This window comes from Nocardioides sp. T5 (genome assembly GCF_048161455.1).
Taxonomy (GTDB): domain Bacteria; phylum Actinomycetota; class Actinomycetes; order Propionibacteriales; family Nocardioidaceae; genus Nocardioides.
Genome location: NZ_CP182415.1, coordinates 2,863,619 through 3,091,948, shown reverse-complemented (window position 1 = coordinate 3,091,948; position 228,330 = coordinate 2,863,619). Strand labels below are relative to the sequence as shown.

Here is a 228,330-nt window from a genome sequence, read left to right as displayed (position 1 = left end):
GGCCGGAGGGGGGAGCCGGAAGTCGTGTCTGCAGCCATGCGCGCCAGCGTAGGTGGATAGGGTCGAGGCGATGAACCACACCTCCCCTGACAAGACCGCCGACCCCGCCACAGACCCCACCAGCCGCAAGCCGCGCGTCGCCGTCGTCTTCGGGGGCCGCTCCTCCGAGCACGGCATCTCGTGCGTGACCGCGGGGAGCGTGCTGGCCGCGATCGACCGCGAGGCCTACGACGTCGTGCCCGTCGGGATCGCCGCCGACGGCCGGTGGGTGCTGGAGAGCGACGAGCCCACCCGGCTCGCGATCCGCGGCAACGACCTGCCGCAGGTCGACGCCGGCAGGTCGCCCGTGGCCCTGATGGGCGCCGCCACCGGCACCGACCTCGTCGTCGCCGAACCGGCCAGCGTCCCGTCGGTGATCGGCGAGGTCGACGTGGTCTTCCCGCTGCTCCACGGCCCGTGGGGCGAGGACGGCACCCTACAGGGGATGCTCGAGATGGCCGGCGTGCGCTACGTCGGCTCCGGGGTGCTCGCCTCCGCGATCGGGATGGACAAGGCCTACATGAAGGTCGTCCTGCAGGCCGCCGGCCTCCCGGTCACCCCCGGCATCGTCGTCACCCGCACGGAGCACGAGCTGGACGCGGTCGGCGTACGCGCCCGGGTCGAGGCGCTCGGGTTCCCCTCCTTCGCCAAGCCGGCGCGAGCCGGGTCGAGCATGGGGATCAGCAAGGTCCACGACGCCTCGGAGATCGACGAGGCCCTCGCGGAGGCGTTCCGCCACGACCCCAAGGTGCTGGTCGAGCAGTCGATGGAGGGCGCGCGCGAGGTCGAGTGCGGGGTGCTCGGCACGCTCGAGGGTCCGCCGGAGACCTCGCGACCCGGTGAGGTGCGCACCGGCGGCGACCACGAGTTCTACGACTTCGAGGCCAAGTACCTCGCCGACCAGCACACCGAGATCGACATCCCCGCCGACCTGCCGGCCGAGACCGAGCAGGAGCTGCGGGCGATGGCCGTGCGCGCCTTCGAGGCGCTGTCGTGCGAGGGTCTCGCACGCGTCGACTTCTTCGTGATGCCCGACGGGTCGCTGGTGATCAACGAGCTCAACACGATGCCGGGCTTCACCCCGACCTCGATGTACCCCCAGCTCTGGGCCGCCACCGGGATGTCGTACCCCGACCTGGTCGACCGGCTCGTCCAGCTCGCGCTGCGGCGTGACACCGGCCTGCGCTAAGCCCTACAGGCAGGAGAGCCCCTCGCCGAGGTGCTCCGTCAGCGCGGGCGCCAGCTCGGCGAGCGCCCGGTCGATCCCCTCGGTGCGGTAGTTTGCCGGCACCGAGACCTCGACGTAGGGCCGCAGGCTCAGGGCGATCGGGGTCGCGTCCTCCGACAGGTCGGCGAGCTGGTCGTCAGGGACCCACCAGCCGACGCCCTCGATGACGTTGCATTCGGCGGTCGGCTCGTAGTCGCCGGGCTCGGGGACCCCGCACGTGAGGACGTACGCCGGATCGCCCCAGGCCGCGCCCAGCGCGTCGGCCGGCTCGACCTCGCGCCGCTCGAGCCCCGCGAGGGTGTCGGGGAGGTCGGCGACCAGCGACTCGCACGCGGCCCGGTCGGCCCCCGAGAGGTCCGCCTCGTCGATGGTCGGGGTGCTGCTGCACCCCGCGACGACGAGCACGAGCAGGGCTGCCCCGGACGCGACGACGCCCCGGCCCGAGGACGGACCGAGGCGTCGACGCAGGTGCACGTGGGCCGGTCGGCTCAGATGTGGACGACCGGGCAGGTGAGCGTGCGGGTGATGCCGTCGAGGTTCTGCACCTTGGAGACGACGAGCTTGCCGAGCTCGTCGACGTTCTTGGCCTCGGCACGGACGATCACGTCGTAGGGACCGGTGACGTCCTCGGCGAGCGTGACGCCGTTGACCTGGGCGATCTCGCGGGCGACCTCCGCGGCCTTGCCGACGTCGGTCTGGATCAGGATGTAGGCCTGGACGACCATCGTGGACTCCTCGGTCTCGTTCATCGGGTGTGACCGGCACAACCTACCGCGCCGCGCACCGGCCCCGACAGGGGATGGGTGACAGTGGTCACGGCCCCCGTCTGGTGGGATGGGCCCATGGCACTTGCAGCGGACGCAACCCTCGGCGAGGCAGGCGAGTTCGGCCTGATCGCCGAGCTCATCGCCCAGTCGGGTGAGACCTTCGAGGGCGACGAGCACGTGCTCGTCGGACCCGGTGACGACGCCGCCGTGCTGCGCATCAAGCACGGCCACGTGGTGGTCTCCACCGACCTGATGGTCGAGGGCAGGCACTTCCGCCGGGACTGGGCCAGCGCCGACGACGTCGGCCACCGGGCGGCCGCCCAGAACCTGTCCGACGTCAACGCCATGGGCGGCACCGCGCGCCACCTGACGATCGGCCTCGCCGCTCCCGCCGACCTCCCGGTGGCCTGGGCGCTCGACTTCGCCCGCGGCTTCGCCGAGGAGTGCGCGAGCGTCGGTGCCACCGTCGTGGGCGGCGACGTCACCCGTGCCGACCAGGTGATGATCGCCGTCACCGTGCTGGGCCAGTGCAGCCAGGCGCCCGTCCTGCGCTCCGGCGCCCAGCCGGGCGACGTGCTCGCGCTCACCGGTCGGCAGGGATGGGCCGCAGGCGGTCTCGCGGTCCTCGGTCGCGGCTTCCGCTCCCCGCGCGTGCTCGTCGAGGCCTACCGCCGCCCGGAGCCGCCGTACGCCGCGGGCAAGCAGGCGGCCGAGGCGGGCGCGACCGCCCTCATCGACATCTCCGACGGCCTGCTCGCCGAGGCCGGCCACCTTGCGGAGGCCAGCGGCGTCGCCATCGACGTACGCAGCGGCGCGTTCGAGATCCCCGAGCCGCTCCAGGCGGTCGGCGCGGCGCTCGGTGCCGACCCGCTGCAGTTCATCCTCGGCGGCGGCGACGACCACGCCCTGCTGGCGACCTTCCCCGACGTGGCCTCGGTGCCGGCCGGCTGGCAGGTCGTCGGCGAGGTGACCGAGGGCGAGGGCATCACGGTCGACGGCGGGGCGTACGACGGCTCGACCGGGTGGACCCACTTCTGAGCCGACCTGGCGGGGGAGTCCGACACCTCGGGGGGGTGTGCAACCCCCTCCCAGTGGCGGACTCCCCGCATGAGCGGGGAGTCCCCGACGGAGCCGGGGACCCGAAAGAATTCGGAGGAACGACGAAGCCCCCGTCGCAACAGCGACGGGGGCTCTCGACGAAGAAGACGTCAGGTCAGCGCGAGACCTTGCCGGCCTTGAGGCAACCGGTGCAGACGTTGAGGCGCTTGGGCGTTCCGTTGACGGTCGCCCGGACGCGCTGGATGTTGGGGTTGAAACGACGCTTGGTGATCTTGCGCGACCAGGGACGGTTGTTTCCGAAGCCCGGCTTCTTGGCGCAGATGTCGCAGACGGCAGCCACCGTGCACTCCGATCCGTTCGAGGTTGATAGATGTTCACGAGGCCCGCACCCCGCAGGAAGCGGCAGCAGGCAACCGCGCAAGAGTAGCCGAGGACCTGCGGGGAGATGAAATCGCAGGGACCGTGGGTGCCGGGCACTACCCTGTGGCGCGCACCACATCGTACGACGAAGCAGCCGCACGACCCACTCCTCGAGCAGACACCCGGGAGCAGACCGACGCGATGGAGCACGTCACCCACGGCATCACGCTGGACGGCGTCGCGCGCTTCGTCGAGATCGCGACCGACGCGCTGTCCTCGGCCCGCGAGGAGATCGACGCCCTCAACGTCTACCCGGTGCCCGACGGCGACACCGGCACCAACATGTTCCTCACCGTGTCGGCCGCCCGCGACGCGCTGCGCGAGGCCCGGGCCGGGGATCCCGACCTCTCCCTCGGCGATGGCATGGCGGTGCTCGCCCGGGCGGCGCTCATGGGCGCGCGCGGCAACTCCGGGGTGATCCTCAGCCAGATGCTGCGTGCCTACGTGCACCACCTCGCGGGCGCCGCGATCGCCGACAAGCCGGCCGAGACGATCGCCGCGGCCATGGCCGAGGCGACCGAGGCCAGCTATGCCGCTGTGGGCACACCGGTCGAGGGCACGATCCTCACCGTGTCGCGCGCCGCCTCCGACGCGGCGCTGGAGGCGGCCGGTCGCGGGGCGCGCACCCGCGACGTCTTCACCGAGGCGGCAGCAGCCGCCCGGGCCGCCCTCGCCCGCACGCCCGAGCAGCTCGACGTGCTGGCCCACGCCGGGGTCGTCGACGCCGGCGGTCGTGGGCTGTGCGTCGTCCTCGACGCCGTGGAGACCACGGCGACCGGTCGGCGACCCACGCCCTGGTCGGCTCCGATCGGCACGCATCTCATCCCGGTGGCCACGACGGCCCCCGGTGACGACCTCACCGAGGACGGTCCGGGCTACGAGGTGATGTACCTGCTCGACGCCGGCGACGCGCAGGTCGCCGACCTCCGCGCGACCCTCGCCACGCTCGGGGACAGCCTGGTGGTGGTGGGCGGCGACGGCCTGTGGAACGTCCACGTGCACGTCGACGACGTCGGTGCCGCCATCGAGGCCGGGATCACCGCCGGGCGCCCGCACCGCATCCGCGTCACCCACTTCGCCGACCAGGTCGCCGGCCGGCGGCGGACCTCGACCCGCACGGGCCGCGGGGTGGTCGCGGTCGCGGCCGGGCCCGGACTGACGGCCCTCTTCGAGTCGGCGGGCGCGGTCGTGGTCACCGGGGGACCCGGGCGACGCCCCTCCACCGGCCAGCTGCTCGAGGCGATCGTCTCGTGCGGCGCAGCCGAGGTGGTGGTGCTGCCCAACGACGGCGACACCGTGCGCGCCGCCGAGATCGCAGCCCGGACGGCCGAGGCGGAGCACGACGTCGCCGTCGAGGTGATCCCGACCCAGGCACAGGTCCAGGGGCTGGCCGCGATCTCGGTCCACGAGCCCGGTCGCGCCTTCGACGCCGACGTGCGGGAGATGACCGCGACGGCCCGCCACGCCCGCCACGGCGCCGTGACAGTCGCCGCCAGGCGTGCCATCACGATGGCCGGTCCGTGCGAGCCGGGCGACGCGCTCGGCGTGATCGCCGGCGACTTCGCCGTCGTGGGAGCCGACCTCGAGACCGTGGCCGACGAGGTGCTCGAGCGGTTGCTCGCCGGCGGTGGCGAGCTGGTCACGATCGTCTCCGGCGAGGGCGGGGTCGAGCTCGCCGACCGCGTCGCCGCACGGGTGGAGCAACGACATCCGACTGTCGACGTCGCCGTCCACGACGGCGGCCAACCCCGCTACCCGTTGCTCGTCAGCGTCGAGTGACCGGCCAAGATCACCCCATGGTCGCGATCACCCCGGACAGCCCGATCGGCGCGGTGTTCGGCAACAGCCACAAGAAGCGCAAGCTCGCCGAGGAGGGCCTGGGCCTGACGACGGTCGGCGACCTGCTGCGCCACTTCCCGCGCCGCTACGTCGCCGCCGCCGAGCTGTCGGAGGTCGCCACGCCGGTCGTGGGCGAGCAGCTGACCATCGTGGGTGAGGTCCGGTCCTGCGAGAGCGCGCCGTTCACCAGCGGCAACCGCCGCCAGTTCCGGACGACGGTGCGCCTGCGCACCGACGGTCCCGACTTCTCGGTCACCCTGTTCAGCCCCTACGCCAACCAGGCCGAGCGCCACGAGGCGCAGTTCCGTCCGGGCAGCCGGGCGATCTTCACCGGCAAGGCGAAGCAGTTCCGGGGCAGCTGGCAGCTCGAGCAACCCCACGGCTTCGCCCTCGACGGTGACGAGGCGGTCTCGCTGAGCAAGCTCATCCCGATCTACCCCCTCACCGCCAAGCTCTACTCCTGGGACATCCAGAAGGTCGTCACGGCCGCGCTCGACCTCGTCGCCGGCGTGCCCGACCTGCTCACCCCCGAGCTGCGCGAGCGGTTCGGGGTGCTCGACGTGATGCAGGCGTTGCGCTGGATCCACGCCCCCGACGACTGGGCGCAGGTCGGGGCCGCCCAGAAGCGCTTCCGCTTTGAGGAGGCGCTGGTGCTCCAGCTCGTCCTCGCCCGGCGCCGGGCGGCCCACCGCGCGCAGGGCGCGCGGGCCCGCACCCTCCGCGACGACGGTCTGCTGGCGGCCTTCGACGCGCGGCTGCCGTTCGAGCTCACCGGTGGGCAGCGCGAGATCGGTGACCTGGTCGCCGAGGAGCTCGGCCGGGACCACCCGATGAACCGGCTGCTCCAGGGCGAGGTCGGTTCGGGCAAGACGCTGGTCGCCCTCCGCGCGATGCTGCAGGTCGTCGACTCCGGCGGGCAGGCCGCGCTGCTCGCCCCCACCGAGGTGCTCGCCCAGCAGCACCACCGCTCGATCTCCGCGATGCTCGGTGACCTCGCCCAGGGAGGCATGCTCGGCGGTGACGCCGACGCGACCCAGGTCGTGCTGCTCACCGGGTCGATGGGCAAGGCGGCCCGCCAGGAGGCGATGCTGCGCATCGTCACCGGCGAGGCCGGCATCGTGATCGGCACCCACGCCCTCCTCGAGGACAAGGTGCAGTTCGCCGACCTGGGCCTGGTCGTCGTCGACGAGCAGCACCGCTTCGGCGTCGAGCAGCGAGCAGCACTCACCGACAAGGCCGGTACGCCGCCGCACGTGCTCGTGATGACCGCGACCCCGATCCCGCGCACCGTGGCCATGACCGTCTTCGGCGACCTCGAGACCTCCGTCCTCACCGAGCTCCCGGCCGGCCGCGCGCCCATCCAGACCAACGTCGTCCCGCTGGCCGACCAGCCCTCGTGGATCGACCGGGTCTGGCAGCGGGTGCGCGAGGAGGTCGAGCAGGGCCACCAGGCCTACGTCGTGTGCCCCCGTATCTCCGGCGACGCCGGCGAGGAGGGCGAGACCGACCAGCTCGACTTCGACGAGGACGGCGCCGACATCACGCCCCGGCGTCCCCTCGCAGCGGTCGAGGACGTCCACGCCGAGCTGGCGGCGGGCCCCCTGGCCGGGGTCCGCACGGCCGTGCTGCACGGACGGATGGCACCTGACGACAAGGACCGCACGATGAGGGCCTTCGCGGCGGGCGAGGTCGACGTGCTCGTCTCGACCACGGTCATCGAGGTGGGGGTCGACGTCCACAACGCCACCGCGATGGTGCTCCTCGACGCCGACCGGTTCGGTGTCTCCCAGCTGCACCAGCTGCGCGGTCGGGTCGGTCGGGGCGGGCTGCCCGGACTGTGCCTGCTGGTGTCCCACGCCGACCTCGGCACCCCCGCCCGCGACCGCCTCGACGCCGTCGCCGCGACCACGGACGGCTTCGAGCTGAGCCGCGTCGACCTCGAGCAGCGTCGCGAGGGCGACGTGCTGGGCGCCCACCAGTCGGGGTTCAGGTCCGGCCTCGTCACACTTCGGGTATTGCGCGACGAGAAGACGATCGTCCGCGCCCGAAACGCCGCCGAGGCGTTACTCTCCGAGGATCCTGCGCTCGCAGGGGCGCCCGACCTGGCCGACGCGGTCGCCGAGGTGGAGCGTTCAGCGGCGTCGGCCTACCTGGACAAGGGCTGAGGCGAGGGCTGGAACAGAGGCCGGGACAAGGGCTGGACGGAGAAGGGCACAGCACGGGGACATGACTCGGATCATCGGGGGAACGGCGGGGGGCCGCCGACTGGAGACCCCGCGCGGACAGACGACCCGCCCCACGAGCGACCGGGTGCGCGAGGCCCTCTTCTCGGCCATCGAGTCGCGCACCGGCTCGCTCGACGGTTTGCGCTTCCTCGACCTCTACGCCGGATCTGGCGCGGTCGGGCTCGAGGCGTGGTCGCGCGGTGCGGGCGTCGTGACGATGGTCGAGCAGGACCGGCGCACGGCCGCCCTCATCACCCGCAACGCAGCCACCCTCGGCTTCTCCCGGGCCCGGGTGGTGGCGACCTCGGTCGCGACGTTCCTCGCCTCGCCGCCCGCCGCGCCCTACGACATCGTCTTCTCCGACCCGCCCTACCCGATGTCCGACGAGGACGTCGACGCCGACCTGGTCGCGCTGGTCGCCCACGGCTGGCTCGTGCCCGGCGCCCTGGTCGTCGTCGAGCGAGCGGCGAAGCGCACGGTCCTCACCTGGCCGCCCGGCACGGAGGCGGACCGCACGAAGCGCTACGGCGAGACCGCGCTTTGGTACGGTCACGCCACCCCGGCCTCCTGATCCCGAGACGGGACCAAGAGCCCCGCCCAGTCCCAGCTCGAAGGAAGGACGCCCGTGCGTCGCGCTGTCTGCCCCGGGTCGTTCGACCCGGTGACCAACGGCCACCTCGACATCGTCGCCCGAGCAGCGACGCTCTTCGACGAGGTGGTCGTCGCCGTCGGCGTCAACATGAGCAAGAACCGGCTGTTCACCCCCGACGAGCGCATCGCGATGCTGCGCGAGGCCACCGCGGAGATCGCCAACGTGCGGGTCGCCGGGTTCGACGGGCTCATCGTCGACTTCTGCCGCGAGCTCGAGGCGGTGGCGATCGTGAAGGGCCTGCGGGGGGCGGGCGACTACGAGTACGAGCTGCCGATGGCGCAGATGAACTCCCACCTGACCGCCGTCGAGACCGTCTTCCTCCCCGGCGCCGTCGGCAACGCGTTCGTCTCCTCGAGCCTGATCCGGGAGGTCGCGGCGCTCGGCGGCGACGTACGTGGCCTGGTCCCCGAGCCGGTCCGCGAGCAGCTCGTGGCGCGGCTCGCCGAGCGCGCGTCCTGACCCGGGGGAGACCCACCGCTCGCCGCGAGCCGAGGGTCGTTTTGCCCCGTCGGTGGGGCGGCGGATACGATTCCGAGGTTGTGTTGGTGTCCAGATGTGGGAGCTCGTCGTGAACAGCCTGGACCCGAGGGCGCCGCTCGTGCTCGATACTCGCGAGCTCGGCCGCCGCCCGGGGTCCCAGCGTGAGCTCGAGCTCTCCGTTCCGGCGCCGGCACAACTTGGCATCGAAGTCCTCTCTGTCCCCGAAGGATCGCCGGTCGAGCTCGACCTGCGGCTGGAGGCGGTCATGGAGGGCGTGCTGCTCACGGGCACGGCCACGGCCGCGCTCGAGGGGGAGTGCGTGCGGTGCCTGCAGCAGATCGAGGACGAGGTCCACGTGACGCTGCAGGAGCTGTACGTCTACCCCGACCAGCACGACAAGGCCACGGAGCACCAGGACCGTGACCTCGACGACGAGACCAGCCGGCTCGAGGACGACCTGCTCGACCTCGAGCCCCTGCTGCGGGACGCGGTGGTGCTCGCACTACCGTTCCAGCCGCTGTGCATGGACGATTGCCCGGGATTGTGCACCGAGTGCGGTGCGCGACTCGCGGACGACCCGGACCATGCGCACGACGCGCCGATCGACCCGCGCTGGGCAGGGCTGCAGCAGATCCAGCACGACACCCAGGACTGACTCCACCGGAAATCCCCGGGCGGAGAAGCAAGCAAGCCACACGTTAGTAGGAGACCACCATGGCTGTTCCGAAGCGGAAGATGTCGCGCAGCAACACGCGCCACCGCCGTTCGCAGTGGAAGGCCGTCGCGCCGACCCTCGTGACGTGCGCCAACCCCGCCTGCGGCTCCAAGCACCTCCCGCACCGCGCGTGCGGCCAGTGCGGCCAGTACGGCGCCAAGGCCGACCGTCGCCAAGTTCTCTGATCGTCCTCTGACCACCGACGAGCTCCGCGCAGCGCTCGGTGATCCGGTCCTGGATCCCGAGCTGCTGCAGCGTGCCCTGACGCACCGCTCGTTCGCCTACGAGAACGGGCAGATCCCGACCAACGAGCGCCTGGAGTTCCTCGGGGACTCCGTGCTCGGGGTCGTGGTCACCGAGACGCTCTACCGCGCCCACCCCGACTTCAGCGAGGGCCGGCTGGCCAAGCTGCGGGCGGCGGTCGTCAACGCCCGCGCCCTCGCGGACGTGGCCCGGCAGATGGGTCTCGGCCAGCACATCAAGCTCGGTCGCGGCGAGGAGACCACCGGCGGACGCGACAAGGCCTCCATCCTGTCCGACACCGTCGAGGCGGTCATCGGTGCGATCCACCTCAGCGGTGGTATCGACGAGGCGGCCAAGGTCATCCACCTGCTCTTCGACCCGGTGATGGAGGCCGCGGCGTCCATGGGCGCCGGCCTCGACTGGAAGACCTCCCTGCAGGAGCTCTCCGCCGACCTCGGGCTCGGCGTGCCGGAGTACCTCATCGAGGACGACGGCCCCGACCACATGAAGACCTTCGTCGCGCGGGTCCGCGTCGGCGAGCAGGTCCTCGGCAACGGCAACGGGCGCTCCAAGAAGGAGGCCGAGCAGGGCGCCGCCGAGACTGCGTACCGTGAGATCGAGGCCGCCCACGCCGACGGGCGGCCCACGCCGGCCGTCACCGGCTCCGACGCCTGAGCCGTGCCCGAGCTCCCCGAGGTCGAGGTCGTCCGCGCCGGCCTCGAACGCCACGTCGTTGGCGCCACCATCGAGGCCGTCGAGGTGCTCCACCCCCGGCCCGTCCGTCGCGACCACCGCGGGTCCACCGGCTTCGCCGCCGCCCTGGTCGGGCAGCGCATCGTCGCCGTCCGCCGCCGCGGCAAGTACTTCTGGCTCGCGCTCGCCAGTGGCGACGCGCTCCTGGGCCACCTCGGCATGAGCGGGCAGATGCTCCTCCACGAGCCCGGTGCTCCCGACGAACGCCACCTGCGGGTGCGCTTCACGCTCGTCACGGCCGGCCCTTCGACAGGCTCAGGACGACCCGGCGGCCGCATCGAGATGCGCTTCGTCGACCAGCGCATGTTCGGCGGCCTCGTCGTCTCGGCAGGTGGCGCGGAGCTGCCGACCGAGATCGTGCACATCGCCCGCGACCCGATCGACCCCGCGTTCGACGACGAGGAGTTCGTACGCCGCGCGCGACGACGTACGTCTGCCGTCAAGCGGCTCCTGCTCGACCAGGGCCTGGTCTCCGGGGTCGGCAACATCTACGCCGACGAGGCGCTGTGGCGCGCGCGCCTGCACGGCGAGCGGCCGGGCGACCGGCTCACCGGCCCGGTGCTGCGCGGCCTGCTCGGCCACGTCCGCGACGTGATGGGCGAGGCGCTCGCCCAGGGCGGCACCTCCTTCGACGCCCTCTACGTCAACGTCAACGGCGAGTCCGGCTACTTCGACCGGTCGCTCGACGCCTACGGCCAGGAGGGGGAGCCGTGCCGCCGCTGCGGCACGCCGATCCGCCGGGTGGCCTTCATGAACCGGTCGTCGTTCTTCTGCCCGCGCTGCCAGCGCCCTCCCCGCGCGCGCTGAGCCGGAGTCGCATTGACCCACCGCCGGAGCGGTGGGACTCTTGTAGACGGCCGGTTCGCCGGCCCGTCGATCCGTCCTTGTCGAAAGGTTCCCCATGGCCAAGGCGCTGTTGGGTCATCTGAACAGCGATGCGCGGACCACGACGGCACTCGCCGTCGAGAACCGCCGACTCCGGCGTCGAGTCGTCGACCTCGAGGCGCTCGTGCTGCGCCTCCAGGCCGACAACGACCGCCTGGCGACCGCCGCCCGTGAGGCGGAGCTCCTCGTCGAGGACCTCCAGCCCGTCTGACCCCCCCTCGACATCGCGGTGCACGTGGGGCTGCCGCGCACGTAGGGTCACGTGCTTGTGACCCGCCTCGTCGAGACCGTCTTCCCCTCCCGGCTGGGCACCGGGTTCCGCTGGCTCGTCGGGTCGTCGTGGGTGACCAACCTCGGCGACGGCATGCTCATCGCGGCCGGCCCGCTGCTCGTCGCCTCCCAGACCCGCGACCCGCTGCTCGTCGCGGCGGCCATGATCGCCCTGCAGGTGCCGTGGCTGCTCGTCGGTCTCGTCGCCGGCGCGCTCGCCGACCGGCTGGACCGGCGCCTGGTCATCATGACCGCCAACGCGGTGCGCGGTCTCGTGCTGGCCGGGCTGTGCGTCGTCATCGCGACCGGGCAGGTCGACATCGGGCTGGTCATCGTGGCCATGCTCGCCCTCGGCACCGCGGAGACCTTCGTCGACGCCACGGCGGGCACCCTCACGCCAATGCTGGTCGACAAGCGCGACCTCGGCATCGCCAACTCGCGGCTGATGGCGGGCATGATCACCGGCAACCAGCTGGTCGGACCGGCGGTCGGGGCACTGCTGTTCTCGGTGGGCATGGTGTGGCCGTTCGTGCTCACCGTCGCGTGCATCGCCGCCGGGGTGGTGCTCGTGTCGCGGATCGGCACGCCGCCGGGCGCGGTGCGCGGCGACGTGGACACCCACATCCGGCAGGACATCGTCGACGGGGTGCGCTGGCTGATGGCCAACCCGCCCGTGCGCACCCTGGCCGTCATCATCGTGGTCTTCAACGTCACCTGGGCGGCTCCGTGGTCGGTGCTGGTCCTGTGGGCCCTCGAGCGGGTCGGGATCGGGGAGGCCGGGTTCGGCCTGCTCACCTCGGCGGCTGCGCTGGGCGGCCTGGTCGCGACGTTCTCCTACGGCCGCCTGGAGCGGCTCGTGCCCCTGGCCACGCTGATGCGGGCGGTCCTGCTGGCCGAGGTGCTCTTCCACCTCGCCATGGCGCTCACGACCTCGCCGTGGGCGGCGTACCCGCTGATGTTCTTCTTCGGCGCGTACGCCTTCGTGTGGGGGACGCTGTCGCAGGCGGTGCGCCAGCGAGCGGTGCCCCAGGAGCTCCAGGGGCGCGTCGGCTCGGTCTACATGGTCTGCGTCATGGGCGGGATGCTCCTGGGCGGGCTGCTCGGCGGTCTCATCGCCCGGGAGTGGGGCCTGACCGCGCCGTGGTGGTTCGCCTTCGCCGGCTCGGGCGTCACGCTGGCGCTGGTGTGGCGCTCGCTCGCCCAGATCGCCCACGCCGACGAGGCAGCGACCGCCGCGGCCTGACCGTGGTCAGGGGCGCCGCAGGCGCCGCTCGAGCCGCGTGAGCACCCCGGGACGGTCGGCGGCGGCGGAGGACGCGGCCGCCACTGCGCGGTCGCGCTGTCGGCGAGCACGGTCGCGTGCGGCCCGCACCCGGGCGAGTCGCTCGCGCGTCTCCGCCAGCCGCTGCTCCACGTCGGCCAGCTGGTGGGCGGGCACCAGGTCGTCGTCGCGGGCGGCCGGCGACTCGTCGGGCAGCTCGGCCCGCAACCGGTCGAGCGCGGCCCGCGCCTCCTCGACGGCGACCTCGGGCTCGCGCCTGCGGTCGAGGCGTCGCAGGGTCGCGTAGAACTCCTGCTCGCCCACCCGCGTGGCCGTGAGCCGCTCGACGGCGAAGTCCACCTGGCCGAGGGCGAGCAGGTCGTCCATCAGGTCGGCGAACCCCCGGGGCGTCAGCGGCCACACGTGGCAGTCGACGTAGTCGCCGGCCTGCTGCCGGGCAAGGTGGCGCCGGACGTCGTCGATCGGGTGCAGGCCCTGCGTGGGCGGCCGCACGCCGGCCCACGCCTGCTCGGCCGACAGGTCGACGGCCCGCATGAAGTGGTCGACCACCGCGCGTACCGAGGGCGTACGGTCGCCGTCGAGGTGCGCCTGGACGACCTGGCCGGCGGTCGTGGGGGAGCGGTGCACGTCGAAGCAGTAGCGGCGGTCCGGGACGGCCAGGAGCAGGGCGCCGTCCCAGGTGAGCACCTGTGCGACGTCGCGCAGCCAGCCGAGCATGTCGGGCACGTGCTCGATGACGTGGCTGGCCACGACGTGCTGGAAGGGCGCACCCTCCGCGACCGCCTCCGCGAGGGTGGACACGGTGCCGTCGGGTCGGGTGAGCCAGTAGTGCTGCTCCGGGATCGCGTCGGGGTCGACGGCCGGGTTGCCGTCGTAGTGGGCGACCAGGCCCGCGCGGTCGACGACGTCGACGTAGCGGACGTCGGCGACGTCCGGGCTGACGACCGGGTTGGCGAGCGGGCCGATCTCGAGGCACCGCCCCTGCCCGAGGTCGGCGTCACCCAGGATCCGGGCACGGCGTGCGGCTCTCATGCCTGCCGACCCTAGGTCGTCGTCCGGCCGGACCTCCGCACCCGTGCCACGATGGGCGCGTGGATGCCCTCGCCGAGCTCGTGGAGTCCCTGCCCGACGGTGTCGTCGCGACCGACCCGGCCACGGTCGACACCTACCGCCACGACTGGTCGCGCGACGTCGGGGCCGGCACCCCGGCCGCCGTGGTGCGTGCGGAGGACGCCACACAGGTGCAGGTCGCGGTGCGGTGGGCGGCCCGGCACGGCGTACCGGTCGTGCCGCGCGGAGCCGGGTCCGGCCTCTCGGGAGGAGCCAGCGCCGTCGACGGCGGCATCGTGCTGAGCCTCGAGCGGATGCGGGCGATCGAGATCGACGCCGACTGCCAGGTCGCGGTCGTCGAGCCGGGTGCGTTCAACGCCGAGGTGAAGGTCGCCTCGCGCGAGCACGGCCTCTGGTACCCACCCGATCCGTCGTCCTACGAGATCTGCTCGATCGGTGGCAACGTGGCCACCAACGCGGGCGGCCTGTGCTGCGTGAAGTACGGCGTCACCACCGACTACGTCCTCGGCCTGGACGTCGTCCTCGCCGACGGCACCCTGATCACCCTCGGCGGCAAGCGGATCAAGGACGTCGCCGGCCTCTCGCTGCTCAAGCTGTTCGTGGGGTCGGAGGGCACGCTCGGCATCGTCACGCGGGCGATCCTGCGCCTGGTGCCGCTGCCCCTCCCGCCGGCGACGCTCGTGGCGTCGTTCGCCTCGGTCGTGGCTGCGGCTGAGGCCGTCGTCGCCGTACGCCGCACGCTGAGGCCCTCGATGATGGAGCTGATGGACCGGGCCACGATCAACGCGGTCGAGGACTTCTCACCTCGCGGCCTCGACCGGACGGCGGGGGCGCTGCTGGTCGTGCAGTCCGACGCCCCGGGCGAGGCCCGCGTCGCCGAGATCGCGGCCGTCGAGGCGGCCTGCGTCGCGGCCGGGGCGACCGAGGTCGTCCTCACCGACGACCCGGCCGAGGGCGAGATGTTCGTCGAGGCCCGGCGGATGGCGTTCCCCGCCGTGGAGGCCCGCGGCAGCCTGCTGCTCGAGGACGTCGGGGCAGCGGTGCCGCTGCTGCCCGACCTCCTGGCCGCGGTCACGGAGATCGCCGCACGCCACGACGTCGAGATCCCCACCGTCGCCCACGCGGGCGACGGCAACACCCACCCGATCATCGTCTACGACGCCGCCGACGCGGACTCCGAGCGCCGGGCGCGCGCCGCCTTCGACGACATCCTGCAGGCGGCGATCCGGCTCGGCGGGACCATCACCGGCGAGCACGGGGTGGGACGTACCAAGAAGGCTGCCCTGCCCGACCAGCTGGGGGAGGACGTGATGGCGCTGTCGCGGCGGATCAAGGACGCCCTCGACCCGGCGGGCATCCTGAATCCGGGGGCGGTGCTGTGAGACCGATGGGTCGTCTACGGTCGGTCCCATGATCCGCGAGCGCCACCTCTTCGGTCCCGGCCCCTCCAACCCCTACCCGGAGGCCACCCGCGCCCTGGCCGAGCCGCTGCTCGGGCACCTCGACCCGGAGTTCCTCCGGGTCATGGACGAGACCTGCGACATGCTCCGCACCGTCTGGGGCACCGACAACGCGCGCACGCTGCCGCTCAGCGCCACGGGCTCGGCCGGGATGGAGGCGGCGTTCGTCAACACCGTCCACCCGGGTGACGTCGTCGTGGTCGCGGTCAACGGGCTCTTCGGCCAACGGATGACCGACGTGGCCGCGCGCTGCGGTGCCGAGGTCGTCGCGGTCGAGCACGAGTGGGGCCAGCCGGTCGACGTGGACCGCGTGCTGTCCGCGCACCCCTCACCCGCGATCGTCGCCGCCGTGCACGCCGAGACCTCGACGGGCGTCCGCTCCGACATCGCCGCACTCGGCGCCGGGCTCCGCTCACAGGGGAGTGACGCCCTGCTCCTCGTCGACGCGGTCACGTCCATCGGCGGCATCGAGCTGCGCGCCGACGACTGGGGCGTCGACATCGGCTACGCCGGCACCCAGAAGTGCCTCGGCGTCGCCCCCGGCCTGGCGCCGTTCACCATCAACGACCGCGCGTTCGAGCGCCGCGTCGAGAAGCCGCGCTCGTGGTACCTCGACCTCGGCATGCTCGGCGGCTACGTCGGCGAGGCCGGCGTCAAGGGCGGTCAGCGGACCTACCACCACACCGCACCCACGGCGATGGTCGCCAGCCTCCACGGCGGTCTCACCCGGATCCTCGAGGAGGGGCTCGAGGCCGTGTGGGCGCGCCACCAGGAGGCCGGCGACGCGCTTCAGGCCGGGCTCCAGGAGATGGGGCTCGAGCTGTTCGCCGCCGCGGGCAGCCGCCTGCCCGACCTCACGACGGTCCGCGTGCCCGACGGCGTCGACTCCGCGGCCGTCCGCAAGGAGCTGCTCGACCGCCACGGCATCGAGATCGGTGCGGGGGCGGGGCAGTACGCCGCCACGGTGTGGCGCATCGGCCTGATGGGCCGCAACGCCCGACCCGACGCCGTGCTCCTCGTGCTGGCGGCGCTGCAGGACGTCCTGGGGCGTGCCTGACCCGGATCGCCGGCGCGGTCAGCGCAGGCGACCGACCGCCAGCCGGCCGAGCGCGAGGACGGCGCGCTTCGGCGGGCGTACGTCGGTGTAGCTCACGTCGAGCACCGAGACGGTGCGGCCGACCCGCACCGCCAGCACGCGCCGCCAGTCGACCGCGCCCCGCGAGAACCAGCCGATGAGCATCCCGGCGGACTCGTCGCCGACCGCCGGCGGGAACCAGGCGCGGTTCTTCAGCAGCACGTCGCCGCCCTCACCGTCGTCGGTGTCGACGTCGCCGACGCAGCGCTTGCTGAAGTCGCGGTAGCGGTGCAGGAGGGCGCGGGCCTGGCGCACCGAGTCGAAGCGCACGAGGTTCTGGTCGACGAGTGACACCGAGCGGCGACGCACACCCGGGGAGACGCTGCCCTGGATCCGGCTGCTGCCGCGCACGGCCGCGCCCCGGTCCTCGCAGCCGCGCGGTGCGAAGACGGGGGACCGCATGACGGTGCGCAGCGGGTCGCGCATGTCGGGGTGGACGACCATGTGGTCCTCGACCGTGAGGAGGTCCTGGCGCGTCAGCGGCTCGGGCGGTGCCGGTGCAGCGGTGCCGGGGGAGGGCGCGAGGAGCGCGGCGAGGACGAACAGGGCTGCTGCCAGGGGTGCGAGCGGGCTCCGCATCGCCCCAGCATGGCCGGGTGCCACGCCGCGCGCAACGGCCTCCGGCGGCGACCTGTGTCGTAGGGTGAGCCGCGCTGAGCTTCCCCAGTTGTCAGTGGCCGTCTCGACCCGGTGAGGAGCCCGCGTTGTACCTGAAGAGCCTGACCCTCAAGGGGTTCAAGTCCTTCGCGTCCTCGACGACCATGCAGCTCGAGCCGGGCATCACGTGCATCGTCGGCCCCAACGGCTCCGGCAAGTCCAACGTCGTCGACGCGCTCGCCTGGGTGATGGGCGAGCAGGGCGCCAAGAGCCTGCGCGGCGGCAAGATGGAGGACGTCATCTTCGCCGGCACGTCCGGGCGCCCGCCCCTCGGTCGTGCCGAGGTGCAGCTGACCATCGACAACTCCGACGGCGCCCTGCCGATCGACTACGCCGAGGTCACGATCAGCCGCACGATGTTCCGCAACGGCGGCTCGGAGTACGCCATCAACGGCAGCGGCTGCCGGCTGCTCGACGTGCAGGAGCTGCTCAGCGACTCCGGCATCGGCCGCGAGATGCACGTGATCGTCGGACAGGGCCAGCTCGACTCGATCCTGCACGCCACCCCGGAGGACCGCCGCGGCTTCATCGAGGAGGCCGCCGGCGTCCTCAAGCACCGCAAGCGCAAGGAGAAGGCGCTCCGCAAGCTCGACGCGACCGACGGCAACCTCACCCGCCTCGCCGACCTGCTCTCGGAGATCCGTCGCCAGCTCAAGCCGCTCGGGCGCCAGGCGGAGGTCGCGCGCCAGGCGCAGACGGTCCAGGCCGACGTGCGCGACGCCCGCGCCCGCCTGCTCGCCGACGACCTGGTCACCGCCCGTACGGCCCTCGAGACCGAGCTCGCCGACGAGTCGGTGCTGCTCGAGCGGCGCGAGGAGGTCGAGGCCCAGGTCGCCGCGGGACGCGAGCAGGAGGCACGGCTCGAGGCCACGCTGCGCGACGACCTGCCCCGTCTGGCCGCCGCCCAGGAGACCTGGTTCGCCCTGTCGGGGCTGAAGGAGCGGCTGCGCGGCACGGCCTCGCTCGCCGACGAGCGCATCCGCAACGCCGCCGGCGCGGCCGAGGGCGACACCGTCGACTCCGGGCGCGACCCCGACGACCTGGAGGCCCAGGCCGAGCGGGTGCGCCGCCAGGAGGCCGAGATCGCCGAGCAGGTCGAGCAGCAGCGGGCGTCCCTCGATGCTGCCGTCGTCGCCAAGCGCGCGGCCGAGGAGGCCGCGGCCGAGGAGGACAAGCGCATCGCCGGGCTGCAGCGCGCCGCCGCCGACCGGCGCGAGGGGCTCGCCCGGCTCACCGGCCAGGTCAACGCCCTGACGTCCCGCTCGGAGGCGGCGGACGCGGAGATCCAGCGGCTCACCGATGCCCGCGAGGAAGCCGTCACGCGCGCCGAGCGGGCGCAGCGCGACTTCACCGCCCTCGAGACCCGGGTCGCCGGCCTCGACGCGGGCGAGGAGGGCCTCGACTCCGAGCACGAGGATGCGGTGGCCGCCCTCGACGAGATCGAGGAGCAGCTCGCGAAGGCCCGCGACGACGCCCAGCAGGCCGAGCGCGAGCGCGCCGGCCTCGTCGCCCGTCGCGACGCGCTCGAGATCGGGCTCAACCGCAAGGACGGCGCCGGGGCACTGCTCGCCGCGACCGACGAGGTCGGGGGCCTGCTGGGCTCGGTCGCAGCGCTCCTCGACGTCGACCACGGCTACGAGACGGCCGTCGCCGCCGCGCTCGGCGCCGCCGCCGACGCGGTCGTCGTGTCCGACGCCGGCTCGGCCGTCGACGCCATCGCCCACCTCAAGCACGACGACCTCGGTCGCGCCGGGATGCTGCTCGGCGGCGCACCGGCCGCCGACCGCGACTGGCCGGCGCTCCCCGACGACGCGGCCTACGCCGTCGACGTGGTGTCCGCGCCCGACGACGTACGCCCCGCGCTGGTGCGGCTGCTCCACCAGGTCGCCGTCGTCGACGACCTCCCCGCCGCCCGGCGGCTGGTCGCCGACCTGCCCAACGTCGTCGCGGTGACCCGCGAGGGCGACCTGCTCGGTGCCCACTTCGCGGCCGGCGGCTCGTCCAGCCAGCCGAGCCTGATCGAGATCCAGGCGGCCGTCGACGAGGCCGGCACCCGGCTCGCCGAGGCGACCGCCTCCGCCGAGCGGCTCGGCTTCGAGATCTCTCGCCTCGAGGCCGCGCGCCACGACGCCCTCAAGCGCGTCGACGTCGCCCTCGCCAAGCTCCACGAGTCCGACGCCACCCTCGCCGCCGTGGCCGAGGAGCTCGGTCAGTACGGCTCCCAGGCCCGCGCCGCCAAGGGCGAGGCCGAGCGGCTCGAGCGCGCCATCGCCACCGCGCAGGAGGCCCGCGAGGCCGCCCTCGCCGGGCTGGTCGACCTCGAGGCGCGGCTCGCCGCCGCCCAGGACGTCACCGACGAGGAGCCCGACACCGCCGAGCGCGAGCGGCTCGCCGCGGCGGCACGGGACGCCCGGCAGGCCGAGATGGACGCCCGCCTCGCGCTGCGCACCGCCGAGGAGCGCGCCCGAGCGCTCCACGGTCGCGCCGACTCCCTCCTGCGTGCCGCGCAGGCCGAGCGCGAGTCGCGAGCCCGCGCCGCCGAGCGCCGGGAGCGGCTGATCCGCGAGGGCCGGGCGGCCGAGGCCGTGTCGTCGGCCGTCCGCGTCGTCCTCCACCAGCTCGAGCGCTCGGTCATGCTGGCCGCCGACGAGCGCGCCGCCGTGGAGGAGTCCCGGCAGGGGAGCGAGCAGGAGCTGATGGCCGTGCGCACCCGGCTGCGCGACCTCGGTCGCGAGCACGACGAGCTCGTCAGCTCGGTGCACCGCGACGAGATGGCCCGCACCCAGCAGAAGATGCGCATCGAGCAGCTCGAGGAGCGTGCGCTGGAGGAGCTCGGGCTCGACCCCGACGGCCTGGTGGGCGACTACGGCCCGACCACGCCGATCCCGTTCACCGGCGAGGTGCCCGAGGGGGAGGAGCCGCCGGAGCCCACCGCCTTCGTCCGCGAGGAGCAGGTCAAGCGCCTGCGGTCCGCCGAGCGTGCGCTGTCGATGCTCGGCCGGGTCAACCCGCTCGCCCTGGAGGAGTTCTCGGCCATGGAGGAGCGGCACAAGTTCCTCACCGAGCAGCTCGAGGACCTCAAGCGCACGCGCAAGGACCTCCTCGACATCGTCCGCGAGGTCGACAGCCGCGTGGAGCAGGTCTTCACCGAAGCCTACGCCGACGTCGAGAAGGCCTTCGACCAGACCTTCGCCAGGCTCTTCCCCGGGGGCGAGGGGCGCCTGGTGCTCACCAACCCCGGTGACATGCTCACCACCGGCGTCGAGGTCGAGGCCCGCCCGCCGGGCAAGAAGGTCAAGCGGCTCTCGCTGCTGTCCGGTGGCGAGCGGTCGCTCGTCGCGGTCGCCTTCCTGGTGGCCCTCTTCAAGGCACGGCCGTCGCCGTTCTACATCCTCGACGAGGTCGAGGCGGCGCTCGACGACACCAACCTGGGCCGCCTGCTGGAGATCTACGAGGAGCTGCGCGAGAACTCGCAGCTGCTCGTCATCACCCACCAGAAACGCACCATGGAGGTCGGCGACGCCCTCTACGGCGTCACGATGCGCGGCGACGGAGTCTCGGCCGTGATCAGCCAGCGACTTCGTGACGCGGAGTCCGCGTGAGCCGCACCCCCCGCCCCACGCGCTCCGACTACGTCGCGTGGCGCACCGCGACGACCCGCTGGCGCGACGACGACGCCTACGGGCACCTCAACAACGCGACCTACTACGAGCTGTTCGACACCGCGGTCAACGCCTACCTCTACGAGGCGACCGGGGTCGACGTGCGCGCGCTGCCGCAGATCGGGGTGGTCGCCGAGACCGGGTGCCGCTACTTCCGCGAGATCGGCTTCCCGGACCCGATCGAGATGGGCCTCGTGGTCGACAAGGTGGGGACGAGCTCGATCGTCTACCGGATCGGGCTGTTCCAGGGCGCGTCCGACGAGGCGGCCGCCGAGGGACGCTTCGTCCACGTGTACGTCGACAACTCACGCGGCGCCGGCGACCGGCCGGCGACCCCGATGCCCGACGTCGTGCGCGCGGCCGTCGTACCCCTGCTCCGCCCGCAGGGGTGAGCGTCCTCACCCCGACGCGCCCGGGGCGGGCGCCGATGCGAGACGGCCACCCGTCGTGTGCCACCGTGGAGGAGAACCGCCCGGCCCACCTCGGAGGAACCCCGTGCTCGCGATCGTCCTGATGATGTCCCTCGGCGTGCTCGTCGCCGCGGCCGTGGCTGTGTACGTCGCCTACCCGCACCGTGGCGAGGAGATGCCGGTCGCACCCCAGCTCGGCGACGCCATGCGCAAGGGTGTCGACGCGCTGCCGACCCTCGAGGACTCCGAGTCCCGCGTCTGACCCCGGCGACCGGGTGACCCCCGGCGTGGCGCCTCGCGGCGGCCCGCACGCGGACTAGCGTGCGAGAGGTGACCGGCTCCCGCCACGACGTCCCGAATGGGTACTGCGCGGCCTGCGGGACGATGGTGTCGCGCAGCTTCCGGCCCGGGCCCGACGGGCGTCCGGACGCGAAGTGCCCCCGGTGCGGCAGCCTCGAGCGGCACCGCTTCCTCTCGCTGCTGCTCGGCGTCCTCTCGCCCGAACTGCGCGACCTCGACACAGTGGTCGAGATCGCGCCCTCGCGGCAGTCGAAGGTGCTGCTCCACCGGCTCGAGGCCCGACGCCGGATCAGCCTGGACGCCGGCTACGACGCGCGGGACGTCGACGCGCTGGCCAGCCTGACCCACCTCCCGCTGCGCGACGGCTCGGTCGACCTGCTGGTCTGCTACCACGTGCTCGAGCACGTCCCGGACGACTGCGCGGCGATGCGCGAGATCTCGCGGGTGCTCAGCCCGCGCGGGATCGCGCTGCTCGAGGTGCCCATCAAGACCGGCGTCGCGACCGACGAGGACCCCTCGGCGACGCCCGAGGAGCGCACCCGGCGCTTCGGCCAGCACGACCACGTGCGCTGGTACGGCGACGACTTCGACTCGCGCCTCGCGGACGCCGGCCTGGCGTCGGTGCGGGTCACCCCGCCGGCGCTGGTGGGGGAGTCGGCGGTGCGGTGGTTCCGGCTGATGCCCCACGAGGTCGTGTGGGTCGTGCACCCGGGGCAGGGGACCGCCTCGCCGATGCTGGCCGGAGGTGCCGGGTCCGGGCTGACCGCGGCCTTCGACGCGGTGCTCGCCGACCTGGCGAAGGCCCAGGGCCGGCTCGCGCGCGAGCGTGAGCGGGCCGACCGGCTCGTCGCCCAGCGCGACGACCTGCGCGCCCGGCTGGCGGTCGAGCACCCTCGTCGGGAGGCCGGGGTGCTCACCCGCCTCCGGCGCGTCGTGGCCCTCTGATTGGATTGGCCCCATGGGTGACTGGCTCTATCTGATCATCGCCATCGCGGTCGTCGGCGTGCTCACGCTCGCCGGGCTGCTGACGTCCGGACGCCGGCGCAAGGAGGTGCCGCCGCCCACAGGCCGCACCGACGTCATCGCGCCGCCCCCGACCGAGACCGACGTCGCGACCGGGGCACCGCCGGAGCCGGCGGTCGACACCGCCGAGCCGGTCGTCGAGGCCCCGGCCGAGCCGGTCGTCGAGAAGCCGGAGAGCACGGCGTCGCGCCTCGTGCGCCTGCGGCAGCGGCTCTCGCGCTCTCAGGGCGGGCTCGGCAAGGGGCTGCTCGCGCTCCTCAGCCGTGAGCGCCTCGACGAGGACACGTGGGAGGCGATCGAGGACACGCTGCTCACCGCCGACGTCGGCGTCGCGCCCACCCAGGCCCTCGTCGAGCGGCTGCGCACCCGCCTGCGGGTCGAGGGCGGCACCTCGCCCGACGCCCGCGAGGTGCTGCGCGAGGAGCTCATCGAGCTCGTCGGCACCGACCTCGACCGCCGGGTGCAGGTGACCGGCACCGACGGCAAGCCCGGCGTGGTGCTCGTCGTGGGCGTCAACGGCGCCGGCAAGACCACCACCGTCGGCAAGATCGCCCGCATCCTGGTCGCCGAGGACCTGTCGGTCACCCTCGGTGCCGCCGACACGTTCCGCGCTGCCGCGGTCGACCAGCTGGCCACCTGGGGCGAGCGCGTGGGCGTCGAGGTCGTGCGCGGCCCGGAGGGCGGTGACCCGGCCAGCGTCGCGTTCGAGGCGGTCAAGCACGGCGTGGACAACGGCGTCGACACGGTGCTCGTCGACACCGCCGGCCGCCTGCAGAACAAGGCCGGCCTGATGGACGAGCTCGGCAAGATCAAGCGCGTCATCGAGAAGCAGGCCGAGGTCACCGAGGTGCTGCTCGTGCTCGACGCCACCACCGGCCAGAACGGGCTCATCCAGGCCCGCGTCTTCAGCGAGATCGTCGACGTCACCGGCATCGTGCTCACCAAGCTCGACGGGTCCGCCAAGGGCGGCATCGTGGTGCAGGTCCAGCGCGAGCTCGGCGTGCCGGTCAAGCTCGTCGGTCTCGGCGAGGGCCCCGACGACATGGCGCCGTTCGACGCGGCCGCGTTCGTCGACGCCCTGCTCGGCTGAACGTGTCAGGCCCTGCACGGGCCGACATCTTCAGGAATCCCCGGCCGGCCGGGGATCGCTGGACCTGTCAGGCCGTGCACGGGCCGACATCTTCAGGGAGGGCCTGACGACCCGCCCTCCGGGGCCTGCGCGGAGCTCGTACGCAGTCAGCGGCGCGCGAGGAGCTCGCGCACGGCGTCGTCGATCAGGGTCTCGGCGCGCTTGTCGAAGCTGTGCTCGGCGATGATCCGGGTCGCGATCTCGCGCCGGGTGGCGTTGTCGGGGAAGGCGTCGTAGGGCGGCTCCACCAGGCGCGCCAGCTCGTGCTCGTTGTCGAAGGGCAGCACCAGGCCGGAGAAGATCTCCTCGAGGCCGTCGATGCGGTCGCTGAGGATCCGGGCGCCGCAGGCGGCAGCGTCGAAGAGCCGGTTGGAGGCGAAGCTGTCGCGCCGCATGTCGAGGTGGTGGTCGTTGAGCACGATCCCCGCCGAGGCGTAGAGCACGCCGACCTCACGGTTGTCGACGCCGCCGGAGGCGATCTGGTCACGCTCGACGAAGTCGGTCCAGTCGTTGCCGTGCAGGGTGAGGTCGGCGCCGATCGCGAGGGCGCTGCGGACGGCGTAGCGGTAGATGCCGCGCGAGTTGCCGACGAAGAGAAGCGCCGGACCGGTGTCGGGCTCGGCCCGGTCCGGGTGGAACCAGCGGGTGTCGGTGCACTGCAGCAGCGACGTGACGGGCGTGCCCCACTCGCGGCTCACGCGTTCCGACCAGCTCGTGCTGGCGGCGTACACGAGGTCGAAGCCGGCGACCTCGTCGGGCGTGATCATGTCGGGGTGGCTGATGATCCACTCCACGTTGAGCAGGCCCGGTCGGGGCGTGACGCGGTCCAGGCCCCGGAGCACGAGCAGGACGTCGTCGTGGTCGCGTGAGTCGCGCTGCCGGGCGTCGCGACGGTCGACGGCGACGTGCTGACCGCGGCGCTCGAGGGCGTCGGCCAGCGAGCGTGCGAAGTAGGTGTCACCCCACCGGTCGCCGCGCTGGGCTGCGGGCGCGGCGATGTCGACGGCCCACCTCAGGCGCGGGGGTGACTCGCGGATGCCCTCGACGGCCCGCAGGACGAGCTCGGGGACCAGGACCGACGGTGCGGTCCGGTCCTCGGGGTCGGCGGCGACCCGCCGGTTCCGCTCGTCGGTGACCTCGAGGCCCGCCGCGCGCAGCCGGTCGCGCGAGTGGTCGGCAGGCGGGGGCGGGCCGGCGAGGACGGTGGAGCGCAACGACGACATGGCACCGATGAGCCGTTCGGGCTCGGCGTAGGCGGTGCGGGAGGTGATCACCGCGTCGGGCACGAGCACCGACCCCCCGCGTCCCGCCCGGTGGGCCCGCAGACCGAGGTCGGTCTCGGCGAGGGCGGAGTGGTAGCGCGCGTCGAGCCCGCCCAGCGCGACGGCCGTCTCCGTGCGCAGGGCCACCACCGGCCCGGCCGGGGCAGGGATCTCGCAGCAGCCGATCCGGAGGGCGTCGCTGGTCGGCAGGCCGGCGAGGAACAGCTCTGGGTGGGGGTTGTCGGAGGTGAAGCGCGCACCGGCGCTGAGCACGACGCCGTCCAGGTCGACGACCAGCGGCTGCACCAGGCCGACCCCGGGCTCGCGCAGCACGCCGGCGAGCCGTTCGGCGATCGGCTGGCGCGGCGGCATCGCCTCGGGTCGGACCAGGACCACCGTGCTGCCGGTCGCGTGCGCGAGGCCGACGTTGGTGGCGACGGACATCGAGACCGGGGCGGGGACCGAGACGAAGCGGGCGCCGGCGATCACCGCGGCGATCGAGGCGGCCAGGACGTGGTGGGCCCGGCGCATGCGCACGCCCACGAGCACCAGCTCCGCCCCCTCGCGCGGCACGGAGCCGAGCCACTCCACGGTGCGCCGCGGCTCGGGCCCCAGGGGCATGACGTGGCTGACCACGGCCTCGTCCGTCGCGCGGGTCGCGGCGGCGTCCCAGTCGACGAGCTGGCGCTCGAGGACGACGGAGTCCCAGTCGTCGGCGAACCCGGTCTGCGGGGGTTCGGGGCGCCGGAGGACGGGTACGTCGACCGCGAGCGGCTCGTGGTCGCGGGTGAGCCGCAGCACCAGGTCGCGCTCCACCGCCCCGTCGAGGCCCTCGTCGAAGCCGCCGACGTCCTTGACGGCGTCACGCCGCAGGAGCGCGGTCGCGAGGTCGACCGGGCGCCCGCCGAGGAGCCTCGTGCCGCGAGCGGGCCACCGCCCCGGCGCCCGCCACCACCGCTGCCGCCCCGCTGTCGTGGGCGTGCGCCAGCAGGTCGCCGAGCATGTCGGGGAGCCACTCGCGCCCGAGCGGGAGGAAGGCGACGTGCTCGGCGGTCCCGTGCTCGAGTGCGACGTTGAGGGCGCGGGCCTCCCCGCAGCGCGGCTCGCGCACGACGGTGATGCGGTCGTCGAAGGCCGCCACGCCCTGCAGCACGGCGGCGGTGTCGTCGACGGAGCCGCGGTCGACGGCCACGAGGTGCCAGTCGGTGAAGGACTGCGCCTGGAGCGAGGCCACGGTGCGGTGCACGAGCGGGCCGGCGTCCTGGGCGGCCATCACCACGGTCACCGCGGGCGAGGTCACCGCAGGCGAGGTCACCGCAGGGGAGGCGCGCAGCAGGTCGGGGAGTGCGGGGGTGGGCCCGACGAGCTGCGGGCGCTCTCGCACCACCTCCTCGCGCCACTGCGTCGCGGCGTCGATGGCGGCCGCACGGTAGGTGGCCCACGAGACCTTGCGGGGCAGGATGCGCGTGGGCAACGGGGTGCCCGGCCCGGACGCCGAGAGCCAGTAGGACAGCGCGCCGTAGGGGTGGTGCCGGGCCTCGGGGTAGGCCGCGAAGATGATCCGCGGATCGACCAGCGGGTGGGGCGCGATGCGGTTGCGGCGCCGGCGCTCGGCGACGTACCAGAGCACGGGGTGCTGGCCCGCCCGCTGCCAGGAGCGGCGACGGCCGATCCACTGGGCCTCGAAGAGCGGGTGGGGCGAGACGTCACCCGCCTCGACGACGGCGCGGGCCGCCTCGAGGGGCGAGCCGAACGTGGAGCCGAGCTGGGCAGCCACGTAGTCGAGGTCGACGAGCCCGGAGGCGACCATCACCTCGGCGGCGTCGTCGAGCCGCACCTGGCTCGGGCGGCGACGCTCACCGCGCATCGGAGTACCTCACCCTCGGGAAGAGCGGCTCGAGGGCCAGCGGCGTGGGCAGCAACCGCTCGGTGTCGCGCAGCGGGTAGTACTGCGCGGTCTCCTCGAGGAAGTCGCGCACGCCCTCGAAGCGCTGGGGGAAGCGGCGCTCGCAGAGCTCGAGCAGTCGCTTGGCGTCGAGGTTGTAGGGGTCGTAGCGCAGGGTGTCGATCTTGACGTAGGGGAGCCGGGCGTCGTCGAGCACCCGGTCGGCCAGGCTGCGCGCGGGGTTCCACGGCTCGTTGGCCCGCTCGCGCCACTCGCGGACCTCGGCGCGCGTGCGGGGGAAGTGGGAGCGGTGCGCGGCCCACCAGCGCATGCGTTCGCGGGCGATGCGCCGGTCCTCCGGCGTCTCGACGAAGTAGGTGTCGGAGACGAAGCCGGCGTCGTAGAGGCGCTTGGACATCCCGATCTCGTAGCGCCGGATGACCTGCCGACGCTTGGAGATCGGCTCCATCTCCTCCCAGAACGCGGTGAACGCGCGCGAGGAGACGACCCACGGCCGGAACGCGACGAAGAAGGACTGGATGTGCGGCGCGAGGCGCTCGGCCGCGGTGAGGCCCCAGAAGTCGCAGGGGCGGGTCGCCATCTCGTCGAAGACCGGGGCGTAGGAGTCGAGGGCGAACACGTAGGTGTCGTTGCACACCACGACCTCGTCGTAGGCCGAGAGGTCGCCGGCCGCGTCGAGGCCGACCTTGTAGCTGAAGAAGTCGTAGCCGTAGTTGGCCCGCTCCACGACGACCGCCCGCTCGTTGAGCCAGGCGCGCGCGGAGTCCTGCAGGTCGGCCGTCGTGCAGACCAGCAGGGTGTCGACCGACGCGGCCAGCGCCTCCACCTGACCACGCACGTGGGGCCGCAGCTCCCCGGCGACGTCGTAGTGCGCCATCACGGCCAGTCTGGACACGGCCGAACACTAACAAGGCGCCATCCGGGGTCGATCCGTTCACACACCCGTAACACGAGGGTCCATTCCGTTGCGTGCACGCAACATCCGTCGCGGCCCGGTGAAACCTCGCCCGCACAGGCTGCGGGTCAACACGTGGGCACCGTCATGACACCGGCGTCATGGTCCGGGTTCCCACCCCGTTTCGTTCGTGCTCGAACTCTGGAGGTCCTGTGGACGGCTATTACGCCTTCATGCTGGTGGCGACTGCCTTCGTCCTGATGATGACGGTGCCCGCGCTGGCCCTGTTCTACGGCGGCATGTCGCGGTCGAAGTCCGTGCTCAACATGATGATGATGTCCTACGTGGCGGCCGCCATCGTCGGCATCCTCTACGTCGCCGTCGGCTGGTCGATGGGATTCGGCGGGGACGGCACGTTCTTCGCGAACCCCTTCGAGCTCCTCTGGCTCGACGGCGTCTCGACCGGCGACTACATCTTCGTGATGTTCCAGATGACCTTCGCGATCATCACCGCCGCGCTCATCAGCGGTGCGGTCGCCGACCGGCTGAAGTTCTCTGCCTGGGTCGTCTTCGTCCCGCTCTGGTCCGTGATCGTCTACTTCCCGATGGCCCACATGGTCTTCAGCTGCACCGACGACTCGCTCATCTGCGGCCGCATCGGTGCCCAGGACTACGCCGGTGGCACCGCGGTCCACATCAACGCCGGCGTCGCGGCCCTCGTGCTGGTGATCCTGCTCGGCAAGCGCATCGGCTGGCCGCGCGAGCAGATGCGCCCGCACAACCTGACGCTCACGATGCTCGGCGCCGGTCTGCTCTGGATGGGCTGGTACGGCTTCAACGTGGGCTCGATCGTCTTCGGTGACGACCCGGAGACCCAGTTCCCCCTCGAGACCGGCCGCACCTTCGCCAACACCACGCTGGCCACGATGGCCGCCATCCTCGGCTGGCTGCTGGTCGAGCGGCTGATCCACAAGAAGGCCACGTCCCTCGGCGCCGCGTCGGGCATCGTCGCCGGCCTGGTCGCGATCACCCCGGCCGCCGGCGCGGTGAACCTCTCCGGTGCCGTGGCGATCGGCCTCGTGGCCGGTGCCGTCTGCGCCTGGGCCGTGGGCCTGAAGTACAAGCTCGGCTACGACGACTCGCTCGACGTGGTCGGCGTGCACCTGGTCGGCGGCGTCGTCGGCACCGTCCTGATCGGCGTGTTCTCCACGGCCGAGGGCGCCGGCGGGGTCGACGGACTGCTCTACGGCGGCGGGTTCGGCTCGCTCGGCGACCAGACCCTCGGTGTGGTCGTCGCGGTCATCTACTCCGGCGTCCTGACCGCCCTCATCGCCTTGGCGATCAAGTACACGATGGGTCTGCGCCTCGACGAGGAGGACGAGGTCAACGGCATCGACCTCGTCGCGCACGGCGAGTCGGCGTACGACCTGCACAGTGGCACCAGCGGCGGCGGCAGCGTCCTTGCGGCCTCCACCGCGCCCGCCGCCGCACCCACCGCCACGAACACCAAGACCGAAGGAGCCAGCGCATGAAGCTCGTGACCGCGGTGATCAAGCCGCACAAGTGGGAGGACGTCCGCGAGGCGCTCGAGACCTTCGGGGTCGCCGGGATGACGGTGTCCGAGGTCAGCGGCTACGGCCGCCAGAAGGGCCACACCGAGGTCTACCGCGGGGCGGAGTACGACATCGCCCTCGTCCCGAAGATCCGCATCGAGATCGTCGTCGACGACGCCGACGCCGACGACGTCGTCGGGATCGTCGTCAAGACCGCGCAGACCGGTCGGATCGGCGACGGCAAGGTCTGGGTCAGCCCGGTCGAGACCGTCGTCCGGGTCCGCACCGGTGAGCAGGACGCGTCCGCGCTCTGATGGCGACCCTCTCGGGGATCCTCCAGTGACCGCAGCAGATCGACAGACCAGGGCCACCTCGGCCGACGAGCTCTGCCGGGAGGCGTACGCCGCCTCCGGCGGGCCCGTCACCGGGGTGGCCCTGGTCGCCGTCGGGGGCTACGGCCGGGGCGAGCTCGCCCCGCACTCCGACCTCGACGTCGTCCTGGTCCACGACGACGGGGTCGACCTCGGCGACCTGGGTGCCACCCTCTGGTACCCGCTGTGGGACTCCGGGCGCCGCCTCGACCACTCGGTCCGCTCGATGGGCGAGGTGCTCGAGGCGGCGACCGACCTCCGGGTCGCGCTCGGGCTGCTCGACGCCCGGCACCTCGCCGGCGACCCGGGGCTCAGCCTCCGGCTGCGTACGACGATGCTGGCCGACTGGCGCCGGCAGGCCCGGACCCGGCTCCCGGAGCTCAAGGCGATGACCCGCAAGCGCCACGACGTCACCGGCGAGCTCGCGCACGCCTCGGTGCCCGACGTGAAGGAGGCCGAGGGCGGCCTGCGGGACGCCGGCGTGCTGAAGGCGATCGAGGCCAGCTGGCTCGTCGACGCCTCCACCCCGGCGCTCGAGGCGGCGCGGCAGATGCTCCTCGACGTCCGCGACGAGGTGCAGGACCTCGCCGGCCGACCGGCCGACCGCATCGCACCCGAGATGTGGGCCCCGCTGGCCCAACGCCTCGGGCTCGCCGACGCCGGGGCGGCACAGCGCCACGTCCGCTCGCTCGGGCGCCGCATCGGGCACCTGTCACGCCTGGCGTGGCGGCGTACGGACGCCGTGATGGCCCGGTCGACGGGGGAGCGGGGGCGCCGCACGCCCGCGCTCGAGCGGATCGCCCCCGGCATCGCACTCTCGCGCGGCGAGGTCGTCCTCGACGCCGGCACCCGGCCGGGTGACGACCCCACGCTGCTGCTCCGCGCCGCGGCGGAGGCGGCGAGCCGCGACGCGGTGCTCGCGCCCACCACCGCCGCCCGCCTCGTGCGGGAGGGTGCCCCCCTGCCCGTGCCGTGGCCGGCTCCCGCCCGTGACGCGCTGGTCCGCCTGCTCGCCAGCGGGGCGGGGCTGCTGCCGGTCTGGGAGACCCTCGACGAGGTCGAGGGCATCGAGACGTTCCTGCCCGAGTGGGAGCAGATCCGGCTGCTGCCGCACGCCTCGGCGATCCACCGCTTCACCGTCGACCGCCACGTGGTCGAGACGTGCGCGGAGGCCGGGGCGCTGATCCGCACCGTCCGCAGGCCGGACCTGCTCCTGGTGTCCGCCCTGCTGCACGACATCGGCAAGGGCTCGCTGCAGGACCACTCGGTGGCCGGCGAGCCCCTGGCCCGCAAGGTCGTGGCCCGGATGGGCTTCACCGACCTCGACGCCGAGGTGGTCGCGTCCCTCGTGCGGTGGCACCTCCTCCTCGCGGACCTCGCGACCACCCGCGACCCCGACGACCCCGCCACCACCGCCGAGCTGCTCACCCACGTCCCCGACGCGGCCAGCCTCGAGCTCCTGCGCGCCCTCACCGAGGCGGACGCCAGGGCGGCCTCACCGGCGGCCTGGACCACGTGGCGGGCGTCCCTGGTCGACCGTCTCGTCTCCCGGGCCGGCCACGCGCTCGGCGCCGAGATCGCGCAGGTCGCCCCGGTCGGGTCGCTGCCCGTCCCCGACGCCGTACGCCGTGACCCGACCGCCGTGTCGGTCGAGGTCACCCCGCACGAGGTGGGCGCCACCGTCACCGTGGTCGCAGCCGACCGGGTCGGCCTGCTTGCCGACGTCGCCGGCGGCCTCGCCGCGCTGCGGGTGCCGGTGCACGCCGCCCGCGCCTGGTCGCAGGTCGACGCCGAGGGCGAGTGGGCCGTCAGCGCGTGGGAGGTGCCCGACGCCTACCTCGACGCCAGCGTCGTGCGCGAGCGGATCAGGCGCGTCGTCGAGGGGACCCAGCGGCTCCCCGATCTGTCCGCGCGACCGGACGGCGAGCTGCCCCCGATCGTCGAGGTCCGTCCGGACGCCTCCCGCGCCTCGCTGGTGCTGGAGATCCGCACCTCCGACCGCCCCGGCGTGGTCCACCGCGTGCTCACCACCCTCGCCGGGCTGGGGCTGACGGTCGCCTCCGCCCACGTCTCCACGCTCGGGCCGCAGGCGGTGGACGTCTTCTACGTCCAGGAGGTCGGCGGGGTGCGCCCGACGGAGGAGCGGGCCGCGGCCGCCGCCCACGCCGTACGCACCGCGCTCGGCGGCTGACCTCGGGGCACCACCTGGGGGGTCGGCCTCGTCGGCTGAGCCCGGACGGGGTGCGGCCGTTAGTCTTGGTCGTCGTACCAGACCGTGCTCCACCCTGATCCACCACCGATGCGAGGGACAGACCCACACCGTGTTCGCCACACTCTCCGACCGCCTTGCCGACACCTTCAAGAACCTCCGCGGCAAGGGCCGGCTCTCCGAGGCCGACATCGACGCCACCGCGCGCGAGATCCGCATCGCGCTGCTCGAGGCCGACGTCGCCCTGCCGGTGGTGAAGGAGTTCGTCGGCGCGGTCAAGGAGCGGGCCCGTTCCGAGGAGGTCAGCGGCGCCCTCAACCCGGCGCAGCAGATCATCAAGATCGTCCACGACGAGCTCGTGACGATCCTCGGCGGTGAGACGCGCCGCCTGCGCTACGCCAAGAGCGGGCCGACCGTCATCATGCTCGCCGGCCTCCAGGGCGCCGGCAAGACCACCCTCGCGGCCAAGCTGGCGCTGTGGCTCAAGGAGCAGGACAAGACGCCGCTGCTCGTCGCGGCCGACCTCCAGCGCCCCAACGCCGTCCAGCAGCTCCAGGTCAACGGCGAGCGCGTCGGCGTGCCCGTCTTCGCCCCCGAGCCCGGCAACGCCCAGGGCGTCGAGCACGGCGGCAACCCCGTCGAGGTCGCCCGTGCCTCGATCGAGGAGGCCAAGCGCAAGCTCCACGACGTCGTCATCATCGACACGGCCGGTCGCCTCGGCGTCGACGAGACCCTCATGCAGCAGGCCGCCGACATCCGTGACGCGGTGCAGCCCGACGAGGTGCTCTTCGTCGTCGACGCGATGATCGGCCAGGACGCGGTCACCACCGCGCAGGCGTTCCTCGACGGCGTCGGCTACGACGGCGTGGTGCTGACCAAGCTCGACGGTGACGCCCGCGGTGGTGCCGCGCTGTCGATCCGCTCCATCACCGGCAAGCCGGTCATGTTCGCCTCCAGCGGCGAGAAGATGACCGACTTCGACCTCTTCCACCCCGACCGGATGGCCTCGCGCATCCTCGACATGGGCGACATGCTCACCCTGATCGAGCAGGCCGAGAAGGCGTTCGACTCCGAGCAGTCGCTCAAGGCGGCCGAGAAGCTCGCGACCAAGGGCGGCTTCACGCTGGAGGACTTCCTCCAGCAGATGATGCAGATCCGCAAGCTCGGCTCGATGACCAAGATCATGGGGATGCTCCCCGGCATGGGGCAGTTCCGCGACCAGCTCGAGAACTTCGACGAGCGCGAGATCGACCGGATCCAGGCGATCATCCAGTCGATGACGCCGGCCGAGCGCGACAACCCGAAGATCATCGACGGCTCGCGCCGTGCCCGCATCGCCGCGGGATCCGGTCGCCAGGTCTCCGACGTCAACCAGCTCGTCGACCGCTTCTTCGAGGCGCGCAAGATGATGGAGTCGATGGCCAAGGGCGGCGGCGTGCCCGGGATGCCCGGGATGCCCGGCATGCCAGGCATCGGCGGCGGGAAGCGGGCCGGTGCTCGCCAGGCCGCGCAGGCCGGCAAGGGCAAGAAGGGCAAGAAGCGCGTCTCGGGCAACCCCGCGAAGGCCGCCCAGCAGAAGGCGCAGCAGAAGGCGGCGTCGGCCGACAAGTCCGCCAACCCCTTCGGCAACCCCGACGGCGCCGAGGTCGACTACGAGAAGGCCGCCGAGCAGCTCAACCTGCCCAAGGACTTCTCGCAGTTCCTCAAATGACCTCGACGCTGGTCGTCGACGGGGCCAACGTCGTCGGGTCGGTGCCGGACGGCTGGTGGAAGGACCGGGCGGGTGCGGCGCGCCGCCTGCACGAGCGGCTCCTGGTCGCCGACACGGCGTACGACGAGATCGTGCTGGTGCTCGAGGGGCAGGCCAAGGGCGGCGTGAAGGCCGGCCGGGACGCCCACGTGCGCACGGTCCACGCCGCGCGCGACGGGGACGCCGAGATCCGGGCGCAGGCGCGCCGTGCGGGCGAGGCCGGTGGCCACGTGGTCGTGGTGACCGCCGACCGGGCACTCGCGGCCAACGTCGCGCCGGCGCAGGTGCTCAGCCCGTCCTGGCTGCTCGACCGGCTGTGACGTCGAGGCTCAGTGTCCGGCGCCACCACCGGTGCGCGTGACGCCGATGCCGCGCACGACGGGCAGGGACGTCCCGGACGCGGAGAGGTGCACGGCGTACTGCACGTAGCGGCCCTCGAGCCCGAGCCCCACCCCGGGCGCCGCGAGCCGCCAGCCCGACCACGTGCCGTCCGGGCTCGGCCGGTCGCCGGAGCGGACCCGCACCAGGATCCGTGAACCGGCCGGTTCGTCCCGATCGAGGACCAGCCGCTTCCAGGCCGCCTTGCGCCCGGAGTCGACGACCCGGGAGGTGTAGGTGCCCGAGCCCCGCCCGCTGAGGGTGAGGGAGCCCAGTCCCCGGTCGTCGAGCCGCATCCGGTCGTCGGTCCTGCCGGTGCGGAAGTCCTCCGCGGTGAACATCGCCAGTCCGGGCGAGAGCGACCTGAACCGCGTCTCCCGGGCGCGTGCGACGTTGCCGGCGCCGTCACTCGAGCCGACCCGCACCGTGTAGGAACGGTGCGGCGCGAGCCCTGTGACCACCACGACGTGCCGACGCGACAGCCGGTCGTCGAGCCCGAGGCCACGAGGGATGCGGCCGGACCGGCCGTAGCGCACCCGCGAGGTGGCGGGCTCGTCCGTGCGCCAGGTGATGCGGGCCGTGCCGTCAGGCATCGGCCGGACCCGGACGTTCCTGATGCGGGGTGCTCGACGGTCCGGGCCAGGCGTGGTGAAGGTCGCCGGTGCGGTGCCCCTCGCCGGCCACCGGACGACCTTGCCGTCCGGGCCTCGCGACTCTGCCACGTAGTGGTAGCGCGTCGCCGGGTCGAGGCCGTCGAGCTCGGCGAGGTGCTCGGTGGTGCGTCCGTTCACGACCACCGCGTCGCCCAGGTCCGCGGCAGAGGTGCCGAGCCGCACCACGGTCGTCCCGGGGTTGCTCGTCGTCCATGCGAGCGAGGTCGCGCCTGCGTCGTCGGTGGTGGCCCTCGCGGCGGTGACCTGGTTGGTGCCGCCGCCCGGGGTGTACGTCGCCTGGTGCGCGCCGCCGACGGCCGGGAACACGGCGTACTGCTGGCCCTTGACCGTCATCGTGGTGAACGGCACGGCCGTGCCACCTCGGGTGACAGCGCTGAGGGTGGCACCCCCCGGACCCGTGGTGGGCAGCATGGCCGTGAGGCCGGTCGCGCCGACACCGACGCCGACGGTGAAGGAGAGCGTGCCACCGCTCCAGGAGAGGCCCGAGAAGGACGAGGCGTTGCGACCGTCGGTCCAGGTCAGCAGCTGGCGGGCGGCGATCACCGGGACGTTGCGTGCCTGCGCCGACGCGAGCACCTGGGTGTCCTCGAACGTCGAGGCCGCGTCGGTGTGGAGGTTGGCGGTGAAGGCGCCGTAGTACCCCTGGCTGCCGAGCGCGCGGTCGAGCAGGGTGTTCGGGGTGAACGGGTAGCTCTGGCCGGACTCGTCGGTCATGTTCGTGTTGGCCTGGAAGACGTCGATCATCGAGCCGTCGGTGTCGGTGAACCGCATCGGCATGCCGGAGCCGTTCATGAAGCCGGGGCGGTCGGCGATCCAGGAGCCGGGGTAGTAGTAGTAGTTGGTGTCGAGGCGGATCCCCGAGGCGAGCTCGGCCTTCGCCTGCGAGGCCCAGTCGCTCCAGACGATGCAGTGGTAGCGGCTGGTCGTTGGCGAGGGCAGTGACGTGTACTTCGCGCGCCACGTGCCGAGCTGGCTGGTGTAGGTGTCCTCCAGGGCCTGGTACGACGTGAAGTTGGTGCAGTTGTTCTGCGGGTGCAGCCCGACCTCGAAACCCTGCGTGTGGAAGCTGGCCGCCTGGGCGTTGGTCATCGGCGTGCTGGGGAAGATGTAGGACGAGAATCGTGGGCACTCCCAGCGGGCGACGGAGCAGCCCGACGGGCTCGCGGACGCGTAGGTGCTGAAGCGCCCGGGCGTGCCGCCGTTGCCGTGGTCGTCGCCAGTGGCGACGACCACGGCCTTGTGGGTGCCTGGGAAGTACCAGAAGCGAGGCACCGGGAACCGGTCGCGTGCCGTGACGGTGACGAGGTTGGCCAGCAACCGCTGCTGCTCGTCCGCCTGCGGGATGTGCGCCTTGGCCAGGTTGACCCAGTCGGTGGCGGCGCCGCCGAAGAAGAGGTCGTTCGACCGGTTCGGCGTGGCGCCGTCGCGGTCCTGACCGGCCCAGGCGAGGTTGCCCTGACGCGTGGCGATGACCGAGCGGGCCAGGTCGAACGCGAAGGTGGCGACCTGCCCGCCGTTGGTGCCGACACTGCGCAGCGTCACCGCCGGCAGGCCGGTGCTGGTGGTCGCGTTGGAGTAGAGGGTCGCCACCGCGGTGGCGCCGTTGAGGGAGTAGCGGCTCGCGGTGCCGTGGAACTGCATGGTGTCGGTGGTGATGCCCGCCCCCGGTTCGGTGGCGGCGCTGACCGCGAGGTAGCCGTCACCGACGGTGCCTGTCTGCGCCGTGATCCCGGCGAGGGCGTACAGGCGGGTGTCCGGCCGCATCGCGACCAGGTTCCCGCCGCCGTTCACCCAGCTGGTCAGCGCCGTCACGTGGGCGTCGGTGATCGCGACGTCTCCCAGCACGACCACGGAGTACGCCGCCAGGGTGGCTGCGTCGAGCGTCGACACCCGCACGTTGGTGAACTCGTTCAGGCCCTCCGCGCGCAGGATCTCCGCGAGGTAGGACGACGAGGGGTTGCCGCTGGCGGTCACCACAGCGATCGGCCCGCCGGGGCCGTCCTCGATCCCGGGCGGCGGCTCCGCCGCCGTCTGGAACGACCACGAGACCGGGGCCATGGTGTTGCCGGCGGTGTCACGGGCGCCGCTCACCTCGAGCGTGTAGGAGGCGGTGTAGGTGAGGTCGGTCGTGGGCGTCAGGGTCGCCGTCGAGGTGCCGTTGTCGTACGCCGTGGTGGACGGCACCACCTGGCCATCGGCCGTCCTCAGCACCATGGAGACCGAGGACCCGGTGACGAGCTCGTTGAACGTCGCGCTCGGGCGCGCACCCACGGCGACGCCGGTCGCGTCAGGGGCCGGGACGCGAGAGACCACCGTCGGCGGGACTGTGTCGTTGGCCTGCTCCGAGAAGACGACGTCGACCCAGTAGTTCTCGCTGTTGAAGGACTGGTTGGGGAACGTGCTCGGTGTGGTGGTGTAACGGTAGAGACCGTTGCCTCCGTCGGTGCCGTTCTGCAGGGCGGTCAGCGGGCCCCGTGTGGTGCTGCTGCTGGCGAAGTAGCCGCTGCTGACGGCGTAACGGCTGGGGGTGAAGTACGACGCCACGTACGTCGTGTTCGCGTTGACCGGGATCGGAGAAGCGAACGTGGCCTGCTGCCAGCCGCTCGCCGACTCGCTCGTGAAGGTCACCTGGCCCAGCCGGGTCCCGGATGCGGTCCACAGCGAGCCGACGTGGGTGCCAGTGCTCTGGGTCGGCTTGTAGTACCGGATGCCGGTGACGTAGCCAGCGGTGCTGGTACGGAGCTTCACGCCGAGCTCCACCGCGTTGGTGTCCGGGTCGGTGCTCGCCGGCGTGGCGGTCGACGGCCAGATCGTGCACGGGCAGCTCGAGGTCGTGGCGGCGGTGGTGAAGGTCCACGACACCGGGTCCATCTGGTTGCCCGCGGCGTCACGGGCACCGCTCACCGCAGCGGTGTAGGTCGTGCTCGCGGCGAGGTTCGCCGTCGGGTCCAGCGTCGCTGTGCGGCTTGTGGCGTCGTACGACGTCGTCCCCGCGACGAGCGCGCCACCAGGAGCCCGCAGCTCGAAGGTGACCGTGCTCGCCTGGACAGGTTCGCTGAAGGTCGCCGTCGGGCTGACGGCCGTCGACACCCCACTGGCGCCGGAAAGGGGGGAGCGGCTGCTGAGCGTGGGCTTGGTCGTGTCCGGTGTGTCAGTGGTGAAGCTCCACGAGACCGGGTCGATCACGTTCCCGGCGACATCCCGGACTCCGGTGACCGTGGCGGTGTACGTGGTGCTCGCTGCGAGGCTCGCGCCCGGGTCGAGCGTCGCGGTGCGGGTCGCGGCGTCGTACGTCGTCGTGCCGGTGACCAGGGCGCCGCCGGGCGTGCGGAGCTCGAGACCGAGGGTCGACTGCTGCACCGGCTCGGAGAAGGTGGCGGTCACGTCGGTCCCGACCCCGACGCCAGTTGCGCCGGGTGCGGGGGTCCGTGCGGTCACGGTGGGCTTCGTGGTGTCGGGGCCGTCCTCGAAGACGACGTCGACCCAGTAGTTCTCGTTGTTGTAGGTCTGGTCCGGGAAGGTGCTCGGCGTGGACGTGTAGCGGTAGAGGCCGTTGCCGCCGTCGGTGCCGTTCTGCAGTGCCGTCAGCGGCCCTCGGGTGGTGGCCGAGGTGGCGAAGTAGGCCGGGCTGGCGGCGTAGCGGCTGGGTGTGTAGTACGAGGCGACGTAGGTGGTGCCGGCGGTGACTGCGATCGGTGTCGCGAAGGTCGCCTCCTGCCAGCCGCTGGCCGTGCCGCCCGTGAAGGTGACCTGGCCCAGTCGCGCGCCCGCGCGGGTCCACAGGCTGCCGACGTGGGTCCCGGTCGACTGGCTGGGGCGGTAGTAGCGGATGCCGGTGACGAAGCCGTCACTGCTGGACCGGAACTTCACTCCCAGCTCGACCGAGCTGGTGTCGGGGTCCGTGCCGGCCGGGACTGCGGAGGACGGCCAGATCGTGCACGGGCACCCCGACGTCGCGGCGGTGGTGGTGAAGGACCACGACACCGGGTCCATCTGGTTGCCCGCGGCGTCCCGGGCGCCGCTGACCGTGGCCGTGTAGGTGGTGTTGGCGGCCAGGTTGCTGCTCGGGTCGAGGGTTGCTGTGCGGGTCGGGCCGTCGTACGTGGTGGTGCCGGCGACCAGGGCGCCGCCGGCGCCACGGAGCTCGAAGGTGACGGACGCCGGTTGCACGGCCTCGCTGAACGTCGCCGTCGGCGAGACCCCGAGCGGCACCCCGGTGGCACCGGTCGCCGGGGTGCGCCCGGACATCGTGGGACTCGTCGTGTCCGGCGTGTCGGTCGTGAAGGACCACGTGACCGCGTCCATCTGGTTGCCGGCAGCATCGCGGGCGCCGTTGAGCGCCACGGTGTACGACGTGGTGGCCGCCAGGGCCGACTGCGGGTCGAGGGTGACGGTCCGGGTCGCCGCGTCGTACGACACCGTTGCGGGCACCACGGTGCCGCCGGGGGCACGGACCTCGAAGGCGATCGTGGACTGCTGGACCGGCTCGGAGAAGGTCGCTGTGACGTCGGTGCCGACCGGGACCGCAGAAGCCCCCGGTGCGGGCGCCCGGGAGCTGACGCTCGGCTTGGTGGTGTCGTTGGCCTCGGTGAAGACGACGTCGACCCAGTAGTTCTCGCTCTGCCAGGTCTGGTTGGGGAACGCGCCGGGCGTCGTGGTGTAGCGGTAGACGCCGTTGCCGCCGCTGACGCCGTCCTGCAGCGCCGTGAGCGGTCCCCGGGTGGTGCCGGCGTTCTGGAAGTAGCGCGAGCTGACGGCGTACCTGGTGGGCGAGAAGTAGGAGGCGACATAGGTCGTCCCAGCGGTGACCGGCACCGGGGTGGCGAAGGTGGCCTGCTGCCACCCGCTGGCGCTCTCGTTGGTGAAGCTCACCTGCGCGAGGCGGGTGCCGGTGCTCGTCCAGAGGGAGCCGACGTGGGTGCCCGAGGTCTCGGTGGGCTTGTAGTAGCGGATGCCCGTGATGAGCCCGTCGACGGAGGTGCGGAACTTGACGCCGACCTCGACGGGATCGCGATCGGGGTCGGTGCGGTCCGGGGTCGCGGTCCCGGGCCAGATCGTGCACGGGCACGAGGTGGGCGCGGTCCCGACGGTGACGCTGGTGGTCGCGGCCGTGCCGAGGTTCGCGCTGTCGTCCACCGCGCGTGCACGCAACGTCGACGCTCCCGAGGTGGACGGGGTGAAGGTGTAGCTCCAGGACCCACGTCCGGTGGCGCGCCGCCACGTCGCCCCGTTGTCGGTGGAGACCTCGACGCCGCCGACCCGGCCGCCTCCGGTGTCCGTGGCTGTCCCGCTGACGGTCACGGGCGAGCCCACGGGAAGCGTGGCCCCCGACGTCGGCGAGGTGATGGTCGTCGTGGGTGCAGCGGTGTCCGTCGACGCCGTGGCGGGGGTGAGGCCGGCGGTCAACGTGTCCGGCTGGACGCCCATGTCGGCGAAGAGGTTCACCGTGGCCTGCTGCGCCGCGGTGTCGGGGGCGGCCGAGCCACGGTCGTGCTCACCGTCGAGCGCCCACGCCCACTGGATCGTGCCGGCGCTGAAGACCAGGGCGCCGCTGGCGGCGCGGTACGTCGTCATCGCGTGGGTGGCCTGCCCCTGGCCGTAGCTGCTCCCGTGGTCCTGCAGCCTCTCGCCACTGCCGGTTGTCTGGGACACCCGGAACGTGCCCGGCGGCCGGAACCCGTTGTCGGGGTCCTCGTCCCACTCGTATCCGACGACGTTGTCGCCGATCGTCGTCGTCGCACCGGCTGCCAGTGTCGCCACGCGAGTGTTGCGCCAGAACCGCATCTGGCCGTCTGCCTGGCCGACCACCATGTCGATGGCGCAGCAGTTGATGGCGAACATGGTCCCGGTGAGCCCGTTCTCGGGGCGGCCGCCGTCCGCGGGCGGGCTGAACCGCGGGTCGCGCCAGGTGCCGGTCCACACGTTGCTGAGCGGGTCGATCTTCGCGTCGGCGTGCGTCTCCTTGTAGGACACCAGCGTGCGGTGCGAGGTCCCGGAGCCGTCGATGCTGGACTCCCACCGGGTCTTCCAGAACACCTCGTTGCCGGAGAAGAAGGCCAGGTCGACGCCGGCGTCGCGAGCCGCCTCGACGTTCGCCCGCTGGCTGCCGGACCAGTACTCGTCGTGCCCGACGCTCAGGAATGCCTCGTGCTCGAGGAGCTCGGCGCCGCGGCGGTCCGTGTCGACGCCGGAGCTGTAGCTGACGTCGTACCCGTTTGCCTCGAGGAACCGCACCATCGGGTACTCGGCGTTGAACACCCAGTCCTCGGGCGCGTTGCCCCGCGTCGTGAAGGGGCGGTTGTAGCTGACCTTGTAGGCGCGTCCGGCCGGTGCGCCGGCGTACAGGCTGTTGCCGCCGTAGGTGTTGTAGGCCTGCCAGGTGGTGTCGGAGGTCTGGAACAGCAGGTCCGAGCCGCCGTCGTCGTCGCGCACCACGAAGAAGACGTGGCTGGCGCCGGCGGTGCCGTCGGTGCGCACCAGCCGCGCGAAGTAGATCCCCGAGACGGCAGTGGTCGGCACGGACCAGGCCGCGTTCTGGGTCCAGTTGCCGCAGTCGACCAGGCCCGTCGCGACGTCGTTGCGGCAGTTCGGCTGGTTGGTGAGGACGGTGGGAGTGACGGTCGTGACCCGGCGAGCGCCGTCGCCGCCGTAGTAGCCCATCCGGTAGATGTCGAGCCGGTACGACGAGGCGCTGGTGTCGACCTTGAAGCCGATCGTCTGTCCCTGGTCCACGCTCATGTCGGTCGCGAAGCCCTGGATCGAGGAGGACCCGGCGCCGGTGATCCCCCACTCGCTCTCAGGGCTGCCGGGGAGGGTGTTCTCGCACGCCACCGGGTTGGCCACGGGTGGGTCGCACGGCGCGGCCGCTGCGGGCGTCGCTGCGGTGACGATGGCGAGGGCGGTCGACGCGAGGATCAGCGTCACCAGCACGGCAAGACGTCGAGGCACGGGCACGGCAACGCTCCTTCTCCCGGCCCACGGACCCTCTTGCGTCCCGAGAATCGATCGCCGCGGACACCGTGTCCTCCATCGTGGGTTCGCTGTCGTCAGACGTCATGCCCATAACTGGGCATCGGGGCGCGCCGGTCCGCAGGGCGTGCGGATAGCGTGCCGACCATGCCCCTCGAGCCAGCCCAGCGCTTCCGTGGACCGGTCCTGCCCGACGGCGAGCCGCGCGACCTCTTCGTCGTCGACGGCCGCATCACCTACGAGCCCCAGGCGGGGGCCGACACCGCGGCGGAGGGCTGGATCGTCCCGGGCCTGGTCGACGCGCACTGCCACCTCGGTCTCGACGACTTCGGCGCCACCGACGACGCGGACACCGAGCGGCAGGCGATCGCCGACCGGGACGGTGGGGCGCTGCTCATCCGTGACGCCGGCTCGGCAGCCGACACCCGCTGGATCCACGACCGCGACGACCTGCCCCGACTGATCCGGTGCGGGCGGCACATTGCCGCGACGAAGCGCTACATCCGCGGTTACGCCCACGAGGTGGAGCCGGCCGACCTGGCGTCGTACGCCGCCCAGGAGGCCCGCAGCGGCGACGGCTGGATCAAGCTGGTCGGCGACTGGATCTCGCGCGACGAGGGCGACCTCGCCCCGTCGTTCCCCGCGGAGGCGTTCGCCGACGCCATCGCCGCCGCACACGCCGAGGGCGCCAAGGTGACGGCGCACTGCTTCGGCCACGGGGTGCTGCCCGGGTTGATCGAGGCGGGCATCGACTGCATCGAGCACGGCACGGGGCTCACCGAGGACCTCATCGACGCGATGGTCCAGCACGGCACCCGGCTGGTGCCCACCGTCATGCAGCTCGACAAGTTCCCCGAGCACGCTGCGGCCGGGCAGGAGAAGTTCCCGGCGTACGCCGACACGATGACCGACCTCTACGCCCGCATGCCCGCCACGATCATGGCGGCCTACGAGGCGGGCGTGCCGATCTACGCGGGGTCGGACGGCGGCGGTATCAGCCGCCACGGCAACATCGCCGGTGAGATCGAGGCACTGGTACGGATCGGGATGCCCGCCCACGACGCGCTCGGCGCGGCCAGCTGGCGGGCACGGGAGTGGCTCGGGGTCGACGGTCTCGTCGAGGGCGCGTCCGCCGACTTCGTCGTCTACGACCGCGACCCGCGCGCCGACCTGTCCGTGCTCCGCACGCCGACGGCGATCGTGCTGCGCGGGCGCGCAGTCGTCGGCTGACGCCTGCCGGTCCCGAAACTGATTTGAGCAGCGGTGCCGCGGCGGGATGGGATGGGCTCGTGAGCACCCTCGTCGACCTCTTCCCGCCCCTCGGCCTGCACGTGCAGGCCGGCCCGCTCGAGCTGCGGGGCCTGTCCGACGAGCTCATCCTCGAGCTGAGCGACCTCGCCGAGCAGGGCATCCACCCCCCGGACGAGATGCCGTTCTACTTCCCCTGGACCGCCGCCCCGCCCGGTGAGCTCGCCCGCAACACCGCGGCGTACCACTGGGGCAAGCGCTCCACCTTCTCGCCCGACGACTTCTGCCTCGACCTCGCCGTGCTCCTCGACGGTCGGGTCATCGGCGCGCAGGGGGTCGCGGCCCGGAACTTCCCCGTGACGAGGACGGGGGAGACCGGGTCGTGGCTCGGGCGCGAGTTCCAGGGTCGCGGGCTCGGCACGGCCATGCGCCGGGCGATGTGCGAGCTGCTCTTCGACCACCTCGGCTTCGAGGAGATCACCTCGGCGGCCTTCGTCGACAACCCGGCGTCGCTCGCCGTCTCCCGCAAGGTCGGCTACCGACCCACCGCGGTGAGCCGGATCAAGCGGCGCGAGGGCGAGCTCGCGCTCAACCAGGGCCTCGTGCTGACCCCCGACGACCTCGTCCGGGACGCCGAGCCGATCCGCGTCACCGGGGCTGAGGCCGTGCGCGCCTTCATCGGCCTGGGGGGCCGCCTGAGCCCCGGGCGTACGCCGTCCGCGCACCGGATTGGTCGCGCGCGGCCACCGTCTGGCAGAATCGTCCCTCGTGTCCTGCGCGTCCGGACCCTCTCATCCGAGCGACGCAGTGCCCTTCGAAGGACCAGCACCGGTGACCCCACCTGGGAACGGTCCCTCACCCACGACAATTCCTGAGGAGACACCACAAACGTGGCCGTCAAGATTCGTTTGAAGCGCCTGGGCAAGATCCGGGTGCCGCAGTACCGCATCGTCGTCGTCGACTCGCGCAAGAAGCGCGACGGTCGGGTGCTCGAGGAGATCGGCAAGTACCACCCGAAGGAGGAGCCCTCCTTCATCGAGGTGACCTCCGACCGCGCCCAGTACTGGCTCGGCGTGGGCGCACAGCCCTCCGAGGCCGTCGAGGCGATCCTCAAGGTCACCGGTGACTGGCAGACGTTCAAGGGCCTGCCGGGCACCGAGGGCACCCTCAAGGTCAAGGAGCCCAAGCGCTCCAAGCTCGACATCTTCAACGAGGCCCTCAAGGAGGTGTCCGCCGAGTCGAAGGGCTCCGCGACCACCACCAAGAAGAAGGCCGACAAGAAGGCCGACGAGCCGGCCGCCGAGGCGCCTGCCGAGACGCCCGCCGAGGTCCCGGCCTCCGAGACCCCCGAGGGTGCCGCCGACGCTGCTGAGGCCGCCGAGACGGTGACGGCCGAGGACGCCGGCAAGAGCGAGGCGTGAGCGACGTGCTCGCCGACGCTCTCGAGCACCTGGTGCGCGGCATCGTCGACCACCCCGACGACGTCACGGTCCGTGACAAGCAGCTGCGTCGAGGCTCGATCCTCGAGGTCCGGGTGCACCCCGACGACCTCGGCAAGGTGATCGGCCGCAACGGCCGCACCGCGACCGCCTTCCGCACCGTCGTCTCGGCCCTCGCCGGCCGCGGCGGCGCGCGGGTGGACTTCGTGGACACCGACCGGCGTCGGTAGCACTTGGCACCTCCCGGTGTCCGCGAAGCATCGACGCAGCGTGGACACCGACCGCCGTCGGTAGCAACAAACGCACACCGACCCGGCAGACACCGTCTGCCGGGTCGGTGTTATTTCTCGACGAGTTTCTCGACGAGTTTCTCGACGAGTGGGGGAGCTTCGTCGTGACATGTCGAGTACGACCTTCCCCAGTGATCCCGCGCGCAGCCGCTCGCGGTTGAGTCGCTGGGAGACCCACCGCCCAGCACCTCTACGCTGGCCCGGTGAGCGAGGACAACAGCGCCGACATCGAGGTCGTGGTCGGCCGCATCGGCAAGCCCCACGGCATCCGCGGCGAGGTCACCCTCGACGTACGCACCGACGAGCCCGACCGGCGCTTCGCCCCCGGCACGACGCTGCGAGCAGAGGCACCGGCCGGTGCGGACCGGCGTCCGTCGAGCCTCACCGTCGCGCGCGCCCGGTGGCACCAGAGCACGCTGCTGGTCACCTTCGAGGAGCTGGCCGACCGCAACGCCGCGGAGGCCGCACGCGGCACCGTGCTGTACTCCACCATCGGCCGCGACGAGACCCCTGAGGACCCCGACGAGTTCTACGACCACCAGCTGGTCGGTCTCGAGGTCGTCGACGTCGACGGCAGGGCCCTGGGCACCGTCAAGGCCCTGGTCCACGGCTCGGCGCAGGACCTGCTGACCGTCCGCACGACCGACGGCCGCGACGCGCTGGTGCCGTTCGTGACCGCGCTGGTCCCCGAGGTCGACCTCGAGGCGGGCCGCGTCGTGGTCGCCGACCGTCCAGGCCTGGTGTCGCCGTTCCCCGACGAGGTGACGGACGAGGCCGGGTCGTGAGGATCGACGTCGTCACGATCTTTCCCGATTACCTCTCCCCACTGCAGCTGAGCCTGCCCGGCAAGGCACGCGCGAAGGGGTTGCTCGACGTCGAGGTGCACGACCTGCGGCAGTGGACGACCGACCGCCACCGCACCGTCGACGACACGCCCTACGGCGGCGGTGCCGGCATGGTCATGAAGCCCGAGCCGTGGGGGCACGCCCTCGAGGCGGTCGCACGAGGCGCCACCATCGTCTTCACGACGCCCAGTGGGGAGCCCTTCACTCAGGCGCTGGCCCACGAGCTGAGCGAGCAGGAGCACCTCGTCTTCGCCTGCGGGCGCTACGAGGGCATCGACCAGCGGGTCATCGAGCACGCCGCGACCCTCGGCACCGTGCGGGAGGTCTCGCTCGGCGACTACGTCCTCAACGGCGGCGAGGTCGCCGCGCTCGCCATCACCGAGGCGGTCGTGCGCCTGCTGCCCGGCTTCATGGGCAACGCCGAGTCGCTGGTCGAGGAGTCGCACGCCGACGGCCTGCTGGAGTACCCCGTCTACACCAAGCCGGCCACCTGGAACGGGCGTGACGTCCCGGAGGTGCTGCTGTCCGGCGACCACTCCCGGATCGCCGCCTGGCGCCGGGAGCAGGCCGAGCAGCGTACGGCCGCCCGCCGCCCCGACCTGCTGCCGGCGACGGGACTCGTCGGCGCGCTCGCCGACCTCGACGTGCGCCCGGCCGTCCCCGCCGACGCGGGCGAGCTCTACACGCTGCAGCGCGCCTGCTGGCTGCAGGAGCTCGAGGCCAACCCGGGCGTGGAGATCCCGGCGCTGCGCGAGTCGCTCGACGACGTACGCCGCGGGCTGGGGGAGTGGACCGTCATGGTCGCTCGTGAGCCGAGCTCGGGCCGCCTGGTCGGAGCCGTCCGGGGCCGCGTCGACGCGCACGGCGAGTGGGACATCGGCCGCGTCATGGTCGCCCCGGACCTCCAGGGCCGGGGCCTCGGCCGCGCGCTGCTCGAGCTCGTCGAGGGGCTCGCTCCGACCGAGGTGACGACGTACGTCCTCTTCACCGGTGCCGGGTCGACCGACAACCTGCGGATGTACAAGAAGGCGGGCTTCCGGCTGCGGGCCGACCGGAAGGCCCCGCCGGGTGCCGTCGTGCTCACCAAGGACGTCCGGAAGCGGATTTCACGCTGACGGCCGCGCTCTGGCAGACTTCGCTCCTGGTCCGCTCGAGGCCAGGGTCGCCCGGATGCATCACCCGATGCACCGCGCCGGGGTCCCGCCGTACCGCACCTGCCACAGGGGGCGCGCCGGCCGGCCGCACCGAGCACCAGCCAAGTCCATCACCACCACGATCCGCGGCTGACCTGTGGCACTCGCGAGGAGCAACGTCATGACCAACGTCATCGCCGACCTCGGCACCGCCCTCAAGCGCGACGACGTCCCGGCCTTCCGCGCCGGCGACACCGTCAAGGTCCACGTCAAGGTCATCGAGGGCAGCCGCTCGCGTGTCCAGGTCTTCCAGGGCGTCGTGATCCGCGTCCACGGTTCGGGCATCGGTCGCACCTTCACCGTCCGCAAGGTCTCCTTCGGCGTCGGCGTCGAGCGCACCTTCCCGCTGAACTCCCCGATCTTCGAGAAGATCGAGGTCGTGACCCGCGGCGACGTGCGCCGCGCCAAGCTCTACTACCTGCGCAACCTGCGCGGCAAGGCTGCCAAGATCAAGGAGCGCCGCGAGGCGTGATCCGTCGCACCGCGCCGCGAGGCGTCGGTTCGACCAGGGACTCGTTAGTCTCTGCGAGTGACTTCTGATGGCCGCGGTTCCTCGTCCCTCTCAGCGGGCGAGGAACCGCGGTCGTCGCGTGTGGGGGACCAGTCGGAGGATGGCGCGATGAGTGGTCGCAACCAGCAGGTGCCGGAGCAGAAGACCGGTCGCGGCAAGCGCAAGCAGCTGCCGCTGTGGCAGGAGACGATCCTGCTGCTCGGCGTCGCGCTGGTGCTCGCGATCGTCATCAAGACGTTCTTCGTCCAGGCCTTCTACATCCCGTCGGAGTCGATGGAGCCGGGCCTGATCCTCAACGACCGGATCCTGATCCAGAAGGTCTCCTACTGGGGCGACGGCGAGCCCGAGCGTGGCGACGTCGTGGTCTTCAAGGACCCGGGCGGCTGGCTCCCGCCCATCGACTCGGCCGGCCCCACCAACCCCATCGCCAAGGTGATGGCCAAGGTCGGGCTCTACCCGACCGGTGGCCACCTCGTGAAGCGCGTCATCGGTGTCGCCGGCGACACCATCGAGTGCTGCGACGACCAGGGGCGCCTCATCGTCAACGGGCAGCCGCTCGACGAGTCCGACTACGTCAAGCGGGGCGGCGCGACCTGCAACGGCCCGATGCCGACCAACGGCGCCTGCGACGAGAAGTGGACCGTGGGCCCGATCCCCGACGGTCACATGTTCGTGATGGGCGACAACCGCTCCCGCTCCGCCGACAGCTCGCAGAAGATGTGCCAGCCCGACGAGACCGAGTGCGTCCCCGGGGACGAGTTCGTCCCGGTCGACCTGGTCGTCGGCAAGGTCTTCGTGCTGCTGTGGCCGGCCGACCGCTTCCGCTGGAACAACCGTCCGGCCACGTTCGAGGACGTGCCGGACCCGACCCCGTGACGCTCTCGTCCCAGCCGCCGCCCGGGCCGCTGCCGGGCGGGGTGACCGTACGTCGTGACGCCGGGATCTACGGCTACGAGCGCGCGCTGCGCCGCGCCGGCCTGGACCCGATCGCGGGCGTCGACGAGGCCGGGCGGGGCGCGTGCGCCGGCCCCCTCGTCGCGGGCGCCGTCATCCTCCCGCCTGGCAGGTCAGGCATCGTGCCGGGGCTGGCCGACAGCAAGCTGCTGACCGAGGCCGCTCGTGAGCGCGTCTACGCGCAGGTCGTCCGCCGGGCGCTCGCGTGGTCGGTCGTGGTGATCGACAACGAGGAGTGCGACCGACTCGGCATGCACGTGGCCAACCTCGAGGCGCTGCGGCGCGCGGTGGCCCGCCTCGACACGCGTCCGGCGTACGTCCTCACCGACGGGTTCCCCGTCGACGGCCTCGGCGTGCCGGGTCTGGCGGTGTGGAAGGGCGACCGGGTCGCCGCCTGCATCGCGGCCGCGTCGGTCGTCGCGAAGGTGACCCGCGACCGGCTGATGGTCGGGCTGCACGACGAGTGGCCCGACTACGACTTCCGCACCCACAAGGGCTACATCACCGCCGACCACGAGGCAGCGCTCGCCCGCCTCGGTCCGTGCCCTCTCCACCGGAGACGTTTCGTCAACGTGCGGCGCGCGGCGGGTCTCGAGCCGGTTGCCGAGGACGAGGTGGCTAGGGTCGGGCTCGAGCCGGACAGCACCACCGAGGAGGACCGATGAGCGCCGAGGATCTCGAGAAGTACGAGACCGAGATGGAGCTCACCCTCTATCGCGAGTACCGCGACGTCGTGGGCATCTTCAAGTACGTCGTGGAGACCGACCGCCGCTTCTACCTGTGCAACCAGGTCGACGTGAAGGCCCGTTCGGAGAGCGGCGACGTGTTCTTCGAGGTGTCGATGACCGACGCCTGGGTCTGGGACATGTACCGGCCGGCGCGGTTCGCCAAGAACGTGAAGGTGCTGACGTTCAAGGACGTCAACGTCGAGGAGCTCGCGCCGCAGGACATCGACCCGCCCAAGGACTGATCACCCTCGTCTGCCCGGGGACGGCTCGGCCCTGACCGGGGAGTCCCCGCTCGAGCGGGGAGTCTGCCACTTCGCGGCCGTTGCAACCCCCACGAGGTGTCGGACCACCCCTCCAGGTCGAGCCGCCCGGCGCCGGTGATCGGCCGTACGCCGACGGGTCGGCGTGGCGGGGCCGACGTGGGTCGATGGCCACGAATCGTCCACAGACGGCTCCCAGCAGCCGTCCTCCACAGCCGTCGCACGACGCGGGCCACCACGGTCGGTACGTCACGGTGTGCTGGTGCCTTCCCGATCCCGCACGACCCGGAAGGCACCCACGATGGCCCGACGAGCTGCAGCTTCTCCTTTCGCCCTCGACCCCGCGGCCGAGCACCGTCGCCGGCTCGGCGAGCGCGGCGAGTCCATCGCGGCGCGACACCTGTGCGGGCTCGGGCTCGTCCTGCTCGACCGCAACTGGCGTTGCGACGCGGGCGAGATCGACCTGGTGCTGCGCGACGGCAACGTCCTGGTGATCTGTGAGGTCAAGACCCGCACCTCCACCGACTACGGCGAGCCGCTCGAGGCAGTCGACCAGCGCAAGGCCGACCGGCTGAGGCGGCTCGGGGCGCGGTGGCTCCTCGCGCACGACTGCCATCCCGACGACGTCCGCATCGACGTGGTGGGGGTCCTGACGCCGCGGGGCCGGCCGGTCGAGGTCGAGCACGTCGAGGGGGTCGGCTGATGGCCTTCGCGACCGCTCGCTCGCTGGCGCTCAAGGGCGCCGACGGCCACGTCATCGACGTCCAGGTCGACGTCTCCCCGGGCCTGGTCAGCACCACGATCGTCGGTCGGGTCGACAAGACCCTGTCCGAGGCGCGCGACCGGGTGCGGATGGCGATCAACAACGACTGCGGACGATGGCCGTCGACCAAACGGGTCACGATCCTGCTCGCGCCCGCCGACCTCCCCAAGAGCGGCACCCACTACGACCTCGCGATCGCGATGGCGGTCATGGCCGCAGACAAGAAGCACGACGAGCTGACGCCCGACCTGCTCGACGGCTGGGCGTTCATCGGCGAGCTGTCCGTCGCCGGGGCGCTGCGCCCGGTGGCCGGGGTGCTGCCCATGGTGATCGCCGCCGCCGCCCACGGCATCACCCGCGTCTTCGTGCCCGAGCCCCAGGCTGGCGAGGCCGGCCTCGTGCCCGGGATGACGGTCTTCGGTGTGAGGTCGCTGGCGCAGGTCTCCGCGGTGCTCCGCGGCGCCGAGGTGCCCGAGGCCGACCCGGTCGTCGGACCCTCGTCCAGCCCCCTCGCGACCTGGCGCGGGGAGGACCGTCTGGCCGACGTCGACCTGCGCGACCTCGACGGGCTCGAGGACGTCCGCTACGCCGTCGAGGTCGCCGCTGCAGGCGGCCATCCGACGATGCTGATCGGCCCGCGTGGCACCGGCAAGACGTCGATCGCCGAACGCATCCCGACGATCCTGCCCGACCTGACGACCGAGCAGGCTCTCGAGGTGACGGCGCTGCACTCGGTCGCGGGCGTGCTCCCGGAGGGGAGCGGGCTGGTGCGCCGTCCGCCGTGGTTCGCCCCGCACCACTCGGCGAGCGCCGCCAGCGTGCTGGGAGGCGGCACCGGACGGGTCCGGCCGGGCCAGGTGAGCCTGGCCCACCACGGTGTGCTCTTCCTCGACGAGTTCCCGCACTTCCGGGCCGACGTGGTCGAGGCGATGCGGCAGCCGCTCGAGTCGGGGGAGGTGACGATCGCCCGCGGCGAGGAGTCGGCCACCTACCCCGCGCGTTCGCTGGTGGTCCTGGCCGCCAATCCGTGTCCGTGCGGCAACTTCCACGGCCTGTCCGGCGGCAGCTGCGAGTGCAACGAGGTGCAGCGCTCCCACTACCGCCGCAAGCTCACGGGTCCGATCCTCGACCGGGTCGACATCTGGATGGACGTACGACCACAGGGCCGGCGCCGGGGGGCTTCCTTCGGCCCCGAGCCGGAGTCGTCCGCGGACGTGCGGGCCCGGGTCGTCGAGGCGAGGCTGCGCCAGGCCCGTCGCTACCGCGACTGCGCGTGGCTGCTCAACGCGTCCTGTCCAGGCCCGGTCCTGGTGGAGCGGTGGCCCCTGGAGCCCGGGGGGCAGCGGCTCATCGACAAGGAGCTGTCCGACGGCAAACTCACCCGGCGCGGTCTGACTCGCGTGCAGCGACTGGCCTGGACGGTGGCCGACTGTGCAGGGGTGGCGAGGCCGGGCGAGCGCGAGGCCGAGATCGCGTTGGTGCTGCGGTCCGACGACAGCGCGCGCTCCCTGCCGGCGCGCGTCGTGCGAGTGGCGTCATGAGTGGCGCACACCTGCGGTCCGCGCCGCCCGGCGACGAGCCGACGAGCCAGGTGCCCGAGCCTGAGCGCCTCGCCCGGGTGGCCCTGAGCTGCGCGGTGGAGCCCGGCGACGGCACCACGTCGTCGCTCGTCCGCCAGATGGGCGCGGAGCGCGCGCTGGAGAAGTCGCGGGCCGCGACCGGGGGCGAGCCCGGGGAGATGCTGGCGCAGAGGCTGGCCGAGGTCGACGCGGTCCGCCAGCTCGACCAGGCCGCGCGGTGCGGCATCCGCTTCCTCGTCCCGGGCGACCCCGAGTGGCCCACCAGTCTCGACCAGCTCGACGACGCCATCACCGTGGACGGGTTCGGAGGCACGCCTCCGGGCCTCTGGGTGAAGGGTCCGATGCCCCTCACCGAGCTCGCCACCTCGGTCGCCGTCGTCGGCTCACGAGCAGCGTCGGTCTACGGCGTGGAGATGGCCCGCGCGGTCTGCGAGCACCTCGCACTCTCCGGCGTGCCGGTCGTGTCGGGCGGCGCGCTCGGCATCGACTTCGAGGCTCACGACGCCACGCTGTCCGCCGACGGCGCCACGGCCGCCGTCCTGGCCTGCGGGGTGGACCGGGTCTACCCCCTGCAGAACCGGCCCCTCCTCCAGCACCTCGCCGCCGAGTTCGCTGTCGTGTCCGAGCAACCGCCGGGGTCGGCGCCGACGCGGCCGCGCTTCCTGGCCCGCAACCGGCTGATCGCCGCCATCACCAGCGGCACCGTCGTGGTCGAGGCGGCCCTGCGCAGTGGCGCCCTCAACACCGCCGGATGGGCCGAGAGCCTGCTCCGCCACGTGATGTGCGTGCCGGGTCCGGTCACCAGCTACACGTCCCGGGGCGTCAACAACTTCCTGCGTGAGGGCCGGGGCACCGTGGTCACCCACGGCTCCGAGGTGCTCGAGCTGATCGGTGCAGCGGGGGAGCACCTCGTCGACCCACCGCGGGGTGAGGAACGGCCGCGCGACGGGCTCACCCCGACCGAGCAGAACGTCGTGGAGTGGGTGCCGGTCAGCGAGCCGGCACAGGTCGACTCGATCTCACGCCTGTGCGGGCTCCCGCTCCGCACGACCGAGGGCGCCCTGCGCCGGCTGAGGTCGAAACGGTTCGTCCAGCTCACCGACGAGGGCTGGCGGCTCGCGCCTGACGTGTGAGACGCCGTCGCCCGCCTACGCTGCGGGGGTGAGCAAGCCCGAGGCCTCTGCGCAGGACCGCGGGGAGGACCTTCCCGAGTCCTTCGTCCGCCTCCTCGGCGACTACGAGCGACACCTCGTCTCCGAGCGCGACCTCGCCCCCCACACCGTGCGCGCCTACCTCGGCGACATCGCCGGACTGCTCGACCACTGCCAGCGGCTCGGCGTGAGCGACGTGGCGGACCTCGACCTGCGCGCCCTGCGCAGCTGGTTGGCGAGGCTGCAGACGACCGGCCGCAGCCGGACCACGATCGCGAGACGCGCCACCGCCGCCCGGGTCTTCACCGCCTGGCTGCACCGGACCGGACGACTGCCGACCGACCCCGGCGCCGCGCTCGGATCGCCCAAGAAGCACAAGACCCTCCCGCCGGTCCTGCGTGCCGACGAGGCCGAGGCGCTCATCCGGTCGGCCGCCGACCTCGCCGACGACGGCACCCCGGTCGGCGTACGCGACGTCGCGATGCTCGAGCTGCTCTACGCCACGGGGATCCGGGTGGGTGAGCTCGTCGGCCTCGACATCGACGACGTCGACGACGAACGCCGGGTCGTGCGCGTCTTCGGCAAGGGCCGCAAGGAACGCTCGGTGCCCTACGGCACTCCGGCCGGGCGGGCGATCGACCGCTGGCTGACCGCGGGTCGCCCGCGCCTGCTCGCGGCCGGCTCGGGTCCGGCGCTGTTCCTCGGGGTGCGCGGCCGGCGGATCGACCAGCGCGCGGTCCGTGACCTCGTGCACCGCCGCATCGCCGACGTACCCGGGGCTCCCGACATCGGACCGCACGGCCTGCGCCACACGGCCGCCACCCACCTGCTCGAGGGCGGCGCCGACCTGCGCTCGGTGCAGGAGCTCCTCGGCCACGCCTCCCTCGCGACCACGCAGCTCTACACCCACGTCACGACCGACCGGCTCCGCAAGGCCTACCAGCAGGCCCACCCCCGCGCCTGAGCAGAGACGCCCGGCGCAGCTCCGACTACGTCGTGCGAAGTCGCACCCATGGGTGCTGATCGGGATGACGCCCGGGTGGCGGGGTCGCGTCGGCGGTCCCGAGGTGGCGGGGAGGGGTGGCCGCTCAGGCGACCCAGTCCACCGGGCGGCGCCAGCGGGCGAGCGGAGGGCTCCACGGCAGCCGGACTGTGGCCGGCTCGTCGCGCCACAACGGAAGCAGGCGCACCGGGCCACCGCCGACGAGGGACAGGGGGTCGAGGTAGGTCTTGTCGTCGCCGTCGCCCTCCACCAGCCCCCAGTGCAGGCAGGCGGAGGGGAAGCAGTGGCTGTCGGTCACCACCATGCGGCCCAGCACGTCTCCGGCCGCCACCTCCTGCCCGCGCTCGACCGACGCCACGACCGGCTCGTACGTCGTACGTCGACCGCCGTGCAGCACGGTGACGACGGGCTTGCCCCCGATCGAGCCGGCGAAGCCGACCGTCCCGGGCAGGGCGGCGCGGACCGACTGGCCGGGGGACCCGGCCAGGTCGACGCCGCGGTGCCCGGCGGCATAGGGGTGGGGAGGTGGCTCGAAGTGACGGACGACGTCGGGACGGGGCTCGAGCGGCCACACGCCGGTCGGCTCGTCGGGGCCTGCGTGCACCGGCCCGGTGACGCCGAGCACCAGCAGGATGACCACTCCCAGGACGGTTCGCATCAGCCGATCCTGTGCCGGGCCCGGACGTTGCGCGAGCGGCGCCGACGACGGCTGTGGACGACGACCCCCGCACCCCGCTTGTGGACGTCCGGGGGCCACCGGATCGACGCTCGGCGCCCGCTCGGACGAGGCGCCGGCAGTGATTCGCCTCGCAGGGAACCTCTGGCCTACGATGTGCGGAGCAGTCCACCCGGACTGACTTCGCACGCTCGCTGACCGTGCCCGGGATGCTCCTCGATCCCGGACCACCCGCGGGCGTCGGTCCTCAGTTCCCACCAGCACCACCGGCGGGATCGGACCGGCGTGCGAGCGTCAGGGCTCCCGGCACCCGCCGGGCGCAGCAACTGAAAACAACAGGAGTCCGCTCCCGGTCCGCACCTGCCAGAAGGTCGGGCACATCGGTGAGCGACTCCGTCATCACAGGAGAACCCATGGCAGTCGTCACCATGCGCCAGCTGCTCGAGAGCGGCGTCCACTTCGGTCACCAGACCCGTCGTTGGAACCCCAAGATGAAGCGCTTCATCATGACCGAGCGCAACGGCATCTACATCATCGACCTGCAGCAGTCGCTCGCCTACATCGACCGCTCCTACGCCTTCGTCAAGGAGACCGTTGCCAAGGGCGGCGTCATCATGTTCGTCGGCACGAAGAAGCAGGCCCAGGAGGCCATCGCCGAGCAGGCGACGCGCGTCGGGATGCCCTACGTCAACCAGCGCTGGCTGGGCGGCATGCTCACCAACTTCCAGACCGTGCACCAGCGGATCAACCGCCTCAAGGAGCTCGACGAGATCGACTTCGACGACGTCGCGGGCTCCAACCGCACGAAGAAGGAGCTGCTGCAGATGCGGCGCGAGCGCACCAAGCTCGACAAGACGCTCGGCGGCATCCGTGACATGACCAAGGTCCCCTCCGCGGTGTGGATCGTCGACACCAACAAGGAGCACCTTGCCGTCGAGGAGGCCCGCAAGCTGCGGATCCCGATCATCGGCATCCTCGACTCCAACTGCGACCCCGACCTGGTCGACTTCCCGATCCCGGGCAACGACGACGCCATCCGCGCGGTCGGCCTGCTGACCCGCGTGGTCGCCGACGCCGTCGCCGAGGGCCTCATCGCCCGCTCCGGTGCCAAGGCCGGCGACGCCGACGAGTCCGTCGGTGCCGAGGAGCCCCTCGCCGAGTGGGAGCGCGAGCTCCTCGCCGGTGACGCCGAGAAGGCTGCCGCGACCGCCACCGGCGACGCCGCCGCCGAGACCCCGGCCTCCGAGGCCACCGGTGCCGCTGCCGAGGCCCCGCAGGCCGAGGCTGCCGCTGACGCTGCGACCGACGCCCCGGCCGACGCCGCCACCGAGGCGCCCGCCGAGGCCCCCGCCGAGACCGAGGCTGCTGCCACCGAGGCGCCCGCCGAGACCGAGGCTGCCGCCGCTGAGGCGCCCGCCGAGGCCGAGGCCGACAAGAAGGACTGATCAGGTCTCGCCGGCCGCGGGCTCACGTCCGCGGCCGGCGCCCTGAGTCGTCCCGCCCACCGCCGGGTCGCGCCGCGCCACCCCGCGAAACCCCTGGATCGAAGGAAGAAGGACCATGGCCAACTTCACCGCTGCCGACGTCAAGAAGCTCCGTGAGCTGACCCAGGCCGGGATGATGGACTGCAAGAAGGCGCTGACCGAGACGGACGGCGACTTCGACAAGGCCGTCGAGCTGCTCCGCGTCAAGGGTGCCGCCAAGGCTGCCGCCCGCGGTGCCGAGCGCGAGACCGCTGCAGGCCTCGTCGCCACCTCCGGCAACGCGCTGGTCGAGCTCAAGAGCGAGACCGACTTCGTCGCCAAGAACGAGGAGTTCATCGCCAAGGCGCAGCAGATCGCCGACGTCGCCGACTCCGTCAAGGCCGCCGACACCGAGGCCCTCAAGGCCGCTGAGCTCGACGGCAAGACCGTCGGCGAGGTCGTCCAGGACCTGGCCATCACCATCGGCGAGAAGATCGAGCTGGGCGACGTCGCCTACTTCGAGGGCACCACCGTCACCTACATGCACAAGCGTGCCGCCGACCTCCCGCCCGCCGTCGGCGTGCTCGTGGAGTTCGAGGGTGACGAGACCGCCGCCCGCGCCGCCGCGATGCAGATCGCAGCGATGAAGGCCCAGTACCTCACCCGCGACGAGGTCCCCGCCGAGATCGTCGAGTCCGAGCGCTCCATCGCCGAGCAGAAGACGCGCGAGGAGGGCAAGCCGGAGCAGGCGATCGCCAAGATCGTCGAGGGTCGTCTCGGCGGCTTCTACAAGGAGATCGTCCTGCTCGAGCAGGAGTCGGTCACCGAGTCCAAGAAGTCGGTCAAGGCCGTCCTGGACGAGGCCGGCACCACCGTGAAGCGGTTCGCCCGCTTCGAGGTCGGCGCCTGAGCCAGCTCCACCTGATCACCGACGAGGGGTCGTACGCCACCGGCGTACGGCCCCTCGTCGCGTCCGGGGTGGCGCGGGTTCGTCGGGCCCCGTGGGTTCCGGTAGGTTTCGGATGACCTACCCAGGCGCGCGAAGGGATGCACGTGGCGTACAAGCGAGTCCTGCTCAAACTCTCCGGTGAGGTGTTCGGCGGAGGCGAGGTGGGGTTGGACCTCGACGTCATCAACGCCCTTGCCGGCGAGGTGGCCGAGGTGGCCAAGTCGGGCGTCCAGATCGCGATCGTCGTGGGCGGAGGCAACTTCTTCCGCGGCGCCGAGCTCCAGCAGCGCGGCATGGAGCGGGCCCGCGCCGACTACATGGGCATGCTCGGCACGGTGATGAACTGCCTCGCGCTCCAGGACTTCATCGAGAAGCACGGCGTGGAGACGCGCGTGCAGACCGCCATCACGATGGGCCAGGTCGCCGAGCCCTACATCCCGCGCCGCGCGATCCGCCACATGGAGAAGGGCCGCGTCGTGATCTTCGGCGCCGGCGCCGGCATGCCGTTCTTCTCCACCGACACCGTGGCCGCCCAGCGGGCGCTGGAGACGCGCTGCGAGGTGATCCTGATGGGCAAGCAGGGTGTCGACGGGGTCTACGACTCCGACCCCAAGACCAACCCCGACGCGGTGAAGTTCGACCAGCTCAGCTACGACGAGTACCTCGCGCGCGACCTCAAGGTCGCCGACGCCACCGGTATCGCCATGGCCCGCGACAACAAGATGGACATCGTCTTCTTCAACCTCTCCACCGCAGGCACGATCGGGCGCGCGGTGCGGGGTGAGAAGATCGGCACGCTGGTGAGCAGCACGGCCTGACCGGGGCCTGCCCCACCTGCCTGCGCACCCGCACCACGACGTACGAGGAGAGAGAGCAACCGTGATCAACGACGTCATGAAGGACGCCGACGCCAAGATGGGCAAGTCTGTCGAGGCGACGCGCGAGGAGTTCGCCGCCATCCGGGCCGGCCGTGCCAACCCGGCCATGTTCGCCAAGATCACGGCCGACTACTACGGCACCCAGACCCCGCTGCAGCAGCTGGCGAGCTTCACCTCCCAGGATGCGCGCACCATCTTGATCCAGCCCTTCGACATCGGCGCGATGGGTGCCATCGAGCGTGCGATCCGCGACTCCGACCTGGGGGTCAACCCGGCCAACGACGGCAAGGTGCTGCGCTGCGTCTTCCCCGAGCTGACCGAGGAGCGCCGCAAGGAGTACATCAAGATCGCCAAGGCGAAGGCCGAGGACGGCCGCGTGTCGGTGCGCAACATCCGTCGCACCGCCAAGCAGGGCCTGGAGAAGCTCGAGAAGGACGGCGAGGTCGGCAAGGACGACGTCACCGGCGCGGAGAAGCGTCTCGACGGGATGACGAAGACGCACACCGACAAGATCGACGAGCTCCTCAAGCACAAGGAAGCCGAGCTCCTCGAGGTCTGAGCGCCCACCGATGACCTCTTCCGACCCGTCCGCACCGGGCGCGCCCGAGCCGCCGTCCGAGGCGATCAAGAAGGACCACGGCCGCGCCGGCCGTGACCTTCCCACCGCGATCGGCTCGGCGGTGGTGCTGGTCGGGGCCATCCTGCTCTCGCTGCTGTTCTGGAAGACCGCCTTCATGGCGATCGTGGCCGCAGCCGTGGTCGTGGCGATCTGGGAGCTGCACAAGGGCCTCGGGGCCAAGGACATCGACATCCCCGAGCAGCCACTCATGCTCGGTGGCGTCGTGATGGTGGTCGTCGCCTACTTCTACGGCGCCCCGGCGCTGGTGACCGCGACTGCGGTGACGGCGCTCGTGATCATGCTGTGGCTGTTGCGGCGCGGCGTCGACGGCTACGTGAAGAACGCCACCGCGGCGGTCTTCACGCTCGTCTACGTCCCGTTCCTCGGCTCGTTCGTGGCACTGCTGCTCTCCGAGGGCGGTCACAACCCGGCGTTCGGCCTCGACGTCGACGACCAGGGGGTGCGCGGCATCATCACCTTCATCGCCATCACCGTCGCCTCCGACACCGGCGGCTACGTCGCCGGCGTGCTGTTCGGCAAGCACCCGATGGCACCGGTCATCTCGCCCAAGAAGTCCTGGGAGGGCTTCGCCGGGTCCATGGTCGCGACCATCGCGGTCGGCGTCTGGTTGGTGTCCTCGTTCCTCGGCGGCGACTGGTGGGTCGGCGTCCTCCTCGGGGTGATCGCCGCGGTCATGGCGACCCTCGGCGACCTGTGCGAGTCGGTGATGAAGCGTGACCTCGGGATCAAGGACATGAGCCAGGTCATCCCCGGCCACGGCGGCCTGATGGACCGCCTCGACTCGCTGCTGGCCACGGTCGCGCCGATCTGGCTGGTCCTCTACTACCTCGTCTCCTGATGCGGTTGCTGGTGACCGGTGGCCGCACCGGCTACCTGGGGCGCCACGTCGTCGCGGCCGCAGCCGGTCACGAGGTCGTCGCGGTCGGCTCTGCGGAGGCCGACGTACGCGACCCGGTGGCGGTCGACGCGCTGCTCGGGCGACACCGCCCTGACGCCGTCGTCCACACCGCCTACGTGCAGTCGGACCCCGAGGTCACGGGCACCGGAGCCGGCCACGTGGCACACGCGGCCGCCCGGCACGGCGCCAGGTTCGTGCTCGTCTCCAGCGACGTCGTGTTCGGCGGCTCCGGCCGGCCCTACGACGAGACGGCCGTGCCGGACCCCGTCTCGGCGTACGGCGCGGCGAAGGTCGCGGCCGAGCGGGCGGCGCTCGACTCCGGCGCCGACGTCGTGGTGGGCAGGACGTCCCTGATCCTCGGCGACGGGGCGTCGAAGCACGAGAGGCTGTTCCACGAGATGGCCTGCGGTGCGGGTGGTGCGCTGTTCGAGGACGAGCGCCGCTGCCCGGTGCACGTCGGGGACCTGGCCGCGGCCCTCGTCGAGCTCGCCGGCAACGGCATCCGCGGCGTGCTGCACCTCGGCGGCGCCGATGCCGTGAGCCGGCTCGAGCTCGGTCGGCTCGTCGCCCGCCGCGACGGCCTCGATCCCGCCGCCCTCCGTGGCGGCCGCCGGGCCGACCTCCCCGAGCCCGGTCCCATCGACGTACGCCTCGACTCCAGGCTGGCGGCGTCCCTGCTCACCACCCGCCTGCGCGGAGCGAAGGAGTTCCTGGCCCCGTGACCCTCCACCTCGTCCGCCACGGACGCCCGGCCATGACCCCCGGCGTGCCCGCCGCCGCGTGGGACCTCGACCCCACGGCGTACGACGACGTGTGGGCGCTGCGCTCCTCGGGCCTGCTCCCGGCGCGGGCGGCGTGGTTCACCTCGCCGGAGCCCAAGGCGGTGCAGACCGCCCAGCTGCTCTCGGATGCGGAGGTCGGCGTGCTCGACGACCTCCGCGAGCACGAGCGGACGGGGGAGTGGGTGGACGACTTCGCCGGCGCGGTGCGTCGCGCCTTCGAGCACCCGGACGTGGCTGCGCTGGGCGGCTGGGAGCCGCTCGACGCCTGCCGGGAGCGGGTCGTCGCCGCCGTACGCCGGGTCCTCGACGTGCACGGCAGCGACGACGTGGTGCTCGTCGGCCATGGCACGGCGTGGACGCTGGTCGTCGCGGACCTGACCGGCGAGCCGCCGGACCTCGAGCGGTGGGCGGGGCTCGCGATGCCGGACCTGTTGGTCGTCGACGTCTGAGGGACAGGTCGTCCCTGCCGCCGAGCGGGCCCCGCGTGCCCAGCGCGGGCCGCCGGTGCCGAACGCCTAGGCTGGTCCCGTGGAGACAGAACAGGTCCGGGAGCCCGCGGAGGCGCCCGAGGAGCAGCTCGGGTGGTGGCACCACAGCCACCCCACGTTCGCGGGCATCACCGGCTTCTTCGCCGGGATGCTCTTCGTCACCGCCCTGCCGGGCGCCTTCGCGGGGCTGCTGCGACTGCTGTTCAGCTATGAGACCGCAGAGCGGCTCTTCCCGTTCGTGCTCCTCGCGCTCGCCGTGCCGATCGCGATGCTCGTGATGCGCAAGACCCGCCGCTTCGCCCAGTTCATGTTCGTGGGCATGATCGTCACCGCTCTCGTCGTCGGTGGCGTCGCCTCCCTGGTCCTCTACTTCATGGTCGACGCCTGACGCTCGACCCGCTGAATGGCCCCCGCGCCCGGGGGATGGGAGGATCGGGGGCGATGACCGAGCCGATCAAGACCCTTCCCCTCGTCATGGACGAGCCGCGCGGCCGCAAGAAGCCGCCGCCGCACCTGGCCGACCTCGACGAGGCGGGCCGCAAGGCACGCCTCGAGGAGATGGGCCTGCCCGGCTTCCGGGCCAAGCAGCTCTCGAACCACTACTTCGCGCGCCTCGTCGACGACCCGGCCGAGATGACCGACCTGCCTGCCGGCCAGCGCGACGACCTCGTCGCCGCGCTGCTGCCCGACCTGATGACGCCGCTGCGCACGATGGAGGCCGACCGGGGCACCACGCGCAAGACGCTCTGGAAGCTCTTCGACGGTGCCCTGGTCGAGTCGGTGCTCATGCGCTACCCCGACCGCGCCACGGTGTGCGTGTCCAGCCAGGCTGGCTGCGGCATGGCCTGCCCGTTCTGCGCCACCGGGATGGGCGGCCTGCAGCGCAACATGTCGACCGCCGAGATCGTCGAGCAGGTCGTCGCCGGCGCCCGTTCGCTGGCCCGCGGCGAGGTGCCCGGTGGGCCGGGTCGCGTGTCCAACGTCGTGTTCATGGGCATGGGTGAGCCGCTCGCCAACTACAAGGCCGTGGTCGGTGCCGTACGCCGCCTCACGGACCCGTCGCCGGCCGGCCTCGGCATGAGCGCCCGCGGCATCACCGTCTCGACGGTGGGCCTCGTGCCCCGCATCCGGCAGCTCACCGAGGAGGGCATCCCGGTCACCCTCGCCCTCAGCCTGCACGCCCCCGACGACGAGCTGCGCAACGAGCTGGTGCCGATCAACACCCGCTTCTCGGTCGCCGAGACCGTCGAGGCGGCCTGGGACTACGCCCGCGTCACCAAGCGGCGTGTGTCCATCGAGTACGCCATGATGCGCGGCATCAACGACCAGGCGCACCGCGCCGACCTGCTCGCCGACGTGCTCAACTCGTACGGCGACTGGGGCTGGGTGCACGTCAACCTGATCCCGCTCAACCCGATCGAGGGCTCGAAGTGGACGGCGTCCGACCCGGCCGACGAGCGGGAGTTCGTCCGCCGCCTCGAGGCCAAGGGCATCCCGACCACGGTCCGCGACACGCGCGGGCGTGAGATCGACGGGGCCTGCGGCCAGCTCGCGGCCAAGGAGTAGCCCGAGCAGCTTGGGGAGCGGTCCCGGAGCGGTTCCGGAGCGTCGGTGACCGTTCACGTGTCGTCTGCCCGGACGGGACGTGGCGTTGCGGCGCGCTCCCTAGCGTCCGTGGCATGGACCTGCTCGAGAGGCGGCGTCGCAGCCGCACCGCACCGGCCACCCTCGTCCACCTCCCCGGCGACCGCCACGCCTCCGCACCACGGCTCCGCGTCCTCGTGGTCACCGAGTCCTTCCTGCCCCAGGTCAACGGCGTCACGAACTCCGTGCGCCGGGTGCTGGAGCACCTGGCCGCCGAGGGCCACGCAGCCGAGCTGGTCGCACCGACCGGCCCGGCGACGTACGCCGGCTTCCCCGTCACCCACGCGCGGGGCGCCAGCCTGCCGTTCTACGCAGACTTCCGGATCGGGCTGGAGACCCGTCGGCGGCTGCGCTCGACGATGGAGCGGTTCCGCCCGGACGTGGTGCACATCGCCTCACCCGCGACGCTCGGCCACCAGGCCGCGCGGGCGGCCCGGTCGCTCGACATCCCCACGGTGGCGATCTACCAGACCGACCTGGTCGGGTTCGCCCAGCGCTACGGCGTGCCGGGCGGCGCCCGGACGATGGAGGCGCTGACCCGCCGCATCCACCTCGGCGTGGACCGCACCCTGGCCCCCTCGACCGCGAGCATCGACCAGCTCGCCCGACTGGGCGTGGACGCCGTCGCTCGTTGGCCGCGGGGCGTGGACCAGGTGCTGTTCACGCCGGCCCGTCGCGACGAGGCCCTCCACGCCGAGCTCGCCCCACGCGGCGAGGCGCTCGTGGGGTACGTCGGACGCCTGGCCGCCGAGAAGGAGCTCGAGCTGCTCGCCCACGTCGACCGGCTCCCGGGCGTCCGCCTCGTGCTGGTCGGCGGCGGACCCGAGGAGGCCCGCCTGCGGACACTGCTCCCCGGTGCGGCGTTCCTCGGCGTCCTGCACGGCGACGAGCTCGCCCGGGCCTACGCCACCCTCGACGTCTTCGTGCACACCGGCCGCCACGAGACCTACTGCCAGTCCGCCCAGGAGGCCCTGGCCAGCGGCGTGCCGGTGGTCGCGCCGCGCTCGGGCGGGCCGATCGACGTCGTGGCCGACACCGTCGCCGGCCACCTCTACGAGCCCGGTGACGCCGCGGAGCTGGTGGCGCACGTCCAACGCCTCGTCACGCACCCGGTGCTCCGGCGCAGGATGGCGCTCGCCGCCCGCCAGAGCGTGCAGGGGCGGACCTGGCAGGCGGTCAACGAGCTGCTCGTCGACCATTACCGCGACGTCATCACGCCGGCAACGAGCCGCCGTCGCGCTGGCTGACCGTGTCCCGCACGACCTCCACCGCCTCCTCGACACTGTCGACGAGGTGGACGTGCGGCTCCATCACCCGGCCGGCGGCCAGCGCCTTCAGCAGCGGCCACACCGGCAGCTCCTCGGTCCAGTAGCGACGCCCGAGCAGCACCATGGGAGCCACGGCGGTGCGGCCGGCGTAGTAGTTCTCGCAGGCGTCCTGGAAGATCTCCTGAACCGTGCCACCCGCTCCCGGCAGGAACACGATGCCCGCCGTGCACACCTCGAGCAGCAGCGCCTCGCGCGGGGCGTTGGCGAAGAACTTCGCGATCGAGGTGGCGAAGACGTTGGGCGGCTCGTGGCCGTAGTGCCACGTGGGGATGCCGAGCGACTCCCGGCCGTCGGTGGTCTCGCCCACGACGTCGAGAGCGACCCGCGCCCAGGCGCCCACGTCGGGCTGGAACGAAGGGACCGTGGCGAGACGGGCCAGCGCGCCGTCGAGGCCGTCGGGCAGGAACGCACCCAGGTTGGCCGCCTCCATGGCCCCCGGCCCGCCGCCGGTGGCCACGGTCAGGTGGTCGCCCAGCGCGTGGCCGAGTCGGGCGGCCGCGGCGTACGCCGTGCTGCCGCGCTCGAGGGCGTGCCCGCCCATGACGCCCACGACGTCACGGTCCGCCACCCACGCGGCCAGGGCCGCGTCGACGTGGTGGTCGTGCAGCGCCATCGCGAGCGCGTCCTCGGGACTGGTGCCGTGCCGCGACCAGGCGTAGGTGCGCGCGTCGAGGGTGTCGTCGTAGCGCGGTGCGTCGTAGAGGTCGCCGGGGGAGTAAAGCGTGGCCCTGTAGGTGTCGACCGGGATGCCGGGGATGTCGGGCAGCACGATCGCCCCGGCACGGCGTACGTCGTCGTCGTAGCCGTCGGCGAACTCGCAGCCGAGGAACAGGGCCTGGCCCAGCGACCGCTCCAGCAGCGCCGGTCCGCGCTCGGTCAGGTCGAGCCCGACCACGCGCCAGCCCGTGAGCGACTGCGCACCACCCGCCAGCCTCCGGTCGAGGTCGGCCAGGGTCGTGACGTCGACGACGCGTCCGTGGGAGTGCTTCACGGGGCCAAACCTAAGGTGCTCGCCCTCGAGCCTCCTGACCCGAGGGCGAGCCTGCCCTAGAAGGCGTGCGCCATCAGCTCGCCGAACAGCTCCTGCTCGTCGACCGCGAGCCCGCGCGAGCGGAACCACGCGCACATGTTGGCGCAGTCGCGCAGCAGGAAGTCCATGCCGCGTGGGTTGCCGACGAGGTCCACCATCTGCGGCAGGTCGATGATCACCAGCCGCTCGCCCGCCGCCAGGGTGTTGTAGGGCGACAGGTCGCCGTGCACCAGGCCGGCCTGGACGAGCGTGGTGAGCGCGTCGCGCAGCTGCTCGTAGAAGCCCTCGACGACCGACCGCTCCGGGCGGACCTGGGCCACGCGGGGCGCGGTCTCGGTCTCCCCGTCGACGGTGACCGTGATCCACTCCATGAGGATCTCGGTCTCGTCGATCTGCACCGGGTAGGGGACGGGCAGGCCGAGCTCCCAGCAGCGACGCAGGGCGTTCCACTCCGAGACGGCCCACTCGCCGGCCGCGACCTGCTTGCCCCACGTGGACTTGCGCTTGAGCGCGCGGTTGTCGCGGGAGCGTTTCATCGATCGGCCCTCGGTGTAGGAGGCCGCCCGGTGGAACGTGCGGTGGTCGGTGTCGCGGTAGCGCTTGGCGGCCATCACGACGGCGGTCTCCGGGCGGTGCGGGTCCTCGCGCTCGAGGAGGAAGACGTCGGCCTCCTTGCCGGTCTTGAGGACGCCGAGCTCGGTGTCGATGGCGCCGCTGGAGGTCACGACCCAGTCGGGGCGCGGTTCCGGACCCTTCATCAGGGCCTCGAGGTCCTCCCAGCGGGACCAGCGCTGACCCTCGCCGAGCTCGTCGGCGTAGGTGTCGTAGGTGAAGACGAACGACTCGTCGATGCCCTCGAGGGGCGACCGGTCGTCAGGCCGGAGGAAGTCCTCCGGGAAGGATGGATCGGTGTAGAGGTGCGACAACGTAGGTGCTCCGTGTGTGCGAGAGGTGGTCGGCGGGCAGGCCGAGGACAGCGATCGACATGTCACGGCTCCTCTCGTCTCACGGCACCGGCTCGGGTCGGCACGGTGGAATGCACGCACGCGGCGGGCACTGCCCATCGTCGCTGCGTCAGGAGCGCCAGCGCAACGCAATTAACCGCGCTAGGTTCGGACGGTGACCACGCGCCCGCACCGAACCGTCCGTCCCGCCCTGTCCGCCGCGCTCGCCACCGTGCTGGCTGCCGGGCTCGGCGTCGGGATCGGTGGCGCGGCGTCGACCGCGCACGCCACTGCCGCGCCCGTCGACGGGGCGTCCGGCATCGGCGACCCCTACTGGCCGCTCGACGGCAACGGTGGCATCGACGTGGCCACCTACAAGATCTCCAACCGCTACGACCTCGAGACGAAGCGGCTCAGCGGCCGCACGGCGATCGACCTGACGGCGACCCAGGACCTCGCCAGCTTCTCCCTCGACTTCCTCCTCAAGGTCTCAAAGGTGACTGTCGACGGCGAGAAGGCTCGGTTCGCGAAGACCGACGGCGGGCACGAGCTGCGGATCACCCCGGACCGTCCGCTCGCGGCCGGCAGCAGGCACACGGTCGTGGTGTCGTACGCCGACCGCCCGGCGCGACACTCGTACGCCGGGGAGCGGAACTGGCTGGCCAGCAAGCACGAGGTCATCACGATGAACGAGCCGCACATGGCTCCGTGGTGGTTCCCCGCCAACGACCACCCGCTCGACAAGGCCGTCGTCGACGTGAAGGTCCGCGTGCCCAACGGCCGCGAGGTCGTCTCCAACGGCAAGCTGCGCGACCGTGAGGTGGGCAGGACGTCGACCCAGTGGCACTGGCGGGCCGACGAGCCGATGGTGCCCTACCTCGCGTTCTTCGCCGCGGGCGACTTCGCGATCGAGAAGGGCACGCACCGCGGGCTGCCGTGGCTCGTCGCTGTCTCGGAGCGACTGGACGAGCGCGACCAGGCGGCCAGCATGCGGCTGATGAAGAAGACCCCGACGGTCGTCGCCGGGCTCGAGAAGGACCTCGGCGACTACCCGTTCTCGGTCGTCGGCGGCATCACCACCGGCCTCAACCCGGGCTTCGCCCTGGAGAACCAGACCCGGCCCACCTACCCCGCGGTCGGCGCGAGCGCGACCAGCCTCGTCGTCCACGAGCTCGCCCACCAGTGGTTCGGTGACGACATCGCGGTCGAGCGCTGGTCCGACATCTGGCTCAACGAGGGCTTCGCCACCTTCATGGAGTGGCGCTGGACCGAGACGCACGGCGGCCGCTCCGGCGCCGCGATCCTGCGCAGCTACTACGACAACGTCGACGCGACCTCGGCCTTCTGGCAGGTGGTGGTCGGCGACCCGGGGGCGGCCAAGGTCTTCGACGGCGCGGTCTACGGCCGCGGCGCCATGACGCTGCAGGCGCTGCGCAACCGGGTCGGCGACGACGCCTTCTGGCAGGTCGTCCGCACCTGGATCCGCGAGCAGCGCGGCGGCAACGGCTCCACCGCGGAGTTCGAGGAGGTGGCCGCCCGGGTGAGCGGGCAGGACCTGGGCGCCTTCTTCGACGCCTGGCTTCGCACGCCCGCCAAGCCGGCCGCCACCGCCGACAACGGGATCGGCTGACGATGACGAGCGAGACGACGGACGTGACCTGGTTCCGGGCGCCCACCGACGACCACCCCGGCCTCCTCAACGCCTGCTACAACGCCCTCGACCTCCACGTCGTCCGCGGCCGTGCCGACGACGTCGCGGCGCACCTCGACGGCTCGGAGCGCACCTTCGCGTGGCTGCTCACCGAGGTCGCCGCGTGCGCCGGGGTGATGCGTGCCTTCGGCGTGGACGTCGGGGACCAGGTCGCCGTCGGGTCCCTGCCGCAGGGCGCCGGCGTCGTCACTGCGCTCGCGGCCGCCCGCGTCGGCGCCCTGGCGCAGTACGACGACTCGCCCGGCGCGACCGGGAAGGTGGTCGTCCGCAGCGGCCCGGACGGTGTGGTGTTCGCGGTCGACGAGGAGGCCGTCCCGTGGGACGTCGCCATGCGCGCCGGCCGCACCGACCCGTCCGGGTGCGCCGACGTACCCGGCGACGCGGTGCTCGCCCGGCACGGTGCCGACACGCTCACGGTCCTGGCCGCCCTCGGCGCGCCGGACGACCACACGCTGCCGGTGCCGGCCGGGGCCACGCTCGTCGAGGTCGGCGGGCTGAGGTTCTGGTCGTTCGACGCGCCGGAGGGCTGAACCCGGCGCGCGCGGTCCGCGCGCGGCGTCCTGACAGACTGGCGCGGTGACTGCCCGCGACATCGTCATCCTCGGCTCGACCGGGTCCATCGGCACCCAGGCGCTCGACCTCGTCCGTGCCCACCCCGACCGCTTCCGGGTCGTCGGGCTCACTGCCGGCGGGTCGAACCCCGAGCTGTTCGAGGCCCAGGTCGCGGAGTTCGCACCGGGGTACTCCGGGCTGGGGGAGGAGGCGTCCACCGAGGCCGCCGGCCGACCGTGCGACGTGGTCCTCAACGGCATCACCGGCGCGGTCGGGCTCCGGCCCACCCTCGCGGCGCTCGACGCGGGCACCACGCTCGCCCTGGCCAACAAGGAGTCGCTCATCATCGGCGGCCCGCTGGTGAAGGAGCGCGCGCGGCCGGGGCAGATCGTGCCGGTCGACTCCGAGCACAGCGCCATCGCCCAGAGCCTGCGCGCCGGCTCCGCCGAGGAGGTACGCCGACTCGTCCTGACCGCGTCCGGCGGCCCCTTCCGCGGGCGCACGGCGGACGAGCTGGCCGACGTCACGCCCGAGCAGGCCCTCGCCCACCCCAACTTCGCGATGGGTCGCGTCATCACCACCAACTCCGCCACGCTCGTCAACAAGGGACTCGAGGTGATCGAGGCGCACCTGCTCTTCGACATCCCCTTCGACAGGATTGACGTCGTCGTCCACCCGCAGCAGCTGATCCACTCGATGGTCGAGTTCGTCGACGGCGCCGTGGTGGCCCAGCTCGGCCTGCCGACCATGCTGGTCCCGATCTCGCTCGGGATGGGCTGGCCCGACCGGGTCCCCGACGCGGAGACGCCGATCGACTGGACGAAGGCCGCCGACTGGCGCTTCGAGCCGCTCGACGACGTGGTCTTCCCCGCCGTCACCCTCGCTCGGACCGCGGGGGAGCGCGGCGGCACCGCGCCCGCGGTCTACAACGCCGCCAACGAGGTCGCCGTCGACGCCTTCCACGAGGGGCGGCTGGGATTCCCCGACATCGTCTCCACGGTGGCACACGTCCTTGACCGCCACGACGTACCATCGAAGGAGCACCTCTCCGTCGACGACGTCCTCGCCGCGGACGCCTGGGCGCGAGCCGAGGCCGCGTCCCTCATCTGACGCTCCACCCGACCCCACCCGAGAAGGACCTCCACGCATGTCCGCCCTGCTCTACACCTTGGGTGTCGTCGCCTTCGTCCTGGCGATCCTCGTCTCCATCGGGCTGCACGAGTTCGGGCACCTCGTGCCGGCGAAGAAGTTCGGCTGCAAGGTGCCGCAGTGGTTCATCGGCTTCGGCCCGACGGTGTGGAGCAAGCAGATCGGCGACACCGAGTACGGCGTCAAGGCGATCCCGCTCGGCGGCTACGTCAAGATCGTCGGGATGCTGCCCCCGGGTGCGGAGGACCTCGTCGAGGAGACGACGTACGACGAGGACGGCGAGGCGGTCCACAAGGTCCGGCGCTCCAACACGGGCATGTTCACCCAGCTGATCTCCGACGCCCGCGCCGCGGAGTGGGAGTACGTCAAGGAGCACGACACCGACCGGCTCTTCTACCGCCTCGTGTGGTGGAAGAAGGTGATCGTGATGGCGGGCGGGCCGATGGTCAACATCGCCATCGCGTTCGGGCTCTTCACGCTGCTCTTCGCGACCTACGGCAACCCCCGCGACGAGGTCGTCGAGCCCGTCGTGGCCGCCGTGCCCGAGTGCGTGGTGCCGGTCGAGGACCAGGGCCGGGCGTGCACCGCCGACGACCCGCCCACCCCCGCCAAGGAGGCGGGGATCCGCCCCGGCGACGAGATCCTCAGCTTCAACGGCACGCCCTTCCGTGACTGGGACAGCTTCCAGTCGCAGATCCGCGCCAACGCCGACGGCGACGCCGTCATCGAGGTCCGCCGCGGCGACGAGCAGCTCACGCTGACGACCAACACGACCGTCACGCTGCGCCAGACGTCGATCGAGGACCGCACCCTCACCGAGGTCGGCTTCCTCGGCGTGCAGCCGGATTCCCGCCTCGAGACCGGCGGCCTGCTCTACACGACCGAGCAGATGGGGACGATGACGGTCGAGACGGTCCAGGCGCTCGGCCAGCTGCCGGTCAAGGTCTACGAGGTCGGGCGCGCGATCGTCGGGCTGCAGGAGCGCGACCCCGAGAGCCCGGTGTCGATCGTGGGCGGCGGCCGCTTCGCCGGCGAGGCGGCGTCGGCCGAGGCCTTCCCGGTCATGGACAAGATCGTGACGCTGCTGTTCCTCATCGCGAGCTTCAACTTCTTCATCGGCATGTTCAACTTCGTGCCGCTGCTGCCCCTCGACGGCGGCCACATCGCGGGTGCCCTCTACGAAGGCCTCAAGCGCGGCCTCGCCCGCCTCCTCGGGCGCCCGGACCCCGGGCACGTCGACGTCGCCAAGCTGCTTCCGGTGGCCTACGTCGTGGGGCTCGCGATGCTGGTGATGGGCGTGGTCCTCATCGTCGCGGACATCGTCGTACCCCTGCGACTGAGCTGAGCGAGCCGGCCCAGGCCGCCCGGGTTGGTCGGGGGGTGGTCCACACCACTCCGTGATCGACGGACAGGGCTACCGGCCCGTGGAATCCTGCGGGGGTCGCCGCTGTCCGGGCGTGCGCGGGAGGCGTGCCCGAGCAGCGGTGTCCTGCCGTCCGGCCCGTACGATGAGGCCATGACTTCTGTCGGCCTGGGCATGCCCGCCCTCCCGCCCCCCGTCCTGGCACCGCGCCGCAAGACCCGCCAGATCAAGGTGGGGTCCGTGGGCGTCGGCAGCGACTCGCCGATCTCGGTCCAGTCGATGACCACGACGCTGACCTCCGACGTGAACTCGACCCTCCAGCAGATCGCCGAGCTCACCGCCACGGGCTGCGACATCGTGCGCGTGGCGTGCCCGAGCCAGGACGACGCCGACGCGCTGCCGGAGATCGCGCAGCACTCGCAGATCCCGGTGATCGCCGACATCCACTTCCAGCCGAAGTACGTCTTCGCCGCCATCGACGCCGGCTGCGCGGCCGTCCGGGTCAACCCGGGCAACATCCGCAAGTTCGACGACCAGGTCAAGGAGATCGCCCGGGCCGCCAAGGACCGCGGCACCTCGATCCGGATCGGCGTCAACGCCGGCTCGCTCGACAAGCGCATCCTCGACAAGTACGGCAAGGCCACGCCCGAGGCGCTCGTCGAGTCGGCCGTGTGGGAGGCGAGCCTGTTCGAGGAGCACGACTTCCACGACTTCAAGATCTCGGTCAAGCACAACGACCCTGTCGTGATGGTGCGCGCCTACGAGCTGCTCGCCGAGGCGGGCGACTGGCCGCTGCACCTCGGCGTCACCGAGGCCGGCCCCGCCTTCCAGGGCACCATCAAGTCCGCGGTCGCCTTCGGCCACCTGCTCAGCAAGGGCATCGGCGACACCATCCGCGTCTCGCTGTCCGCGCCGCCGGTCGAGGAGGTCAAGGTCGGCCTCCAGATCCTGGAGTCGCTCAACCTCAAGCCGCGCCGGCTCGAGATCGTCTCCTGCCCGAGCTGCGGTCGCGCGCAGGTCGACGTCTACAAGCTCGCCGAGGAGGTCACCGCCGGCCTCGAGGGCATGGAGGTGCCGCTGCGCGTCGCCGTCATGGGCTGCGTCGTCAACGGTCCGGGTGAGGCCCGCGAGGCCGACCTCGGTGTCGCCTCCGGCAACGGCAAGGGCCAGATCTTCGTCAAGGGCGAGGTCATCAAGACCGTCCCGGAGTCGCAGATCGTGGAGACCCTCATCGAGGAGGCCATGCGCATCGCCGAGGGGATGGAGCCGATCGAGGGTGCCGAAGCCAGCGTCAGCGTCTCCTGACGGCCTCGGCGGGTGGTCCCGCTGGTCCCGCGACGTCGCGCACCCCTAGGCTCACGAAGGTGCTGAGGACCCGCGAGCAGGTGCGCGTGCTGGGCCCGGGCGACCGGGACGCCTTCATCGCGCTCGCGGAGCAGGACCCGGTCGTCAACGTCTTCGCCGACTACCGCGCCCGCCTCACCAACCTCGACGAGCGGTGGCTCGGAGGTCAGGTGTGGGGCCGCTTCGACGGGGACCGGCTCGTCGCGGGCTGTCACCTGGGGGCCAACCTGGTCCCGGTGCAGTGCACTCCGCACGACGTGGGTGCGTTCGCCGACGTGGCGCTGCGGCGCCGCAACACCGTCGGCACCATCGTCGGACCCGCTGACGTGGTGGCCGCGCTGTGGGAGGTGATCGAGCCGCGCTGGGCCAGGCCTCGCGAGCTCCGGCTCGACCAGCCGCACCTCGAGATGGGCCGGCTCCCGACGATCGCTGCGGACCCCCACGTGCGGGTCACCACGCCGCTCGACCTCGACGTGCTCTACCCGGCGTGCGTGGCGATGTACACCGAGGAGGTCGGCGTCTCCCCGGAGAACGACGCGGGCGGGGGAGACCTCTACCGCGCGCGGATCCAGCAGCTGATCGGCCGGGGCTGGTCGATGGCGAGCTTCGACGACCAGGGCGTGGTCTTCAAGGCCGAGGTCGCCTGCGTGACGCCGTACGCCGCCCAGGTGCAGGGCGTGTGGGTCCGTCCCGACCGCAGGGGCGAGGGGCTGTCGAGCAGCGGCATGGCGGCCGTGGTCTCCCACGTCATCGGCTCCGGCATGGCGCCGGTCGTCTCGCTCTACGTCAACGAGTGGAACACCCCCGCGCGGGCGGCGTACGCACGGGTCGGGTTCGTGCAGACGGCGACCTTCGCGACGCTGATGTTCTAGTGCTGGAGCCGGCCGAAAAACATTTGTCCGAGGTGTATCACGCAGGGGTGTACGCGCACCTGAGCTGACATGGGGACAATGGTCGTCATGTCAGAGGACCGAAGGACTGAGGGGCAGTCCGAGCAGTCACCGTGGGACATGGCCAGTGGGGCGTTCATCGCCTGGCGTTCGGGGGACGCCGGAGCGATGGACGAGCTGGTGACCACGATGACGCCGATCCTGTGGCACGTGGTGAGGGCCTACGGCCACGACCGTCAGAGCGCCGAGGACGTGGTCCAGGCGACCTGGCTCGGTTTCGTACGGCTCCACCGGACCATCGAGGACCCACAGGCGGTCGCGTCCTGGCTGATCACCTCAGCCAGGCGCGGCGCCGCCGCGCAAGCCCGGGCCGCACGACGTGCGACCCCGGTGCAGGACGAGACGCTGCACGCCGCCCTCCCGGATGCGGAGTCGGCCGAGGCGTCCGCCGTGCGCGACGACGAGGCGGCACGGCTCTGGGGGGCCGTGGCGTCCGTCGACGAACGTTGCCGCAAGCTGCTGAGAGTCGTGGCCTTCATGGACCGCCCCGACTACCAGTCGATCAGCCAGGACCTCGACATGCCCGTCGGGAGCATCGGCCCCACCCGGGCCCGGTGCCTGGCCAAGGTCCGGACCGCCCTGATGAAAGGAGGCGAGCGATGACTGATGGGGACGCCGCTCTCCTCGAGGAACTGCGTGACATGTGGATGACCTACGACCCGCCGCCGCCCGGCCTCGTCGCGACGATGATCGCCGCCGTCGCTGCCGCCGACCTCGACGAGGAGTGGGAGATGCTCACCCTGGTCCGTGACTCGCGTGACGAGCCCGCTGCCCAGGTGAGGGGGCTCGCCACGTCGCGGATCCTCTACTTCACCGCCGCCGAGGGCTGGTCGCTCGACGCCGAGCTCGACGAGGGCCAGGTGCGCGGACAGCTGCTGGACTTCGACGGTGACATGGGGACCGTCGAGGTGGTGGTCGAGACGACCGACGGGCAGAGCTGGACCACCGGCCTCGACGAGGTGGGGTTCTTCGCCCTCGTCGCGGAGCCGACCGGTTCGGTCCGCTTCACGGTGCGCGACGGCGACCGCTCGGCGACCAGCCGCTGGATCGAGCTCTGAGGCGCCGGCCCTTCCTCAGGGGTGGGGGTAGGGCTGGCGCAGCTCCATGTGGGGGCCCACCAGCGGGTCGGAGTCGTAGACCGCGCGGGCGAGCACCGCGTCGCGGGCATCGGCCGCTGACGAGCCGGTCTCGCTGATCTCGCGGGCGATCAGGCCGGCCACGATCGGTGCCGCGAAGGACGTGCCGCTCCACCGCGCCAGACCGGTGCCGAACACCCGCACGTCCCCCTTGTTGGGCGTCTCGTGGCATTCGAAGGTGCCGTCGGGGAACGCGTTCACGATGTTGCGGCCGAGCGCGTAGACGTCCGCAGAGACGCCGTAGTTGGAGAAGGACGAGACGCGACCGTCCCGGTCGAGCGAGCCCACGCCGACGGCCCAGGGGAAGGCGGCAGGCCAGAACGGTGCTGCCCACGAGTCGTTACCGGCTGCCGCGACGAGCACGCAGTCCTCGCCCTTGAGGTGACGCCGGTAGAACCGCGAGAAGGCGATCGACGGCAGGTCGAGGCGGGTGCGGCAGCCTGCGGACAGGTTGATCACCTGCGGCTTGCGGGCCATGGCTTCCTCGAGCTGGCGCACCATCTCGGACTCCAGGATGCCGCCACCGCCCACACCGCCGATGGCGAAGCCCTCTACGAACACCGTCGTCAGGGGCGCCATGCAGCGCACGACCCCGGCGATGAAGGTCCCGTGCCCGGCGTAGGGGCGCAGGTCCGGACCGTTGAGCTCGTCGTCGCCGTCGACTCCCTTGAGCCAGGGCGTGCGGGGGTCGTTGCCGGACGGAGGGTTCCAGCCGGTGTCGACGACCACGACGCGCACGTCGTGGCCCTCGTCCTGCGGGGCGACCGGCGGCCACGGCTCGGTCAGCCCGGTCTCCTCGGGCTCCACAGCCGGGCATGCGGTGCCGCCTCCGGGGGACACGTGGACCCAGTGGTCGGGTGACGCGAGGCCTTGGCGCAGGCCGCCTCGTTCCAGCAGCTCGAGCACGTCGGGCACCGACTCGCCACCGGAGCGCTCCGCCAGCACGTAGCGCACGAGGTCGCCACCCAGCAGGAGCACGTCGTCGCGTCGGGGGGGCTCACCCAGGATGTCTTTGTCGAGCCGCGCGACAGCCGCCTCGAACTCGTCCACGTCCTCGGCTCCCACGAGCACGTGGTCGGGATGGAAGAGGTAGGTGAAGTCCGCGGGTGCCTCCGTGTCCCAGGCCACCTGTCCGTCGTTGGCCTCGCGAAGCTCGCGGAGCTGGTCGGTGCTGCGTCGCCGTCGGTCGTCACCGATCTTCCAGTCGCCCATGGCACGACGCTAGTGCTGTACAGGCGGCCCTGACGAGGGTTTCGCCACAACTTGATGGTCGGATCGGCAAGGATGACGGTGTGGACCGGGTCGACGCGGAGGAGCTGCTCCGCACGCTCTTCGCCGATCCGGCGGGTGCCAGGCGCACCGCGTTGAGGGAGCTTGTGTCCGACCCGGACCCTGCACTGGCATCGATCGGCCACCAGGTGGTCGGCATCGTGCAGCGAGACCTGGGTGAGACCGAGGACGCGCTGCTCCAACTGCGGAGGGCCGTCACACTGGCTCGCCGGACGGACAGAGAACGAGAGGCCGACGTCAGGGCGACGCTCGGTGTGACGCTCGTCCAGGCGGGGCGCACGCGGGACGGTCTGTCGCAGCTCGACCGTGCGGTCGCCACGCTCGGCGGCGTGCCGCTCGCACGAGCTCTGGTGAGGCGAGCCCGTGTGCTCAGCTTCAACCTCGAGAAGGTCGAGGAGGGTGCAGCCGACCTGGCTCACGCCCTCCGGCTGCTGGACGGGTCGGGAGACGAGGTCTGGCGAGCGCGTGCCCTCAACCTCGAAGGAATCACCCGGGGATGGCTGGGCGACCTCGACGCCGCGCGCCGCAGGTTCACGGAGTCGCTCGACGTCTACACCGCGCTCGGGATGGGCTGGGATGCTGCCAACGCCGTCCAGAACCTGGGCTGGGTCGCGTCGCTCGAGGGTGACCTGCCGCGGGCGTTGGAGCGCTACGCCGAGGCGAGCAGCAGGTTCGATGACCTCGGCATCACCAGCGTCGACCTCGTCTACGACCAGTGCGGCGCCTACCTCGCCGCAGGCCTCGCCGCCGATGCCCTCGGCATCGTGGAGCGTGCCCTCTCAGCGCGCCCGCTGGCCGAGGTCGAGCGGGCCGACGTGCTGCTCGTACTGGCCGGGGCGGCCCATGCAGCCGGCGACCACTCGCGTGCCCGATCGGCTGCGGAGGACGCGTGCCGGCTCTACCGGCGACATGGTCAGGAGCAGCACTGGGTGAGGGCCGAGCTGATCGCGATCTGGGCGCGTGCTGACTCAACGGATCGACCCGACCGACTGCTCCGCCGACTCGAGTCCCTCATCGACGCGGCCCGGATGCGCGCCGCTCCTGAGCTCCCCCAGGCCCTGCTCCTCGGCGCCCGGGTCGCCCGCCGCGTACGTGGTCCTCGGGCCCTGCGCCTGCTGGACGGCTGGCTCGAGGAGGCTGCGGTCTTCCGCCACGCATCTCTCGGCACCACCCGGGCATTGGGCTGGCTGGCCGAGGCTCGGCGGCGCGAGGTCGCCGGGCAGGTCGGTGGTGTTCTGCGAGCGTGCGAGCGCGGCCTCCTCGCGCTCGACGAGCATGCTGCGACCTTCGGCAGCCACGAACTGCGGGCGTTGTCCTCCCGCCACGGCGCGGACCTCGCCGAGCTCGGCACCCGCACGGCCCTGCGGTCGGGTGACGCCCGCCAGCTGCTTCGGTGGTCCGAACGCTGGCGCGCTACTTCACTGGCGCTGCCGGCGACCGCGTCCGGCCATGACCCGGAGACGGCCGCTGACCTCGCGGCGCTGCGTGCGCAGCACCAACGGCTGGCCGAGGCGCGGGTCGCAGGCGCCCCGGTCGAACGCCTCGAGGCGCGCGCGACGCGCTTGGAGCAGGCTGTCCGCCAGCGGCTCTTCCACGCTCGAGGTGGTGAGCGGACCGCGGACTCGTTCGACGTCCCCGCCCTGCTGGGTGCGCTGGCAGAGGACGACACCGTCCTGGTCGAGCTGACCGAGGTGGACGGCGTCCTGCACGCACTCGTGGCGGGTCGCGGCCGCGTACGCCGTCGTGTGGTCGGTGACGCCGCAGCCGCTGCCGCCGCGGTGGACTTCGCACTGTTCACGCTCCGCCAGGCCGCGCGTGGGCGGCGGGCGCAGCTCGACGTCGCCGGCGCCCGGCTCGAGCGTGCCCTGCTCGGGAGCGCGCTCGACGGGGTCGGGGACCAGCGGGTCGTGGTCTGCGCCCCGGCCGCACTCCAAGGCGTCCCGTGGGGGCTGCTGCCGGCGCTGGCGCGCCGACCCGTGACGGGCACCCCGTCGGCGCGGCTGTGGCTGCGGGCTCGTACCTCGAAGCCTGCCGACGACCGTCGGGTGATGCTCGTCGGCCCGGGTCTCGGGAGCGGCGGCGCCGAGGTGCCGGCCGTGGCGGCCGACGACCCGCAGGCCCAGGTGCTCGACGGCGATGAGGCCACCGTCGCCGCTGCGCTCGTCGCGCTCGACGGGGCGGCGCTGGCGCATGTCGCCGCACACGGTCACTTCCGCGAGGACAGCCCGCTCTTCTCCTCGCTCACGATGGCCGACGGGCCGCTCCTCGTCCACGACCTCCAGGGGCTCGAGCGGCCGCCGCACCGGGTGGTGCTCTCGGCCTGCGAGTCGGGTGTCATGCAACCGGTGGGCGACCAGGAGCTGCTCGGCCTGGCGGCCGCGCTGCTGTCCATGGGCACCGCCGGCGTCGTCTCGAGCCTCGCCGAGGTCGACGACGCCGCCACCGTGGAGGTGATGGTCGCGCTCCACGCCCGGCTCCGGCAGGGCGGTGGGCTCGGAGACGCGATGCTCGCCGCCCGCGAAGCGGCCGGCGGCGACCCCGTGCTCGCCGCCACCGCCGCGTCGTTCACCGTCCTGGGGACCTGAGCACCACGCGATACCTGAGGACATGGTGAACGTGGTTCGACCACGAATCCGTTCATCGTGTCCTCAGATATCCGGCGAGCGGTCAGGGCGTGCGGACCTTCACCGGGTCGGTCGCGTTCTCGCAGGCGTCGAGCGTGCAACGTACTGTCGCGGACTTCCGCTTGCCGTTGACGTTGAGCAGCAGCGTGCCCGGCGACTCCCAGCCCCAGCTGCCGAACCAGTTCGTCGAGTACGTCGCCAGCCGGGTGCCGTCGACCTCGCGCAGGCGGATCTCACCGGGGCCGAGCCCGTCGGTGAGGATGTGGAAGGTGAGCATCTCCGTGCCGTCGGGGGAGATGGCGGCGACCCGGTCCCGGCAGGACCTCCAGACCTTCACGTTCGGGCGGCTCAGCCGCACGAGCTGCATGCAGCCGCCGAGGTACGGGTCCTTCGTGTAGGTCACGAGCAGGTCGTGCTCGATGCTCGCGGTCCCGGTGAGCCTGCGGGTCAGCGGGCGGCGTACCTCGTCGCGGCCGAAGTTCCACCAGAATGTCCGCGTCGTGGTCCGCACGAGCACCTTCGCGCCGCTCGACGCCACGACCTCGGGCCAGCCTCCGAACGTGCGGGACGCGACCTCGGTTCCGTCGACGACCGCCCACACCTTGACCGTCGCACGCGACCTCCCGGTGTCGGGGACCCCGAGGAGCGAGCTGCCGTCCTCGGTGACCTGGACGACTGCCGGGTCGACGCCGCGAAGCACGGTGCGCACGGTGCCGTCGGGCATCACGTGCACGACGCGGCCGCCACGGCGTTCGCCCACGGCGTTGGTCCGGTGCGTCCCCACCATCCAGCCGCCCGACGACGCTCCGATGATGCGCGCCTCCGTGCCGGGCAGCTCGATGCGACGCTCGCCGTCGACGAAGACGCCGTCCTCGATGTGGGGCACGGCGATGTCGGCGCCGCGCGCCAGCCGCTGCGGCTGCAGCTCGACGGTGGGTGCCGCGGCCTGGGCCGGTACGGCGAGCGCGGCGCCCACCGTCAGTGCCGAGATGAGTGCTGTGGCCGTCGTACGACGCATGGATCTCCCCCTGGGGTGTGTGGTCCTGGTACGGAGACGTCGCGGGACGGACCGTGGTTGCGCGGCCGGCGTACGAATCTGGTTCGCGACGCCATACGGCCCACCCCTATCGTTGCGCCCATGACCGGCCGCCTCCTCCGCATGTCGACCCTGTTCGTGCGCACCCTGCGCGACGACCCCAACGACGCCGAGGTGCCGAGCCACAGGCTGCTCGTCCGCGCCGGCTACATCCGCCGGGCGGCGCCCGGCATCTACACCTGGCTCCCGCTGGGCCTGCGGGTGCTCCGCAAGATCGAGGACATCATCCGCGAGGAGATGGACGACATGGGCGCGCAGGAGCTGTCGTTCCCCGCCCTGCTGCCCAAGGAGCCCTACGAGGCCACCGGTCGCTGGGCCGACTACGGCCCCAACATCTTCCGGCTCCAGGACCGCAAGGGCGGCGACTACCTCCTCGGGCCCACCCACGAGGAGATGTTCACCCTGGTCGTGAAGGACCTCTACTCGTCCTACAAGGACCTGCCGCTCTCGATCTACCAGATCCAGACCAAGTACCGCGACGAGGCACGGCCCCGCGCCGGCCTGCTGCGCGGTCGCGAGTTCATCATGAAGGACTCCTACTCCTTCGACATCGACGACGCCGGGCTCGAGGAGTCCTACCAGAAGCACCGCGACGCCTACATCCGGATCTTCGACCGGCTCGGCTTCGAGTACGTCATCGTCAAGGCGACCTCGGGCGCGATGGGCGGCTCGGCCAGCGAGGAGTTCCTCGCCAAGGCCGAGGTCGGCGAGGACACCTACGTCCGCTGCACGCACTGCGACTACGCCGCCAACGTCGAGGCCGTCACCGTCCCGGCCCCGCCCGCGCTCCCGTACGACGACGCGCCCGCCGCGCACGCCGAGGACACGCCCGACACGCCGACCATCGACACCCTCGTCGCCCACCTCGACGCGGCCCACCCCCGTGAGGACCGTCCCTGGACCGCGGGCGACACCCTCAAGAACGTGATGGTCGTCCTCAAGCACCCCGACGGCACCCGCGAGCCGCTCGCGATCGGCGTGCCCGGCGACCGCGAGGTCGACCAGAAGCGACTCGAGGGCCAGCTCGAGCCGATCGAGGTCGAGGCGATGGACGAGGCCGAGATGGCCAAGCACCCCGCCCTGGTCAAGGGCTACATCGGCCCCGAGGTGCTGGGGGAGGAGTCCAAGTCCGGGATCCGCTACCTCGTCGACCCCCGGGTCGCGGAGGGCACGCGCTGGGTGACCGGCGCCAACGTCCCGGGCTCCCACGTGCTCGACCTCGTGGTCGGCCGTGACTTCACCCCCGACGGCACCATCGAGGCGGCCGACGTGCGCGACGGCGACGCCTGCCCCAACTGCAGCGAGGGCACCCTCGAGTCCGCCCGCGGAGTCGAGATGGGCCACATCTTCCAGCTCGGCCGCAAGTACGCCGACGCGCTCGGCCTCAAGGTGCTGGACGAGAACGGCAAGCTCGTCACCGTCACGATGGGCTCCTACGGCATCGGCCCCTCGCGCGCCGTGGCCGCCATCGCCGAGGGCACGCTCGATGACATCGGCCTGTGCTGGCCGCGCAACGTCGCCCCCGCCGACGTCCACATCGTCGCCGCCGGCAAGGACGAGGCGGTCTTCGCCGCCGCCGAGGTGCTCGCCCAGGACCTCAAGGCCGCCGGCGTCGAGGTGCTCCTCGACGACCGCACCGGCAAGGTCAGCCCCGGCGTGAAGTTCAAGGACGCCGAGCTGATCGGCGTGCCGACGATCGTCACCGTCGGCCGCGGCCTGGCCGACGGCAATGTCGAGGTCCGCGACCGCCGCACCGGCGACCGCGAGGACGTCGCCGTCGGCTCCGCGGTCGCGCGGATCACCGAGATCGTCCGCAGCTAGGTCCACCGCGTGCGCTGGTCGAGGAGGGGCGAAGTCCCGTCACGAGACCTTGAAGCGTGGCGCGAGCACCTCGTCGCGATCCGTCCGGACGCCGACGTCGGCGAGGCCGACTGGTGGGAGACGGACTGGCCGGACGGCACGCCGCCCGCCGTCGGGTTCCTCATCCCGCGCGGCTTCGAGGCGTACGCGCGGGTCCTGCACCCGGCGTGGCTCCGCGACGACACGGGGACACGCGTGCGCTGGTCGGAGGTGGCGGCCGAGTGCGGCACGACGCTGCACCCAGAGGCGCAGTGGCACCGGATCGCCGGCGGTCGCGACCTGGACCCCCGCGGTGCAAGTGCCGACCCCGAGCTGTGGCCGGGCGAGGCGCCGGCGCGCGGCAACCTCGAGCGCCCCGACCTCGAGGCGCTGGCCGACGTGTTCGGCCGGTACACCGCGATGCCCGGGCGGACGTTCGTAGGTTTCTGGGTGGGCTACGGAACCTGGCCGGCGGCGTGGTCCGGCATGCCGACCGCCCCGATGACTCCGTGCGAGTGCCACCTCTTCGACCGGCCGCTGGCCGACGTGCCGACGCTGTGTGCAGAGGCCCCGGCCCTTGCGTACGCCCTCGGCACGCCGACCGGCGTCAGCACGGTCGTCGGTGGTGGGCGCCCACCCACGCCTGACGAGCAGTTCGAGATGTGGGCTCCGCACCAGTGGCAGTCGCCAAGCGCGTGGTGGCCAGCCGACCACGCCTGGGCGACCTCGAGCGTCATGGATCTCGACTCGACCCTGGTGGGCGGCAGCCGAGCCCTCGTCGACGACCTGCTCGCCGACGACCGTCTCGAGGTCCTGCCGTGGCCGGTCGACGGATCCCTGTGGTCCGACGCCGACACGATCAACGCGTGATCGTGGAGGATCCGGGTCACCTGGTGGCTCAGATCCTCCACGATCCCGCTGCTTGCCCCCGATAGGTTCGCGCCCATGGCTCACACGCGCATCGAGGCGGTCATCTTCGACTGGGGCGGCACGCTGACCCGGTGGCACGACGTGGACTTCCACGCCGAGTCGCTGGCCCTCGCGGAGGCGGTCCGTCGTACGCCCTCGCCCGACGACGACCACCACGCGCACGCCGAGCGCCTGCACCGCGCGGGTGACGTCGTGTGGGGCCGCAGCCGTGACCACCAGCAGAGCGCCACCATCGGTGACCTCTTCGCCGAGGCGGGTCTCGACCACGATCCCGACCTGCTGAGCGCCTACTACGAGTTCTGGGAGCCGCACACGCTCACCGACCCCGAGGTGCGACCGATGTGGGAGGAGCTCCGCTCGACCGGGATCAAGGTCGGCGTGCTCTCCAACACCGTCTGGCCCCGCGAGTGGCACGTCGGCTTCTTCGAGCGGGACGGGGTGTACGACCTCGTCGACGGCGACGTCTACACCAGCGAGGTCCCGTGGACGAAGCCGTCGCCGCTGGCGTTCGGCGCCGCGATGGAGGCGGTCGGGGTGAGCGACCCGGCGGCCTGTGTCTACGTGGGGGACCGGCTCTTCGACGACGTGTGGGGCGCCCACAACGCCGGCCTCCGGGCGATCCACGTCCCCCACAGCACGATCCCGGTCAACCAGGTCGGCCACACCGAGGGGGAGCCCGACGCGACGGTCACCTCCCTGAGCGAGATCCCCGCCGTCGTACGGCGTCTCGACGCCTCCTGAGCGTGACATTTCTGCAACTTCGTGCGTTGCAGGAACATGCAAGCGGTACATGCTTTCGGATCGCCCGGATCGAATGCATGATTGTGCATGTCGCTCCACCACCCCCACAGGTTGGGCGACACAGGGTGATGCTGACCAACCCCATGGAGCGGTCCGCGTCCTCGGCCTTTGGGAGAGATCTCGGGACTTTCCCAAAGGCTGAGGCCGCGGGCCGCTTTCCCTGTCTCACGGCTGGTCGAGCTCGGGTGCTCCCGGCCACGTCTCGGCGGTGCTGCCCAGACGGAGCTGCCAGACCGCGGACCACGTCGCCTCGGTGAGCGCCCACTCGCGCACGGAGCCGCTCGACTGCGCGACCAGCGCGACGAGCACCTCGACGCTCCCTGCCTCGAGCTCCGCTGCGGCGCGGGCGAGCTGTGGAGGACGGAGCAGCGCACCGTCGAGGTCGTAGGCCGCGTCGGCAGCGACGGGGTCCCCTCCGGCGTCGCCCACCATGAGCCGCAGCTGGTCGCGGCGCGCCCGGTGGCGGCGGTAGCCGGCCGTCATCGTCTCGAAGAGCTCGGGTGAGGTCGCCTGCGACGTCCGCGCGCCGAGCACCCCGTAGGCGTAGAGCGCGGCGTGCTCGTCGGCCAGCGTCGTCTGGAGGGCGTCGAGGACGGTCACGGGCCCTCCCCGCCGGTAGTCGGGTCGGCGAGCGCGGCCCCGTGCTGGGCGGTGGACGCGGCCATGCTGGCCAGCACCCGGGCGAGGTCGCCGCTGGCCGCGCCGACGCAACCGCGGCGCACCTCGCGCAGCAGGCGCTGCTCCGAGCGGCGTACGACGCCCAGGACCCGCGCCCGGTCGCCCGCGATCGTGGTCGGTGCCGGCGCGGGGACGTCGGTGTCGGCGACCGCGCCGGCCAGCACCTCGAGGTGGGCGGCGTGGGAGGTCGCGACCGGTGCGAGCAGCGGCGTCAGGTCGGGCACCGAGAGGGTCGCCGCCTCCACGACCGACCGGGCGCGGACCAGTGCGGCGACGACCGCGGCCACCAGCTCCGAGTCCTCCGGCGGGGGCGGCGACGGTGCCGCGGACCCGCCCGCGCGGGGCGGCGGGTCGATGTCGCAGGCGGCCAGCGCCAGCGGCGAGGCGAGTGCCGCGCCCACCGTCGTACGACGGGTCAGTGGACGTCCGGGCACCCCCTGACCCTATCCGCCCGGCTGGCCGGTCCGGACCGGCCGCCGGTGTTTGTCGCGGCCCACCCGATGGCGGCTATCGTGGTCCTCGGACAACTACACAAGGAGGTCGAAACCCGATGAGCACCCCCCACCAGGACGCCACCCGGGACCGCATCGAGGCGGAGCTGGTCGACCCCTTGCGAGCGATGGCGCTCGACGTCGAGGCCGTCGAGGTGACGCCCGCCGGCAAGCGCCGGGTGCTGCGCGTCGCCGTCGACAAGGACGGCGGAGTGACCCTCGACGACGTCGCCGACGCGACGCGCGAGGTCTCCCGGGTCCTCGACGAGTCCGACGTGATGGGCGAGATGCCCTACACGCTCGAGGTGACCTCGCGCGGCGTCGACCGTCCCCTCACCCTGCCGCGCCACTGGCGGCGCAACGAGGACCGCCTCGTCAAGGCCACGCTCGCCGACGGGTCCAGCCTGACCGGCCGCATCCTGTCCTCCACGGAGGACTCGGTGACCCTCGAGGTCTCCGGCACGAAGCGCGAGGTCGCCTACGCCGAGGTGACCAAGGCGCTCGTGCAGATCGAGTTCAACCGCAAGACCGGCAAGACCGACAAGCACGACGAGCACGACGAGAAGGACGACTGATGGACATCGACCTGAGCATCCTGCGCATGCTGGAGCGGGAGAAGGAGATCTCCTTCGAGGTGCTGGCCGAGGCCATCGAGCAGGCCCTGCTCACCGCCTACCAGCGCGCGACCGAGTCCTCGCACCCCGCGCGGGTCGAGCTGGACCGCAAGACCGGGCACGTCACCGTCTGGGCGCGCGAGCTCGACGAGGACGGCACGGCCGGGCCGGAGTACGACGACACCCCCCAGGGGTTCGGCCGCATCGCGGCGACGACCGCCAAGCAGGTCATGCTGCAGCGGCTGCGCGACGCCGAGGACGAGAAGACGTTCGGCGAGTTCTCCGGCAAGGAGGGCGACATCATCTCGGGCACCATCCAGCAGGGGCGCAACCCCGACGACGTCATGGTCGACCTGGGCAAGCTCGAGGCCATCCTGCCGATCAGCGAGCGCGTGCCGGGGGAGAAGTACGTCCACGGCGAGCGCATCAAGTGCCTGGTGACGTCGGTCCGCAAGGGGATGCGCGGCCCACAGATCACCCTGTCCCGGTCCCACCCGACGCTGGTCAAGAGGCTCTTCGCCCTCGAGGTCCCCGAGATCGCCGACGGCACCGTCGAGGTCGCCGCCATCGCCCGCGAGGCCGGTCACCGCACCAAGATCGCCGTGCACTCCACCGTCCCCGGGGTCAATGCCAAGGGAGCCTGCATCGGTCCGATGGGCCAGCGCGTGCGCAACGTGATGAGCGAGCTGCACGGCGAGAAGATCGACATCGTCGACTGGGCCGAGGACCCGGCGGAGCTGGTGGCGCACGCCCTCTCGCCGGCCCGCGTGACTGCCGTGGAGATCGTCGACCTGGCCGCGCGCTCGTGCCGCGTCGTCGTACCCGACTTCCAGCTCTCCCTCGCCATCGGCAAGGAGGGGCAGAACGCCCGCCTCGCCGCCCGCCTCACCGGCTGGCGCATCGACATCCGCTCCGACGAGGCCCCCGCCCCCGATGAAGCGACCAACGACGAGTGAGGAACGAGCCCGGCGTGTGGGGTCGACCAGGTTGAGCAAGCGACGCGACTGAGGCACGAAGTCGCACGAGCGCGTCGAAACCAGGCCACGGGCTCCCAGTTCGTAAACCACTGGCCGCACCGGCTAGAGTGGACGCCAGTGGCCACCACGTCTGACACCTCTGCGCCCGGACCTGTCCGGACCTGTGTGGGTTGTCGGGCGAAGGCCGCTGCGAGCGAGCTGCTCCGCGTGGTCGCAGGCTCGGACGTCGAGGGCAGACCTGCCCTGGTGCCCGATCCGGACCGCCGGGCACCAGGCCGCGGGGCGCACGTGCACCCCACGTCCGAGTGTTGGCAGCTCGCGGTGCGACGCCGAGCGTTTCCCCGGGCCCTCCGCTCGGGTGAGGGGCTCAGCACGGCGCCGGTGGCCGACCACCTCGCCGAGATCCACCAGTCCGATTCACCGCAGCACCGACCAGAAACTGGAGCACACAGCTCATGAGCACTCGATGAGTAACTCGTAATGAGTGTGCACACCCACTAGCTGCTCCGTTTCCCCTCCACCTTCTGGGGTCACGGACCAGAAGGAGTAGTAAACAACCGTGGCAAAGACCCGAGTCCACGAACTCGCCAAGGAGTTCGGAGTCGAGAGCAAGTTCGTTCTCGAGAAGCTCAAGGAGATGGGGGAGTTCGTCAAGTCGGCATCGTCGACTGTCGAGCCGCCCGTCGAGATGCGCTTCAAGAAGCAGTACGGCGACGAGCTGAAGGCCGCAGCGGCCTCCGCGCCCGCCGAGACCGCGGCGCCGGCCGACAAGCCCGCCGCCAAGAAGGCCGCGCCCAAGCCCGGCCCCAAGCCCGCACCGGCACCCGCCGCGACCGAGGCCCCGGAAGCGCCTGAGGCCCCTGCGGCTCCGGCTGCCGCCGAGGCGCCGGTCGAGGCACCCGCCGCCGAGACCGCGGCTCCCGCGGAGCCGGCAGCACCCGCTGCCAGGCCCGGCCCCAAGCCCGGCCCGAAGGCGCCTGCCGCCGAGCCCAAGGCTCCGCCGGCCGAGCCCGAGGCACCCGCTGCCCCGGCCGCAAAGGCCCCGAGCCCGGCGCCCCGCCCGGTCGGTCGCCCCGGCGCACCGCGCCCGGGCAACAACCCGTTCGCCCCGAGCCAGGGCATGGGCCAGCGCCCTGCCCCGCGCACCGGTGGCGACGACAACCGCCCGCCGCGTCCCCCGGGTGCTGGTGGCGGCAGCGAGGGACGTCCCGGCATGCCGCGTCCCAACCCGGCGATGATGCCCAAGTCCCCGGCCGCGTTCGGCAACGGTCCGGGCGGACGTCCGGCCCGTGGTGGCCCCGGTGGCGGCCCCGGTCGTCCGGGTGCCCCCGCTCGTGGCGGTGCCCCGGGTCGTCCCGGTGGCGGTGGCCCCGGTGGCGCCCCCGGTCGTCCCGGCGGCTTCGGCCCGTCCGGTGGCGGTCGTCCCGGTGGCGGTCGTCCCGGCCAGCGTGGCCAGACCCAGGGTGCCTTCGGTCGCCCCGGTGGTCCGTCGCGTCGCGGTCGCAAGTCGAAGCGGGCACGTCGCCAGGAGTTCGAGGCCATGGACGCCCCGACCCTGGGTGGCGTGCGCGTCCGCAAGGGCAACGGCGAGACCGTGCGGCTGCCGCGCGGTGCGTCGCTGACCGACTTCGCCGAGAAGATCAACGTCGACGCGGCCGCCCTGGTCCAGATGCTGTTCTCGCTCGGCGAGATGGTCACCTCGACCCAGTCGGTCGGTGACGAGACGTTCGAGCTGCTCGCCGAGGAGCTCAACTACGTCGTCCAGATCGTCTCCCCGGAGGACGAGGACCGCGAGCTGCTCGAGACGTTCGACCTCGAGTTCGGCGCCGACGAGGGCGACGAGGCCGACCTGGTCGTCCGTCCGCCGGTCGTCACGGTCATGGGTCACGTCGACCACGGAAAGACCAAGCTCCTCGACGCGCTGCGTGACGCCAACGTGGTCGACAAGGAGGCCGGTGGCATCACCCAGCACATCGGTGCCTACCAGGTCCACACCGAGGTCGACGGCGACGACCGTCGCATCACCCTCATCGACACCCCGGGTCACGAGGCGTTCACCGCCATGCGTGCTCGTGGTGCCCAGGCCACCGACATCGCGATCCTGGTCGTCGCGGCCGACGACGGCGTCATGCCGCAGACGGTCGAGGCGCTCAACCACGCCAAGGCGGCCAACGTGCCGATCGTGGTGGCGGTCAACAAGATCGACAAGCCGGAGGCCGACTCGACGAAGGTCCGCGGCCAGCTCACCGAGTACGGCCTGATCCCCGAGGAGTACGGCGGCGACGCGATGTTCGTCGACGTCTCGGCCAAGGCCGGGCTCAACCTCGACAAGCTGCTCGAGGCCGTCGTCCTGACCGCCGACGCGTCGCTCGACCTGCGCGCCAACCCCGACCAGGACGCCCAGGGCCTCGTGGTCGAGGCGCACCTCGACCGCGGTCGCGGTCCGGTCGCCACGGTGCTCGTCCAGCGCGGAACCCTCCGCGTCGGCGACTCGATCGTGGCCGGTCCGGCCCACGGTCGTGTGCGTGCCATGCTCGACGAGCACGGCCAGGAGATCACCGAGGCCGACCCGTCGCGGCCGGCGATGGTGCTGGGCCTCTCGGCGGTGCCGGGTGCGGGCCAGAACTTCATCGTCGTCGACGACGACCGCATGGCCCGCCAGATCGCCGAGAAGCGCGAGGCGCGCGAGCGGGCGGCCATGCAGGCCAAGCGTCGGGTGCGCCGCAGCCTCGAGGACTTCATGGCCTCCATGGAGAAGGGCGAGAGCCAGGAGCTCAACCTCATCCTCAAGGGCGACGTGTCCGGTTCGGTCGAGGCGCTCGAGGACGCGCTGTCGCAGATCGACGTGGGCGACGAGGTCTCCCTCCGCGTGATCGACCGCGGTGTCGGTGCCATCACCGAGACCAACGTCGACCTCGCCGCCGCCTCCGACGCCATCATCATCGGCTTCAACGTCCGCCCGCAGGGCAAGGCGAGCCAGATGGCCGACAAGGAAGGTGTCGAGATCCGCTACTACTCGGTCATCTACCAGGCGATCGAGGAGATCGAGGCGGCCCTCAAGGGCATGCTCAAGCCCATCTACGAGGAGTCGACCCTCGGTCAGGCGGAGATCCGCGAGATCTTCCGCTCGTCCAAGGCCGGCAACATCGCGGGCTGCATGGTCACCTCCGGCCTCATCCGCCGCAACGCCAAGGTGCGGGTCCTGCGCGACGGAGCGGTGGTGGCCGACAACCTCGACCTCTCCTCGCTGCGCCGCGAGAAGGACGACGCGTCCGAGGTCCGCGAGGGCTTCGAGTGCGGTCTGGTGCTCCGCAACTTCCAGGACATCAAGATCGGCGATGTCGTGGAGGCGTTCGAGATGCGCGAGATCCCGCGCAGCTGATCACCGAGCGGGCACTTCGTGCCCGTCCGCGTCACCGACCGGGCGCTTCGTTCCCCTTCACCGGGAACGGAGCGCCCGGTCACCGTCTGTGACGGGCATGAAGCGCCCGGTCACGAGTAGGAGAGACTGGACCCATGACCAACCCCCGCGTGCGCAAGATCGCCGACCGGATCCGGGTGATCGTCGCCGAGATGCTCGAGCGCCGGATCAAGGATCCCCGCCTCGGCTTCGTCACCGTCACCGACGTCCGCGTGACCGGCGACTCCCAGCAGGCCTCGATCTTCTACACGGTGCTCGGCACCGAGGAGGAGCTGGCCAGCACGGCCGCCGCCCTCGAGTCGGCCAAGGGCGTGATCCGCTCCGAGGTCGCCAAGCAGCTCGGCATGCGGATCGTGCCGTCGCTGACCTTCATCCCCGACGCGCTCCCCGAGAACGCCCGTGCGCTCGACGAGGTGCTCGAGCGCGCCCGCCAGCTGGACGAGGAGGTCGCGGCGCGACGCGTCGAGGCCTACGCCGGAGAGCCGGACCCCTACAAGAAGCCGCGCGTGGTCGAGGACGACCTCGACGACGAGCAGGTCGCGCTCGACGACGGCTCCGACCTCGATTTCGACGAGGACGACCGCGCCTGATGGTCGACCCCGGTCTCGTCGTCGTCGACAAGGCCCCGGGCATGACCTCGCACGACGTGGTGGCCCGGGTCCGCCGGCTCGCCGGCACCCGCAAGGTCGGCCACGCCGGCACGCTCGACCCGATGGCCACGGGCGTCCTGGTGCTCGGTGTCGACCGCGCCACCCGGCTGCTCGGCCACCTCATGCTGACGGAGAAGGCGTACGACGCGACGATCCGCCTCGGCGTCTCGACGACGACCGACGACGCGGAGGGTGAGGTCACGGCGACCCACGCGGTCGACGGCGTGCGGGAGGACGTCGTACGCGACGAGCTGGCGCGGTTCGTCGGACACATCGAGCAGGTGCCGACCGCCGTCTCCGCCATCAAGGTCGACGGCAAGCGGGCCTATGCGCGGGTGCGCGACGGCGAGCAGGTCGAGCTCAAGCCACGCCCGGTCACCATCCACGAGCTGGTGGTGCACGAGGTGGCGCTCCCCGACGTCCGCATCTCGGTGCGGTGCTCGTCGGGCACCTACATCCGCGCGATCGCCCGTGACCTCGGGGCGGCGCTCGGGGTGGGCGGGCACCTGACCGCGCTGCGGCGCACCGCCGTCGGCCCCTTCGACCTCTCGGTCGCCCGCACCCTCGACCAGCTGGCCGACGACTTCTCGGTGCTGCCGATCGCCGACGCCGCCCGGGCGAGCTTCGCCTCGGTCGACCTCGACGACGAGCAGGCCGGCCACGTGCGCGTCGGCCGCGGTCTCGACGTCGTCCTCCCCGGCGAGGGGCCGCACGCGGTCTTCGCGCCGGACGGCGAGTTCCTCGCGCTCTACGAGCAGCGCGGCGAGCAGGCCCGCCCGGTCGCCGTCTTCGTCTGAGCCCGCCAGTAGGCTTCGCGGGTGCAGATCTGGCGAGACGTCGACGACGTGCCGGCCGACCTCGGCCGCACCGTGGTGAGCATCGGCAACTTCGACGGCGTGCACCTCGGTCACGCCCACGTGCTGCGCGAGGCGCGCACCAGCGCCGCGCGGCTGGGCATCGACACGGTGGTGGCGGTGACCTTTGACCCCCACCCGATGGCGGTGCTGCGTCCCGAGCACGCCCCGCCCACGCTGACCTCGATCCACACCCGGGCCCGGCTGCTCGAGGACGCTGGCGTCGACGCGATCCTGGTGGTCGGCTTCGACCGCGAGGTCGCGTCGTGGTCGCCGCAGGAGTTCATCGACCGGATCCTCGTCGACGCGCTGCACGCCGGCGCGGTCGTGGTCGGCTCCAACTTCCGCTTCGGCAACAAGGCGGCCGGCGAGGTCGCCACGCTGGTCGAGGCAGGGGCCTCACGCGACTTCGAGACCGTCGGCGTGGCGCTCGACGGCGGGCCCCAGGTGTGGAGCTCGACCTACGTACGCCAGTGCCTGGCCACCGGTGACGTCGCCGGCGCCGCTGAGGCGCTGGGCCGCCCGTTCACCGTCCGCGGCACCGTGGTCGAGGGGGACAAGCGCGGCCGCGAGATGGGCTACCCGACGGCCAACGTCCCGATCCCGCCGGTCGACGCCGCCCCGGCCGACGGCGTCTACGCCGGCCGGCTGACCCGCCTCGACACGGGGGAGACCTATCCCGCCGCGATCTCCGTCGGCACCAACCCGACCTTCGACGGCGAGCGCGACCGTCGCGTGGAGTCCTACGTCCTCGACCGCGACGACCTCGAGCTCTACGGCGTCGAGGTGGAGGTGGCGTTCGTCGACCGGCTGCGCGGCATGGTGAAGTTCGAGGGCATGGAGGCGCTCGTCGAGACCATGCACGACGACGTACGCCGGGCGCGGGACCTGCTCACGTGACGAAGGACCGCACCGCCGTCGAGGCGTGGTTCCTGGCCCACGGCCTGCCCTACTTCGTCGCCGAGGAGCGTGCCGCGGCTCGGGCCGGGCTGCGACCCCGCCGCCTGGTGTCCCTCGCCCTGGTCCTCGCGCTGCTCGCCGCGGGCGTCGCCGCCGTCGCGTGGGCCACCGGGACGTCGTACGCCGCCGGGCCGGCGGTGTGGATGTCGGTCGCCGGTCTCGCCCTGCTCTGGTACGCCTCGACCGCGCTGCACGCCCGGCCCATCCTGGGCTTCGCGCTGTCCCGCACCCTCGGCAGCGTGCGCTTCCTGGTGCCGATGGCCTCGCGCGCGCTCCCGCTGCTGCTCGTCTTCGTGACGTTCCTCTTCGTCAACGCCGAGGCGTGGCAGATGACCACCAACCTGCCGTTCGGGCTGCTGTGGGTCACCGTGCTGCTGATGTTCGGCCTGGCGGTGCTGTTCCTGCTCGTGCGGCTGCCCGAGGAGGTCGACCGCGTGGACGACGAGGTCGACGACGACTTCATCGTGCGCGCGTGCGCCGGCACGCCGCTGGAGCAGGCCAGTCGCGAGGTCGCGGCGGACCCGCGGATCGACCCGCAGGAGCACGCCCAGGTCTCCGGCTTCGAGCGGTGGAACCTGATCCTCGTGCTGCTGGTCATCCAGTCCGTCCAGGTGCTGCTGCTCGCGGTGACCGTCTTCGTGTTCTTCATGCTGTTCGGGTCGCTGGTGATGGAGACCGAGACCCAGCTCGCGTGGACGGGTGCGAAGTCGGTCGGGGAGGCGCCCTTCCTGTCCCACGTGTCGCTCTCGCTGCTGAAGGTGTCGCTCTTCCTCGCCTCGTTCAGCGGCTTCTACTTCACCGTCTCGGCCGTCACCGACGACACCTACCGGCGCCAGTTCTTCTCCGTCGTGGAGAGCCAGCTCGAGCGGGCCGTCGGGATGCGCGCGGTCTACCTCGCGACGCGCGAGCGCACCTGACGCCTCCGAGTGGTGGTCCACCCACGTTCGGCGACCTCGTCATGTGGCTCGGCCACCGCTCGCGGACGTGTCGCGCCCGGACACGCCGATGGGCGGTGATCCACCCACGTGTCCGGCGTACGGAACGTGGCTGGACCACCGCCCATCAGGACGGACGGCTCACGCGTCGAGATCCTGCTCGACCAGGGCGGCGATCGTGTCGACCGCGGCCTGGTCGTCGCCGGCGACCTCGACCGTGTCACCGTTGCCGGCCCCGAGGGTCATGATCATCAGCGAGGAGCTGGCGTCCACGCCGTTGATCGTCACCTCCGAGCCGAGCTCGGCGGCCTTCTCGGCGATGATCGCGGCGGGACGGGCGTGGAGGCCGACGGCGGAACCGACGACGACTGACTTGCTGGGCATGGTTCTCCTTGGGTGGGTTGGTCGGGCTGCTGCGGACGGGTGGACGGGTCAGACGGTCACGACGTCGGCGTCGCTGGAGCCCACCGACTTGAGGGCGATGACGGCGATGGCACCGACGATGACACCGGCGACCAGGGCGATCAGGTAGCCCAGGACGTTCTCGACGGCGAACAGCACGAAGATGCCTCCGTGGGGTGCGCGCACCCCGACCTCCATCGCCATCGACAGCCCGCCCGTGACGGCGCTGCCCGCCATGATGCCCGGGATGACGCGCAGCGGGTCGGCCGCGGCGAAGGGGATGGCGCCCTCGGTGATGAACGACAGACCCAGGAGCCAGCCTGCCTTGCCGTTCTCGCGCTCGGGGACGTTGAACAGTCCGGGGCGTACGACGGTGGCCAGGGCGAGGGCGATCGGCGGGACCATCCCGGCCAGCATGACCGCGGCCATGATCTGGAGCTCGGGCGCGTCGCTGGCCAGCGACGCACTGCCGACACCGACGGCGGCGAAGGTGTAGGCGACCTTGTTGAGCGGGCCGCCCATGTCGAACGCCATCATCAGGCCCAGGACCACCCCGAGCAGGATCGCGCTGCTTCCCGACATCGAGTTGAGCCCCTCGGTCAGCTGCTCCATGAGCCAGGAGATCGGCCTGCCGAGCACGATGAGCATCGCCAGGCCGGCCAGCACCGACGCGAACAGCGGGATCACCAGGACGGGCATCAGGCCGCGGGCCCAGGTCGGCACCTTCCAGCTCGCGATCCAGTGCGCCGCGATGCCGGCCAGGGTGCCACCGATCATCGCGCCGATGAAGCCGGTGGCCGGGTAGGCGACACCGTCGGAGGTCTGCACGTTGAAGAGGTTGGCGGACAGCCCACCCAGGACGAAGCCCGGCGCGATACCGGGGCGGTCGGCGATCGCGTAGGCGATGTAGCCCCCCAACGCGGGTAGGAACAGCGCGAAGGCCGTCTTGCCGATGATGAAGAAGAGCGCGCCGAGGTAGGCCATCAGTCCGGAGTTGAACAGCGCGTGCTCGAGCCCGAGCTCCTCGGGGTCAGGGAGGTTGAAGATCCCGTAGTTCACCGCGATGTCGCCGTAGGGGCCGACGATCTCGTAGCCGCCGAGCAGGAAGCTGAGCGCGATGAGCAGACCGCCCGCGGCCACGAAGGGGATCATGTAGGACACGCCGGTCATCAGGACCCGCCGGACCCGGCCACCCCACGACTCCGCGGCCCCGGCGCCGCCCCCGTCGCCGCCCGAGGCCTCGCCCTCCACGCGAGGCGCGCTCGCGGGATCGGCGGCGTAGCGCAGGGCTTCCGCGATCATCGCGTCGGCGTCGTCGATCGGGCGCTTCACGCTCGAGCTCACCATCGGCTTGCCGGCGAACCGGCCGCGGTCGCGGACGCCGACGTCGACGGCGAAGATCACCGCGCCCGCGCGGGCGATCGTGTCGTGCGGCAGCGGCTTCGCTCCCACGGAGCCCTGGGTCTCGACCTGGAGGTCGACCCCGGCTCGCTCGGCCGCGGCCTCGAGCGCCTCGGCTGCCATGTAGGTGTGGGCGATGCCGGTCGGGCAGGCAGTGACCGCGACGAGGGACGTCGCTGCGGCCGGAGCTGCGGTGGCCGTCGCCGTAGGAGCAGCGGTGCTCGGGGCCTCACCGGGCGCGGTGGTCTCTCCGCCACCCGGCACGGCCGCGCCGGAGGGCGCGCCCGATGCCGGGGCGGCTGCCTTCGCCGCCGGTGCAGGCTCGCCCAGCTCGTGGGCGACGACATCGACGACCTCCTCGATCGACTCCGCCGAGCGCAGTGCGTCGGTGAAGGCGGGCTTGACCAGCGCACGGGCCAGCTTGGTGAGGATGGTGAGGTGGTCGGCGTCGCCCCCGGCGGGTGCGGCGATCAGGAACGCCAGGTCGGCGGGGCCGTCCTTGGCCCCGAAGTCGACGGGCGGGTCGAGCCGGGCGAAGGCGAGAGTCGGGACCTCGACCCCCTCGGTCCGGCAGTGGGGGATCGCGATGCCACCGGGCAGCCCGGTCGCCGAGGTGGACTCGCGCGCGAACGCGTCCTCCACGAGCTGGTCCTTGTCGGTGGCCCGGCCGGCGTCGTCGACGACGCCGGCAAGGGCGCGGATGACGTCGTGCTTGTCCGGGCCCCAGTCCGCGCCGAGGCGGACGAGGTCGGTGGTGATCAGTGCGGTCATGCTGTGCCTCCCAGTGAGGGGGTCAGGGCGGTGACGCCGACCAGCTCCGTGCGGAGCTGGGACGGCTGGGGGATGGTGGTGCCGGGGAGACCTGCGGCGGCGCTGCCGTAGGCGACGGCCAGTGCCAGGCGCTCCGGGGCAGGAAGGCGCCGGATGTCGCCGAGCAGGTAGCCGAAGAGGCTGGAGTCGCCCGCACCGACGGTGCTCACGACTGTGGTGGGGGGCGGGGTCGCGTGCCAGGCGCCCTCAGGCGTCACGAGCACGGCGCCGTTGCCGCCGAGGGTGGCCAGCACGGCCCCCACGCCGCGCTCGATGAGCTGGCGGGCGGCCGCCGCTGTCGCCCGGGGGTCGGACTCCAGCTCGTCGGCGTCTCCGCCGGTGAAGGAGGCGAGCTCCTCGCCGTTGGGCTTCATCAGGTCGGGAGCGGAGTGCGGCAACGCGTCGACGAGCGCCTGGAGAGGGGCGTCGCTGGTGTCGACAGCCACTCGACCGCCCACCTCGCGCAGTCGTCGTACGAGCTCGGCGTAGAAGCCGGCCGGGGCCCCTGCGGGCAGGGAGCCGGCGAGGACCGTCCAGTCGGCGCTGGAGGCACGGACCAGCACGGCTTGCGCCATGAGCTCGAGATGGAGGGGGAGCACCTCGGCACCGGGGGAGTTGAGCTTGGTGGTGGTGCCGTCGGGCTCGGTGATGGTGAGGTTGACGCGTACGTCGCCGGCCGGGCGCACCGGCCGGCAGTCGATGCCCGCGCCGAGCAGCTCGATGACGAAGGCGTCGTCCTTGGCGGCGGGCACGACGGCGATGCTGGGGATGTCGGCGCTGACGGCCGCGCGGGAGATGTTGACGCCCTTGCCGCCCGCCTGCGAGGTCACCGACGCCACCCGGTGCACCTGGCCGCGGGACAGCACGCCGTCGAGGGCGACCGTGCGGTCGATGCTGGGGTTGGGGGTCAGGGTCAGGATCATGCGACCACCACCTCGATCCCGGCGCCCTCGAGGGCGCGTCGGTCGGCCGGCTCCACGTCGCTGTCGGTGACCAGCACGTCGAGGCTGTCGAGGGTCGCGAAGCGCACGGCCGTCTCCACGCCGATCTTGGTGGAGTCGGCGAGCACCACGGTCTTGCGGGCGCAGGCGATCATCGCGCGCTTGCTGGCCGCCTCGTCGCTGTCGGGGGTGGTGAGCCCGTGCCCGACGGTGAGGCCGTTGGTGGCGACGAAGGCGACGTCGGCCCGCAGGTCCGCCAGGGCGGCGACGGTCTCCGCGCCGACCGCGGCGTGGGTGGTGGGTCGGACCTTGCCCGGCAGCAGGTGGAGCTCGATCTGCGGCAGGCCGGCCAGGCGGGTGGCGACGGGCACGGCGTGCGTGATGACGACGAGCCGGTGGTCGCGGGGGAGCGCGGCGGCGAAGCGCGCGGTGGTGGTGCCCGCGTCGATCACGACGACCGAGTCCGGCGGTGGCAGCAGGGCGACGGCGGCATTGGCGATGGCCTCCTTGGCCTGCGTGTTGGACTGGTCGCGCTCCCCGATGCCTGATTCGATGACGGTGAGCGAACCGGCGGGCACCGCGCCACCGTGGACGCGGCGGACCAGCCCCATCCGGTCCAGCGTGGACAGGTCGCGTCGCACGGTCTCGGTGGTCACCTCGAACTGCTCGGACAGCTGGACCACCGACAGCCGGCCGCGCCGACTGATCAGGTGGGCCATCGCCTGCTGGCGCTCTTCCGCGTACATCGGATCGGTCCTCCTCCACGGGCGTCGTCGGGTGATCTGTGTATGTGTTGTTTTAGTCCCGAATGTGTTGCTTGTCAACCACGCGATGTCTTACGGTGTGTCCATGACCACATCCGCGCAGTCGCCCGCGAACACCCTCAGCGGGACCCCGGTGGTGCCGGGCGTCGCCGCCGGCCCGGTCCTCCACGTGCACGGCGAGGTGTCGCCCGACGCGATCGCGCGCTTCGGCGACGGCGACTTCGCCGACGCCGACGCCGCGCTGGCGGCGTACGACGACGCGGTGGCCGTGGTCGCGGAGACCTTCTCCAGCAAGGCGGCGTCCGCGCAGGGTGCCGCGGCCGAGGTGCTCACCGCGAGCGCCGGACTGGCGAAGGACAAGGGCCTGCGCTCCGGCGTCGCGAAGAACCTGCAGGCCGGGCAGGGGCCCGTCGCCGCGGTGCAGGGTGCCGTCGAGCAGTTCGTCACCATCTTCACCAACATGGGCGGCCTGATGGCCGAGCGGGTCACCGACCTGCGCGACATCGAGCGGCGCGTGGTCGCCCACCTCGTGGGCGAGCCGCCCCCCGGCGTCCCAACCCCGAGCGAGCCGTCGATCCTGGTCGCCGAGGACCTCGCGCCCAGTGACACCTCCGGTCTCGACCCCGAGCTGGTCACCGCCCTGGTCACCGAGCGCGGCGGCGCCACCAGCCACACCGCCATCATCGCCCGCCAGCTCGGCATCCCGTGCGTCGTCGGCGCGGCCGGTGTCATGGGTCTGCCGGCCGGCACGTTCGTCGTCGTCGACGGCGAGGCCGGCACCATCGAGCAGGGCGCCGACCCCGAGGCGGCACGCTCGCGCGTCGAGGAGAGCCGCCGCCTGCGCGAGGAGCTCGCCAGCTGGAGCGGGCCCGCCGCGACCTCCGACGGGATGCTGGTCAAGCTGCTCGCCAACGTCGCCGACGGTGCTTCTGCCGCCTCCGCGGGTGGCGAGCCCGTGCAGGGCGTGGGCCTGTTCCGCACCGAGCTGTGCTTCCTCAACCGCAAGGACGAGCCGAGCGTCGAGGAGCAGGCCGACATCTACGCCGAGGTCCTCTCTCCCTACTCCGACGGCCGCTACGTCGTGGTCCGCACCCTCGACGCGGGATCGGACAAGCCGATCGCCTTCGCGACCCAGGAGGGCGAGGAGAACCCCGCCCTGGGTGTGCGCGGCCTGCGGCTCAGCTTCGGCAACCCGGCGCTGATGGACCGCCAGCTCGACGGCATCGCCGCCGCGGCCGAGCGCACCGGCACCGAGACCTGGGTGATGGCGCCGATGGTCGCCACCGTCGCCGAGGCGGCGGACTTCGCCGCCAAGGTCCGCGAGCGCGGGTTGAAGGCCGGGGTGATGGTCGAGATCCCGAGCGCGGCGCTGCTCGCCCACCGGATGCTCGAGGTGGTCGACTTCCTGTCGATCGGCACCAACGACCTCACCCAGTACGCCATGGCCGCCGACCGCATGGCCACCGATCTCGCGCACCTCACCGACCCCTGGCAGCCGGCCGTGCTCCAGCTGATCGCGATCACCGCCCACGCCGGCACCGAGGCCGGCAAGCCGGTCGGCGTCTGCGGGGAGGCGGCCGCCGACCCGCTGCTCGCCACGGCGCTCATCGGGATGGGGATCTCCTCGCTCTCGATGGCCGCCCGCGCCGTACGCCCCGTCGGCGCCCAGCTCGGCAAGGTCAGCTTCGAGACCTGCGAGGCCGCGGCCGAGGCCGCCCTCGGTGCACCCGACCCGATGGCCGCCCGCGCCGCGGTCCGTGAGCTGCTCGGGCACTGAGACCCGCGCCCAGAACCACCGTCCAGATCCCACGTCCACGTAGACGTCCACCTCACAACGGAGGAAGCATGACATCAGCGTACGACCGCTACCGCGCGGCCGATCTCGACCTGCCGGAGCGCTCCTGGGCCTGGAACCTCTACGGCGCGGGGGAGGAGAGCATGGGCAAGGACGGCCAGCCCGAGCTGCTTCCAGTCCCCGAGCCCGATGCCGACCACATGCTGGTCCGCATCGACAGCGTGGGCCTCTGCTTCTCCGACGTGAAGATCATGCGCCAGGGCGGCAGCCACCCCAAGCTCTACGACCGCGACCTGGCGAAGGAGCCCACCCGGCTGGGGCACGAGGTGAGCCTCACCGTCATCGAGGTCGGCGACAACCTCGCCGACCGCTACCACGCCGGCCAGCGGCTGGCAGTGCAGCCCGACATCTACCAGGACGGGAAGAGCACGGCCTACGGCTACACCATCCCCGGCGGACTGATCCAGTACCACCTCATGGGTTCGGAGATGCTCGACACCGACGACGGCGCCTGCCTGCTGCCCCTCCCCGACACGATGGGGTACGCCGAGGCCTCCACGCTGGAGCCCTGGGGTTGCGTGATGGCCGCCTACACCCAGCGTCGCCGCCTCGAGCCGAAGGCCGGCGGGACCATGTGGATCATCGGCCGTCCCGGGGACGAGCGCGACTACCTCTTCTCCTCGGGCCTGGATGCTCCGGCCACCATCGTGATGACCGACGTGCCGGCCTCGGTGGCCGAGCTCGTGGAGCGCACCTCCGCCACCACGGTCGTACGCAACGGCATCGGTGTCGATGACTTCCAGGCGCTGGCGGACGAGCTGACCGACGGCGCCGGCTTCGACGACATCGTCATGCTCGATCCCCGTTCGGCGTCGACGGTGGGAGCCGTGGCGCAGCGCATCGCCCGCCGGGGCACCCTCAACATGGTCGGCGAGAGCGCCCTGGACGGCCTGGTGGACACCGACGTGGGCCGTCTGCACTACGACTACACCGCCTACCTCGGTGGCCGGGGTCCGGACATCGCCTCCTCCTACGGAGAGGCGCGCAACCGCTGTGACCTGCGTCCGAAGGGCACCACTGTCTTCGTGGGCGCCGGCGGCCCCATGGGACTGATGCACCTCCAGCGGGCCATCCAGCAGCCCGACGGTCCCCGCACGATCGTCGCCACCGAGGTGAGTGATGAACGCCTGAAGAGCCTCGAGGACCGTCTGGCCCACCTGGCGGAGAGCAACGACTGCGAGCTGCTCACCTTCAACTCCCAGACCGCTGAGGAGTCCCTCCACGACTTCGTCATGCGGATCACCGACGACCGGGGGGCCGACGACGTCGTGGTCAGCGTCCCCATCGCAGAAGTGATGGCCGAGGCCGACACCGTGATGAACGCCGACGGCATGCTGGTCTTCTTCGCCGGTGTCCCCAACGGCACGCTGGCACCGCTGAACCTGAGCGCGGTGTACCTGGACAACGCCCAGTACACCGGGACGTCGGGACTGACGATCCACGACCAGCAGCAGGTGGTGGACCTGGCCAACCGGGGTGACCTCTCGCCGGGCTCGATCGTCGGCGCCGTCGGAGGCATGCGGGCGGCCAAGGACGGCCTCCAGGCCCTGGTCGACGGAAGCTACTCCGGCAAGGTCCTGATCTTTCCCCAGATCCACGACCTCCCCCTGATGGGGCTCGACGAGCTGAGGGAGAAGCTGCCGGACGTCGCCGCGAAGCTCGGACCTGGCGGCACGTGGAACGGCGAGGTCGAGAAGGCGCTCTTCGACAGTCAGCTGAGCGGCTGAGTCGCGGGGATTCTGGGTAAAAACCACAAGGTCGGGCACCGATCATGCCCGAATGCTTGGCAACATGCCCGAACGTGCGGTTTAATCACGGCATCATGTGATGGGGGTCACCCCCTGAGTTCGACTGGAGGACACCAGCATGGCCACGACATTCACGGCCCCCACCGGTTCCGGTGCGCGGGTCCGCATTCAGAAGTTCGGCACGTTCCTCTCCAACATGATCATGCCCAACATCCCGGCACTGATCGCGTGGGGACTCCTCACCGCCCTGGTCATCGACGTCGGCTGGCTGCCCAACGCCGACCTGGCCACGATGGTCGGCCCGATCATCCACTACGCCCTGCCGATCCTCATCGCCGCAACAGGCGGCCGCATGGTCCATGGTGACCGCGGTGCGGTGGTCGGTGGCTTCGCGGTGATGGGTGCCATCGCCGGGTCGGACCTGCTGGTGGCGAACTTCAACGCCGACCTGCCCGCCGACGCCGCCCCGCTCGGCCAGGTGCACATGTTCATCGGCGCGATGATCCTCGGCCCCCTGTCGGCCTACGCGATCAAGCGGGTCGACGCGCTCTGGGACGGCAAGATCAAGGTCGGCTTCGAGATGCTCGTCAACATGTTCTCGGCCGGCATCGTGGCCTTCCTGATGGCGATCGTCGGGTTCTGGGTCGTCGCGCCCATCGTCAACGAGGTCATGGAGGTCCTCGGCAACGCGGTCGAGTGGCTCGTCGACAACAACTTGCTGCCGCTGACCTCGCTCGTCATCGAGCCGGCGAAGGTCTTCTTCCTCAACAACGCGATCAACCACGGCGTGCTCACGCCACTGGGTCTCGCCGAGGCCGCGGAGTCCGGCAAGTCCGTGCTGTTCCTGCTCGAGGCGAACCCCGGCCCGGGCCTCGGCCTGCTGCTCGCCTACACGTTCTTCGGCCGCGGTGTGCCGAGGGCGACCGCCCCGGGTGCCGCGATCATCCAGTTCTTCGGCGGCATCCACGAGATCTACTTCCCCTACGTGCTGATGAAGCCGCGCCTGATCCTCGCCATGGTCGCCGGCGGCATGACCGGTGTCGCGATCAACGTGGCCTTCGACGTGGGCCTCCGCGCACCGGCGGCCCCGGGCTCGATCTTCGCCGTCTACGCCCAGACGGCGAGGGGTGACTACCTTGGGGTCACCCTCGGCGTCTTCGGTGCCGCTGCCGTCACCCTCGTCGTGGCTGCGCTGCTGCTGAAGATGGACAAGAGCGAGGACGAGGGTGACCTGAGCGCCGCGACCGCCCAGATGGAGGCCAACAAGGGCAAGAAGTCGTCGGTCGCCAGCACCCTGACCGGTGGCGCGGCCGCCGCCGCCGCCGCCACGGCCACCGCCACCCGCGAGATCCGCAACATCGTCTTCGCCTGCGACGCAGGGATGGGGTCCTCGGCGATGGGAGCCTCGGTGCTCCGCAAGAAGATCCAGGACGCCGGGCACCCGGAGGTCACGGTCGTCAACAAGGCCATCGCCAACCTCGACGACAGCTACGACCTCGTGGTCAGCCACCAGGACCTCACCGACCGGGCACGCCAGAAGACACCGTCCGCCGAGCACGTCTCGGTCGACAACTTCATGGCCAGTCCCCGCTACGACGAGATCGTGGCGATGGTCCGCGACAACAACCCGACCTGACGCTCCGCGCCAGGTCCGACGGTCGAGCCCGGCCCTCCCCGCGGGGGCCGGGCCCGACCTCCGACCACGACCCGCCGCCGCGAGCGTGTGGTCTCATGAGTTCCACCCCACCGACTGAGCTCCACCCAACCGACACTGCGAGGAAGAGGGACGCCAGATGAGCGACGTACTGAGCAGGGAGGCCATCGTGCTCGGCGGCCAGGCCACGGACCGTGACGCAGCGATCACCGAGGCCGGACGGCTGCTGGTCGCGAGCGGCGCCGTCGACGAGGCCTACGTCGACGCCATGCACGAGCGGGAGACCTCGGTCTCCACGTTCATGGGCAACGGCCTGGCAATCCCGCACGGCACCAACGAGGCGAAGACGCTGATCCGCCACACCGCGATCTCGTTCGTGCGCTACGACGAGCCGATCGACTGGAAGGGCAGCCCGGCCCGCTACGTCGTCGGGATCGCCGGCGCGGGTGACGACCACCTGACCGTGCTGCAGGCGCTGGCCGGTGCCTTCACCGACGACGCCAGCATCGCTGCGCTCGATGCCGCCCAGACCCCCGACGACGTCCTCGCCGTGCTCGGCGACGTCAGCGCCTGACGTACGGCGCAGCACCTCAGCATCCCAGCGGGCCCGGTAACGGGTCCGAACGACCACTCCCGCCCCCGCCGATGGGGGCGGGAGTGGTCATTTCGGGCAGTTACCGGGAGGGGCGGTGCTCAGCAGGCGGTGACCGCGACCGGTACGCCGTTGAGCGCGGCGTTGCCCGACACGTCGAGCAGCTCGGGATCGGTGAGGTCGTTGACCGAGACGCCCCGCACCTCGCGGCTGCGTGACATCAGGACGCCGTCCGCCGCGTGTCCGTAGCCGTGGGGGAGGGACACCACGCCCGGCATCAGGTCGTCCGACGCGGCCACCTCGACCTCGACCGACCCGACGCGCGACGTCACGCGCACCCGGGAGCCGTCGGCGATGGCGCGCCGCGCGAGGTCGTCGGGGTTCATCAACAGCTGGTGGCGCGGCCGGCCGCGCGTCAGCCGCTCGGAGTTGTGCATCCACGAGTTGCAGTCGCGCTGGTGGCGACGCCCGATCAGCACGAGCTCGTCGTCACCTGTGGGAACGGGTACGGCGGCGAGCCTCGCGACGTCCGCCACCACGAGCGCGGGCGCCAGGTCCACGCGCTTGCTGCGCGCCGGGAGGCGGCCCGGCAGCTGGCCGCCCCGCAGGGGACCGAGGTCGATGCCGGCCGGTCGGGCCCGCAGCTTGGTGAGCGTCACCCCGCTCGACCCCCGGCGCAGCAGCTGCCCGATCAGGAAGGTCGGGCTGGCGGTCAGCCGGGCGCGCTGGACGAGCCGCTTCTTGAGCGGGGCCCTGCGCTCCAGACGAGCGGCCGTGCGGAGGGTGATCTCGCGGAAGATCTGCCAGTCGTGGCGCTGGTCGGCCTCCTTGTCGAACACGGCGGGGGTGAACCTTGCCGTGTTGCGCACGGCCAGCAGGTGGAAGACCAGGTCGTAGTGGTCGCGCTCGAGCGCGGTGGTCGGCGGCAGGATCACGTCGGCTTGCCGGGTGGTCTCGTTGACGTAGATGTCCACCGCCGCCATGAAGTCGAGGCCGCGCAGCGCGGCGTCGAGCCTCGCGCCGTCGGGTGTCGACAGGACCGGGTTGCCCGCCACCGTGAGCAGTGCACGCACCTGGCCCTCGCCGGGCGTCTCGATCTCCTCGCGCAGCGCCGCCACCGGCAGCTCGCCCGCGGTCTCCGGGAGCCCGCGGACCCGCGAGCGCCATGCGTCGTGGTGCCCGCGCCCGATGAGACCGGTGCCCACGGCGTCGATGGCCGGCGTGGTGAACATGGCCCCGCCGGGCCGGTCGAGGTTGCCGGTGATGACGTTGAGGCAGGTGACCGCCCACTGGCACACCGTGCCCCACGGGCCGGCGGACACCCCGATCCGGCTGTAGACGACGCCGGACTCGGCGGCCGCCAGCTCGCGCGCGAGCCGGCGGACCTCCGCGGCCGGCAGCCCGCTCATCGCCTCGGCGCGCTCGGGGGTGAAGTCGGCGACGAGCTCGACGACCGTGTCGAGCCCGTCGACGTACGACGGCACGGTGGGCACGATGTCGGGCGAGGTGTCGGGGGAGGTGTCGGGGGAGGCCTCGGTGGTCAGGACGTGCAGCATCGCGAGCAGCACCCACGCGTCGGTGCCCGGACGGACGAAGTGGTGCTCGTCGGCGACCTTCGCGGTCTCGGTGCGGCGCGGGTCGAGGACGACCATCCTGCCGCCGCGCGCCCGCAGGTCGCGCACCCGCTGCGGGAAGTCGGGGACCGTCATCAGGGAGCCGTTGGAGGCCATCGGGTTGCCACCGACCACCAGGAACCACGAGGTGCGATCGATGTCGGGGATCGGCAGGAAGAGCTGGTGGCCGAAGACGAGGTGGGCGACGAGCTGGTGGGGGAGCTGGTCGACCGAGGTGGCGGAGTAGCGGTTCCTGGTGCGGAACGACTTGAACATCGCGGTGCCGTGCGTCATCGACCCCAGGCTGTGGGCGTTGGGGTTGCCGAGGTAGACGCCGAGCGCGTCGTCACCGTGCTCGTTGATCACGCGAGAGAGGTGGCCGGCGACGAGGTCGAACGCCTCGTCCCAGTCGATCTCCTCCCACCGGGCGTCGGCGCCCTCGCCGACGCGGCGCACCGGTCGACGCAGCCGGTCGGGGTCGGCGTACACGTCGGCGATCGCGACCCCCTTGGGGCAGACGTGCCCGCGGGAGAGGGGATCGGCCTTGTTGCCGCGCACCCCGACGACCTCACGTCCCTCGATCGTGAGCTCGAGGCCGCAGATCGCCTCGCAGAGGTTGCAGACGCCGATGCGCTTCTCCATGCGAGCGATCGTCGCACGTCGCACCCCCCGCGGGGGGATGACATCGGACCGGCCAGGCGCCAGACTCTGCCCCGCCCGGTCCAGACCGCCTCGGTCGCCGGGCGGCATCCCCGACAGAACGGAGCACGACATGGGTTACGGAGGGCCGATCGGCCTCATCGTCATCGGACTGGTCCTGGCGCTCGCCTTCAACGAGCAGCAGGTGGGTCCCCTCGAGGTCATCACGTTGGGCTGGATCCTCGTCGTCGCCGGCGTGCTCTGGCTCGTGCTGACGATGGTCCAGCAGAACACCAAGCGGCGCCACACCACCACCGCCACCACGACCGACGCGCAGGGTCGCCAGGCCTCGACGCAGCGCACCAGCGAGTCCGACCCGCCGGCCCCGCCGGCCGTCTGAGCCGCTCGTAGGTCTCTCGTCGCGCGGCGCGGATTGGGCCCGTGGTCCAGCGTCTCGATATGATTCTGCGGTTGCCCAGCAGGGCGACGACGCCGTCACGACGGCCGCGGAACCAGAGTGCCCCGGTGAACAGGCCCGGGCGCGCCGCGCAACGAGAACCGAAGGAGCCCCCATGTCGATTGGTACCGACGCGGAGACCAAGAAGAAGATCATCGCCGAGTACGCCCTGACCGAGGGTGACACCGGTTCGCCCGAGGTCCAGATCGCGCTGCTCAGCCACCGTATCTCGCACCTCACCGAGCACCTCAAGACGCACAAGCACGACCACCACAGCCGTCGTGGACTGCTGCTCCTGGTCGGTCAGCGCCGTCGCCTGCTCAACTACCTCCAGAAGACGGAGATCGAGCGCTACCGCTCCATCGTCGAGCGCCTCGGCCTCCGCCGCTGAGCGACGCCATGGACGCGTCCTGACTGCGTTGTCGTCGCTCGACGACCGCTTCGCTCCCAGGTCGCCTTCGCTCCTCCGCCTTGCCAGGCCACGCCCCTGACGCCGCTCAGTCGGGCGCGGCCTGGCATATGGCTATCGTGAGCACATAACTTCATACACACCCAACAGGAGCGACCCGCCTCGTCGCCCGGTCCTCGGTAGTGGCCTTCAGATCCCAGCCCCCGGCTGGCAGATCTGCGGGCCTCGATCGAAGACCGGCCCCGCGGGACCTTCGATGGTCCACCACATGAGGGGTGGACGCCGCGGATCGCTCCGCGAAGAGAAAGCAGGATCCTGCTTCCATGAGTGAACCCATCATCTCTGCTGTCGAGACCGTCCTCGACAACGGCAAGTTCGGCCAGCGCACCGTCAAGTTCGAGACCGGCCTGCTGGCCCGTCAGGCTGCCGGCTCCGTCACGGCCTACCTCGACGACGAGACCATGCTGCTCTCGGCGACGACCGCGGGCAAGACGCCCAAGGACCACTTCGACTTCTTCCCCCTGACCATCGACGTCGAGGAGCGGATGTACGCCGTGGGCCAGATCCCCGGCTCCTTCTTCCGCTCCGAGGGTCGCCCGGGCGAGGACGCGATCCTCACCTGCCGCCTCATCGACCGCCCGCTGCGCCCGACCTTCAAGAAGGGTCTGCGCAACGAGGTCCAGGTCGTCATCACCGTCATGGCGCTCGACCCCGACCAGCCCTACGACGTGCTGGCCATCAACGCCGCGTCGCTGTCCACCCAGCTCTCGGGCCTGCCGTTCTCCGGTCCCGTCGGCGGCGTCCGCGTGGCGCTCATCGACGGCCAGTGGGTGGCCTTCCCGAGCCACTCGCAGCTCGAGTCGGCCGTCTTCGACATGGTCGTCGCCGGTCGCGTCACCGAGACCGGTGACGTCGCCATCATGATGGTCGAGGCCGAGGCTCCCGAGGAGACCATCGCCCTCATCCAGGGTGGCGCCAAGGCGCCCACCGAGGAGGTCGTGGCCAGCGGTCTCGACGCCGCGAAGCCCTTCATCAAGCAGCTCGTCGAGGCGCAGGCCCAGCTCGCCGCCGAGGCCGCCAAGCCGGTCCAGGACTTCCCGGTCTTCCTCGACTACGAGGACGACGTCTACGCCGCCGTCGAGGCCGCCGCGAAGGACGACCTGACCGCTGCCATGCAGATCGGCGACAAGCAGGAGCGCGAGTCGCGCACCGACGAGCTCAAGGTCGCCCTGCTCGAGAAGCTCGCCGACCAGTTCGAGGGTCGCGAGAAGGAGCTCGGCGCCGCGTTCCGCTCGGTCACCAAGAACGTCGTGCGCGAGCGCGTCCTGCGCGACAAGGTCCGCATCGACGGCCGCGGCCTCGCCGACATCCGTCCGCTGCACGCCGAGGTCGACGTGATCCCGCGCGTCCACGGCTCCGCGCTGTTCGAGCGCGGCGAGACCCAGATCCTGGGTGTCACCACCCTCGACATGCTCAAGATGGAGCAGCAGCTCGACACGCTGTCGCCGGAGAAGCACCGCCGCTACATGCACAAGTACGTCTTCCCGCCGTTCTCCACCGGCGAGACCGGCCGCGTGGGCTCGCCCAAGCGTCGCGAGGTCGGCCACGGCGCCCTGGCGCGCCGCGCGCTGCTCCCGGTCCTGCCCACCCGCGAGGAGTTCCCCTACGCGATCCGCCAGCTCTCCGAGGCCATGGGCTCCAACGGCTCCACCTCGATGGGCTCTGTCTGCGCCTCGACCCTGTCGCTGCTGCAGGCCGGTGTGCCGCTCAAGGCCTCCGTCGCCGGCATCGCGATGGGCCTCATCTCCGGTGAGATCGACGGCGAGACCCAGTACGTCGCGCTGACCGACATCCTCGGCGCCGAGGACGCCTTCGGCGACATGGACTTCAAGGTCGCCGGCACGCGCGAGTTCGTCACGGCCCTCCAGCTCGACACGAAGCTCGACGGCATCCCCGCCGAGGTCCTGGCCGCCGCGCTGACCCAGGCCCGCGACGCGCGCCTGGCGATCCTCGACGTGATGGCCGAGGCCATCGACGCGCCTGAGGAGATGTCGGTCCACGCGCCGCGCATCATCACCGTGCGCGTGCCCGTCGACAAGATCGGCGAGGTCATCGGGCCCAAGGGCAAGGTCATCAACCAGATCCAGGACGACACGGGCGCGACGCTGTCCATCGAGGACGACGGCACGGTCTACATCGGTGCGACCAACGGTGAGGCCGCCGAGGCTGCCAAGGCCGCGGTCAACGCGATCGCCAACCCGACGATGCCCGAGGTCGGCGAGCGCTACCTCGGCACCGTCGTGAAGACGACCAACTTCGGTGCCTTCGTCTCGCTGATGCCCGGCAAGGACGGCCTGCTGCACATCAGCAAGCTGCGTTCCCTGGCCGGCGGCAAGCGCGTCGAGGCCGTCGAGGACGTCCTGGCCGTGGGCCAGAAGGTCCAGGTCAAGATCGCCGAGATCGACGACCGCGGCAAGCTGTCGCTGGTTCCCGTCGTCGAGGAGGACGAGGCCGGCTCCGAGGAGTCCGCCGACGCCCCCGAGGCCACGGACGCCGAGTGACCTGACGCTCCTGCTCCATCCACGACCGGTCGGCCGTCAGGCCGGCCGGTCGTGGCGCTTCACCCCGTTCCACCCATGCTCCGCCCGGAAGGACCTTCGTGCAGAAGAACGGCACCACCCGCACCCTCCACACGGTGAAGGACGCCGACGGCGCCGTCACCTCACGCGTCCGACGTACGGTCCTGCCCAGCGGCCTGCGGGTCGTCACCGAGCAGATGGCAGGCACCCGGTCGGCGAGCATCGGCGTGTGGGTCGCGGTCGGCTCACGCGACGAGACGCCCGCGCTGCACGGCTGCTCGCACTTCCTCGAGCACCTGCTCTTCAAGGGCACCCCGGAGCGCACGGCGATGGACATCTCCGTGGCGCTCGACGCGGTCGGTGGGGAGTTCAACGCCTTCACCACCAAGGAGTACACCGTCTACCACGCGCGGGTCCTCGACGAGGACCTCGGCACCGCGGTCGACGTGCTCGGCGACATGGTGACCGCCTCGACGATCGCCGCGGCCGACGTGGAGGCCGAGCGCGACGTCATCCTCGACGAGATCGCGATGCACGACGACGACCCCGACGACGTGGTGCACAACCTGTTCGCGCAGCAGGCGTGGGGCGACACCCCGCTCGGTCGTCCGATCGCCGGCACCGAGGCCTCGATCACCGCGCTGACGCGGGCGCAGATCCACCGCTTCTACCTCCGCCACTACCGCCCCGACAACATGGTCGTGTCCGTCGCCGGCAACGTCGACCACGCGACCGTCGTACGACAGGTCCGCCAGGCCTTCGGTCGCGGCGGCTTCCTCGAGGGCGAGGCCGACCCGGCCCCGTCGGAGCAGTCCGAGCGCGCCCGCAAGGTGCACCCCGGCGAGACGCGCACCGTCCGTCCGCAGGAGCAGGTCAACCTCGTCCTCGGAGTCAAGGGGCTGACCCGCACCGACCCGCGCCGCTACACCCTCGGCGTGCTCAACACCGCCCTCGGCGGTGGCACCTCGTCGCGGATGTTCCAGGAGGTGCGCGAGCTGCGCGGCCTGGCCTACTCGGTCTACTCGTTCGCCACCCACCACGCCGACGCCGGCGTCGTGGGGGTCTCGGTCGGCTGCCTGCCGGGCAAGTACGACGCCGTGCTGGAGACCGTGCGCAACGAGCTCGCCAAGGTCGCGGCCGAGGGGCTGACCGACGAGGAGGTCGAGCGCGGGAAGGGCCAGCTCAAGGGTGGCCTCGTGCTCGGGCTCGAGGACTCCGGATCGCGGATGTCGCGCATCGGCAAGGTCGAGCTCGTCCACGACGAGCTGCTCACCATCGACGAGGTCGTCGCGCGCATCGAGGCCGTCACCACCGAGGACGTCGCCGCTCTCGCGCACGAGCTGTTCAGCCAGCCCGAGCTGCTTGCGGTGGTCGGCCCGGCCGCTGCTGGTTGACCCGTTCGCCGCTGGTTGAGCGTGCCTGCCGCTGGTTGAGCAGCGAGCGAAGCGAGCGTGTCGAAACCAAGGCCCGCTTGGGCTGGGGCTGCTTCTCGGCTCTCCGGGTTTCGACACGCTCGGTCGCGACCTCGTGCCTCGGCCGCGCTCGCTGCTCAACCACCGGTGCTTGGCGACGGTCGCGTGCCGCCTCGCGAGCTCGGCGGTGTGCGACCGTCACCTGCGCGCGATGATCCCGATGACCGGGGGAGCCTTCTGCTCCACGACGCTGACCCGGAAGCCGCCGCGCAGGAGGTTCTCGGAGGCCTTCTTCACGATGTTGGGCACCAGCTCGGGGCGTGCGGCCTCGTAGAAGAGGTAGACCGCGCCGCCGGGGACGACCCGCTCGTGGAGCAGGGCGACCTCGTCCTCGCAGGCGCGGACCCAGAACAGGTTGACGTTGAAGGCGAAGACCTTGTTGAGGCGCTTGACCGGGACGCGGAGGGTGGCCAGGTCGATCTGGCGTACGACGAGCCGGCCGGCGTCGACGTACTTCTGGTTGCGGCGCTTGGTGCGGTCCACGCCCGACTCGGACCGGTCGATCGCGAACAGCTTGCCGGTCTCGAGCCGGGCGCAGATCGCCTCCGCGCCGGCTCCGGGGCCGCAGCCGATCTCGAGGACCTGGTCGCCCGGCTGGACGTCCATGAGGTCGACGGCCCACTTGATGCGCGGCGGGATGGACGAGGCAGGCATGGGCCACAGCCTGCCAGACGCCTGTGCGCGAGTCAGCCACCGCCACTCACCGATACGCGCGGCCGATACGGTTGGCCGCGTGAGCACTGGAGACGAGGCACAGGTCCGGGTCGGCGTGCTGGGCGCGCGGGGCAAGGTCGGCTCGGAGGTCTGCCGGGCCGTCGAGGCGGCGCCCGACACCGAGCTGGTGGCCTCGGTCGACGCGGGTGACGACGTCGCGGAGCTCGCCCGGGCAGGTGCTGAGGTCGTCGTGGACTTCACCCACCCCGACGTCGTGATGGACAACCTGCGCTTCTGCATCGAGCACGGCATCCACGCCGTCGTCGGCACGACGGGCTTCGACCAGGCGCGGCTCGACCAGCTCGAGACCTGGCTCGCCGACGCGCCGGGGGTCGGGGTGCTCATCGCGCCCAACTTCTCCATCGGAGCGATCCTGATGATGCGCTTCGCCGCGCAGGCCGCCCCCTTCTTCGAGTCGGTCGAGGTCGTCGAGCTGCACCACCCCGACAAGGCCGACGCCCCCTCCGGCACCGCTCGGCGGACGGCCGAGATGATCGCCGCGGCCCGCCGCGAGGCCGGCAGCGCCCCCATGCCCGACGCGACGTCCACCGGGCTCGAGGGCGCTCGCGGCGCTGACGTCGAGGGCGTCCGCGTGCACGGGCTGCGGGTCCGCGGGCTGGTCGCGCACCAGGAGGTCGTGCTCGGCACGGCGGGGGAGACCCTGACCATCCGCCACGACTCGCTCGACCGGGTCTCCTTCACCCCCGGCGTGCTCACGGGCATCCGCGCCATCGGCGACCACCCGGGCCTCACCGTCGGGCTCGACGCCTTCCTCGACATCGGCTGAACGGCCCAGATCCGTACCTCGCGCCGTCTCGTTGCGCCAGGGTGGCGGCAGACCGCAGGTCTGGCGTCGGGACGGTTGCGATGTGCCGCCACCGTCGTTCGGCACCGTACGGAGGTGGCGGCCGATGACAGTTCTGGCGTCTCGCAGGGCACGATGTGCCGCCATCCACGGCGGCCGGCGTCAGACGAGGCGAGTCACAGCCGCCACGACCGACGCCCCCACGACCACGACCAGGAAGGGCATCCGCAGCAGCAGCGCCACCACGGCGAAGCCGAGGCCGAGGGCCCGCGCATCGAGTGTCAGCTCGGAGCCCGACGAGAACGTCTGCACGGCGACCAGGGCGGCGAGCAGCGCCACCGGGATGAGGTCGGCCACCCGCTCGACCGTGGGGTGCTCGAGCACCCGCTCGGGCAGCGACAGCCCGGCGAGCTTGAGCAGGTAGCAGCCGGCGCCGGCCAGCAGGACAGCGGTCCACATCAGCGGTGGCCCCCCGCGACGTCGTCGGGACCGGGGACCTCGGTCGGGTCCTGCCTCTTCCCGATGACCCCCACGAGCAGGGCCACGCCGCCCGCGGCCAGCACCGGCACGCCCGCAGCGGTGATCGGCACCATCGTCAGCGCCACCGCGGCGGCGAGCACCGCGACGAGGACGTTGCGCCGGTCGCGCAGCCGCGGCCAGAGCAGGGCCAGGAACGCGGCGCCGACGGCCGCGTCGAGGCCGAAGGTCCGGGGGTCACCCACGGCGTCCCCGGCGAGCGCCCCGATCGCGGTCGCGAGGTTCCACAGGACGAAGACCGAGACGCCGGTGGTGAGGAAGCCCAACCGGACGCCCTCCCTCGTGCCGCGGCTGACACCCATCGCGGTCGACTCGTCGATCAGCACGTGGGCGGCCGCCGCCCGCCGCCACCCGCGCCACTGCAGCAGCGGGGTCATCCGGAGGCCGTAGAGGGTGTTGCGGGTGCCGAGGAGCAGTGCCGTCGCCGCACCCGACAGGGGCGCGCCACCCGCGGCCACGACACCGACGAGCGCGAACTGGCTGGCCCCGGTGAACATCAGCAGGGACAGGACGCACGTCTGGGCGATGCTCAGGCCCGAGGCGACCGACACGGCTCCGAAGCCGAGCCCGTAGGCCCCGGTGGCCAGCCCCACGGCGAGGCTGTCGCGGACGATGGCGCTCCGCTCACCGGGGTCGAGGACGGCGTCGGACACGCCCCGAGGCTAGGTCATGCCACGGACGTTCCCGGTGGCGCGTCCTCAGTGCAGACGACGGCGTACGCGACCGGTCCTGCCCTGCCGCTGGTGGAAGTCGTGGACCAGCACGAACCCCGCCGCGATGCCGGCCGTGGCGCCGGCGACGAGCCCGACGCGGAGGTTGAGCGGGATCTCGGGAACGGCGACGAACCAGAGACCGATGCCGACGCAGACGACCAGCGCGACGATGACGAGCACGAACCTGTGTAGTGCGGGAAGCGGACCTAGCATCTGGACCCCCGTGGTCTGCCGGCGAGGTGGCCGGTCACTCCATGGTGACGCGCGTCACAGGAAAAGCAAGCGCCTCAGGGGTGGATTGCGGGATCGGTCGTCCGGGCCAGGGCCGGCCTCAGGCGATCGCGGTGTGGAGACGCACCTGCTTGACGGTGGTCGCGCCGGTGCCGTCGAGGTCGAGCTCGCGGTGGGCGGTGTCGGCTGCCCAGCCGGCGTCGGTCAGGAAGGTCCGGAGGGCGTCGTCGCCGGCGTTGACCCAGGTGACGGCACGGGTGAAGCGGTCGGCAGCGAGCGTGTCGACGGCCGCCTGGAGCAGTCGGGAGCCGTGTCCCTTGGCCCGCTCGGCGGGGTCGAGGGTCACCTCGGCGAGCTCGCCGTCGGCCACCGGGTCGCAGTCGGGGTCGGCGGCCGGCGAGGTCAGGGCGAAGCCCACCACGCGGTTGCGCTCGAGGGCGACGAGGACCCGGTTGCGGGCGTCGGCGGGCCGCGACATCGCCTCGCGCCACTGCGCGGCCACGGCGTCGACATCGGTCGGGAGGACCTCCTCCGGCAGCAGGCCGGCGTAGAGGCCGGGCCACGCGCGGACCTGGACGGCCGCGATCGCCGCGGCGTCGTCGGACCAGGCGACGCGTACGGACACGTCGGCGCTCGGGCCACCGCCTGCCGGCGGGTGCTGGTGCGACATCAGCGTGCGCTCATCGATAGGTCTCGGGGAGCTTCTCGCCGATCTTGACCTGCGCCTTGGGCAGACGCAGGAACTTCATCTGCAGCGAGCGCATGGCGGCGTAGAGCGTGGTGCCCTTGGTCGGCTCGTCGGGGAAGCGGCGAGCGAGCTCGCGGCGCAGGCGGAACCGCAGCATCACGATGTCGAACACGATCACGAGCAACGTGGTGAACAGGACGGTGTTGCCGAGCTGGACCATGCTGCTGTTGCCGGAGTAGCCGAGGATCATCGACACGATCAGCAGCGGGATCATCAGCTCGATGAAGGAGAAGCGCGAGTCGACGAAGTCGCGGATGAAGCGACGTACGGGACCGCGGTCACGGCTGGGCAGGTAGCGCTCGTCGCCGGTCTTCATCGCGTCGCGCATCTTGCGCGAGGTGTCGCCGCGTGCGGCTCGCTGCGCCGCGGCCTGCTCCTTGCGCGTGCGGGGCACCTTGGCGCGGGCGCGGGCGGCTGCCTCGGCCTCCTTGCGCGTGGGCGTGGGTCGACCCTTGCCACCCACCTTGTCGTCGGTGGTGGGGGTCTCCGGCTCGGAGTTGGTACGACGGAACACGCGTGCTGCCTTCACATGGCTACGAGAGGTACGGACGGGCGGATCTGGTGGTGGGGCCAGCCTATCGCCGCGACCCGCCGGGCGCGGCGTCGAGGGACGCCCAACCTCCGACTTGCCCTACCTCCCACTTGCCATTGGTCCTAGGGTGAGAACGTCACTCCAGTCGCATGCCCAAGAGAGGGTCTCCACCCCGATGAGTCTCATGAAGCGCATCAGCCTGATCTTCCGCTCCAAGGCCAACAAGGCCCTGGACAAGGCGGAGGACCCCCGCGAGACCCTCGACTACAGCTACCAGCGCCAGCTCGAGCTCCTGTCCAAGGTCCGTCGCGGCGTGGCCGACGTCGCCACGAGCCGCAAGCGCGTCGAGCTCCAGGTCAACCAGCTCGAGCAGCAGGCCGCCAAGCTGCAGGGCCAGGCCGAGAAGGCCATCGGCGCCGGTCGTGAGGACCTGGCCCGCGAGGCGCTGACCCGCAAGTCCGGTCTCGCCTCGCAGATCACCGCGCTCAAGGAGCAGCAGGCCACGCTCCAGGGCGAGGAGGAGAAGCTCGTCCTGGCGCAGCAGCGGCTGCAGGCCAAGGTCGAGGCTTTCCGCACCCGCAAGGAGACCATCAAGGCCACCTACACTGCGGCCGAGGCGCAGACGCGCATCGGCGAGGCGATGTCGGGCATCGGCGAGGAGATGGGCGACGTCGGCCTCGCCATCCAGCGTGCCGAGGACAAGACCGCCCAGATGCAGGCGCGCGGCCAGGCCATCGACGAGCTGATCGCCTCCGGCGCCCTCGACGACGCCTCGCAGCTCAACGCCGGCGACGACATCACGCGCGAGCTCGACGCCCTCAGCTCCGGGTCCGACGTGGAGGCCGAGCTGGCCCGCCTCAAGGCCGCCAGCACCCCCCAGGCCATCGAGTCCGGCGACGAGGGCGGCGACATCCTCGCGGCCGAGCCCGAGGCCGTACGCACCGAGGGCGAGGGCTCGGGCAGCGAGGGCGGACGGGCATGATCGTCCGCATCCTCGGCGAGGGTCAGTACGACCTCGACGACCACGCGCTCGACGCCCTCAACGGCCTGGACAACCAGATCGAGCAGGCCATCGAGTCCGGTGACGAGGACATGTTCCGCACCGCGCTGCACGGGCTGCTGTCCGCCGTGCGCGCGAGCGGGACCCACCACTCCCTCGACTCGCTCGACGAGTCCGACATGATCCTGCCGCCGCCCGACGCGACGATCGACGAGGTCCGCGAGCTCCTGGGCGACGACGGCCTCATCCCCGGCTGAGACGCCACGAGCGGTGGCCACCTCACGCTTCATCAAGGACTCCGGGCTGACCGCCCGGATGACCCTCACCATGTTCCTGCTCGGCGCGCTGTTCGTCGGGCTCGTGGTGACCGTCATGGCGTTCGTCAGGAGCCCCGGCGGCGCCGTGCTCGTCGCGGTCATCGCGATCGGCATGGCGTTCTGGCAGTGGTGGAGCTCCGACAAGGTCGCCATGCGCGCGATGCGTGCGCGCGAGGTGACGCCGGAGGAGGCGCCGGAGCTGCACGGCATGATCGACCGGCTCTGCGCGCTCGCCGACATGCCCAAGCCGCGAGTCGGCGTGTCCCAGCTCGACATGCCCAACGCCTTCGCCACCGGTCGCTCACCCGAGCGTGCCGTCGTGTGCGTGACGACCGGCATCCTGCAGACCCTCGACACCGAGGAGCTCGAGGCCGTGCTGGCCCACGAGCTCAGCCACGTCGCCCACCGCGACGTGCTCGTGATGACCGTCGCCTCCTCGGCCGGCATCGCCGCGGGGCTGCTGATGCGCTTCGCCCAGTTCGGCGGGATGAGCCGCTCGCGCAACAACAGCGCGCTGCCCGCCCTCCTGGTGGCGGTCGTCGTCAGCATCGTCGTCTACGCCGTCAGCTTCGTGCTGCTGCGCCTGCTCTCGCGCTACCGCGAGATGAGCGCCGACCGGGCCGGTGCCTACCTCACGCTCAAGCCCGGTGCGCTGGCCAGCGCCCTGCAGAAGATCAGCGGAGAGGGCGCCGCGACCCCGCAGCGCGACCTGCGCGCCAGCAGCGCAGCAGGCGCCGCGAGCGCGCTGTGCATCGTCCCCGCGCTCCACGGCGGGCTGGGCGGCCTGATGGCGACGCACCCACCGCTGCAGCAGCGGCTCGAGCAGCTGGCACGCATCCAGGCCGAGCTCAGCCGGCCGACCGGCTGAGGGCGAGGCGACATGGGACTGTGGGAGGCGATGCGTGGTCGGACGCAGCCCAAGCGCAACAACCTCGACGCGTTGTTCCACGTGCCGAGCGCGGCGATCACGCTGCAGACCGCACTGGGCTTCGAGCCCACCGGCACCGGGTCCGTGTGCTACCGCTCGGCCGCCGGCGCCGCCTTCGCGCAGACCCAGGCCGACGTGCTCGCGTTGATCCGTGACGACGCCGAGGCGCCGGACGTCGAGGTCACCCAGGACGACTTCGGCTTCACCTGGCTCGTCGTCGAGGGCGACAAGGGCGACATGCCCGGCCTGTGCACCGACCTCCACGCCGTCAACACCACCCTCGAGCTCAACGGCTTCGAGTCGGGGCTGCTGTGCTCGCTGGTGCCGTTCGCCAACGCGTCCGGCCAGCGGTTCGGCCTCACCTACCTCTACAAGCAGGGCACGTTCTACCCGTTCGCCCCCACCGGGGAGCAGACGCGTGACACGCTGCTCGAGCTGTCCGTGCGTGACCTGCTGGGAGAGGAGCTGCCGATGGAGCCCGACCTGCAGAGGTGGCTGGCGGTGTGGAAGGCCCCCGGCCTGTGAACCCCGGCGAGACCCGCGACCGCTCGCTGGCGGCGTACGACGTCCTCGACGGCAGGCCGCGCCGGGAGCTCGACTCCCTCGTGCAGCTCGCCGCCCAGGTGGCCGGCGTGCCCTTCGCCGCGGTCAACCTGCTGAGCTCCCACTCGCAGCACCAGGTCGCGACGGCCGGTTTCGAGGGCACGGAGTCACCGATCGACCACTCGATGTGCCGGCTGGTGGTGGAGGCCGGCATGCCGATCATGCTCGAGGACGCCGGTGAGGACGTGCGGTTCGCCGAGAACCCGTGGACGACCGGCGAGATCGCCGAGGTGAAGTACTACGGCTCCCACCCGCTCACCACGCCGGCGGGTGTCACGATCGGCACGCTCTGCGTCTTCGACGACCGCAGCCACGAGGTGACCCCTCAGGCCGCACGAGGCCTGGCCCAGCTGGCCGACCGCGTGGTCGACGTCCTCGAGCTCGAGCTCGCCTCGCGCCGGCTCAGCGAGGCCAACGCCCGGCTCAGCACCTCGAACCAGCGCCTGGCCCAGTTCGCCGGGCAGGTCAGCCACGACCTCAAGAACCCCCTCACGTCGATCTCCCTGTCGCTCGAGACGCTCGAGCTCGACGTGGAAGAGCCCGACCAGCTCGACACGCTGGCCCGTGCCCGCCGCGGGGTGGACCGGATGACCGACCTGATCAACAACCTGCTCGAGTTCGCGCAGCAGGGCGAGGCACCCGGTGAGGACGTCGTGAACCTCGCCGTGGAGCTGCGATCGGCGCTCGACGACCTCGCCGGGCGGATCTCCCGGGAGCAGGTGGACGTCGGAGACATGCCCCTCGTGCGCGGCGACGGCGTCCAGCTGCGGTCGGTGCTGATGAACCTCATCGACAACGCAGCCAAGTTTGCCGTGCCCGGCGAGCAGCCCGAGGTCGAGGTGGACTCGGTGCCGATCGACGGCCACCACCGGATCGAGGTGCGCGACCGTGGCCGCGGGATCCCGGAGGACAAGCGCGAGCGGGTCTTCGCGCCGCTCGCCCGCCTCGACAAGACCGTCGATGGCTCTGGCATCGGGCTGGCGACCTGTCGCCGCATCGTCGAGGCCCACGGGGGTCGGATGGGGGTCGAGGGCCGCGAGGGCGGCGGGTCCGTGTTCTGGTTCGAGCTGCCCCGCGCCGACTCCTGAGCGGGTCCAGGCGCTCGCCGGACTCCGGCGGATCCCCTCCGGCCCGGCTCTGGGGCCGCGACGGCGCCCTGCGCGTACTCGTGGGGGAAGTCCGCCGCCACCGGTAGGGAGCCCACCGGATCCCGGTGTGTCTCGAGCCTTCCCCGGACCTCAGTGCAGCCGGGCGTGCTTCATCTGCCGGGAGGAGTAGACGGTGCCGACCACGGTCCCCTCGAGCCACGCAGTGAGCCGGTGCGCCTCGTGCTCGAGCGCGGCGAGCCCGTCGGGCTCGACGTCCTCGAGCAGCGACAGCCTGACGACGCCCTCCTCGTCCTGGACCCAGCAACCGACGATACGCCCGTCCCACCACGCGGTGGTGCCGGCGTTCCCGTTGGTGTCGAAGAGGTGGGGGACGTGCGCCGGGTCGAGGTAGAAGCCGCGCGACTTCCAGCCCATCACGGTGGGGTCGAGCGTCGGCAGCAGCGCCGCCCACGGCTCCACCGGGCCGACATCGGTGTCGTGGGGGTGGACCCAGCCCGTCGATCCGTCGTCGAGGTCGACCTCGACGGCGCCGAGGTCCGCCAGGGCCCGGGTGACGGCGGTCTTCGTCGAGCCCAGCCACCACTGGATGTCGGCCGCGGTGCCGGGCCCGAAGGTGGTCAGCCACCCACGGACGAGCGCGGCGTAACCGGCGGCTTCGTCGAGCGGAGGTTCCACGACTCCCAGCCAGTCCTCGGCGGTCGTCCACGTCGGCTTGTTCAGCCGCCAGTGCCCGGCGTTGCGCCCGCGCAGCACCTTCCCCTCGAGCCCGAGGTGGGTGAGCACCCACGGGGCCACCGGCACCGGGCGGTCGTACGGCTTGTCCGTGGTCCCGCCGACCGTCCCGGCCAGCTCCGGGAGCTCGGTGCGGAGCTCTGCTGCGGTCGCCGGCCCCGCTGCCAGGCGTACGAGCGTGGCCTCGCGGGCGGCGTCCAGCCAGGCGTCCCCGTCGGGTGCGATGCCTGCCCCGACGATCGCCTTGGCGATGCGCTTGCGCTCCGACGCCGCGACGCGCGCCGAGGCGCTGCCCCATGCGGCGGCCAGCTGGTCACGCGGGAACACGAAGAGGGTCCGGCGCATCGCGAGCTGCTTGACCACCGACCGGGCGTCGTACAGCTCGGAGTCGACGTCCTCGGGCGTGATGCCCTCGGCGCGCGCGGCGACCGCGAGGTGGACGGTGGCCGCCTCGGTCGCGTGCAGGACCGTCATCGCGCGGGTCACCGCGTCGACGCCGGCCAGCCGGTGGGCCGGCGCCAGCGCGTGGCGTACGGCGATGCGGCTGCGGCGCTCGGAGTCGCTGATCCGCCGCCGCGCCATCGTCGTCGCGCCCGGTCGCTCAGTCGCGGTGCGACTTGCCGGGCAGGTCGAGCATCCGCTGGAGCGCCACCAGTGCGTCGGCCTCGGTCTCCGGGTCGACGCTGATCCGGTTGACGACGTTGTCGGCGACGAGGTTCTCCAGGGCCCAGACGAGGTGGGGGAGGTCGATGCGGTTCATCGTCGAGCAGTAGCAGACGTTGCGGTCGAGGAAGACGATCGTCTTGTCGGGGTGGGCGTCGGCGAGGCGCTTGACCAGGTTGAGCTCCGTGCCGATGGCCCAGACCGTGCCGGGCTCGGCGGCCTCGATGGTCTTGATGATGAACTCGGTGGAGCCGACGAGGTCGGCCTTGAGCACGACCTCGTGCTTGCACTCGGGGTGGACCAGGATGTTGATGCCGGGGTGCTTGGCGCGGAGCTCGTCGACGACGTCCTCGGAGAAGCGGCCGTGCACCGAGCAGTGGCCCTTCCACAGGATCATGCGGGCCTTCTGGACCTCTTCGGCGCTCAGGCCGCCACCGGGCTGCAGCGGGTCCCAGACGACACACTCGTCGAGGCCGATGCCCATCTGGAGCACCGCGGTGTTGCGGCCGAGGTGCTGGTCGGGGAGGAAGAGCACCTTGGCGTCGCTCTTCTGCGCGAAGGCCCAGTCGAGCGCGACGTCGGCGTTGGACGAGGTGCAGACCACGCCGCCGTTGCGCCCGCAGAACGCCTTGATGTCGGCACTGGAGTTCATGTAGGTCACCGGGACGACGGAGTCCTGGATGCCGGCGTCGGCCATGGCGTCCCACGCGTCCTCGACCTGGCGCAGCCGTGCCATGTCGGCCATCGAGCAACCCGCGGCGAGGTCGGGGAGGACCACCTGCTGGCTCGGCGAGGTGAGGATGTCGGCCGACTCGGCCATGAAGTGGACGCCGCAGAAGACGATGAACTCTGCGTCGGGGCGAGCCGCTGCGTCGCGGGCGAGCTTGAACGAGTCGCCGGTGACGTCCGCGAACTGGATGACCTCGTCGCGCTGGTAGTGGTGGCCGAGCACGAAGACCCGCTCGCCCAGGGCCGCCTTGGCCGCCCGGGCCCGAGCGACCAGGTCGGGGTCGGACGCCGCCGGCAGGTCGCCGGGGCACTCGACGCCGCGCTCGGCGTCGAGGTCGCGGCCCTTGCCGAGGGGGAGGAGCGGCAGGTCGACGAGGCTCATGATGCGATCCTAGAGCGGACCCTCGACGAGGTGGGCGCACCAGCCCCCTGCGGGTGCCATGCTTCGGCCATGGTGCGACGTGGTGAGGTCCTGGCTCTGGTCCAAGCGGGTGGGCAGGGCTCGCGGATGGACGTCCTGACCCGCGAGCGGGCCAAGCCCGACCTGCCCTTCGGTGGGGTCCACCGGCTCATCGACTTCGCGCTCTCGGGGCTGGTGCACGCCGACCTGGTCGACGTGTGGGTCTCGCTGGAGTACCAGGTCACCTCGATCGACGACTACCTGTCGGGAGGTCGCCCCTGGAGCCTGGACCGCAACCGCGGCGGCTTCCGGCGCATCGTCCCGCAGACCGGCACCGGTCCGGCGACCGAGAGCGGCTTCGCCTACGGCAACGGTGACCTGCTGCTGCGGATCTCCGCCGACATCGAGGCCTTCGGTGCGCGCACGCTCGCGGTCTGCAGCGCCGACCACGTCTTCAACATGGACCTCGGGCCGGTCGTCGAGGAGCACGTGGCTGCGGGGCGGGTCGCGACCGTCCTGACGAGCGAGGTCACCAAGAAGGACGCCTCGGACAACGTCGTCGTCCTCGCGGGACGCGACGGCACCGTCACGGGTGTGGAGCACAAGCCGTCGCGGCCGTCGTCGGGCACGGTGGCGACCGAGATCTTCCTCTACGACACCGAGGTCCTGCTCGAGACGTTGCGCGACCTGCGGCGCGAGCTGTCGGGCGACGCCGAGGACGGCGACAGCGGCATCGGCGACTTCGGCGAGCACCTCCTTCCGCGACTGGTGGAGACCGGGAGGACGGCGGCGGTCCCGCTGACCGGCTACTGGCGCGACGTCGGCCAGCCGGGGCTCTACCTCCAGTCCCACCGCGACCTGCTCGCCGGGCGCGTCGACGTGTTCGACCACCCCGGCCGCCCGGTCATCTCGCACTGGCCGGACCGGCCCGCCGCGCGGGTGCGCGCCTCGGCGGAGTGCCGCGACTCGCTGCTGTCACCGGGCGCCGACGTCGCCGGCCTCGTCGTGGGCAGCGTCCTGGGCCCCGGCGTCGTGGTGGAGAAGGGCGCGGAGGTCCACGACAGCGTCGTGATGGAGGACTGCGTCATCCGAGCGGGATCCGTGGTGCGCACGAGCGTGCTCGACGAGCGCTGCGAGGTGCTCGGCAAGGCCCGCGTGGGCGAGGAGCCGTCGCGTCGGCTCGGTCACGACGACGACCTCGTGCTCGTCGGCCGCGACTCGACTGTGTCGGGCACGGTGGCTGCCGGCGCGCGTCTCGAACCGGGCTCGACGACCTGATCGACGACCTGATCCACGACCTGGTCGACGGGCTGCCGGCGGTGACCCGCTGACGCTAGAGCAGCGAGCCGTGGTGCAGGTAGGGCGCCGGCGGCTTCATCTGGCGCACGCACAGGTAGCCGTCGGTGTAGATCGCCATCCGCGCGGCCAGCCCCACGTCGAGCGCCCACGCGTTGGCTGCGGTGATGTGGCGGACCTGGAGCTGCGAGCCGGGCGCCGAGGAGGCCAGCGCCTCCCACATCAGCCCCGACGCCGTACGCCGGTTGGTGGCGGCGACCAGCACGGGAACGCCGTCGTCGTCGACGTAGGCGTAGCCCGACCCGGTCGAGTGGTCGGTGACGACGAGCCGGAACTGCGCGAGCAGCAGCTCGTGGTCACCGAGGTGCGCCGCACCGCGCGTGCGCCGGTCGACGGAGTCCATCAGGTCCACGTCGCCGGCCGAGCCCTCGCGGACCCGGTCCACGACCGGGATGGCACTGCGGTCGACCACCCCGGTGAGCATCATCTGCGGGTGCAGGTCGAAGCCCGCGAGCCGGTAGCGGCGTACGGCGCCGGGGTCGGCGCTGGCGGCGAACATGCCGCGCAGGCACCCCCGCCCGTGTTGCATCGCCGCTGCCATCAGCTCGGTGCCGACGCCGCGACCCTGGTGCTCGGGGCGCACGGCGAACGAGGCGAGGATCCACATCAGCTCGCGCACCCGTGACACCGCACCGCCGACGACCTCGCCGTCCACCTCGGCGACCCAGCAGCCCCCGGGGTCGGTGACCAGCGCCCGCCCGGTCCGCCGGATCCAGTGGCCGTTGCGTTCGGCGGGACGTCGTACGGGGTCGGGCCAGGCGCGCTGGTGGGTGCGCGTGTCGACCTCGTGGTAGGAGGTCGCGGTGATCTCGGCGAAGGCCTCGAGGTCCTCCTCGCGCATGGGCCGGACGACCGGCGCGGTCACGACACGTGAGAGGCGTAGCGCTGGAGGAGGTCACCCCAGTGCAGGAACTTCTCACGCAGCTCCTCGGTGCCGGCGGGCCAGCCGCTGTGCACGAGCCGCACCCGGGAGCCCTCGGGAGCCTCGGTGAAGCGGACGTCGAGCACGGTCGCCTCGTCCTCGGGGTGCCAGAGCCAGAACTCCTGCGTGTACTCGCCGATCGGGTCCCACTGCATCACCCGGCCCCAGACGTGCTGCTCGTCGCCGTGCACGGACGCGACGGGACCGTTGGGGTCGATCGCGATGCCGGTGAAGGTGGGCGGATCAGGGGTGAGCAGGGGGTCCCACCACTCGCCCATCTGGGCTGTGAAGCCGACGAAGGCCTCGGTCGGGGTCGCCGGGACCGTGATCTCGGCGACGATGGGGTCCAAGCTCATGCGACCAGCATGCCCGACGCACCCCGTGGACGGGCATTGCTGGATCATGGCGGCCATGCGCGTGCTGATCGCCCCGGACAAGTTCGCCGGAACCCTGACCGCGGTGCAGGCCGCCGAGGCGGTCGCCGAGGGCTGGCGCCGGCACGCCCCCGACGACCACCTCGACCTGGCTCCGATGGCCGACGGCGGGCCGGGGTTCGTCGACGTCCTGCACGCCGCCCTCGGCGGGTCGCTCGACGCGGTGACCGTCGGCGGACCCCAGGGCGACCCGGTGCCCGCGGTGGTGCTGAGGGTCGGTGACACCGCGTACGTCGAGAGCGCCCAGGCCGCGGGGCTGCACCTGGTGTCGGGGCCCGTCGAGACGGCCACCAGCGCCGGCGTCGGTGAGCTGGTGCTCGCCGCCGTGGCCGGCGGGGCGCGGACCGTCGTGGTCGGGCTCGGCGGCACCGGGACGAACGACGGTGGCGCGGGCGTCCTGGCCGCGCTCGGCGCCGAGGCCGACGGGGTGCTCGACGGGGGAGCCGCGCCCCTGGCGTCGGTGACGTCGGTGGACCTGTCCGCAGCGCGCTCGCGCCTGGCCGGCGTCACGCTCGTCGCCGCCAGCGACGTGGACAACCCGCTCACCGGGCTCTTCGGGGCCACCAAGACCTTCGGGCCGCAGAAGGGCGTGGCCGAGGACCGCATCGCCGAGGTGGACGGGTGGCTCGAGGCCTTCGCCACCGCCACGGACCGGCGTACGTCGCTGGAGAAGGGGGCCGGTGCGGCCGGCGGCATCGGCTACGCGCTGCTGGCCCTCGGCGCGACCCGGGAGCCCGGCATCGACCTGGTCGCCGCCGCGGTGTCCCTGGCCGAGCGCGCCCGTGCGGCCGACCTCGTCGTGACCGGCGAGGGCGCCTTCGACTTCTCCAGCCGGGCCGGCAAGGTGCCCTATGGGGTGGCCGCCGTCGCCTCGGAGGCCCTGCGCCCCTGCATCGCCCTCGCCGGCCAGGTGCTGGTCGGCTCGCGCGAGATGCGCGCCCTCGGCATCGAGTCGGCGTACTCCCTCGTCGACCTGGTGGGGGAGGAGCGCGCCCTCGGCGCCCCCGCCGAGGCGCTCGCCGACCTCGCCGCCCGCGTCGCGCGCACCTGGTCGCGCTGAGCGGGCTCGTGGTGGTCGGCGGGGGCGCCTCAGTGGTGGTGGCGGCAGATCGCAGCCTGGAGCCGCTCCCGCGCGCAAGGTGCCGCCACCCACCGCGCCGTCCGCTCGAGGGTGGCGGCACATCGCATCTCCCGGGTCCTCGACTGCGCAAGGTGCCGCCACCACGGGGCGTCGCCCGGCGGACCTCTGACCGTCCACAGGGGAGCCTGCAGAGTCGTGGTCCACAGGCTCGGTCACGGTTACCCGTCGAAATGATGGCGTGCCACCAGCCTCGAGGCATGGTGAAGCCGGATCCAGTCCGTGGGCATCGACGCGGGGCGAGATGGGCGCACGTGACGTACGGCGTCCACCGACCGACAGGTGTCTCGGTGCCCGCCGACCATCCACCGACCTGGGCCGAGAGCGACCTTGCGGGTTGGCAGCTCCTGCTGACGGACGTCGGGTGCTTCACCGGACTCACGGCGCTAGAGGTCCACGGGATACCGCTCGTTCCGGTGCCCGATGCCTGTCCCGTGTTCATCGCGCTGCGAAAAGACGACCCCAGGCCGATGCGCAGCGGTGTGCACACGAGTCGACACATCCGGCCGGTGGAACACGTCGTCATCCGTGGCCTGCGCGTGGCGACGGTCCCTGAAGCGCTCACGGCGGCGGCGCGGTGGATCGGGGTCGTCGACCTGGTAGCGCTGATCGACGCCGCGCTCTTCCTCGAGCTGGTCTCCTTGGACCAGCTCGAGGCGATCGCGAGGACCCGGCGACCCGGAAGCCGACGGCTGCGTGCCGCGCTGCCCTTGGTGGACGGTCGCGCCCAGTCTCTGTGGGAGTCGCTGCTCCGATTGCTTCATGTCGTGTGCGACATCGAGGTGGAGCCGCAGTGGGCGGTCGTCGACGCAGATGGAGTCCTCGTGGCCGAGGCAGACCTGCGGGTGGTCGGCACGAACGCTCTTCACGAATACGACGGGGACGAGCACGAGAAGGCGCCTCGCAGGGTCCGCGACCGGCGACGCGACCGACGGGTCGACCGGGAAGGGTTCGTGCGCCGTGCCTACACCGGGGGAGACGTCATCCATCGGGCGGTGACAATCCTCGAAGACGCTGACCGCTCGCTGGGACGGCCGCACGACCCCACCCGGATCCGCGAGTGGCACCGGCTCCTACGGGACTCGCTGTTCACCCCGGCGGGAAGAGCGGCCTTCCTCGCTCGAATACCGGTGGCCCCGCCTCGGCACCGCAGGACCTGACCGTGGCGGCAGATTGCGGCAGATTGCGGCTGGTGGCGCCGGCCACATGCAATCGGCCGCCACCATCGCCGACATGCCTCCGGTGGTGGCGGCAGATTGCGGGTCAACGGCCGTGAGAGGTTCCATGTGCCGCCACCTCGACCGGAAGGCGCCCAGGAGCGCGAGCACGGGGAATAACCCTCGGTGTGCGACCATTGAGCCAAGCAGTACCCGAGACTTCTGGAGTGATGAGATGACCGAGCAGGTCGAGACCACCGAGCGCCGCACTGACCAGATCAACCTGTCCGATGTCGCTGCCGGCAAGATCAAGAGCCTCCTCGAGCAGGAGGGTCGCGACGACCTGGCCCTGCGGATTTCCGTGCAGCCCGGTGGCTGCTCGGGCCTCCGCTACCAGCTCTTCTTCGACGAGCGCACCCTCGACGGCGACGTGACCACCGACTTCGACGGCGTGACCGTGGTCGTCGACCGGATGAGCGTCCCCTACCTCAACGGTGCCGAGATCGACTTCGTCGACACCATCGAGAAGCAGGGCTTCACGATCGACAACCCCAACGCCACCGGCTCCTGCGCCTGCGGCGACTCGTTCCACTGAGCGAGGACGCGCCAGCGGACTCGCTGATGGTGGTTGAGCGAGCGGCGTGACTGAGGGACGAAGTCACGACCCGCGTGTCGAAACCCGGTCAGACGAGAACCAGCAGCACCAAACGAAGGGCCCCCGCCAGTGGCGGGGGCCCTTCGTCGTACGGCTGGGGCCGCGTCCTCGATCAGTCCAGGTGCAGGTGGAGCGCGTTGGCGATCCGGGCGGCGGCGTCGGAGACGCGGATCTCGCGCTTGCCGACCTCGGCCGGGTAGTCGTCGAAGCGCAGGCTCGGGGCGGGCGACGTGGCGGCCCGAGCCGCGCGCTCGAGGCCGCTCCGGAGGCCGAGGTTGCGGCTGGTCTCGCGGCCGTCGGCGGCCATCTCGGCAGGGGTGCCCAGCTCGTCGCTGAAGAGGGGTGCGGGGCGTCGTGACGTCGTCATGGGCACGACGCTATTGGCTACTGATGCGTATCCCGAGCCGTACTGCGAGGTAGTGTCTCGCGGCGTGTCCCTCCTCGTTGCCGGATCCATCGCGACCGACCACCTGATGTCCTTCCCGGGCAAGTTCGCCGACAGCCTGGTGGTCGACGAGCTCGACAAGCTCTCGGTCTCCTTCCTGGTCGAGGACCTCGAGGTGCGCCGAGGCGGCTGCGCCGCCAACATCTGCTTCGGACTGGGCAACCTGGGCCTGCGCCCGGTGCTCGTCGGCGCGGTCGGTGAGGACTTCGCCGAGTACCGCTCGTGGCTGGAGCGGCACAACGTCGACTGCGACTCCGTGCACGTCTCGGAGACCCGCCACACTGCGCGCTTCGTGTGCACCAACGACACCTCGATGGCGCAGATCGCCAGCTTCTACGCCGGCGCGATGAGCGAGTCCCGCGAGATCGAGCTCAAGCCGATCGTGGACCGCGTCGGCGCTCCGGACTACGTGATCATCGGGCCGGACGACCCGGACGGGATGCTGCGCCACACCGAGGAGTGCCGCCAGCGGGGCTATCGCTTCCTGGCCGACCCCTCGCAGCAGCTGGCGTTCGGCGACGGCGACCTCATCCGGCCCCTCATCGACGGCGCGGACATCCTGTTCTCCAACGAGTACGAGGCGAGCCTGATCACCCAGAAGACCGGGTGGAGTCGCGACGAGATCCTCTCGCGCGTCGGCACCTGGGTGGTCACTCTCGGCGCGGCCGGCGTCCGGATCGACCGCGAGGGCGCGGAGTCGATCGTCGTCGGCGCCGTCCCCGAGATCGCCAAGGTCGAGCCGACCGGCGTCGGCGACGCGTTCCGCGCCGGGTTCCTCGCAGCCCTCACCTGGGGCCTCGGCCACGAGCGCGCCGCACAGCTCGGCTGCCTCCTCGCCGTCCACGTGGTGGAGAAGGTCGGCACCCAGGAGTACGAGATCTCCCGCAGCGCCTTCCTCGAGCGGTGCGCGGCGACCTACGGCGACGACGCCGCCGCCGACTTCGAGCCGCACCTGCGCACGATCCGCCCCTGATCGAGGACGCGTCAGCGGCCTTGATCGTCGGTGGTTGAGCAGCGACCGCGACTGAGGAACGAAGTCGCGACGGAGCGTGTCGAAACCCGGTTGGCCGACCGCCGACCTCAGGTGAGACGTCGTACGACGTAGCGCGGCGCGCCGTCCGACGCGACGTCGGCGCCGACGTAGTCCTGCGCCTTCATCCGGCACCAGGCCGGTACGTCGACCGCGGCGGCCGGGTCGTGGGCGACCACCGCCAGCAGCTCGCCGACCTCGACGTCGCCGAGGTGGCGCGCGAGCTCGATGACCGGCATCGGGCACGGCATGTCCCGGCAGTCCAGCTCGAGCGCGACGTCCAGGGAGGGACCGGGGGAGTCGCTCACAGGCCCACCCGCGACCGGATCTCGGCCACCACCTGGGGCAGCACGTCGCAGAAGGCGTCGACGTCGGCGCGCGTGGTGTCGCGCTGCAGCGAGAGCCGCACGTTGCCGTGCGTGAGGACGCCCATCGCCTCGAGCACGTGGCTGGGCGTCAGTGTCGAGGCCGTGCACGCAGACCCGCTCGCGACGCCGAAGCCCCGCCGGTCGAGCTCGGTGACGAGCGCCTCGCCGTCGACGTAGAGGCACGAGAAGGTCACGAGGTGGGGGAGGCGCCGGTCCGGGTCGCCGACGACCTCGACGTCGGGCACCTCCGCGGCCACCCGGCGGCGTACGATTTCCACGAGCTCGTGCTGGCGCGCGTTGACCTCGTCGCGCTCGGCCACGACCGCCTGGAGCGAGGCGGCCGCGGCGAGGACGGCCGGGATGTTCTCGAAGCCGGTCGAGCGCTCGTCGACGCGGTCGTCGCCCGGGAAGGGGTTGCGCCAGCGTGCGCGCTTGCGGACCAGCAGGACGCCGACGCCCGCCGGGCCGCCCCACTTGTGCGCCGACCCTGCAGCGGCCGCCCAGCCGGACGGCAGCGGCAGCCGGCCCATGGAGGCGCACGCGTCGGTGAAGAGCGGGACCTCGTTGGGCAGCCGGAAGTCCCCGACGTCCTGGAGCGTGCCGACCTCGTGGTTCGCGGTCTGGAGCGCGACCGCTGCCACGCCGGGGGAGCAGGCGTTCTCGACGAGGTCGCCGTCGTAGACGCGCCCGTCGCCCTCGACGCCGACCTCGAAGGCCTCGGCGCCCCATGCCACGGCGTGCCGCACGGCGGAGTGCTCCACGGCAGAGTGGACGACCACGGCGCCGCGGCGAGACCCGCGGACCAGGCCCAGCAGCCCGAGGTGCACGGCGTGCGTGCCGCTGGGGGTGAAGGTGACCTCGTCGGGGCGTACGCCGAGCGCCTCCGCCGTGGCCTCGCGCGCGTTGTCGAGCAGCAGCCGTGCCTCGCGGCCGGCGCGGTGCAACCTGCGCGGGTCGGCATACCCCCGGTCCAGGGCGGCCAGGAGCACCTCGCGTGCCGCCGGGTGCAGTGGCACCGACGACGCGCTGTCGAGGTCGGCGGGCCCGGGCGGAGGGGCAGTCACAGGGGCAACTTATGCCACGCGCAGCGCCCTCGGGGTGGGCGGACGGACCCTGACCTGCGCAGATCGGCCGACACCCGACCCTGCCCCGCACGACGCGGCCAGATGGGGATACCCTCTGTCTTGTCGAGAAGGACCGAGAGAGAGGCTCGTCAGTGGGTCTGCAAGTCCCCAAGCTTTCGGGCGCGCCCGTGCGGCGCACCCTGAGGGTCGCGCTGCTGGGCGTGGCGATGCTGGTTCTGGCCGGGTGCTCCGAGGCCGACCAGCACCAGATCCGCAACCTCGCGATGCCCGACCGCGCCAGCGCGGAAGGTCCCTACACCTACGAGCTCTGGAAGTGGGCCTGGGTCGCCGCGATGGTGACCGGCGTCATCGTCTGGGGCCTCATCTTCTACGCCGTGGTGAAGTTCCGTCGCCGCAGCGACGACGAGGTGCCGCGGCAGACGCGCTACAACCTGCCGCTCGAGGTGTTCTACACGATCGCCCCGGTCCTCATGTGCGTCGTGTTCTTCTTCCACACCGTCCGGGTGCAGGACGAGGTCCTCAACATCGACCCCCAGCCCGACATGACCGTCGAGGTCCTGGGCCAGCAGTGGTCGTGGACCTTCAACCACGGTGTGGGCGAGCAGGACCCGTCGGCCGAAGCCACGGGTGAGGACTTCGCCTACGACTCCTACGTCTACACGTCCGGCACCGGCGCCCAGATCCCGACGCTCGTGCTCCCGGTCGACCAGACCATCCAGTTCAACCTCCACTCGCCCGACGTGATCCACGACTTCGGCGTCCCGTCGTTCCTCGTGAAGATGGACGTCATCCCCGGACGGGTCAACAGGCTCCAGGTGACCCCGACCGTCGAGGGCACCTACGCCGGCAAGTGCTACGAGCTCTGCGGTGTCTCCCACTCGCGGATGCTCTTCAACGTCGAGGTCGTCAGCCAGGACGAGTACGACGCCTACCTCGGTGAGCTGGCCGACGCCGGCAACACCGCCGAGCTGCCCATCCTCGGTGGCGACTACGTCCGCGAGCAGGCGGGTCTCGAGGACGATTCGGAAGGACACAGCGAGTGAGCGCCCCCACCACGTCCCGGCCGGAGGCAGCGACCCCGCCCCCGGAGCCCAGGAAGCGACTCGGCGAGCAGGCCGTGCGCATCATGACCACCACCGATCACAAGCTGATCGGCAAGATGTACCTGATCACCTCGTTCGCGTGGTTCGTCATCGCCGGCATCATGGCCATGCTGATCCGCTCCGAGCTGGCCTACCCCGGCCAGCAGATCGTCAACGACCAGCTCTACAACCAGCTGTTCACGATGCACGGCACGATCATGCTGCTGTTGTTCGCGACGCCGCTGTTCTTCGGCTTCGCCAACGTGATCATGCCGCTGCAGATCGGCGCCCCCGACGTCGCGTTCCCGCGCCTCAACATGTTCAGCTACTGGCTGTTCCTGTTCGGTGGCCTGATCGCCGCGTCCGGCTTCCTCACGCCCTCCGGTGCCGCCGACTTCGGCTGGTTCGCCTACACGCCGCTCTCCGACGCCGTACGCAGCCCGGGCGTGGGCGGTGACCTGTGGATCATGGGTCTCTGGATGGCCGGTCTCGGCTCCATCCTCGGTGGCGTCAACTTCATCACCACGATCATCTGCATGCGCGCGCCCGGCATGACCATGTTCCGGATGCCGATCTTCGTGTGGAACACGCTGATCACCAGCATGCTCGTGATCATGGTGTTCCCGATCCTCGCGGGTGCGCTGCTCTCGCTGGAGGCCGACCGGATCCTCGGGGCCCACGTGTTCGACCCGTCGCACGGCGGCCCGATCCTGTGGCAGCACCTGTTCTGGTTCTTCGGCCACCCAGAGGTCTACATCATCGCGCTGCCGTTCTTCGGCATCGTGTCCGAGATCCTCCCGGTCTTCAGCCGCAAGCCGATCTTCGGCTACGTCGGCCTGGTCGCGGCGACCCTCGGCATCGCGATGCTGTCCGTGGCCGTGTGGGCGCACCACATGTTCGTCACCGGCGCGGTCGACCTGCCGTTCTTCTCCGGCATGACGTTCCTGATCGCGGTGCCCACAGGAGTGAAGTTCTTCAACTGGATCGGCACGATGTGGGGCGGATCCCTGTCCTTCGACACCCCGATGCTGTGGTCGATCGGCTTCCTCGTCACGTTCCTCTTCGGCGGCCTCACCGGCGTCATCCTGGCCAGCCCGCCGCTCGACTTCCACGTGTCCGACTCCTACTTCGTGGTCGCGCACTTCCACTACGTCGTCTTCGGCACCGTGGTCTTCGCGATGTTCGCCGGGTTCTACTTCTGGTGGCCCAAGATGACCGGCCGGATGCTCGACGAGCGCCTCGGCAAGGTGCACTTCTGGATCCTGTTCGTCGGCTTCCACACCACCTTCCTCGTCCAGCACTGGCTGGGTGTGGAGGGCATGCCGCGTCGCTACGCCGACTACCTGCCCGAGGACGGCTTCACCACGCTCAACCAGATCTCCACGGTGGGCTCGTTCCTCCTGGCCGCGTCGACGCTGCCGTTCTTCCTCAACGTCTACCTCTCGGCCAAGGGGCCGAAGGTCGAGGTGGACGACCCGTGGGGCTGGGGCCGCTCGCTCGAGTGGGCGACCAGCTGCCCGCCCCCGCGCCACAACTTCCACATGCTGCCGCGCATCCGCTCGGAGTCGCCCGCCTTCGACCTGCACCACCCCGAGGTCGCGCTCCTCGAGCTGGACGACAACCCGGCCGAGGGCGACGGTGACGTCGCCGATGCACCCGAGGTGCACGGTCGCGAGGAGATGCTCCGCGAGCGCGCCGACATGCCGGTCGACCGCACCGACGAGGAGAGGGACCGATGAAGGCCGAGGCATGGATCTTCGGGATCACCACCGTGTTCGTCGCGGTCGTGGCTCCCGGCTACTGGTTCCTCTCCGAGGACTGGACCGGCACCTCCGCGCTCGTGATGACCGCGCTCCTCACCGCGATGATCACCCTCTACCTCGGGTTCCACGCCTCACGCATGGACCCGCGGCCGGAGGACCGCAAGGAGGGTGAGATCGCCGACGGCGCCGGCGAGCTGGGCTTCTTCCCGCCCTACTCCTGGTGGCCGCTGTGGTGCGCCCTCGCCCTCGGCGTCATCGTCTACGGCACGGCGATGTCGGCCTGGTGGCTGGTCATCATCGGCTTCACCGCCGGTGCGGTCGTGACGTGCGGGTTCGTCTTCGAGTACTACCGCGGAGAGCACGCCCACTGAGCAACGCCCCTCGTGGCAATTCTGGAAGAGCCCGTCCGCGTCGTACGCTGGATGGGTTCTTCCGTTTCACCGCCCGTCCGGGTGGGCACCTCCAGGGGGTCACGTCGTATGCGTTCACGCGCGCTCCGGTCCACGCGTCCCGCGCACCGTCGTACGGCGGCCGCGGCGGCGCTCCTGACGCTCTCGGCCGGCCTCGCCGCCTGCAGCAGCGGCTCGACGCCCGGTGACGACTCCCCGGGTGGTGCCGAGAACGTTCCCGGCGGCTCCCAGGCCGCCGACCCGGTGGACCCCGTCCGGCTGACGACTAGCTTCCCCGACCCGGCGGCGGTCCCGATCGACGCGCCGGTGACCGTGTCCGCGACCGGCGGCGACCTGTCCGACGTACGCGTGACGTCCGCGGTCGGGCCGGTCGAGGGTCGCGTCGAGGGCGGCACCTGGACCTCCACCACCCGCCTCGAGCCGGGCACCGACTACCGGATCGCCGCCTCCGCGACGCGGTCCGACGGCGAGGCCGTCGAGCGCACCCGGTCCTTCCGCACCGTCGACCTGACCCTCGACGAGCTGACCTACCCCTCGGTCGCTCCGCTCGACGGCGAGACCGTGGGCATCGGCATGCCCGTCGTGGTGACGTTCGACCTGCCGGTCACCGACCGCGCGCTGTTCGAGAAGCACATGACGGTCACGACCACCCCGGCCCAGAAGGGCTCGTGGTACTGGATGAGCGACCGCGAGGCGCACTTCCGCCCGGCCCGCTACTGGAAGGCCGGCACCGACGTCTCGGTCGACCTCGACCTCAACAGCCTGCCCGCCGGCAACGGGATCTACGGCCAGGAGTCGCGCCGCATCGACTTCCAGATCGGCGACGCGCACGTCTACCGGGTCGACGCCCAGACCCACCAGATGCGGGTCTTCAGCAACGGTGAGCTGCTCCGCACGCTGCCGATCACGACCGGCAAGCCGGGCTTCACCACCCGCTCCGGGGTCAAGGTGATCATGGAGAAGTTCGAGTCGCGCCGGATGAACTCCGAGACCGTCGGCATCAACCGTAACAGCCCCGAGGCCTACGACATCGACGACGTGCGCTGGGCGATGCGGGTCACCAACTCCGGCGAGTTCATCCACGCCGCACCGTGGTCGGTCGGCTCCCAGGGCTACGCCAACGTCTCCCACGGCTGCACGGGCCTGTCCACCGCCGACGCTGGCTGGCTCTACGCGATGAGCCGCCGCGGCGACGTCGTCGAGTACACCGGCACCGACCGGCCGATGACCCTCGAGAACGGCTACGGCGACTGGAACCTCGACCCGGCCGCCTGGAAGCAGGGCTCGGCTCTCAGCTGACCCCGGTCTCACCCCGCTGGCCCTCGCCCGCGGGCGGGTCGCGACGTACGTCGGCGCGCGGGGGAGCGGTGGTCCACCCACCTTCGACTCGTGCAGAAGGTGGCTCACGCACCGCTGACGGACGTGTCGTACGCCGGCGCGCGTGAGAGCGGTGGTCCACCCACCTTCGTGTCGCGCAGAAGGTGGCTCAGGCACCGCTTCATCCCATCGCGCGCGAGCATGCAGCCGGGACGAACGACGAGGGCCCGCCGGGATGATCCCGGCGGGCCCTCGTGCTGGTCGTACGACGATCAGTGGTCGCGCAGCGGCACGTCGTCGGTGTTGCGGAGCCGGTGGTCGTCGAACTGGTGACCATCGACCGGGTGGTCGAGCCCCGACTGGAGCTCGGCCTCGTGCTCGGCGTGGTGGTGCGCCTCGTCGAGCTCGGCCCGCGTGGGCTTCTGCACGTTGTGGCTGTACATCCACGACGAGAGCTTGGCCCGCAGCTTCTCCGAGCGCGAGTTGGGGGCCGCCACGCCGGAGGCGTCGGTGTCGCCCCCGACCGTGTAGATCTCGTCTCGGTCGCGCGCGGTGAGGGTGTAGGCGGACGTCTCGTTGATCGGCAGGTGCCGCTCGGCGTACTGGCCCTCGGGCGAACGGGTGATGATGCCCGTCTCGTAGCCGTGGAGCAGCTTCTCGTTGTCGTGGCGCTGCAGCGAGATGCACCAGCGACGCGTGATCCAGAACGCCAGCGCCGGGCCGAGGAAGATGGCCACACGCATGAAGTAGGTGATCTGGTTGATGCTCAGGTCGAGCTTGATGGCGATGATGTCGTTGCCGCCCGCGGCCCAGGCGAGGCCGTAGAAGGTCATCAGCGACACCATGACCGCCGTGCGCGTCGGCGCGTTGCGCGGGCGCTGGAGCAGGTGGTGGTCACGCTTGTCGCCGGTGATCCAGCCCTCGATGAAGGGCAGCAGCATCAGGATGACCAGCATCATCGGGGGCACGATGAGGATCGGCAGCATCACGTTCCAGGAGATCGTGTAGCCGAAGATCACCGACTCCCAGCCGGTCGGGATGATGCGCAGGAGGCCGTCGGGCCAGCCCATGTACCAGTCGGGCTGCGAACCGGCCGTCACCTTGGTCGGGTCGTAGGGACCGAACTTCCACACCGGGTTGATGGACAGCAGGCCGCCCATGATGGCGATGACGCCGAAGACCATGAAGAAGAAGCCGCCGGCCTTCGCGGCGTACACCGGCAGCATCGGGAAGCCGACGACGTTCTGCTCGGTGCGGCCGGGCCCGGGCCACTGCGTGTGCTTGTGGTAGACGAGCAGCAGCATGTGCGCGGCGATGAGCGCCAGCAGGATGCCCGGGATCAGCAGCACGTGGATGATGTAGAGGCGGGGGATGATCGACTCGCCGGGGAACTCGCCGCCGAAGAGCAGGAACGACATGTAGCTGCCGGCGACCGGGGTCGCCTTGAGGAAGCCGTCCGCCGCCCGGACGCCGGTGCCGGAGAGCAGGTCGTCGGGGAGCGAGTAGCCGGTGAAGCCCTCGAGGGTGCCGAGGAGCAGCAGCAGGCAGCCGATGACCCAGTTGAGCTCACGGGGCTTGCGGTAGGCGCCGGTGAAGGCCACGCGGAGCAGGTGGACCATCATCGAGGCGATGAAGATCGCTGCCGCCCAGTGGTGCATCTGGCGCATCAGCAGGCCGCCGCGCACGTCGAAGGAGATGTGCAGGGTCGAGGCCATCGACTCCGACATCCCGACGCCGCGCAGCTGGTCGTAGGAGCCCTCGTAGGTGATGTGACCCATGGAGGGGTTGAACCACAGGGTGAGGAAGACGCCGGTGAGCAGCAGGACCACGAAGCTCCACAGGGCGATCTCGCCGAGCATGAACGACCAGTGGTCGGGGAAGACCTTGCGCAAGTTCTTCTTCATCGCCGTGGCGAGGCCGAGGCGGTCGTCGGCCCACGAGGCCAGCGAACCGGCGGGGCCCGGCTTGGACGCGGTCGCAGCGGTCGTGCCGTTGCTGGTCGCGACCTTGCTGGTGTCGATCCTGGAGTCCGTGCTCACAGCTTCTCACGCTCCCAAAAGCTGGCCCCGATGGGCTCGGTGAAGTCGCTCTGCGCGACCAGATAGCCCTCGTCGTCCACTGCCAGGGGCAGCTGGGGGAGGGGGCGGGCAGCCGGACCGAAGATCACGCGAGCGTGGTCGGCGAGGTCGAAGGTCGACTGGTGGCACGGGCACAGCACGTGGTGGGTGGTGCGCTCGTAGAGGGAGATCGGGCAACCCACGTGGGTGCAGATCTTCGAGTAGCAGATGATGCCGTCGACGGTCCACTTCTCGCGGCCCGCGAGCGGGGTGATCTCGTCGGGATCCATCCGGACGATGATGATGGCGGCCTTGGCCTTCTCGGCCTGCTCCTCCGCGCCGTGGAGCTCGGGGTAGCCGTTCTCCTCGCTCGGGAACATGGCCTCGGCGGTGCCGTTGATGAGGTCACCCATCTCGACCTCGCTGGCGAGGATCGGCGTGCCGACCACGTCGCGCACCACGCGCATGCCCGGCTCCCAAATGGTGTGCGCGAGCTTGTCGATGTCAAGGGCGTCGCCCGGGGCCAGGTCGCGCAGCAGCACGACAGCCGGCAGTCCGAGCACGCCGACGGCGCCGATCATGGTGTTGCGCACCAGCGGGCGACGGCCGATGCCGGCCTCGGCCAGACCGTCGTTGAGCGCCTGGACGGTCGCGTCGCGGTCCTCCTGCGGGGAGGCGGCGGGGTGGCGCATCTCGACCATCTCGTGGTCGGCCATCAGCTTGCGGGCCAGGTGGATGATGCCGGTGCCGATGAGCAGCAGGCTGAGGCCGAGGGTGAGGCCGAGCGTGATCGTGGAGGCACCCAGGCCGGCGAAGGTGTCCCAGTTGTCGCCGACCTCGAAGGAGAAGTAGGCGACCACGAAGAGGACCGCGAAGACCATCGCGGCGATGAACATCGCCGCGATCTGGCGCTCGGCGCGCTTCTCGGCCTTGGGGTCGACGTCGGTCGGACGCCAGGTGTGGGGCGGCAGGCCCGGGTCGGCGATCGGCTCGGCCTCGCGGTGCGTGGGCACGTGCGTCTCGTACGGCACCGGGGTGCCGTCGGGCGCGTTGACCGGGTGCTCCGGCGTCGAGGAGTTGTCGTTGCTCACGCGTTCACCTTGCTCTTCTTCGTGCGGGTGGTGTGCGAGGCGATCCAGACCGCTGCGCCCACCAAGCCACCGATACCGACCACCCAGGCGAAGAGGCCCTCGGACACCGGACCCAGTCCGCCCAGCGTGAAGCCGGCGTACTCGGGGGTTTCTTCGAGACTACCGAGGTAGGCAATGACGTCGCGCTTCTCCTCGGGGGAGAGGTTGCCGTTGCTGAAGTTGGGCATCTGCTGGGGCCCGGTGAGCATCGCCTCGAAGATGTACTTGGGCTCGACGCCGTGGAGCGAGGGCGCGTAGCCGCCGCGCGGCATGGCACCACCGGCACCGTTGAAGTTGTGGCACGCGGTGCAGTTGGTGAGGAAGATCTGACCGCCTCGGGAGATGGCCTCCTGGCGCTCCTCCTCCGACAGGTCGTCGATGGAGTAGTCGGACTCGTTGGGGATGGCCGGGCCGGGGCCGAGCGAGGCGACGTACGCCGCCAGGGCAGCGATCTCCTCGTCGTTGAAGACGACCTTCTTGCGCGGAGCCTGCTGGCCCGGGGCAGCCATCGGCATGCGACCGGTGCCGACCTGGAAGTCGACCGCCGCGGCGCCCACGCCGACGAGCGAGGGGCCGAGCTGGTAGCCGTCTCGGACGGTGGGCACGCCCTCGCCGTTCTGGCCGTGGCAGAACGAGCAGCTGGCCAGGAAGAGCTCCTTGCCCTTCGCGACCTGCTCGGTCTCGCTCGGCTGCGAGTCAGCCTGGGCGGGGGAGAAGACCGTGTAGAGGGAGCCGCTGATCAGCAGCCCCAGGAGGAGCACGGCGAGACCCGCAAGAGGTCCCCGACGGTGCCGGGAGAGGCGCCCAGCGGTTCGGTTGAGCAAACGCACTTTTGAGTCCTTGCCAGTTGCGACGGTGATGGCTGTCTGGGCGTGCTTACTGGATGACGTAGATCGTGAAGAACAGACCGATCCAGACCACGTCGACGAAGTGCCAGTAGTAGGACACGACGATGGCGGTGACGGCTTGCTCGTGGGTGAAGCGGCGGGCCAGGTAGGTGCGGCCGAGGACGAACAGGAAGGCGATCAGGCCGCCGACCACGTGGATGCCGTGGAAGCCGGTGGTCAGGTAGAACATCGAGCCGTAGGCCGAGCTCGGGATGGTCACGCCGTGCTCGATGAGCTCGGCGTACTCCAGCGCCTGGCCGCCGATGAAGATGGCGCCCATGACGTAGGTGAGGATGAACCACTCGCGCAGGCCCCACTTGGTGAAGTTGAGCAGGCCGCCGGTGCGCCCGACCTGGCCGCGCTCCGCGGCGAACACGCCCCACTGGCAGGCGAAGGACGACGCCACGAGGATGGCGGTGTTGGCCGTCGCGAAGGGAACGTTGAGCAGGGCGGTCTCCTGCGCCCACAGCTCAGGGCTCACCGCGCGGATGGTGAAGTAGGACGCGAAGAGCGCCGCGAAGAACATCAGCTCGCTCGAGAGCCAGATGATCGTGCCCACGCTGACCATGCTGGGTCGGTCGTGGTGCCCGTGCAGACGGGAGGCCGGAATCGTCGCAGTTGCTGTCGCCACGCAGCCATTATGGCCGTTGGTGGGGACAAGGGGCACCCCGACCCCCTGTGTTGCTCCGTCATAAAGTTCACAGCGTGCTCAACACCCTCCTCGCCCTCTCCGCGGACGCCGCCGAGGTCCTTCCGAGATTCACGCTCGGACGCGTCCTGACGGACTGGGGGATCGACCCGATCCCGTTCGTGGTGACCATCTGGGCGGTCGGGTTGTACGCCGTGGGGGTGGGCGTGCTGCGCCGCCGCGGGGACCGCTGGCCGATCGGTCGGACGCTGTCGTTCGTGGTGCTCGGGATGGGTTCCTTCGCGTTCGCCACCATGTCGGGGCTGGGCATCTACGACACCACGCTCCTGAGCGTGCACATGGTCCAGCACATGGTGCTGTCGATGGTCGTGCCGCTCGCCCTGGCGCTCGGCGCGCCGGTCACCCTCGCCCTGCGCACGCTGCCGGCGACGCCGCGACGGTGGCTGCTGGCGGTGCTCCACTCCCGGGTCGCCAAGGTGCTGGCGTTCCCGCCCCTGGCGTTCGTGCTCTACGTCGCCTCGCCCTGGGCGCTCTACTTCAGCCCGTGGTACGACGCCAGCCTGAGCTCGTCCTTCGTCCACCAGATGATGCACATCCACCTCGTGCTGGTCGGCACGCTGTTCTTCTGGCCGCTGATGGGCATCGACCCGGTGCCCGGCCGGGTCGGCTACCCGTTCCGGGTGCTCCTCGTCCTCATGACACTGCCCTTCCACGCGTTCCTGGGCGTCACGATCATGGGCCAAACGACGCTCATCGGGGAGGAGCACTACGCCGCGCTCAGGGAGGGACCGATGGGCGCGTGGCTGCCGCCGATGCTCGAGGACCAGCACCTGGCCGGCGGGATCCTCTGGGCCAGCGGCGACCTCATCGGCGTCCTCTTCTTCGGCGTGCTCTTCACCCAATGGGTGCGCTCGTCGATGAAGGAGGCCGATCGCGAGGACCGGCGGCTCGACCTCGCGGAGCGGCGTACGCCGAAGGCGAGGCCTGTGACGCATGCCTCGGCGCCGGCGACCGGTGACGACGGTTACGATGCGTCTCGTGACTGAAGCCGCCGCAGACCGTTCGCTCAAGGTCCTCGTCTACAGCGACGACGTGAACACCCGCCAGCAGGTCATCCTGGCGCTGGGTCGCCGTCCGCACCCCGACCTCCCCGAGCTCGAGTACGTCGAGGTCGCCACCGAGCCGGTGGTCCTGCAGAACATGGACCGCGGCGACATCGACCTCGCGATCCTCGACGGCGAGGCCGTGCCCGCCGGTGGCATGGGCATCGCCAAGCAGCTCAAGGACGAGATCTACCAGTGCCCGCCCGTCGTGGTGCTGACCGGTCGCCCGCAGGACGCCTGGCTCGCCACCTGGTCGCGCGCCGAGGCCGCCGTCCCGCACCCGATCGACCCGATCCAGCTCGCCGAGGCCGTCATCGGCCTGCTCCGCCCCTCGGTGCCGGCCACCTCCTGAGCTTCTTCGCTGGTCGAGGAGGTCGCGCAGCGACCGTCTCGAAACCCGGCCATGCCCGGGTCCCGGTGATCCGGGGGTCTGGAACACTCGGGCCCATGTCCCACACCTGGCCCGACGTCCTCTCCACGCTGGTCGCCGGAGGCGACCTGACGACCGAGCAGGCGCGATGGGCCATGGACGAGGTCTTCGCCGGTGCGGCGACCCCGGTCCAGCTGACCGGGCTCGTCGTGGCGCTCCGCGCCAAGGGCGAGACGGTCGAGGAGGTCACCGGCATCGCCGACGCGATGCTCGCCGCAGCGAACCCGATCTCGGTGCCCGGCCGGCTCCTCGACGTCGTCGGGACGGGCGGTGACCGGTCGATGTCGGTCAACATCTCCACGATGGCGGCGATCGTCGCGGCCGGCGCCGGCGCGCTCGTGGTCAAGCACGGCAACCGCTCGGCGTCCTCGAAGTCCGGCTCCGCCGACGTCCTCGAGGCGCTCGGCATCCGCCTCGACCTCGCGCCCGCGCGCGTTGCGGAGATCGCCGAGGAGGCCGGCATCACCTTCTGCTTCTCCGCCGCCTTCCACCCCGCGATGCGCCACGCGGCCGTGCCGCGCCGCGAGCTCGGGATCGCGACGACCTTCAACATCCTCGGCCCGCTGACCAACCCCGCCCGGCCGCAGGCCCAGGCCATCGGGTGCGCCGACGCCCGGATGGCGCCGGTCATGGCCGGCGTCCTGGCCGGGCGAGGTGTCGACGCGTGGGTCTTCCGCGGGGACGACGGCCTCGACGAGCTGACGACCACGACCACCTCGACGCTGTGGCGCGTCCACGACGGCGCGGTCACCGAGTCGTCGGTCGACCCGGCGTCCCTCGGCATCGCGCGGGCGACCACCGAGGACCTCCGCGGCGGCGACGCCGCCCACAACGCCGACGTCGTACGCCGTCTCCTGGCCGGCGAGCAGGGCCCCGTCCGCGACGCGGTGGTGCTCAATGCGGGCGCCGCGCTTGCGGTCTACGACGCGCCGGACGCGGACGTGGACGTCGCTCTCGAGGCTGGAGTGGCGAAAGCGGCCGAGGCGATCGACTCGGGTGCCGCGCAGGCTGCGCTCGAGCGCTGGGTGGCAGCCACTTCGGCCTGACTCAGAGCTCGAGGACGTACGACTCGCCCTCGCGCCGGAAACCCAGGCGGTCGTAGTAGGCGCCGACCATCCCGGGCGGGGTCACCACCCGCCGGATGCCGCGGTCGGCGAGCAGCCCGCTCTTGCGCCAGACGAACTCGCCGGGGGAGAAGTCGCGGAAGCGCGGCGTGACGTAGTCGAGCAGCACGTCGGCCGTGTCGCCGTCCTTGCGCAGCAGGACGACGCCGACGGTCTCGTCGCCCTTCTGCACCAGGAAGGCGTCCTGGGTATCGGCCGGGTCGTGGACGAACGTCGGGTTGAACTTGAGGATGTCCGCCCCGTGCACCCGCAGCGTGTGGCGCAGGTATTCGTCGGCGGGACCGACCTCGAGTACCTCGAAGGCGGTCTCGTCGTGCCGGTCCCGCAGCAGCCGGACGATGAACCACGCGTTGATGGCGACGAGGACGGTGTTCATCCCGACCATCGGCCAGACCTCGAGCGCCGCGTTGAAGACGATGAGGATCACGCACGCGATCGCGTTGAGAACGCGCAACCTCAGGACGCTCGCCTGGAGCAGCGAGTAGACGAGCAACGCGCTGCCGCCCCATCCGAGGACGTCGAGCCAGTGGTCAGCGAGCCAGGTCACGGCGGGAGACTAGCCCCCGCCGTGACCGCTGGGCCGCTACTTCACGACGTACAGGATGATCTTCTTCGACTTCGAGCCGAAGGTCTGGGCGTTGCCGAGGTAGACCACCTGCAGCTTGTGCTTGCCCTTCTTGAGCTTCTTCAGCTTGAGCGTCTTCTTGCCCTTGTGCACCGGCGCCATGGTGAACTGGCCGACCTTCTTGCCCTTGTCGAGGACCTGCACCACGCCGGTCGGGGTGGTGAGTCCGCTGACGGCGACCGTGACGGTGATCTTCGCCCGCTTGCCCACCTTCACCCGCGATGACTTGAGTGCGCCGGCGGAGGTCGACTGGAGGCGGGCGACCGCCACCGCGGCCGAGGTGGTCGCCCCTTCGTTGAACCCCTCGGCCGAGCCGAAGACGGTGACCGACAGGTCCTTGCCGGCGTCGTCCGAGGTGACGCGGTACGTCGCACTGGTCGCACCCGGGATGGGGACGCCGGTCCGGAGCCACTGGTAGCGGAACTTCGACGCCGCGGGTGACCACGAGCCGGTCGTCACCTTGAGGCTGCCGCCGGGGGCCGCGGAGCCGCTGATCGTGGGAGCCCCGACGCTCTGCAGCGCGCCTCCGGCCGTCACGGCGACCTCGTTGCTCACGGACACGCCGTTGAGGTAACCGGGCTTGGTGCCCGTCACCCGCAGGGAGACCACGCGGGTGTAGTCATCGGTCGTCAGGGTGTACGTCGGGCCGACCGCGTTCCGGATCGCCGAGCCGTTGCGCAGCCACTGGTAGCTGACCTGCACGTCGGGCTGGTTCCACACCGGTGCGACGCTGGTCAGCGTCTTGCCCACAGACGATCCCTCGGGAGCCCCGATCTGCGTCGGTGTGACCGCCCGCAGGCCAGCGTCCACGGTGAAGCTCCAGGTCGGACTCGAGCCGATGCTGTTGCCAGCGACGTCGAGCGCCTTCACCGACCACGTGTAGGTGCCATTGGCCAGGTTGGCGGGAGAGGACCAGCTGGTCGCAGCGGTCGTCACCGCACCCGGGTTGGTGGCGCCACTGCTCGCCGGCTCGATGTCGATTGTGTACCTGGCGGCACGGGCCGAGGCCCCGCCGTAGGTCGCCCACTGGAAAGTGGTCCCCATCGGCTGCACGGCAGCCTGGTCGGTGGGACTGGTGAGCTGCACCGGGAGCGGGTCGACGTAGAACCGACCCAGGTCGGACCACCGTCCTGCCTTGCCACCCACGTCGGTGCGCCTCACGCGCCAGCGGTAGGGCTCCGACGACGGCGGAAGGGGGGTCGCCGGGACGAAGGCGGCCTGCTTGGTCACCGTCCGGAACACCTGGTTTCCCGTGGACGGGACGGTGTCGTCGTTCTTGTAGACCTCGAGCTCCCACGTGGCGTCGAAGTCCTCGGCGCTCCACCGGAACAGCGTGCTACCCGCTGCCTGGCGGCTGTTGAACGCGGGGCGGGCGACCGGGTCGACGACTGTTCGCTCGGGCGCCGCGGCGGTGTCGGGATCGAGGTTCGCGGCAGGGGTCGCCTTCACGATCTTGCGGGTCTCGGACCAGGAAAGACGGTTGTTGCTGCCGTCGATCGCCTGGACGCGCCACCACAGGTCACCCTCGGGGTAGGTCTTGGTGAAGGCGGTGTAGGTGGCCTGGTCCACGGTGACGTCATCGATCGTGTTGCTGTCGGTGATGGTCGCCGACTGCGCGACCTGGAGGCGGTAGCGCTGCGCAGTCTGATAGGGCGGGACCGTCCCGTCGTACACGGGAGTCGTCGCCTGGTTGGTCAGGTGGTAGTCGGTCCAGCGGAACGTCACCTGGTCGCCCAGCGTGGCGTCAGTTGACGGTGACGCGAGCTCGACTCGCGGAGACACCTTGCGGAACGCACTGGCCCCGGAGTCGATCTGACCTGAAGGCCCTGGGCCGCAGTTGACCGCGGGCATGACCCGCGTGCAGGGACGGATGTACCAGTAGTAGGCGGACCCGGACTCGTTGTCGGGGAGCGCACTCGGTGAGTGCGCCTCCGCGGGTGTGAACCGCGACCCAATCGTCTGCACCCCGTCGTAGACGAGGTTGGTGAAGTCGGGGTCCTCGGCGACGTAGACCTGGTAGCCACCGGCGCCCGGCACCGACTCCCAGTCCAGGACGGGCGTCGCCGACATGCCGGCGCAGACCGTCTGGTCGTCGGTCACCCCGCTGATCACGACGAGACGCTTCGCACATGTGTGCGCCTCGTCCACGGACCGGCCGTCGAGGGCGACCTGGTGCCCGGCCGCTCGGGCAGGCGCCTCGATCGTGAAGGTGGACGACGGACCGCTCCCAAGACTGGTGTTCGTCTTTGCGTCGAAGGCCTCCACCCACCAGGTCTTGGTCCCCGGCCGCAGGAAGTAGGTAGAGAGGTCCGTCACTGCGGGGTATGCAAGCTTCGCAGACAGGATCGGGCTGGCAGACTCAGGAAGCACGTAGCCCGGCGTCTCCGAGACGCGCAGCTTGTAATAGACGGGCGCTTCGACGGTCGATCCCATCGGTTGCCATGCGAGGGCTGGGAACCTCGACGAGATCTGTCCCGACGCGAGCGGGAGGGGCCTCAGCGGTGAGGGGCCGGCAGCAATCGGAGACTCGAGTACATCCACCGTGCCACCCGTGAAGGTCGGCGACTGACGACCGTCGCCGTCGATCGCCGTGATCTTCCACGTGAACGAGTCTGGCTCGCGGTCTGGGTCATCCCTGTCGCTCTCGGACGGGAGCAATGCGGTCGGGGTCCAGGACAGCGCGGACGTCGTCGCATCAACAGTCCCAGCAGCTCCGGTCACGGTGATCTTGTAGGCGTTGGCGTCGGGGCTTGGCTGCCAGCGGAAGGTCGGGACAGCGACGGGGTCGATGCCGACGGGCGAGATCGGTTGGATTCGACCGCTGTCGTAGACGAAGCTGCCGGTGTCCGAGTAGACGCCGTTGACCTGCGGGGAGCGGGGGCCGTCCAGCGCCCGGACTCGCCAGAAGGTCGTCGTACCCTGCGACGGTGAGCAGCGGTCGCTGTTGAACCCCGGGACGTAGGTCGTGGACTGCGTGTAGCACGACGCGTAGGTGCCAGGAGTGAAGAACTCGTCGCTGCCCACCTCCAGCACGTATCGCGTGGCGTGGCGTACCGGCGACCACTGGTAGTAGACGTCGTCGCCGATCGGGTTCGCCGTGGTCACGGGCGGGTACACCAGAGAGGGCTTAAGGGTCCAGCGTCGGTCGAACACGTTGGGAGTGGCTGGCCACGGCGTCGGCTCGCCCGCGGCGTTGTAAGCTCGCACCTTCCAGTAGTACGTGTTGTTGTCGTAGGTCGTCGTGGGGGAGTACCGGGTCGAGAGGACCTTGCGCTTCTCAATCTGAGTGTTGAAGTCGGGGTCGAGCGCGACCCAGATCTCGTACTCCTTGGCGCCCTTGACCGGGTCCCAGTCGAAGACGACGTCCTGCACCTCGACCCGCGGTCGTACGCTTGTCTCGTCCTCGGGGGCGCACACGAGCTTGGCGTCGCAGGTGGCCGAGGTGACCGGGTCCAGTTGGGCGACGTCGTACTTCTTGTAGTCGGTCCACTCGCTCTGCAGGCCGTTGTCGAACTTCGCCCGCACGCGCACGTGAAAGTCCTCGGAGCCCTCACGCTCACCGACGCCCTGAGGGTCAGGCCAGACGTAGGTGGTGGTCTTCACGTCCTTCACCGTGCCGCCGACGCTGTCCCCTTCGTTGTCCATCTCGACGTCGTAGGAGATCGCACCCGGGACGGCGTCCCAGGAGACGATCGGGGGAGAGACGGGCGGGAGCGCGACCTGTGGGGACACGGTCACGTTGGCCGGCTTGGCGAGGTCGCCGATAACAACGGACGAGCCCGTCCAGCCGCTGGCGCCTGAGCCGTCGATGGCCTGGACCTGCCAGTAGAGGGTGCCGGCACGAAGCACTCGGGTCGGCGTGTACGAGGTGGCGGTCGTCTCCTGGTTGAAGAGAAGTGACGAGAAGGACGAGGTCTCGGAGCCCTGCACGCGGTACTTGGTCGCGCCCGGGTGTGAATCCCATGACAAGGTGGGGATGGGCGTCCCGTCGGCCGTCGGGCCGGTCGGCGCCGGCGGTGCGGCGTGTGCGAGCTGCCCCGGTGCCGCCAAGCCCCCCAGGCACAATCCGGCGACGGCTGCGGCGCGCGCGAATGATCGGACAAGCGTTCGTGACATCCCCGGAAGTCCCCTCGTGGCGTGGCTCAGACGCCGTCACGCTAGGTGGGCCTCGCGCTCCGGGGTTCGGAATGGATGCTCACTAGTCACAAATGACTAACGGGTCCGTCCATTCGGGTGCCGGTGCAGTGGCGCTACGGTGAGTCCATGATCACCGCCATCGTCTTCGTGAAGGCCGACGTCGCGCGCATCCCCGAGGTGGCCGAGGCAATCGCCTCACTGGACGGCGTGAGCGAGGTCTACTCAGTGACCGGACAGATCGACCTGATCGCGCTCGTGCGTGTGCGCGAGCACGAGGACGTCGCCGCTGTCGTCGCCGACAGGCTGAACAAGGTCGAGGGTGTGACCGAGACGGAGACGCACATCGCGTTCCGGACGTACTCGAAGCACGACCTGGAGTCTGCCTTCAGCATCGGGCTCGACTGAGGTCTCGCGACGGGCGCAGAGCGCCCTCCTCGAACCACGGCTATCGCACCGGTCGGTGGACCGGCGACGGCAGGCGCTGCTCGTCGAACGGCACCAGCGACAGCCGCGACTGGTTGGCCGCGTCGTAGACCGCGAGGTGGCGGGCTGCTCCACCGAGAGGGCAGACCCACTCGCCGTCGACGTCGACCAGCCGCACCCCGGGCGACTCCAGCCAGCGCAGGATCTTCTCCGACTCCTCGGCCGTCGCGGCCGGCACGGGGCCGGGAGCGTCGCTGACGGTCTCAGCGCTGGCGCTGAGCTCGCGGACGTACTGGTGGGCGTCGGCGCCGGGCGGGATGATTCCGGCTGCGGCGAGTCGGCCGTGGCGTACGACGTGCACGGACCAGCGGCCGTTGTCCTCCCGTCGCGCGGCGACGATCTCCGGGCAGCGGGCCAACGCCGACAGCCGCTGGGTGCGGGCGGCGGCGCGGACGAAGGTCGCGAGCCGATCGCGATGGACGCCCGCCTCCTCGAAGCGCTCGCGGTCGGCGAGTGCGGTCATGCGCTCGTTGATCGCCTCGACGACCTCCTGCGGGCTGCGCAGAAGCGTGTCACGCAGCTGGCGCACGATCGCGGCGTAGGTCGATGCGTCGGTCGAGCCGTCGCAGGGGGACAGGCACCGACCCATCTCGGCCAGCACGCAGGCCGATCGAGAAGGGGTCAGTGGCAGGCGCCCGCTGCACTGCCGGACGGGAAAGGTCTCGTGGAGGGCCGCGAGGCACTTCTCGGCCGTCTTCTTGGAGGAGAACGGCCCGAGGTAGTCGGCGTCGTCGTCGAGCACCTTGCGCACCAGGGACAGCCGGGGCCAGGCCTCGCGGGTGAGCTTGAGGAAGTGCACCTTCTCGGGGAACCGGGACCGCCGGTTGTACTTCGGCTTGTGCTCGGCGATCAGCCGCAGCTCCCGGACCTCCGCCTCGAGCGGCGTCGCGCACTCGATTCCGGTGACGGACTCGGCCAGGCCGACCATCTCGCCCATGCGGGTGCGGGTCTCCGACGACGTGAAGTAGGTGCGGACCCGGGTGCGGAGGTCCTTGGACGTCCCGACGTAGAGGACACGCGAGCGGTCGTCGCGGAAGAGGTAGACGCCAGGGGAGTGGGGGAGCCCCTCGGCGAGGTGGCGCTTGCGGCGCTGTGCAGTGCTGACCCGAGCGGAGAACGTCTGGAGCTCCTCGAGGGTGTGGACGCCGAGACCGCCGAGCCGCTCCATCAGCCCGTGCAGGACGTCGACGGTGGCGCGGGCGTCTGAGAGCGCACGGTGGTTGGGCGTCGTGGTGGAGTTGAAGACCTTCGCCAGCGACGACAGCTTGCAGTTGGGGGCGTCGTCCCGGGTGATCACCCGCCGTGCGAGCTTCGCCGTGTCGAGCACCTCGAACCTCGGCCAGGGTCGGCCCTGTTGGCGCGCGAAGTGCTGGAGGAAACCGACGTCGAACGGCGCGTTGTGCGCGACGAGGACGCACCCCTCTGCGAAGTCCAAGAAGGCCGGCAGTGCCGACTCGATCGGCGGGGCGTCGTGGACCATCGAGTTGCTGATCCCGGTGAGCACCGCGATGAACGCCGGGATCTCGGTGTTGGGGTTGACGAGCGTCTGGAACTCGCCGAGCACCTCGCCGCCCCTGACCTTCACCGCCCCGATCTCCGTGATCATCGACCCGGCCGCGGCGGAGCCGCCCGTGGTCTCGAGGTCCACCACGCAGAAGGTGAGGTCTCGTAGCGGCCGCCCCAGCTCGTCGAAGCTGCGCTGGGCCTCCCAGCGGGACTTCTCCCTCGACGGACGATGGGCGGTGGTGCTCATGTCCGACGACGCTAGACGTGGGATCCGACATCGCGGCGCACGGCGCGCGGACTACGCTGACCGCGCCCGACTCCAGAGGCGATCGACGACGAGGAGACCCCGTGCCCGAGCAGATCAGCGACCTCCGCGTTCCCGGCGACGGCGAGCGGTGGCGCTGTGCCGGCTGCGGCAACCTCACCCGCTTCGACGTGACGCGCACCCGCCGTACGACGGACTACTGGCACTTCGACCTCGCCGGCGACCACCAGGTCGAGGAGGAAACCGTGCTCTCGGAAGCGGTCGAGTCGGTGTCCTGCCGCTGGTGCGGCCGCAACGACGCCATCGAGCTGGTTGACCGCGCCGCGGCCGACACGTCGGCCGACCCGGCCGCCGGGTGACGGAACGACCGTGACCGACCCTGCGGCTGTGCCGGAGCGGCTGCGCCTGCGGGTGGTCGCCCTGGTCTCGGCGGTCCTGCCGTCGGTCAGCCCCGTTCCTCCCGCGTTGCGCAAGGTCGCAGGCTTCGCGCCCGCCCGTCGTGCGAGGCTCGGTGGCAGGGTGATCTGGGCTGCGCTCGATGACGACACCTTCCGGGAGCACGCGGCGGTGCAGGTCGCGGCGGTGCAGGCGTCTTTGGATGATCCGGTCGACGCGGCTGCGCGCGCGTGGCTGGCCAGGGAGGAAGGCTGGGAGGCGGTCGTCACGGAGGTCGCTGAGTCCCTCGAGGTCGACGAGTCGCGCGACGAGCAGGCGCACGCAGAACATGCCCGCCTGTCCGCCCAGGTGGCTGCGCTGCAGGCCGAGCTCACCGCCGTACGCGCCGAGCACCGCGCCGAGCGCGAGCGCGCCAAGGCCGACCACAAGGTGCTGCGCCAGAGGCTGGGGGAGGCCCGCGGTGTGCTCCGAGCGGCCGAGGAGGCGCGGGTCGCCGCGTACGCCGCCCGGGACGAGGCCGTCGCGGCGGCTGAGACGGCGACGCGCACGGCGGAGGCAGACGTACGACGCCTGCGCGCGCAGCTGGAGGAGGCCGAGTCCGGCCTCGCGGCAAGCCGCCGGGACGCGCGGTCCGACCGCGACACCGCCAGCATCCGGGCCCGGCTCCTGCTCGACGCGGTCATCGACGCCGCGACCGGGCTCCGGCGCGAGCTCGCCCTCCCCGCGGTGAGTGGTTCGCCGGGCGACGCCGTGGAGTCGGCTTTGGCGGGCATCGAGTCCGCGCCCGCGTCGAGCGCGCCGGCGACCTCGGCAACGCTGGAGCAGACCCTCTCGCTGCCGCGAGCGCGGCTCGTCATCGACGGCTACAACGTCACGAAGCAGCGGTGGCCGACCGCGAGCCTCGAGGCCCAGCGCAGCAGACTGGTCGCGGCGCTGGGACCGCTGGTCGCGCGGACCGGGGCGGAGACGACCGTCGTGTTCGACGCGGCGGAGTCCACGGTGCGTACGGCGATGCCGGCACCGCGTGGCGTCCGGGTGGTGTTCAGCCCGGAGGGCGTCATCGCCGACGACGTGATCCGCCAGCTCGTGGCGGCGGAGCCCCGCGGGCGAGTGGTCGTGGTTGTCAGTGACGACCAGGCGGTGGCACGCGACATCGTCCGAGCGGGTGCGCGGTCGGTGCCGACGTCGGCGCTGCTCGGCGTGATCGGCTCCTAGCCCGACACGCCGGTCCGCGACACGCCGCGGAGGCGCTGTCGGTGGCTCCTGTCACCGTTCGGAACATGACGACACGGATCGACTGCGACACCTGCGTGGTGCGCGGGCTGCACTGCCACGACTGCGTGGTGACGGTGCTCCTCGGCCCACCGCCCGAGCTGACCATCGACGACGACGAGATGGCCGCGCTCGACGTGCTGGCCTCGGGCGGCCTCGTGCCACCGCTGAGGCTCGTTGAGCCAGTCAGCGGCCCGGTCATCGAGTCAGCCTGAGCCGGGGTCCGACACGACTTCCCACAAGTTGGCCCGAAGATTGGCGACCGCTCCGTGGGCGGTTTAGGGTGTGGGCTGACGTCCGTGGCAGTGGGTCACCCGGCCCGCGCGGGCGTCGCGCCGAGTCGTGGACCACGCCCCCCGCATCACCCGTGGTCGACGAGCCGGGGAACCACACTTCCCCCTGGGGTGAATCCTCTGTGAGGTGCGCTGCGCGAGCGGCGCGAGGAGCAGAGGTAGGCCAAGTCGTGCCGAACCCGTCAGCTCACCTGGTAGGCGTACGACACCCCGAGGAGTTCCCCCGCTCGTGGCTCACACCCGCAAGCGAGTTGGCGCGACCGTTCTTGGTCTCTCCGCGATCGCTGCCATCTCATTCGTGCCCGCCACCCCCGCGCAGGCCGACCCCGACATCAAGGACGTCAAGGTCCGCGTCGACCGCCTCTACCACGAGGCCGAGGCGGCGCAGGAGCGCCTCCACGACGCCAAGCTCGACCTCGCCGACCTGCGGAGCGACCTCAACGGCTTGAAGGCCGATCAGGAACGCCAGGACGAGCGTCTCGACGCCGTCCGCGACCAGGTCTCCGACGCGGTCGTCCGACAGCTCGAGGGGGAGGGCATCTCGACCGTCGGTCAGATCGTCGTCTCCGACGACCCGGGAGCGTTCCTCGACTCGCTCTCGACGATGTCGTCCTTCAACGACCTCCAGGCCTCGCTGCTGTCCGACTACGACACCGAGCTCGCAGCCCTCGAGATCCGCCGTGAGGCCACTGGTGCCCGCACCAAGGAGATCGCGGAGCTCACCGACCAGCTGAGCGCCGAGAAGGACACCGTCGACGACAAGCTGGCCGAGGCCAAGGAGCTGCTCGCCGACCTCGAGGCCGAGGAGCGCGACCGCGTGCTCGCCTCGCGCGGCACCACGACCCGCGCGCCCAGCTCCGTCTCCGTGCCGGCGTCTGGTCGCGCCGCTGCTGCCGTGCAGTACGCCATGGCACAGGTCGGCGACGCCTACGTCTACGGTGCCATGGGCGAGAACGCGTTCGACTGCAGCGGCCTCACCATGCGTGCCTGGGCGCAGGCCGGTGTGTCGCTCCCGCACTCCTCCAGCGCCCAGTTCAGCTCCGGCCCGCGGATCGCGGCGAGCGATCTGCAGCCCGGTGACCTGGTCTTCTACTACAGCCCGATCAGCCACGTCGGCATGTACATCGGCAACGGCATGATCGTGCACGCCGCCAACCCCGGCACCGGTGTTGCCGTCTCGGGCCTCTACTCGATGCCCTACGTCGGCGCGGTCCGTCCTGGCTGACACGCAGACCTCGAAGGCCGGTCGTCCACTCCTGTGGGCGGCCGGCCTTTCGCTGTTCCTCGCTGTCGTCCTGGTGGTCGTCGTCCTCACGCGGGACGGACGTCAGGAGGTTGCGCCGCCGCGTCCCGCCGAGGCGCATCGTGCGAGCCCGGCGGAGGCCGCGGCCGCCCTGGCGGCGTTCGTCGACGCCATCGACAGCCGCGACCGAACGGAGCTGGAGCAGCTGGTGCCCCCTGACGTCCCCTCAGCAGAGAGCCTGCTGGCGGGCATCGCAACGAACGTCCGCTCGCTGGACCTCACGGCCGTCTCCGCGCGCTACGTCGACCAGGTGGGGACCGTTTCGGCGGACGGCTCGTGGACCGGCACAGCAGAGCTCACGTGGCAGCTTGGCGGCTTCGACGAAGAGCCGGCTCGCAGCGACGTGGCGGTGCGCTTTGCTCCGCACGGCGAGGGGCTCGGCATCGCGGGGTTCGAGGCGCCCACTGCAGACGGCGGTCGGTTACCGCTGTGGCTGCGCGGGCGGATGTCAGTGGCGCGGGCGAACGACGTCCTGGTGATGGCTGACGGACCCTCAAGCGTTGCAGAAGATGTGGCAGCACGAGCGGTGCGGGGGATCGAGGTCGTACGACGAGTCCTTCCGGACTGGAGCTCGCCCGTCGTGGTCGAGGTTCCTGCCAGCGCGACGAGCCTCGACGAGACGCTCGGCGCCGACCCCGGGACGTATGCCGGCATCGCCGCCGTGACTGCCCCCGTCGGGCGTGCATCTGACACCGAAGGACCGGTTCACGTGTTTGTGAACCCGGACGTCACTGAAAGGCTGCGCCGCGCAGGTGCGCAGGTGGTGATGAGCCACGAACTGGTCCACGTCGCGACGAATGCGGTCCGCAGGCCGGTCGAGCCGTGGTTGATGGAGGGGTTTGCCGACTACGTTGCGCTCCGCGACACGCAACTGCCGGACCGCGTGACCCTGGGTCGGGCCATCGAGGCGGTCAGGCGGGAAGGTGTTCCGGAGGCACTGCCAACGGCGGCGGACTTCGATACCCATGCGCGAGACCTCCAGGCCCGCTACGAGGAAGCCTGGCTGGCGTGTCGAATCATTGCTGAGCGGCTGGGGGAGCGCGGACTGGTGGAGGTGTACGCCGTCGCCTCGCGCGGCAGCTCGGCCCAAGGTGCCCAACGACGAGCTGGTTTAACGGTCACTTCGCTCACGCGGGCCTGGCAGGGCCGGTTACGTGACGTGGCCCTCTGAGTCGGTGTACCCGGAGAATGCTCCGAGGGCGACCGGCATCCGGTCGCCCTCGACGTGATGGTTCTCGGGTACGCAGCTGCACGGTGCCCTCGACCCGGTCGGGCACGGTGGGAGGTCTATCCGGCAGCCCGACGCGGATGAGCCCCTGGTGATACCCGGGGCTCATCCGCTTGCCTGGGCGGGTCATTACCGCGGAGTCGCTGATCGAAGACGATCAGATGACGTCGTCAAGCCACGCGCTGAGACCAGTGAAGTACGCGTCGAGCGATTCACCGAAGAAACCGACTCCGGCCACAATGGCAATTGCGATGAAGCCGACTAGCAAGCCGTACTCCGTGGCGGTCGCGCCGCGCTCGTCGCGCGCGCGAGTCAGGTCGCTGTCACTCACGCCGCTCTCCTCTCGGGCAATGCGACAGGCCGGCCACTCCGGGCGGAGCAGCCGGCCACGTCGGTCAGGCGTTTTACTTCTTCCAACCGTTGACGGTGCCGCCGAGGCTGTTGAAGAAGCTGTCGAGGCTGTTGCCGAAGAACCCGACGCCGGCAACGATGATGAGGGCGATGAGGCCGACCAGCAGCCCGTACTCGGTGGCCGTGGCGCCCTTGTCGTCCTTGCGGCCGACGAGCATGAAGGTGATGAACTTCTCGAGCATGATGGTTTCCCCTTGTGTCTGGATGATGAGCCTCGGTCCGAGTCCGCGAGGACCCGTCGAAGAGGACTCTGCCAAGGTCTGCCTCCCGCCGAATCGGGTGATCGGCTGCTGTTGAGTAGCCCCTTGTGACTATTCCAGGGTCATCCTGGCGAGCCTTCACATGGCCCACCCTGCCAACTAGACGGTATGAGTGACCCGTTCGCGGTGAAGGGGTTGCGGGCCGGGGCCTCACTCACAAATGGTCGTGGGTTACCGAGTAGGGGCTGCCTGCTCGGCCTATCCAACAGTTGTGGGAGGCCCCGGTGTTCACTGAGCGTACGAGCGTTGGGCTCGACGTGCACGCACGATCTGTCGCGGCAGCGGCGATCGACGGCGTCACGGGCGAGCTGGTCCAGACGAAGCTGACCCCGTCGTATGAGCACGTCCGGTCCTGGATCGAAGGCCTGGCGGGTCCGGTCGCGGTGACCTATGAGGCCGGGCCGACCGGGTTCGGGCTGCATCGTCACCTGGCTGCTGCGGGGGTCCGGTGTGTGGTCGCGGCACCGTCGAAGTTGCAGAAGCCCTCGGGGGATCGGGTGAAGACCGACGCCAAGGACGCGGTTCACCTGGCCCGGCTGCTGCGACTCGACGAGGTCACCGCGGTCGCGATCCCTTCAGCGGACCAGGAGGCCGCCCGTGACCTGGTCCGCGCGCGGGAGGACTGTCGAGGCGATCTGATGCGGGCTCGGCACCGGTTGTCGAAGCTGCTGCTGCGCCACGGGATCGTCTACTACGACGGTGACGCGTGGACCGGGAAGCACGATGCGTGGCTGCGTCACGAGGCGCTGCCGCAGCTGAGCGGTCGAGCGACCCGGTTGGCGTTCGACTCCGACTACGACACGGTGCTGGTCACCAAAGCGCGTCGCGACCGGCTCGATGACGCGATCGGTGAGATGGCCGCCGACTCCGAGTTCACGCCACTGGTGCGGCGGCTGGGGTGCCTGCGCGGGGTGAGCACCCTGACCGGGTTCGCCCTGGCGGTCGAGATCGGCGACTGGCACCGGTTCACCGGCAACACCATCGGCTCCTTCGTGGGCCTGGTGCCCAGCGAGTACTCCTCCGGGTCCTCGCGGGTGCAGGGGTCGATCACCAAGACCGGCAACACCCATGTGCGGCGGCTCCTGGTCGAGGCCGCGTGGCACCACCGCTCCCGTTACCGGGTCGGGAAGACCATGCGCGATCGGTGGGACCTGGCCCCTGCCGCCGCGCGGGCCCGTGGTGACGAGGGCAACCGCCGACTGCACCAGCGGTGGGTGAGGTTCATCGAGCGCAGCAAGAAGCCCACCATCGCCAACGTCGCGATCGCCCGTGAGCTGGCCGGCTGGTGCTGGTCCCTGGCAGTTCTCGAGGAGTAGCCGACCACGATCTGCTCCGTCGTCCACCGGGCTGGTGGCAGCGCGTGGAGCGACCCGCGAAACAACTATGAGCAACGGACATCTCGTCCGTGACGCTCGCTGCTAGACACGCGGTCCCGCTCCTGCCGAAAGCACCGTCCTGCGGTACCCAACCCGCGCATATCAGTCTGACCGCGCGTCGCCAACGACACGCTCGCCAGCACCCACGACGACGAAGCACGAGGCGCCCGCCCCGAACACCGGGACGGGCGCCTCACCCTGCCTCTTGACAGGAGGTCACTCCATATCAGGTGTGATGCCCAGGCACGTTGGTCGAGATCGTGCGACGACACGATCTGATCTGTAGGTAGGTGAACGCCTCCCCGGGTGTGGAGTGGAGCTGTTGAGGAACCGCTCCGCCACCGAAGGAAGCCTTCACGTCCCACGCTACCCATGCCAATGCCGCGCTGACCCCTCGTGCCCCGGCTCAGATGGCCAGGCTCATCGTTGAGGAGGACTGGCCGCCGGGCCGCGCTGCCGAGCGTTTCGATGTGTCGTGGAAGACCGCGAAGAAGTGGGCTGATCGCTACGAAGCCGAAGGTCCGGCCGGGATGCTCGACCGGTCCTCGGCGACGCACCACCAGCCCGAACCGCACCCCGGTGCGGGTGGTGCGCAAGATCGTGCACCTGCGGTGGAAGCAGCGCCTCGGTCCGGTCGAGATCGGTGACCGGCTCTAGAGATGCCCGCCTCGACCCTGCCCGCGGTCCTCGTCCGCTGCCGGCTCAACCGGCTGACCTATATCGACCGCGCCGCCGGCGAGCCGATCCGCCGCTACGAACACGAGAAGCCGGGCGACTTGCTCCACATGGACGTCAACGAGCTGGGCCGAGTCCCCGACGACGGCGTCTGGCGCTACGTCGGAAGCGACCAGGACCGGCGCAACCGCATCGCCACTGCCAACGCCAGGGCCACGCCCTTGCAGCGCAGCAAGTACGGCAAGCCGCTCGGGACCTGCTACCTGCCCACCGTAATCGATGACCACTCCCGCGTGGCCTACGTCGACGCCCACGACGACGAGACGAAGGAGACCGCCACCGCGGTGCTGCGCAACGCGGTGGCCTGGCTCGCCGAACGCGGCGTGACCGTGCAGCGGGTCCTGACCGACAACGGCGGCTGCTACCGCTCGCACCTGTGGCGCGACACGTGTGACGAGCTAGGCATCACGCCCAAACGCACGCGTCCCTATCGGCCGCAGATCAACGGGAAGATCGAACGCTTCCACCGCGCGATGGTCGAGGGCTGGGCCTTCGAGGAATTCTACAACTCCGAATCAGCCCGCCTCGCCGCTCTGCCAGCATGGGTCCACCACTACAACCACCACCGGCTCCACTCAGCAATCGGCAAGTCAACACCCATCACCAGGTGGGACAACCTGGCTGGGCATCACAGCTAGGGACGCTGCGTCGCAGCGTGGTCGAGAAGGCCTAGTCGCATGGCCGCCACCAGCGCTTGTGCGCGGTTGGCTGCACCGAGCTTCTGGTAGATGTGGGTGATGTGGGTCTTGGCGGTCGACTCGCTCATGTATAGCCTGCTGGCGATCTCTGCGGTGCCGATCCCGTCTGCGAGTAGGTTGAGGACCTCCTCCTCACGTCCTGAGAGTTTGGGTGGTGCGGGCGCGGTCGCACGCCGCACCATCGCTGCGCTTAGTCCAGCGCAGAGGAATGTGCGCGGCGCCACGGCCGCATGCCGCGCGGCGCTGACGACGTCTATCGCCTTGCTGTCCTTCCCCACGAAAGCCGACGCACCAGCCTCCATCGCCGCGAAGATGTGGTCGTCACCGGCGTGCATGGTGAGCACCACCAGGCCGACCGCGTCACTGCTCCCACGTACTTGGCGGACCACATCAAGGCCGTGTCCGTCGGGCAGCTCGAGGTCGGTGACCACGACGTCCGGGTCGAGGTCACCGAACGCGGAGACTCCCTCGGCCACCGATCCGGCCTGTCCGACAACCGTCATGTCGTTGTCGCGCTCAAAGGCCCGCGCCAGCCCTTGTCGGATCAGCTCGTGGTCGTCGATGAGCAGGACACGGGTGGTCATACGTCCTCCTTGTAGGCATCAGCCGATGGTGTGCACGGTGGGGAGCTCAGGCGCACGAGGGTGCCGCCACCCTCGCGAGGAGCGACTTCGAGAGATGCCTCGATACCGGCTGCGCGTTCCCGCATGCTTTGGAGCCCCCAGTGCCGGTTCCGCGGTTTGGCGTTGCCGATTCCGTCGTCCTCCACCTCCAGCAGCAGTTTGGTGCCGTCGGAAACGAGCGTGATCCAGAGATTGTCCGCTCGTGCGTGCTTCCTGACATTGCCAATGGCTTCTTGGGCGACCCGGAGCAGCTCGGACTCGGTTCGCGGGGGAAGCGCCGGCCCCGACTCGTCGAGCACGAGGTTGACCCGGAGGTCCATGTCCTGCGTGACCTGGTGGACGTAGTCAGCGAGCGCGCCCGACAGCCGGTGGTCGGTCACGTGGTGACGCAGGTCGAGGATCGAGTACCGGATCTCGGCGACGACCCGGCTGATCTCCTGACGGAGCTCGTCCGCAAGCGCGACTGTCCCGGGTTCATCCGACACGGATGCGATCTCATCGACGATGTACCCTAGGGCCACCAGTTCCTGGGCGACGCCGTCGTGCATCTCGCGCGCGATCCGCTTGCGCTCCTCGGATGTCGCGAGTCGACGCACCTCGTCGAACAGGACTGCGGTGTCCAGCCGCAGGGCGAACTCGTCGGCCACTTCTTGAGCGACGTCTCGCGATCGACCGCTCCAGCCGTCCGGATTGCGCAGCACCACGCTGCCGAGCTGGTGACCCGCACCGCGCAGGCCGATGACGAGCACGTCGGCCTTGTGGTCGTGGTTGGCTCCAAGGGCATGACTGGCGAGCGACGTGGTGTCACCGTGCCCGGCGAGCTGGACGAGAGGCTGGCCCCACGCGTGGCCGTACACGGCGACATCGGCTGCACCCGTCCCCTCCCGCAATCGGCCGGCGAGCTCGGTGGACAGCTTAATGCTGTCGAGCCCGACCTCGCCGCGACTCGCGAGGTCGTGCAGTTGGCTCATCAGCTGGTGCGTGGCGACGTACGGGGCCTGGTGCTGCTCGAGGTCGCGGATGTTGCGGGTCTGGACCCCGGCGAGCACACCGATGCCCAGCCCCATGACGAGCCAGAAGGCTGCTGACTGGAGGCGGTCGACGTCGAGTGGGGTGGTGGAGAGCCCTCCCATCAGTACCAGCGCAGCGGCCGACATCAGGAACGCGTTGGTGGCCGACAACCAACCGTGTCGGACCCCGGCGACGAGCGGAGGCACGGCGAGGTAGAGCAGGATCGAGTCGTCCGGTGACGGGTTCAGGGCGACCACAGCGGAGACCAGGAGTGCCTCGCCGATGGGGATCCCGCGCTGCATCCGGTCGGCGCAGAGAGCTTCGACGAGGCTGGCGAGGGTCGCCACCAGAGCGAGGGCGACGATCGGGATGGCGATGTCGGCGGCCCCTTGCGAGGACAACGTTCGGCCCAGGCACAACGCGATGGCGAAGACCCGGATCGCCGTCGTGATGCGCCATGTTCGTCCTGCGAGTCGGCTTGGCTCGGTCGACCCGATCATGTCGAGGATCATCCGCTGCCGAACAGGTCGCCCATCGACAAGAAGACCGGGCCGATTACGACGATGAAGATCGTCGGCAAGATGAAGAAGATGACAGGGAAAAGGATCTTGACCGGCACCTTCTGTGCCGCCTCCTCGGCGCGCTGGCGCCGTTTGGTCCGCATCTCGTGGCTCTGGATGCGGAGGACGCGAGCGATCGGGATGCCGAGGCTGTCGGCCTGCACCATGGCGAGGCAGAAGGACTTGAGGTCGGGAAGGCTGGTCCGCTCGCCCATGGCGCGCATCGCTTCCTGACGTCCAATGCCGAGCTGCATCTCTTGAAGAAGGCGGGAGAACTCCTGGGCAAGTGGCCCGGAGGTGTTCTTCGCCACCCGCGCGACAGCAGCGTCGAACCCGAGTCCGGCCTCGACAGAAATGGTGAGGAGATCGATGGCGTCGGGGAGCGAGTTGCGCATGAGGCTCTCGCGCTTGTCGCCGGCGTTCTTCAGCAGGACGTTCGGCAGGACGTACCCAAAAGCGGCAAAGCCGGCCGTGATGAGTAGGACTTTGCTGACCGGGTAGCCACGCGACAGCGTGACGAGGAACCCCAAGACGCCCACACCTCCTAGTCCCAGGACTTTGAGTCCGATGATGCGGTTGACGTCCCACGCCGACGGGTTGCCGGCGATGTCCAGTCGGTGCGAAATCTTGGTCGCCGTGTCGGCGCGGGTGATCATCTTGCCAACACCCACGAGCCGCCCACCAAGTGGGGCGATCACACGCTCGGTGAAAGGACGGTCAAGCTCGTCGGCGATGACACTTGGTGCGGAGTTGATGGCTTGGACGGCCGCGACGGACCTCGCAACCGCGCGCCGTTCAGAGGTAAGGACGCCCATGATCGACAGCGCAAGGACGAGTGCGCCGAAGAGCAGAACTGCTCCTAGCATCAGCAACATGGTGGTTACACCTTGATCTTGGTGAGTCGGGACATCACAAACCCGCCACCGACCAGCATCGCGGCAGCGATGCCGAGCAGGACGAAGCCCATGCCGGTTGTATAGAGCGGCTCAACGAAGTCTCGCTTGAAGAGCAGCATGTAGATGAAGAGACAGATCGGCAGTGCGGTCAGCACGTACCCCGAGAACCGACCTTCTGCGCTCAGCACCTTCACCTGACGTCGCAGGTACTCGCGGTCGCGGAGCGTCTCGGAGACGGTGTTGAGGAGCTCAGCCAGGTTGCCGCCGACCTCGCGTTGGATGCGGATGGCCATGACGACCCAAGAGAAGTCCTCGGACTCCATGCGCGCGGCGACATTTTCCAGTGTCTCCTCAATCGGGATGCCGAGTCGCTGCTCAATCAGCGCACGACCCAGCTCGCCAGCCATCGGCTGGTGCCCCTCGCGAACGACCGTGTCGACAGCCTGAGGAAGGGAAAGTCCTGCCGAGAGCCCGCCTGACATGAGCGTGAGTGTCTCGGCGAGCTGAGCGTTGAAGGCAGCCAGCCGCTTGGAGTGCTTGCGCTTTAGCCACCACCACGGGAGCACGACGCCACCCACGAACGCCAGGATCATCAGCATGCCGCCCTTGAGAACAAGGCCTGCGAAGGCCGCCCCCACGGCGATGGCTGCGTGTAGGAGGAGCCACTCCGCCGCCTTGAGGGACGATCCGGCGCCGGCCAATCGCTTGGAGAGCCGGTCCTCGAAGTCTCCCTTGACGACCTGCCCGGCAAGCCCGACGGCCGCGTCCTTGAGGCTGCCTTGCGCCTTCCCGCGGCTCCGGCGGCTGCCCGCGGTCGGTGCGGAGTTGCCTCCCTGCTCGAAGTATGCGTTCAGCCGCTTGTCGCTGAGCGACGTGGACGACCCGCCACCCAGGGCGAAGGCCAGCACGCCCGCGAGCCCGAGTCCGAGCGCGAGCGCGCCCAGCATGAAGCCAGTCCGATCGATCAGCGGCTCTTCCGGCTCGATGATCCGCGGCGCAGCAGCCGACGTCGATCCGGTCAGGGTGACGAAGGCGGCGTCGGTGAAGGTGTCGCCGCCAGCCGCCAGTGAGGTCTCGACGGTCTGCTCACCCGAGACGCCAGGGGGCAGGTCAAAGCTGACCAGCACCTGAGAGGCGAGTGCGTCGGCCTGCGCGGAGAAGACTGCGTCGAGCGCGCCGGGGTCGGCTGGGATGACCTGGCCACCTGCGGCGGACGCAAGTCCGTCGAGGATCGCCTGTTGCTCTGCCGATTGGGCCAGCGCGACGACGTCGACGACGACGCCGGACTCCGCTGCGCTGTCGGACAGCTCATCGATGGTCGAGATGCTGCCGGTGTCGGCACCATCAGACAGGACGAGGAGCGAGCGGGCGCCTTCGCTTCCGGCCAGCCCCGCACCCGCGGCTACAGCGTCGTAGAGCTTGGTACCCGGCTTGAGCTGCACACCGGCGAGCTCGTCGACGATCGACTGGTGGTCGGTGGTCGGCTCGATGGTCTGCAGAACAGTGCCGGCGAAGGTGACGAGGCCGATCCGGACATCGGCGGGCGCCGACTCCACGAAGGAGTCGATGGCGCTCGTCGCGGCGGCGAGCTTCTCGCCTTCCATGCTGTTGCTCGCGTCGAGCACGAGCACGGTCGTGCGCTCGACCTGGCCGCCTTCGACGGTCTCTGCTGAGGCGTCGGCGGACTGGCCATTGACCGTGACGACGACGCTGTCGAGGTCGGGTGCGGCGCCGCCCGGCAGGCGATCGACGCCGAGCAGCATGGACACCTTTCCGTCCTCGGTCTGCACGTGGTCGATGTTGATCTCGTCCGCGGCATGGGCGCCGGACCCTGTCGCCACCACGCCGAGGGCGAGAGCGACCGCTGCCAGCGAGGGAGCGAGCCTCATCGGAAGCCGCCGCTGGTCGCGAAGACGGCCGGGTCGACATGGACGCCGTGGTCAGCGAGACGCTCGAGGAAGCGGGGCCGCAGGCCGGTGGAGACCAGCCCGCCCTGGAACTTTCCTTGGTCGTTCACGCCTGCGGAGAAGTCGAACATGAAGACGTCCTGCGTGGTGATGATGTCACCTTCCATGCCCACGATCTCGGTGATGGCCGTGATGCGTCGGGAGCCGTCCTTGAGTCGGGTCTGCTGGATGATGAGGTCGACCGCGCTTGAGACCTGCTCGCGGATGGCCCGGACCGGCAGGTCCATGCCGGCCATCAGCACCATCGTCTCGAGGCGGGAGAGCGCGTCGCGAGGCGTGTTGGCGTGCAGCGTCGAGATCGAGCCGTCGTGGCCGGTGTTCATCGCCTGGAGCATGTCGAGCGCGGCTGCGTCGCGGATCTCGCCCACGACGATGCGGTCGGGACGCATGCGCAGGGAATTCTTGACCAGGTCGCGAATGAGCACCGCACCCTTGCCCTCGATGTTGGGCGGTCTGGACTCGAGGCGCAACACATGATCCTGACCGAGCCGGAGCTCGGCGGCGTCCTCGATGGTCACGATCCTCTCGTCGTCGGGGATGAACGACGAGAGGACGTTGAGCGTGGTCGTCTTGCCGGCGCCCGTGCCGCCCGACACCAGGATGTTGAGGCGGCCCTTGACGCACGCCTCGAGCAGGCTCGCCGACATGGGCGTGAGGCTGCCGAAGTTGATCAGGTCCTGGACGGTGTAGGGGTCTTCGGAGAACTTGCGGATCGTGAGCTTGGACCCGTCGAGCGCAAGGGGAGGGATGATCGCGTTGACACGCGATCCATCGGGCAGGCGGGCATCAACCATGGGACTGGCTTCGTCGACACGTCGACCGATCTTGCCGACGATCTTGTCGATCGTGCGACGGAGGTGGGCCTCGTCGGAGAAGCTGGTGCCGGTCTTGACGAGCTTGCCGCCCCGCTCGACGTAGATGGAGTCGTAGGCGTTGACCATGACCTCGGAAAGGTCGGGGTCGCGGAGGAGTGGCTCCAGCGGCCCGTAGCCGAGGATGTCGTCAGAGATCTCCTGCGTGATCCTGGTCCGGTCCGCACCGGACATGACCACATCCGTTGCAGCGACGGCACCTTGGAGGGCGAGGCGGACGTTGCTCTCCAGCTCGCTCTGGGTCATGTGGACGTCGTAGAGCTTGGGCCCCAGCGATGCGACGAGCTGGGCGTGCACGACGCGCTTGACGCCCTCGAAGGGGTCGCGTGCCGGCGCCCGGCCGGCCTTGGGAGCTGCTTGGGAGCTGGCGCCCGTGGTCGCCGGTGCCTTCTCCTCCGGGACCTGAGGTGCCTCGGCGCGGGCACGTTGCGCGGCGGCCAGTCGGTCGGTGAGCCCCATGTCAGGCCTTCCTCAGTCGGAATCGGCTTGATGACGAGCGCGACTTCTCGTCCTGCTCGACGTCAGCGTCAGCGGCGCGGGTTGCGCCCGCGATGGAGTGGGAGAAGGATTTGATCGCCTTGCTGTTGGCGTGGCCGGAGTAGGCCTTGACGAGTGGTTCGCCGCGATTGACCGCCGCGAGGACCTCACGGCTCGAGACGAGGGTGCAGTCGGCCTTGAGGCCGAGGGTCGACTCGAACTCGTCGCTGGAGAGCCCGACCTTGGCGTCGGCGCGGTTGAGCACGAACCGCCACTTCTCACGCGGGAAGTTGAGGAGGTCCAGCGTCTGGGTCGCGAGCTTGAGGCCCTTCAGGGCTGGGATGTCCAGCGTGCCGACCAGGACCAGGGTGTCCGTGCGGTCGAGGGCAGTCAGGGCGAAGTCGTCGAACACCCCGGACGTGTCGATCACGACGAAGTCGTAGACGCGCACGAGGAGGTCCAGTAATTTGCCGACGTCCTCGGTGGTGGCCTGGTCCGGCGCGTCCAGGTGCACCGGTGCAGCGACCACCCCGAGTGTCTTTGACCATGGTGTCACCAGCGTCTCGACGACGTCGACGTCGATGTCCCCGTGGAACGCCGCGAGGTCGTTGAGTGTTCGCATCGGTGTGAGCTGGAGCATGATCGCGATGTCGCCGTTGTTGACGTCGAGGTCGACGATGCACACCGTGCTGCCCTGGTCTGCGAACGACACCGCGACGTTGGTGGCCATCAGGCTCTTGCCCACGCCGCCCTTGGTGGAGAACACCGTGACCATGCGCCCCGTCGGCCTCTCGGCCTCCTGGCGGGCTGCGTCCGCGCGCGCCTGCGCCTCGGACAGGGCCGCTTGCGCAGCTGCTTGGGATTCGTCCTCGAGCGTCTGGACGATGGCGTTGGAGACCGCCCTGGCTCGGCTGACAGCGGTGGTGAGCCCAGCGAGGTCTCGCGACTCGACGACCTCGCGCATGCCGCTCCGCAGCGCCGTCGACAGCGCGTGCGCGTCGACGGTCTCCCGCAGGAGGATCACTCCGAGGTCCGGCTTGTGCACTCGCGCCCACTGCGCGAACACGGCTGCATCGTCCACCGGCACCGAAGGTCCGATGACCACCGCGAACTCCTGGGGCGTGGAGCCGACGTGCTCGCTCAGGGCCTCCATCGACTCGAGCGGAACGGATCCATGGAGCATCGCCTGCAGGACGCTCAACCGAGACCGGTCCGTTTCCACGATGGCTGTCATCCAACGGCCCCCCTGAACGTCTCCGGAAGGATGTCGACGGGAGTGACGCCGACCTTGTCCTGTGACTTGGTCTCACCACCGAGCAGCGCGAACGTCAGCTCGGTGGTGCGGTCGGCCAGCACCAGCTTCTCGGCCTCTTCCTGCGTCACGGCGACCGTCAGGATCGTACGCGGAACCGCCTCGGTGACGACCTGCTCGCCCTCGCCGGTGGTCGTCGTCGTCGACGTCACCGACGTGGTGCCCACGCCGATGACCGGGACTCGGGTGAGGACGATCCGGGTGACGGCCGGCAGGGTCTGCTCGGTCCCATCCGGAAGTCGGCGGATGGGCGATGCCGCACTTCCGAAGATGGCGACCTCGGACCCCGGGTTGACGAACCCCGCGACTCGCTCAAAGTCGGTGAGCTCGATCGAGATCGCCATCTTGTCATCGGGGATGACCAGGCTCTCGATGCTGCCGATCGTGCCGAAGCGGTCGGAGATGACCTGCTCGCCGGGGTAGACGGTTCCGAGTGCGACCAGGTCGGCGATCGACTCGGTGCTGTCGAGCGCCCCGGAGACCATGTCCTCCCGCCTGACCTGCTTGGCCTCGAACTTCCCGGCTTCCTGGGCTGCCGTGACGGTCTCCCCGGCCTCGATCACGGCGGTCGCGGTCAGGACTTCGACGAGCTCCTGCCCCTGGGTGGCACGGTCGTCGATGCCGCGCACGTAGAGGACGATCATTGCGGTGCCGAGGGCCGCGATGAGGACGGCGACGATGAGCAGCGTGGAGCGGCGTGCCATGAAGAGTTCCTTCACTCGAGGGTGGATCAAAGATGTATGGAGGTGGGGGTCGGCCTCAGTCGACGAGGACGATGACCTTGGCGCCGGTGCCGCGGTAGGCCACTTCGTGGCCTTCGGCGGTCGAGCTGGAGGGCAGCGCATTGGGTTGGATGAACCACACCCGCATCTCGCGGACCTTGGTGCCGGAGAGGGTCAGTCCGTTGGGTGATCCGGTGATGATGCCGGGACTCCCCTTCGTCCCGGATGCCGGCTGATCGGTGATGAAGCCTGGCTTGAAACCCTGGACCGAGACGTTCTGGCTGGCGCCGCTCGGGGGTTCGTTGATGATCGGGACCCAGACGAACCTGGGCGAGTCGAAGATGGCCGGACTGATGACGGGTTCCCCGGTGTAGCTGTTTCCGGTCACGTCGCCGACGCGGGTGGTGGTGTTGGTGAAGAAGCAGCTCAGGACGTCGTCGTTGAGGCTGTAGGAGCCCACCGTCACGGTGGGGCGGGTGCAGGGGGACGTCGCGGGCTTGCGCAACCGACCCATGGGGGAGGAACCGGTGATCATGCCCTCCTCCAGCGCGTTCGCCGGCAGACCCGTGTCCATCTCGAGGCAGTTCTGGCCGTCGACCGCTGCGGTGACGAAACCGCCGCCCGCGGTGCAGAAGCTCGGTGCGCTCGGTGCACCCGGGGCCGTGCTGAGCTCGTGGTCGACGCCCAGCGCGGTGTTGTAGTAGATCAAGGTGTTCTTGTTGCTGATCGACGGGGTGCGGTTGATCGCGAGCGAACCGAAGTTGCCCTTGTCCGACAGGTTGCAGTAGAGCTTCTCGTCTCCGACGGTGAACTTCAGGACGCCGGTCGTGGCGTTGCCGTCCAGAGCCGACCAGTTGCCCCCCTTGAGCACGCGGACGTACCAGATGTCGTCCTTGGCGATCACGTCGGCCGGGACCGACGCCACGGTGATGCTGGTCGACGAGTTGATGACCGCGGTCCCGGGCCCGACGGGCACCTGGAAGTGGTCGCCGGAGGCGGTGGTGAAGCCGACCGCGGTCACCGAGGTCGGCGAGTTGAAGTTGGTGCCGGTGATCACCAGGTTCGACACCGGAGTGCCGACGGGCGTGCTGGTGGTGGGTGACAGGGCGGTGAGGTTCGAGCTGTTGAGGGTCGCCGTGGACGGAGTGAGTGGAACGACGGGGAGTGACGCGTGACCGCTCGAGTCCGTCGACAGGACCTGCTGACCGGCGCTGCACGTAGGAGTGGCGTAGAACGGCAGCGTCCCGAGTCGCGGGGATCGCACCTCGGCGGCCGCCCATGCTGGCACATTGATGTGCCCCCTAGATTCGTGTTCCTCCTCCGGGATAACGGCCTTGGCCAGACCGAGGTTCACCCTTGCCGTAGGTGCCCAGAGCTCGACCCGCCACTTGTTGCAACTCATGTACCCATTGCCGTCGGTGGCTGATCCGCCGAGGTCGATGTCTGTGAGCGCCTTCGGGTCCCCGCCCTGGTCGATCCAGTTGCTGACGAGGTAGTCCTTCGCGGCCGCGACAGCCCCGGCCGTGCACACGGTGGTCCCATCCAGCTCGGCCGCGGCGGCGAGCACAGCCTGGTCGACCGCACTTTGGAGCGATGCCCGCTTGGCGTAGACCTGACCCACGTCGATGGCTATGGCAGCCATGCCGAGGATGACCATGGCCATGAGGGCGACCATGATGGCAATGGCACCGGCTTCGTTCTCGCGCCGCTTGATGGTCGGGTTCTTCAGGAAACGAGCGAACATCAGGGGCACCCCTGCACGTCTTCGACCCGAGAGGTGGCGGTCTTGGTGATCTCGGCGTTGTAGTCCCAGCCGGGGACGAGGTTAAAACCGAGCTCCTTGGCCTTCATTGTCACCGTCACCGTGACGCTGTCCCCGGGTTCGCGGCCCGTTGCTGTGTTGCCCGAACCCTTTGTGAACGCGGGCGTGGCCGTGACGGACCCAGTGCGTGCCGCGGGGGCGACGGCCGTCAAGACTTTGTCACTGTTCGTGGTTCCGCAGGGGTTCACGGCCCAGGCCCGCGCCCCTTCCCGTGCTCCGTTGGACGCCGCCTGGAACGCCCAGAGGTAGATGGCGAACTGGAAGACGACGCCCACGAGAGTGAGGAGGACCAACGAGACGAGCGCGAACTCGACCGCAGCGGCTCCCCGCTCGTGGACCTTGCGTCGACGCATCACGTGCACACCCCTCTCGCCGGACGACGCTGCGTGGACCCGATTCCTCGCAGCGGCACGAAACTAGTGCCGTCCTCGACTGGCTCGCGGGCTAAACCGAGCAAACCACCCGATCATGGTGTGCGTGTAGTCAGAAGGGACTAGCCCGACCTAGTCATGGTCTAGCCCGTCGACGTGGTCACCCGAGGTAGAGCGCCTCGATCTCGTCGCGGGACTCCCGCATCACGACCCGGCGCTTGAGCTTGAGGCTGGGGGTGAGCTGGCCGCCCTCCTCGGTCCATTCGCCGGGCAGGATCGTGAACTTGCGGATGGACTCGGCCTTGGACACTGCCTTGTTGGCGTCGTCGACGGCCTCCTGGACCACCGCAACGAGATCGGGGTCGTCGACCAGGTCTGCGACCTCGGAGGACTTGCTGTGCTGCTCCGCCCACGCGGGGAAGGTCTCCCGGTCGATCGTGACCAGGGCACCGATGAACGGCTGGCCGTCCCCGACGACGAGGCACTGGTCGACGAGTGCGTGTGCCCGGAGGCGGTCTTCCAGGACGGCCGGTGCGACGTTCTTGCCGCCGGCGGTCACCAGGATCTCCTTCTTGCGTCCGGTGATGCGGACGAAGCCCTCGTCGTCGACCTCGCCGACGTCGCCGGTGTGGAACCAGCCGTCGCGGTCGATGGTCTCGGCCGTGGCGTCCTCGTCGCGCCAGTAGCCCGCGAAGACCTGGCCACCGCGGAAGAGGAGCTCACCGTCGTCGGCGACCCGCACGCTCGTGCCGGGCAGGGGGCGACCGACGGTCCCGATCTTCGTGGCGTCGGGGAGGTTGACGGAGAGGGCGGCGGTCGTCTCGGTGAGGCCGTAGCCCTCGAGCACCGTGAGGCCGATGCCGCGGTAGAAGTGGCCGAGCCGGTCGCCGAGAGGCGCGCCGCCCGAGATGGCGTACGTGCAGCTGCCGCCGAGTGCCTGGCGCAGCTTGCCGTAGACCAGGCGGTCGAAGAGCGCGTGCTGCGCGCGCAGGCGCACCGGCACCCGCTTGCCGTCCGACGCCCGGGACCACGCGATCGCGACGTCCGCCGCACGGTCGAAGATCTTGCCGCGACCGTCGGCGGTCGCCCGCTGCGAAGCGCTGTTGAAGACCTTCTCGAAGACCCGCGGGACGGCGAGGATGAAGGTCGGCTCGAACTCGCCCAGGTCGGTCACCAGGTTCTTGATGTCGGCGCTGTGCCCGAGCCGCGCGCGGCTCTTGACCGCACCGATCTGGATGATGCGCGCGAAGACGTGGGCCAGCGGCAGGAAGAGGAGCGTCGAGGCGCTGTGGCTGTCGAACAGCTCGTGCAGCTCGTCGACCGCCACACCCAGCTCGAACATGAAGTTGCCGTGGGTGAGCATGCAGCCCTTGGGCTTGCCGGTCGTGCCGCTCGTGTAGATCAGCGTCGCGAGGTCGAGCGGCGTCGCCGCCGTACGCCGCTGCTCGAGCACGTCGTCGGAGATGTCGGAGCCGAGGCGACCGAGCACGTCGACCGCGTTGTCCTGCAGCGACCACACGTGCTGGAGCTCGGCGAGGTCGCCGGACCGGCGGGCCTCGCGGACCCGGGCGAGGTGGTCCGAGCCCTCTGCCACGATGGCGCGGGCGCCGGAGTCCTGGAGGATCCAGCCGATCTGCTCCGCCGAGGAGGTCTCGTAGATCGGCACGGTGACGGCCCCGGCGAACCAGATGGCGTAGTCGAGGAGCGTCCACTCGTAGCGGGTCTTCGACAGCAGGGCGACCCGGTCGCCGACCTCCACGCCGGCGGCGATGAGCCCCTTGGCGACCGTTTGCACCTCGTCGAGGAACGTGCCCGCGGTGACGTCGGCCCACCCCTCGTCCGTGCGACGGCTGAACACCACGGTGTCCGCGTGGTCGCGGCCGTTGGTGACGACGTCGTCGGTGAGGTTCCCCGTGGACGGGATGGTGATGGAGAGCGGCGTCGAGAACTCCCGCACGATGGAACCTCCTGGAGCGTGGTGGACTGCGATCGGCAGGCTATCGCCCGACCTCGGGGGTGGCGTACGCGCGGTGCCACCGGCCCGGTGCCGTCCGCGCCGTGAGCTAGGCTCCGGCCATGGCCGAACAGACCTCCTCGTCGATCGTCGTCGACGCTCCTCCGGCCGACGTGATGGCCGTCATCGCCGACTTCGAGTCCTACCCCGAGTGGGCCAAGGGCGTGCAGAAGGCCGAGATCGTGGAGCCGGGGGCCGGTGACCGGGCCGAGCAGGTCTACTTCGAGCTCGACGTCGCGCCGATCAAGGACGAGTACACCCTCGCCTACGACTGGGACGGTGACCGCGAGGTCACCTGGACCCTCGCCCAGGGCAAGATGCTGCGCGCGCTCGACGGCACCTACACGCTGGTCGACCGTGGCGACGGAAGCACCGAGGTGACCTATCGGCTCGCGCTCGACGTGACCATCCCGTTGATCGGCATGTTGAAGCGCAAGGGCGAGAAGATCCTCATCGATGCCGCGCTGAAGGGCCTCAAGAAGCGCGTCGAGACGCTCTGACGCGCGGTCCGGGCATGCGGATCCTGCTGTTCACCGGCAAGGGCGGGGTGGGCAAGTCCACGCTCGCCGCAGCCACGGCCTGCGCCAGCGCAGCGGCCGGTCGCCGGACGCTCGTGCTGTCCACCGACGCCGCGCACTCGCTGGCCGACGCCCTGGACGTGCCGGCCACGTCCGAGCCGACCGAGGCCGCGGCGAACCTGTGGGTCCAGCACGTCGATGCTCAGGACCGGTTCGAGCGGTCGTGGGCCGACATCCAGGGCTACCTGCTCACTGTGCTCGACGTGGCCGGTGTGGACCCGGTCGCCGCCGAGGAGCTCACGGTCATTCCCGGGGCCGAGGAGGTGCTGGCCCTCCTCGAGGTCCGCGCGCAGGCGAGGTCGGGGAAGTGGGACGTGCTGGTCGTCGACTGCGCACCGACCGCGGAGACGCTGCGCCTGCTCGCCCTTCCCGAGGCGCTCGGGTGGTACATGACCCGCGTGCTCCCGGTCGAGCGACGCGTCGTCAAGGCGCTCAAGCCCGTCCTGACGCGGGCGGCGGGCGTGCCGATGCCCGGGGACTCGGTGTTCGACGCGATCGAGCGGCTCCACGCCGACCTCGACGACGTACGCGCGGTGCTGACCGGGCCCGAGACCTCGGTCCGCCTCGTGCTCACGCCCGAGTCGGTGGTGCTGGCCGAGGCTCGGCGGGCCTACACCTTCCTGACGCTCTTCGGCTACAGCGTCGACGCGGCAATCGTGAACCGCGTCTTTCCCGACGAGGGCGCGGACGAGTGGCGGCGGGCGTGGGTCGAGGCCCAGCGTCGTCAGCTCGAGGACGCTGCCGACTCCTTCGCCGGGCTGGAGCTCAGGACGTCGGTCTACCGCGCGAGCGAGCCGGTGGGCCGCGACGAGCTTCTCGACCTCGCGGAGTCGGTGTACGACGACTCTGACCCGCTCGCGGGGGGTGTGTCCGTGCCGACCATGACCGTTCGCTCGACGGCGGGCGGCCTGGTGCTGTCGCTCCCGCTGCCGTTGGCGGCGCAGGACGACGTCGACCTCGTCCGGAAGGGCGACGAGCTCATCGTCTCCGTATCGTCCTACCGTCGGCTCCTGACGCTGCCGTCCGGGCTCGCCCGGCACCGCGTGGTGGGGGCGCGGGTGCGTGACGGGCAGCTGCAGGTCCGCTTCGCCGAGCCGGCTGCCGCGACCACCGACCTGTCCGAGGGGGCCCTGTGACCGACGCCGAACCCGACGACGTCGGTTTCCTGGAGGAGGAGGCGGCCAAGCTCCTCGGCGCCCTGTCCGGATGGGCACGGGAGCACGCGACCGAGGCCGGGGACGGGCTGGCGGGCCTCGCGTCGCACGCAGCCACCTCCGCGCACGACCTCGACGACCACCTCGCGACCGGCGCGGCTGAGTGCACGGTGTGCCCCCTGTGCCGGGTGATCAGCACCGTGCGCCACGTCAGCCCGGAGGTGACGGGACACCTGACCGCTGCGGCGACCTCGCTCGCGCAGGCGGCCTCGGCGTTCCTCGCGACTGCTCCGCACGCTTCCCCGAGCACGGACGACGTCGAGCACATCGACCTGGCGGACGACTGGCCGGAGGACGCATGAGCGCGTCGCGATCCGGCGTGGTGGTCGGGGTCGACATCGGTGGCACCAAGGTGCTGGCCGGCGTGGCCGACGACGAGGGACAGGTGTCCCACACTGCCCTGCGTACGACGCCGGGGCGTCGGGTGGTGACGAGCCGGGTCGAGGACGCGCTCGTCGAGGCCATCGTGGAGGCTGCAGGCGGTGAACCACTCGTCGGAGTGGGCGTGGCGGCGGCCGGGTTCGTCGACTCGGCAGGGGAGCGGGTCATGTTCGCTCCTCACCTGCCGTGGCAGGGCGAGCCGCTCAAGAACCTGCTCGAGGGCCGGCTCGGCTGCCCGGTCGGCCTCGACAACGACGCGAACTGCGCGGCGCGCGCGGAGGCCCGCTACGGCGCGGCCCGCGGCGCTGCGTCGGCGCTGATGGTCACGATGGGCACCGGCATCGGGGGTGCAGTGCTGCTGGGCGGCCGGGTGGTCCGGGGCGCCAACGGGATGGCGGGGGAGTTCGGGCACATGCAGGTCGTGCCCGACGGTCAGCCGTGCGAGTGCGGTCGGCGGGGTTGCTGGGAGCAGTACTCGTCGGGCAACGCGCTGGTGCGCAACGCTCGCGCCCTGATGGTCGAGCAGCCGTCGGTCCTCAACGACATGACCGACGGCAGGCCGGAGCAGATCACCGGGCCGATGGTCACCAGCGCTGCTGAGCAGGGGGACCTCGTCGCCCACCGGGCGTTCGCGTCGGTCGGCCACTGGCTCGGCGTCGGGGTGGCGAACCTCGTCGCTGCCTTCGACCCCGAGGTCGTGGTCATCGGTGGGGGCGTCTCGGCCGCGGGTGACCGGCTGCTCGAGCCTGCCCGGGATGCCTTGCGTCGCACGCTGGTGGGTGCTGAGCACCGCCGCATCCCGGGTGTGGTCGCGGCCGAGCTCGGCCCACGGGCCGGGATGATCGGCGCGGCGTTGCTGGTCTCGTGACAGGACTTCGTCCTTCCTCGACCAGCGATGGCTAACCCCGGCGGTAGTCCGGCACGAGCTCGAGCGCGAGCTGCTCGAGGAAAAGCCCGACGTCGGTGACGATGCCGCGGCCCTGGCCGGTGCCCCGGTCGGCGAGCCGGGTGACCATGACCGGATTGATGTCCACGCAGACCAGTGGAACGGACGCCGGGAGGAGACTGCCGGTGGCGACGGCGTACAGCTGGGTCGCCATCATCAGGCAGTAGCCGATGTCGTGGATCTCGGCACGCATCGCGCGCTGGCCCTCGACCACGTCGGTGTGGACCTCGGGGAGAGGCCCGTCGTCGCGGACGGAGCCGACGAGGACGAAGCGCTTTCCCTCGGTGACGAGTGCGCGCATCACCCCGCTGGGCAGCACGCCGTCACGGACCGCTCGCTCGATCGAGCCGGCCTTGCGGATCGTGTTGACGGCCCGGACCCGGTGCTCGTGGCCGTGCTCGTGACCCGGCGGGGCGTTGCTCTCCGGGCTGGCGCCGAAGAGGGCGGTCTCGATGTCGAGAGCGGCCATTGCGTTGCCGGCGAAGAGGATGTCGACCCAGCCTCCCCGCACGAGGGCCACCATGGCCGGTACGCCGCCTGCGTGGACGACGCCGGGCCCGGCCACCCACAGCAGCCGCTTGCCTGCGGCGCGCGCGTGCCGCATCCCGTCGGCCACCTGCCGGACCAGCACCGTCTGCGGACGCTCGGGACCGTGCTCCCCGTGGAACGAACCGACCGTCTCCGCGGAGGGGTGGAGACTGGGCACGGTCACCTGGATCCCGGCCGCGCCCACCACGATGCCCATGCCGCGCACGACGTCCGACAGGGGCACCGTCCGCACCCGCACGTCACCGGATGTCGCCTGCTCGACGACGAGCCCGCAGTCCATCTCGGGGTTGTCCACGTCGTACCACCGACCGCCCAGTCGCACCTGCGTCTCGAGGTTGGTGGTCGCGTAGAACCCGTCCGGCAGCACGCCGTCCTGGTCGGCGGTCGCGACCGCGGCGTCACCGTGGGAGAGCTGGTTGACCCCGCGTGTCTGCAGGCGCATCAGCAGGCGCTGGAGCGCCTCGTCGTCCGGCGCCTCGACGGTGATCCGGGCGCTGCTGGGGTCGTGGGCGTCGCGGCCGACGTCGAACTCCTCGATGACGAAGTCCCCGCCGTACTCACGGATGTCGTCGAGGACGCGCGACAGGATGCCGCTGTCCATGAGGTGCCCCGTGACCTCGACCGTCTCCCGCGCCCCCACCGGGCTGACCCTACGCCTGCACGGAGGGCTCGTGACAGGTGTCTGGACCCCCTGCCAGCGAACCAGGGGACCTAGACCCGGGAACCGTCGTCCCAGGGGTCGCGAGGCGCCTTGGGCATGACGAAGACGAGGTAGGCGAAGCCGCCGACGAACCACCCGACCAGTGCCCACCCGACGAGGGGGTGGACGTAGATCGAGAGCAGCCCGATGACGAGCGCGATCACCGGCGCCACGAAGATGCCGGCCCAGGCCAGGCCGCGCTCCCATGTGCGCGGGACGGGCAAGGGGGGCGCAGGCGGCGGCTTGAAGCGCTCGGCCTCGGCGATCGCCTGCTCGCGCCGCTCGACCTCGTCGTCGTCGCGCAGGTGCTCCGGCAGGTCGGTCGAGGACTGGCTCGAGGGAGCGTCCGACGGGGTGTCGGCGGAGGTGGTCGCGGGTGCCTCGGAGGAGGACGGCGGGTCGTCGAGGACGGCACGCTCGCCGAAGTTCTCCACGATCTCGCGCCACGCGAGCTCGGTGCGGCTCTCGTCCTCCGGGCGACTCACGCTGACCACGGTAGCGGCAGCAGGTGAACGCCGTCTCGTGACGGCCGCCACGGCGGCCGGTCCTGGTGCACACTGTGCCGGTGAGGATCCCGTTCCGCGGCGCGCAGGCCGCACCCCTCGACCCGACGCTGGTCGCACCGATGTCCACGCCGGCACAGCCCGAGCTGACCGGCGGCCGGCGCATCGGCGTACTGGTCCAGCACGGCTTCACCGGCAACCCGGCGTCGATGCGGCCGTGGGCAGAGGACCTGGCGGCACGCGGGTACGCCGTCGAGATGCCGCTGCTGCCCGGCCACGGCACGCGCTGGCAGGACCTCAACAAGGTCACCTGGGCCGACTGGGTGGCCACGGTCGAGGGAGCGCTCGACAAGCTCTCGGCGGAGAACGACGCCGTGGTGGCGGTCGGCCTCTCCATGGGCGGGGCACTGTGCCTGCGGCTCGCGGCGGACCACGGCGAGGAGCTCGCCGGCATCGTCATCGTCAACGCGGCCGTCGACACGCTCCGCAAGGACGTCAAGCTGCTGCCGGTGCTGAAGCTCGTGGTCCCTGGCATGCCCGGGATCGCCAACGACATCAAGAAGCCCGGCATGGACGAGCACGGCTACCCGACCACCCCGCTCAAGGCGGCGGCGTCGATGTTCGCCGGGTACGCCGACCTCCGTCGCGACCTGCCCAGGATCACCGTCCCGGTGCTCTTCTTCCGCTCGGCCGAGGACCACGTCGTCGACATCTCGAGCTCGCGCGCGCTCAACGCCGGCCTGTCGTCGAAGGACTTCGAGGAGCGGGTGCTGGAGGACAGCTACCACGTCGCCACCCTCGACAACGACGCCCCGCGGATCTTCGCCGAGTCCGCCGAGTTCATCGAGCGGGTCACCGCCCAGCAGCAGGGATAGTCTCGGACCGTGCTCTATTGGTTCCTGAAGTGGATCGCCCTCGGGCCCGTGCTGCGACTCGTCTTCCGGCCCAAGGCCTACGGCATCGACCACGTGCCGGAGGAGGGTCCTGCGATCCTCGCCAGCAACCACCTGTCCTACGCCGACTGGCTGTTCATGCCCCTGACCCTGACCCGGCGGGTCACCTTCGTCGCCAAGGCGGAGTACTTCACGACACCCGGCATCAAGGGGTGGTTCCAGAAGAAGTTCTTCACCGGCGCGGGGCAGGTCCCGATCGACCGGTCGGGGGCCAACGCCGCCGAGGGCGCGATGAAGTCGGCGATGAAGATCCTCGGTGAGGGCGACCTCTTCGGGATCTACCCCGAGGGCACCCGCTCCCACGACGGCAAGCTCTACCGCGGCAAGACCGGCGTGGCCCGGCTGGCGCTCGAGAGCGGAGCCCCGGTGATCCCGTGCGCGGTCGTCGGCACCGACGTCGTCGCGCCCACGGGCAAGGTCTACGGCACGTGGACGCGTCCGGTGGTGCGCTTCGGCAAGCCGCTCGACTTCTCGCGCTACGCCGGCATGGAGAACGACCGCTACATCCTCCGCTCGATCACCGACGAGATCATGTACGAGATCATGCGGCTCTCCGGCCAGGAGTACGTCGACCTCTACGCCAGCAAGGCCAAGGAGCTCGCCAAGGAGAAGGCCCGCCAGGCCGAGCGTGAGAAGGCCGAGCAGGAGAAGGCCGAGCGCGAGCAGGCCGGGGACGGGCCCGAGCAGAAGGCGTCCTGAACGGCCTCACGGACCCGCGGGCGCCACAGCCGCGGACCGACTCCGCCCTCGCCGTCGAGGACCAGCTCTACTCCGCGCTCGCCCTCGTGCGGGTGGTGGTCACGGTCAACATGGTCGGGCTCAACGCCTACCGTCGCGACAGCTACGCGTACCCGGACCTCGCGCTCGCGATCGTGCTGGCGCTCGTGGTCTGGACCGGTGTCGCGATCTGGCTCTACAGCCGGCGCTCGAGACGTACGCCTGCCCTGCTCGTCGCAGACCTGCTGATCGCCGTCGCGGCGATCGCCGTCACCCCGTGGCTGAAGTCGGACGGCTTCCAGGCCACGCTCCCGGGCTTCTGGGTCATGGGCGCGCTGCTCGCCTGGGCGATCCACTGGCACTGGAAGGGCGGCCTCGCGGCGGCGGTCCTGCTGTCGTTGGCCGACCTGCTGCCGCGGCAGGAGGTCGACCAGGGCAACTACGGCAACATCTTCCTCGTGCTCATCGGCGGGCCGATCGTCGGCTTCATGTGCGAGTCGCTGCAGCGGATGGCGCAGGAGCGGGACGCCGCGGAGCGCGCTGCAGCAGCGGCCGAGGAGCGCACCCGGCTCGCGAGGGCCGTGCACGACGGCGTGCTGCAGGTGCTGACGATGGTGCAGCGCCAGGGGGCGGCGGCTGGCGGGCAGTGGGCGGAGCTGGGGCGGCTGGCGGGGGAGCAGGAGCGAGGGCTGCGCTCACTCATCCGGCAGCAGGACACGGTGCCGAGCCGGTCCGGCGGCCGGGTCGACCTCGCCGGCGCCCTGGAGGCGATGGCGACCGCGCACCCGGTGCGCGTGGAGGTCGCGACGCCCGGCGGTGCCGTGCTGGTCGACGACCACGTAGCCGACGAGACCGTCGCCGCAGTCAAGGCCTGTCTGGACAACGTCCTCGCGCACGTAGGCCCCGATGCGTCGGCCTGGATCCTGGCCGAGGCCGCGCCTGATGCGGTCACCGTCTCGGTCCGCGACGACGGCCCCGGCATGCCTCCTGGCCGGCCGGAGGAGGCTGCAGCCGAAGGCCGGCTCGGGGTCGTCTCGTCGATCCGCGGGCGCGTCGAGGGTCTCGGCGGCACGGCGACCCTCCAGAGCGGCGAGTGGGGCACAGAGTGGGAGCTGACGGTGCCGCTTGGGCCTCATTGCAGAACGGACAGCACCGACGCGTAGTTGTCGGTCCAGGTGACGGGGTCGGTGCTCAAAAGCTCGGACCAGCCCGGGAGGTCAACAAGCCGATGGGCTGCTTCAGCGTTCGGCGTGATGGCGATCCACTTGCTGGGCACCTCGTCGCCGTCCGAGTCACCTGAGCCAACCCCGCGCGCCGCCTGCCAACCCAGATCGGTGGCAGACGCGGCCAGGACTGGCTCCAGGTCGAAGATGCGGTTGCTGATGTGGACGACGAGGCTCCCGCCAGGTGCGAGGCGGTCGACGTACTCGCGCATCGCCTCGGTGGTGAGCAGATGGACCGGAATGGAGTCCGAGCTGAACGCATCGAGCACGATCAGGTCGAACGTGCCGGCCGGCTGCTCAGCGAGCTTCAGCCGTCCGTCACCGACGACGACGTCGACCTCCGCGGCGCTATTGGGGAGATAGCTGAAGTAGTCGGGGTTGGTGGCGAGGTCCTCGATCACCGGATCGATCTCGAAGAAGGTGAAGTGGTCGCCACGACGCCCGTACGTCGCGATCGCTCCCGCGCCCAGCCCCACCACCGCCGTCCGCTGGTGGTCGAGGGTGCCCATGATGCCGCCGAGGGGACCCGCTTCGGCGTAGTACGCGGTGGGCTCCGTGCGCCTGGCGTCCTTGAACTGGGTGCCGTGGACCGTCGTACCGTGGATCAGCCTGTGCTGCCCGTCTGCGTCCACAAGCCGGTAACTCCCGTAGAAGGTGCGCTCGAGCGCGATGGATGACGTCATCGCCTGTACGCCCAGTGCGGCCGTCCCCGCCGCCAAGCAGAGGGACAACACAGTCGGGTTGTGCGAGACCAGCCACGCCAGGGTCGCCGTCATGCCGACGGCCGCCGCGATGGCGATTGTTCCGTTTGAAGCGACGGCGCTCATGAGGACTGCTGCCGTGACCAGGACGACGCACGTGACCAATGTCAGCGCGACGGTGCGGAAGGCGGGGTTATAGCGATGGCTGATCCATGTGCGTCGCCTGACCGCTATGCCGATCAGGAGGAGCGGAACGGCGGCCAGGCTGAGGCCGTACTCCCAGACCCGGTTGGTGAGCAGGGGCGCAACGAAGCCGTTCACGACCCCGCCGATCGCCCCACCGATCGAGATCACCAGGTAGAAGAGGGTGAGGTGCTCGGCGCCAGGACGTGTGGCGGCAAGGCGTGCGTGGGCCGCGAAGCTCACGAGCGTGACGGTCATGAGGTCGACGACGACAATGAGCCAGATCGGGAGCGCCGGGCCTGCTAGCGAGATCACTCCGCTCAGCACTGCGCTCGCGACCGCCACGCGGGTCAGCGTCATTGGCGGCCTCCGCGAGGTGCGGGCGAAGGCGGCTATGAACGACAGGAGGTAGAGCGCCAGAGGCACCACCCACACCAGTGGGATCGGCGCTACATCGGTTGAGATGTGCGCCGTGACCGCGAGCATGATGCACGAGGGCAGGAAGGCAAGGCCGCACCACGTCAACACCGTCGCCGTGACGGGCCCCGCTCCGCCGGGCGTCGACACCTCTTCGACCACGACGACACGGGGCGCGCGCACGACACAGGCGCAGGCCACCATGAGCACGATGAACGCGCACATGAGGATCGACCAGAGCCAGCGCTGCTGGGTCAGGCTCAGCAGGGGCTCGAGGACGAACGGGTAGCTCAACAGGCCGATGAAGCTTCCCAGGTTGCTGCCGGCGAACAAGAAATATGGGTCATCAGCGCGCGGCCCTCGTGACCACGAGTACCAGCGCTGGATCAGCGGACCTGTCGCGGAGAGCACGACGAAGGGCACACCCACCATCAAGATGAGCGTCCTGAGCAACCACAGGACGGGGGAGCTATCGGCGGCGGGTGCGGCGTCCAGCGGGAGCGTGACGGGTAGGAACAGAAGCGGGACCAGGAGGACCAGCACGTGCATGCGGGGTTGCCACCACGCGCCGAGACGACGTGAACTGATGTGGGCATAGACGTAGCCCACGAGCAACAGAACCTGGAAGAAGAGCGAGCTCGTGCTCCACACAGTTGCTGATCCGCCGAACGACGGAAGGATCAGCTTGGCCGCAAGCGGCTGCACCATGAACATCAGTGCCGCGCCCAGGAGAGAGGTCGCGGCGAACAGGACTGCGATCCACGCACCGCGCGGTTCGAGTTCATCGAGCTGGTCCGGCCGTGCGGTCTCGGGTTGCGTGTCGAGCACATGCGCCTCCTGGGTCGCTGAGATCCTAGGAAGATCCGGCAGACCGAGTGGGCGGAATGGACGAACCCGTTGCCGCTAGCGTGACCGCGTGACCATCCACAGCGGCCACCCGTTCCCGACCCCCGACGACCCCGTACGACGCCTCCGCGGGCGCCTCGGCGGCACGGTCTCGCTCTGGACGGCGGGCGACGACGCCGAACGGGCGGGCCTGACGGTCACGTCGTGGCTCGTGGCGGGCGGCGAACCGGGCCGGGTGCTCGCGCTGCTCGACCCCGACGCCGACCTCACCGAGCTGCTGCTCCAGACCGGCCGGGGCGTCGTACAGCTGCTGTCGTGGAAGGACCGCGATCTGGCGGACGCCTTCGCGGGCACTACCCCGGCGCCGGGCGGACCGTGGCGGATGGCCGCCTGGGACGACACCGACCACGGGCCCCGGCTCGCCACGGCCACCGCCTGGGCCCGGGTGAGCGTCGAGACCGACGTGGAGGTCGGGTGGTCACGTCTCGTGACGTGCACGGTCGACGAGCTGGTGGTGGGCGACGACCCCGAACCACTGGTCCACAGACGTGGCCGTTACGTCCCGCCGGGCGGCTGATCCGTCTACGCTGCGGTCCAAACCTGGAGGGGGACCCATGGTGAGGGTGATGGTGGTCGACGACCATCCGATGTGGCGTGACGCGGTCGAGCGCGACCTGCAGGCGGCCGGGCACGAGGTCGTGGCAGTGGCGGCCAACGGGCGTGAGGCGATGGCACGCTTCCCGGCAGCGGCGCCGCAGGTGGTCGTCCTCGACCTCCAGCTGCCCGACGCGAGCGGGGTGCAGGTCACCAGCATGATGCTGGAGCACGATCCGACCGCGCGCGTGCTGATCCTGTCGGCGAGCGGGGAGCAGGACGACGTCCTCGAGGCGATCAAGGCCGGCGCCACGGGCTACCTGGTGAAGTCCGCCTCGAGCGCCGAGCTCATCGACGCCGTGACGCGCGTGGCCGACGGTGACACGGTCTTCACGCCCGGCCTGGCCGGGCTGGTGCTCGGGGAGTTCCGCCGCATCGCCGACGGTCCGGCGGACGACCCGCGCGACCAGCTCACCGAGCGCGAGACCGAGATCCTCAAGATGGTCGCGACGGGCATGAGCTACAAGCAGATCGCCGCGCGCCTGGTCCTCTCGCACCGCACGGTGCAGAACCACGTGCAGAACACCCTGCGCAAGCTGCAGATGAACAACCGCGTGCAGCTGACCCGCTGGGCCATCGAGCACGGGCTCGACGGCAACGCCTGACGGCGCCGCTCAGGACGGGACCGTCACGACGGCCAGCACCCGGCTGCCGGCGTCGGTGTCGTCGAGCTCCACCCGCCACTGGTCGTCGCCTGTCGACTGACCGCACGGCACGGGCTGCTCGGCCGGCTCGGCGCACGCGAGCGACAGGACCTCCTCCGACCGCACGACCCGGACGTCGCGCGCCTGCGTCGCGGTGACGTCGAGCGACGTCGTCGTGGCGAGGCCGCGTCCCTCGGCGGACGAGCTGAGCTGGACGGCACCGGACATCCGGTAGCGCACCTGGATGCGGGTCGACCCCGCCAAGGCGTACGTCGATCCGCTCGGCGCGACGGCCCAGGGACCCGAGCCGGGGCGACCGTCCGCGGTCACCTCCACGTCGGTCGCGGAGACTTCTGCACCGTCGAGCTCGGGCAGGCTGAGGCCCAGCTCGTCGATCGGGCGCTCCGAGTGGATCCAGTGGGTCACCTCGAGGTCGCCGCCGGGCAGCACCTCGGTGACCGCGCGGGACTCCCCGGCGATCGGCCACCCGTCGATGGGCAACGACGCCGGGGCGCGCGGCGGCTCGCCCGGTCCGACGACCTGCCACGCCACCACACCGCCGGCCAGCACGCCCACGACGGCGGCTGCCACGATCGCGATCGTCCTGCGCCTCGGTGACCCCGGGCGCGCGGGCGCGGAGTCATTCGGGGAGTCAGCCGGGGGAGGGACCGCGGTCGTCGGCGGCGGAGCGATCGGTGCCGTCGGTGCGGCTGCGGCAGCCGGCTGGGGAGCCGGTGCGACCCCTGGGGCCTGCGGACGGGTGTCGGCGGGTGCCGCCTCGGGCGCGGTGACCGGTGGCGGAACCGCCGGCGGGGTCCGCCGGGCACGCGGGGGAGCGGGGGAAGGCCGGACCGTCTCCTGCGCCGGCGGGCGGCGCGGCGCCGGGGGGAGGACGGTGGGGAGGCGCTTCTGGTAGGGCTTCTTCGGGCTCATGTCGCCTCCGGAGGGCCGACGGGCAGCGCCGTCACGACGGCCAGGTTCTGGTAGCCGCCGTGGGAGGCGTTGTACGGCGGCGCGCACGTGACGAGGGTGAGCCGCAGGTCGCCCGCAGCGTCGTAGATCCAGGCGTCGTCGGCGAGGCCGCCCTGCGGCACCAACCGGCGCTCCCGCACCTCGAAGTCCTGGCGCAGCCCGTCGGCCTCGAGCCGCACCCGCGCACCCTCCCGCACCGTGAGGAGCTCGGCGAAGGGGCCGAGACCCTCGGAGTCGGAGTCGACGTGGGCGGCGACGAGGATCGATCCGAACGGGTCCGCGACCCGCGAACCGCCGCGCCACCACCCCGCGACGTCCACGTCGTCCGGCACGTCGAGCACTCCCGTACCGGTGGTGCCGGCAGCGGCCACGCGTACGACGCGACCGCTGGGCAGCGTGGCCCGGACCGGCCGTCGCGGCTGAACGACGGAGCCGGCGCGCCGGGCCGGTGCGACCGGTTCGGCGGACGAGGGGGGCGCAGCGGAAGAGGACGACGAAGACGGGCGAGCCCCGGAGTCGTCCGGTCGGGTGGGGTCGGTGCTGCCGGCACATCCGGCAGCGACGACGAAGCAGGCGGAGGTCATGAGCGCGCGCGTGCGGACGCTCATCCGAGTGGCGCGGGGCGCGAGCGCCGCCGCGGGCCCACTCCGGTGGCGCCCAGCGCCAGGAGGACCGCCGCAGCGAGGGCCGCCGCGGTGAGGGCGCCGAGCGCCGCGAGCACGCCCCGGTCGTCTGCGGCCGCCGAGCCGGTGAAGCTGGTCACCGGGCCCTCGGCCAGCCCCGCCGACCCGGTCTCGATGCGCGAGGGGCGGACGCTGCCGTCGGCAGCCAGGTCGACCGTGTGGGCGATGACGTTCATCGAGCCGTCGCGCGGGTTGCCGTAGGCGTAGATCATCGACAGCGTCCTCGCCGTCAACGCCACGTCGAGCGGGCCCAGGATCGGGTCGGCGCCGTCCGTCCCCGACGGCAGCAGCGCCACGGCGATCGAGCCCTCCGGGACGTCCGCGTCGGCGAACTCCCCGTTGGCGATGTTGGTGAACACGGTCTGGCCGTCCACCTCGACGTCGGCGGGTGCGACGGTCGCGGTGTGGGCGAGCAGGACGCGGGCCTTGCCCGGCCCGATCGGCCCCGCGGGTGCGGCGTACGAGTGGACGACGGGCTTGCCCCCGACGTCCGCGGGCAGGTGCAGCACGACGTCGCTGGTGTCGCCCGCCCCGACGTCGAGGGTCGACTCCACCTTGACGCCCTTGCCGCGGAACGTGATCTCGTGGCTGCCGGGCTCGAGCTCGAACGGCCCCAGCACGTCACCCACGCCGGCACCGCCGGCGACCCGACGACCGTCGACGCTCACGTCCACGCTCGTCCCGGGAACGGCCTGTACGACGCTGACGCGGGCTGGCAGCGGCGCCGGGGCCTCTGCCCCGGCCGGCGAGCCCATCGCGAGCGGCAGGCACAGGGCCGCCAGCACTGCTGCACGTCGACGCATTCCGACCACACCCCCGTAGCCCCCACGACGCCGTCCCGATCGAGACGCCGGCCCTCACCTGAACACCCCGGGGTCCCGCCGCTCAACCCCGATACGGGGTACGTCCGTCCACGCCGACACGCCTAGGGTTGAGCCGTGGAGACCTGGCGACGCGCGACGGCGCAGGACATGGTCGCGCTGCGCGACCTCGAGCGGATCGCGAGCCGGACGGGCCTGGCGCACGTGTTCGGCGACCTGCCCTACCCCGACGACGACGTGCTGGCCCGATGGGCCTTGCTCCTCGACGACCCGGGGGTGAGGGTCGAGGTGGTCGAGGACGAGCGCGGGCTGGTCGCCCTGACCGCCCACGACGGGTCGACGCTGCGCCACCTGGCCGTCCGGCCCGACCACTGGAGCGCCGGGCTGGGCCGCGACGGGTTCCTCCGCGCCCAGGCCGCGGGAGCGCGGCGCCTGTGGGTGCTCGAGGCCAACGGGCGGGCGCGAGGGCTCTACGAGTCGCTGGGCTGGGCTCCCAGCGGCGTCACCCAGGAGTGCCCCTGGCCGCCGTACCCCACCGAGGTCGAGTACGCCGCTCCCTAGGATCGGGGCATGCCGGACGCCGACCCGCTGCTGGAGATCGCCGACGACCTCTACGCCCTGCCCCTCGCGGACTTCACACCTGCACGCGACGCGCTGGTCAAGGAGCACAAGGCCGACAAGGCGCTCGCTGCCTCGATCAAGGGTCTGCGCAAGGCGTCCGTCGCGGCCTGGGTGGTCAACCTGCTGGTCCGTCGCGATCCCGACCAGGTCGACCAGGTGCTCGCGGTGGGCGAGGCCCTGCGGGACGCGCAGGACAACTTCGATGCCACCCAGCTGCGCGAGTTCACCAAGCAGCGCCGCCAGCTGACCGCGTCGGTCACCACGGCGGCGCGGCGGATGGCGCGCGAGGAGGGGGTCAGGACGACCGAGTCCGTCGCCGAGCAGGTGGAGGCCACCCTCACCGCAGCGATGCTGGAGCCGGACGCCGCGCGCGCGGTGCGCAGCGGGCTGCTCGTGACGTCGTTGTCCGCGACCGGCCTCGGCGACCTCGACCTCAGCGGGGCGGTCGCACTGCCCGAGGCGCTCGGCTTCAGCGCGAAGGCACGCCCAGCGGCAGCCCCGGACCCGACGCAGCGGCCCCAGCTGCACGTCGTACCCGACCCGGATGCAGACGCCAAGGCCCGGGCAGCTGCGGACGAGCGGCTCGCCGACGCGCGCGCCGTGCTCAAGGAGCACGAGAAGGAGCACCGGGCCGCACGCCGGTCGGTCGAGAAGCTGCAGGCGCGCACCCTGCAGGTCCAGTCCGAGATCGACGAGCTCCGCGGCCGGCTCGCCGCGCTCGAGGACACCCTCGAGGAGGTCGACGAGGAGCTCGCGGAGGCCGAGGCGGCGCAGGCCGAGGTCGAGGAGGCCGTCGACGACGCTAGATCCAGGCTGGACGAAGCGAGGGTTGCTCGGGACCGACTGGTGTGAGCCAAGACGGGGGCAGGCGGTCAGTTGCTGGCTGTCAGAAGCACGTACCCGGCATCCTGGCCCTCGTTGGTCCAACCGAGCCGATCGGTCAGGGCAACCGCGAGGGGTGAGTCCTCCCGCAACAGTGCCACGTCGGCGCCGGTGTCCTCCAAGTAGGTTTGCCACCCGGCCGAGACTGTCAGCGCCTCGCCGTAGTCGGAAACAGCGTCGGTCGTGTATCCGTCTGTGAACCCATCCACGACCGTCTGCAGTTCTGGGTGACGCCAGTGCAGCCACCCTCCCAGGACGTACTCGTTCAGGACCGCTGTCCCGGCTGGCAAACTGGCAAGCTGGTCATCTAGCCCGTTGGGGACGTCGCCGGGGATGTCAGAGGTCGCCGGCACGGCGAGGGCCAGAGCCGCAAGGCAGCCGAGCGTCACGAGTCCGAGAAACAGGGGCTCAGCCCGACGGACGTGGACAGGGGGGCGGTTCTGTTGAAGTGACTGGAGGGCCGTTGCGACGAGTGGAGCAACCGTCACAGCACCAAGCGCAACCGTGCGAGCGGACAGCAGTGTCCAACCGGCACCGAGGGCCAACACGCCGATGTGGGTCCAGGGCATCCGTACGCCGAGTCGCGCCCAGATCGCGACCACGATGAAGATCATCAGCACCGTGATCGCGGGGGCGAGGTCGCGGAACGACGGAGATTGCCACTCCGAAACGAACCGCCACATGCCAGTCGTATCGAACAACGTGAGCCACAGGCGTGGTCCCACCGGTGTGGCCCCAGCGGCCAGCAGTGACAGTGCTGGCACGCACGCCAAGGTGAGGGCGTGTCGGAGGTTGACTCGTCGGTCTATCGCAAGTCCTGCCACCACCAGGATCCCCACGGCGATTCCGCAGTACCACATGCCGTGCGACGACGCCCACACCCAAGTCAGAGGAATGAGCCACCATCGTGGCTTCAGGTCGCGGGTCGTCGCCAGCCAGGCCGATACGACGATAAGCATGAGGATGAAGCTGATCACCTGCGGTCGCTGCGACAAGCTTCCCGTGGCTCCCAGCCCTCCAAGGACTGTCGCAAGGGTTGCCGGCATTGGATCGGCAAACCTTCGACATACGAGATAGGCAGTCATCAAGAACGCAAGCAACGAGAGTCCATAGAGCCAGGCCACCCCCGGGAGGCCGAACCACAGTTCGAACCTGCTGGCCACCAGTTGGGGGACCCAATCGCGCGGCGTCCACTCCTCAGTGGCGAAGGACGATAGTGGTCCCGTGTCGTGCAGACTCCAGTTGCCTGACCAAAACTCGCGGCCGACCCGGAGATGCCACCATGCGTCAGGGTCTTTGATCGGACCGGCCGCAAGGGTCGTGAATCGGATCATGACGATAGCAAGGCCGACGAGCGGGACCCACATGACCACAGACGGTGTCTTCGTGCTTTTAGCGACCTTCTGGACTGCAGGCGCGATCTTCGTTGTGGCCACCGCGCAAGTATCACCGGGTATCTGCTGGCTCGTGGGGAAACCGCACAACGCAGGTTCGACGCGGCCCGCGAGGCGCGCGAGCGGCTCTAGGTCTACCCGGCTACCAGGTTGGTAGCAGTCGGCTGATCGGGGGCTTGCCTTCGAGTGCGCTGTGGCGGCGTTCAGTGTTGTAGTACTCGAGCCAGGGCGCAAGGGCTGCGGTGCGTTGGTCGTTGCTGGTGAAGACTTGGCGGTAGGCCCACTCGGTGGCCAGAGTCCGGTTGAGCCGTTCGACCTTGCCGTTCTGCCACGGGCAGTGAGGTCGGATGAACTTCTGCCGGATCTGATGCGCCGCGCAGACCTCGCGCAGCGACCACCGGTAGGCCCAGGCGTTGTCGGTCATCAGCCGCTCGATGCGGGTGATGCCATGGGCGGCGAAGAAGTCGATGGCGCGTTCGAGGAACCCCGCGCACGTGGCGCCCTTCTCGTCGGGCAAGACCTCGCTGTAGGCCAGCCGGGAGTGGTCGTCGACGAGGGAGTGGATGTAGTCGTAGCCGGGCCCGTTGACACGGTCGCGGGGGATCTCACGCCCGTGGACCCGCCAGCCGCCACCGTCGGGTATCCGGCCGAGCTTGTTGACGTCCATGTGGACCAGCTCGCCGGGCCTGTCGCGTTCGTAGCGGACCGCGCTCTGTTTCGAGGACCGGATCACCTCACCGGTCATCGGGTCGAGCTCGCGCAGGTAGGGCACCTCGTGGCGGCGCAGGATCCTCGAGACCGTCCTGGCCGGGACGCCGACCTTTGGGCCGAGGGTGTCGGGGCCTTCACGGTGCTCGGCACGCGCGGCCACCACCTCGGCCTCGACTTCAGGGCTGGTCCTGGCCGGCATCGTGTGCGGACGCGAGGACCGGTCGCGCAGGCCCGCCAGCCCTTCGTCGTCGTAGCGGTCGATCCACTTCTTCGCACTTGCGAGAGACACCCATCGCTGACGCGATGTGCGCCTTTGGCATGCCACCTCGGTGGCGTTCAACGATCAGCAGCAGCCGACCATGGAAGGTCAGCCGGGCATTACCGTGGGACACGAGAACCTCCGGTTGGGCGTGGACCTTAGACAAGCCACATCCCACTCGGAGGTTTCTCGCTCGTTCAACCAGGCTCGCTGCTACCAACGTCCTGGCCGGGTACATCTGATATGGAGTGACCTCCTGTCAAGAGGCAGGGTGAGGCGCCCGTCCCGAGTGTTCGGGGCGGGCGCCTCGTGCTTCGTCGTCGTGGGTGCTGGTGAGCGTGTCGTTGGCGACGCGCGGTCAGACTGATATGCGCGGGTTGGGTACCGCAGGACGGTGCTTTCGGCAGGAGCGGGACCGCGTGTCTAGCGTCGAGCGTCGCGGACGAGCTGTCCGTTGCTCATAGTTGTTTCGCGGGTCGCTCCACGCGCTGCCACCAGCCCGTTAGATGACGGAGCAGGTCGTGGTCGGCTACTCCTCGAGCACGGCCAGGGACCAGCACCAGCCGGCGAGCTCACGGGCGATCGCGACGTTGGCGATGGTGGGCTTCTTGCTGCGCTCGATGAACCTGACCCACCGCTGGTGCAGTCGGCGGTTGCCCTCGTCGCCACGGGCCCGCGCGGCGGCGGGTGCCAGGTCCCAGCGGTCGCGCATGGTCTTCCCGACCCGGTAGCGGGAGCGGTGGTGCCAGGCGGCCTCGACGAGGAGCCGCCGCACGTGGGTGTTGCCGGTCTTGGTGATCGATCCCTGCACCCGCGAGGACCCGGAGGAGTACTCGCTGGGCACCAGGCCCACGAAGGAGCCGATGGTGTTGCCGGTGAACCGGTGCCAGTCGCCGATCTCGACCGCGAGCGCGAACCCGGTCAGGGTGCTCACCCCGCGCAGGCATCCCAGCCGCCGCACCAGTGGGGTGAACTCGGAGTCGGACGCCATCTCGCCGATCGCGTCGTCGAGCCGGTCGCGACGCGCTTTGGTGACCAGCACCGTGTCGTAGTCGGAGTCGAACGCCAAACGGGTTGCCCGACCGCTCAGCTGCGGCAGCGCCTCGTGACGCAGCCACGCATCGTGCTTCCCGGTCCACGCGTCACCGTCGTAGTAGACGATGCCGTGGCGCAGCAGCAGCTTCGACAACCGGTGCCGGGCCCGCATCAGATCGCCTCGACAGTCCTCCCGCGCACGGACCAGGTCGCGGGCGGCCTCCTGGTCCGCTGAAGGGATCGCGACCGCGGTGACCTCGTCGAGTCGCAGCAGCCGGGCCAGGTGGATCGCGTCCTTGGCGTCGGTCTTGACCCGATCGCCCGAGGGCTTCTGCAGCTTCGACGGTGCCGCGACCTCACACCGGATCCCCGTTGCACTCAGGTATCGATGCAGCCCGAACCCGGTCGGCCCGGCCTCGTAGGTCGCTGCGACCGGACCCGGTAGGCCTTGGATCCAGGACCGGATGTGCTCATACGACGGGGTCAGCTTCGCTTGGACCAGCTCGCCCGTGACGCCATCGATCGCCGCTGCCGCGACAGATCGTGCGTGCACGTCGAGCCCAACGCTCGTACGCTCGGTGAACACCGGGGCCTCCCACAACTGTTGGATAGGCCGAGCAGGCCAGCCCTACTCGGTCACCCACGACCATTTGTGAGCGGGGCCCCGGCCTGCAACCCCCAGGAGTCCTGAGCGGTCAGTCCATACCGTCTAGGGCCTCGCCCAACCCTTCGACCGCTCCACCGCGTCGCTCCAGCGGGCGTACGACGCGTCGAGCGCGTCGCGGTCGCCACCGGGTTCGAACCGCCGGTCGAGCGCCCACGTCTCGCGCAGGTCGTCGGTCGACCCCCACACGCCGGTGCCGAGCCCGGCGAGGAACGCCGCGCCCAGCGCCGTCGTCTCGATGATCTCCGGACGCTCCACTGCGCGGCCGACCTGGTCGGCCTGCAGCTGGCACAGGAAGTCGTTCTCCGCGGCGCCGCCGTCGACGCGCAGCGTGGTTTGTCCCTGCCCGGGAAGCGTCTCGAGCACGTCGCGGACCTCGAAGGCGATCCCCTCGAGGGTGGCGCGGACGAGGTGGGCGCGGGTGGTGCCGCGGGTGATGCCGAGGATGGTGCCCCGCGCGTGGGGGTCCCAGTGGGGCGCGCCGAGCCCGGTCAGCGCGGGCACGAAGACCACGCCGTCGGTGTCGTCCACCGTGGCGGCGATCGCCGCGGTCTCGGCGGCACTCCCGACGATCTGGAGGCCGTCGCGCAGCCACTGGACGGCCGCCCCGGTCACGAAGATCGCGCCCTCGAGGGCGTACGTCATCTCGCTGTCGGGCGAGCGCCACGCCGCGGTCGACAGCAGGCCGGCGTCGCTGCGCAGCACCTGGCTGCCGGTGTTGGTCAGGATGAACGAGCCGGTGCCGTAGGTGCACTTGGACTCGCCCTCCTCGAAGCAGGTCTGCCCGAACAGCGCGGACTGCTGGTCGCCGGCGACGCCCGCGATCGGAAGCGACAGCCCGAGGAAGACGGTCGGGTCGGTGGGGGCGATCTCACCCCAGTTGGGGACCAGGTCGGGCAGCGCGTCACGCGGCACCCCGAAGAGCTCGCACAGCTCGTCGGACCACTCGCCCGACTCGAGGTCGAGGAGCAGGGTTCGGCAGGCGTTGGAGACGTCGGTGACGTGCCAGGTGCCGCGCGTCATCCGGGCGATGAGGTAGGAGTCGACCGTGCCGACGGCGTACCGACCCGACTGCACCAGCGCCCACGTGTGCGGCTCGTTCTCGGCGAGCCACATCAGCTTGGTGCCGGAGAAGTAGGGGTCGAGGCGCAGCCCGGTGAGCTCGGCGACCCGGTCCTCGTGCCCGTCGGCGCGGAGCCGGTCGCAGATGTCGGCCGTACGCCGGTCCTGCCACACGATCGCGCGGCGCGGCGAGCCGAGCGTCTCGCGGTCCCACAGCACGACCGTCTCGCGCTGGTTGGTGATGCCGACCGCCGTGAGCTCGGACTGGTCGACCTTCGTGAGCACCTCGCGGGTGGCCTCGAGGGTGGCCTGCCAGATCTCCTCCGCGGAGTGCTCCACCCAGCCCGGCCGGGGGAAGTGCTGGCGGAACTCCTGGTAGCCCGTGGCCTGGATCCGGCCGTCGGGGGTGACCACGACGGCCGTCACGCCGGTCGTGCCTGCGTCGATCGCAAGGATGCTCATGCGTGGTCCTCCCCGTCCTGCTGACCCCGGATGATGCCGAGGATCCGCCGGTCGATCCACGCAGGTCGGGCGCCCGGCCCGACCCGCATCTCGTAGTTCTCCGAACCGACCCACATGTGGAAGCTGTCCTTGCCCTCGGCCTTGGCCAGCGACTCCAGCTCGATCATCAGGGCGTCGTCGACGGGCACCTGCTCCTCGGGGGTCGAGGCGGTCAGGTAGAGCTCGTTGAGGTCAACGAGCCGCGCGAGCTCGGTGACCGGGGCGGTGTGGTCGTCGACGCGGAGGTCGACGGCGACGTCGTCGTGTCCGCCGTAGCCGGCCCCGTCGCGGACGACGAGGAGTGCGGCCGACTGGCGGCCGCGGCTGTCGCCACCCGCCTCGTCCCCTGCCGCCAGGGTGGCGAGCAGGCGGCGTTCGAGCGACGTGCGCTCGCCGGCGATCCAGGCGCGCTCCATGGCCTGCACCACCTCGGGCCCGGTGAGGATGTTGCCCTGGATCGCGTAACCGCCGCGCTCGCCGCTGCGGCCGGTCGTCCCGCCCGCCCAGGCGAAGCACTCGGCGCCGGTCCACGTCGCTGCGTTGCCGTCGGAGTCGACGACGCCGACCTGCCGGTGCTCGCGCCCGTCGTCTTCCTCGACCAGTCGGTCGAGGGCGACCTGGGCCGTCGCGCCGTCGTCGAGGTGGGCGAGACCGAGGTACTTGAAGGCCAGGTTGGCGTCGGCCTGCGTGGCGATCGCGCCGACCCCGGCCGCCGCCGCGGGCACGGCGGATCCGACGGCCAGGAACTTGGAGGCCACGGCGACGCCCCACGACTCACCGTCGTCGGACCGGGCCACGATGGAGAACGTCATGTGCCGACCCTAGTGTGACCCCGTGCTGGCTCGTCTCGGATTCCCCCGTGTGGGGGAGCACCGCCGCTTCGTCGCGGCGATCGTCGCCGACACCGTCGGCAGTGGCCTGTTCATGCCGATCACGCTGCTCTACTTCCTCGCGATGACCGACCTGTCCCTCGTGCAGGTGGGGTCCGCGCTGTCGCTGTCCGCGGTGCTGACGATGCCGGGAGCGTTCGTCATCGGCAGCCTCGTCGACCGGTTCGGCCCGCGACGGATGATGCTGGTCGGCAACCTCGTGCAGGCCGCCGGCATGGTGGCCTACCTGTGGGCCGACTCGCTGCTCGCCGTCGCGCTGTGGACCGCCCTGCTCAACCTCGGTCGCCAGTCGTTCTGGGGGTCGTTCGGCAACGTCGTCACCGCGATCTCGGCGCCGGGGGAGCGCGAGCTGTGGTTCGGCTTCCTGCAGGCCGTGCGCAACCTCGGCTACTCCATCGGCGGCGTGTTGGCCGGCCTCGCGCTGCAGGTCGGCACCGACGTCGCCTTCCAGTCGGTGGTGGTCGTCAACGCGGTGACCTTCGTGGTCGCCTTCGTCCTCCTGCTCGACGTGCCCGACCACCGCGTGGCCCACCCCGCAGACGCCCCGGTCGAGGGCTGGGGCGTGGTGCTGCGCGACACCGCCTACCTCCGCCTCGTGCTCGGGCAGTTCGGCTTCGTCGCCGGGATGATGGTGCTCAACTTCGCATTGCCGGTCTACGTCGCCGAGACGATCGACCTCCCGGGGTGGGTGGTCGGGGCGATCTTCACCCTCAACACCGCGCTCGTCGGCCTCGGCCAGGGGCTCGTCGTACGCCGCATGACCGGGCGCGTGCGCGCACGGATGATGGGCTTGGCCCAGCTGACCTTCCTCGCCGCCTACGCCCTGTTCGTCGTCGCGGGCTGGCTCCCGGTCTGGCTGGCGATCGTGGTGATGCTCGTCGGCGCGGCCATCTACACGGCCGGCGAGCTCACCGGCGGGCCCGTCTTCAGCGCGGCCGCGGCCGAGGCGGCGCCCGACCACCTGCGGGGTCGCTACCTCGGGCTGTTCCAGCTCAGCTGGGGCATCGGAGGAGCGGTGACGCCGGTGGCGTTCACGTGGCTCCTGGCCCACGGGCAGACGACGCTGTGGTGGGTGCTCGCGCTCGTCGCACTCGCCAGCGCGGCGTACCTCCAGCGGCTGCCCCGCGTCCTCCCCGCGGCAGGCAAGCGCGTGACCAACCGCGCCGAGCAGGAGACCAGCGCCTGAGGTTCGTGTGGGGGACTGACCTGCGCCTCCCAGGTTTCCACGCGTGGCACCGGGCGGCCGTGGCACGATGAGCGGCGTGCCAGATCCCGGGTCCCCATCTCTCGCCAATCCTGACTACTGGTGGTACCGGGTCCGTTCACAGCTCCTCGAGCTGACCCTCAGCGACGCCGTCGAGGGCACGGGGTCGACCCCGCCGTCCATCCTCGACCTCGGTAGTGCCGACGGTCCCAGTGTCGGATGGCTTCGCACGCGCGGACACCGTGTCGGGATGGACATCGACCCTCGAGGCCTCCACGCGGGTGACGTCTGCGGTTCGGCGATGGACCTGCCGTTCGGTGCAGGTGCGTTCGACGTGGTCGCCGCCTTCGACGTGATCGAGCACTGCGATCCCGAGGATCGAGTGTTGGCGGAGGTGAGCAGGGTCCTCAAACCGGGCGGCAAGCTCCTCATGAGCGTGCCCGCCTACCAGTGGGCCTGGACTGCGCACGACGACCGCAACGGCCACCACCGTCGCTACACCAGGAGCCGTGCCGTTGCCGCCGTGACGCGAGCCGGATTCGACGTTGACCGCGCGACCTACATGTTCGCAGGGACATTCCCCTTCTTCGCCGCGGACCGGCTGCGACGCCGCCTGACGGAGCGTCGTGCCCCAACGGGACCGGTCCCGGCAGAAGGCGTCGCGGACCTGCCCGACGTCAGCCCCACGGTGGAGCGGCTCTTGTCGGGCCTGTCGTCCATCGACCGCCGGCTGCTCGCCCGTCGAGACCTACCGTTCGGGTCTTCCGTGGTCATCGCGGCCGCGAAGTCCGCACGCCCATCAACGTGACAGGACGGCGAAGAACGTGAGATCCGATCACCACACGATGTCGATCGTCATCCCGGTGTACCAGGGCGAACAGAGCCTTCCAGCGCTGATCGAGGCCATCGAGCCGCTGACGCGCGGCTTCACGACGCCGGGGGGCAGGGAGGCCAGGGTCGTCGAGGTGGTTCTCGTCCACGACTGTGGCCCAGATGCCTCGGACCGGCTGATCCGTCGACTGGCGACCGACAAGGACTGGGTGCACGCGGTCTGGCTCAGCCGCAACTTCGGTCAGCACGCCGCCACGCTCGCCGGCATGTCCTACTCGGGAGGCGACTGGGTGGCGACCATGGACGAGGACGGTCAGTACGACCCGGGGGATCTCGGGACGATGCTCGACACGGCGATGCAGGAGCAGGCCGATGTGGTGTACGCCTCGCCATTGAACGCTCCGCCCCACGGCCCGCTGAGGAACTTCGCCTCGCGAGCCGCCAAGAAGTCATTGCGCTTCACCACGGCGCAGGCGCATGCCACCGCCTTCAACAGCTACCGACTCATCCTCGGCGACGTCGCCCGGAGCGTCGCCGCCTACGCCGGTCCGGGCGTCTACCTCGATGTCGCCCTCGGTTGGGTGGCGCGCTCGGTCGCCACGTCGCCCGTCACCCTCACCGCCGAGACGCGCCCGTCCAACTACAACCTGCGCTCGCTGTTGTCGCACTACTGGCGCATGGTGCTGACCGGAGGCACCAAGCCCCTGCGCGCCGTAAGCGCGGCGGGGCTGCTCTTCGCGGTCCTGGGGTTCCTCTTCGCGCTCGTCATCGTCGGCATCAGGATCTACGGCGACATACCCGTCGCCGGTTGGGCATCCGTCATGATCGTCACGTTGATCAGCGCAGGCGTCACGCTCACCGCGTTGGGCGTCATCACCGAGTACGTGGGTGTCGCAGTGAACATGGCCATGGGCAAGCCGCTGTTCCTCATGGTGTCGGACCGGGCGGAGGGTCCCCTCGGCAGGGAGGACGCCTCGCGGGACTCATGAGCACGCTCGTGGTCGGGCGGGGCCTGCTCGGCCGAGCCGTCCTGGCGGTGCTGGGGTCCCGTGGCGACGACGTCCAGACAGTGGACGTGCCGTGGGGCGCGCACCGTGCGTCACTCGACGCGCTGCAGCGAGCCGTCGACCGGGCCGCGGCGACCGGGCCGTGGCGCCTGGTCTGGACGGCAGGGTCCGGCGTCATCGCCACGGGAGAGGCCGATCTCAGAGCGGAAGCAGCGATCTTCGAGGGCTTCCTCGGACGCCTCTCCGTGCCGCCCGACGCCATGTTCCTGGCGTCATCGGCGGGCGGGACCTACGCCGGATCCGCCGATGCGCCGCCGTTCACCGAGCAGTCCAGCGTTGGTCCGGCCTCGCCCTACGGACGGACCAAGCTGGCCATGGAGGCAGCAGCCACGGGGCTGGCACGTGACGGCACCCGTGTCCTGATCGGCAGGATCGCCAACCTCTACGGACCCGGGCAGAACCTGGCCAAGCCGCAGGGACTCGTCTCCCAGCTCTGCCTGAGCCACATGACCCGACAACCCGTGACGATCTACGCGGCCATGGACAGCCTTCGGGACTATGTGTTCGTGTCCGATGCGGCTTGGACGGCTGTGTCAGGACTCGACCGGATCTCGAGCGCGGCGCCCGGAGCCGTCGTGGTCAAGATCGTCGCCTCGGGTGTCTCGCGATCGGTGGGATCGGTGATCGGGGAGTCGACCCGAGCGTTCAGGCGACGTCCGAACCTGGTGATCCGTCGAGCGGCCGACCAGGTCATGGACCTGCGCCTGCGCTCCGTCACGTGGCCGGATCTCGACCGCCAGGTCGACCACCTTCCATTCGGGGTCGGGCTTCGACGGACCTCCGATGACATCGGCCGGCAGATGCGCGCGGGAACCCTCCGGCACCCGACGGTGCGTCGACGGGCGTGATCACCACGGGCGCGTCCGCCGCGGCGTGTCTCCCTTGCCCGCCCCGCCCACCGGCAGCGGTTCAGGACCGCGTGGCGTCCTGGCCGATGCTCGCGAGCAGGTCGGTGAACCACGCCTGGGTGGCGTCGAACGGCTTGTGGCCGGCGATGCGATCGAACTCGATCGCCCGCAGCTCGTCGTCCTGGTCCTCGTCGTGCCCGATCACGCCGGGCGTGCCGTCGAGGGCGCACGCGACGGCGAGCTCCGCCATCTCGCGGATCAGGGCGAGGTCGGTGTCGTTGGCGGGTGCGGAGCGCGAGAAGTAGCCCGACTTCTGCACCATCTTCTTCTCGGCGCCGATGGCCTCGGAGAAGTGGTCGGCGAAGTAGCGACCGGGGTTGATCGTGTCGATCTTGACGTGCCCGAACGGGTCGCGTCCCACCGTCTCGCCGGACGCCTCGAGGTCGGCGACGATGTCGTCGATGCCGGCACCCTCGGCGAGGAAGATGTTCACGCAGCCGATCTCGTCCATCACGGCCCGCAGCCGGTCGGCCTCGGCCGCGAGGTCGATGGCGAGCTCGGGGACGTAGACCGCGTGGATGGCCCACTTGCGGCCGTCGAGCCCGATGCCGGGCAGCCACTCCTGCTCGGCGTGCCAGGCCATGTAGTCGCGCGCCGCCGCGGCGGTCAGCCAGCCGCTGGCGCGGCCCATGACCTCGTGGACGATCAGCATGCGCGGGTTGGACCCGTGCTCGGCCAGCACGTTCTGCGCGAACCGCGACGCCTGCTGGGCGGCGGTCTGCGCGCCGAGGCTCTGGCGGATCGGCACGATGTCGTTGTCGATCGTCTTGGGCAGCCCGACGACCGTCAGCTCGGAGCCCCGGGTCGCGAGGTGGGCCGCCAGGTCGGCCGCCGCGGTGTTGGTGTCGTCGCCGCCGATGGTGTGCAGCACGTCGACCCCGTCGGCCTGCAACCGCGCGGCCGCCACCTCCAACGCCGTCTCGTCCTCGCCGATGAGGCCGCGCTTGCGGCAGTCGGCGTCGTTGGTCAGCTTGACCCGGCTGTTGCCGATCGGGCTGCCGCCGTAGCGGTGGAGGAGGGCAGCACCGGCGCGCTCCTCGGCGCCGATGGTGATGCTGTTGCCGGTGAGCAGGCCGTGGTAGCCGTGCCGGTAGGCGATCAGCTCGATGTCGGGGTCGGTGGCGTCGTAGGTCTCGATGAGGGCGCCCACGGCGGAGGAGAGGCACGGGGCGTACCCACCCGCGGTCAGGATCGCAACACGCTTCGGCATGGGCAGCAGAGTAGTTGGATCGATACAAGCCCGGAAGTGCGTCCCACCCCCACCCCTCCGGGGGCGGGTCGCGCCTCCCGGCGTGACCCGGGCGCCGACACGACGTTGTCCCAGTGCTGCGGTGGTTGCCTCGCCCCCGCGGCAGGTTCATTGTGTGAGGACGCCGTGCGCTGCACGGGATGACGACGGGAGTCTCCATGAGCGCGACAGAAGCCACGCAGCAGGACGTCAACGGTCCGGGGGACACCGACCTCAAGCGGGTGCTCGGCCCGAAGCTCCTGCTGCTCTTCATCGTCGGGGACATCCTCGGCGCCGGTGTGTACGCCGTCACCGGGAAGATCGCCGGTCAGGTCGGCGGCATCGCGTGGCTGCCGTTCCTGGTGGCCTTCGCCGTCGCGACCGTGACCGCCTTCAGCTATCTCGAGCTGGTCACCAAGTACCCGCAGGCCGCCGGTGCCGCGCTCTACACGCACAAGGCGTTCGGCATCCACTTCATCACCTTCCTCGTGGCGTTCACCGTGGTCTGCTCCGGCATCACCAGCGCCTCGACGTCGTCCAACCTGCTGGCCGCCAACCTGCTCATCGGCTTCGGCAACGACGACCCCAGCCCGAGCGCCATCCTGATCACGGCGCTGCTGTTCATGCTGGTGCTCGCCGCGATCAACCTGCGCGGCGTCGGCGAGAGCGTGAAGTTCAACGTGCTGCTGACGCTCGTCGAGATGACGGCCCTCGCCATCGTCATCGCCATCGGGATCTGGGTGATCGCCCGTGGCGACGGCGACCTCTCCCGGGTCACCGTCTTCGAGAGCCCCGACGACAAGGGCCTCTTCATGGCGGTCACCATCGCCACCGCCATCGCGTTCTTCTCCATGGTCGGCTTCGAGGACTCGGTCAACATGGTCGAGGAGACCCAGGACCCCCTGCGCATCTTCCCGCGCGCGATGCTGACCGGCCTGGGCATCGCCGTGCTGATCTACATGCTGGTCGCGATCTCGGTCGTCGCGGTCATCCCCGCCGGGCAGATCGCCGACCCCACCAACGCGGAAGCCGGGATCCTGCTCGACGTCGTCAAGATCGGTGCACCCGACCTGCCGATCGACACGATCTTCCCGTTCCTCACGGTGTTCGCGGTCGCCAACACCGCCCTCATCAACATGCTGATGGCGAGCCGGCTCATCTACGGCATGGCCCAGCAGGACGTGCTGCCGCGTTCCCTCGGCAAGGTGCTCCCGGGCCGTCGCTCGCCGTGGACCGCCATCGTCTTCACCACGCTCCTGGCTCTCGGCCTGATCAGCGTCGTCACGCTCGACTCGGAGTCCTCGGTCGTCGGGGCGCTGTCGGGCACCACGGCGCTCCTGCTGCTGGCGGTCTTCACCATCGTCAACATCGCCTGCCTCATCCTGCGGCGCCACCCCACTCCCGATGGTGCCTTCCGGGCGCCGTCGGTGCTGCCGGTCATCGGTGCGATCTGCTGCGGCTACCTCCTCGGCCCGTGGGCGCGCCTGGAGGCCGACATGGTGCAGTACAAGATCGCGGCCGGCCTGCTCGCGGTGGGCGTGGTGCTCTGGGCGCTGACGTGGATGACCAACCGCGGCGTGCGGGCCAAGAAGACCGGCTTCCGCGACATCGACCACCTGGAGTGATGAGTCAGCACCCGACACGGCGGGGGTTCGGTGCACGCGCGTCGGTCCTCACGTCTACCGTTGGGCGGGTGACTCGACGACGCGTGGGGCCCGTGCTGGCGGTGCTCGTGGCCGGTGCGCTCGGCTGCTCGACGGCCACGCCGCCGACTCCCTCCGCGAGCGCGATCCCGGTCCCGGACGACCCGGCGTCGACGAGCGTCGGGCCGACGGCTCGCCTGGCGCCGGGTGAGCCGTCGTCGGCCTCCCTGCCGCCTGCTGTCGAGCGCGGTCCGCGCGACCGCCCGGCCGTGTCGGCGGCGCCCGAGCTGGCCGGGGCCTACCGGTTCGTCTCCGCTCCCGACTTCCTCAACCAGGACGTCGCCGACCTCACCGCCGACGGGCGCCGCACGTACGTCGTCAAGGCGACCGGCGACGTCGCCAACTCGACCAACGAGTCCTACGAGACGGCGCTCGACCAGGTGATCGACGAGATGGCCTCCCACGGCACGCGCGACGTGCTCGTCCCCGGGGACCTCGTCGAGGGGCGGTGGGGGCGCGACGACTCGCGGACGGGGGTGTTCGGTCCCGTGCGGACGCAGGCCCAGCGTCTGCGCGCCTGGCGCCGGGCCGCCGACGTGTACTACCCGGCCTGGTTCGATCGGTTCCGCGAGCACGACCTGACGACGTACCCCGCCGTGGGCGACCACGAGATGGGCGACGACCCGTGGCGGCTGAAGAAGCGCCATGCCTGGGTCGACTTCAAGCGGCGCCACATCCCCCAGTTCAAGCAGATCTTCGCCGACCACGCGTTGTCGGGCAGCGACGGCCGGCCCCGGTTCACCGAGCGCCCGGAGCAAGGTCCGTCCAGGCACACGGCCTACTCCGTGCGGCTCGACTCCAACGTCCTCCTCGTCACCCTCGACGTGTTCGAGCGGCGCGGCGGCGACGTCCACATCTCCGTCGATGAGCCGCAGCTGCGCTGGCTGCGGGGCGTGCTGCGCAAGGCCCGCAAGGATGACGTGCCGTGGGTGATGGTCCAGGCCCACACCCCGATGCCCGGCAAGGTGCGCGTGCGCAACTCGACCCACCTGGTCTACGAGAAGGGCCGTGCGTCGGACTTGTGGCGCACCATGGTCGACGGCGGCGTCGACGTCTACCTGAGCGGCGAGGTGCACGACCAGACCGTCCGCCGGCGCGACGGCATCCTCGAGGTGTCCCACGGGTCGCTGTTCTACCGAGGCGAGGCGTCCTACATCGTGGGGCAGGTCACCGCCGACCGCCTCGTGCTGGAGAACCACCAGTTCCGCGGGGTCGTGGGGTTCGACAACCGCCTGTGGACCACGTCGCGCCAGGGCGCCCCGGGTCGCATCAGCTATCCCGATCCTTCGGTCGTCACCGGCACCCTCGTCGCGAGCCGCACCCGCTCGGGAGGCCTGAGGGTCGACGACGCCGACGGCGTGCTCGCGCCGCGCGACTGATACGACCGCCCGGCGTGCGCCGCGTCACGCGTTCAGGGGGCGGTCACGGTTCGGGGGCCGCGGCCCGGTCGCCGTACCCTTGGCGGGTGAACGCCATCCCCACCCTCGAGCAGTTGCACGCGCTCGGGCCCAAGCAGCAGCCGACCTACCCCGACTCGGGGGCCGTCGACGCTGCCGTGGCCCGACTGAGGACCGCGCCGCCGCTCGTCTTTGCGGGGGAGTGCGACGACCTCACCGACAAGATCGCCGCCGTCACCCGGGGTGAGGCGTTCCTGCTCCAGGGCGGCGACTGCGCCGAGACCTTCGCCGGCGTCACCGCCGACAACGTCCGCAACAAGCTGCGCGTGCTGCTGCAGATGGCCGTCGTGCTGACGTACGCCGCCTCGGTGCCCGTCGTGAAGCTCGGGCGGCTCGCCGGCCAGTACGCCAAGCCCCGCAGCTCCGACCTCGAGACCCGCAACGGCGTCACCCTCCCGGCCTACCGCGGCGACGCCGTCAACGGCTACGACTTCACGCCCGAGGCGCGCGTGCCCGACCCGCAGCGTCTCGTCGACGTCTACAACTCCTCGGCCGCCACGCTCAACCTGGTCCGCGCGTTCGTGACCGGTGGCTACGCCGACCTGCGCCAGGTGCACACCTGGAACACCGACTTCGTGCAGAACTCGCCCTTCGGCCAGCGCTACGAGGCGATGGCCGACGAGATCGAGCGCGCCCTGACCTTCATGCAGGCGATCGGCGCCGACCCCGACGAGTTCCACCGCGTCGACTTCCACTCCAGCCACGAGGCGCTGCTGCTGGAGTACGAGCAGTCCCTCACCCGGATCGACTCGCGGACCGACCAGCCCTACAACGTGTCCGCGCACTTCGTGTGGATCGGCGAGCGCACCCGCCAGCTCGACGGCGCCCACGTCGAGCTGCTGTCGAAGATCAAGAACCCGATCGGCATCAAGCTCGGGCCCACGACGACCCCCGACGACGCGCTGGCCTACGCCTCGCGCCTCAACCCGGACAACACCCCGGGCCGGCTCACCTTCATCACCCGCTTCGGCGCCGGCAAGATCCGCGACGGCCTGCCCGCCCTCGTGGAGAAGGTCACCGCCGAGGGCCTCAACGTCGCCTGGGTCTGCGACCCGATGCACGGCAACACCTTCGAGGCCTCCTCGGGCTACAAGACCCGTCGCTTCGACGACGTCATCGAGGAGGTCCAGGGCTTCTTCGACGTGCACCGCGCCCTCGGCACCTGGCCGGGCGGCGTCCACGTCGAGCTCACCGGCGACGACGTCACCGAGTGCGTCGGCGGTGGCGAGGAGATCGACGAGGTGGGCCTGGCCCACCGCTACGAGTCCGTCTGCGACCCCCGCCTCAACCGCGTCCAGTCCCTCGAGCTCTCGTTCCTCGTGGCCGAGATGCTCCGCAAGGCCTGAGGCCTGCTGGGTTCGTCCCGCCGGGCGGTGGGTGACGCAGGTTTCGCGGCGCCGGAACGTGCCTGGTGCACCGCCGGCCGGGTTGGTCGGCGTACGAGCGGTGGGTGACGCAGCTTCTGGCGCGCCCGAACCTGCGTGGCTCACCGCCGTACGGGCGGTGGCTGAGCGACATTCCTCAGGCCCGGAACGTGGGTGGACCACCGCCGGGGGCGTGTCGTACGACGGCGCGCCGGGCGGGCGGTGGCTGAGCGACGTTCGCGGCTGGTCGAATGTCGGTGGACCACCGCCCGGCGGAGGGCGGGCGCAGCCGTGATGGGATGAGCCCGTGATCGACCTGCGCTCCGACACCCTGACCCGCCCGACCGACGCGATGCGCGAGGCAATGGCGCGCGCGGAGGTGGGCGACGACGTCTACGGCGAGGACCCGACGGTGGCGGCGCTGGAGGAGCGGGTGGCCGGGATGTTCGGCCACGAGGCAGCGCTGTTCGCCCCGACCGGCTCGATGGCCAACGTGCTCGCCGTGGCGAGCGTGGTCTCACCCGGCGAGGAGGTGCTGTGCGAGTCCTCGGCCCACATCGCCCGTGCCGAGCTCGGTGCCCATGGCGCCATCACGGGGCTCACGATGCGCACCTGGACCAGGGAGCGCGGCCAGGTCGACCTGCCGGCGATCGAGGCGATGCACGCGCCGGACATGGGTCCGTTCTTCGTGCGCACGGCCGCGGTCTCGGTGGAGAACACCCACAACTTCGCCGGTGGCACTGTGCTGCCGATCGAGGACCTGCGCGCCCTACGGGCGTGGGCCGGGGACAACGACACGAAGGTGCACCTCGACGGCGCCCGCCTGTGGAACGCGCACGTCGCGACCGGGACCCCGCTGGCTGACTACGGCCGGATCGCCGACGTCCTCGCGGTCTGCCTGTCCAAGGGTCTGGGCGCGCCGATCGGCTCGCTCATGGTCGGATCGGCCGACGCCGTCGCCGAGGCGCGGGTGCGGCGCAAGCGCATGGGCGGAGGGATGCGCCAGGTCGGCGTCCTCGCCGCAGCGGGTGCGTACGCCCTCGACCACCACGTCGAGCGGCTGGCCGACGACCACGCCAACGCCCGGCTCCTGGGCGAGTCACTCGGCCTCGACCCGGACGACGTGGACACCAACATCGTCGTCGTGCAGCGCCCGGACGCCATGGCGTTCGTCGAGCGCGCGGCGACCGAGGGGGTCCGCATCGCCGCCGTGGGCCCGAGGACCGTACGACTCGTGACCCACCTGGACGTCTCGAGGTCCGACGCCGAGCGGGCCGCCGTGGTGCTCAGCCGGCTCGCCGCCCCGTGACGCTGACCTCGCTGATCGCGGTGTAGTCACGGCCGAGGTTGCCGGCGCCGGGAGGGGTCACGGCGGTGAAGGTGAGGGTGACCGTGGAGGTCTCGACCGGCGGGACCTCGATCCGCTGCATGCCGGGTCGCTCGGCCAGGGCCTGCTCGACCGTGGTGCCGTCGTCGAAGCCCCAGGAGACCGCGACCGTGCGGCGGTTGTTGGGGTACCAGTTGACGCCGGCGACCTTCTTGGCATAGCCGTTGATGAGCCCCACACGGGTGACGACACCGGGCTCGGCCAGCGTCACGGTGATGGTCTCGCCGGTCGCGTCCCCCGCGGTGCGCCAGGCCGTGGCCGGGATCCCGTCGCCCATCTGGCTGGCCTCGTAGGCCACCAGGTTGCCGTCGAAGTCGGTCGTCGGCGGCGCCGTGCCGGGCACCTCGAAGGTGGCGCCCCTGACCAGCTCGCGCGCCTTGCCGACCCCGGCCGGGGTCTTCTCGCCGTCATCCGAGGGAGCGGTGTCGGACGCCGGCTCCTCGGTGCTGCTCGAGGTGCTGCTCGACGCGCCGGTGGCGGGGTCGGTGGCGACGTCGTCGCCGTCGGTTTCGAACACCCGGAGCAGCACGAAGGCGAGACCCATCAGCAGCGCGGCGCCGAGCACCCAGCCGATCCATGCCTTGCCGCGGACCGGCAGGTCGCCGTCGGCGTCGTCGACCTCCTCGTAGGGCAGCAGGTCCTCGTCGGGGTCCCAGGTCGACCGCCGCGGCCTGACGGCTGCCGACTCGTCGGGTACGTCGTCGGGCGGGCCGGTCGGCGGGCTGGTCGGCGGCACGGGGGTGGGGTCAGCGGCCTGCACAGGAGGCACGACCGGCGCCGGGGGCGGCCCGGGGTCGTGCTGCGGGTCGGCTGTCACCTCGCCCGCGGTGTCGTCGCTGGACGGGCTCGCGCCGCGCGGGGGCGCGGTCGCGGTCAACGTGGCCGGGGGAGTCGGGGACGGCGCCGACGGGCGAGCCGGGGCGACTGCCGGCTCGGGACGGACCGGCGCGGGCGCGCCGATGCGGTGCCCACAGTTGAGGCAGAACCGCCCCACCCCCAGCTCGGCGCCGCACGCCACGCACGTGTCCACGGGCCCCACGATAGGGGGACGCACCCACGTCGAGGTCCACCCGAGGGACGGGACCGCCGCTCACACGGCGATGTGCGGGACCTCGCCCTCGACCACCCGACGCGGGGCGAGCTCGACCATCAGCATCGCGGCGAGCACCATCGTGCCGCCGACGAGCAGCCGGGTCGTGACGTCCTCCCCGCCGAGCCAGACGGCGAAGAACGAGGCGAAGACCGGCTCCATGCTCATGATGATCGCGCTGCGTGTCGGGGGGAGGTGGGCCTGCGCCCAGGTCTGCCCGAGGAGGCCGAGCGCGCCGACCACCACCGCCATGTAGATGACCGCCCACCAGTCGGCGGCGCGGTCGGGCAGCACGATCCCGTCGTGCGCGGTCGCCGCGGTGCACACGACGGCGATCACCATCACCTGCAGGATCGTCATGCCGACGGCGTCCTGCGCGGTCGACCACGCGCCCAGCCCGACGATGTGGAGCGCGTAGAGCACCGCGGACGCGAGGGTGATCAGCTCGCCGTAGCCGATGCTCAAGCCGTTGAGAGCGAGCACGCCCAGCCCCACGGTCGCGAGCACGACAGCCGCCCAGGTGATCGGCGGGATGCGGGTGCGGAGGATCGCCGCGGCCAGCAGCGGGGTGAACACGACGTACAGGCCGGTGACGAAACCGCTGATGCTCGCCGGCGTGTGGGCCAGGCCGGCGGTCTGCAGGATCTGGGCGACTCCGTAGAGGAGGCCCAGGACGACCGCGTGGCGGCGTACGACGGGGGAGAGCCGGCCGAGGGCCTTCGGGGCGACCACGAGCAGCGCGAGTGAGGCGATCGCGAACCGCACGGCCAGGAAGTCGAGCGTCGGGACCCGGTCGAGCAGGTCCTTGATCATGAAGAACGTCGAGCCCCAGCACGCGGCGATCGCGAGCAGCGCGAGGGCCGCGAGCAGCGACGTACGACGGGTCTGCTCGGCGTGCACGGACGAAAGGCTAGGACCTCACACGAGGAACAGCGTGATCGTCGAGCCCTTCGGGATCTCCTCGCCGGCTCCGGGGTCGGAGCTGGCGACGTAGCCCAGGCCGAGGTAGGTCCCCGACTCCTCGGTCTCGACCTCGAACCCGAGTCCCTCGAGCAGCTCGGTCGCGGCGTCGACGCCCATGGCCTGGACCCGCGGCACCTCGACCAGCTCGGGGCCGAGGGAGACGACGAACGAGACGGTGTCGCCGCGGAAGAGGGTGGCCGTCGGCGGGTCCTGCGAGATGACGTCGCCCTCAGCGACGGAGTCGCTGTACTCCTCGGCGGTGACGCTCACCTGCAGCCCCCGCTTCTCGAGGGCGGCCGAGGCGTCGTCGAACGACTCGCCCGTCCAGTCCTTCACCTCGATCGGCTTGCGGCCCCGGCTGAGCACCAGGTCGACGCTGGCGCCGGGCTTGAGGGTGGTGCCTGGCTTGGGCGAGGTGCGGATGACCTGTCCCTCGGGCACCGTCTCGCTCCACCTGGCCTTGCTGGCGCCGAAGGCGAGGTTGGTCGCGGCGAGCGCGTCCTGGGCCTGGTCCTCGGTCTGCCCGACCAGGTCGGGCACGTCGTAGCGCTCCGGCCCCAGCGACAGGGTCAGGCTGACGGTGCCGCCGTCGAGCACCTTGCCGCCGGGTCCGGGGTCGGTGGCGATGACGAGACCTGCGGCGACGTTCTCACTGTAGGCCGGCTCGCCCGCCTCGGCCCGGAGGCCGGAGTCCTCCAGCTCGGAGGTGGCGGCGGCCTCGTCGAGGCCCAGGACGCCCGGGGTCGTGGTGTAGCGCTCCCAGCCGAACCACCACGCGCCGGCCGCGACGCCTGCGACGAGCAGGAGCGACAGCAGCAGGACGAGGGGCCCCTTCATCGACCGGCGGCGCTCGGTGGTGTCGACGGGCGCCACCCGCGACGGAGCGCGTCCGGGCGCCGGCCGCGCGGTCGTGGGCGGCGCCGGGAGGGTGGTGGTCGCGGTCGCCGCGGGCGCGGTCGTGGTGCGCATCGGCTCGGTGACGGGGCCGCCGGGCGGCTCCTCGGGTGGTGCGGGGTGCCGCTCGAGGGCGGTGCGGTCGGGGCTGCCGTCGTCGACGAGCCCGGAGTCGCGCGGGTCCACCGCGGTGAGCAGCGCGAGCGCGCCGGCGTCGAACGGCTCGGGCGTGGTGTCGTCGGGCGAGGCGGGCTCGTGGGGCGCCGCTGCGGCGCGGCGGGAAGCAGGTCGGCGGCCAGGCTCGGGGTCGGAGTCGAGGCCGTCGCGCAGGGCCTGCTCGACCCGGTGCAGGTGGTGCAGCAGCACGGTGGCGTCGGCGGGACGCTGGTCGCGGTCACGCGAGGTCGTCCGCGCGACGAGGGCATCGACGTAGTCGGGGATGCCGGGCTCGACCAGCGACGGCATCGGCACGTCGCGGTGGACGTGGCGGTAGGCCACCTGGATCGGCGACTCGCCCTCGTGCGGCTTGGTGCCGGTCAGCAGGCTCGTAGAGCACGACGCCCGCGGCGTAGACGTCGGCGCGGGCGTCGGCGCGACCGTCGATGACCAGGCTCGGGCGCGAGGTAGGACACGGTGCCGATGAGCACGCCGCCGGTCGCGGTGTGCTGGGTGTCGGCGCTGACCGCCTTCGCCAGTCCGAAGTCGGCGACCTTGACGGTGCCGCCGTGTGCCTCGTCGGCGATGAGGACGTTCTCGGGCTTCACGTCGCGGTGGATCAGCCCGGCGCGGTGCGCGGCGGCGAGCGCGGAGACGACGGGCTCGAGCAGGGCGAGGGCCCGGGCGGGCGCCATCGGCGCCTCCTTGCGCAGCACGTCGCGCAGCGTGTGGCCCGGGACGTACTCCATCACCAGGAAGATGGTGTCCGTGCCGTCGGAGGTGTCGTCACCCTGGTCGTAGACGCCCACGACGTGCGGGTGGTTGAGGCGGGCGGCGGCGCGGGCCTCGCGCACGAAGCGCTGCGCGAACTCCTGGTCGTCGCCGAGGCCGGGGTGCATGACCTTCACCGCGACGGTGCGGTCGAGGCGGGTGTCGGTGGCCTCGTAGACACTGGCCATGCCACCGCGAGCCACCCGGGCGAGGATGCGGTAGCGGCCGTCCAGAAGCCGCCCGACCATGGGGTCGCCAGCGGCGCCGGGCGCGGTTGCGCGGGCGTGCTCGGTTGGCTCCACTGATCGACCTCCACACCGGACCAGGGGTGGGACGGGGAAGGATCCGGCGCGCCCATCGTACGGAAGCAGCCCCTGAGCCCACGCTCACGCGCGGCCCCGGCGTGGCGTCACGCCGGCGGGCGGCCCGCCTCCAGCCGCTGCTTGATCGCGGCGACGTTGTCGACGTAGGCCCGGGTCTCGTCGTAGAGACCGTGCTCGCGGACGGCGCCGAGGCCCTGGTAGTAGGCCGCGATCTTGTGCGTACGACGGTTCGTGTGGCGCGAGAGGACTTCGAGCAGCAGCACGCCGGCCGTGGCGTTGTCGCCGAGCCTGCGGAGGTCGAGCGGACGCCCTGCGTAGCCCTCCATCCACCGTCCCGTCGAGGGCAGCACCTGCATCGCGCCGATCGCCCTGGCGTCCGAGACCACGCCCATCTGCCACCCGGACTCCTGCCACGACACCGCCAGCGCGAGCCTGCGGGTCGACCCCGTGGTTGCGGGCCGCGCCCGCGACGACCCGGCGGACCTTCTCGCGCTCGGGGTCGGGGTGCTGCCACATGGTGGTCTGCGACCCGTCGCGGGACCGCTTGCCGACGACCGGGATCTCGATGCGCTGGCCGACCTGCAGGGCACCGGTGCGGCCCAGGTGGTTGTGGGCGACGATCTCGGCCGTCCAGGCGTGGTGCTCCACGGCGAGTCCGAAGACGGTGTCGCCCGGCTGGACGACGTACGACACCAGGGTGCGGTCGGCCGGGACCTGCTGGTGGTCGGCGTGGGCCGGCGCTGCCGTCAGCACGGTCGCGAACGTGGCAGCGAGGACGCCGACCGCGGTGGCGAACGCGCGGGTGCGGGGTCGGTGATGTCGGGGGTGGTCTGCACGGGGCACGGGGGTTGCTCCTCGTCCCGTTCGCTGCGCCCCGGGGCACGAGGTCCCGGGAGGAAGCGCGCGAACGAAGCCGTCGACGTTAGCGACCGGCGTACGACGAACGCGAACGGCGGCCGGGTCGGGCGTGTCGCCCGACCCGGCCGCCGAGGCGGTGGTCGCGAGTGCGGTGTGTCAGCAGGCGCCGTTGAAGGTGCTCAGCTCGAGCTGGGGGGCCTTGATGGACTTCTCGTTGGGGGCGCGCATCGACCAGTAGCGCATCCAGTCCATCTGCATCCGGGCCGGGTCCATCCTCTTGCCCTTCCGGGCGCGCAGCTCGAACTTCAGCTGCCGCGGCAGCGGGTCGAGCGCCCCGGCGCGTCGCTCGGTGTTGATCACGTGCCCGTCCACGAACCAGGAGACGTGGTCCTTCGCGACCTCGACGCCGTAGGTGTGCCAGCGGTCGTTGCGCAGGTGGCGGCCGAGGAACCCGCGGTAGGAGCTGTTGGGCAGCGTGTGGACGTAGGACTTCACGGTGTTGGTGCCGAGGGTGAAGTTCTCGATGCCGATGTCACGACCGCCGCAGCGCTGGTCACGGGTGCCGCCGGGGACCAGCTCGGTGACCACCTTGAAGGGCTTGCCGCCCTTGACCTTCGACATGGTGCGCGCCCGCATGCGGATCTCCCAGCGGCCGTAGGTGCGGCCCTTGAGGTCGAGCGTGGCGGACACGCTGCCCCGCTTGGTGCTCATCAGCGTCAGCATGCCGTTCTGCGTCCGGACGACACCGCGGCCCTTCTTCTTCCAGAAGCCGGGCTTGGGGCCGATGAACTCCTGGCGGAAGACGCCGTGCTGGTACCAGCCGAAGGTGTTGCCGGCGTGGACCGGGCCGGGCGCGCCGTCGTAGTGGTCGGCCGAGGCGGGGGACACGGCTGGGGAGAGCGTGAGCGCCAGCAGACCCACGAGGGCCGCGGCGAGAGCAGATCGGAGGGGGTGCATCCACGGCACGGTACGGACCGCCCGCCGGGGTGACAACTTCGATCAGCAGCACGACTTCGCTGCTGCGCGCACCCTCTCCTAGGCTGCGGGCATGACTGACGCGCCCCTCGCCGACCGTGACCTGGCCGCCCTCGTCCCCGAGTGGCTCGACTGGGACCAGGTCGCCGAGCTGCTCGGCGTGTCGCCCGGGAAGGTGCGCACGATGATCCGCGAGCACGAGCTGGCGGCCGCCGTGCCCGAGCCGGGTGTCGGCCCGCGGGTGCCGGCCGCCTTCATCCAGGACGGCCTCGTGGTCAAGGGGCTCCCCGGCCTGCTGACGCTCCTGCACGACCACCGGTTCGACGACCGCGAGTGCATCGCCTGGCTCTTCACCGACGACGACCTCCCGGGCCGCCCGATCGACGCCCTGCGCGAGAACCGCGGCAGCGAGGTCAAGCGCCGCGCCCAGGTGCTGGAGTACTGATGGCTGCCGCCGCGGCTACCGGCAGGCAGCGCTACCGCTGGCTGCTGCTGCTCGTCGCGGCGGGGATGCTCGTCCTCTGGCTGGTCAGCGGTGGTGGGCAGGGCGACCCGGAGCCCGCCGGCACCGGGTCCGACGCGACGAGCGGCCTCCCCGTCGTACGCCTCTCCGACCTGCCGCGCGAGGCGGAGCGGACCGTGGAGCTGATCGACGCCGGCGGGCCCTTCCCTGAGCCGGAGCACGACGGCGGCACCTTCGGCAACCGTGAGGAGCTGCTGCCGGACCGGCCGATGGGCTACTACCGTGAGTACACGGTCCCGACGCCGGGCCTCGACCACCGCGGTGCGCGCCGCATCGTCGCGGGCGGGGACGACGAGCTCTACTGGACCGCTGACCACTACAGCTCCTTCGCACGCATCAGGAGGTAGAGACGTGAGTGGACTGGCAGCAGTGCTGGCGGGTCACGAGCCGCCGGGCATCCACCTGTGGCACGGCGCCTTCGACGCCGCCGACGTGCGGCACACGGTCGAGCACGCCGGATGGGGGTTCGGCTGGGTCGACGGCTGGACCGGCGCCGCCACCAAGCCGGCGTTCCTCGCTGCGGTCGGGGAGGCGCTGGACTTCCCGGACCACTACGGGCAGAACTTCGACGCCCTGGCCGACTGCCTCCACGACATCGGCAGCGGCCGCGACGGCGTCGTCCTGCTGTGGGACGGCTGGGCGACCCTCGCCCGGGCCGACGAGAAGGCCTTCAGCATCGCGCTCAGCGTGCTGGGCTCGCGCGTCAACGACGACCGGGGCGTGCCGTTCACGGTGCTGCTCCGGGGCGAGGGCCCTGCCCTGCCCGGGACCACCAGCCTGGACTGACCGCCGGACGCGCAGGTGTTCAGACCGAGCGCTGGGTGGCGGCTGCCGCCAGCTCGACCAGTACGTCGCGCGCGTGCTCGTCGATGTCGGCGGCGCGCAGTGCCTCGACGGCGTGGTCGGACAGCTGGCCGATGACTGCCTCGACCTGGGCCCGGGCGCCCGACTCCTCGATGATCGCCCGCAGCTCGTCGACGTCGGCGTCGGTGAGCGGGGTGCCGAGCGCGGCGTCGAGGCGCTCGGCGGCGGCCCGGGGTGCGCCGTCGAGCGCGAGCGCGACGAGCACCGTGCGCTTCCCCTCGACCAGGTCGTCGCCGGCCGGCTTGCCCGTGGCCTCCGGGTCACCGAAGACGCCGAGGAGGTCGTCGCGCAGCTGGAACGCCTCCCCGAGGGGCAGGCCGAACCGGCCGAGCTGCTCGAGCTGGTCGGAGGTGGCCCCGCCCAGGGCGGCGCCGATGTGGATCGGCCGCTCGATGGAGTACTTCGCGGACTTGTAGCGCAGCACCGTCATGGCCGTGTCCACGTCGGCGCGCCCGCGCGCCTGCACCGACACGTCGAGGAACTGGCCGGCGATGACCTCGTTGCGGCACTGCTCGAAGAGCGCGAGCCCGGGAGCGACCTCGTCGGCCGGGAAGCCGCTGCGCCGCAGCATGTCCTCGGCCCAGCCCAGCAGCAGGTCGCCCAGCAGGATCGCGGCGGCCGCGCCGTACTGCTCGGGATCGCCGCGCCAGCCGGCAGCACGGTGCTCGGCCTCGAACGCGCGGTGCGTCGCGGGTCGGCCGCGCCGGGTGTCGGAGGCGTCCATGAAGTCGTCGTGGACGAGCGCACTGGCGTGCAGCACCTCCAGGGAGGCGCACGCGCGGGCGAGTGCCGCGTCGTCGTCCACCGACGGGCGGACGGCGCGGTGTCCCCAGTGGCAGAAGGCCGCCCGAAACCGCTTGCCCCCGCTCACCGCCGTACGCGCCTCGGCGATCAACCGGCTCGCGTCGGGGCCGAGCGGGACGAGCTCGGCCTCGCGGTCGTCGAGGAAGGCGTCGAGGACCTCCTGGACCCGGTCGCGGAAGTCGGCGGGGTCCCAGGTCGTCACCAGTTCAGCCTAAACACTGGACAGGAAGCGGGGATCGGCGCGGTCCTCCGTAGGCTGTTGCGCATGACGCACGCACGGGGACAGAGCATGCGCGAGCGGTTGGCGCGCGGCGACCGGTCCTTCTCCTTCGAGTTCTTCCCGCCCAAGGACGAGGCCGGCGAGCAGCAGCTGTGGCAGGCGATCACCGAGCTCGAGCCCTACGGCCCGACCTTCGTGTCGGTCACCTACGGCGCCGGTGGCACGACCCGCGACCGCACCGTCGCGATCACCGAGCGGATCGCCCGCGAGACCGGCCTGCTCCCGGTCGCCCACCTGACCTGCGTGGGACACACCACCGACGAGCTCACGACGATCCTCGCCGACCTCGCGCGCGCGGGCGTCGACCACGTGATGGCGCTGCGGGGCGACCCGCCCGGTGGCCCCGGCACGGCGTGGACCCCCACGGACGGCGGGTTGACCTACGCCAACGAGCTGGTCGCCCTCATCCGGGCGCGGACCGACATGCGCATCGGCGTCGCTGCCTTCCCCGAGGGTCACGTCGACGCCGCCGACCTCGACCACGACGCCCGCGTGCTCAAGGCGAAGTACGACGCCGGCGCGGAGTTCGCGGTCACCGAGATGGTGCTGCGGGCCTCCGACTACGTCGCGCTCGTCGAGCGGGCCGCGGCGGTGGGGGCGGACCTCCCGATCATCCCGGGCATCATGCCGATCCTGAACCTCCGCTCGATGGAACGTATGGTGGAGCTGTCCCGTCGGCAGCTGCCCGAGGAGATCACGGCCCGTCTGACGCCCCACGCCGACGACCCGGCGCGGCTGCGCGCCGAGGGCATCGCGATCGCGACCGAGCTGTGCGAGACGCTGCTCGACGCCGGGGCGCCGGGCCTGCACTTCTACACGCTCAACCGGTCCAAGGCGACGCGCGAGATCTTCGCCAACCTGCAGATCACGGTCTGAGGCGCGCGTGCAGACCGTCACCGTGACCGGGACCGGGATCGTGACAGTGGTGCCGGACAGCGCGGTCGTGAGGCTCGCGGCCTGCGCCCGGGGGAGCGGCGTCGCCGAGGCCTACGCGGCCATGGCCGGCGCGGCCGCCACCCTCGTCGAGGTCGCGCACCGTCACACCGAGGAGCGCCGGGTCGCCTCGACCGGTATCTCGGTGTGGCCGGCCCGGGACCACGAGGGGCGCGATGCCGGCTACGAGTCCCGCCACTCCTACTCCGTCGCGTGTCCCGACCTGGCGGCCGCCGGTGCCCTGCTGGGCGAGCTGGCCGGGGAGGTCGGCGATGCGCTCGCGGTCGACGGGGTGGCCCTGGAGGTCACCGAGGACCACGGCGCGGGGGACCGGGCCCGGGAGGCGGCCTTCGACGACGCCCGTGAGCGTGCTGCCCAGCTCGCCCGGATGGCGGGTGCGGGGCTCGGCGCCGTCCAGTCCATCGTCGAGGGAGACGTCCACCGGGGACCGACGCCGATGCCCAGGATGGCGCTGGCCAGCGCGACCGCGGCCGGCCTCGAGTCGGGCGAGGCCTCGGTCACCACGACCGTCACCGTGGTGTGGGAGCTGGCCTACTGACGTGGCGCCCGGCCGACCATCTCGGCCACCAGCGCGGCGCTGAGCCCGGCGAACGGCAGGCCCGACCCGGTGGTGGCGTGCGCGCCCGCGGCCAGCACGCCCGCGATCGGCGTCCGCGGGCCCAGTCGGGTGCGAGACGTGCGGGGGCCCTGCCACAGCACGCCGTGCGGGGACCCGCCCCACGCCTCGACGAGGTCGCGCGGGGTGCGGTCCACGCGGGCGACCACCTGGGCCCGCACGTCGAGCCCGTGGCGCGCGAGCGCGGTCAGTACGTCCTCCGCGATCCGGCCGCGCGCCAGCACCGTCCACGCCGCCGCACCGTCAGGAGCCCGACCGCCGGTGCGCACCACCAGCAGGGGGTCGCCGTGCAGCACCACCTCGTGGGGCAGGTCGGGCACGTCACCCTCGAGCCCGACGTGGCTCACGACAGGCGGGAAGGCCGGCATCGTGCGCCGGACGTACGTCGCCAGGGCCGGCAGGCGACGCGGGTCGATCGCGACGACCACGTGGTCCGCGTCGACCTCGCCGGGCGGGGTCTGCACTGCAGCGACCCGGCCGTCCCGCACGACGAGGTCGGTGGCGGGGGTGCCGGTGAGCACGGTGACGCCGCGCAGCGCGAGCCGGTCGGCCATCGCCACGCCGAGGGCGGCGAGCCCTCCGGGGACGGTCCACGCCCCGAAGCGTTGCTCGAGGTAGACGTCGACGCCGGCCAGCACCGGAGCCTGTCTCACGTCGTGGCCGTCCATCACGAGCCGGTGGCCGGCGACCAGCCGGAGCCGGTCGTCAGGCAGCGCCCGGCGCAGTCGCTTGTGCAGCGACTCCCGGCGCTCGAGCAGGGACAGCATCTCGCGGGGCGCGACGTCGGCGTCGAAGGGACGCTCGTACCACTCCTTGCGCAGGACCTCCCAGGTCTCGCCGTACGACGCGACGTGGTCGACCCACTGCCGGCCCAGGCCCGCGCCGAGGCCGTCGAACGCCGCGAGCTGGGCGGACCGCGACCCTCCGGGCAGCTGCAGGGTCGAGCCGTCCTCGAAGCGGTGCTCGCGGACCACGTCGAGCGGCTGGAGGTCGAGCTCGCGCTCCAGCGGGCGACCGGACTTGCGGAACAGGTCGCGCACGACCGCGGGCAGCAGTGTGCTGGTCGGCCCGGCGTCCCACGCGAAGTCGCCGTGCCGCACCGTGGTGAGTGCGCCCCCCAGCTGCTCGGAGCGCTCGAGGAGGGTGACCTCGTGCCCGACCCTGGCCAACCGGGCAGCGGCCGCCATGCCGCCGAATCCGCCACCGACCACCACCACGCGAGCCACGGGGGAACCCTAGGCGCCCTTATGCGACGTCGCGGACGGGCTCCTGTGTTTCCCGGTCCCGTTTCTTCCACCTCCGCCAGCCGCGGCGCGCCAGCCGACCGAGCACGAGCAGGAGGACGAGGCCGACCACGAGCAGGACGCCGGCGATCGCGGCAGCCGCCTGCGGGTGCTCGAGGGAGAACCACACCACCCCGAGCACGAGGGCGTCCTCGGTGAGGCTCGCCGCGACGTTGGTCACCGGCTCGGGCGAGGAGTTGATGGCCAGCCGACCGCCCGCCTTGGCGAGGTGGCTGAGCAGGGCCGTCCCGCCGCCGACCACGCCCAGCACGGCCTGGTCGAGCGAGGAGGCGTCGCCGGCGAGCAGCACACCGATCACCGCCCCGGCGGTGGGCCGGATGGCGGTGGAGATGGCGTCCCAGGTCGAGTCGATGTAGGGGACCTTGTCGGCAACGAACTCCATCGCGTACATGAAGCCCGCCGCGGCGAGCACGTCCCACCGGCCCAGCACGTCGGGGATCTCCGCGACGGTCCCGAGCCGGTCCGCGATGCCCAGCACCAGCACGACGAGGTAGGCGTTGACGCCGCTCGCCCACCCGCTGGAGAACGTCATGGCCAGGGCGTCCATCAGCGGGCCTCCATCAGTCCACCTCGACCTCGACGGCGCCGGTCATCGCCACCAGCTCGTCGTAGGACGTCGAGAAGACCGCAGCCGGGTGTCCGGCTGCCGCCCACACGACCTCGTGCCTGCGCAGCCACGGGTCGATCCAGGTGCGGATCGGCGCCGGGTGGTCGATGGGGGAGACACCCCCGATGACCTGCCCGGTGTGGTGACGGACGAAGTCGGGGTCGGCGCGCCGGAGCCGGCTGACGCCGATGCGCTCGGCCACGGCCGCCGTGTCGACCCGGTGGGCGCCGGAGGTGAGGATGAGGACGGGTTCGCCGTCGCCGTCGAAGAGCAGGCTGTTGGCGATGGCGCCGACCTCACACCCCAGCGCCGCCGCGGCGAGTGCTGCCGTGTGGGCGCTGTCGGGCAGGATGACCACGTCACCGGCGCCGCCGCGTCGGGTGAGGTCGCCTCGAAATGAGGTGATCGATGCGTGCTCGGACGACATGATGCGAGCCTAGCGACGAACGACGACAAGGCTCAGGGGAGTTTTCAGATGGCGCGCGACCTGCCGGGATCCGTGGTCAACAGCATGCGAGTGCTGGGGCTGATCGTCGCGACGTCGGGAGTGATCACGCTGTTGATCTGGCTGATGCGCGACGAGGTGATCCTCGGGTGGGCCGAGGGCAACCCGTCGGCGCAGGAGATCCTCGCCCAGGGCGGGATCGAGCAGCTGCGCGAGAGTCCCATCGTCCCCGGCTTCGTCGCCCTGTCGGTGGTCGCGTTCGTCGGCTTCGGCCTGCTGGTCCTCGTGCTGGGCTCGTTCTTCGTCGGCGGGCACGGCTGGACCCGTCCCGTCCTCACGGCCACGGCCGGTGTCGGTGTGCTGGTGGGCGTGGTGTGCCTCGACGCCCAGCTCCCGACCATCTTCGTGGTGCTCTCGGCCCTCGTGATCGTCGAGGGTGTCGTGCTCTCGTTCTTCCTCTGGCAGCGCGAGACCACCGCCTACCTGCGCCGCGTCTGACCCGCCTCTCCTCGCGGGGCGATCCCGCCGTCCTCCACGGCCCTGGGTGCGGCTCTTGACCGGTTGTCGGTGGGAGGGAGTAACGTTCTGGGTGTTCGAACACGTGTTCGATGCGACCCGGGTGGCGGTGACCTCGACCCCCACCACCTCCCGGGTCGGCCCCGGGGTCGACGGATGTGCGAGGAGGCGCGATGAGGCAGTACGACGACCCCGTCGAGGTGCGACGAGGCGAGGCGGACGACCCCGACCAGTTCCTGTGGCGGGGCAGGCTGTGGAAGGTGCGCGCGGTCGTGGCGCACTGGATGGAGGCGGGCCCGTGGCGGCAGGGCGGACCGGAGGCCGGTCGCCCGGGGAGCGGCGCCGACCTCGTGGCCGGGCGCGAGCTGTGGCGCGTGGAGGCCGGCCGGGGCATGCTCGGCGGTCGTCAGCCGAGCGACCCGCAGGCCGTTGCCGTCTTCGACCTCTCCTTCGACTGGACCGACGGGCGCTGGCAGCTCGTCGGGTGCCTGGACTGAAGGGCGATGGTCATGACCGCACCCGGCTCCCGCTCGGGGCTCGCGCCCGCCCCCGGGCCTCACCTGCTCCCCGCCAGCGCCCACTCCTACCTCGCTCGCTCGGCGACCTCGCTGCGCGACGCGATCACCGCACGTGACGTGCCGACCCGCTACGCCTGCGCCCATGTCGCCGCCCTCTGCGCAGCAGCCGCGCTGCTCGCGGCCCGGGCCCGTCCGGCGCCACGGGGTCGCCGGCAGAAGAACGCGTGGGTGCTCCTCGCCGAGGTGGCTCCCGAGCTGTCGGAGTGGGCGAGCTTCTTCGCGGCCGGCGCTGCCAAGCGGGCGGCTGCCGAGGCCGGGTCGACGCGGGCCGTGTCCGAACGGGAGGCCGATGACCTCGTGCGCGACGCCGACCGGTTCCTGGCCGTGGTCGAGCAGGCGCTCGGCCTGGTTCCGCACGCCAGCGTCGCCTGAGGGCCGGGCGAGGTGTCGACAGACCCGCTCGTGCGGGAGGGCGTGGCGACCGAGCCACTAGGGTGGCGCCCATGGCCCAGCCGACCGCGAGCTCCTCTGCCAGCGAGCGCCGCCAGTCCGTCCGCACCGGCGTGGTCTGGGACGGCGTACGACGACTCCTCGAGGCCGACGTCGCCGACGGGCAGCCGGCCCGCATCGTCGACATCGGTGGCGGCACCGGTGGGTTCGCCGTCCCGTTGGCCGAGCTCGGACACGCCGTCCAGGTCATCGACCCGAGCCCCGACGCCCTCGCCTCGCTCGACCGGCGTGCCCGCGAGCGCGGCGTCGCCGACCGCGTCACCGGCCAGCAGGGCGACCTGTCCGACCTGTCCGACCTGGTCGACGAGGCCGACCTCGTCCTGTGCCACGGCGTGCTGGAGATGGTCGAGGACCCCGCGGCGTCCCTCGCCTCGATCGCCGGCGTGCTGCGTCCCGGGGGCCACCTCAGCCTGCTGGTGGCCCAGCGACACGCCGCCGTGGTGGCGCGTGCCATGGCTGGCCACTTCCAGGCCGCGCGCGAGCTGCTCGACGACGTTCCCCACCGACCGGCAGGCGGATCGGCCGACGGGCAGACCGGACAGGCCGGCCCGGTCGGGCGCAGCGGCCGCCGCTTCACCCACGACGAGGTCGTCGACCTGCTTGCTGGCGCCGGCCTCAGCCCGGAATCCGTCCACGCCGTCCGCGTCTTCGCCGACCTCGTGCCGGGGAGCCTGCTCGACCTCGAGCCCGGTGCGACCGCGGCCCTGGTCGAGCTCGAGAAGGCCGTGGCCACCCGCCCCGAATACCTCCCCCTCGCTGCCCAGCTCCACGTCACCGCGCGCCGCTGACCCTCGCCCCGGTGGGGGGCGGCGATGACCGACACCCCGCTGCTGCACGTCGACATGGACGCGTTCTACGCCTCCGTCGCGCTCCGGGAGCGCCCCGACCTGGTCGACCAGCCGGTCGTGGTGGGCGGGAGCGGACGCGGTGTCGTGCTGGCCGCCAACTACGTCGCGCGCCGCTACGGCCTCCGTTCGGCGCTGCCGATGACCCGGGCCCGCCGGCTGTGCCCGCACGTCGTGGTGCTCGCGCCCGACTACTCCACGTTCATGAGCGTCTCGGCGTCGGTGATGGAGACGTTCCGCGACGTCACCCCCGTGGTGGAGGCGATGTCGCTCGACGAGGCGTTCCTCGACGTGCGTGGCGCCACGTGGCGACTCGGCACCCCCACCGAGATCGCCGAGCGTCTCCGCGCGACCATCCACGACGAGCAGGGCATCACGTGCTCCGTCGGGGTCGCGGCGTCGGTCTCGGTCGCCAAGGTCGCGAGCAGGCGTGCCAAGCCCGACGGCGTGGTGGTGGTGCCCCCGGCCGAGGTCGCCTCGTTCCTGCACCCGCTCGACGTCGGGGAGCTCTACGGCGTGGGGGAGAAGACGCAGGCGCTCCTGCACCGCTTCGGCCTGCTCACCGTGGGCGACGTCGCCCACACCCCGCTGCAGACCCTGCAGCGTGACCTCGGTGACCACCTCGGCCGCCACCTCCACCACCTCGCCTGGGGCACCGACCGTCGTGATCTCTCGCCGACCGCTGGACCACACGAACCGGAGCGGTCGATGGGGGCCGACGAGACCTTCGCGCGCGACACCGACGACCGCGACGTCATCGTCCGCGAGCTGTTGCGGCTGACCGCCCGGGTGACCGGGCGCATGCGCGCGGCCGGAGTGGCCGGGCGCACCGTCACCCTCAAGGTGCGCTTCTCCGACTTCACCACGATCACCCGCTCGCGCACGACGTCCGAGGCCACCGACGTCACGGTCGAGGTGCACCGCGCCGTGACCCACCTCTACGACGCCCTGGGGCTCCGACGCGTGCGCGTGCGGCTGGTCGGCGTACGGGTGGAGGGGCTCGTGCCGCGTGCGACGGTGCACCGCCAGCTCGTGCTCGGCGAGCCCGAGCACGGATGGGCCGAGGCCGACCGTGCTGTGGACCGAGCGACGCGCCGATTCGGTGCCGCGGCCGTCCGGCCGGCGAGCCTGTGGTGAGATCCACCTGCGGTGGGTGAATTTTCCGGGGACGCCTACCGTAGGTGGGGGCGGGTGCCTAGACTTGCGGCAGAAGGTGGAGGAGGAACCGTGGAGCTCTCCGAGGAAGAACTGCGAATGCTCGAGCAGATGGAGCGCGCCCTCGTCGAAGAAGACCCCAAGCTCGCCTCCACACTGCGTGGCACGTCCTTCCAACGGGCCGCCCGTCGCCGGATGATCCTGGGCGGGGCGGTCCTTCTCGTCGGCATCGGTCTGCTGATCGTCGCGGTGCTCCTCGACCTCACCGCCGTGCTCCAGACGATCGTCGGCGTCCTCGGCTTCGTGGTCATGCTCGCGGGCGCGATCCTGGCGCTGACGTCGGCCCGCAGCCCGGGTCACGTGACCCCCAAGGTGCGCGCCTCCGGTCGCACCGGTCTCGGTGTCGTCGACGGTGGTCGTCAGCACCGGCCTCGGCGCCAGCGCTCCGGCAGCCCGTTCATGGAGCGCATGGAGGAGCGGTGGCGTCGCCGCCGCGAACGCGGCTTCTGACTCCACCGCTTGTACTTCCCCTTGCTGACCGGGCACTTCCTGCCCGTCCTGGATCCTGACCGGGCGGTTCCTGCCCTTTCAGGAGACATCACAGCGTCCCCTCCCTCGTACGCCGAAGGGGGCGCTGCCGCCTGCCACGGCGAGGAAGTGCCCGGTCGGCGTCCCTGACGGGCAGGAAGTGCCCGGTGAGCGTCGCTGATGGGCAGGAAGTGCCCGGTGGGCGTCCCTGGGCTGGAGGTCAGCCGACGAGCTCGTCGACCGTCCGGGTGGACTCCTGGTCCGTGGTCGGGGTCGTGGCCCGGCCGGAGCGGGTGCGGAGGCGGAGGCGGGTACGACGTCCCACGACCGAGGCGGGCCACCACGCGGCGCGGCGCGCCTCCCGCGAGGTCACCCCGGCGGTGAGCGACTCCTCGACCAGGGTGAGGTCACCGGCCAGGCCATCGGCGGTGAAGGTCTCGGGGTCGCGGGCGTAGCGGCTGCGCTCGAGCGCCGCGACGATCCGGTCGAGGGCCTGCGCCGCCTCGGGCGCCTGGTCGCGCCCACGGCGCGGACGGTCGGGCCGCGAGCTGTCGTGCACCGGGGTGGCGAGCAGACGGCCGAGCCACTCGCCGGCCCGTCGCGGCGAGCGGCCCTCCGGCCAGGCGTGGCCGAGGTCGCGGGCCACGTCGCGCAGCTCGACCCAGAGGTCCTCGATGCCTCCGTCGAGGCGGCGCCCGCGTCGCGCCGTACGGACTAGGCGGGGCGTCAGGAGCAGCAGGGCCACCAGTGCGAGGCCGAACAGGCCGGCGAGGATCGGGACCCAGGGGATGGACGAGCCGTCCGCCTCGGCGGCGGCCGTCTGGGCGTCGGCCTCCTCGCCGCGGTCGGGCAGCTCCTCGGCGGGGCGCCCGGCGCTCGGCGACGGCGCCTGGGTGACCTCGGGGAACTGGGCCTCGGTGTAGTCCGGCGGCTGGCTGGCGCGCGACTGGGGCGTGGGCTCGAAGCGGACCCAGCCCGATCCCGGGAAGTAGAGCTCCGGCCAGGCGTGCAGGTCGCGCGAGGAGAACTCCCACGAGCCGTTGGTGGCGCGCTCGGGCTCGAGGAAGCCGACCGCGACGCGGCTCGGGATGCCGAGGACGCGCGCCATGATCGCCATCGAGGCCGCGAACTGCTCGCAGTAACCGACCCGGTCGTTGAGGAAGGCGAGCAGGTCGGCGCTGCCGTCGCCCGCCGACGGCACCTGGCTGATGTCGTAGCGGAAGCCGCCGTCCTCACGGAACCACTGCTGCAGCACCTGCGCCTTCTGGAAGCGGGTGGGCGCATCGGCGGTGACGCTCGCTGCGAGCCTGCGGATCTCGTTGTTCAGGCTGCTGGGCACCTCGGTGAAGATGCCGGCCACCGAGCCCGCACCGGACACCGCGGAGTTCATCCGGTCGGCGTCGTAGGTCAGCTGGACCCCGGTGTAGTCGTAGGTGCTGTCGGCCGTCGTGACCTCCTCGCGGGCGGCGATGACGTCGCGGGTGTCGAGGTCGTAGCGCCAGTCACTGCCGGCGGCGATCCGGGTCGTCTGCGCAGCGGTCGGGAGCCAGGACGACGCGAAGTCGGGCCCGACGCGCACGTCGTACTTGAACTGCCGGCGGGACACGTCGACAGCCACCCCGTCGAGCGGGGGCAGCGTGCCGGACGCGGCCTGGGACTCCGGGATCTCCCGGTCGCCCGGTGTCCACTGCGACCCGCTGAACCGCGAGAGCACCGAGATGCGGAGGTAGGTCGGACGGGGGCCGGACGTGGTGACCCACAGCAGCGGGATGTCCTCGCCGCGGCGCAGGTCGCGGCGCAGGTCGACCATCGGGTCCTGCACCTCGACCTCGCGGGTGCCGGGTCCGTTGCCCTCGAAGACGCTCATGCTCATCGTGGGCACCGCGACGGGTACGACGACCGCGAGCGCGATCGCGGTCGCGCCGAGCGCCAGGGCGGTGTTGCCGATCGCACCGGTGCGCACCGAGAAGGAGCCCTTCTCCCCATCGGGCGCGCGTCCCCAGCTGGTGACGTGGTCGCTGTGCTGGATGAAGACCAGGGTGAGGAACAGGGCCGCGACCACCGCGAACAGCCACCACGACACGGCGTCGCCGGTGACCGCGACGGGCAGCGTGTAGGCGGCGAGCAGCACGAGGCCGGACACCGGTGCGCGGCGCAGGGTGCAGGCGATCAGGTCGACCAGCAGGATGACCAGGGTGCCGCCGATGAGCAGGAGCGGGTGGACGGGGGGTACGCCGACCTGGACGGGCGCGGCGTAGCTGCGTGAGGTCTCGAGCGCGTCGCGCAGCGCGACCATGAAGGCGTCGACGTTGTCGGGCGTGGGGATGGGCGAACCGGTCGTGGTGCCGAGCACGAGGAGTGCGCCGATCACCAGCTGGCCGCTGACGACGACGAGCAGCGGGAGCCGGCTCCACCGGGCGACGGCGCCCGCACCGGCGAGGACGACGCCGATGAGGAGCAGGGGGATGGCGACCTCGGCGAACCCCTCGGTGAGGACCCGCCACGACAGCACGGTGGTCCACGCCGCGAGCATCGCGATGCCTGCGATGCGCAGCTGGTGGGGGAGCGTGCTCCACGTGGACCTCATCGTGTGACTCCCGAGGTGGCGGTGGCCCGGCTCTGCATCAGGCCGAGCTCCTGCCAGGCGGTGTCGAGGCGGTCGCGCGGGCCGAGGGTGATCGAGCGCCACCCCGTGGAGGTGAGGTGGGCGGCCGCCCCGGGGCCCGGCTGGACCGGCAGGTGCGGCGCCCAGGCGTCGACGTCGAGGGCGATGGCCAGGCTCGACGACGCGTGGTGCTGCAGGCGCCGGAGGAACGGCAGGTCGGCGTCGCCGAGGCTGCCGAAGACCCCGATCGTCAGTCCACCGTGGCCGGGCTCGGCCAGCCACTGCGTGTCGGGCGCGGGGGAGTGGTCGAGCTGGACCACGGCGAGCGCCTCGAGGAGGGGGATGGTGCTGGCCGCGGCGGTGTGGGAGTGCCACTCGGTCTCGCGGCTGTCGCCCGAGGCGGTGACCAGTCGGACGGTGTAGCCGTGGTGGGCCAGGTGGACGGCGATCGAGGCGGCCGCGGACACGGCGCCCTCGAGCGAGCTGGCGGCGCCCTGTCCCCGGTGGGCGGTGCCGCGGTTGTCGAGGAAGACGGTCGCGCGCGACTGCCACGGCTGCTCCTCGCGGCGCACCATCAGCTCGCCGACGCGCGCCGAGCTGCGCCAGTGGACGCGGCGCAGGTCGTCGCCGCGGCGGTACTCGCGGACGGTGACGTCCTCGGCGCTGCCGGTGGCGAAGGCGCGGGGGCGGTTGTCGCCCGAACCGGTCCAGGCCCCGCCGAGCGGGATGCTCGGCAGGGGGATGGTGCGCGGGGTGACGGTCAGCCGCGTGGTCGCGTGGAACGTGCGACCCAGCTCGACGAAGCCGAACGGGTCGGTCACGCGCACCGACATCGGGCCGATGTCGAACTGCCCGCGCAGCTCCGAGCGCACCTGGTAGGTCGCGTGCCGGCGCCACCCGTGGCCGAGTCCCTCGAGCACGAAGCGGGGGCGGGTGCCCAGCACGTAGGGGAGGCGCTCCTCGAGCAGCAGGACACCCGTGGGCGTGCGGGACTCGTTGGCGACGGTGAGCTCGACGGTGGCGGGCTGGCCGGCGACGACGAGCTGGGGTGAGACCGTGCGCACGAGCGAGAGGCGGTAGCGGGAGCGGCCCACCCACCAGGCGGTGAGCAGCGGCAGCACCGCCACGAGGACGCCGATGCGCACCACCGAGGAGTGCCCGACGACGATCGCGGCCACGACGGTGGTGATACCGGCGGCCAGGAACGCCCGCCCGCGGACGGTCAGCGCAGCGAGCGCTTCACGCACGGCTGCCACGGGGGATCGACGCGGTGTCGGACGCCGTGGGGACGGGCACCGACTCGACGATCCCGGACAGGATCGCCGCGGTGGTGCGCCCGCTCATCGTCGCCTCGACGTTGGGCAGCAGCCGGTGGGCGAGGACCGGGGACGTGATCCCGTGGATGTCGTCGGGAAGCACGTAGTCGCGTCCCTGCGTGGCGGCGACGGCCTTGGCGGCCCGCACGAGGTGGAGCGTCGCGCGGGGCGAGGCACCGAGGTGCAGGTCGTTGCTGACGCGCGTGGCGGTGGTGAGCGCCACCGCGTAGCGCTGCACGGCCGTCGACACGTGCACGCGGCCGACGATCTCGATGACCTTGCGGATCTCCCCGGCGTCGGTGACCGGCTCGAGGTCGTCGAGCGGGTTGTGCGCGGTGTGGCCCTCGAGCATCGCGATCTCCGCGGACTCCACGGGGTAGCCGACGGAGACGCGCGCCATGAACCGGTCGCGCTGCGCCTCCGGGAGGGCGTAGGTGCCCTCCATCTCGATGGGGTTCTGCGTCGCGATGACCATGAACGGCTTCTCGAGCTGGTAGGTCGCGTTGTCGACGGAGACCTGGCGCTCCTCCATCGCCTCGAGCAGCGCCGACTGCGTCTTGGGCGACGCGCGGTTGATCTCGTCGCCCACCACGATGTTGGCGAAGACGCCGCCCGGGCGGAACTCGAACTGGCGGGTGTCCTGGTTGAAGATCGACACGCCGGTGACGTCGGACGGCAGCAGGTCGGGCGTGAACTGGATGCGCGCGACGGTGCAGTCGATGCTGCGCGCGAGCGCCTTGCTGAGCTGGGTCTTGCCGACCCCGGGGACGTCCTCGATGAGGAGGTGGCCCTCGGCGAGCAGGACCACGAGGGCGGCGTTGACGACGTCGGGCTTGCCGGCGATGACGCGCTCGATGTTGTGGCGTACGGCGCCGGTGACCCGCCGCACGGTGTCCAGGTCGGGCGCCTGCCCGGAAGACCCACTCGTCACGTTGTTGTCCGTCCCCTCGTGCGTGCTCGCCACCACGGTATGTGGTGCGCGCAACATACCCGCCCGATCCCGCGAGAGGCGCCGCCGTCGTCGGACGTCCCCCACCCGGGCGACCCGCCGTCCCCCACTTCGCTCCACCACCCGCGCCCCGGTCTCCCCACCGGCGCTCCACCGAGGCCGTCCCGAGCGTGGATCCACGCTCAGGAGCACGGCCCCAGGCGTGCTGACGCGGGTGGCGTCGACGTACCGACCTGCCGTCAGCAGCCCGAAATTCGTGCGTGAAACACGCTGGATCTGGTTGACGGTGGAGCGAAGTGGAGTACTGTGGTGCGAAGTGGGGGACAGGGTCGATCTGCCCGCCGAGCAGGGGAGGTGCCGGATGTTCTTCGGCACCTACACGCCCAAGCTCGACGAGAAGGGCCGGCTCTTCCTCCCGGCGAAGTTCAGGGACGAGCTGACGGAGGGACTCGTGGTGACCAGGGGGCAGGAGCGCTGCCTCACCGTCTGGTCGCTGGAGGACTTCGGGAGGCTCACCGATCGGCTCCGCGAGGCGCCGGTCACGCAGAAGAACACCCGTGACTACGTCCGCATGCTGTTCGCCGCCGCCAGCCAGGAGGTGCCGGACAAGCAGGGACGCATCAACATCCCGGCACCGCTGCGGGAGTACGCCTCGCTCCGCAAGGAGTGCGTCGTCATCGGGTCGATGAACCGGATCGAGATCTGGGACCCGACCGCGTGGGCGACCTACTCCGAGGAGCAGGAGCAGAAGTTCTCCGAGCTCAGCGACGAGGTCTTCCCCGGCATCTGAGCCAGCACCCGACAACTCCACAGCTGACATCGCGACCCGTATCACCAGGTCTCGAGCCCGCTCCTCGCGTGGCCATCTGGGGCACTTCCCCGGCACCAGAGGGCTTCCTTTCCCCATCAGGGGAGCGGGCAGGGACCTGGTGCGGCGGCTCGCCCCGTGCCACTTGGCGGGGAGTGTCAGCCGCACCGCCAACCGATCAGCACCAGCCAGCACCAGCACGCATCCGCAGCACCGAGCAGCAACGAGTGGGGTCGAGACCATGAGCACCACCCAGCCTGTGGGACGCACGGCAGCGGCACCGCCGCTGCGGGTGCGCGACCAGGCGCGCGAGGCGGCTGCCCTGATCGCCTTCTCGGCCGCCACGGCGTGCGGCCTGGCGCTGGCCCTGCTGCTGCTGACGCACCTGGGCTCCCAGGGCTGAGCAGATGACGACTCCCCGCCACGCCCCGGTGCTCCTCGACCGGGTCGTCGCCCTGCTGGCCCCTGCGCTCGAGGCACCCGGCTCGGTCTACGTCGACTGCACGCTCGGCCTCGGTGGCCACAGCGAGGCGGTCCTCGAGCGGCTGCCGCAGGCCCGGGTCATCGGCATCGACCGTGACCCGACCGCCCTGGAGATGTCCCGCGAGCGGCTCGCGTCCTATGGCGACCGCTTCACCGCCGTGCACGCGGTGTACGACGAGCTGCCCGAGGTGATGGGGTCGCTGGGCCTCGACCACGTCGACGCCGTGTTCTTCGACCTCGGGGTCTCCTCGATGCAGCTCGACGTCCGCGACCGGGGCTTCGCCTACGCCGAGGACGCCCCGCTCGACATGCGGATGGACCCGACCACCGGCCGGACCGCGGCCGACCTGCTCAACACCGCCACCGCACAGGAGCTCACCCGCATCCTGCGCGAGTACGGCGAGGAGAAGTTCGCCAGCAGGATCGCCCGCGAGGTGGTCCGTCGGCGCGAGACCACGCCCTTCTCCACCAGTGCCGACCTCGTCGAGCTGCTCTACGCGACGATTCCCGCCCCGGCCCGGCGTACGGGCGGCCACCCGGCCAAGCGGACCTTCCAGGCGCTGCGGATGGCGGTCAACGACGAGCTCGCCGTGCTGCGCCGTGCCATCCCGGAGTCCATCGAGGCCATCGGGGTCGGCGGCCGCGTGGTGGTGGAGTCCTACCACTCGCTGGAGGACCGGCTGGTGAAGCGGGCGTTCGCCGACGCCACCCGGCTCGACGTGCCTCCGGACCTGCCGTTCGTGCCCGAGGGCGCCGAGCCCGCCCTGCGGCTCGTCACCCGGGGAGCCGAGCAGGCCGACGAGCACGAGATCGCCGAGAACCCCCGGGCCGCCTCGGTCCGCCTGCGCGCCGTCGAGCGCGTCCTCCCGTCCTCCTCCTCTTCCTCTTCCCCAGGAGTCGCCCGATGAGCAGTCCCGCCCTGCAGCCCCGGACCCGGGTCACGCGCATCGCCCAGGAGGCGGTCGACAAGGCGCGGCTCACCGTGGTGCCCCGGGTGCGGACCCGCGCGCCGCGGGTGCCGTTCATGACGCTGGTGAGCCTCGTCCTCGTCGGTGGCATCGTCGGGCTCCTGCTCTTCAACACCTCCATGCAGCAGGCGTCGTTCACCGCGTCGGCGCTCGAGACCGAGGCCGACACCCTCGCCGCCCGCGAGCAGACGCTGCGGATGGAGCTCGACGAGCTCCGCAACCCCCAGCGCGTGGCCACCGAGGCGCAGGCCATGGGCATGGTCATCCCGTCGGCACCGGTGTTCCTCGACCTCGAGACCGGCGAGACCGTCGGCGTCCGGACGCCGGCCACGCCGGAGAACGCCATCCAGCTGCAGCCGCCGGCGCCGATCAAGCCGGCGGTCCTCGCGCCCGAGCCGACGTACGTCGAGGTGCCCGCCACACCCACGGTCGAGGAGCAGGCGGCGACGGACCCCGGGGCGACGAGCGCGAAGCCGCGGAAGAACCGCAACCGCTGACGGCGCGGTCGCGCCGCTGCGCGGCGACGCGCACCTAGATTTGTCGAGCAGGCCGGGCCCAGCAGGGGGACCGTCCGGGAACTGAGGGAGACCAGTGCCGAGCACCCGCGCCACCGGCAAGCGCGGCGCCTCACGTGGCGCACCGATGCTGCGACTGCGCATCGGGTTCGTCCTCATCGCGATCGTCCTCTCCTTCTTCGGCGCCCGGCTCGTCCAGCTCCAGGGCGTCGACCCGCGCTCCTACGCCGTCCGCGCGGCCGCCGAGGGCGCGGTGCGGCTCCCGCTCGTGGCCGAGCGGGGCGACATCCTCGACCGCAACGGCGTACCCCTGGCCGACTCCGTCAAGGGCAAGATGGTCATCGCCGACCCCGACCTGACGGCCGACCGCGCGCCCGAGCTCGCGCGCCTGCTCTCCGAGCGGCTCTCCGTCGACTACTTCAAGACCCTCACGGCGCTGCGCGGTCGCAAGGAGGGCAGCCGCTACGAGTACGTCGCCCGACGGGTGCCCAGCACCCTCGCCGGCGACACGCTCGCGGCCCTCGACGAGGCGGGCTTCACCGGCATCAGCCTCCAGGACGACCCGATCCGCTCCTACCCCTCCGGCGACGTCGCCGCCAACCTGCTCGGCTACATGGGCACCGACGAGCCGCTCGGCGGCTTCGAGCGCACCTTCGACGAGCAGCTGGCCGGCGTCGACGGCGAGGCCACGTGGCAGTCCAACTCCGGCAAGGGCGTCCGGATCCCGCTGCGCGAGAGCACGCTGAAGGCGGCGCAGAACGGCGCGCCCCTGCGCACGACCATCGACCGCGACCTCCAGTGGTTCACCCAGAAGGTGCTCGCCCAGTCGGTGCGGCAGTACCGCGCCGAGAGCGGCGCCGCTGTCGTCATGGACACCCGCACCGGTGAGATCCTCGCGCTCGCCGACGTGCCCACCTTCGACGCGAACGCGCCCACCGAGGCCGACCAGGACGACCTCGGCTCGCGGGCGATGAGCGACACCTACGAGCCCGGCTCGGTGGAGAAGGTGCTCACCGCTGCCTCCCTCATCGACGCCGGCAAGGCGTTCCCGCGCCAGCGGTTCAAGGTGCCGCCCAACCTCGCGCGCCAGGACCGGGTGATCGGTGACTGGTTCGACCACGGCAACATCCGGCTCACGCTGGCGGGCATCATCGCCAAGTCGTCCAACATCGGCACCGTGCTCGCCGCCGACGCGTTCTCGCCGGTCGAGCTCGTCACCTACCTGCAGAAGTTCGGCCTCGGCCAGCGCACCGACGTCGGCGTCCGTGGCGAGACCCCGGGCATCCTCACGCCGGGCGAGGCGATGACCTCGCAGACCAAGGACCGCGTCGCCTTCGGCCAGTCGCTGTCGGTCAACGTCGCCCAGATGGCGGCGGCGGTCAACACGGTCGCCAACGGGGGCGTGCGGGTCTCACCGAGCCTCATCGCCGGCTCTGCCGTCACCGACGACGGGCTCACCGTCGGCACCGACGTCGCCACTCGCACCCGGGTCGTCAGCAAGCAGGCCGCCCGCGCGACCGCCCGCATGATGGAGAAGGTGGTCGACCCCGAGGACGGCGTGGCGCCCGCGGCGCAGGTGCCCGGCTACCTCGTCGCCGGAAAGACCGGCACCGCCCAGCGCGTCGCCAGCGACGGCACCGGCTACGACGGCAGCACGTCGGTGTCCTTCGGCGGCTTCGCGCCCGCCGACGACGCCCGCTTCACGGTCTACGTCGTCGTCCACGCGCCCAAGGTCGACGGGGGCGGCGGCTCGATCGCCGGTCCGGTCTTCTCCCGGATCATGGGCTACGTCCTGGGCCGCTACGGCGTCGAGCCGACCGACGGCAAGCCGTCGCGCCTGCCCGTCGAGTGGTGACTCGATACGCTCGGTCGGTGCACGAGCCTGTGAGTGCGACGCGACCCCAGCGGGCCCCGTCGACCCCTGCGACCGAGCTCGCCCAGTGGCTCTCGGGCGCGACCGACGTGACCGTCCACGGCGACCTCGGCGTCGCCGTCTCCGGGATCTCGCTGAGCACCGCACGGATCCGGCCCGGTGACCTGTACGCCGCCCTGCCGGGCGCCCGCGCCCACGGTGCGGACTTCGCACCTGAGGCCGTCGCGGCCGGTGCCGTCGCCGTGCTGACCGACCCGGCCGGCCTGGACCGGCTGCCCGCGGGCACGCCGGCCGTCGTGGTGCCCGAGCCGCGCCGTGTCCTCGGCCGCCTCGCGGCCCGGATCTACGGCGAGCCGGCAACGGGCCTGCGCGTCATCGGCGTCACCGGCACCCAGGGCAAGACCACCACCACCCGCGTGCTCGAGCAGGGGCTCACCGAGGCCGGGGTCACTTCGGCCGTCATCGGCACCGTTGGCACCCGGATCGCGGGGGAGGACGTGAAGACCCAGCTCACGACGCCGGAGGCGCCCGACCTGCACGGCCTCTTCGCGGTGATGCGCGAGCGCGGCGTCGACACCTGTGCGATGGAGGTCTCCAGCCACGCCCTCGTGCTCGGCCGGGTCGACGGCGTCGTCTTCGACGTGGCGACCTTCCTCAACCTCGGTCGCGACCACCTCGACTTCCACGCCGACCTCGACGACTACTTCGCCGCGAAGGCCGGTCTCTTCACCCCGGAGCGGGCGCGGGTGGGGCTGACCAACGTCGACGACGAGTTCGGCCGTCGCCTGCTGGACGTCGCCGGCATCCCGATGTCGACGTACTCCTCGCGCGGCGCCGACGCCGACTGGCGGGCGGTCGACGTCGACCTGACCGCGGGTGGCGCGACCTTCACCGTGCTGGGCCCCGGCGTCGAGCTGCGCGCGGAGGTCCACGTCCCGGGCGAGTTCAACGTCTCGAACGCGCTGGCCGCGATCGCCTCGGCCGCGCTCGCCGGGCTGGACGCCCGGCAGGTGGCCGACGGCATCGCCCGGGTGGGCGGGGTGCCGGGACGGCTGGAGCAGGTCTCCGCCGGGCAGGACTTCACCGTGGTCGTCGACTACGCCCACAAGCCCGACGCGCTCGAGGCCGTGCTGGCCACCCTGCGCCCGTTGACCGACGGACAGGTCGTGGTCGTGGTGGGCGCGGGCGGCGACCGCGACACCGTGAAGCGTCCGGTGATGGGCGAGATCGCCGCACGTCTCGCCGACGTCGTGGTGGTCACCGACGACAACCCCCGCACGGAGGACCCCGCGTCGATCCGCGCCGCGGTCCTGGCCGGCGCCCAGGGTCCGGCGGAGGTCGTCGAGGTCGGCGACCGCCGGCTCGCGATCCGTGAGGCCCTCCGCCGTGCGCGACCCGGCGACGTCGTGCTGATCGCCGGCAAGGGCCACGAGTCCGGGCAGGAGGTCGGCGACGTGGTCCACCCC

214 protein-coding genes, 3 pseudogenes and 1 riboswitch (2 of these 218 only partly in view) are annotated in these 228,330 nt (G+C 71.4%); of the genes and pseudogenes, 138 read left to right on the top strand and 79 right to left on the bottom strand.

Features of this window, described 5'->3' with window-relative positions:
- Nucleotides 1-38, bottom strand: partial view of a trans-sulfuration enzyme family protein gene (locus tag ACNKF0_RS15070; RefSeq protein ID WP_299924439.1) — the beginning only. 1,048 nt of this gene lie to the left of the window's left edge; only the first 38 of its 1,086 coding nucleotides appear in the window; the start codon lies at nt 36-38; its stop codon lies beyond the left edge, outside the window.
- A gap of 32 nt (nt 39-70) precedes the next feature.
- On the opposite strand from ACNKF0_RS15070, the gene ACNKF0_RS15065 reads away from it, so the two are divergent.
- The gene (locus tag ACNKF0_RS15065) at nt 71-1,228 is read left to right on the top strand and encodes a D-alanine--D-alanine ligase family protein (protein WP_416953371.1); all 1,158 of its coding nucleotides are present in this window, start codon (nt 71-73) and stop codon (nt 1,226-1,228) included.
- Nucleotides 1,229-1,231: 3 nt separating this feature from the next.
- On the opposite strand, the gene ACNKF0_RS15060 is transcribed toward ACNKF0_RS15065, so the two are convergent.
- Together ACNKF0_RS15060 and ACNKF0_RS15055 are read right to left on the bottom strand one after the other, a co-directional pair.
- Entirely contained in the window at nt 1,232-1,741 is a 510-nt protein-coding gene (locus tag ACNKF0_RS15060; protein ID WP_416953369.1) for a DUF3515 domain-containing protein, read from the bottom strand.
- 14 nt (nt 1,742-1,755) lie between these two features.
- Nucleotides 1,756-1,992 (bottom strand): Lrp/AsnC family transcriptional regulator, encoded by a 237-nt coding sequence (locus tag ACNKF0_RS15055; RefSeq protein WP_090972075.1) that lies wholly within the window; start codon nt 1,990-1,992, stop codon nt 1,756-1,758.
- Nucleotides 1,993-2,109: 117 nt separating this feature from the next.
- Here ACNKF0_RS15055 and ACNKF0_RS15050 point away from each other — a divergent pair, with 117 nt between their 5' ends.
- A complete protein-coding gene (locus ACNKF0_RS15050) occupies nt 2,110-3,072 on the top strand; it encodes a thiamine-phosphate kinase (protein WP_416953367.1) in 963 nt (320 codons plus the stop codon).
- 175 nt (nt 3,073-3,247) lie between these two features.
- On the opposite strand, the gene rpmB is transcribed toward ACNKF0_RS15050, so the two are convergent.
- Nucleotides 3,248-3,433, bottom strand: coding sequence for a 50S ribosomal protein L28 (gene rpmB, locus ACNKF0_RS15045; protein WP_056602600.1), 186 nt, complete (start codon nt 3,431-3,433; stop codon nt 3,248-3,250).
- Nucleotides 3,434-3,654: 221 nt separating this feature from the next.
- Between rpmB and ACNKF0_RS15040 the strand changes: the two genes are divergently transcribed.
- The 10 genes from ACNKF0_RS15040 to ACNKF0_RS14995 all read left to right on the top strand — a co-directional run bounded on the left by ACNKF0_RS15040 (nt 3,655) and on the right by ACNKF0_RS14995 (nt 12,818).
- On the top strand, nt 3,655-5,292 hold the full coding sequence (locus ACNKF0_RS15040; RefSeq protein ID WP_416953364.1) for a DAK2 domain-containing protein: 1,638 nt from the start codon (nt 3,655-3,657) through the stop codon (nt 5,290-5,292).
- Nucleotides 5,293-5,309: 17 nt separating this feature from the next.
- A complete protein-coding gene (locus ACNKF0_RS15035) occupies nt 5,310-7,517 on the top strand; it encodes an ATP-dependent DNA helicase RecG (RefSeq protein WP_416953362.1) in 2,208 nt (735 codons plus the stop codon).
- Between the two features lie 61 nt (nt 7,518-7,578).
- Nucleotides 7,579-8,148 (top strand): 16S rRNA (guanine(966)-N(2))-methyltransferase RsmD, encoded by a 570-nt coding sequence (gene rsmD, locus ACNKF0_RS15030; protein WP_416953360.1) that lies wholly within the window; start codon nt 7,579-7,581, stop codon nt 8,146-8,148.
- Nucleotides 8,149-8,202: 54 nt separating this feature from the next.
- Nucleotides 8,203-8,688 (top strand): pantetheine-phosphate adenylyltransferase, encoded by a 486-nt coding sequence (coaD, locus tag ACNKF0_RS15025; protein WP_299924407.1) that lies wholly within the window; start codon nt 8,203-8,205, stop codon nt 8,686-8,688.
- Nucleotides 8,689-8,797: 109 nt separating this feature from the next.
- Entirely contained in the window at nt 8,798-9,364 is a 567-nt protein-coding gene (locus ACNKF0_RS15020; RefSeq protein WP_416953358.1) for a YceD family protein, read from the top strand.
- Nucleotides 9,365-9,423: 59 nt separating this feature from the next.
- The gene (rpmF, locus tag ACNKF0_RS15015; RefSeq protein ID WP_129454709.1) at nt 9,424-9,609 is read left to right on the top strand and encodes a 50S ribosomal protein L32; all 186 of its coding nucleotides are present in this window, start codon (nt 9,424-9,426) and stop codon (nt 9,607-9,609) included.
- A gap of 7 nt (nt 9,610-9,616) precedes the next feature.
- Nucleotides 9,617-10,342, top strand: a complete 726-nt coding sequence (gene rnc, locus ACNKF0_RS15010) for a ribonuclease III (RefSeq protein ID WP_416958542.1) — start codon at nt 9,617-9,619, stop codon at nt 10,340-10,342.
- A gap of 3 nt (nt 10,343-10,345) precedes the next feature.
- Entirely contained in the window at nt 10,346-11,227 is an 882-nt protein-coding gene (gene mutM, locus ACNKF0_RS15005) for a bifunctional DNA-formamidopyrimidine glycosylase/DNA-(apurinic or apyrimidinic site) lyase (protein ID WP_416953356.1), read from the top strand.
- 94 nt (nt 11,228-11,321) lie between these two features.
- Nucleotides 11,322-11,516, top strand: coding sequence for a hypothetical protein (locus ACNKF0_RS15000; protein ID WP_299924389.1), 195 nt, complete (start codon nt 11,322-11,324; stop codon nt 11,514-11,516).
- A 57-nt stretch (nt 11,517-11,573) separates the two neighbouring features.
- A complete protein-coding gene (locus ACNKF0_RS14995) occupies nt 11,574-12,818 on the top strand; it encodes an MFS transporter (protein ID WP_416953353.1) in 1,245 nt (414 codons plus the stop codon).
- A 6-nt stretch (nt 12,819-12,824) separates the two neighbouring features.
- Here ACNKF0_RS14995 and ACNKF0_RS14990 read toward each other — a convergent pair whose 3' ends face one another.
- Nucleotides 12,825-13,889: a class I SAM-dependent methyltransferase gene (locus ACNKF0_RS14990; protein ID WP_416953351.1), complete on the bottom strand. Its 1,065-nt coding sequence runs from the start codon at nt 13,887-13,889 to the stop codon at nt 12,825-12,827.
- A 59-nt stretch (nt 13,890-13,948) separates the two neighbouring features.
- Between ACNKF0_RS14990 and ACNKF0_RS14985 the strand changes: the two genes are divergently transcribed.
- Together ACNKF0_RS14985 and ACNKF0_RS14980 are read left to right on the top strand one after the other, a co-directional pair.
- Nucleotides 13,949-15,310 (top strand): FAD-binding oxidoreductase, encoded by a 1,362-nt coding sequence (locus ACNKF0_RS14985; protein WP_416953349.1) that lies wholly within the window; start codon nt 13,949-13,951, stop codon nt 15,308-15,310.
- A 28-nt stretch (nt 15,311-15,338) separates the two neighbouring features.
- Nucleotides 15,339-16,445 carry a pyridoxal-phosphate-dependent aminotransferase family protein gene (locus ACNKF0_RS14980; RefSeq protein ID WP_416953347.1) on the top strand — a complete coding sequence of 369 codons (1,107 nt, stop codon included), beginning with the start codon at nt 15,339-15,341 and terminating at the stop codon, nt 16,443-16,445.
- A gap of 18 nt (nt 16,446-16,463) precedes the next feature.
- Here the strand turns inward: ACNKF0_RS14980 and ACNKF0_RS14975 are convergent, their stop codons facing one another.
- Nucleotides 16,464-17,102 carry a hypothetical protein gene (locus ACNKF0_RS14975; RefSeq protein WP_416953345.1) on the bottom strand — a complete coding sequence of 213 codons (639 nt, stop codon included), beginning with the start codon at nt 17,100-17,102 and terminating at the stop codon, nt 16,464-16,466.
- A gap of 125 nt (nt 17,103-17,227) precedes the next feature.
- On the opposite strand from ACNKF0_RS14975, the gene smc reads away from it, so the two are divergent.
- From smc to ftsY, 5 genes are all read left to right on the top strand, one after another.
- Nucleotides 17,228-20,782 (top strand): chromosome segregation protein SMC, encoded by a 3,555-nt coding sequence (gene smc, locus ACNKF0_RS14970; protein WP_416953343.1) that lies wholly within the window; start codon nt 17,228-17,230, stop codon nt 20,780-20,782.
- The gene (locus ACNKF0_RS14965; RefSeq protein ID WP_416953341.1) at nt 20,779-21,234 is read left to right on the top strand and encodes an acyl-CoA thioesterase; all 456 of its coding nucleotides are present in this window, start codon (nt 20,779-20,781) and stop codon (nt 21,232-21,234) included. The genes smc and ACNKF0_RS14965 overlap by 4 nt, the downstream gene beginning before the upstream one ends.
- A 103-nt stretch (nt 21,235-21,337) precedes the next feature.
- A complete protein-coding gene (locus ACNKF0_RS14960) occupies nt 21,338-21,514 on the top strand; it encodes a hypothetical protein (RefSeq protein WP_172259152.1) in 177 nt (58 codons plus the stop codon).
- Between the two features lie 68 nt (nt 21,515-21,582).
- Nucleotides 21,583-22,497: a class I SAM-dependent methyltransferase gene (locus ACNKF0_RS14955; RefSeq protein WP_416953339.1), complete on the top strand. Its 915-nt coding sequence runs from the start codon at nt 21,583-21,585 to the stop codon at nt 22,495-22,497.
- Between the two features lie 13 nt (nt 22,498-22,510).
- Nucleotides 22,511-23,665, top strand: a complete 1,155-nt coding sequence (ftsY, locus tag ACNKF0_RS14950; RefSeq protein WP_416953337.1) for a signal recognition particle-docking protein FtsY — start codon at nt 22,511-22,513, stop codon at nt 23,663-23,665.
- Between the two features lie 146 nt (nt 23,666-23,811).
- On the opposite strand, the gene ACNKF0_RS14945 is transcribed toward ftsY, so the two are convergent.
- From ACNKF0_RS14945 to ACNKF0_RS14935, 3 genes are read right to left on the bottom strand one after another with little or no spacing between them, the layout of a single operon-like run.
- A complete protein-coding gene (locus ACNKF0_RS14945) occupies nt 23,812-25,782 on the bottom strand; it encodes a glycosyltransferase family protein (RefSeq protein ID WP_416953335.1) in 1,971 nt (656 codons plus the stop codon).
- Between the two features lie 46 nt (nt 25,783-25,828).
- Nucleotides 25,829-26,833 (bottom strand): glycosyltransferase family 2 protein, encoded by a 1,005-nt coding sequence (locus ACNKF0_RS14940; RefSeq protein ID WP_416953333.1) that lies wholly within the window; start codon nt 26,831-26,833, stop codon nt 25,829-25,831.
- On the bottom strand, nt 26,823-27,767 hold the full coding sequence (locus tag ACNKF0_RS14935) for a rhamnan synthesis F family protein (RefSeq protein WP_416953331.1): 945 nt from the start codon (nt 27,765-27,767) through the stop codon (nt 26,823-26,825). The genes ACNKF0_RS14940 and ACNKF0_RS14935 overlap by 11 nt, the downstream gene beginning before the upstream one ends.
- A gap of 212 nt (nt 27,768-27,979) precedes the next feature.
- On the opposite strand from ACNKF0_RS14935, the gene ACNKF0_RS14930 reads away from it, so the two are divergent.
- From ACNKF0_RS14930 to ACNKF0_RS14910, 5 genes are all read left to right on the top strand, one after another.
- Complete coding sequence (locus tag ACNKF0_RS14930) at nt 27,980-29,299, top strand: ammonium transporter (protein ID WP_416953329.1); 1,320 nt, start codon at nt 27,980-27,982, stop codon at nt 29,297-29,299.
- On the top strand, nt 29,296-29,634 hold the full coding sequence (locus tag ACNKF0_RS14925; RefSeq protein ID WP_210438240.1) for a P-II family nitrogen regulator: 339 nt from the start codon (nt 29,296-29,298) through the stop codon (nt 29,632-29,634). The genes ACNKF0_RS14930 and ACNKF0_RS14925 overlap by 4 nt, the downstream gene beginning before the upstream one ends.
- Before the next feature lie 25 nt (nt 29,635-29,659).
- Nucleotides 29,660-31,882 (top strand): [protein-PII] uridylyltransferase, encoded by a 2,223-nt coding sequence (locus ACNKF0_RS14920; RefSeq protein ID WP_416953327.1) that lies wholly within the window; start codon nt 29,660-29,662, stop codon nt 31,880-31,882.
- Nucleotides 31,883-32,012: 130 nt separating this feature from the next.
- On the top strand, nt 32,013-33,611 hold the full coding sequence (ffh, locus tag ACNKF0_RS14915; protein WP_416953325.1) for a signal recognition particle protein: 1,599 nt from the start codon (nt 32,013-32,015) through the stop codon (nt 33,609-33,611).
- Nucleotides 33,608-33,970, top strand: a complete 363-nt coding sequence (locus tag ACNKF0_RS14910; RefSeq protein WP_416953323.1) for a hypothetical protein — start codon at nt 33,608-33,610, stop codon at nt 33,968-33,970. The genes ffh and ACNKF0_RS14910 overlap by 4 nt, the downstream gene beginning before the upstream one ends.
- A 9-nt stretch (nt 33,971-33,979) precedes the next feature.
- On the opposite strand, the gene ACNKF0_RS14905 is transcribed toward ACNKF0_RS14910, so the two are convergent.
- Complete coding sequence (locus ACNKF0_RS14905) at nt 33,980-41,656, bottom strand: DUF4082 domain-containing protein (protein ID WP_416953321.1); 7,677 nt, start codon at nt 41,654-41,656, stop codon at nt 33,980-33,982.
- Between the two features lie 162 nt (nt 41,657-41,818).
- Here ACNKF0_RS14905 and ACNKF0_RS14900 point away from each other — a divergent pair, with 162 nt between their 5' ends.
- From ACNKF0_RS14900 to ACNKF0_RS14835, 14 genes are all read left to right on the top strand, one after another.
- The gene (locus ACNKF0_RS14900; RefSeq protein ID WP_416953319.1) at nt 41,819-42,901 is read left to right on the top strand and encodes an amidohydrolase family protein; all 1,083 of its coding nucleotides are present in this window, start codon (nt 41,819-41,821) and stop codon (nt 42,899-42,901) included.
- A 59-nt stretch (nt 42,902-42,960) separates the two neighbouring features.
- A complete protein-coding gene (locus tag ACNKF0_RS14895; RefSeq protein ID WP_416953317.1) occupies nt 42,961-43,794 on the top strand; it encodes a GNAT family N-acetyltransferase in 834 nt (277 codons plus the stop codon).
- A gap of 15 nt (nt 43,795-43,809) precedes the next feature.
- Nucleotides 43,810-44,340, top strand: a complete 531-nt coding sequence (gene rpsP / locus ACNKF0_RS14890) for a 30S ribosomal protein S16 (RefSeq protein ID WP_416953315.1) — start codon at nt 43,810-43,812, stop codon at nt 44,338-44,340.
- 5 nt (nt 44,341-44,345) lie between these two features.
- Complete coding sequence (locus tag ACNKF0_RS14885) at nt 44,346-44,588, top strand: RNA-binding protein (RefSeq protein WP_299925111.1); 243 nt, start codon at nt 44,346-44,348, stop codon at nt 44,586-44,588.
- 263 nt (nt 44,589-44,851) lie between these two features.
- Nucleotides 44,852-45,433: a ribosome maturation factor RimM gene (gene rimM / locus ACNKF0_RS14880; RefSeq protein ID WP_416953313.1), complete on the top strand. Its 582-nt coding sequence runs from the start codon at nt 44,852-44,854 to the stop codon at nt 45,431-45,433.
- A complete protein-coding gene (gene trmD, locus ACNKF0_RS14875; protein ID WP_416953311.1) occupies nt 45,430-46,608 on the top strand; it encodes a tRNA (guanosine(37)-N1)-methyltransferase TrmD in 1,179 nt (392 codons plus the stop codon). The genes rimM and trmD overlap by 4 nt, the downstream gene beginning before the upstream one ends.
- A gap of 199 nt (nt 46,609-46,807) precedes the next feature.
- Nucleotides 46,808-47,158, top strand: coding sequence for a 50S ribosomal protein L19 (rplS, locus tag ACNKF0_RS14870; protein WP_299924314.1), 351 nt, complete (start codon nt 46,808-46,810; stop codon nt 47,156-47,158).
- Between the two features lie 147 nt (nt 47,159-47,305).
- Nucleotides 47,306-48,073 (top strand): signal peptidase I, encoded by a 768-nt coding sequence (lepB, locus tag ACNKF0_RS14865; RefSeq protein ID WP_416953308.1) that lies wholly within the window; start codon nt 47,306-47,308, stop codon nt 48,071-48,073.
- A gap of 41 nt (nt 48,074-48,114) precedes the next feature.
- Nucleotides 48,115-48,816: a ribonuclease HII gene (locus ACNKF0_RS14860; protein WP_416958539.1), complete on the top strand. Its 702-nt coding sequence runs from the start codon at nt 48,115-48,117 to the stop codon at nt 48,814-48,816.
- Complete coding sequence (locus ACNKF0_RS14855) at nt 48,813-49,121, top strand: DUF2469 domain-containing protein (RefSeq protein ID WP_172259171.1); 309 nt, start codon at nt 48,813-48,815, stop codon at nt 49,119-49,121. Before ACNKF0_RS14860 ends, ACNKF0_RS14855 begins: the two co-directional genes overlap by 4 nt.
- A 280-nt stretch (nt 49,122-49,401) precedes the next feature.
- The gene (locus tag ACNKF0_RS14850; protein ID WP_416953306.1) at nt 49,402-49,842 is read left to right on the top strand and encodes a YraN family protein; all 441 of its coding nucleotides are present in this window, start codon (nt 49,402-49,404) and stop codon (nt 49,840-49,842) included.
- On the top strand, nt 49,842-51,443 hold the full coding sequence (locus ACNKF0_RS14845; protein WP_416953304.1) for a YifB family Mg chelatase-like AAA ATPase: 1,602 nt from the start codon (nt 49,842-49,844) through the stop codon (nt 51,441-51,443). Before ACNKF0_RS14850 ends, ACNKF0_RS14845 begins: the two co-directional genes overlap by 1 nt.
- Nucleotides 51,440-52,615, top strand: a complete 1,176-nt coding sequence (gene dprA, locus ACNKF0_RS14840) for a DNA-processing protein DprA (protein ID WP_416953302.1) — start codon at nt 51,440-51,442, stop codon at nt 52,613-52,615. The genes ACNKF0_RS14845 and dprA overlap by 4 nt, the downstream gene beginning before the upstream one ends.
- 28 nt (nt 52,616-52,643) lie before the next feature.
- Nucleotides 52,644-53,597, top strand: a complete 954-nt coding sequence (locus ACNKF0_RS14835; protein WP_416953300.1) for a tyrosine recombinase XerC — start codon at nt 52,644-52,646, stop codon at nt 53,595-53,597.
- 124 nt (nt 53,598-53,721) lie between these two features.
- Here the strand turns inward: ACNKF0_RS14835 and ACNKF0_RS14830 are convergent, their stop codons facing one another.
- A complete protein-coding gene (locus tag ACNKF0_RS14830) occupies nt 53,722-54,294 on the bottom strand; it encodes a M23 family metallopeptidase (protein WP_416953298.1) in 573 nt (190 codons plus the stop codon).
- A gap of 431 nt (nt 54,295-54,725) precedes the next feature.
- Here ACNKF0_RS14830 and rpsB point away from each other — a divergent pair, with 431 nt between their 5' ends.
- The 10 genes from rpsB to ACNKF0_RS14780 all read left to right on the top strand — a co-directional run bounded on the left by rpsB (nt 54,726) and on the right by ACNKF0_RS14780 (nt 63,301).
- Entirely contained in the window at nt 54,726-55,757 is a 1,032-nt protein-coding gene (gene rpsB, locus ACNKF0_RS14825; RefSeq protein ID WP_416953296.1) for a 30S ribosomal protein S2, read from the top strand.
- A gap of 115 nt (nt 55,758-55,872) precedes the next feature.
- On the top strand, nt 55,873-56,685 hold the full coding sequence (tsf, locus tag ACNKF0_RS14820) for a translation elongation factor Ts (RefSeq protein WP_299924283.1): 813 nt from the start codon (nt 55,873-55,875) through the stop codon (nt 56,683-56,685).
- A gap of 137 nt (nt 56,686-56,822) precedes the next feature.
- Entirely contained in the window at nt 56,823-57,542 is a 720-nt protein-coding gene (gene pyrH, locus ACNKF0_RS14815; protein ID WP_299924280.1) for a UMP kinase, read from the top strand.
- Nucleotides 57,543-57,606: 64 nt separating this feature from the next.
- Nucleotides 57,607-58,161: a ribosome recycling factor gene (gene frr / locus ACNKF0_RS14810; protein ID WP_416958537.1), complete on the top strand. Its 555-nt coding sequence runs from the start codon at nt 57,607-57,609 to the stop codon at nt 58,159-58,161.
- A 10-nt stretch (nt 58,162-58,171) separates the two neighbouring features.
- Nucleotides 58,172-59,080: a phosphatidate cytidylyltransferase gene (locus ACNKF0_RS14805; RefSeq protein ID WP_416953293.1), complete on the top strand. Its 909-nt coding sequence runs from the start codon at nt 58,172-58,174 to the stop codon at nt 59,078-59,080.
- Entirely contained in the window at nt 59,080-59,862 is a 783-nt protein-coding gene (locus ACNKF0_RS14800) for an SDR family oxidoreductase (protein ID WP_416953291.1), read from the top strand. The genes ACNKF0_RS14805 and ACNKF0_RS14800 overlap by 1 nt, the downstream gene beginning before the upstream one ends.
- Nucleotides 59,859-60,371 (top strand): histidine phosphatase family protein, encoded by a 513-nt coding sequence (locus ACNKF0_RS14795; RefSeq protein ID WP_416953289.1) that lies wholly within the window; start codon nt 59,859-59,861, stop codon nt 60,369-60,371. Before ACNKF0_RS14800 ends, ACNKF0_RS14795 begins: the two co-directional genes overlap by 4 nt.
- A 79-nt stretch (nt 60,372-60,450) precedes the next feature.
- Nucleotides 60,451-60,798, top strand: coding sequence for a hypothetical protein (locus ACNKF0_RS14790; RefSeq protein ID WP_416953287.1), 348 nt, complete (start codon nt 60,451-60,453; stop codon nt 60,796-60,798).
- A gap of 53 nt (nt 60,799-60,851) precedes the next feature.
- Complete coding sequence (rlmN, locus tag ACNKF0_RS14785; RefSeq protein ID WP_416953285.1) at nt 60,852-61,976, top strand: 23S rRNA (adenine(2503)-C(2))-methyltransferase RlmN; 1,125 nt, start codon at nt 60,852-60,854, stop codon at nt 61,974-61,976.
- A 113-nt stretch (nt 61,977-62,089) separates the two neighbouring features.
- Nucleotides 62,090-63,301, top strand: coding sequence for a glycosyltransferase family 4 protein (locus ACNKF0_RS14780; RefSeq protein ID WP_416953283.1), 1,212 nt, complete (start codon nt 62,090-62,092; stop codon nt 63,299-63,301).
- Here ACNKF0_RS14780 and ACNKF0_RS14775 read toward each other — a convergent pair.
- Nucleotides 63,267-64,373, bottom strand: coding sequence for an LOG family protein (locus ACNKF0_RS14775; protein ID WP_416953281.1), 1,107 nt, complete (start codon nt 64,371-64,373; stop codon nt 63,267-63,269). The genes ACNKF0_RS14780 and ACNKF0_RS14775 overlap by 35 nt on opposite strands.
- Nucleotides 64,374-64,429: 56 nt before the next feature.
- Nucleotides 64,430-65,338, bottom strand: coding sequence for a serine protein kinase RIO (locus tag ACNKF0_RS14770; RefSeq protein ID WP_416953279.1), 909 nt, complete (start codon nt 65,336-65,338; stop codon nt 64,430-64,432).
- Nucleotides 65,339-65,531: 193 nt separating this feature from the next.
- Here ACNKF0_RS14770 and ACNKF0_RS14765 point away from each other — a divergent pair, with 193 nt between their 5' ends.
- From ACNKF0_RS14765 to ACNKF0_RS14730, 8 genes are all read left to right on the top strand, one after another.
- The gene (locus ACNKF0_RS14765) at nt 65,532-66,986 is read left to right on the top strand and encodes a M1 family metallopeptidase (protein WP_416953277.1); all 1,455 of its coding nucleotides are present in this window, start codon (nt 65,532-65,534) and stop codon (nt 66,984-66,986) included.
- Between the two features lie 2 nt (nt 66,987-66,988).
- Nucleotides 66,989-67,597 carry a hypothetical protein gene (locus ACNKF0_RS14760; RefSeq protein ID WP_416953275.1) on the top strand — a complete coding sequence of 203 codons (609 nt, stop codon included), beginning with the start codon at nt 66,989-66,991 and terminating at the stop codon, nt 67,595-67,597.
- A gap of 46 nt (nt 67,598-67,643) precedes the next feature.
- Complete coding sequence (gene dxr, locus ACNKF0_RS14755; RefSeq protein WP_416953273.1) at nt 67,644-68,729, top strand: 1-deoxy-D-xylulose-5-phosphate reductoisomerase; 1,086 nt, start codon at nt 67,644-67,646, stop codon at nt 68,727-68,729.
- A gap of 37 nt (nt 68,730-68,766) precedes the next feature.
- Nucleotides 68,767-70,113 carry a M50 family metallopeptidase gene (locus tag ACNKF0_RS14750; protein WP_416953271.1) on the top strand — a complete coding sequence of 449 codons (1,347 nt, stop codon included), beginning with the start codon at nt 68,767-68,769 and terminating at the stop codon, nt 70,111-70,113.
- A gap of 171 nt (nt 70,114-70,284) precedes the next feature.
- Entirely contained in the window at nt 70,285-71,436 is a 1,152-nt protein-coding gene (ispG, locus tag ACNKF0_RS14745; protein WP_416953269.1) for a flavodoxin-dependent (E)-4-hydroxy-3-methylbut-2-enyl-diphosphate synthase, read from the top strand.
- Between the two features lie 59 nt (nt 71,437-71,495).
- Nucleotides 71,496-72,347: a GNAT family N-acetyltransferase gene (locus tag ACNKF0_RS14740; protein WP_416953267.1), complete on the top strand. Its 852-nt coding sequence runs from the start codon at nt 71,496-71,498 to the stop codon at nt 72,345-72,347.
- A gap of 87 nt (nt 72,348-72,434) precedes the next feature.
- Nucleotides 72,435-73,028, top strand: coding sequence for an RNA polymerase sigma factor (locus ACNKF0_RS14735; protein ID WP_299924236.1), 594 nt, complete (start codon nt 72,435-72,437; stop codon nt 73,026-73,028).
- Nucleotides 73,025-73,483, top strand: a complete 459-nt coding sequence (locus ACNKF0_RS14730) for a hypothetical protein (protein WP_299924233.1) — start codon at nt 73,025-73,027, stop codon at nt 73,481-73,483. Before ACNKF0_RS14735 ends, ACNKF0_RS14730 begins: the two co-directional genes overlap by 4 nt.
- 15 nt (nt 73,484-73,498) lie before the next feature.
- Here the strand turns inward: ACNKF0_RS14730 and ACNKF0_RS14725 are convergent, their stop codons facing one another.
- The gene (locus ACNKF0_RS14725) at nt 73,499-74,773 is read right to left on the bottom strand and encodes a S8 family peptidase (RefSeq protein WP_299924203.1); all 1,275 of its coding nucleotides are present in this window, start codon (nt 74,771-74,773) and stop codon (nt 73,499-73,501) included.
- 80 nt (nt 74,774-74,853) lie between these two features.
- Here ACNKF0_RS14725 and ACNKF0_RS14720 point away from each other — a divergent pair, with 80 nt between their 5' ends.
- Nucleotides 74,854-77,436 (top strand): CHAT domain-containing protein, encoded by a 2,583-nt coding sequence (locus ACNKF0_RS14720; RefSeq protein WP_299924200.1) that lies wholly within the window; start codon nt 74,854-74,856, stop codon nt 77,434-77,436.
- An 82-nt stretch (nt 77,437-77,518) separates the two neighbouring features.
- On the opposite strand, the gene ACNKF0_RS14715 is transcribed toward ACNKF0_RS14720, so the two are convergent.
- Complete coding sequence (locus ACNKF0_RS14715) at nt 77,519-78,493, bottom strand: hypothetical protein (protein WP_299924196.1); 975 nt, start codon at nt 78,491-78,493, stop codon at nt 77,519-77,521.
- Nucleotides 78,494-78,613: 120 nt separating this feature from the next.
- Here ACNKF0_RS14715 and ACNKF0_RS14710 point away from each other — a divergent pair, with 120 nt between their 5' ends.
- The 3 genes from ACNKF0_RS14710 to ACNKF0_RS14700 all read left to right on the top strand — a co-directional run bounded on the left by ACNKF0_RS14710 (nt 78,614) and on the right by ACNKF0_RS14700 (nt 82,081).
- A complete protein-coding gene (locus ACNKF0_RS14710; protein WP_416953263.1) occupies nt 78,614-80,392 on the top strand; it encodes a proline--tRNA ligase in 1,779 nt (592 codons plus the stop codon).
- A gap of 9 nt (nt 80,393-80,401) precedes the next feature.
- Nucleotides 80,402-81,280, top strand: a complete 879-nt coding sequence (locus ACNKF0_RS14705; protein WP_416953261.1) for a hypothetical protein — start codon at nt 80,402-80,404, stop codon at nt 81,278-81,280.
- 75 nt (nt 81,281-81,355) lie between these two features.
- A complete protein-coding gene (locus ACNKF0_RS14700) occupies nt 81,356-82,081 on the top strand; it encodes an HAD family hydrolase (protein WP_416953259.1) in 726 nt (241 codons plus the stop codon).
- 225 nt (nt 82,082-82,306) lie between these two features.
- On the opposite strand, the gene ACNKF0_RS14695 is transcribed toward ACNKF0_RS14700, so the two are convergent.
- Both ACNKF0_RS14695 and ACNKF0_RS14690 read right to left on the bottom strand, forming a co-directional pair.
- Nucleotides 82,307-82,741, bottom strand: coding sequence for a ferritin-like domain-containing protein (locus ACNKF0_RS14695; RefSeq protein ID WP_299924175.1), 435 nt, complete (start codon nt 82,739-82,741; stop codon nt 82,307-82,309).
- Nucleotides 82,738-83,253, bottom strand: coding sequence for a hypothetical protein (locus tag ACNKF0_RS14690; protein WP_416953257.1), 516 nt, complete (start codon nt 83,251-83,253; stop codon nt 82,738-82,740). Before ACNKF0_RS14690 ends, ACNKF0_RS14695 begins: the two co-directional genes overlap by 4 nt.
- 116 nt (nt 83,254-83,369) lie before the next feature.
- On the opposite strand from ACNKF0_RS14690, the gene rimP reads away from it, so the two are divergent.
- From rimP to ACNKF0_RS14650, 8 genes are all read left to right on the top strand, one after another.
- A complete protein-coding gene (rimP, locus tag ACNKF0_RS14685) occupies nt 83,370-83,885 on the top strand; it encodes a ribosome maturation factor RimP (protein WP_416953255.1) in 516 nt (171 codons plus the stop codon).
- Nucleotides 83,885-84,880 carry a transcription termination factor NusA gene (nusA, locus tag ACNKF0_RS14680; protein ID WP_299924166.1) on the top strand — a complete coding sequence of 332 codons (996 nt, stop codon included), beginning with the start codon at nt 83,885-83,887 and terminating at the stop codon, nt 84,878-84,880. Before rimP ends, nusA begins: the two co-directional genes overlap by 1 nt.
- 138 nt (nt 84,881-85,018) lie before the next feature.
- Nucleotides 85,019-85,360, top strand: a complete 342-nt coding sequence (locus ACNKF0_RS14675) for a YlxR family protein (protein WP_416953252.1) — start codon at nt 85,019-85,021, stop codon at nt 85,358-85,360.
- 100 nt (nt 85,361-85,460) lie between these two features.
- On the top strand, nt 85,461-88,283 hold the full coding sequence (gene infB, locus ACNKF0_RS14670) for a translation initiation factor IF-2 (protein ID WP_416953250.1): 2,823 nt from the start codon (nt 85,461-85,463) through the stop codon (nt 88,281-88,283).
- 134 nt (nt 88,284-88,417) lie between these two features.
- Complete coding sequence (gene rbfA, locus ACNKF0_RS14665) at nt 88,418-88,912, top strand: 30S ribosome-binding factor RbfA (protein WP_416953248.1); 495 nt, start codon at nt 88,418-88,420, stop codon at nt 88,910-88,912.
- Entirely contained in the window at nt 88,912-89,769 is an 858-nt protein-coding gene (gene truB / locus ACNKF0_RS14660; protein WP_416953246.1) for a tRNA pseudouridine(55) synthase TruB, read from the top strand. Before rbfA ends, truB begins: the two co-directional genes overlap by 1 nt.
- 21 nt (nt 89,770-89,790) lie before the next feature.
- Nucleotides 89,791-90,726: a bifunctional riboflavin kinase/FAD synthetase gene (locus ACNKF0_RS14655; RefSeq protein WP_299924152.1), complete on the top strand. Its 936-nt coding sequence runs from the start codon at nt 89,791-89,793 to the stop codon at nt 90,724-90,726.
- Nucleotides 90,723-91,703, top strand: coding sequence for a hypothetical protein (locus ACNKF0_RS14650; protein WP_416953244.1), 981 nt, complete (start codon nt 90,723-90,725; stop codon nt 91,701-91,703). The genes ACNKF0_RS14655 and ACNKF0_RS14650 overlap by 4 nt, the downstream gene beginning before the upstream one ends.
- Nucleotides 91,704-91,862: 159 nt before the next feature.
- Here ACNKF0_RS14650 and ACNKF0_RS14645 read toward each other — a convergent pair whose 3' ends face one another.
- From ACNKF0_RS14645 to ACNKF0_RS14630, 4 genes are read right to left on the bottom strand one after another with little or no spacing between them, the layout of a single operon-like run.
- Nucleotides 91,863-92,105: an HPr family phosphocarrier protein gene (locus tag ACNKF0_RS14645; RefSeq protein WP_056906489.1), complete on the bottom strand. Its 243-nt coding sequence runs from the start codon at nt 92,103-92,105 to the stop codon at nt 91,863-91,865.
- 48 nt (nt 92,106-92,153) lie between these two features.
- Nucleotides 92,154-94,295, bottom strand: a complete 2,142-nt coding sequence (locus ACNKF0_RS14640; RefSeq protein ID WP_416953241.1) for a PTS fructose transporter subunit IIABC — start codon at nt 94,293-94,295, stop codon at nt 92,154-92,156.
- Complete coding sequence (locus ACNKF0_RS14635) at nt 94,292-95,257, bottom strand: 1-phosphofructokinase family hexose kinase (protein WP_416953239.1); 966 nt, start codon at nt 95,255-95,257, stop codon at nt 94,292-94,294. Before ACNKF0_RS14635 ends, ACNKF0_RS14640 begins: the two co-directional genes overlap by 4 nt.
- On the bottom strand, nt 95,254-96,021 hold the full coding sequence (locus ACNKF0_RS14630) for a DeoR/GlpR family DNA-binding transcription regulator (protein WP_299924139.1): 768 nt from the start codon (nt 96,019-96,021) through the stop codon (nt 95,254-95,256). The genes ACNKF0_RS14635 and ACNKF0_RS14630 overlap by 4 nt, the downstream gene beginning before the upstream one ends.
- Nucleotides 96,022-96,124: 103 nt before the next feature.
- Here ACNKF0_RS14630 and ptsP point away from each other — a divergent pair, with 103 nt between their 5' ends.
- From ptsP to ACNKF0_RS14610, 4 genes are all read left to right on the top strand, one after another.
- Nucleotides 96,125-97,816: a phosphoenolpyruvate--protein phosphotransferase gene (ptsP, locus tag ACNKF0_RS14625; protein WP_416953237.1), complete on the top strand. Its 1,692-nt coding sequence runs from the start codon at nt 96,125-96,127 to the stop codon at nt 97,814-97,816.
- 68 nt (nt 97,817-97,884) lie between these two features.
- A complete protein-coding gene (locus ACNKF0_RS14620) occupies nt 97,885-99,621 on the top strand; it encodes an alcohol dehydrogenase catalytic domain-containing protein (protein WP_416953235.1) in 1,737 nt (578 codons plus the stop codon).
- Between the two features lie 139 nt (nt 99,622-99,760).
- Nucleotides 99,761-101,278 carry a PTS mannitol transporter subunit IICB gene (locus ACNKF0_RS14615; RefSeq protein ID WP_416953233.1) on the top strand — a complete coding sequence of 506 codons (1,518 nt, stop codon included), beginning with the start codon at nt 99,761-99,763 and terminating at the stop codon, nt 101,276-101,278.
- Between the two features lie 157 nt (nt 101,279-101,435).
- Entirely contained in the window at nt 101,436-101,870 is a 435-nt protein-coding gene (locus ACNKF0_RS14610) for a PTS sugar transporter subunit IIA (protein ID WP_299924128.1), read from the top strand.
- A 119-nt stretch (nt 101,871-101,989) separates the two neighbouring features.
- On the opposite strand, the gene ACNKF0_RS14605 is transcribed toward ACNKF0_RS14610, so the two are convergent.
- Nucleotides 101,990-104,143, bottom strand: a complete 2,154-nt coding sequence (locus ACNKF0_RS14605) for a molybdopterin-dependent oxidoreductase (RefSeq protein WP_416953231.1) — start codon at nt 104,141-104,143, stop codon at nt 101,990-101,992.
- A 130-nt stretch (nt 104,144-104,273) separates the two neighbouring features.
- Between ACNKF0_RS14605 and ACNKF0_RS14600 the strand changes: the two genes are divergently transcribed.
- From ACNKF0_RS14600 to ACNKF0_RS14585, 4 genes are all read left to right on the top strand, one after another.
- Complete coding sequence (locus ACNKF0_RS14600; protein ID WP_299924122.1) at nt 104,274-104,540, top strand: DUF6458 family protein; 267 nt, start codon at nt 104,274-104,276, stop codon at nt 104,538-104,540.
- 172 nt (nt 104,541-104,712) lie between these two features.
- Nucleotides 104,713-104,988 carry a 30S ribosomal protein S15 gene (rpsO, locus tag ACNKF0_RS14595; protein ID WP_056906479.1) on the top strand — a complete coding sequence of 92 codons (276 nt, stop codon included), beginning with the start codon at nt 104,713-104,715 and terminating at the stop codon, nt 104,986-104,988.
- Nucleotides 104,989-105,329: 341 nt separating this feature from the next.
- Nucleotides 105,330-107,567: a polyribonucleotide nucleotidyltransferase gene (locus ACNKF0_RS14590; protein WP_416953228.1), complete on the top strand. Its 2,238-nt coding sequence runs from the start codon at nt 105,330-105,332 to the stop codon at nt 107,565-107,567.
- 98 nt (nt 107,568-107,665) lie between these two features.
- Nucleotides 107,666-108,979 carry a M16 family metallopeptidase gene (locus ACNKF0_RS14585; RefSeq protein WP_416953226.1) on the top strand — a complete coding sequence of 438 codons (1,314 nt, stop codon included), beginning with the start codon at nt 107,666-107,668 and terminating at the stop codon, nt 108,977-108,979.
- 216 nt (nt 108,980-109,195) lie between these two features.
- Here ACNKF0_RS14585 and ACNKF0_RS14580 read toward each other — a convergent pair whose 3' ends face one another.
- The gene (locus tag ACNKF0_RS14580) at nt 109,196-109,711 is read right to left on the bottom strand and encodes a class I SAM-dependent methyltransferase (protein ID WP_299924105.1); all 516 of its coding nucleotides are present in this window, start codon (nt 109,709-109,711) and stop codon (nt 109,196-109,198) included.
- Between the two features lie 79 nt (nt 109,712-109,790).
- Between ACNKF0_RS14580 and dapB the strand changes: the two genes are divergently transcribed.
- Nucleotides 109,791-110,558: a 4-hydroxy-tetrahydrodipicolinate reductase gene (gene dapB / locus ACNKF0_RS14575; RefSeq protein ID WP_416953223.1), complete on the top strand. Its 768-nt coding sequence runs from the start codon at nt 109,791-109,793 to the stop codon at nt 110,556-110,558.
- Nucleotides 110,559-110,738: 180 nt separating this feature from the next.
- Here the strand turns inward: dapB and ACNKF0_RS14570 are convergent, their stop codons facing one another.
- The 5 genes from ACNKF0_RS14570 to ACNKF0_RS14550 form a co-directional block, all read right to left on the bottom strand.
- Nucleotides 110,739-111,035, bottom strand: coding sequence for an AzlD domain-containing protein (locus ACNKF0_RS14570; RefSeq protein WP_416953221.1), 297 nt, complete (start codon nt 111,033-111,035; stop codon nt 110,739-110,741).
- Nucleotides 111,035-111,766 (bottom strand): AzlC family ABC transporter permease, encoded by a 732-nt coding sequence (locus ACNKF0_RS14565; protein WP_416953219.1) that lies wholly within the window; start codon nt 111,764-111,766, stop codon nt 111,035-111,037. The genes ACNKF0_RS14570 and ACNKF0_RS14565 overlap by 1 nt, the downstream gene beginning before the upstream one ends.
- Nucleotides 111,767-111,811: 45 nt before the next feature.
- The gene (locus tag ACNKF0_RS14560; RefSeq protein ID WP_416953217.1) at nt 111,812-112,006 is read right to left on the bottom strand and encodes a hypothetical protein; all 195 of its coding nucleotides are present in this window, start codon (nt 112,004-112,006) and stop codon (nt 111,812-111,814) included.
- Nucleotides 112,007-112,157: 151 nt separating this feature from the next.
- On the bottom strand, nt 112,158-112,727 hold the full coding sequence (locus ACNKF0_RS14555) for a GNAT family N-acetyltransferase (RefSeq protein ID WP_416953215.1): 570 nt from the start codon (nt 112,725-112,727) through the stop codon (nt 112,158-112,160).
- Between the two features lie 10 nt (nt 112,728-112,737).
- Nucleotides 112,738-113,319 carry a DUF3043 domain-containing protein gene (locus tag ACNKF0_RS14550; protein ID WP_416953213.1) on the bottom strand — a complete coding sequence of 194 codons (582 nt, stop codon included), beginning with the start codon at nt 113,317-113,319 and terminating at the stop codon, nt 112,738-112,740.
- 193 nt (nt 113,320-113,512) lie between these two features.
- On the opposite strand from ACNKF0_RS14550, the gene ACNKF0_RS14545 reads away from it, so the two are divergent.
- From ACNKF0_RS14545 to ACNKF0_RS14525, 5 genes are read left to right on the top strand one after another with little or no spacing between them, the layout of a single operon-like run.
- On the top strand, nt 113,513-114,319 hold the full coding sequence (locus tag ACNKF0_RS14545; protein ID WP_416953211.1) for a PspA/IM30 family protein: 807 nt from the start codon (nt 113,513-113,515) through the stop codon (nt 114,317-114,319).
- Nucleotides 114,316-114,594, top strand: a complete 279-nt coding sequence (pspAA, locus tag ACNKF0_RS14540; RefSeq protein WP_299924085.1) for a PspA-associated protein PspAA — start codon at nt 114,316-114,318, stop codon at nt 114,592-114,594. Before ACNKF0_RS14545 ends, pspAA begins: the two co-directional genes overlap by 4 nt.
- Nucleotides 114,595-114,607: 13 nt before the next feature.
- On the top strand, nt 114,608-115,522 hold the full coding sequence (htpX, locus tag ACNKF0_RS14535) for a zinc metalloprotease HtpX (protein WP_299924082.1): 915 nt from the start codon (nt 114,608-114,610) through the stop codon (nt 115,520-115,522).
- A gap of 12 nt (nt 115,523-115,534) precedes the next feature.
- The gene (gene pspAB, locus ACNKF0_RS14530) at nt 115,535-116,107 is read left to right on the top strand and encodes a PspA-associated protein PspAB (RefSeq protein ID WP_299924080.1); all 573 of its coding nucleotides are present in this window, start codon (nt 115,535-115,537) and stop codon (nt 116,105-116,107) included.
- Nucleotides 116,104-117,273, top strand: coding sequence for a sensor histidine kinase (locus ACNKF0_RS14525; RefSeq protein ID WP_416953208.1), 1,170 nt, complete (start codon nt 116,104-116,106; stop codon nt 117,271-117,273). The genes pspAB and ACNKF0_RS14525 overlap by 4 nt, the downstream gene beginning before the upstream one ends.
- Before the next feature lie 150 nt (nt 117,274-117,423).
- Here the strand turns inward: ACNKF0_RS14525 and ACNKF0_RS14520 are convergent, their stop codons facing one another.
- Both ACNKF0_RS14520 and nadA read right to left on the bottom strand, forming a co-directional pair.
- The gene (locus ACNKF0_RS14520; protein ID WP_416953206.1) at nt 117,424-118,608 is read right to left on the bottom strand and encodes a winged helix DNA-binding domain-containing protein; all 1,185 of its coding nucleotides are present in this window, start codon (nt 118,606-118,608) and stop codon (nt 117,424-117,426) included.
- Between the two features lie 19 nt (nt 118,609-118,627).
- A complete protein-coding gene (gene nadA, locus ACNKF0_RS14515) occupies nt 118,628-119,800 on the bottom strand; it encodes a quinolinate synthase NadA (protein WP_416953204.1) in 1,173 nt (390 codons plus the stop codon).
- Between the two features lie 126 nt (nt 119,801-119,926).
- Here nadA and ACNKF0_RS14510 point away from each other — a divergent pair, with 126 nt between their 5' ends.
- Nucleotides 119,927-121,096 carry a glucose-1-phosphate adenylyltransferase family protein gene (locus ACNKF0_RS14510; RefSeq protein ID WP_416953201.1) on the top strand — a complete coding sequence of 390 codons (1,170 nt, stop codon included), beginning with the start codon at nt 119,927-119,929 and terminating at the stop codon, nt 121,094-121,096.
- 55 nt (nt 121,097-121,151) lie between these two features.
- Here the strand turns inward: ACNKF0_RS14510 and ACNKF0_RS14505 are convergent, their stop codons facing one another.
- Nucleotides 121,152-122,039 (bottom strand): GNAT family N-acetyltransferase, encoded by an 888-nt coding sequence (locus ACNKF0_RS14505; RefSeq protein ID WP_416953199.1) that lies wholly within the window; start codon nt 122,037-122,039, stop codon nt 121,152-121,154.
- Entirely contained in the window at nt 122,036-122,452 is a 417-nt protein-coding gene (locus ACNKF0_RS14500; protein ID WP_416953197.1) for an SRPBCC domain-containing protein, read from the bottom strand. The genes ACNKF0_RS14505 and ACNKF0_RS14500 overlap by 4 nt, the downstream gene beginning before the upstream one ends.
- Nucleotides 122,453-122,507: 55 nt before the next feature.
- Here ACNKF0_RS14500 and ACNKF0_RS14495 point away from each other — a divergent pair, with 55 nt between their 5' ends.
- The 3 genes from ACNKF0_RS14495 to erpA all read left to right on the top strand — a co-directional run bounded on the left by ACNKF0_RS14495 (nt 122,508) and on the right by erpA (nt 125,420).
- A complete protein-coding gene (locus ACNKF0_RS14495; protein WP_416953194.1) occupies nt 122,508-123,590 on the top strand; it encodes a glycerate kinase in 1,083 nt (360 codons plus the stop codon).
- A gap of 332 nt (nt 123,591-123,922) precedes the next feature.
- On the top strand, nt 123,923-124,828 hold the full coding sequence (locus ACNKF0_RS14490; protein ID WP_416953192.1) for a hypothetical protein: 906 nt from the start codon (nt 123,923-123,925) through the stop codon (nt 124,826-124,828).
- Nucleotides 124,829-125,060: 232 nt separating this feature from the next.
- Nucleotides 125,061-125,420: an iron-sulfur cluster insertion protein ErpA gene (gene erpA / locus ACNKF0_RS14485; RefSeq protein WP_207081919.1), complete on the top strand. Its 360-nt coding sequence runs from the start codon at nt 125,061-125,063 to the stop codon at nt 125,418-125,420.
- Between the two features lie 172 nt (nt 125,421-125,592).
- On the opposite strand, the gene ACNKF0_RS14480 is transcribed toward erpA, so the two are convergent.
- A complete protein-coding gene (locus ACNKF0_RS14480) occupies nt 125,593-125,847 on the bottom strand; it encodes a hypothetical protein (protein ID WP_416953190.1) in 255 nt (84 codons plus the stop codon).
- A gap of 64 nt (nt 125,848-125,911) precedes the next feature.
- Here ACNKF0_RS14480 and ACNKF0_RS14475 point away from each other — a divergent pair, with 64 nt between their 5' ends.
- On the top strand, nt 125,912-126,898 hold the full coding sequence (locus tag ACNKF0_RS14475; RefSeq protein WP_416953188.1) for a carbohydrate kinase family protein: 987 nt from the start codon (nt 125,912-125,914) through the stop codon (nt 126,896-126,898).
- Nucleotides 126,899-127,005: 107 nt separating this feature from the next.
- Here the strand turns inward: ACNKF0_RS14475 and ACNKF0_RS14470 are convergent, their stop codons facing one another.
- Nucleotides 127,006-127,263, bottom strand: coding sequence for a sulfurtransferase TusA family protein (locus ACNKF0_RS14470; protein WP_416953186.1), 258 nt, complete (start codon nt 127,261-127,263; stop codon nt 127,006-127,008).
- A complete protein-coding gene (locus ACNKF0_RS14465; RefSeq protein ID WP_416953184.1) occupies nt 127,260-128,387 on the bottom strand; it encodes a cysteine desulfurase family protein in 1,128 nt (375 codons plus the stop codon). Before ACNKF0_RS14465 ends, ACNKF0_RS14470 begins: the two co-directional genes overlap by 4 nt.
- 188 nt (nt 128,388-128,575) lie before the next feature.
- Between ACNKF0_RS14465 and coxB the strand changes: the two genes are divergently transcribed.
- The 4 genes from coxB to ACNKF0_RS14445 all read left to right on the top strand — a co-directional run bounded on the left by coxB (nt 128,576) and on the right by ACNKF0_RS14445 (nt 132,962).
- The gene (gene coxB / locus ACNKF0_RS14460) at nt 128,576-129,451 is read left to right on the top strand and encodes a cytochrome c oxidase subunit II (RefSeq protein WP_416953182.1); all 876 of its coding nucleotides are present in this window, start codon (nt 128,576-128,578) and stop codon (nt 129,449-129,451) included.
- An 83-nt stretch (nt 129,452-129,534) separates the two neighbouring features.
- A complete protein-coding gene (ctaD, locus tag ACNKF0_RS14455) occupies nt 129,535-131,229 on the top strand; it encodes a cytochrome c oxidase subunit I (protein WP_416958535.1) in 1,695 nt (564 codons plus the stop codon).
- The gene (locus ACNKF0_RS14450; protein WP_416953180.1) at nt 131,226-131,624 is read left to right on the top strand and encodes a cytochrome c oxidase subunit 4; all 399 of its coding nucleotides are present in this window, start codon (nt 131,226-131,228) and stop codon (nt 131,622-131,624) included. The genes ctaD and ACNKF0_RS14450 overlap by 4 nt, the downstream gene beginning before the upstream one ends.
- A 108-nt stretch (nt 131,625-131,732) precedes the next feature.
- Entirely contained in the window at nt 131,733-132,962 is a 1,230-nt protein-coding gene (locus tag ACNKF0_RS14445; RefSeq protein WP_416953178.1) for a L,D-transpeptidase, read from the top strand.
- Nucleotides 132,963-133,252: 290 nt separating this feature from the next.
- Here ACNKF0_RS14445 and ACNKF0_RS14440 read toward each other — a convergent pair whose 3' ends face one another.
- Genes ACNKF0_RS14440 through ACNKF0_RS14425 form a run of 4 tightly spaced genes read right to left on the bottom strand, consistent with a single transcriptional unit; the run spans nt 133,253 to nt 137,613 of the window.
- On the bottom strand, nt 133,253-135,019 hold the full coding sequence (locus ACNKF0_RS14440; protein WP_416953176.1) for a cytochrome b: 1,767 nt from the start codon (nt 135,017-135,019) through the stop codon (nt 133,253-133,255).
- Complete coding sequence (locus ACNKF0_RS14435; RefSeq protein WP_416953174.1) at nt 135,016-136,128, bottom strand: Rieske 2Fe-2S domain-containing protein; 1,113 nt, start codon at nt 136,126-136,128, stop codon at nt 135,016-135,018. Before ACNKF0_RS14435 ends, ACNKF0_RS14440 begins: the two co-directional genes overlap by 4 nt.
- Nucleotides 136,125-136,997, bottom strand: a complete 873-nt coding sequence (locus ACNKF0_RS14430; RefSeq protein WP_299924024.1) for a c-type cytochrome — start codon at nt 136,995-136,997, stop codon at nt 136,125-136,127. The genes ACNKF0_RS14435 and ACNKF0_RS14430 overlap by 4 nt, the downstream gene beginning before the upstream one ends.
- A gap of 46 nt (nt 136,998-137,043) precedes the next feature.
- The gene (locus ACNKF0_RS14425) at nt 137,044-137,613 is read right to left on the bottom strand and encodes a cytochrome c oxidase subunit 3 (RefSeq protein WP_416953171.1); all 570 of its coding nucleotides are present in this window, start codon (nt 137,611-137,613) and stop codon (nt 137,044-137,046) included.
- Between the two features lie 146 nt (nt 137,614-137,759).
- Here ACNKF0_RS14425 and ACNKF0_RS14420 point away from each other — a divergent pair, with 146 nt between their 5' ends.
- The 3 genes from ACNKF0_RS14420 to trpD all read left to right on the top strand — a co-directional run bounded on the left by ACNKF0_RS14420 (nt 137,760) and on the right by trpD (nt 140,282).
- The gene (locus ACNKF0_RS14420) at nt 137,760-138,749 is read left to right on the top strand and encodes a cytochrome c oxidase assembly protein (protein WP_416953169.1); all 990 of its coding nucleotides are present in this window, start codon (nt 137,760-137,762) and stop codon (nt 138,747-138,749) included.
- Nucleotides 138,742-139,158 carry a hypothetical protein gene (locus ACNKF0_RS14415; protein ID WP_416953167.1) on the top strand — a complete coding sequence of 139 codons (417 nt, stop codon included), beginning with the start codon at nt 138,742-138,744 and terminating at the stop codon, nt 139,156-139,158. The genes ACNKF0_RS14420 and ACNKF0_RS14415 overlap by 8 nt, the downstream gene beginning before the upstream one ends.
- Nucleotides 139,159-139,253: 95 nt before the next feature.
- Nucleotides 139,254-140,282, top strand: coding sequence for an anthranilate phosphoribosyltransferase (gene trpD, locus ACNKF0_RS14410; protein ID WP_416953165.1), 1,029 nt, complete (start codon nt 139,254-139,256; stop codon nt 140,280-140,282).
- A gap of 1 nt (nt 140,283) precedes the next feature.
- Here the strand turns inward: trpD and ACNKF0_RS14405 are convergent, their stop codons facing one another.
- Together ACNKF0_RS14405 and ACNKF0_RS14400 are read right to left on the bottom strand one after the other, a co-directional pair.
- Nucleotides 140,284-140,907, bottom strand: coding sequence for a hypothetical protein (locus tag ACNKF0_RS14405; RefSeq protein ID WP_416953163.1), 624 nt, complete (start codon nt 140,905-140,907; stop codon nt 140,284-140,286).
- A 36-nt stretch (nt 140,908-140,943) separates the two neighbouring features.
- A complete protein-coding gene (locus tag ACNKF0_RS14400; RefSeq protein ID WP_416953161.1) occupies nt 140,944-144,915 on the bottom strand; it encodes an Ig-like domain repeat protein in 3,972 nt (1,323 codons plus the stop codon).
- Nucleotides 144,916-145,248: 333 nt separating this feature from the next.
- Here ACNKF0_RS14400 and ACNKF0_RS14395 point away from each other — a divergent pair, with 333 nt between their 5' ends.
- Complete coding sequence (locus tag ACNKF0_RS14395) at nt 145,249-145,527, top strand: Lrp/AsnC family transcriptional regulator (RefSeq protein WP_056602367.1); 279 nt, start codon at nt 145,249-145,251, stop codon at nt 145,525-145,527.
- A gap of 40 nt (nt 145,528-145,567) precedes the next feature.
- On the opposite strand, the gene ACNKF0_RS14390 is transcribed toward ACNKF0_RS14395, so the two are convergent.
- Entirely contained in the window at nt 145,568-147,358 is a 1,791-nt protein-coding gene (locus tag ACNKF0_RS14390) for a DEDD exonuclease domain-containing protein (protein WP_416953159.1), read from the bottom strand.
- A 101-nt stretch (nt 147,359-147,459) separates the two neighbouring features.
- Between ACNKF0_RS14390 and ACNKF0_RS14385 the strand changes: the two genes are divergently transcribed.
- The 5 genes from ACNKF0_RS14385 (at nt 147,460) to ACNKF0_RS14365 (ending at nt 151,811) form a co-directional block, all read left to right on the top strand.
- The gene (locus tag ACNKF0_RS14385) at nt 147,460-147,735 is read left to right on the top strand and encodes a hypothetical protein (RefSeq protein WP_416953157.1); all 276 of its coding nucleotides are present in this window, start codon (nt 147,460-147,462) and stop codon (nt 147,733-147,735) included.
- 10 nt (nt 147,736-147,745) lie between these two features.
- On the top strand, nt 147,746-148,987 hold the full coding sequence (locus ACNKF0_RS14380) for an NYN domain-containing protein (protein WP_416953155.1): 1,242 nt from the start codon (nt 147,746-147,748) through the stop codon (nt 148,985-148,987).
- 65 nt (nt 148,988-149,052) lie between these two features.
- Nucleotides 149,053-149,259 carry a hypothetical protein gene (locus ACNKF0_RS14375; RefSeq protein ID WP_268112511.1) on the top strand — a complete coding sequence of 69 codons (207 nt, stop codon included), beginning with the start codon at nt 149,053-149,055 and terminating at the stop codon, nt 149,257-149,259.
- 118 nt (nt 149,260-149,377) lie between these two features.
- A riboswitch (cyclic di-AMP (ydaO/yuaA leader) is annotated at nt 149,378-149,540 on the top strand.
- A 95-nt stretch (nt 149,541-149,635) separates the two neighbouring features.
- Complete coding sequence (locus tag ACNKF0_RS14370) at nt 149,636-150,562, top strand: NlpC/P60 family protein (RefSeq protein ID WP_416953153.1); 927 nt, start codon at nt 149,636-149,638, stop codon at nt 150,560-150,562.
- 73 nt (nt 150,563-150,635) lie between these two features.
- Nucleotides 150,636-151,811, top strand: coding sequence for a hypothetical protein (locus ACNKF0_RS14365; protein WP_416953151.1), 1,176 nt, complete (start codon nt 150,636-150,638; stop codon nt 151,809-151,811).
- A 214-nt stretch (nt 151,812-152,025) separates the two neighbouring features.
- Here ACNKF0_RS14365 and ACNKF0_RS14360 read toward each other — a convergent pair whose 3' ends face one another.
- Both ACNKF0_RS14360 and ACNKF0_RS14355 read right to left on the bottom strand, forming a co-directional pair.
- Nucleotides 152,026-152,199: a Flp family type IVb pilin gene (locus tag ACNKF0_RS14360; protein WP_416953149.1), complete on the bottom strand. Its 174-nt coding sequence runs from the start codon at nt 152,197-152,199 to the stop codon at nt 152,026-152,028.
- Between the two features lie 73 nt (nt 152,200-152,272).
- Nucleotides 152,273-152,461: a Flp family type IVb pilin gene (locus ACNKF0_RS14355; protein ID WP_416953147.1), complete on the bottom strand. Its 189-nt coding sequence runs from the start codon at nt 152,459-152,461 to the stop codon at nt 152,273-152,275.
- Nucleotides 152,462-152,796: 335 nt separating this feature from the next.
- On the opposite strand from ACNKF0_RS14355, the gene ACNKF0_RS14350 reads away from it, so the two are divergent.
- Together ACNKF0_RS14350 and ACNKF0_RS14345 are read left to right on the top strand one after the other, a co-directional pair.
- Nucleotides 152,797-153,855, top strand: a complete 1,059-nt coding sequence (locus tag ACNKF0_RS14350) for an IS110 family transposase (protein WP_416953145.1) — start codon at nt 152,797-152,799, stop codon at nt 153,853-153,855.
- 470 nt (nt 153,856-154,325) lie between these two features.
- Nucleotides 154,326-155,288 (top strand): annotated as a pseudogene (locus ACNKF0_RS14345) (IS481 family transposase).
- On the opposite strand, the gene ACNKF0_RS14340 reads toward ACNKF0_RS14345, so the two are convergent.
- The 10 genes from ACNKF0_RS14340 to ACNKF0_RS14295 form a co-directional block, all read right to left on the bottom strand.
- A complete protein-coding gene (locus ACNKF0_RS14340) occupies nt 155,285-155,932 on the bottom strand; it encodes a response regulator transcription factor (RefSeq protein WP_416953143.1) in 648 nt (215 codons plus the stop codon). The pseudogene ACNKF0_RS14345 and the gene ACNKF0_RS14340 sit on opposite strands and share 4 nt — an antisense overlap.
- Entirely contained in the window at nt 155,929-157,494 is a 1,566-nt protein-coding gene (locus ACNKF0_RS14335) for a sensor histidine kinase (protein WP_416953141.1), read from the bottom strand. The genes ACNKF0_RS14340 and ACNKF0_RS14335 overlap by 4 nt, the downstream gene beginning before the upstream one ends.
- Entirely contained in the window at nt 157,491-158,417 is a 927-nt protein-coding gene (locus tag ACNKF0_RS14330; RefSeq protein WP_416953139.1) for a type II secretion system F family protein, read from the bottom strand. Before ACNKF0_RS14330 ends, ACNKF0_RS14335 begins: the two co-directional genes overlap by 4 nt.
- Nucleotides 158,418-158,422: 5 nt before the next feature.
- Nucleotides 158,423-160,327, bottom strand: coding sequence for a type II secretion system F family protein (locus ACNKF0_RS14325; protein ID WP_416953137.1), 1,905 nt, complete (start codon nt 160,325-160,327; stop codon nt 158,423-158,425).
- Complete coding sequence (locus ACNKF0_RS14320; protein ID WP_416953135.1) at nt 160,324-161,736, bottom strand: CpaF family protein; 1,413 nt, start codon at nt 161,734-161,736, stop codon at nt 160,324-160,326. The genes ACNKF0_RS14325 and ACNKF0_RS14320 overlap by 4 nt, the downstream gene beginning before the upstream one ends.
- 1 nt (nt 161,737) lies before the next feature.
- Nucleotides 161,738-162,955 (bottom strand): AAA family ATPase, encoded by a 1,218-nt coding sequence (locus ACNKF0_RS14315; RefSeq protein WP_416953133.1) that lies wholly within the window; start codon nt 162,953-162,955, stop codon nt 161,738-161,740.
- A 29-nt stretch (nt 162,956-162,984) separates the two neighbouring features.
- Nucleotides 162,985-163,770 carry a Flp pilus assembly protein CpaB gene (gene cpaB / locus ACNKF0_RS14310; RefSeq protein ID WP_416953131.1) on the bottom strand — a complete coding sequence of 262 codons (786 nt, stop codon included), beginning with the start codon at nt 163,768-163,770 and terminating at the stop codon, nt 162,985-162,987.
- Nucleotides 163,771-163,825: 55 nt separating this feature from the next.
- Entirely contained in the window at nt 163,826-165,532 is a 1,707-nt protein-coding gene (locus ACNKF0_RS14305; RefSeq protein WP_416953129.1) for a TadE/TadG family type IV pilus assembly protein, read from the bottom strand.
- Nucleotides 165,532-165,963: a TadE/TadG family type IV pilus assembly protein gene (locus tag ACNKF0_RS14300; RefSeq protein ID WP_416958533.1), complete on the bottom strand. Its 432-nt coding sequence runs from the start codon at nt 165,961-165,963 to the stop codon at nt 165,532-165,534. The genes ACNKF0_RS14305 and ACNKF0_RS14300 overlap by 1 nt, the downstream gene beginning before the upstream one ends.
- A gap of 178 nt (nt 165,964-166,141) precedes the next feature.
- Complete coding sequence (locus ACNKF0_RS14295; RefSeq protein WP_416953127.1) at nt 166,142-167,938, bottom strand: AMP-dependent synthetase/ligase; 1,797 nt, start codon at nt 167,936-167,938, stop codon at nt 166,142-166,144.
- Nucleotides 167,939-168,057: 119 nt separating this feature from the next.
- On the opposite strand from ACNKF0_RS14295, the gene ACNKF0_RS14290 reads away from it, so the two are divergent.
- Genes ACNKF0_RS14290 through ACNKF0_RS14275 form a run of 4 tightly spaced genes read left to right on the top strand, consistent with a single transcriptional unit; the run spans nt 168,058 to nt 171,036 of the window.
- Nucleotides 168,058-168,495, top strand: a complete 438-nt coding sequence (locus ACNKF0_RS14290; RefSeq protein ID WP_299923935.1) for an SRPBCC family protein — start codon at nt 168,058-168,060, stop codon at nt 168,493-168,495.
- A gap of 14 nt (nt 168,496-168,509) precedes the next feature.
- Entirely contained in the window at nt 168,510-169,709 is a 1,200-nt protein-coding gene (locus ACNKF0_RS14285) for an ArsA family ATPase (protein ID WP_416953125.1), read from the top strand.
- Nucleotides 169,706-170,089 carry a hypothetical protein gene (locus tag ACNKF0_RS14280; protein ID WP_416953123.1) on the top strand — a complete coding sequence of 128 codons (384 nt, stop codon included), beginning with the start codon at nt 169,706-169,708 and terminating at the stop codon, nt 170,087-170,089. The genes ACNKF0_RS14285 and ACNKF0_RS14280 overlap by 4 nt, the downstream gene beginning before the upstream one ends.
- On the top strand, nt 170,086-171,036 hold the full coding sequence (locus ACNKF0_RS14275) for an ROK family protein (protein ID WP_416953121.1): 951 nt from the start codon (nt 170,086-170,088) through the stop codon (nt 171,034-171,036). The genes ACNKF0_RS14280 and ACNKF0_RS14275 overlap by 4 nt, the downstream gene beginning before the upstream one ends.
- A 31-nt stretch (nt 171,037-171,067) precedes the next feature.
- On the opposite strand, the gene ACNKF0_RS14270 is transcribed toward ACNKF0_RS14275, so the two are convergent.
- Nucleotides 171,068-172,303, bottom strand: coding sequence for a TIGR00300 family protein (locus ACNKF0_RS14270; protein ID WP_416953119.1), 1,236 nt, complete (start codon nt 172,301-172,303; stop codon nt 171,068-171,070).
- A 71-nt stretch (nt 172,304-172,374) separates the two neighbouring features.
- Nucleotides 172,375-172,848 carry a hypothetical protein gene (locus ACNKF0_RS14265; protein ID WP_416953117.1) on the bottom strand — a complete coding sequence of 158 codons (474 nt, stop codon included), beginning with the start codon at nt 172,846-172,848 and terminating at the stop codon, nt 172,375-172,377.
- Between the two features lie 80 nt (nt 172,849-172,928).
- Here ACNKF0_RS14265 and ACNKF0_RS14260 point away from each other — a divergent pair, with 80 nt between their 5' ends.
- The 3 genes from ACNKF0_RS14260 (at nt 172,929) to macS (ending at nt 175,699) form a co-directional block, all read left to right on the top strand.
- Complete coding sequence (locus ACNKF0_RS14260) at nt 172,929-173,741, top strand: alpha/beta hydrolase (protein WP_416953115.1); 813 nt, start codon at nt 172,929-172,931, stop codon at nt 173,739-173,741.
- A gap of 9 nt (nt 173,742-173,750) precedes the next feature.
- Nucleotides 173,751-174,518 (top strand): lysophospholipid acyltransferase family protein, encoded by a 768-nt coding sequence (locus ACNKF0_RS14255; RefSeq protein ID WP_416953113.1) that lies wholly within the window; start codon nt 173,751-173,753, stop codon nt 174,516-174,518.
- A gap of 92 nt (nt 174,519-174,610) precedes the next feature.
- Nucleotides 174,611-175,699 carry a MacS family sensor histidine kinase gene (gene macS / locus ACNKF0_RS14250; RefSeq protein WP_416953111.1) on the top strand — a complete coding sequence of 363 codons (1,089 nt, stop codon included), beginning with the start codon at nt 174,611-174,613 and terminating at the stop codon, nt 175,697-175,699.
- Here the strand turns inward: macS and ACNKF0_RS14245 are convergent.
- Entirely contained in the window at nt 175,669-177,888 is a 2,220-nt protein-coding gene (locus ACNKF0_RS14245) for a spermidine synthase (protein ID WP_416953109.1), read from the bottom strand. The two genes, macS and ACNKF0_RS14245, sit on opposite strands and share 31 nt — an antisense overlap.
- An 88-nt stretch (nt 177,889-177,976) precedes the next feature.
- Between ACNKF0_RS14245 and ACNKF0_RS14240 the strand changes: the two genes are divergently transcribed.
- Nucleotides 177,977-178,483, top strand: coding sequence for a flavin reductase family protein (locus ACNKF0_RS14240; RefSeq protein ID WP_416953107.1), 507 nt, complete (start codon nt 177,977-177,979; stop codon nt 178,481-178,483).
- A gap of 37 nt (nt 178,484-178,520) precedes the next feature.
- The gene (locus ACNKF0_RS14235) at nt 178,521-179,165 is read left to right on the top strand and encodes a response regulator (RefSeq protein ID WP_416953105.1); all 645 of its coding nucleotides are present in this window, start codon (nt 178,521-178,523) and stop codon (nt 179,163-179,165) included.
- Between the two features lie 9 nt (nt 179,166-179,174).
- Here the strand turns inward: ACNKF0_RS14235 and ACNKF0_RS14230 are convergent, their stop codons facing one another.
- The 3 genes from ACNKF0_RS14230 to ACNKF0_RS14220 form a co-directional block, all read right to left on the bottom strand.
- Nucleotides 179,175-179,795, bottom strand: a complete 621-nt coding sequence (locus tag ACNKF0_RS14230) for a hypothetical protein (RefSeq protein WP_416953103.1) — start codon at nt 179,793-179,795, stop codon at nt 179,175-179,177.
- Between the two features lie 338 nt (nt 179,796-180,133).
- Nucleotides 180,134-180,547 (bottom strand): class F sortase, encoded by a 414-nt coding sequence (locus ACNKF0_RS14225; RefSeq protein ID WP_416953100.1) that lies wholly within the window; start codon nt 180,545-180,547, stop codon nt 180,134-180,136.
- Nucleotides 180,548-180,780: 233 nt separating this feature from the next.
- Complete coding sequence (locus ACNKF0_RS14220) at nt 180,781-181,527, bottom strand: DUF4397 domain-containing protein (protein ID WP_416953098.1); 747 nt, start codon at nt 181,525-181,527, stop codon at nt 180,781-180,783.
- A gap of 270 nt (nt 181,528-181,797) precedes the next feature.
- On the opposite strand from ACNKF0_RS14220, the gene ACNKF0_RS14215 reads away from it, so the two are divergent.
- Nucleotides 181,798-182,241 (top strand): GNAT family N-acetyltransferase, encoded by a 444-nt coding sequence (locus ACNKF0_RS14215; RefSeq protein ID WP_299923898.1) that lies wholly within the window; start codon nt 181,798-181,800, stop codon nt 182,239-182,241.
- Between the two features lie 9 nt (nt 182,242-182,250).
- Entirely contained in the window at nt 182,251-183,153 is a 903-nt protein-coding gene (locus ACNKF0_RS14210) for a hypothetical protein (RefSeq protein ID WP_416953096.1), read from the top strand.
- 20 nt (nt 183,154-183,173) lie between these two features.
- Here ACNKF0_RS14210 and ACNKF0_RS14205 read toward each other — a convergent pair whose 3' ends face one another.
- From ACNKF0_RS14205 to ACNKF0_RS14185, 5 genes and pseudogenes are all read right to left on the bottom strand, one after another.
- Entirely contained in the window at nt 183,174-184,619 is a 1,446-nt protein-coding gene (locus ACNKF0_RS14205) for a hypothetical protein (protein ID WP_416953094.1), read from the bottom strand.
- 100 nt (nt 184,620-184,719) lie between these two features.
- A pseudogene (locus ACNKF0_RS14200) lies at nt 184,720-185,680 on the bottom strand (IS481 family transposase).
- 396 nt (nt 185,681-186,076) lie between these two features.
- Entirely contained in the window at nt 186,077-187,135 is a 1,059-nt protein-coding gene (locus tag ACNKF0_RS14195) for an IS110 family transposase (protein WP_416953092.1), read from the bottom strand.
- A gap of 156 nt (nt 187,136-187,291) precedes the next feature.
- Nucleotides 187,292-188,770, bottom strand: coding sequence for a glycerol kinase GlpK (glpK, locus tag ACNKF0_RS14190; protein WP_416953089.1), 1,479 nt, complete (start codon nt 188,768-188,770; stop codon nt 187,292-187,294).
- The gene (locus ACNKF0_RS14185; protein ID WP_416953087.1) at nt 188,767-189,621 is read right to left on the bottom strand and encodes a DUF1028 domain-containing protein; all 855 of its coding nucleotides are present in this window, start codon (nt 189,619-189,621) and stop codon (nt 188,767-188,769) included. Before ACNKF0_RS14185 ends, glpK begins: the two co-directional genes overlap by 4 nt.
- Nucleotides 189,622-189,643: 22 nt before the next feature.
- Between ACNKF0_RS14185 and ACNKF0_RS14180 the strand changes: the two genes are divergently transcribed.
- From ACNKF0_RS14180 to ACNKF0_RS14165, 4 genes are all read left to right on the top strand, one after another.
- Nucleotides 189,644-190,885 carry an MFS transporter gene (locus ACNKF0_RS14180; RefSeq protein WP_416953085.1) on the top strand — a complete coding sequence of 414 codons (1,242 nt, stop codon included), beginning with the start codon at nt 189,644-189,646 and terminating at the stop codon, nt 190,883-190,885.
- A 67-nt stretch (nt 190,886-190,952) separates the two neighbouring features.
- On the top strand, nt 190,953-191,711 hold the full coding sequence (locus tag ACNKF0_RS14175; RefSeq protein WP_416953083.1) for a class I SAM-dependent methyltransferase: 759 nt from the start codon (nt 190,953-190,955) through the stop codon (nt 191,709-191,711).
- Between the two features lie 37 nt (nt 191,712-191,748).
- Nucleotides 191,749-192,723: a glycosyltransferase gene (locus tag ACNKF0_RS14170; RefSeq protein WP_416953081.1), complete on the top strand. Its 975-nt coding sequence runs from the start codon at nt 191,749-191,751 to the stop codon at nt 192,721-192,723.
- Nucleotides 192,720-193,649 (top strand): NAD-dependent epimerase/dehydratase family protein, encoded by a 930-nt coding sequence (locus tag ACNKF0_RS14165; RefSeq protein ID WP_416953079.1) that lies wholly within the window; start codon nt 192,720-192,722, stop codon nt 193,647-193,649. Before ACNKF0_RS14170 ends, ACNKF0_RS14165 begins: the two co-directional genes overlap by 4 nt.
- Before the next feature lie 61 nt (nt 193,650-193,710).
- Here ACNKF0_RS14165 and ACNKF0_RS14160 read toward each other — a convergent pair whose 3' ends face one another.
- Nucleotides 193,711-194,919 (bottom strand): pyrophosphate--fructose-6-phosphate 1-phosphotransferase, encoded by a 1,209-nt coding sequence (locus ACNKF0_RS14160; RefSeq protein ID WP_416953077.1) that lies wholly within the window; start codon nt 194,917-194,919, stop codon nt 193,711-193,713.
- Between the two features lie 197 nt (nt 194,920-195,116).
- On the opposite strand from ACNKF0_RS14160, the gene ACNKF0_RS14155 reads away from it, so the two are divergent.
- The 4 genes from ACNKF0_RS14155 (at nt 195,117) to ACNKF0_RS14140 (ending at nt 200,770) form a co-directional block, all read left to right on the top strand.
- The gene (locus tag ACNKF0_RS14155; protein ID WP_416953075.1) at nt 195,117-196,562 is read left to right on the top strand and encodes an APC family permease; all 1,446 of its coding nucleotides are present in this window, start codon (nt 195,117-195,119) and stop codon (nt 196,560-196,562) included.
- A gap of 68 nt (nt 196,563-196,630) precedes the next feature.
- Entirely contained in the window at nt 196,631-198,019 is a 1,389-nt protein-coding gene (locus ACNKF0_RS14150; protein ID WP_416953072.1) for a metallophosphoesterase, read from the top strand.
- A gap of 86 nt (nt 198,020-198,105) precedes the next feature.
- Nucleotides 198,106-199,443, top strand: a complete 1,338-nt coding sequence (locus ACNKF0_RS14145) for a class II 3-deoxy-7-phosphoheptulonate synthase (RefSeq protein WP_416953070.1) — start codon at nt 198,106-198,108, stop codon at nt 199,441-199,443.
- Between the two features lie 325 nt (nt 199,444-199,768).
- Entirely contained in the window at nt 199,769-200,770 is a 1,002-nt protein-coding gene (locus ACNKF0_RS14140) for a threonine aldolase family protein (RefSeq protein ID WP_416953068.1), read from the top strand.
- On the opposite strand, the gene ACNKF0_RS14135 is transcribed toward ACNKF0_RS14140, so the two are convergent.
- The 6 genes and pseudogenes from ACNKF0_RS14135 to ACNKF0_RS14110 form a co-directional block, all read right to left on the bottom strand.
- A complete protein-coding gene (locus ACNKF0_RS14135; protein ID WP_416953066.1) occupies nt 200,748-201,878 on the bottom strand; it encodes an NADase-type glycan-binding domain-containing protein in 1,131 nt (376 codons plus the stop codon). The genes ACNKF0_RS14140 and ACNKF0_RS14135 overlap by 23 nt on opposite strands.
- 60 nt (nt 201,879-201,938) lie before the next feature.
- Nucleotides 201,939-202,838, bottom strand: a complete 900-nt coding sequence (locus tag ACNKF0_RS14130) for a DMT family transporter (protein WP_416953064.1) — start codon at nt 202,836-202,838, stop codon at nt 201,939-201,941.
- An 18-nt stretch (nt 202,839-202,856) separates the two neighbouring features.
- Complete coding sequence (locus ACNKF0_RS14125; RefSeq protein ID WP_416958531.1) at nt 202,857-203,738, bottom strand: PASTA domain-containing protein; 882 nt, start codon at nt 203,736-203,738, stop codon at nt 202,857-202,859.
- 360 nt (nt 203,739-204,098) lie between these two features.
- Nucleotides 204,099-204,970: pseudogene (locus ACNKF0_RS14120) on the bottom strand (protein kinase domain-containing protein); the annotation flags it as partial.
- A gap of 161 nt (nt 204,971-205,131) precedes the next feature.
- Nucleotides 205,132-205,464 (bottom strand): lytic transglycosylase domain-containing protein, encoded by a 333-nt coding sequence (locus ACNKF0_RS14115; RefSeq protein WP_416953062.1) that lies wholly within the window; start codon nt 205,462-205,464, stop codon nt 205,132-205,134.
- A gap of 595 nt (nt 205,465-206,059) precedes the next feature.
- Nucleotides 206,060-206,860, bottom strand: coding sequence for a family 16 glycosylhydrolase (locus ACNKF0_RS14110; protein ID WP_416953060.1), 801 nt, complete (start codon nt 206,858-206,860; stop codon nt 206,060-206,062).
- A gap of 91 nt (nt 206,861-206,951) precedes the next feature.
- On the opposite strand from ACNKF0_RS14110, the gene ACNKF0_RS14105 reads away from it, so the two are divergent.
- From ACNKF0_RS14105 to ACNKF0_RS14095, 3 genes are read left to right on the top strand one after another with little or no spacing between them, the layout of a single operon-like run.
- Nucleotides 206,952-207,323, top strand: coding sequence for an Rv2175c family DNA-binding protein (locus ACNKF0_RS14105; RefSeq protein WP_299923850.1), 372 nt, complete (start codon nt 206,952-206,954; stop codon nt 207,321-207,323).
- Nucleotides 207,323-207,748 (top strand): ribonuclease domain-containing protein, encoded by a 426-nt coding sequence (locus ACNKF0_RS14100; protein ID WP_416953058.1) that lies wholly within the window; start codon nt 207,323-207,325, stop codon nt 207,746-207,748. Before ACNKF0_RS14105 ends, ACNKF0_RS14100 begins: the two co-directional genes overlap by 1 nt.
- Before the next feature lie 4 nt (nt 207,749-207,752).
- Nucleotides 207,753-208,187 (top strand): barstar family protein, encoded by a 435-nt coding sequence (locus ACNKF0_RS14095; RefSeq protein ID WP_416953056.1) that lies wholly within the window; start codon nt 207,753-207,755, stop codon nt 208,185-208,187.
- A 19-nt stretch (nt 208,188-208,206) separates the two neighbouring features.
- On the opposite strand, the gene ACNKF0_RS14090 is transcribed toward ACNKF0_RS14095, so the two are convergent.
- Nucleotides 208,207-209,274: a polyprenyl synthetase family protein gene (locus ACNKF0_RS14090; protein WP_366916441.1), complete on the bottom strand. Its 1,068-nt coding sequence runs from the start codon at nt 209,272-209,274 to the stop codon at nt 208,207-208,209.
- A gap of 60 nt (nt 209,275-209,334) precedes the next feature.
- Between ACNKF0_RS14090 and metF the strand changes: the two genes are divergently transcribed.
- Nucleotides 209,335-210,225, top strand: a complete 891-nt coding sequence (metF, locus tag ACNKF0_RS14085) for a methylenetetrahydrofolate reductase [NAD(P)H] (protein ID WP_416953054.1) — start codon at nt 209,335-209,337, stop codon at nt 210,223-210,225.
- Nucleotides 210,226-210,232: 7 nt separating this feature from the next.
- Nucleotides 210,233-210,841, top strand: coding sequence for an SIMPL domain-containing protein (locus ACNKF0_RS14080; RefSeq protein WP_416953052.1), 609 nt, complete (start codon nt 210,233-210,235; stop codon nt 210,839-210,841).
- On the opposite strand, the gene ACNKF0_RS14075 is transcribed toward ACNKF0_RS14080, so the two are convergent.
- From ACNKF0_RS14075 to ACNKF0_RS14065, 3 genes are read right to left on the bottom strand one after another with little or no spacing between them, the layout of a single operon-like run.
- The gene (locus ACNKF0_RS14075; RefSeq protein ID WP_416953050.1) at nt 210,835-212,145 is read right to left on the bottom strand and encodes a phytoene desaturase family protein; all 1,311 of its coding nucleotides are present in this window, start codon (nt 212,143-212,145) and stop codon (nt 210,835-210,837) included. The two genes, ACNKF0_RS14080 and ACNKF0_RS14075, sit on opposite strands and share 7 nt — an antisense overlap.
- A 19-nt stretch (nt 212,146-212,164) precedes the next feature.
- The gene (locus tag ACNKF0_RS14070) at nt 212,165-212,770 is read right to left on the bottom strand and encodes a DUF4126 domain-containing protein (protein WP_416953048.1); all 606 of its coding nucleotides are present in this window, start codon (nt 212,768-212,770) and stop codon (nt 212,165-212,167) included.
- Between the two features lie 13 nt (nt 212,771-212,783).
- Nucleotides 212,784-213,257 carry a YbaK/EbsC family protein gene (locus tag ACNKF0_RS14065; RefSeq protein WP_299923825.1) on the bottom strand — a complete coding sequence of 158 codons (474 nt, stop codon included), beginning with the start codon at nt 213,255-213,257 and terminating at the stop codon, nt 212,784-212,786.
- Nucleotides 213,258-213,305: 48 nt separating this feature from the next.
- On the opposite strand from ACNKF0_RS14065, the gene ACNKF0_RS14060 reads away from it, so the two are divergent.
- The 6 genes from ACNKF0_RS14060 to ACNKF0_RS14035 all read left to right on the top strand — a co-directional run bounded on the left by ACNKF0_RS14060 (nt 213,306) and on the right by ACNKF0_RS14035 (nt 217,329).
- Complete coding sequence (locus ACNKF0_RS14060) at nt 213,306-213,773, top strand: hypothetical protein (protein ID WP_299923823.1); 468 nt, start codon at nt 213,306-213,308, stop codon at nt 213,771-213,773.
- A 191-nt stretch (nt 213,774-213,964) separates the two neighbouring features.
- Nucleotides 213,965-214,288: a DUF6504 family protein gene (locus tag ACNKF0_RS14055; RefSeq protein ID WP_416953045.1), complete on the top strand. Its 324-nt coding sequence runs from the start codon at nt 213,965-213,967 to the stop codon at nt 214,286-214,288.
- A gap of 12 nt (nt 214,289-214,300) precedes the next feature.
- A complete protein-coding gene (locus ACNKF0_RS14050; protein ID WP_299923817.1) occupies nt 214,301-214,741 on the top strand; it encodes an SAV_6107 family HEPN domain-containing protein in 441 nt (146 codons plus the stop codon).
- Between the two features lie 71 nt (nt 214,742-214,812).
- Entirely contained in the window at nt 214,813-215,607 is a 795-nt protein-coding gene (locus tag ACNKF0_RS14045; RefSeq protein WP_416953043.1) for a methyltransferase domain-containing protein, read from the top strand.
- Between the two features lie 24 nt (nt 215,608-215,631).
- Nucleotides 215,632-216,801 (top strand): DNA polymerase IV, encoded by a 1,170-nt coding sequence (dinB, locus tag ACNKF0_RS14040; RefSeq protein WP_416953041.1) that lies wholly within the window; start codon nt 215,632-215,634, stop codon nt 216,799-216,801.
- Nucleotides 216,802-216,891: 90 nt separating this feature from the next.
- Complete coding sequence (locus ACNKF0_RS14035) at nt 216,892-217,329, top strand: DUF3040 domain-containing protein (protein WP_416953039.1); 438 nt, start codon at nt 216,892-216,894, stop codon at nt 217,327-217,329.
- Between the two features lie 238 nt (nt 217,330-217,567).
- On the opposite strand, the gene ACNKF0_RS14030 is transcribed toward ACNKF0_RS14035, so the two are convergent.
- Genes ACNKF0_RS14030 through ACNKF0_RS14020 form a run of 3 tightly spaced genes read right to left on the bottom strand, consistent with a single transcriptional unit; the run spans nt 217,568 to nt 222,199 of the window.
- Nucleotides 217,568-219,934 (bottom strand): transglutaminaseTgpA domain-containing protein, encoded by a 2,367-nt coding sequence (locus tag ACNKF0_RS14030; protein ID WP_416953037.1) that lies wholly within the window; start codon nt 219,932-219,934, stop codon nt 217,568-217,570.
- A complete protein-coding gene (locus ACNKF0_RS14025) occupies nt 219,931-221,199 on the bottom strand; it encodes a DUF58 domain-containing protein (protein ID WP_416953035.1) in 1,269 nt (422 codons plus the stop codon). The genes ACNKF0_RS14030 and ACNKF0_RS14025 overlap by 4 nt, the downstream gene beginning before the upstream one ends.
- Complete coding sequence (locus ACNKF0_RS14020) at nt 221,192-222,199, bottom strand: AAA family ATPase (RefSeq protein WP_416953033.1); 1,008 nt, start codon at nt 222,197-222,199, stop codon at nt 221,192-221,194. Before ACNKF0_RS14020 ends, ACNKF0_RS14025 begins: the two co-directional genes overlap by 8 nt.
- 379 nt (nt 222,200-222,578) lie before the next feature.
- On the opposite strand from ACNKF0_RS14020, the gene mraZ reads away from it, so the two are divergent.
- The 6 genes from mraZ to ACNKF0_RS13990 form a co-directional block, all read left to right on the top strand.
- Complete coding sequence (gene mraZ, locus ACNKF0_RS14015; RefSeq protein ID WP_056607086.1) at nt 222,579-223,007, top strand: division/cell wall cluster transcriptional repressor MraZ; 429 nt, start codon at nt 222,579-222,581, stop codon at nt 223,005-223,007.
- A gap of 259 nt (nt 223,008-223,266) precedes the next feature.
- Complete coding sequence (locus ACNKF0_RS14010; RefSeq protein ID WP_268112445.1) at nt 223,267-223,428, top strand: hypothetical protein; 162 nt, start codon at nt 223,267-223,269, stop codon at nt 223,426-223,428.
- Nucleotides 223,429-223,432: 4 nt separating this feature from the next.
- Nucleotides 223,433-224,416 carry a 16S rRNA (cytosine(1402)-N(4))-methyltransferase RsmH gene (gene rsmH / locus ACNKF0_RS14005; protein ID WP_416953030.1) on the top strand — a complete coding sequence of 328 codons (984 nt, stop codon included), beginning with the start codon at nt 223,433-223,435 and terminating at the stop codon, nt 224,414-224,416.
- Nucleotides 224,413-224,973: a hypothetical protein gene (locus ACNKF0_RS14000; protein WP_416953028.1), complete on the top strand. Its 561-nt coding sequence runs from the start codon at nt 224,413-224,415 to the stop codon at nt 224,971-224,973. Before rsmH ends, ACNKF0_RS14000 begins: the two co-directional genes overlap by 4 nt.
- A gap of 94 nt (nt 224,974-225,067) precedes the next feature.
- The gene (locus ACNKF0_RS13995; protein ID WP_416953026.1) at nt 225,068-226,846 is read left to right on the top strand and encodes a peptidoglycan D,D-transpeptidase FtsI family protein; all 1,779 of its coding nucleotides are present in this window, start codon (nt 225,068-225,070) and stop codon (nt 226,844-226,846) included.
- 107 nt (nt 226,847-226,953) lie between these two features.
- Nucleotides 226,954-228,330, top strand: the 5' portion of a protein-coding gene (locus ACNKF0_RS13990) for a UDP-N-acetylmuramoyl-L-alanyl-D-glutamate--2,6-diaminopimelate ligase (RefSeq protein WP_416958529.1). The gene runs 87 nt beyond the window's last position; only the first 1,377 of its 1,464 coding nucleotides appear in the window; the start codon lies at nt 226,954-226,956; the stop codon falls past the right edge of the window.

What these genes read in the sequence shown, in the direction of transcription:
- ACNKF0_RS14520 (WP_416953206.1), bottom strand. Translation starts at nt 118,608, where the DNA reads ATGGCGCGGCGGCGGATCAGCGACTCCGAGCGCCGCAGCCGCATCGCC.
- rpsB (WP_416953296.1), top strand. Translation starts at nt 54,726, where the DNA reads ATGGCAGTCGTCACCATGCGCCAGCTGCTCGAGAGCGGCGTCCACTTC.
- rsmD (WP_416953360.1), top strand. Translation starts at nt 7,579, where the DNA reads ATGACTCGGATCATCGGGGGAACGGCGGGGGGCCGCCGACTGGAGACC.
- ACNKF0_RS14155 (WP_416953075.1), top strand. Translation starts at nt 195,117, where the DNA reads ATGAGCGCGACAGAAGCCACGCAGCAGGACGTCAACGGTCCGGGGGAC.
- ACNKF0_RS14570 (WP_416953221.1), bottom strand. Translation starts at nt 111,035, where the DNA reads ATGTGGACCGCTGTCCTGCTGGCCGGCGCCGGCTGCTACCTGCTCAAG.
- ACNKF0_RS14450 (WP_416953180.1), top strand. Translation starts at nt 131,226, where the DNA reads ATGAAGGCCGAGGCATGGATCTTCGGGATCACCACCGTGTTCGTCGCG.
- ACNKF0_RS14645 (WP_056906489.1), bottom strand. Translation starts at nt 92,105, where the DNA reads ATGCCCAGCAAGTCAGTCGTCGTCGGTTCCGCCGTCGGCCTCCACGCC.
- pspAB (WP_299924080.1), top strand. Translation starts at nt 115,535, where the DNA reads ATGGGACTGTGGGAGGCGATGCGTGGTCGGACGCAGCCCAAGCGCAAC.
- ACNKF0_RS14100 (WP_416953058.1), top strand. Translation starts at nt 207,323, where the DNA reads ATGGCTGCCGCCGCGGCTACCGGCAGGCAGCGCTACCGCTGGCTGCTG.
- erpA (WP_207081919.1), top strand. Translation starts at nt 125,061, where the DNA reads ATGACCGAGCAGGTCGAGACCACCGAGCGCCGCACTGACCAGATCAAC.
- ACNKF0_RS14480 (WP_416953190.1), bottom strand. Translation starts at nt 125,847, where the DNA reads ATGACGACGTCACGACGCCCCGCACCCCTCTTCAGCGACGAGCTGGGC.
- ACNKF0_RS14105 (WP_299923850.1), top strand. Translation starts at nt 206,952, where the DNA reads ATGACTGACGCGCCCCTCGCCGACCGTGACCTGGCCGCCCTCGTCCCC.
- ACNKF0_RS14635 (WP_416953239.1), bottom strand. Translation starts at nt 95,257, where the DNA reads ATGATCCTGACCCTGACCCCCAACCCCAGCATCGACCGCACGGTCGCC.
- ACNKF0_RS14725 (WP_299924203.1), bottom strand. Translation starts at nt 74,773, where the DNA reads ATGGGCGACTGGAAGATCGGTGACGACCGACGGCGACGCAGCACCGAC.
- ctaD (WP_416958535.1), top strand. Translation starts at nt 129,535, where the DNA reads ATGACCACCACCGATCACAAGCTGATCGGCAAGATGTACCTGATCACC.
- ACNKF0_RS15065 (WP_416953371.1), top strand. Translation starts at nt 71, where the DNA reads ATGAACCACACCTCCCCTGACAAGACCGCCGACCCCGCCACAGACCCC.
- ACNKF0_RS14375 (WP_268112511.1), top strand. Translation starts at nt 149,053, where the DNA reads ATGACGACACGGATCGACTGCGACACCTGCGTGGTGCGCGGGCTGCAC.
- tsf (WP_299924283.1), top strand. Translation starts at nt 55,873, where the DNA reads ATGGCCAACTTCACCGCTGCCGACGTCAAGAAGCTCCGTGAGCTGACC.
- pspAA (WP_299924085.1), top strand. Translation starts at nt 114,316, where the DNA reads ATGATCGTCCGCATCCTCGGCGAGGGTCAGTACGACCTCGACGACCAC.
- ACNKF0_RS14715 (WP_299924196.1), bottom strand. Translation starts at nt 78,493, where the DNA reads ATGCGTCGTACGACGGCCACAGCACTCATCTCGGCACTGACGGTGGGC.
- ACNKF0_RS14290 (WP_299923935.1), top strand. Translation starts at nt 168,058, where the DNA reads ATGGCCGAACAGACCTCCTCGTCGATCGTCGTCGACGCTCCTCCGGCC.
- ACNKF0_RS14800 (WP_416953291.1), top strand. Translation starts at nt 59,080, where the DNA reads ATGCGGTTGCTGGTGACCGGTGGCCGCACCGGCTACCTGGGGCGCCAC.
- ACNKF0_RS14065 (WP_299923825.1), bottom strand. Translation starts at nt 213,257, where the DNA reads ATGTCGTCCGAGCACGCATCGATCACCTCATTTCGAGGCGACCTCACC.
- pyrH (WP_299924280.1), top strand. Translation starts at nt 56,823, where the DNA reads ATGCACGTGGCGTACAAGCGAGTCCTGCTCAAACTCTCCGGTGAGGTG.
- ACNKF0_RS14845 (WP_416953304.1), top strand. Translation starts at nt 49,842, where the DNA reads ATGGCCTTCGCGACCGCTCGCTCGCTGGCGCTCAAGGGCGCCGACGGC.
- ACNKF0_RS14055 (WP_416953045.1), top strand. Translation starts at nt 213,965, where the DNA reads ATGAGGCAGTACGACGACCCCGTCGAGGTGCGACGAGGCGAGGCGGAC.
- ACNKF0_RS14510 (WP_416953201.1), top strand. Translation starts at nt 119,927, where the DNA reads ATGGACGTCCTGACCCGCGAGCGGGCCAAGCCCGACCTGCCCTTCGGT.
- ACNKF0_RS14325 (WP_416953137.1), bottom strand. Translation starts at nt 160,327, where the DNA reads ATGAGGCTCGCTCCCTCGCTGGCAGCGGTCGCTCTCGCCCTCGGCGTG.
- ACNKF0_RS14900 (WP_416953319.1), top strand. Translation starts at nt 41,819, where the DNA reads ATGCCCCTCGAGCCAGCCCAGCGCTTCCGTGGACCGGTCCTGCCCGAC.
- ACNKF0_RS14320 (WP_416953135.1), bottom strand. Translation starts at nt 161,736, where the DNA reads ATGGGGCTCACCGACCGACTGGCCGCCGCGCAACGTGCCCGCGCCGAG.
- ACNKF0_RS14175 (WP_416953083.1), top strand. Translation starts at nt 190,953, where the DNA reads ATGAGCGGCGTGCCAGATCCCGGGTCCCCATCTCTCGCCAATCCTGAC.
- ACNKF0_RS14165 (WP_416953079.1), top strand. Translation starts at nt 192,720, where the DNA reads ATGAGCACGCTCGTGGTCGGGCGGGGCCTGCTCGGCCGAGCCGTCCTG.
- ACNKF0_RS14500 (WP_416953197.1), bottom strand. Translation starts at nt 122,452, where the DNA reads ATGAGCTTGGACCCCATCGTCGCCGAGATCACGGTCCCGGCGACCCCG.
- ACNKF0_RS14830 (WP_416953298.1), bottom strand. Translation starts at nt 54,294, where the DNA reads ATGCGAACCGTCCTGGGAGTGGTCATCCTGCTGGTGCTCGGCGTCACC.
- ACNKF0_RS14355 (WP_416953147.1), bottom strand. Translation starts at nt 152,461, where the DNA reads ATGCTCGAGAAGTTCATCACCTTCATGCTCGTCGGCCGCAAGGACGAC.
- ACNKF0_RS14750 (WP_416953271.1), top strand. Translation starts at nt 68,767, where the DNA reads ATGTCCGCCCTGCTCTACACCTTGGGTGTCGTCGCCTTCGTCCTGGCG.
- ftsY (WP_416953337.1), top strand. Translation starts at nt 22,511, where the DNA reads ATGGGTGACTGGCTCTATCTGATCATCGCCATCGCGGTCGTCGGCGTG.
- ACNKF0_RS14170 (WP_416953081.1), top strand. Translation starts at nt 191,749, where the DNA reads ATGTCGATCGTCATCCCGGTGTACCAGGGCGAACAGAGCCTTCCAGCG.
- ACNKF0_RS15035 (WP_416953362.1), top strand. Translation starts at nt 5,310, where the DNA reads ATGGTCGCGATCACCCCGGACAGCCCGATCGGCGCGGTGTTCGGCAAC.
- ptsP (WP_416953237.1), top strand. Translation starts at nt 96,125, where the DNA reads ATGACCACATCCGCGCAGTCGCCCGCGAACACCCTCAGCGGGACCCCG.
- ACNKF0_RS14445 (WP_416953178.1), top strand. Translation starts at nt 131,733, where the DNA reads ATGCGTTCACGCGCGCTCCGGTCCACGCGTCCCGCGCACCGTCGTACG.
- ACNKF0_RS15055 (WP_090972075.1), bottom strand. Translation starts at nt 1,992, where the DNA reads ATGGTCGTCCAGGCCTACATCCTGATCCAGACCGACGTCGGCAAGGCC.
- ACNKF0_RS14910 (WP_416953323.1), top strand. Translation starts at nt 33,608, where the DNA reads ATGACCTCGACGCTGGTCGTCGACGGGGCCAACGTCGTCGGGTCGGTG.
- rbfA (WP_416953248.1), top strand. Translation starts at nt 88,418, where the DNA reads ATGACCAACCCCCGCGTGCGCAAGATCGCCGACCGGATCCGGGTGATC.
- ACNKF0_RS14030 (WP_416953037.1), bottom strand. Translation starts at nt 219,934, where the DNA reads ATGAGGTCCACGTGGAGCACGCTCCCCCACCAGCTGCGCATCGCAGGC.
- ACNKF0_RS14760 (WP_416953275.1), top strand. Translation starts at nt 66,989, where the DNA reads ATGACGAGCGAGACGACGGACGTGACCTGGTTCCGGGCGCCCACCGAC.
- mraZ (WP_056607086.1), top strand. Translation starts at nt 222,579, where the DNA reads ATGTTCTTCGGCACCTACACGCCCAAGCTCGACGAGAAGGGCCGGCTC.
- metF (WP_416953054.1), top strand. Translation starts at nt 209,335, where the DNA reads ATGACGCACGCACGGGGACAGAGCATGCGCGAGCGGTTGGCGCGCGGC.
- cpaB (WP_416953131.1), bottom strand. Translation starts at nt 163,770, where the DNA reads ATGGCACGCCGCTCCACGCTGCTCATCGTCGCCGTCCTCATCGCGGCC.
- ACNKF0_RS14990 (WP_416953351.1), bottom strand. Translation starts at nt 13,889, where the DNA reads ATGAGAGCCGCACGCCGTGCCCGGATCCTGGGTGACGCCGACCTCGGG.
- ACNKF0_RS15050 (WP_416953367.1), top strand. Translation starts at nt 2,110, where the DNA reads ATGGCACTTGCAGCGGACGCAACCCTCGGCGAGGCAGGCGAGTTCGGC.
- ACNKF0_RS14925 (WP_210438240.1), top strand. Translation starts at nt 29,296, where the DNA reads ATGAAGCTCGTGACCGCGGTGATCAAGCCGCACAAGTGGGAGGACGTC.
- lepB (WP_416953308.1), top strand. Translation starts at nt 47,306, where the DNA reads ATGAGTGGTCGCAACCAGCAGGTGCCGGAGCAGAAGACCGGTCGCGGC.
- ACNKF0_RS14000 (WP_416953028.1), top strand. Translation starts at nt 224,413, where the DNA reads ATGAGCAGTCCCGCCCTGCAGCCCCGGACCCGGGTCACGCGCATCGCC.
- ACNKF0_RS15040 (WP_416953364.1), top strand. Translation starts at nt 3,655, where the DNA reads ATGGAGCACGTCACCCACGGCATCACGCTGGACGGCGTCGCGCGCTTC.
- nusA (WP_299924166.1), top strand. Translation starts at nt 83,885, where the DNA reads ATGGACATCGACCTGAGCATCCTGCGCATGCTGGAGCGGGAGAAGGAG.
- rlmN (WP_416953285.1), top strand. Translation starts at nt 60,852, where the DNA reads ATGACCGAGCCGATCAAGACCCTTCCCCTCGTCATGGACGAGCCGCGC.
- dprA (WP_416953302.1), top strand. Translation starts at nt 51,440, where the DNA reads ATGAGTGGCGCACACCTGCGGTCCGCGCCGCCCGGCGACGAGCCGACG.
- ACNKF0_RS14980 (WP_416953347.1), top strand. Translation starts at nt 15,339, where the DNA reads ATGATCCGCGAGCGCCACCTCTTCGGTCCCGGCCCCTCCAACCCCTAC.
- ACNKF0_RS15000 (WP_299924389.1), top strand. Translation starts at nt 11,322, where the DNA reads ATGGCCAAGGCGCTGTTGGGTCATCTGAACAGCGATGCGCGGACCACG.
- ACNKF0_RS14630 (WP_299924139.1), bottom strand. Translation starts at nt 96,021, where the DNA reads ATGTACGCGGAAGAGCGCCAGCAGGCGATGGCCCACCTGATCAGTCGG.
- ACNKF0_RS14600 (WP_299924122.1), top strand. Translation starts at nt 104,274, where the DNA reads ATGGGTTACGGAGGGCCGATCGGCCTCATCGTCATCGGACTGGTCCTG.
- ACNKF0_RS14615 (WP_416953233.1), top strand. Translation starts at nt 99,761, where the DNA reads ATGGCCACGACATTCACGGCCCCCACCGGTTCCGGTGCGCGGGTCCGC.
- ACNKF0_RS14070 (WP_416953048.1), bottom strand. Translation starts at nt 212,770, where the DNA reads ATGGACGCCCTGGCCATGACGTTCTCCAGCGGGTGGGCGAGCGGCGTC.
- ACNKF0_RS14940 (WP_416953333.1), bottom strand. Translation starts at nt 26,833, where the DNA reads ATGCGCGGTGAGCGTCGCCGCCCGAGCCAGGTGCGGCTCGACGACGCC.
- ACNKF0_RS14275 (WP_416953121.1), top strand. Translation starts at nt 170,086, where the DNA reads ATGAGCGCGTCGCGATCCGGCGTGGTGGTCGGGGTCGACATCGGTGGC.
- ACNKF0_RS14125 (WP_416958531.1), bottom strand. Translation starts at nt 203,738, where the DNA reads ATGAAGGGGCCCCTCGTCCTGCTGCTGTCGCTCCTGCTCGTCGCAGGC.
- ACNKF0_RS14640 (WP_416953241.1), bottom strand. Translation starts at nt 94,295, where the DNA reads ATGACCGCACTGATCACCACCGACCTCGTCCGCCTCGGCGCGGACTGG.
- ACNKF0_RS14060 (WP_299923823.1), top strand. Translation starts at nt 213,306, where the DNA reads ATGGCGCGCGACCTGCCGGGATCCGTGGTCAACAGCATGCGAGTGCTG.
- ACNKF0_RS14610 (WP_299924128.1), top strand. Translation starts at nt 101,436, where the DNA reads ATGAGCGACGTACTGAGCAGGGAGGCCATCGTGCTCGGCGGCCAGGCC.
- ACNKF0_RS14975 (WP_416953345.1), bottom strand. Translation starts at nt 17,102, where the DNA reads ATGCGGAGCCCGCTCGCACCCCTGGCAGCAGCCCTGTTCGTCCTCGCC.
- ACNKF0_RS14590 (WP_416953228.1), top strand. Translation starts at nt 105,330, where the DNA reads ATGAGTGAACCCATCATCTCTGCTGTCGAGACCGTCCTCGACAACGGC.
- ACNKF0_RS14710 (WP_416953263.1), top strand. Translation starts at nt 78,614, where the DNA reads ATGACCGGCCGCCTCCTCCGCATGTCGACCCTGTTCGTGCGCACCCTG.
- ACNKF0_RS14580 (WP_299924105.1), bottom strand. Translation starts at nt 109,711, where the DNA reads ATGCCTGCCTCGTCCATCCCGCCGCGCATCAAGTGGGCCGTCGACCTC.
- ACNKF0_RS14545 (WP_416953211.1), top strand. Translation starts at nt 113,513, where the DNA reads ATGAGTCTCATGAAGCGCATCAGCCTGATCTTCCGCTCCAAGGCCAAC.
- rimP (WP_416953255.1), top strand. Translation starts at nt 83,370, where the DNA reads ATGAGCACCCCCCACCAGGACGCCACCCGGGACCGCATCGAGGCGGAG.
- ACNKF0_RS14185 (WP_416953087.1), bottom strand. Translation starts at nt 189,621, where the DNA reads ATGACGTTCTCCATCGTGGCCCGGTCCGACGACGGTGAGTCGTGGGGC.
- ACNKF0_RS14045 (WP_416953043.1), top strand. Translation starts at nt 214,813, where the DNA reads ATGGCCCAGCCGACCGCGAGCTCCTCTGCCAGCGAGCGCCGCCAGTCC.
- ACNKF0_RS14210 (WP_416953096.1), top strand. Translation starts at nt 182,251, where the DNA reads ATGCCGGACGCCGACCCGCTGCTGGAGATCGCCGACGACCTCTACGCC.
- ACNKF0_RS14805 (WP_416953293.1), top strand. Translation starts at nt 58,172, where the DNA reads ATGACCTCTTCCGACCCGTCCGCACCGGGCGCGCCCGAGCCGCCGTCC.
- ispG (WP_416953269.1), top strand. Translation starts at nt 70,285, where the DNA reads ATGACTTCTGTCGGCCTGGGCATGCCCGCCCTCCCGCCCCCCGTCCTG.
- nadA (WP_416953204.1), bottom strand. Translation starts at nt 119,800, where the DNA reads ATGAGCCTCGTCGACCTGCCGCTCCTCCCCCTCGGCAAGGGCCGCGAC.
- rsmH (WP_416953030.1), top strand. Translation starts at nt 223,433, where the DNA reads ATGACGACTCCCCGCCACGCCCCGGTGCTCCTCGACCGGGTCGTCGCC.
- rplS (WP_299924314.1), top strand. Translation starts at nt 46,808, where the DNA reads ATGACCAACGTCATCGCCGACCTCGGCACCGCCCTCAAGCGCGACGAC.
- ACNKF0_RS14780 (WP_416953283.1), top strand. Translation starts at nt 62,090, where the DNA reads ATGGACCTGCTCGAGAGGCGGCGTCGCAGCCGCACCGCACCGGCCACC.
- ACNKF0_RS14110 (WP_416953060.1), bottom strand. Translation starts at nt 206,860, where the DNA reads ATGCACCCCCTCCGATCTGCTCTCGCCGCGGCCCTCGTGGGTCTGCTG.
- ACNKF0_RS14335 (WP_416953141.1), bottom strand. Translation starts at nt 157,494, where the DNA reads ATGATCCTCGACATGATCGGGTCGACCGAGCCAAGCCGACTCGCAGGA.
- ACNKF0_RS14730 (WP_299924233.1), top strand. Translation starts at nt 73,025, where the DNA reads ATGACTGATGGGGACGCCGCTCTCCTCGAGGAACTGCGTGACATGTGG.
- trpD (WP_416953165.1), top strand. Translation starts at nt 139,254, where the DNA reads ATGTCCCACACCTGGCCCGACGTCCTCTCCACGCTGGTCGCCGGAGGC.
- ACNKF0_RS14735 (WP_299924236.1), top strand. Translation starts at nt 72,435, where the DNA reads ATGTCAGAGGACCGAAGGACTGAGGGGCAGTCCGAGCAGTCACCGTGG.
- ACNKF0_RS14235 (WP_416953105.1), top strand. Translation starts at nt 178,521, where the DNA reads ATGGTGAGGGTGATGGTGGTCGACGACCATCCGATGTGGCGTGACGCG.
- ACNKF0_RS14305 (WP_416953129.1), bottom strand. Translation starts at nt 165,532, where the DNA reads ATGTTCGCTCGTTTCCTGAAGAACCCGACCATCAAGCGGCGCGAGAAC.
- ACNKF0_RS14300 (WP_416958533.1), bottom strand. Translation starts at nt 165,963, where the DNA reads ATGCGTCGACGCAAGGTCCACGAGCGGGGAGCCGCTGCGGTCGAGTTC.
- glpK (WP_416953089.1), bottom strand. Translation starts at nt 188,770, where the DNA reads ATGAGCATCCTTGCGATCGACGCAGGCACGACCGGCGTGACGGCCGTC.
- ACNKF0_RS14160 (WP_416953077.1), bottom strand. Translation starts at nt 194,919, where the DNA reads ATGCCGAAGCGTGTTGCGATCCTGACCGCGGGTGGGTACGCCCCGTGC.
- ACNKF0_RS14050 (WP_299923817.1), top strand. Translation starts at nt 214,301, where the DNA reads ATGACCGCACCCGGCTCCCGCTCGGGGCTCGCGCCCGCCCCCGGGCCT.
- ACNKF0_RS14620 (WP_416953235.1), top strand. Translation starts at nt 97,885, where the DNA reads ATGACATCAGCGTACGACCGCTACCGCGCGGCCGATCTCGACCTGCCG.
- ACNKF0_RS14605 (WP_416953231.1), bottom strand. Translation starts at nt 104,143, where the DNA reads ATGGAGAAGCGCATCGGCGTCTGCAACCTCTGCGAGGCGATCTGCGGC.
- ACNKF0_RS14395 (WP_056602367.1), top strand. Translation starts at nt 145,249, where the DNA reads ATGATCACCGCCATCGTCTTCGTGAAGGCCGACGTCGCGCGCATCCCC.
- truB (WP_416953246.1), top strand. Translation starts at nt 88,912, where the DNA reads ATGGTCGACCCCGGTCTCGTCGTCGTCGACAAGGCCCCGGGCATGACC.
- ACNKF0_RS14495 (WP_416953194.1), top strand. Translation starts at nt 122,508, where the DNA reads ATGCGCGTGCTGATCGCCCCGGACAAGTTCGCCGGAACCCTGACCGCG.
- dinB (WP_416953041.1), top strand. Translation starts at nt 215,632, where the DNA reads ATGACCGACACCCCGCTGCTGCACGTCGACATGGACGCGTTCTACGCC.
- ACNKF0_RS14700 (WP_416953259.1), top strand. Translation starts at nt 81,356, where the DNA reads ATGGCTCACACGCGCATCGAGGCGGTCATCTTCGACTGGGGCGGCACG.
- ACNKF0_RS14555 (WP_416953215.1), bottom strand. Translation starts at nt 112,727, where the DNA reads ATGTCGCACCAGCACCCGCCGGCAGGCGGTGGCCCGAGCGCCGACGTG.
- ACNKF0_RS14285 (WP_416953125.1), top strand. Translation starts at nt 168,510, where the DNA reads ATGCGGATCCTGCTGTTCACCGGCAAGGGCGGGGTGGGCAAGTCCACG.
- rpsO (WP_056906479.1), top strand. Translation starts at nt 104,713, where the DNA reads ATGTCGATTGGTACCGACGCGGAGACCAAGAAGAAGATCATCGCCGAG.
- ACNKF0_RS14855 (WP_172259171.1), top strand. Translation starts at nt 48,813, where the DNA reads ATGAGCGCCGAGGATCTCGAGAAGTACGAGACCGAGATGGAGCTCACC.
- ACNKF0_RS14340 (WP_416953143.1), bottom strand. Translation starts at nt 155,932, where the DNA reads ATGACCACCCGTGTCCTGCTCATCGACGACCACGAGCTGATCCGACAA.
- rpmF (WP_129454709.1), top strand. Translation starts at nt 9,424, where the DNA reads ATGGCTGTTCCGAAGCGGAAGATGTCGCGCAGCAACACGCGCCACCGC.
- ACNKF0_RS14390 (WP_416953159.1), bottom strand. Translation starts at nt 147,358, where the DNA reads ATGAGCACCACCGCCCATCGTCCGTCGAGGGAGAAGTCCCGCTGGGAG.
- ACNKF0_RS14330 (WP_416953139.1), bottom strand. Translation starts at nt 158,417, where the DNA reads ATGTTGCTGATGCTAGGAGCAGTTCTGCTCTTCGGCGCACTCGTCCTT.
- ACNKF0_RS14010 (WP_268112445.1), top strand. Translation starts at nt 223,267, where the DNA reads ATGAGCACCACCCAGCCTGTGGGACGCACGGCAGCGGCACCGCCGCTG.